This is a genomic window from Rhizobium sp. BK289 (genome assembly GCF_014193575.1).
GTDB lineage: Bacteria > Pseudomonadota > Alphaproteobacteria > Rhizobiales > Rhizobiaceae > Rhizobium > Rhizobium tropici_C.
This window is the reverse complement of the sequence record NZ_JACHZO010000001.1, coordinates 56,785-287,470: the sequence shown is the minus strand read 5'-3', so window position 1 is coordinate 287,470 and position 230,686 is coordinate 56,785. Positions and strand designations below refer to the sequence as shown.

At 60.1% G+C, this 230,686-nt stretch carries 189 protein-coding genes and 3 pseudogenes (2 of these 192 running past the window's edge); 88 read left to right on the top strand and 104 right to left on the bottom strand.

Features of this window, described 5'->3' with window-relative positions; translation table 11 throughout:
• A protein-coding gene (locus FHT84_RS01215; protein ID WP_183761078.1) for a hypothetical protein crosses the window boundary here: on the bottom strand, positions 1–558 show its 5' portion. It extends 528 nt beyond the left edge of the window; 558 of the gene's 1,086 nt are visible here — the first part of the coding sequence; its start codon is at positions 556–558; the stop codon falls past the left edge of the window.
• Positions 559–1,156: 598 nt separating this feature from the next.
• Here FHT84_RS01215 and FHT84_RS01210 point away from each other — a divergent pair.
• The 4 genes from FHT84_RS01210 to FHT84_RS01195 all read left to right on the top strand — a co-directional run bounded on the left by FHT84_RS01210 (position 1,157) and on the right by FHT84_RS01195 (position 5,283).
• Positions 1,157–1,732 (top strand): PE-PGRS family protein, encoded by a 576-nt coding sequence (locus tag FHT84_RS01210; RefSeq protein WP_112344683.1) that lies wholly within the window; start codon positions 1,157–1,159, stop codon positions 1,730–1,732.
• A gap of 104 nt (positions 1,733–1,836) precedes the next feature.
• Entirely contained in the window at positions 1,837–3,552 is a 1,716-nt protein-coding gene (locus FHT84_RS01205; RefSeq protein ID WP_183761081.1) for a type I secretion system permease/ATPase, read from the top strand.
• A gap of 14 nt (positions 3,553–3,566) precedes the next feature.
• On the top strand, positions 3,567–5,003 hold the full coding sequence (locus FHT84_RS01200; RefSeq protein WP_112344681.1) for an HlyD family type I secretion periplasmic adaptor subunit: 1,437 nt from the start codon (positions 3,567–3,569) through the stop codon (positions 5,001–5,003).
• Positions 5,004–5,010: 7 nt separating this feature from the next.
• Positions 5,011–5,283, top strand: a complete 273-nt coding sequence (locus FHT84_RS01195; protein ID WP_162737005.1) for a transposase — start codon at positions 5,011–5,013, stop codon at positions 5,281–5,283.
• Positions 5,284–5,419: 136 nt separating this feature from the next.
• Here FHT84_RS01195 and FHT84_RS01190 read toward each other — a convergent pair whose 3' ends face one another.
• A complete protein-coding gene (locus FHT84_RS01190; RefSeq protein ID WP_183761084.1) occupies positions 5,420–6,424 on the bottom strand; it encodes an aldo/keto reductase in 1,005 nt (334 codons plus the stop codon).
• 306 nt (positions 6,425–6,730) lie between these two features.
• On the opposite strand from FHT84_RS01190, the pseudogene FHT84_RS01185 reads away from it, so the two are divergent.
• Positions 6,731–7,272 (top strand): annotated as a pseudogene (locus tag FHT84_RS01185) (nucleoside kinase).
• 73 nt (positions 7,273–7,345) lie between these two features.
• On the opposite strand, the pseudogene FHT84_RS01180 reads toward FHT84_RS01185, so the two are convergent.
• Positions 7,346–7,507, bottom strand: a pseudogene (locus FHT84_RS01180) (SDR family oxidoreductase); the annotation flags it as partial.
• A 61-nt stretch (positions 7,508–7,568) separates the two neighbouring features.
• Positions 7,569–8,222 carry a glutathione S-transferase gene (locus FHT84_RS01175; protein WP_145644298.1) on the bottom strand — a complete coding sequence of 218 codons (654 nt, stop codon included), beginning with the start codon at positions 8,220–8,222 and terminating at the stop codon, positions 7,569–7,571.
• A 115-nt stretch (positions 8,223–8,337) separates the two neighbouring features.
• Between FHT84_RS01175 and phaZ the strand changes: the two genes are divergently transcribed.
• Positions 8,338–9,543 carry a polyhydroxyalkanoate depolymerase gene (phaZ, locus tag FHT84_RS01170; protein ID WP_183761087.1) on the top strand — a complete coding sequence of 402 codons (1,206 nt, stop codon included), beginning with the start codon at positions 8,338–8,340 and terminating at the stop codon, positions 9,541–9,543.
• 468 nt (positions 9,544–10,011) lie between these two features.
• Here phaZ and FHT84_RS01165 read toward each other — a convergent pair whose 3' ends face one another.
• Positions 10,012–10,548 carry an ABC transporter permease gene (locus FHT84_RS01165; RefSeq protein WP_285165791.1) on the bottom strand — a complete coding sequence of 179 codons (537 nt, stop codon included), beginning with the start codon at positions 10,546–10,548 and terminating at the stop codon, positions 10,012–10,014.
• Between the two features lie 142 nt (positions 10,549–10,690).
• Here FHT84_RS01165 and FHT84_RS01160 point away from each other — a divergent pair, with 142 nt between their 5' ends.
• Together FHT84_RS01160 and FHT84_RS01155 are read left to right on the top strand one after the other, a co-directional pair.
• Positions 10,691–11,443, top strand: a complete 753-nt coding sequence (locus tag FHT84_RS01160) for a FadR/GntR family transcriptional regulator (protein ID WP_113250364.1) — start codon at positions 10,691–10,693, stop codon at positions 11,441–11,443.
• A 40-nt stretch (positions 11,444–11,483) separates the two neighbouring features.
• Entirely contained in the window at positions 11,484–12,479 is a 996-nt protein-coding gene (locus tag FHT84_RS01155; protein WP_183761090.1) for an MDR family oxidoreductase, read from the top strand.
• Positions 12,480–12,732: 253 nt separating this feature from the next.
• Here FHT84_RS01155 and FHT84_RS01150 read toward each other — a convergent pair.
• Both FHT84_RS01150 and FHT84_RS01145 read right to left on the bottom strand, forming a co-directional pair.
• Positions 12,733–13,173, bottom strand: a pseudogene (locus FHT84_RS01150) (type 1 glutamine amidotransferase domain-containing protein); the annotation flags it as partial.
• A 54-nt stretch (positions 13,174–13,227) separates the two neighbouring features.
• Positions 13,228–28,209, bottom strand: coding sequence for a VCBS domain-containing protein (locus FHT84_RS01145; RefSeq protein WP_183761094.1), 14,982 nt, complete (start codon positions 28,207–28,209; stop codon positions 13,228–13,230).
• A 241-nt stretch (positions 28,210–28,450) separates the two neighbouring features.
• Between FHT84_RS01145 and FHT84_RS01140 the strand changes: the two genes are divergently transcribed.
• The gene (locus FHT84_RS01140) at positions 28,451–29,656 is read left to right on the top strand and encodes a hypothetical protein (protein WP_183761097.1); all 1,206 of its coding nucleotides are present in this window, start codon (positions 28,451–28,453) and stop codon (positions 29,654–29,656) included.
• Positions 29,657–29,912: 256 nt separating this feature from the next.
• Positions 29,913–30,863, top strand: coding sequence for a transglutaminase-like cysteine peptidase (locus tag FHT84_RS01135; RefSeq protein ID WP_183761100.1), 951 nt, complete (start codon positions 29,913–29,915; stop codon positions 30,861–30,863).
• A 60-nt stretch (positions 30,864–30,923) separates the two neighbouring features.
• Here the strand turns inward: FHT84_RS01135 and FHT84_RS01130 are convergent, their stop codons facing one another.
• The 4 genes from FHT84_RS01130 to FHT84_RS01115 are packed head-to-tail and all read right to left on the bottom strand — an operon-like array spanning position 30,924 to position 36,483.
• On the bottom strand, positions 30,924–31,574 hold the full coding sequence (locus tag FHT84_RS01130) for a ribbon-helix-helix domain-containing protein (RefSeq protein WP_183761102.1): 651 nt from the start codon (positions 31,572–31,574) through the stop codon (positions 30,924–30,926).
• Positions 31,575–31,583: 9 nt separating this feature from the next.
• A complete protein-coding gene (locus FHT84_RS01125; RefSeq protein WP_183761105.1) occupies positions 31,584–32,888 on the bottom strand; it encodes an HlyD family type I secretion periplasmic adaptor subunit in 1,305 nt (434 codons plus the stop codon).
• A complete protein-coding gene (locus tag FHT84_RS01120) occupies positions 32,885–35,038 on the bottom strand; it encodes a type I secretion system permease/ATPase (RefSeq protein ID WP_183761107.1) in 2,154 nt (717 codons plus the stop codon). Before FHT84_RS01120 ends, FHT84_RS01125 begins: the two co-directional genes overlap by 4 nt.
• Before the next feature lie 29 nt (positions 35,039–35,067).
• Positions 35,068–36,483, bottom strand: a complete 1,416-nt coding sequence (locus FHT84_RS01115) for a TolC family outer membrane protein (protein ID WP_112344668.1) — start codon at positions 36,481–36,483, stop codon at positions 35,068–35,070.
• Between the two features lie 1,024 nt (positions 36,484–37,507).
• Here FHT84_RS01115 and FHT84_RS01110 point away from each other — a divergent pair.
• Positions 37,508–38,065 (top strand): GGDEF domain-containing protein, encoded by a 558-nt coding sequence (locus FHT84_RS01110; RefSeq protein ID WP_246698437.1) that lies wholly within the window; start codon positions 37,508–37,510, stop codon positions 38,063–38,065.
• Positions 38,066–38,318: 253 nt separating this feature from the next.
• On the opposite strand, the gene FHT84_RS01105 is transcribed toward FHT84_RS01110, so the two are convergent.
• Both FHT84_RS01105 and FHT84_RS01100 read right to left on the bottom strand, forming a co-directional pair.
• Positions 38,319–39,125, bottom strand: coding sequence for a DUF6862 domain-containing protein (locus FHT84_RS01105; protein WP_183761112.1), 807 nt, complete (start codon positions 39,123–39,125; stop codon positions 38,319–38,321).
• Between the two features lie 31 nt (positions 39,126–39,156).
• Positions 39,157–39,873, bottom strand: coding sequence for a GntR family transcriptional regulator (locus FHT84_RS01100; RefSeq protein ID WP_183761115.1), 717 nt, complete (start codon positions 39,871–39,873; stop codon positions 39,157–39,159).
• 185 nt (positions 39,874–40,058) lie between these two features.
• Between FHT84_RS01100 and FHT84_RS01095 the strand changes: the two genes are divergently transcribed.
• The 5 genes from FHT84_RS01095 (at position 40,059) to FHT84_RS01075 (ending at position 45,080) form a co-directional block, all read left to right on the top strand.
• Positions 40,059–41,045 carry an ABC transporter substrate-binding protein gene (locus tag FHT84_RS01095; protein WP_183761118.1) on the top strand — a complete coding sequence of 329 codons (987 nt, stop codon included), beginning with the start codon at positions 40,059–40,061 and terminating at the stop codon, positions 41,043–41,045.
• 189 nt (positions 41,046–41,234) lie between these two features.
• Complete coding sequence (locus tag FHT84_RS01090) at positions 41,235–42,014, top strand: ABC transporter ATP-binding protein (RefSeq protein WP_112344663.1); 780 nt, start codon at positions 41,235–41,237, stop codon at positions 42,012–42,014.
• Between the two features lie 7 nt (positions 42,015–42,021).
• Complete coding sequence (locus FHT84_RS01085; protein ID WP_112345180.1) at positions 42,022–42,945, top strand: ABC transporter permease; 924 nt, start codon at positions 42,022–42,024, stop codon at positions 42,943–42,945.
• A 19-nt stretch (positions 42,946–42,964) separates the two neighbouring features.
• Positions 42,965–44,212, top strand: coding sequence for a kynureninase (gene kynU, locus FHT84_RS01080; RefSeq protein WP_183761121.1), 1,248 nt, complete (start codon positions 42,965–42,967; stop codon positions 44,210–44,212).
• Between the two features lie 37 nt (positions 44,213–44,249).
• On the top strand, positions 44,250–45,080 hold the full coding sequence (locus FHT84_RS01075) for an alpha/beta hydrolase (protein ID WP_183761124.1): 831 nt from the start codon (positions 44,250–44,252) through the stop codon (positions 45,078–45,080).
• Positions 45,081–45,142: 62 nt separating this feature from the next.
• Here FHT84_RS01075 and FHT84_RS01070 read toward each other — a convergent pair whose 3' ends face one another.
• Entirely contained in the window at positions 45,143–45,568 is a 426-nt protein-coding gene (locus FHT84_RS01070; protein ID WP_183761125.1) for a glyoxalase/bleomycin resistance/extradiol dioxygenase family protein, read from the bottom strand.
• A gap of 140 nt (positions 45,569–45,708) precedes the next feature.
• Positions 45,709–47,802 carry a bifunctional diguanylate cyclase/phosphodiesterase gene (locus FHT84_RS01065; protein ID WP_183761128.1) on the bottom strand — a complete coding sequence of 698 codons (2,094 nt, stop codon included), beginning with the start codon at positions 47,800–47,802 and terminating at the stop codon, positions 45,709–45,711.
• 283 nt (positions 47,803–48,085) lie between these two features.
• On the opposite strand from FHT84_RS01065, the gene FHT84_RS01060 reads away from it, so the two are divergent.
• The 3 genes from FHT84_RS01060 (at position 48,086) to FHT84_RS01050 (ending at position 54,790) form a co-directional block, all read left to right on the top strand.
• The gene (locus tag FHT84_RS01060; RefSeq protein WP_183761130.1) at positions 48,086–48,574 is read left to right on the top strand and encodes a pentapeptide repeat-containing protein; all 489 of its coding nucleotides are present in this window, start codon (positions 48,086–48,088) and stop codon (positions 48,572–48,574) included.
• Between the two features lie 310 nt (positions 48,575–48,884).
• The gene (locus FHT84_RS01055; protein WP_183761132.1) at positions 48,885–51,353 is read left to right on the top strand and encodes a glycoside hydrolase family 2 protein; all 2,469 of its coding nucleotides are present in this window, start codon (positions 48,885–48,887) and stop codon (positions 51,351–51,353) included.
• Between the two features lie 176 nt (positions 51,354–51,529).
• Positions 51,530–54,790, top strand: a complete 3,261-nt coding sequence (locus FHT84_RS01050; protein WP_183761133.1) for a cellobiose phosphorylase — start codon at positions 51,530–51,532, stop codon at positions 54,788–54,790.
• A 59-nt stretch (positions 54,791–54,849) separates the two neighbouring features.
• Here the strand turns inward: FHT84_RS01050 and FHT84_RS01045 are convergent, their stop codons facing one another.
• Both FHT84_RS01045 and FHT84_RS01040 read right to left on the bottom strand, forming a co-directional pair.
• The gene (locus FHT84_RS01045) at positions 54,850–55,680 is read right to left on the bottom strand and encodes an aldo/keto reductase (protein WP_183761135.1); all 831 of its coding nucleotides are present in this window, start codon (positions 55,678–55,680) and stop codon (positions 54,850–54,852) included.
• A gap of 27 nt (positions 55,681–55,707) precedes the next feature.
• Positions 55,708–56,901, bottom strand: coding sequence for an MFS transporter (locus FHT84_RS01040; protein ID WP_183761137.1), 1,194 nt, complete (start codon positions 56,899–56,901; stop codon positions 55,708–55,710).
• A gap of 142 nt (positions 56,902–57,043) precedes the next feature.
• Here FHT84_RS01040 and FHT84_RS01035 point away from each other — a divergent pair, with 142 nt between their 5' ends.
• The 7 genes from FHT84_RS01035 to FHT84_RS01005 all read left to right on the top strand — a co-directional run bounded on the left by FHT84_RS01035 (position 57,044) and on the right by FHT84_RS01005 (position 65,093).
• Positions 57,044–57,940, top strand: a complete 897-nt coding sequence (locus FHT84_RS01035) for a LysR family transcriptional regulator (RefSeq protein WP_183761139.1) — start codon at positions 57,044–57,046, stop codon at positions 57,938–57,940.
• 32 nt (positions 57,941–57,972) lie between these two features.
• Positions 57,973–58,629 carry a DUF2161 family putative PD-(D/E)XK-type phosphodiesterase gene (locus tag FHT84_RS01030; RefSeq protein ID WP_183761141.1) on the top strand — a complete coding sequence of 219 codons (657 nt, stop codon included), beginning with the start codon at positions 57,973–57,975 and terminating at the stop codon, positions 58,627–58,629.
• A gap of 258 nt (positions 58,630–58,887) precedes the next feature.
• Positions 58,888–60,390, top strand: a complete 1,503-nt coding sequence (locus tag FHT84_RS01025; protein WP_183761143.1) for a DegQ family serine endoprotease — start codon at positions 58,888–58,890, stop codon at positions 60,388–60,390.
• A gap of 345 nt (positions 60,391–60,735) precedes the next feature.
• Positions 60,736–61,365, top strand: coding sequence for a DnaJ domain-containing protein (locus FHT84_RS01020; protein WP_183761144.1), 630 nt, complete (start codon positions 60,736–60,738; stop codon positions 61,363–61,365).
• 223 nt (positions 61,366–61,588) lie between these two features.
• Entirely contained in the window at positions 61,589–63,085 is a 1,497-nt protein-coding gene (locus FHT84_RS01015) for a lipopolysaccharide biosynthesis protein (RefSeq protein WP_183761145.1), read from the top strand.
• A 95-nt stretch (positions 63,086–63,180) separates the two neighbouring features.
• Complete coding sequence (locus FHT84_RS01010; RefSeq protein WP_183761147.1) at positions 63,181–63,996, top strand: galactosyl transferase; 816 nt, start codon at positions 63,181–63,183, stop codon at positions 63,994–63,996.
• Positions 63,997–64,034: 38 nt separating this feature from the next.
• A complete protein-coding gene (locus FHT84_RS01005) occupies positions 64,035–65,093 on the top strand; it encodes an acyltransferase (protein ID WP_183761149.1) in 1,059 nt (352 codons plus the stop codon).
• Between the two features lie 8 nt (positions 65,094–65,101).
• On the opposite strand, the gene FHT84_RS01000 is transcribed toward FHT84_RS01005, so the two are convergent.
• Positions 65,102–66,430, bottom strand: a complete 1,329-nt coding sequence (locus FHT84_RS01000) for a PLP-dependent aminotransferase family protein (RefSeq protein WP_183761151.1) — start codon at positions 66,428–66,430, stop codon at positions 65,102–65,104.
• Positions 66,431–66,531: 101 nt separating this feature from the next.
• Here FHT84_RS01000 and FHT84_RS00995 point away from each other — a divergent pair, with 101 nt between their 5' ends.
• The 5 genes from FHT84_RS00995 to FHT84_RS00975 all read left to right on the top strand — a co-directional run bounded on the left by FHT84_RS00995 (position 66,532) and on the right by FHT84_RS00975 (position 71,430).
• Positions 66,532–67,509, top strand: a complete 978-nt coding sequence (locus tag FHT84_RS00995) for an ABC transporter substrate-binding protein (RefSeq protein WP_183761153.1) — start codon at positions 66,532–66,534, stop codon at positions 67,507–67,509.
• 46 nt (positions 67,510–67,555) lie between these two features.
• Positions 67,556–68,446, top strand: coding sequence for an ABC transporter substrate-binding protein (locus FHT84_RS00990; protein WP_183761156.1), 891 nt, complete (start codon positions 67,556–67,558; stop codon positions 68,444–68,446).
• Positions 68,443–69,387, top strand: a complete 945-nt coding sequence (locus tag FHT84_RS00985) for an amino acid ABC transporter permease (RefSeq protein WP_183761158.1) — start codon at positions 68,443–68,445, stop codon at positions 69,385–69,387. The genes FHT84_RS00990 and FHT84_RS00985 overlap by 4 nt, the downstream gene beginning before the upstream one ends.
• The gene (locus FHT84_RS00980; protein ID WP_246698436.1) at positions 69,384–70,175 is read left to right on the top strand and encodes an amino acid ABC transporter ATP-binding protein; all 792 of its coding nucleotides are present in this window, start codon (positions 69,384–69,386) and stop codon (positions 70,173–70,175) included. Before FHT84_RS00985 ends, FHT84_RS00980 begins: the two co-directional genes overlap by 4 nt.
• Positions 70,176–70,248: 73 nt before the next feature.
• Positions 70,249–71,430, top strand: coding sequence for a M20 aminoacylase family protein (locus tag FHT84_RS00975; RefSeq protein WP_183761160.1), 1,182 nt, complete (start codon positions 70,249–70,251; stop codon positions 71,428–71,430).
• Positions 71,431–71,603: 173 nt separating this feature from the next.
• Here the strand turns inward: FHT84_RS00975 and FHT84_RS00970 are convergent, their stop codons facing one another.
• Positions 71,604–71,780, bottom strand: a complete 177-nt coding sequence (locus FHT84_RS00970; protein ID WP_169643266.1) for a hypothetical protein — start codon at positions 71,778–71,780, stop codon at positions 71,604–71,606.
• 156 nt (positions 71,781–71,936) lie between these two features.
• Complete coding sequence (locus FHT84_RS00965) at positions 71,937–72,947, bottom strand: LysR substrate-binding domain-containing protein (RefSeq protein WP_183761163.1); 1,011 nt, start codon at positions 72,945–72,947, stop codon at positions 71,937–71,939.
• A 343-nt stretch (positions 72,948–73,290) separates the two neighbouring features.
• Between FHT84_RS00965 and katG the strand changes: the two genes are divergently transcribed.
• The gene (gene katG, locus FHT84_RS00960) at positions 73,291–75,489 is read left to right on the top strand and encodes a catalase/peroxidase HPI (protein ID WP_183761165.1); all 2,199 of its coding nucleotides are present in this window, start codon (positions 73,291–73,293) and stop codon (positions 75,487–75,489) included.
• Between the two features lie 42 nt (positions 75,490–75,531).
• Here the strand turns inward: katG and FHT84_RS00955 are convergent, their stop codons facing one another.
• The 5 genes from FHT84_RS00955 to FHT84_RS00935 all read right to left on the bottom strand — a co-directional run bounded on the left by FHT84_RS00955 (position 75,532) and on the right by FHT84_RS00935 (position 80,255).
• On the bottom strand, positions 75,532–76,398 hold the full coding sequence (locus FHT84_RS00955; protein ID WP_246698435.1) for an acyltransferase family protein: 867 nt from the start codon (positions 76,396–76,398) through the stop codon (positions 75,532–75,534).
• 492 nt (positions 76,399–76,890) lie between these two features.
• Positions 76,891–77,412 carry a DUF992 domain-containing protein gene (locus tag FHT84_RS00950; protein WP_183761167.1) on the bottom strand — a complete coding sequence of 174 codons (522 nt, stop codon included), beginning with the start codon at positions 77,410–77,412 and terminating at the stop codon, positions 76,891–76,893.
• Positions 77,409–77,753, bottom strand: a complete 345-nt coding sequence (locus FHT84_RS00945) for a BON domain-containing protein (protein ID WP_183761169.1) — start codon at positions 77,751–77,753, stop codon at positions 77,409–77,411. Before FHT84_RS00945 ends, FHT84_RS00950 begins: the two co-directional genes overlap by 4 nt.
• Before the next feature lie 386 nt (positions 77,754–78,139).
• Complete coding sequence (locus FHT84_RS00940; RefSeq protein ID WP_113250338.1) at positions 78,140–79,153, bottom strand: aldo/keto reductase; 1,014 nt, start codon at positions 79,151–79,153, stop codon at positions 78,140–78,142.
• Positions 79,154–79,313: 160 nt separating this feature from the next.
• A complete protein-coding gene (locus FHT84_RS00935; RefSeq protein WP_169643268.1) occupies positions 79,314–80,255 on the bottom strand; it encodes an alpha/beta fold hydrolase in 942 nt (313 codons plus the stop codon).
• A 61-nt stretch (positions 80,256–80,316) separates the two neighbouring features.
• Between FHT84_RS00935 and FHT84_RS00930 the strand changes: the two genes are divergently transcribed.
• Positions 80,317–80,955 (top strand): TetR/AcrR family transcriptional regulator, encoded by a 639-nt coding sequence (locus FHT84_RS00930; RefSeq protein WP_112344637.1) that lies wholly within the window; start codon positions 80,317–80,319, stop codon positions 80,953–80,955.
• Here FHT84_RS00930 and FHT84_RS00925 read toward each other — a convergent pair.
• From FHT84_RS00925 to FHT84_RS00910, 4 genes are all read right to left on the bottom strand, one after another.
• The gene (locus FHT84_RS00925) at positions 80,931–81,509 is read right to left on the bottom strand and encodes a hypothetical protein (protein WP_112344636.1); all 579 of its coding nucleotides are present in this window, start codon (positions 81,507–81,509) and stop codon (positions 80,931–80,933) included. The genes FHT84_RS00930 and FHT84_RS00925 overlap by 25 nt on opposite strands.
• 347 nt (positions 81,510–81,856) lie before the next feature.
• A complete protein-coding gene (locus FHT84_RS00920; protein ID WP_112345177.1) occupies positions 81,857–82,249 on the bottom strand; it encodes a DUF779 domain-containing protein in 393 nt (130 codons plus the stop codon).
• An 80-nt stretch (positions 82,250–82,329) separates the two neighbouring features.
• Positions 82,330–83,838 carry an aldehyde dehydrogenase gene (gene adh / locus FHT84_RS00915; RefSeq protein WP_113250336.1) on the bottom strand — a complete coding sequence of 503 codons (1,509 nt, stop codon included), beginning with the start codon at positions 83,836–83,838 and terminating at the stop codon, positions 82,330–82,332.
• A 154-nt stretch (positions 83,839–83,992) separates the two neighbouring features.
• The gene (locus FHT84_RS00910; protein ID WP_112344634.1) at positions 83,993–84,943 is read right to left on the bottom strand and encodes a GAF domain-containing protein; all 951 of its coding nucleotides are present in this window, start codon (positions 84,941–84,943) and stop codon (positions 83,993–83,995) included.
• Between the two features lie 375 nt (positions 84,944–85,318).
• Between FHT84_RS00910 and FHT84_RS00905 the strand changes: the two genes are divergently transcribed.
• Together FHT84_RS00905 and FHT84_RS00900 are read left to right on the top strand one after the other, a co-directional pair.
• The gene (locus FHT84_RS00905; RefSeq protein WP_113250334.1) at positions 85,319–86,260 is read left to right on the top strand and encodes a phosphatase PAP2 family protein; all 942 of its coding nucleotides are present in this window, start codon (positions 85,319–85,321) and stop codon (positions 86,258–86,260) included.
• Between the two features lie 177 nt (positions 86,261–86,437).
• Positions 86,438–86,692, top strand: coding sequence for a hypothetical protein (locus FHT84_RS00900; protein WP_112344632.1), 255 nt, complete (start codon positions 86,438–86,440; stop codon positions 86,690–86,692).
• Positions 86,693–86,878: 186 nt separating this feature from the next.
• On the opposite strand, the gene leuA is transcribed toward FHT84_RS00900, so the two are convergent.
• On the bottom strand, positions 86,879–88,552 hold the full coding sequence (leuA, locus tag FHT84_RS00895) for a 2-isopropylmalate synthase (RefSeq protein WP_112344631.1): 1,674 nt from the start codon (positions 88,550–88,552) through the stop codon (positions 86,879–86,881).
• Positions 88,553–88,846: 294 nt separating this feature from the next.
• On the opposite strand from leuA, the gene FHT84_RS00890 reads away from it, so the two are divergent.
• Complete coding sequence (locus tag FHT84_RS00890; protein WP_113250333.1) at positions 88,847–89,668, top strand: helix-turn-helix transcriptional regulator; 822 nt, start codon at positions 88,847–88,849, stop codon at positions 89,666–89,668.
• Positions 89,669–89,671: 3 nt separating this feature from the next.
• Here FHT84_RS00890 and FHT84_RS00885 read toward each other — a convergent pair whose 3' ends face one another.
• The 11 genes from FHT84_RS00885 to FHT84_RS00835 form a co-directional block, all read right to left on the bottom strand.
• A complete protein-coding gene (locus tag FHT84_RS00885; protein ID WP_112344629.1) occupies positions 89,672–90,229 on the bottom strand; it encodes a GNAT family protein in 558 nt (185 codons plus the stop codon).
• 4 nt (positions 90,230–90,233) lie between these two features.
• On the bottom strand, positions 90,234–91,295 hold the full coding sequence (locus FHT84_RS00880; protein WP_113250332.1) for a serine hydrolase: 1,062 nt from the start codon (positions 91,293–91,295) through the stop codon (positions 90,234–90,236).
• A gap of 112 nt (positions 91,296–91,407) precedes the next feature.
• Positions 91,408–93,210 carry a sensor domain-containing diguanylate cyclase gene (locus tag FHT84_RS00875; protein ID WP_112344627.1) on the bottom strand — a complete coding sequence of 601 codons (1,803 nt, stop codon included), beginning with the start codon at positions 93,208–93,210 and terminating at the stop codon, positions 91,408–91,410.
• 647 nt (positions 93,211–93,857) lie between these two features.
• Complete coding sequence (locus FHT84_RS00870; RefSeq protein WP_113250331.1) at positions 93,858–94,637, bottom strand: polysaccharide deacetylase family protein; 780 nt, start codon at positions 94,635–94,637, stop codon at positions 93,858–93,860.
• Positions 94,638–94,948: 311 nt separating this feature from the next.
• Entirely contained in the window at positions 94,949–95,209 is a 261-nt protein-coding gene (gene minE, locus FHT84_RS00865; RefSeq protein ID WP_112344625.1) for a cell division topological specificity factor MinE, read from the bottom strand.
• Positions 95,206–96,021, bottom strand: coding sequence for a septum site-determining protein MinD (gene minD / locus FHT84_RS00860; protein WP_112344624.1), 816 nt, complete (start codon positions 96,019–96,021; stop codon positions 95,206–95,208). The genes minE and minD overlap by 4 nt, the downstream gene beginning before the upstream one ends.
• 29 nt (positions 96,022–96,050) lie before the next feature.
• On the bottom strand, positions 96,051–96,782 hold the full coding sequence (gene minC / locus FHT84_RS00855) for a septum site-determining protein MinC (RefSeq protein ID WP_113250330.1): 732 nt from the start codon (positions 96,780–96,782) through the stop codon (positions 96,051–96,053).
• A gap of 313 nt (positions 96,783–97,095) precedes the next feature.
• Complete coding sequence (locus FHT84_RS00850) at positions 97,096–97,512, bottom strand: organic hydroperoxide resistance protein (RefSeq protein WP_113250329.1); 417 nt, start codon at positions 97,510–97,512, stop codon at positions 97,096–97,098.
• Positions 97,513–97,699: 187 nt separating this feature from the next.
• Positions 97,700–99,022, bottom strand: coding sequence for a HAMP domain-containing sensor histidine kinase (locus FHT84_RS00845; protein WP_113250328.1), 1,323 nt, complete (start codon positions 99,020–99,022; stop codon positions 97,700–97,702).
• Positions 99,019–99,759 (bottom strand): response regulator, encoded by a 741-nt coding sequence (locus FHT84_RS00840; RefSeq protein WP_112344619.1) that lies wholly within the window; start codon positions 99,757–99,759, stop codon positions 99,019–99,021. The genes FHT84_RS00845 and FHT84_RS00840 overlap by 4 nt, the downstream gene beginning before the upstream one ends.
• Before the next feature lie 112 nt (positions 99,760–99,871).
• Positions 99,872–100,924, bottom strand: a complete 1,053-nt coding sequence (locus FHT84_RS00835) for an alpha/beta hydrolase (protein WP_113250327.1) — start codon at positions 100,922–100,924, stop codon at positions 99,872–99,874.
• A gap of 358 nt (positions 100,925–101,282) precedes the next feature.
• Between FHT84_RS00835 and FHT84_RS00830 the strand changes: the two genes are divergently transcribed.
• Both FHT84_RS00830 and FHT84_RS00825 read left to right on the top strand, forming a co-directional pair.
• Positions 101,283–103,055, top strand: coding sequence for a cytochrome c biogenesis protein DipZ (locus tag FHT84_RS00830; protein ID WP_169643270.1), 1,773 nt, complete (start codon positions 101,283–101,285; stop codon positions 103,053–103,055).
• A gap of 49 nt (positions 103,056–103,104) precedes the next feature.
• Entirely contained in the window at positions 103,105–103,863 is a 759-nt protein-coding gene (locus FHT84_RS00825; RefSeq protein ID WP_113250325.1) for an alpha/beta hydrolase, read from the top strand.
• A gap of 62 nt (positions 103,864–103,925) precedes the next feature.
• Here the strand turns inward: FHT84_RS00825 and FHT84_RS00820 are convergent, their stop codons facing one another.
• Entirely contained in the window at positions 103,926–104,822 is an 897-nt protein-coding gene (locus FHT84_RS00820; protein WP_113250324.1) for a LysR family transcriptional regulator, read from the bottom strand.
• Positions 104,823–104,916: 94 nt separating this feature from the next.
• Between FHT84_RS00820 and FHT84_RS00815 the strand changes: the two genes are divergently transcribed.
• Both FHT84_RS00815 and FHT84_RS00810 read left to right on the top strand, forming a co-directional pair.
• Positions 104,917–106,332: an aldehyde dehydrogenase family protein gene (locus tag FHT84_RS00815; RefSeq protein ID WP_113250323.1), complete on the top strand. Its 1,416-nt coding sequence runs from the start codon at positions 104,917–104,919 to the stop codon at positions 106,330–106,332.
• Between the two features lie 270 nt (positions 106,333–106,602).
• The gene (locus FHT84_RS00810; protein WP_183761171.1) at positions 106,603–107,097 is read left to right on the top strand and encodes a cytochrome b/b6 domain-containing protein; all 495 of its coding nucleotides are present in this window, start codon (positions 106,603–106,605) and stop codon (positions 107,095–107,097) included.
• 21 nt (positions 107,098–107,118) lie between these two features.
• Here FHT84_RS00810 and solA read toward each other — a convergent pair whose 3' ends face one another.
• The 6 genes from solA to FHT84_RS00780 form a co-directional block, all read right to left on the bottom strand.
• On the bottom strand, positions 107,119–108,267 hold the full coding sequence (gene solA, locus FHT84_RS00805) for an N-methyl-L-tryptophan oxidase (RefSeq protein ID WP_113250321.1): 1,149 nt from the start codon (positions 108,265–108,267) through the stop codon (positions 107,119–107,121).
• A gap of 1 nt (position 108,268) precedes the next feature.
• Positions 108,269–109,774: a histidine ammonia-lyase gene (gene hutH, locus FHT84_RS00800; RefSeq protein ID WP_113250320.1), complete on the bottom strand. Its 1,506-nt coding sequence runs from the start codon at positions 109,772–109,774 to the stop codon at positions 108,269–108,271.
• A complete protein-coding gene (locus FHT84_RS00795) occupies positions 109,771–110,547 on the bottom strand; it encodes an ATP-binding cassette domain-containing protein (protein WP_183761173.1) in 777 nt (258 codons plus the stop codon). The genes hutH and FHT84_RS00795 overlap by 4 nt, the downstream gene beginning before the upstream one ends.
• A gap of 22 nt (positions 110,548–110,569) precedes the next feature.
• Positions 110,570–111,274: an ABC transporter permease subunit gene (locus tag FHT84_RS00790; RefSeq protein WP_113250319.1), complete on the bottom strand. Its 705-nt coding sequence runs from the start codon at positions 111,272–111,274 to the stop codon at positions 110,570–110,572.
• 10 nt (positions 111,275–111,284) lie between these two features.
• Positions 111,285–112,010 carry an ABC transporter permease subunit gene (locus FHT84_RS00785; RefSeq protein ID WP_113250318.1) on the bottom strand — a complete coding sequence of 242 codons (726 nt, stop codon included), beginning with the start codon at positions 112,008–112,010 and terminating at the stop codon, positions 111,285–111,287.
• A gap of 103 nt (positions 112,011–112,113) precedes the next feature.
• The gene (locus tag FHT84_RS00780; RefSeq protein WP_112344607.1) at positions 112,114–112,953 is read right to left on the bottom strand and encodes a transporter substrate-binding domain-containing protein; all 840 of its coding nucleotides are present in this window, start codon (positions 112,951–112,953) and stop codon (positions 112,114–112,116) included.
• A gap of 193 nt (positions 112,954–113,146) precedes the next feature.
• On the opposite strand from FHT84_RS00780, the gene hutC reads away from it, so the two are divergent.
• Positions 113,147–113,902 carry a histidine utilization repressor gene (hutC, locus tag FHT84_RS00775; protein WP_112344606.1) on the top strand — a complete coding sequence of 252 codons (756 nt, stop codon included), beginning with the start codon at positions 113,147–113,149 and terminating at the stop codon, positions 113,900–113,902.
• A gap of 212 nt (positions 113,903–114,114) precedes the next feature.
• Here the strand turns inward: hutC and FHT84_RS00770 are convergent, their stop codons facing one another.
• Positions 114,115–114,552 (bottom strand): Lrp/AsnC family transcriptional regulator, encoded by a 438-nt coding sequence (locus FHT84_RS00770; protein ID WP_113250317.1) that lies wholly within the window; start codon positions 114,550–114,552, stop codon positions 114,115–114,117.
• Positions 114,553–114,693: 141 nt separating this feature from the next.
• On the opposite strand from FHT84_RS00770, the gene FHT84_RS00765 reads away from it, so the two are divergent.
• Entirely contained in the window at positions 114,694–115,743 is a 1,050-nt protein-coding gene (locus FHT84_RS00765; RefSeq protein ID WP_113250389.1) for an ornithine cyclodeaminase, read from the top strand.
• A 64-nt stretch (positions 115,744–115,807) separates the two neighbouring features.
• On the opposite strand, the gene FHT84_RS00760 is transcribed toward FHT84_RS00765, so the two are convergent.
• Entirely contained in the window at positions 115,808–117,127 is a 1,320-nt protein-coding gene (locus tag FHT84_RS00760) for an MFS transporter (protein WP_113250316.1), read from the bottom strand.
• Positions 117,128–117,367: 240 nt separating this feature from the next.
• Here FHT84_RS00760 and FHT84_RS00755 point away from each other — a divergent pair, with 240 nt between their 5' ends.
• Positions 117,368–118,252, top strand: coding sequence for a LysR substrate-binding domain-containing protein (locus tag FHT84_RS00755; protein WP_169643274.1), 885 nt, complete (start codon positions 117,368–117,370; stop codon positions 118,250–118,252).
• Positions 118,253–118,332: 80 nt separating this feature from the next.
• Here the strand turns inward: FHT84_RS00755 and FHT84_RS00750 are convergent, their stop codons facing one another.
• Positions 118,333–118,797 (bottom strand): Lrp/AsnC family transcriptional regulator, encoded by a 465-nt coding sequence (locus FHT84_RS00750; RefSeq protein ID WP_112344602.1) that lies wholly within the window; start codon positions 118,795–118,797, stop codon positions 118,333–118,335.
• Between the two features lie 124 nt (positions 118,798–118,921).
• Between FHT84_RS00750 and alr the strand changes: the two genes are divergently transcribed.
• Positions 118,922–120,052 (top strand): alanine racemase, encoded by a 1,131-nt coding sequence (gene alr / locus FHT84_RS00745; RefSeq protein ID WP_112344601.1) that lies wholly within the window; start codon positions 118,922–118,924, stop codon positions 120,050–120,052.
• Positions 120,053–120,083: 31 nt separating this feature from the next.
• Entirely contained in the window at positions 120,084–121,334 is a 1,251-nt protein-coding gene (locus tag FHT84_RS00740; protein WP_112344600.1) for a D-amino acid dehydrogenase, read from the top strand.
• A 61-nt stretch (positions 121,335–121,395) separates the two neighbouring features.
• On the opposite strand, the gene FHT84_RS00735 is transcribed toward FHT84_RS00740, so the two are convergent.
• The gene (locus tag FHT84_RS00735) at positions 121,396–122,592 is read right to left on the bottom strand and encodes an MFS transporter (protein WP_112345175.1); all 1,197 of its coding nucleotides are present in this window, start codon (positions 122,590–122,592) and stop codon (positions 121,396–121,398) included.
• A 119-nt stretch (positions 122,593–122,711) separates the two neighbouring features.
• Here FHT84_RS00735 and FHT84_RS00730 point away from each other — a divergent pair, with 119 nt between their 5' ends.
• From FHT84_RS00730 to FHT84_RS00705, 6 genes are all read left to right on the top strand, one after another.
• Complete coding sequence (locus tag FHT84_RS00730) at positions 122,712–123,548, top strand: helix-turn-helix transcriptional regulator (protein ID WP_113250314.1); 837 nt, start codon at positions 122,712–122,714, stop codon at positions 123,546–123,548.
• A 63-nt stretch (positions 123,549–123,611) separates the two neighbouring features.
• Complete coding sequence (cobF, locus tag FHT84_RS00725) at positions 123,612–124,388, top strand: precorrin-6A synthase (deacetylating) (protein WP_113250388.1); 777 nt, start codon at positions 123,612–123,614, stop codon at positions 124,386–124,388.
• 68 nt (positions 124,389–124,456) lie between these two features.
• A complete protein-coding gene (cobG, locus tag FHT84_RS00720; protein ID WP_169643276.1) occupies positions 124,457–125,884 on the top strand; it encodes a precorrin-3B synthase in 1,428 nt (475 codons plus the stop codon).
• Positions 125,885–125,886: 2 nt separating this feature from the next.
• Entirely contained in the window at positions 125,887–126,519 is a 633-nt protein-coding gene (locus FHT84_RS00715; protein WP_169643278.1) for a precorrin-8X methylmutase, read from the top strand.
• Positions 126,516–127,253: a precorrin-2 C(20)-methyltransferase gene (locus FHT84_RS00710; protein ID WP_169643280.1), complete on the top strand. Its 738-nt coding sequence runs from the start codon at positions 126,516–126,518 to the stop codon at positions 127,251–127,253. The genes FHT84_RS00715 and FHT84_RS00710 overlap by 4 nt, the downstream gene beginning before the upstream one ends.
• Positions 127,250–128,014, top strand: a complete 765-nt coding sequence (locus FHT84_RS00705) for a precorrin-3B C(17)-methyltransferase (RefSeq protein ID WP_112344594.1) — start codon at positions 127,250–127,252, stop codon at positions 128,012–128,014. Before FHT84_RS00710 ends, FHT84_RS00705 begins: the two co-directional genes overlap by 4 nt.
• Here the strand turns inward: FHT84_RS00705 and FHT84_RS00700 are convergent.
• Positions 127,978–128,748: a cobalt-precorrin-6A reductase gene (locus tag FHT84_RS00700; protein ID WP_169643282.1), complete on the bottom strand. Its 771-nt coding sequence runs from the start codon at positions 128,746–128,748 to the stop codon at positions 127,978–127,980. The genes FHT84_RS00705 and FHT84_RS00700 overlap by 37 nt on opposite strands.
• Between FHT84_RS00700 and cbiE the strand changes: the two genes are divergently transcribed.
• The 3 genes from cbiE (at position 128,732) to nikR (ending at position 131,265) form a co-directional block, all read left to right on the top strand.
• Positions 128,732–129,973, top strand: coding sequence for a precorrin-6y C5,15-methyltransferase (decarboxylating) subunit CbiE (gene cbiE / locus FHT84_RS00695; protein ID WP_183761176.1), 1,242 nt, complete (start codon positions 128,732–128,734; stop codon positions 129,971–129,973). The two genes, FHT84_RS00700 and cbiE, sit on opposite strands and share 17 nt — an antisense overlap.
• Positions 129,974–129,992: 19 nt before the next feature.
• Entirely contained in the window at positions 129,993–130,751 is a 759-nt protein-coding gene (gene cobM, locus FHT84_RS00690; RefSeq protein ID WP_169643286.1) for a precorrin-4 C(11)-methyltransferase, read from the top strand.
• Between the two features lie 76 nt (positions 130,752–130,827).
• Positions 130,828–131,265 (top strand): nickel-responsive transcriptional regulator NikR, encoded by a 438-nt coding sequence (nikR, locus tag FHT84_RS00685; protein ID WP_112344590.1) that lies wholly within the window; start codon positions 130,828–130,830, stop codon positions 131,263–131,265.
• Between the two features lie 54 nt (positions 131,266–131,319).
• Here nikR and FHT84_RS00680 read toward each other — a convergent pair whose 3' ends face one another.
• Positions 131,320–132,132, bottom strand: a complete 813-nt coding sequence (locus FHT84_RS00680; RefSeq protein ID WP_169643288.1) for a TIM barrel protein — start codon at positions 132,130–132,132, stop codon at positions 131,320–131,322.
• 159 nt (positions 132,133–132,291) lie between these two features.
• A complete protein-coding gene (locus FHT84_RS00675; protein ID WP_183761178.1) occupies positions 132,292–133,320 on the bottom strand; it encodes a LacI family DNA-binding transcriptional regulator in 1,029 nt (342 codons plus the stop codon).
• Between the two features lie 150 nt (positions 133,321–133,470).
• Here FHT84_RS00675 and FHT84_RS00670 point away from each other — a divergent pair, with 150 nt between their 5' ends.
• The 5 genes from FHT84_RS00670 to FHT84_RS00650 all read left to right on the top strand — a co-directional run bounded on the left by FHT84_RS00670 (position 133,471) and on the right by FHT84_RS00650 (position 137,780).
• Positions 133,471–134,556, top strand: coding sequence for a fatty acid desaturase family protein (locus tag FHT84_RS00670; RefSeq protein WP_183761180.1), 1,086 nt, complete (start codon positions 133,471–133,473; stop codon positions 134,554–134,556).
• A gap of 27 nt (positions 134,557–134,583) precedes the next feature.
• The gene (locus FHT84_RS00665) at positions 134,584–134,895 is read left to right on the top strand and encodes a MocE family 2Fe-2S type ferredoxin (RefSeq protein WP_075855758.1); all 312 of its coding nucleotides are present in this window, start codon (positions 134,584–134,586) and stop codon (positions 134,893–134,895) included.
• Positions 134,896–134,905: 10 nt separating this feature from the next.
• Positions 134,906–136,132 carry an FAD-dependent oxidoreductase gene (locus FHT84_RS00660; protein ID WP_183761182.1) on the top strand — a complete coding sequence of 409 codons (1,227 nt, stop codon included), beginning with the start codon at positions 134,906–134,908 and terminating at the stop codon, positions 136,130–136,132.
• A gap of 71 nt (positions 136,133–136,203) precedes the next feature.
• Complete coding sequence (locus FHT84_RS00655) at positions 136,204–136,764, top strand: NADPH-dependent FMN reductase (RefSeq protein ID WP_112344584.1); 561 nt, start codon at positions 136,204–136,206, stop codon at positions 136,762–136,764.
• Between the two features lie 128 nt (positions 136,765–136,892).
• Positions 136,893–137,780, top strand: a complete 888-nt coding sequence (locus FHT84_RS00650) for a DMT family transporter (protein ID WP_169643296.1) — start codon at positions 136,893–136,895, stop codon at positions 137,778–137,780.
• A gap of 5 nt (positions 137,781–137,785) precedes the next feature.
• Here FHT84_RS00650 and FHT84_RS00645 read toward each other — a convergent pair whose 3' ends face one another.
• From FHT84_RS00645 to FHT84_RS00610, 8 genes are all read right to left on the bottom strand, one after another.
• On the bottom strand, positions 137,786–140,128 hold the full coding sequence (locus tag FHT84_RS00645; protein WP_183761184.1) for a polysaccharide biosynthesis tyrosine autokinase: 2,343 nt from the start codon (positions 140,126–140,128) through the stop codon (positions 137,786–137,788).
• Between the two features lie 83 nt (positions 140,129–140,211).
• Positions 140,212–141,117, bottom strand: coding sequence for a UTP--glucose-1-phosphate uridylyltransferase GalU (galU, locus tag FHT84_RS00640; RefSeq protein WP_112344581.1), 906 nt, complete (start codon positions 141,115–141,117; stop codon positions 140,212–140,214).
• A 4-nt stretch (positions 141,118–141,121) separates the two neighbouring features.
• Complete coding sequence (locus FHT84_RS00635) at positions 141,122–142,147, bottom strand: glycosyltransferase family 2 protein (protein ID WP_183761185.1); 1,026 nt, start codon at positions 142,145–142,147, stop codon at positions 141,122–141,124.
• Positions 142,144–143,082, bottom strand: coding sequence for a glycosyltransferase family 2 protein (locus FHT84_RS00630; protein ID WP_183761187.1), 939 nt, complete (start codon positions 143,080–143,082; stop codon positions 142,144–142,146). The genes FHT84_RS00635 and FHT84_RS00630 overlap by 4 nt, the downstream gene beginning before the upstream one ends.
• Positions 143,079–144,053: a glycosyltransferase family 2 protein gene (locus FHT84_RS00625; protein WP_281411432.1), complete on the bottom strand. Its 975-nt coding sequence runs from the start codon at positions 144,051–144,053 to the stop codon at positions 143,079–143,081. The genes FHT84_RS00630 and FHT84_RS00625 overlap by 4 nt, the downstream gene beginning before the upstream one ends.
• Before the next feature lie 20 nt (positions 144,054–144,073).
• Complete coding sequence (locus FHT84_RS00620; protein WP_169643306.1) at positions 144,074–145,282, bottom strand: glycosyl transferase family 1; 1,209 nt, start codon at positions 145,280–145,282, stop codon at positions 144,074–144,076.
• Positions 145,283–145,388: 106 nt separating this feature from the next.
• Complete coding sequence (locus FHT84_RS00615) at positions 145,389–146,192, bottom strand: glycoside hydrolase family 16 protein (RefSeq protein ID WP_112344576.1); 804 nt, start codon at positions 146,190–146,192, stop codon at positions 145,389–145,391.
• Positions 146,193–146,196: 4 nt separating this feature from the next.
• The gene (locus FHT84_RS00610) at positions 146,197–147,282 is read right to left on the bottom strand and encodes an acyltransferase (protein ID WP_210278782.1); all 1,086 of its coding nucleotides are present in this window, start codon (positions 147,280–147,282) and stop codon (positions 146,197–146,199) included.
• 710 nt (positions 147,283–147,992) lie between these two features.
• Here FHT84_RS00610 and FHT84_RS00605 point away from each other — a divergent pair.
• Entirely contained in the window at positions 147,993–148,952 is a 960-nt protein-coding gene (locus FHT84_RS00605) for a glycosyltransferase family 2 protein (RefSeq protein WP_183761191.1), read from the top strand.
• 87 nt (positions 148,953–149,039) lie between these two features.
• On the top strand, positions 149,040–149,984 hold the full coding sequence (locus FHT84_RS00600) for a polysaccharide pyruvyl transferase family protein (RefSeq protein WP_169643310.1): 945 nt from the start codon (positions 149,040–149,042) through the stop codon (positions 149,982–149,984).
• Between the two features lie 117 nt (positions 149,985–150,101).
• Here the strand turns inward: FHT84_RS00600 and FHT84_RS00595 are convergent, their stop codons facing one another.
• Together FHT84_RS00595 and FHT84_RS00590 are read right to left on the bottom strand one after the other, a co-directional pair.
• Positions 150,102–151,112, bottom strand: coding sequence for a glycosyltransferase family 2 protein (locus tag FHT84_RS00595; protein WP_183761194.1), 1,011 nt, complete (start codon positions 151,110–151,112; stop codon positions 150,102–150,104).
• A gap of 114 nt (positions 151,113–151,226) precedes the next feature.
• Complete coding sequence (locus FHT84_RS00590; RefSeq protein WP_169643311.1) at positions 151,227–151,517, bottom strand: exopolysaccharide production repressor protein; 291 nt, start codon at positions 151,515–151,517, stop codon at positions 151,227–151,229.
• 741 nt (positions 151,518–152,258) lie between these two features.
• Here FHT84_RS00590 and FHT84_RS00585 point away from each other — a divergent pair.
• The 4 genes from FHT84_RS00585 to FHT84_RS00570 all read left to right on the top strand — a co-directional run bounded on the left by FHT84_RS00585 (position 152,259) and on the right by FHT84_RS00570 (position 156,604).
• Positions 152,259–152,939 (top strand): sugar transferase, encoded by a 681-nt coding sequence (locus FHT84_RS00585; protein WP_112344571.1) that lies wholly within the window; start codon positions 152,259–152,261, stop codon positions 152,937–152,939.
• Between the two features lie 84 nt (positions 152,940–153,023).
• Positions 153,024–154,298, top strand: coding sequence for a polysaccharide biosynthesis/export family protein (locus FHT84_RS00580; RefSeq protein ID WP_112344570.1), 1,275 nt, complete (start codon positions 153,024–153,026; stop codon positions 154,296–154,298).
• 9 nt (positions 154,299–154,307) lie between these two features.
• Entirely contained in the window at positions 154,308–155,603 is a 1,296-nt protein-coding gene (locus tag FHT84_RS00575; protein ID WP_145644304.1) for an O-antigen ligase, read from the top strand.
• Positions 155,600–156,604: an acyltransferase gene (locus FHT84_RS00570; protein WP_183761197.1), complete on the top strand. Its 1,005-nt coding sequence runs from the start codon at positions 155,600–155,602 to the stop codon at positions 156,602–156,604. Before FHT84_RS00575 ends, FHT84_RS00570 begins: the two co-directional genes overlap by 4 nt.
• 33 nt (positions 156,605–156,637) lie before the next feature.
• Here FHT84_RS00570 and FHT84_RS00565 read toward each other — a convergent pair whose 3' ends face one another.
• From FHT84_RS00565 to FHT84_RS00550, 4 genes are all read right to left on the bottom strand, one after another.
• On the bottom strand, positions 156,638–157,609 hold the full coding sequence (locus FHT84_RS00565; protein WP_112344567.1) for an ABC transporter permease: 972 nt from the start codon (positions 157,607–157,609) through the stop codon (positions 156,638–156,640).
• Between the two features lie 34 nt (positions 157,610–157,643).
• Positions 157,644–159,194, bottom strand: coding sequence for a sugar ABC transporter ATP-binding protein (locus FHT84_RS00560; RefSeq protein ID WP_112344566.1), 1,551 nt, complete (start codon positions 159,192–159,194; stop codon positions 157,644–157,646).
• Positions 159,195–159,288: 94 nt separating this feature from the next.
• Positions 159,289–160,278 carry an ABC transporter substrate-binding protein gene (locus FHT84_RS00555; RefSeq protein WP_112344565.1) on the bottom strand — a complete coding sequence of 330 codons (990 nt, stop codon included), beginning with the start codon at positions 160,276–160,278 and terminating at the stop codon, positions 159,289–159,291.
• A 173-nt stretch (positions 160,279–160,451) separates the two neighbouring features.
• Entirely contained in the window at positions 160,452–161,471 is a 1,020-nt protein-coding gene (locus FHT84_RS00550) for an aldo/keto reductase (protein WP_183761200.1), read from the bottom strand.
• A 246-nt stretch (positions 161,472–161,717) separates the two neighbouring features.
• Between FHT84_RS00550 and FHT84_RS00545 the strand changes: the two genes are divergently transcribed.
• Positions 161,718–162,629 carry a GntR family transcriptional regulator gene (locus FHT84_RS00545; protein WP_112344563.1) on the top strand — a complete coding sequence of 304 codons (912 nt, stop codon included), beginning with the start codon at positions 161,718–161,720 and terminating at the stop codon, positions 162,627–162,629.
• A 21-nt stretch (positions 162,630–162,650) separates the two neighbouring features.
• Here FHT84_RS00545 and FHT84_RS00540 read toward each other — a convergent pair whose 3' ends face one another.
• Complete coding sequence (locus tag FHT84_RS00540; RefSeq protein ID WP_183761203.1) at positions 162,651–164,894, bottom strand: glycoside hydrolase family 2 protein; 2,244 nt, start codon at positions 164,892–164,894, stop codon at positions 162,651–162,653.
• 196 nt (positions 164,895–165,090) lie between these two features.
• On the bottom strand, positions 165,091–165,993 hold the full coding sequence (locus tag FHT84_RS00535; RefSeq protein WP_183761206.1) for an AraC family transcriptional regulator: 903 nt from the start codon (positions 165,991–165,993) through the stop codon (positions 165,091–165,093).
• Positions 165,994–166,204: 211 nt separating this feature from the next.
• On the opposite strand from FHT84_RS00535, the gene FHT84_RS00530 reads away from it, so the two are divergent.
• The 9 genes from FHT84_RS00530 to FHT84_RS00490 all read left to right on the top strand — a co-directional run bounded on the left by FHT84_RS00530 (position 166,205) and on the right by FHT84_RS00490 (position 178,181).
• On the top strand, positions 166,205–167,671 hold the full coding sequence (locus FHT84_RS00530; RefSeq protein ID WP_183761209.1) for an alpha-glucosidase/alpha-galactosidase: 1,467 nt from the start codon (positions 166,205–166,207) through the stop codon (positions 167,669–167,671).
• 135 nt (positions 167,672–167,806) lie between these two features.
• Entirely contained in the window at positions 167,807–169,894 is a 2,088-nt protein-coding gene (locus FHT84_RS00525) for an ABC transporter substrate-binding protein (protein WP_112344560.1), read from the top strand.
• Positions 169,895–170,052: 158 nt separating this feature from the next.
• Positions 170,053–171,063, top strand: a complete 1,011-nt coding sequence (locus tag FHT84_RS00520) for an ABC transporter permease (protein WP_112344559.1) — start codon at positions 170,053–170,055, stop codon at positions 171,061–171,063.
• Positions 171,063–172,190, top strand: a complete 1,128-nt coding sequence (locus FHT84_RS00515) for an ABC transporter permease (protein WP_112344558.1) — start codon at positions 171,063–171,065, stop codon at positions 172,188–172,190. Before FHT84_RS00520 ends, FHT84_RS00515 begins: the two co-directional genes overlap by 1 nt.
• Before the next feature lie 13 nt (positions 172,191–172,203).
• Positions 172,204–173,874, top strand: a complete 1,671-nt coding sequence (locus FHT84_RS00510) for an ABC transporter ATP-binding protein (protein WP_112344557.1) — start codon at positions 172,204–172,206, stop codon at positions 173,872–173,874.
• Positions 173,875–173,892: 18 nt separating this feature from the next.
• A complete protein-coding gene (locus FHT84_RS00505) occupies positions 173,893–175,263 on the top strand; it encodes an alpha-glucosidase/alpha-galactosidase (protein WP_113250308.1) in 1,371 nt (456 codons plus the stop codon).
• A gap of 180 nt (positions 175,264–175,443) precedes the next feature.
• Positions 175,444–176,586: a fumarylacetoacetate hydrolase family protein gene (locus FHT84_RS00500; RefSeq protein ID WP_112344555.1), complete on the top strand. Its 1,143-nt coding sequence runs from the start codon at positions 175,444–175,446 to the stop codon at positions 176,584–176,586.
• Between the two features lie 458 nt (positions 176,587–177,044).
• A complete protein-coding gene (locus FHT84_RS00495) occupies positions 177,045–177,635 on the top strand; it encodes an ankyrin repeat domain-containing protein (protein ID WP_112344554.1) in 591 nt (196 codons plus the stop codon).
• 36 nt (positions 177,636–177,671) lie between these two features.
• Positions 177,672–178,181, top strand: a complete 510-nt coding sequence (locus tag FHT84_RS00490; RefSeq protein WP_112344553.1) for a YHS domain-containing (seleno)protein — start codon at positions 177,672–177,674, stop codon at positions 178,179–178,181.
• A gap of 2 nt (positions 178,182–178,183) precedes the next feature.
• On the opposite strand, the gene FHT84_RS00485 is transcribed toward FHT84_RS00490, so the two are convergent.
• Positions 178,184–180,391: an adenylate/guanylate cyclase domain-containing protein gene (locus FHT84_RS00485; RefSeq protein WP_183761212.1), complete on the bottom strand. Its 2,208-nt coding sequence runs from the start codon at positions 180,389–180,391 to the stop codon at positions 178,184–178,186.
• 380 nt (positions 180,392–180,771) lie between these two features.
• Here FHT84_RS00485 and FHT84_RS00480 point away from each other — a divergent pair, with 380 nt between their 5' ends.
• A complete protein-coding gene (locus tag FHT84_RS00480) occupies positions 180,772–182,943 on the top strand; it encodes a bifunctional diguanylate cyclase/phosphodiesterase (protein ID WP_112344551.1) in 2,172 nt (723 codons plus the stop codon).
• A gap of 165 nt (positions 182,944–183,108) precedes the next feature.
• On the opposite strand, the gene FHT84_RS00475 is transcribed toward FHT84_RS00480, so the two are convergent.
• Positions 183,109–186,183 carry an efflux RND transporter permease subunit gene (locus FHT84_RS00475; RefSeq protein ID WP_112344550.1) on the bottom strand — a complete coding sequence of 1,025 codons (3,075 nt, stop codon included), beginning with the start codon at positions 186,181–186,183 and terminating at the stop codon, positions 183,109–183,111.
• 9 nt (positions 186,184–186,192) lie between these two features.
• Positions 186,193–187,314 (bottom strand): efflux RND transporter periplasmic adaptor subunit, encoded by a 1,122-nt coding sequence (locus tag FHT84_RS00470; RefSeq protein ID WP_245430458.1) that lies wholly within the window; start codon positions 187,312–187,314, stop codon positions 186,193–186,195.
• On the opposite strand from FHT84_RS00470, the gene FHT84_RS00465 reads away from it, so the two are divergent.
• A complete protein-coding gene (locus tag FHT84_RS00465; RefSeq protein WP_145644310.1) occupies positions 187,292–187,573 on the top strand; it encodes a hypothetical protein in 282 nt (93 codons plus the stop codon). The genes FHT84_RS00470 and FHT84_RS00465 overlap by 23 nt on opposite strands.
• A gap of 262 nt (positions 187,574–187,835) precedes the next feature.
• Here the strand turns inward: FHT84_RS00465 and FHT84_RS00460 are convergent, their stop codons facing one another.
• From FHT84_RS00460 to FHT84_RS00425, 8 genes are all read right to left on the bottom strand, one after another.
• The gene (locus FHT84_RS00460; protein WP_162737003.1) at positions 187,836–188,606 is read right to left on the bottom strand and encodes an autoinducer binding domain-containing protein; all 771 of its coding nucleotides are present in this window, start codon (positions 188,604–188,606) and stop codon (positions 187,836–187,838) included.
• A 266-nt stretch (positions 188,607–188,872) separates the two neighbouring features.
• Complete coding sequence (locus FHT84_RS00455; protein WP_112344547.1) at positions 188,873–189,472, bottom strand: acyl-homoserine-lactone synthase; 600 nt, start codon at positions 189,470–189,472, stop codon at positions 188,873–188,875.
• A 75-nt stretch (positions 189,473–189,547) separates the two neighbouring features.
• Positions 189,548–190,240, bottom strand: a complete 693-nt coding sequence (locus tag FHT84_RS00450; RefSeq protein WP_162737002.1) for a LuxR family transcriptional regulator — start codon at positions 190,238–190,240, stop codon at positions 189,548–189,550.
• Between the two features lie 451 nt (positions 190,241–190,691).
• A complete protein-coding gene (locus FHT84_RS00445) occupies positions 190,692–191,162 on the bottom strand; it encodes an MEKHLA domain-containing protein (protein ID WP_112344545.1) in 471 nt (156 codons plus the stop codon).
• 118 nt (positions 191,163–191,280) lie between these two features.
• Positions 191,281–191,880 (bottom strand): TetR/AcrR family transcriptional regulator, encoded by a 600-nt coding sequence (locus tag FHT84_RS00440; RefSeq protein WP_245430457.1) that lies wholly within the window; start codon positions 191,878–191,880, stop codon positions 191,281–191,283.
• Between the two features lie 14 nt (positions 191,881–191,894).
• Positions 191,895–192,323 (bottom strand): hypothetical protein, encoded by a 429-nt coding sequence (locus tag FHT84_RS00435; protein ID WP_112344544.1) that lies wholly within the window; start codon positions 192,321–192,323, stop codon positions 191,895–191,897.
• Positions 192,320–192,763: a hypothetical protein gene (locus FHT84_RS00430; protein ID WP_112344543.1), complete on the bottom strand. Its 444-nt coding sequence runs from the start codon at positions 192,761–192,763 to the stop codon at positions 192,320–192,322. The genes FHT84_RS00435 and FHT84_RS00430 overlap by 4 nt, the downstream gene beginning before the upstream one ends.
• Before the next feature lie 255 nt (positions 192,764–193,018).
• A complete protein-coding gene (locus tag FHT84_RS00425; RefSeq protein ID WP_112344542.1) occupies positions 193,019–193,549 on the bottom strand; it encodes a dihydrofolate reductase family protein in 531 nt (176 codons plus the stop codon).
• 271 nt (positions 193,550–193,820) lie between these two features.
• Between FHT84_RS00425 and paaG the strand changes: the two genes are divergently transcribed.
• The 4 genes from paaG (at position 193,821) to FHT84_RS00405 (ending at position 197,103) form a co-directional block, all read left to right on the top strand.
• Entirely contained in the window at positions 193,821–194,609 is a 789-nt protein-coding gene (gene paaG / locus FHT84_RS00420; RefSeq protein ID WP_112344541.1) for a 2-(1,2-epoxy-1,2-dihydrophenyl)acetyl-CoA isomerase PaaG, read from the top strand.
• On the top strand, positions 194,606–195,049 hold the full coding sequence (gene paaI / locus FHT84_RS00415; RefSeq protein WP_112344540.1) for a hydroxyphenylacetyl-CoA thioesterase PaaI: 444 nt from the start codon (positions 194,606–194,608) through the stop codon (positions 195,047–195,049). Before paaG ends, paaI begins: the two co-directional genes overlap by 4 nt.
• A 42-nt stretch (positions 195,050–195,091) precedes the next feature.
• Positions 195,092–196,402 (top strand): phenylacetate--CoA ligase PaaK, encoded by a 1,311-nt coding sequence (gene paaK, locus FHT84_RS00410; protein WP_183761215.1) that lies wholly within the window; start codon positions 195,092–195,094, stop codon positions 196,400–196,402.
• Between the two features lie 104 nt (positions 196,403–196,506).
• On the top strand, positions 196,507–197,103 hold the full coding sequence (locus FHT84_RS00405) for a TetR/AcrR family transcriptional regulator (protein ID WP_113250306.1): 597 nt from the start codon (positions 196,507–196,509) through the stop codon (positions 197,101–197,103).
• Positions 197,104–197,112: 9 nt separating this feature from the next.
• Here FHT84_RS00405 and FHT84_RS00400 read toward each other — a convergent pair whose 3' ends face one another.
• The 11 genes from FHT84_RS00400 to FHT84_RS00350 all read right to left on the bottom strand — a co-directional run bounded on the left by FHT84_RS00400 (position 197,113) and on the right by FHT84_RS00350 (position 206,592).
• Positions 197,113–197,727, bottom strand: coding sequence for a transferase hexapeptide repeat family protein (locus tag FHT84_RS00400; RefSeq protein WP_183761218.1), 615 nt, complete (start codon positions 197,725–197,727; stop codon positions 197,113–197,115).
• Complete coding sequence (locus FHT84_RS00395; RefSeq protein ID WP_183761220.1) at positions 197,728–198,246, bottom strand: acyl-CoA thioesterase; 519 nt, start codon at positions 198,244–198,246, stop codon at positions 197,728–197,730.
• A gap of 4 nt (positions 198,247–198,250) precedes the next feature.
• Positions 198,251–200,308 (bottom strand): phenylacetic acid degradation bifunctional protein PaaZ, encoded by a 2,058-nt coding sequence (gene paaZ, locus FHT84_RS00390; RefSeq protein ID WP_183761223.1) that lies wholly within the window; start codon positions 200,306–200,308, stop codon positions 198,251–198,253.
• A 12-nt stretch (positions 200,309–200,320) separates the two neighbouring features.
• Positions 200,321–201,076, bottom strand: coding sequence for a Phenylacetic acid catabolic protein (locus FHT84_RS00385; RefSeq protein WP_183761226.1), 756 nt, complete (start codon positions 201,074–201,076; stop codon positions 200,321–200,323).
• Between the two features lie 24 nt (positions 201,077–201,100).
• A complete protein-coding gene (gene paaE / locus FHT84_RS00380) occupies positions 201,101–202,177 on the bottom strand; it encodes a 1,2-phenylacetyl-CoA epoxidase subunit PaaE (protein WP_183761229.1) in 1,077 nt (358 codons plus the stop codon).
• Between the two features lie 25 nt (positions 202,178–202,202).
• The gene (gene paaD / locus FHT84_RS00375; RefSeq protein ID WP_183761232.1) at positions 202,203–202,727 is read right to left on the bottom strand and encodes a 1,2-phenylacetyl-CoA epoxidase subunit PaaD; all 525 of its coding nucleotides are present in this window, start codon (positions 202,725–202,727) and stop codon (positions 202,203–202,205) included.
• Between the two features lie 9 nt (positions 202,728–202,736).
• Positions 202,737–203,519, bottom strand: coding sequence for a 1,2-phenylacetyl-CoA epoxidase subunit PaaC (paaC, locus tag FHT84_RS00370; protein WP_183761235.1), 783 nt, complete (start codon positions 203,517–203,519; stop codon positions 202,737–202,739).
• Positions 203,519–203,803, bottom strand: a complete 285-nt coding sequence (gene paaB / locus FHT84_RS00365; protein ID WP_069061017.1) for a 1,2-phenylacetyl-CoA epoxidase subunit PaaB — start codon at positions 203,801–203,803, stop codon at positions 203,519–203,521. Before paaB ends, paaC begins: the two co-directional genes overlap by 1 nt.
• A gap of 29 nt (positions 203,804–203,832) precedes the next feature.
• Positions 203,833–204,837 carry a 1,2-phenylacetyl-CoA epoxidase subunit PaaA gene (gene paaA / locus FHT84_RS00360; protein ID WP_183761238.1) on the bottom strand — a complete coding sequence of 335 codons (1,005 nt, stop codon included), beginning with the start codon at positions 204,835–204,837 and terminating at the stop codon, positions 203,833–203,835.
• A gap of 298 nt (positions 204,838–205,135) precedes the next feature.
• Positions 205,136–206,026: a phenylacetic acid degradation operon negative regulatory protein PaaX gene (gene paaX / locus FHT84_RS00355; RefSeq protein ID WP_183761240.1), complete on the bottom strand. Its 891-nt coding sequence runs from the start codon at positions 206,024–206,026 to the stop codon at positions 205,136–205,138.
• 86 nt (positions 206,027–206,112) lie between these two features.
• Positions 206,113–206,592 (bottom strand): Lrp/AsnC family transcriptional regulator, encoded by a 480-nt coding sequence (locus FHT84_RS00350; protein ID WP_112344528.1) that lies wholly within the window; start codon positions 206,590–206,592, stop codon positions 206,113–206,115.
• Between the two features lie 119 nt (positions 206,593–206,711).
• Between FHT84_RS00350 and FHT84_RS00345 the strand changes: the two genes are divergently transcribed.
• Genes FHT84_RS00345 through FHT84_RS00335 form a run of 3 tightly spaced genes read left to right on the top strand, consistent with a single transcriptional unit; the run spans position 206,712 to position 211,209 of the window.
• A complete protein-coding gene (locus FHT84_RS00345) occupies positions 206,712–208,790 on the top strand; it encodes a transketolase C-terminal domain-containing protein (RefSeq protein ID WP_183761243.1) in 2,079 nt (692 codons plus the stop codon).
• Positions 208,791–208,793: 3 nt separating this feature from the next.
• Positions 208,794–210,002 carry a 2-oxo acid dehydrogenase subunit E2 gene (locus tag FHT84_RS00340; protein ID WP_112344526.1) on the top strand — a complete coding sequence of 403 codons (1,209 nt, stop codon included), beginning with the start codon at positions 208,794–208,796 and terminating at the stop codon, positions 210,000–210,002.
• 16 nt (positions 210,003–210,018) lie between these two features.
• On the top strand, positions 210,019–211,209 hold the full coding sequence (locus tag FHT84_RS00335) for an aromatic amino acid transaminase (RefSeq protein WP_112344525.1): 1,191 nt from the start codon (positions 210,019–210,021) through the stop codon (positions 211,207–211,209).
• Between the two features lie 49 nt (positions 211,210–211,258).
• On the opposite strand, the gene FHT84_RS00330 is transcribed toward FHT84_RS00335, so the two are convergent.
• The 10 genes from FHT84_RS00330 to FHT84_RS00285 all read right to left on the bottom strand — a co-directional run bounded on the left by FHT84_RS00330 (position 211,259) and on the right by FHT84_RS00285 (position 224,482).
• Positions 211,259–212,992, bottom strand: a complete 1,734-nt coding sequence (locus FHT84_RS00330) for a pilus assembly protein TadG-related protein (RefSeq protein ID WP_112344524.1) — start codon at positions 212,990–212,992, stop codon at positions 211,259–211,261.
• Positions 212,992–213,414: a TadE/TadG family type IV pilus assembly protein gene (locus FHT84_RS00325; protein WP_112344523.1), complete on the bottom strand. Its 423-nt coding sequence runs from the start codon at positions 213,412–213,414 to the stop codon at positions 212,992–212,994. Before FHT84_RS00325 ends, FHT84_RS00330 begins: the two co-directional genes overlap by 1 nt.
• Before the next feature lie 303 nt (positions 213,415–213,717).
• A complete protein-coding gene (locus FHT84_RS00320) occupies positions 213,718–213,906 on the bottom strand; it encodes a hypothetical protein (protein ID WP_245430456.1) in 189 nt (62 codons plus the stop codon).
• A gap of 94 nt (positions 213,907–214,000) precedes the next feature.
• A complete protein-coding gene (locus FHT84_RS00315; RefSeq protein ID WP_113250304.1) occupies positions 214,001–214,801 on the bottom strand; it encodes an ABC transporter permease in 801 nt (266 codons plus the stop codon).
• Positions 214,798–215,652 (bottom strand): ABC transporter permease, encoded by an 855-nt coding sequence (locus tag FHT84_RS00310; protein ID WP_113250303.1) that lies wholly within the window; start codon positions 215,650–215,652, stop codon positions 214,798–214,800. The genes FHT84_RS00315 and FHT84_RS00310 overlap by 4 nt, the downstream gene beginning before the upstream one ends.
• Positions 215,653–215,744: 92 nt before the next feature.
• Entirely contained in the window at positions 215,745–216,917 is a 1,173-nt protein-coding gene (locus tag FHT84_RS00305; protein ID WP_183761246.1) for an extracellular solute-binding protein, read from the bottom strand.
• Between the two features lie 48 nt (positions 216,918–216,965).
• The gene (locus FHT84_RS00300) at positions 216,966–218,063 is read right to left on the bottom strand and encodes an ABC transporter ATP-binding protein (protein ID WP_112344518.1); all 1,098 of its coding nucleotides are present in this window, start codon (positions 218,061–218,063) and stop codon (positions 216,966–216,968) included.
• A gap of 1 nt (position 218,064) precedes the next feature.
• Complete coding sequence (locus tag FHT84_RS00295; RefSeq protein ID WP_112344517.1) at positions 218,065–220,128, bottom strand: hydantoinase/oxoprolinase family protein; 2,064 nt, start codon at positions 220,126–220,128, stop codon at positions 218,065–218,067.
• Positions 220,125–221,816, bottom strand: coding sequence for a hydantoinase B/oxoprolinase family protein (locus FHT84_RS00290; protein ID WP_112344516.1), 1,692 nt, complete (start codon positions 221,814–221,816; stop codon positions 220,125–220,127). The genes FHT84_RS00295 and FHT84_RS00290 overlap by 4 nt, the downstream gene beginning before the upstream one ends.
• Before the next feature lie 98 nt (positions 221,817–221,914).
• Entirely contained in the window at positions 221,915–224,482 is a 2,568-nt protein-coding gene (locus tag FHT84_RS00285) for a LuxR C-terminal-related transcriptional regulator (protein ID WP_246698433.1), read from the bottom strand.
• Between the two features lie 433 nt (positions 224,483–224,915).
• Between FHT84_RS00285 and FHT84_RS00280 the strand changes: the two genes are divergently transcribed.
• On the top strand, positions 224,916–226,247 hold the full coding sequence (locus tag FHT84_RS00280; protein WP_348647332.1) for a DUF882 domain-containing protein: 1,332 nt from the start codon (positions 224,916–224,918) through the stop codon (positions 226,245–226,247).
• Between the two features lie 29 nt (positions 226,248–226,276).
• On the opposite strand, the gene FHT84_RS00275 is transcribed toward FHT84_RS00280, so the two are convergent.
• On the bottom strand, positions 226,277–226,975 hold the full coding sequence (locus FHT84_RS00275; protein ID WP_113250301.1) for a CerR family C-terminal domain-containing protein: 699 nt from the start codon (positions 226,973–226,975) through the stop codon (positions 226,277–226,279).
• A 132-nt stretch (positions 226,976–227,107) separates the two neighbouring features.
• Between FHT84_RS00275 and FHT84_RS00270 the strand changes: the two genes are divergently transcribed.
• The 3 genes in view from FHT84_RS00270 to FHT84_RS00260 are tightly spaced (at most 12 nt apart) and all read left to right on the top strand, a layout consistent with a single transcriptional unit that may run on beyond the window.
• Positions 227,108–228,118: an efflux RND transporter periplasmic adaptor subunit gene (locus tag FHT84_RS00270; protein WP_112344513.1), complete on the top strand. Its 1,011-nt coding sequence runs from the start codon at positions 227,108–227,110 to the stop codon at positions 228,116–228,118.
• Between the two features lie 12 nt (positions 228,119–228,130).
• On the top strand, positions 228,131–229,891 hold the full coding sequence (locus FHT84_RS00265; protein ID WP_112344512.1) for an ATP-binding cassette domain-containing protein: 1,761 nt from the start codon (positions 228,131–228,133) through the stop codon (positions 229,889–229,891).
• Positions 229,888–230,686 carry the 5' portion of an ABC transporter permease gene (locus tag FHT84_RS00260; RefSeq protein ID WP_112344511.1) on the top strand. It continues 353 nt past the right edge of the window, so only the first 799 of its 1,152 coding nucleotides appear in the window; its start codon is at positions 229,888–229,890; its stop codon lies off the right edge, out of view. Before FHT84_RS00265 ends, FHT84_RS00260 begins: the two co-directional genes overlap by 4 nt.

Sequence of the window (230,686 nt, the reverse complement as noted above, 5' to 3'; positions counted from 1 at the left end):
GACATTATGGTCCCCTCCCGAGCCGCCAACGCCACCAATCTGGGTTGCACCCTGCAGGAACAGGGCATTGTTCGATTGATCGGCGTGAGCCACCGCGCCAGGGCCTGCCGCAACGGCAGCATTTACGGGGGCAAACAGTGCGACGTCGGTGCTTACGAGGCCGCCATAGAAAAGACCATTGCCCCCGGTGCCCGCATGACTGACGCCCCCGCCGCCGATGGCAACATTGCCGCTTCCGCCATTCCCGCCTATCCCAGCCATTTCGGTGGGATGCTGATTGATGAGCGCATCGTTGCCCTGGAAGGCGTCGGCAGCCGAATGAGGTCCTGCAATAGCGGCATTGGAGGGCATGAAGACGGCCAAAGCGTTGCTGTCGATCACGCCTACGCTTATCCCGTCACCACCGCTGCCGGCAGAATTGTAGCTCGGACCAGAAGCGACATCCAATGGAAGCCAGGTCGGCACCAGCGCCAGATGCCCCGCAGCCGAATTGGGGGCGAGGTTTTGATCGGTGCCTGTTTTGGGCAAGTCTTCCGATAAGGGACGAACTTCCGTCATTACCGTCTCCATTGCGCGATCAACCGCACGTTCAAGCGAACAGCATATGCCGCCTGAATTGTTCAGGGCATTGTGCATCTGAAGGTGAAAAAAACAGAGCCTGCAATTCGTCTACATCCAGTCGGCTAGTTCCGTAGCCATTTGGCTGTCATGGATGCGGCACCCGTTATGCGTGCTTAAAAGCGCCAGATCCACCCCCTGGTTTACAGGTTCGGCGTCGCCCAAGCCATCTTTCGCGGCGGAAAACACTCGTTTTCAACCTTCGAACAGGATCTCCTCGCCAAGCGCAGCCTGATCGGACCCCCAGAATTTAGCCGTTTTGCCTGATAGCCTTTGCTTTGAAGAACGGCATCGCTTCGACCGGATGGCAGATATCATCATGATCGTGCCACCAGAGCCAAATCCCTAACGGCTAAACCGGAATATCACTCTATCACCTCCAACCATACGCCCGAAGGAACGTCGCCGATTAGCTAGATAGCTCACAGATCAAATCGCGGGTAATATTTACCTGCGGTTGTATTGGCTGGCGATGAGATGCTGGATACCCACGCCGTAGAACAAACTCGGACGAAACGAAGTAGAAGGAGGGACATCAATGCCTATTCCACAAATGTCTGACACGATTCAACTCAATGATCCAAATGCGGGCGATGCCAATGCCGGTAATGGCGGTGATGGCTACAGCCATGGGAATATCGACTACAACCCGGTTGCGTATGTCGCCAATGTGCAAACAGTCGATGGAGCATCGACCGATTTGCACAACGGCGATCATGTTTGGCAGACGGCCGATTGGACCGCCGGCGGTGGCGGAAGTGGTGGCTTTACTCAGGCCCAGAACGGCTTCCTGGCGGCGGTGACGAACACTGGCGCCGGCGGCGCGGGGGGAGATTCTCACTCCGACGGCAGTCAAGGAAGCTCGAGTGGCGGCGACGTAGCTGCGGTGAGCGCCGCGACGACCGGGACCCAGTATACGCAGCTTCTGGCTGATCAGCATGCCACCATCCTCGCAGGCGTCGGCGGCAATGGTGGTAACGGAAACATCGCTCGAGGCGGTGATATCTCGTCAGCGTTGGTTCACACCGATCCAGAAACGACGACGGTGAACAATGCTCTCGATCATTTCGTAAATGACTTCGGTCATATCGATCTCAGCCATCTGGGCTCCTGAAACTCAGATCCTGAAGGTCGCCGGCTTCGGTCGGCGACCCTCATAGGTTGCAAAATCAGCCAGCAGCCTCTTCTTGTCGGCATCAAGCGCAGCGAGATCTGATAATGGCAACGCTTTCTGCAAAGCTATCGCGCCCACAGACACAGCTCGTTGTTGCGCTCCGGGCTTGTGCCGGAGCCTTCGGATTGGTTTTCCTCTATAGCTGCGGCTACAATCTCTTCCTTCTGGCGCCTTCGATCTATCTACTCCAGATCTATGATAGGGTCCTGTCGAGCCGAAGCGCCGACACGCTTCTGATGCTGACGATGATTATCGCCGTTGCCGTGCTGGTCGGATCCACGCTGGATATCGTTCGCAGGGCAGCTCTTTCGCGCATCGGCAGCTGGCTGGATCACAGGTTACGGCCGATGGTGCTCACCGCATCATTCGAATATGCCGCTCGCGCCAATGCGGGAGCCGCCACGGAATGCTACAGGGACCTCGCCGTACTACGCCAGTTCCTCGATTCACCAGCCAGTTCCCTTTTTTTCGACGTTCCCTGGGCGCCAATTTTCCTGCTCCTGCTCTTTCTTGTTCATCCGCTGCTTGGGACCATCGGTCTTCTGAGCGCGGTTGCGCTTCTGCTGTTTGCGTTCCTGACGGAACTGGCGACTCAAGAGCCGCTTGCCCGCGCCAATCTTGCTCTTTCGAGGAGCTATCAGCGATTTGCGAGCGCCCTCAAAAACATCGAGGTGATCCGGGCCATGGGCATGCAGTATGGCGCGGCACTGGTCGTCTATCGCGATGCGGAAATGGCAAGAAGGGTCCAGGACATCGCGATGCATCGGACGGAGATCATTCTTGGCTTCTCCAAGGCAATCCGCACGCTCGCGCAGATCCTCATGATGGGATCGGCGACATGGCTGGTGCTTGCGAGCAACAGCAGCCCAGGAATCATCTTCGTTGCGAGCTTGCTGCTCGGGCGCGGGCTGGCACCCATCGAGGGCGCAATAGGTGCATGGCGCTCTTTCACCTTTGCGCGGAATGCCTTCAATCGCTTGAATGGAATGCTGATCGCCGTTGCAGCGGAACGCGATCCCCGAACGGTGCCGCAACCAGAGCCCAATGGCCTGGTTCTCGATAACGTCAGCTATATTCAGCCATTCGCCAACAAGCAGATATTGACCGGTATCACATTGCGCCTCGCGCCGGGCGATTGCGTAGCGCTCATCGGCCCGTCGGGATCGGGAAAATCGACACTAGGCCGCGTCATGGCAGGTGTTGTGCAGGCAACGGGCGGATGTGCTCTTCTTGGCGGTGTCGACATATCGGCTCTGCGCCTTTGCGGGGGAACCCATCATGTCGGATACCTGCCCCAGGACATCGAACTCTTCGGCGGCGCAATCAAGGATGTGATAGGCCGGCTTGACGGAGGAGATCCAGTCAAAGCGATCGATGCCGCGAAGCTGGTTGGATTGCACGAAGCGATCATGCGGCTGCCCCAGGGCTACGAGACCGATATCGGCGAAGGCGGAAACCTGCTGCTTCGAGCTCAGCGCCAGCAGTTGGCACTGGCGCGGGCCGCCTATGGAAACCCATCCCTTGTCGTTCTCGACGATCCAAACTCGAGCCTGGACTATGACGGCGAACGCATGCTGTTCAGGGCAATCGAACGCATGAAATCCAGGGGAATGACCGTCGTCATCATAACGCATCGGATGGGGATCCTGCCGGTCACCAACAAGATTGCCATTATGCGCAACGGGACGGTGGCGGCCTTCGGCGAGAGCGAGCGGATTTACGAAACCTATCTTCAACCGCCATCTCGAACAGGAACGTAGGGAGGGACGCCGCCATGACCCTTGTTCACCTGGACGCAATGCTGGCGAGGTTTTCAAATTCGTCAAGGACAGGCCAGCGGTTCGCTCGACGATCGACGGCCAAGCGACAGGCCTATTCACCGGTGATCGACCCGAAACAGCGCGGCCCCGCCCCTCCTTCGCCCATGCCGAGGCTCAGAGGCGTTGTTTGGACAGGCAACCTGCTGATCGGCGTCTTTATAGTCGGATTGGGAGCCTGGTCGGTTCTGGCGCCGCTGAAGAGCGCCGCGATTGCACCGGGCGTTATCGAACCGGAGTCCAGCCGCAAGACCATTCAGCATCTGGAAGGCGGAATTGTGCGACGGATACTTGTCAAAAACGGCGATGCGGTCACGGCCGGGCAGATCATCATAGAACTCGACGATACGAAGTTTCGCTCGGAGCGCGACAGCATTCAAGGGCAACTCTGGGACGCCGAAGCAAGCCGCGCGCGCTTGCTTGTAGAGCAGACGGGCGGTGATCATGTCGCCTATCCGCAGGACCTCCGGGCGGCAATGGACAGGGATCCTTCGGTTGGCGCGATTCTGACTGGGCAACAGAAAATCTTCGAAGCGCGGCGCCGGGTCATGCAGGCGGAAGTCGGGATTACCAATGAAAAAATCGCGCAGGTACGGCAGGAAATCGTCGGACTTGGCGCACAAAAGGCAGCATTGGCCGACAGGGCCGCAATCTCGCAGGAAGAACTGGATCAGGTCACGGTGCTCAACGCCAAAGGACTGGAAAGAAAAAGCAGACTTCTCAACCTCCAGCGGGAAAAAGCGGATCTGGATGGCCAGCAGGGTCAGGTAGAGGCGCAGATCTCCCGCGCCTACCAGGTCATCAGCGAGTCACAGGCCGATCTCGCAAAGCTTGAGAGCGACCGGTTGAGCGAAGTCGCACAGGGCATGCGCGACACGGAAGGCCAGATCATGCAGTTGCGCGAGCGCTTGCGGGCGATCGACGACCAGCTTTCAAGGACCGATATCCGTGCTCCCGACGATGGAACAATCATGAACCTGCGCATCCACACAGCCGGTGGGGTGATTGGCGCCGGCGAACCGCTTGTCGACCTTCTCCCCGGTGCCGATCGCCTTGTCGTATCCGCCCACGTCAGGCCGGAAGACATCAATCTCGTCCATGCGGGGCTCGAGGCGCAGGTTCACCTCCTTCCATACAATCAGCGGCGTGTTCCACTCTTGAAAGGTCGGGTCGAGTATGTATCGGCGGATCGTCTCACCGATACGCAGAGCGGCCAGCCGTACTTTGCCGCGACAATCCGTGTAACGGACGAGAGGTTGACGAAAATGAGCGATGTCGAGCTGATCGCAGGCATGCCCGCACAGACGCTGATCGAAACCGGCAAAAGCAGCGTGGCGTTCTATGCTATCAGACCACTTCTCGACAGCTTCAACAGAGCATTTCGTGAGGACTGAAGCGGTGATGGGCAAGAGAAGATTCGACGACGACCAGATCACGGGCATTCTGATGGAACACCAGGCCGGGGTGAAGGTAGCAGATGTTTGCCACAAGCACGGCATCAGCGAGCCGACCTTCTATCGGTGGCAATCCCTGCAGTTCGGAAATGCCGGTTTCGATGCCAAAAGGGTGAGAGCATTGGAGGAAGAGAACCAGAAGCTCAAGAAGCTTCTAGCCGAAGCCATGCTCTCGGCAGCAACGCTGAGCGAGATGCTGGCAAAAACACCGAAAGGGTAAATCCAACCTTCAGGCCGGGAGGCGGCAACAAGCACCCCCGGCCCTGTCTATCAGGAACGCGCACATATTGGACGAGGGAGCTCCCCAAGGGGATGCAAGAAGAGAAAGTCTCAATGTGCCGCACCGCCGGATCTGGTCAGTTTGGTTGGAATTCAGACAGCGCTTGATCGATTTTCGCCATCACATCTGCTTGCAATGGCCCCTTCGCCAAGGCGCCGGCATTTTCCTCGACCTGCGCAACCGTGCGGAAACCGGGAATTGGCAGCGTGCGCGGCGAACGCGCCCAGAGCCATGCGAGCGCACCCTGTGTGAGCGTGCGGCCGTCTTCGGTCAGCAGTTTTCGGACCGCCTCCAGCCGCGCAGCAAATTCGGGAGCGATCCTACCATCCTTGAAGTAGACCATCCAATCGAGACTTGCGCCACGCACGTCCTTCTCGCCGACACTTTTATCCAGAGTGAATTTGCCGCTGAGCAGACCCATGGCGAGCGGACCGCGATTGATGGAAATCAGGCCGTAGCGCTCGACGAGTTCGATCATCGCCGGAACCGGCTCGAAGACGTTCATCGTATGCTGGATCGATACGAAGCCCGGCCGATGCACATGACGTGCGGCGCGATCCGGATGGTCCGTGCTCCAGCCGAAAGCGTCGATCTTGCCTTCGGCCCTCAGCGTTTCGAGTGTCTCAAAAACCTCATCCGAGGCTTCGAGCGAAAAATCGTTGAGATGGAATTGCAGCAGGTCCAAGCGTTCACGGCGCAGACGACGCAAGGACGTCTCGACAGACTGACGGATAAAAGCAGGGTCGGCGAAGGCACCCGTCATTTGTTTGGTCTTCTCGTCCGTGGCAAAGCCAAACTTGGTAGCTATGACGATGTCGTCTCGATCGCCGATCGCCCTGCCGACCACCTCTTCGGAATGCCCGGCGCCATAGTTCGAAGCGGTGTCGAAGAAGCGAATGCCGAGATCCACCGCCCGCCCGATAGCGCGAACCGATTCATTATCATCGACCTCACCCCAGCCAAGTGGCACGTCGCCGGCATAAAACGGACCGCCAATCGCCCAGCACCCCATGCCCAGGCGAGGAATTTCTCGGCCGTTCCAGAGAACCATTGTGATTGCGCTACCAGGTTTGGTCAGCATGTCATCCTCCGCGATCGTCTGCCTTTGCAGACAGAAATAGGCAGAGACCGCCAAGTGATAAACATCCAAATCCGCAGGGTATTTTTCATCGATGAAAAACAGCCCTTGGCGGCAACGCCATGGGAAGCAGCGTCATATCGGCCTCCCGTCCCCGCACAGGAAGGTTCAGCTGGAATGGTCAGGAAGCTATGGGGCGCATCGTATAACGCCGACGAAATATCACACGCATGATATAGGTCTGCATCATTGATCGGCCGTCGCGTTTGGCCGCCAAGCGAGGGTATGCATTCACACCCTGAGGGCGAAATGGGCGAAAGGAACTATTTGATCGAGGGTGTGTCCGGTAGCGGCAAGACTTCGGTAGCCACAGAACTGCAGCGGCGCGGTTATCATGCTCTCCACGGTGACCGCGACTGGCTTACAAGGGCGACCCTTTAACCGGACGACCGCTCGATTTCTCGATGCTCGATCCGAGTATGTTGGATAGTGCCTTCCGACATCGTCATCACATTTGGGACGTCGAGAAAGTTAAGTCGCTGCTGGCCGACAAGGGGCACCGACTGTCTTTTTTCTGCGGGGGCTCCAGGAATTTCCATAGCTTTATCAAATTGTTTGATGAGGTGTTTGTTCTCGACGTCGATATCGACACGTTGAAGAGGAGGTTATCTGAGCGACCCCAAGACGAGTTTGGAGGCAAGCCTGACGAGCAAGAATTCGTCTTGAAACTTCATTGCACAAAGGAAGAAATGCCCAGCAACGCTACGATCATTGATGCGACTGTGCCGCTCGTGTCCGTCGTAGACGATATCCTTTCCAGATGCGATCCGGGCGGCCACAACATGCGATAACCGCTGTTGACGCGATCCGATGCCTCGCACGCGAAACGCGGGCGCCATTCAGACATGACGATGCCTCAATGTCTCATTCCAAACTGTCTCGGAAGGCGTTGAAGCCGGCGTCTACATTGAGAACTGCGCCGGTGATCAGACTAGCAGCGGGACCAGCCAGGAACGAGACTGCGCTGGCGACTTCATGGGGCTCGCCCAACCGACCGAGCGATGTAAGGCTCCGCTGATAATCAGCATTTTTCAACCCATACAATTCGCTATGTTTCAGCTGGGACAGGCTCGATAGTCCCGGTTGCTCAGAATTCCACTTCCAGTTCGACGATTTCGTCCGGCTCGGCGATCGCGCCGGCTGTCCATTCGATCATGAGCGGCCAGGACAAGACGGTGTCGGCGTAAGCTGCCAGTTGCGGTTCGAGTTCCACTGCATAAGTGCGGAAACGCGCGCAGACCGGCGCGTACATGGCGTCGGCAATGGTCGGAGCACCACCGAAGAGCCAGGGGCCGCCACTGGCATCCAGGCATTCGGTCCAGATCGTCTTGACGCGCTCGACATCCGGCCGCGCTCCCGAGAAGATCTTGAAGCTCTCGTGCCTTGACTTCAAGTTCATCGGCAGTGCCGAACGCAGATTGTGGAAGCCCGAATGCATCTCGCCGGAGACGGATCGGCAGCGTGCGCGTATTGCCTGCGCAGCGGGCCAGAGGCCGGCCTTGGGAGCGATCTCGTGCAGATATTCGGCAATCGCCAGCGTATCCCACACAGTGACATCGTCGTGGGTCAGTCTTGGGACGAGCACCGAAGGCGAAAGCAGCAGAAGCTCCTGGCGGGCATTGTCATCCAGTTCGACGAGCACTTCGGTGAAATCTAGCCCCGCCATCCGGCACAGGAGCCAGCCGCGCAGCGACCACGAGGAATAGTTCTTCGAGGAAATCGTCAGTGTCGCTTGCGTCATTCTACCCACATCCTTCGAACAACATTGCTTTCGCAGACAATCTTCTCGCATCGCAAGAAATATTGCACTAGCATTTTTGCATCGTGAAATTCTGTCGCGATGCAGGAGACGCGTCATGCTCTACCAGGCCTATCAGTTCCAGGATGACTTCTTCGCCCCGATACGCGATTGGGCGCGACGCCTCGAGATGTTTTCCTCGAGCTTCTGGAGTGGTGACCTGAGCCGCTACTTCGAGGCGGCGATGGAGATGATCTCCCGGTTCCAGCTCACTCACGAACGTCCGGACTTCGCCATAACATCGGTGACGATCGGCAATCGCGAGGTGCCGATCACCCTGGAGACAGCCCTCGATCTACCTTTCGGCAAGCTGCTGCATTTTTCCGCGGACGTCGATACGAGACGGCCTCGGGTGCTCGTCGTCGCCCCGCTCTCCGGCCATTTCTCGACACTTCTGAGGGGGACGGTGCAGACGCTGCTGCGCGACCACGACGTCTATATCACCGACTGGACCAACGCTCGCGACGTTCCGCTTTCCGCCGGACGCTTCGGCATGGACGATTACGTGGACTATATCATCCGCTTCCTGGAGGAGATCGGCCCAGGCGGACATATCCTTGCCGTCTGCCAGCCCTGCGTCCAGGCGCTCGTGGCCGTTGCCGTGATGTCGGAAGCTAGGCATCCCGCCACGCCAAGAACAATGACGCTGATGGCCGGTCCGGTGGACCCGCGCGAGAGCCCCACGAAGGTCAACGAACTCGCCGTCTCGAAATCGCTCGCATGGTTCGAGACTTCGCTGATCAGCTGCGTTCCGTTGCGCTTTGCCGGCGGCGGGCGGCGGGTCTATCCGGGCGTCGTCCAGCTCAGCGCTTTCATGAGCATGAACATGGAGCGCCACCAGACCGCCCATCGCAAGCTCTTCGAGCACCTGGCAAAGGGCGAGACGGCCGAAGCCGAGAAGATCAAGACCTTTTACAACGAATATTTCGCAGTGCTCGACCTTACGGAAGAATTCTATCTCGAGACGATCGATCGCGTCTTCCAGAAGGCCGAACTGGCGATGGGCGAGTATACCCATCGCGGGCGCAAGGTCGATCCGGGCCTGATCCGCAACACGGCACTCCTGACGGTCGAGGGCGGGCGCGACGACATCTGCGCCCTAGGCCAGACCTCGGCCGCCCACGACCTCTGTCGTTCGCTGCGCCCTCACCTGAAGCGCCACCACCTACAGGCCAACGTCGGACATTACGGCGTCTTCAACGGCCGCCGCTGGGAGAAGGAGATCTACCCTGTCGTGCGCAACATGATCCTGGCGATGGAGTAGGAGACCCGTCCGAGCGTCTGAAGGCCTGCGTCCCTGTGACCACCTTCAGCCAGATTCGAGATATGCAAACGCCCGCTGTACTACAGCGGGCGTTTCTGCAATCGGCCGACAATCAGCGCTGGCGAATAAAGCGGTCACAGCCTTTGGAAAATGCCGCTCGCATAGGCCGGCTATCCCCAAGAAGGGGCCGATCCGCCTACCTCGCTCTTGAAGGGGTTTGAACCCGCGGCACCAATCCGTCAAACCTAACCATTTGAAACTTCAATGGTTATTTGCAGAAACCGCATTATGCGGTACGTCATTTCATAATATCAATATCCTAGACCCGTTATCCTTCGCACCTATTAGTTAAGTCCGACCGAATTTGGCTGACGAAGTTGACGAAGGAGGCACCAACGACCACGAGAATGGGCAGCAAGAGAAAGCCGTAAATAATGAGGCAATAGCCATTCAACATATGCTTGGACATCAGCTCATCTTCCATTTCATGCGGGTAAGCCGCGCAAAGATCACGACGATCGCCGCTCTAGTGAGGGAAAGCGTCAGCGCCATGGCGGAGCCGAATGGCCACTGGAATGTGTCGATCAGCGCGTCAACGACGCTGACTGCCATTGTCTTCACCCTCAGGCCACCGATCAGGGCGGGAGTCACATAGGCGCTCAATGAAAGCACGAACACCAGAATGCAGCCCGCCTGGATACCCGGCATAGCCAGCGGCAGGATTACGCGCGTGAAGACCGTCAGCTTTCCCGCACCGAGCGAGCGTGCGGCCGACTTCAACGACGGATCGATCCCCTGCAGCGCGCTCATCAACGGCAGGATCATGAAAGGCAGGAAGACGTGAACGAGCGCAATGACGATGCCGAGGGCGTTGTACATCAGGCCGACCGGGCGATCGATCAGACCCAAATTCATCAGCGTCTTGTTGATGATGCCGTTATTGCCAAGAAGGATCGTCCACCCGTAACTGCGGATGACAATGCCGACGAGAAGCGGCGACAGCACGAGCCCAATTTCGTTCCCCTTGGTTATCTGGATCGAGGGCAGGTTATCGTCTATCCGATATTTGTCAAACCTATATTCAATTTTTAGTAGCGTTTTCGAAGCGACCGTGGCATCTATGAAATCGAGGTAAGGGTGACAATCAATGACGTTGAAATTTGATGAGGTCGTGAGGGCTGGCATCGCCAAGCAGGTTGCGGAGAACATAAAGTCCGCGATCATGGATGGCCGCCTGAAGATCGACGAGCGGCTTCCCACCGAAGAGGATCTCGCGAGAAGCTTCGGCATATCGCGGCCAACCGTGCGCGAGGCGCTGAAACGTCTGGCAGCGCAAAACCTCATCCATTCAAGGCGCGGCCCGCTCGGCGGAAACTTCGTCAAGAGGCCGGATCCGGAAGGGCTTTCCAAGGCGATCACCGCAGCGGCAACCCTGCTAGTCGGCATCGGCGCCTTCGATATCCACGAGATTATTACGGCCCGCCTTGAGACGGAGACGATCTGTTGCAGGCTCGCCTGCGAAAATCACGGCGCTGCCGATCTGGAGCGAATGGCGGCGGAGATCGAGATCCAGCGCGATGAGACGATCAGTGACGAGGACTTCTGCGCATCCGACGTGCGCTTTCATCGCGCGCTGGTGGATTCCACCTGCAATGGCCCGCTGAAGCTCATGATGTACACGGTGATCGAGTCCTTCATCCCCATAACCAACATGATCGTGTTCCGGGTTCGCGAGCGTCGCAAGGTCGCTGGCTTTCACCGGCAGATCATGGAGGCCGTCGCCAAGCGCGACACCGAGACGGCGACAAGGGCATTGGCGGACCTGCTGGCCTACATTCGCAACAGCTACGCAACCGCGATGGACGCACGCGACAGGATGAAGGCGGCGCCTCAGACCTGACAAGACGAACGGCCGACTTCAAGTGTGAGAAGGGGGACGCATGTCCGATACATTCCAGGCAATGGTCATCGACATGGCCGATGGCAAGCCGCAGGCGGGTTTCCGCCAGCTTTCACTCACCGATCTGCCGGATCATGATGTTCTCGTTGAGGTTCATTATTCGACCGTCAATTACAAGGATGGTCTGGCCCTCACCGGCAAAGGACGGATCGCCCGGCGTACTCCCATGGTCGGAGGTATCGACCTTGCAGGAATCGTGCTTGAATCCCGATCGGACAAATGGGCGCCCGGCGACAAGGTCATCGTCAACGGCTGGGGTCTGTCTGAAACAGAATGGGGCGGATATTCGCGATTTCAGCGCCTGAAAGCGGAATGGCTGATCGCGCTGCCCGAAACCTTCAGTCTTTCGCAGGCAATGGCAATTGGAACGGCCGGCTACACGGCGGCGCTTTGTGTCAATGCGCTTGAGGATTGGGGTACGATCGTCAACGACGATCGCGAAATTCTCGTGACCGGTGCGGCGGGCGGTGTCGGCTCGGTGGCGATCAGCCTGCTTGCGGACAAGGGTTACAAAGTAACCGCATCGACCGGACGCTCAGAAACATGGGACTATCTCGGGTCGCTCGGCGCGAGCGCTTTCGTTGACCGGGCATCGCTTTCAGAAAAGGGCAGCCCTCTACAAAAGGAGCGCTGGGCCGGCGTGGTTGATTCCGTCGGCTCGACGACGCTCGCAAACGCACTTTCACAGACCGTCTACGGCGGAGCGGTTGCTGCCTGCGGCCTTGCGGGGGGCGCAGACCTGCCGGCAACGGTGCTCCCGCATATCCTGCGCGGCGTGGCACTGCTTGGCATTGATTCCGTTATGGCGCCGATGCCCAAACGGATCCGCGCATGGCAGACCCTGGCCGAACACCTGAAAGTGGAAAGGATCGGGACATTGGCGAGGATCGAGCCCTTTTCCGAGCTTCCAAGCCTCGCTCAGGATATCGTCGAGGGCAAAATCAGGGGGCGTGTCGTGGTGGAGATCGCACCGTAAGGCTGCTCCGGCGCGCGATCTGCCGCTCTACCGCAAATCGCCATTCCACCCGAATTTCCTGGCCCAGCTGCGTCAGCAAGTTTTTTCTTCTGCGGGAGGTGAACGGATTTGGATGGGTAGGAACCGAAGCTTGGACACAAGACATTGAATCCGGATATCATCACCTGAAAACAAGGCCGGCCGCGTGAGAGAGCGGCAGGCCGATTAGAAAGTAACCTGCGGGAAATCGCTGGCGGACGTGGCGGCGGCCATCTTACTTCAGTCGGACCAACAGTTCGTGCGCTACGGCCAAGGCTGACGCAGGATTCTGTCCGGTAATCAGCTCGCGATCTGTCACAACACGGGGTGAGAATGCTGTGTCAGCTTGACTATACAGGCCGCCCGCTCGGGTGAGTGCATCCTGCGGATAGAATTTCATCGCATCGCCACCCAACAGGCCTTTGGCCATTTCTTCCTCCTGGTTGCTGAAGACGGTGAACCTGTAGCCAGCATAGGCCCAGTTTGTATGCAGTTTTTCTGTTCCACTCGTCTCGAACTGCCTGACAAAGGCGTGGGTGTCGGGCAGCGTTGAAAGCAGAGCGATAGGACCATGGCAGTCCAAGGCGGTCGGCTTGCCGGTCTCATGGAAGTAGGTCAGCAGCTTGCCGAGTTCGGAACTCACCAGAAGATCTTGCATGGGAGCATGACCGCCCGGATGCGGCGCTTTCAAGAAGCGCCGCGTAGAAATGTTGGTTCCGACAGAAAGGCGTCAGGCGCCAGCGGTCTGCGTATGGGTGGCAAGCTGCTCATCGTGGTTATTGAACAGCACATGCACGGCGTCGTGCCCTGCCGGTGTGTAGTTCTGCAACGTGGCCACCATATGGGTCTCCGAGCCGGTGTTGACGCTGATCTTCGTCGAATTGGTTGCGGTGTCGACCGCTGCCGTCATCGACGCGACTGCACTCGCCTCGGTCATGCCCGGATGTTCTCCGACCAGCGCATTCAGCAGGTTCGAGACATCCAGCTTGTCGCCCTCTCCCTTCGGGCTGAAGTCAGTGATGACATCAGCCATGTTGAGGTTGTGCAGCGCCTTGGCATCGAGCACGAAGGTATCCGCGCCAGCGCCGCCGGTCATTGCATAACCGCCACCGCTTATCAGCGTGTCGTTGCCGTCGGTGCCGTAGAGGTGGCCGATCCCGCTGAAGTCGATCTCGGCAGATGCGCCGTCGTGACCGAGCGAAAAGTCATTGGCTGAATATTCGCCGCTGAGGCCGACGGAGGCGGTATGAGTGCCGTCGGTGACTGTCAGCACGCCGCCTGTCTTCGCCGCGTTCTCGGTATAGGAGAAGCTTGCGGTTGCGGCGGAGATGTCGCCGAACCGCAGGGCGTCGTTGCCGTCGATGCCTGCGATCGTGCCGGTGAAGGCGGTCGCGTGGTCGATCGTGATCGTAGCTTGGGCGTTCTTACCAAGCGTGATCGCTTCGTTGAACGAGCCACCGATTTCGAGGCCCGCGTGACCCGACACCAGCACGATGCCGCTGCCGCTGACATTGCCCTCGAGGTTGACGTTGCCGCCATTCGCCCACACGACGCCGTTGTTGACAACGTCGCTATGTATATCGAGACCGCCGGTGCCGATCGCTTCCAGCGTGCCGGTATTACTCACCGCGTGGGCGCCGCTGTCGATGACGAGCGCGTGGCTGCCATTGGCAATGATCGTGCCCTCGTTGACCAGCGTCAGATGGCCGTCGCCGAGCTGGCCGGCACCTGAGATGGTATTGTCAACATTCGTCAGGGTAACGCCGTCACCGCTGCCGAAGATGACGTTATGCGTATCGTCGGACAAGATCACCGTGCCACCGCCGGTCAGCGTGAGGCCGTGCTGGACGATTTCGAGGGCCGTCTCGCTGCCGGTCGAGGCGAGATGGATGCTCCCGGTGTTATCAAGCGTTCCGCTGAACGGCATCAGCGCGCCGTCGGCGAGCACCATGTCCCCGGCATTATGCGTTACGACCTCTTTGTTGAAGAGGAAGTCGTCCGCCGTCAGAGCCGCGACGCTCACGCCTGTCAGCGTAATGGTCTCGCCATTGCCGAGCGTGATGACGGCATTGCCGGAGGCATCGGTCGACAGATGGGCCAGCACATCCGCGAAGCTATTGAAGCCTGCAAAGCCGATCAGGTCGATCTTGTCATGCGCCACATCGAAGTTGTGCACGACGTCCTTGCCGATAGTGTTCGCAAAGACCAGCGTGTCATTGCCGCTCGAGGCGGTCAGCGTGTCGTCGCCCGACCAGGCAAAGATCGGCGAGCCCTTGGCATAGGCTTCGACATTGGTGGCGACCGTTGCCACGCCGGTCGAGCCATCCGCATTGGTCCAGGTTTCGGTGATCTGAAGAACCACCGCGCCGGTAGTACCGTTTGGCGAGGTCACCGTCAGCGATGACGGATCGTTCGTCGCCACGGTCCAGGTACCATCGGCATTATGCGTGCCTTCGCTGAGCACCCAGCCCGCCGGAACTCCGGCAACGCTCAACGTGACCGCACCGACGTGACGCGACGGATCTGTGAGCGCGAGATTGATGGCCTCGCCGGAGATGCCGGCGGGCATATTCGTGTAGTTGACGGTTACATGTGCAGCGGAAGATACCCCACCGTCGCCATCGTTGACAGTGAAAGTAACTGTTCTGTTACCTGCTGTACTCGATGTCGAGCTAAATTGGATATCCTTTAACAACGCCGTTACCGCAGCTTGTGTAGCGTTCGTTGAAGTGAATGTAACCGTCAATGTTGCACCATTGATCGAGTACGTACCAATTGTCTTGTTACCATAGGTAACGTTCCCACTGCTCGTACCGGTAATCCCGATTTGACCAGCCGATGTTCCTTGGTTTTTGATACTCACCTTGTCTGATGAGCCAGATGACGTAACGACAAGGCTTCCGCCGTTGAAATTAGACGAATCGGCGTCTGAGACGATCGCGCTCGGCGCCAAAATAACAGCGCTACTCGACTTCGTGTAATTGACCGATGCGTCGACGCCGCTCGCCGAACTACCGTTTAGGTCTACTACTGGAGCATCATCCGTTCCATTGATCGTCACAACGATATCTTGGGAAGCTGTTCCGTCTACCGACGTCACAGTTAATGTATCAGTTACAACCTGACCTCCAGCCAACGCATGAACGTTTGCAGCGGAGTTATTGAGTGTATAGCTCCAAACGCCGCTATTCGCATCAAAACTGAATGTGCCGTAGGTTCCGGACAATGAAGACGGTGTCTGGAAATGATTCTCGCCACGGTCAACATCGGTAACTGCCAGCGTACCGCCAGCCGTCAATTGTCCATCTTCCGTTACCGCGCCAGTTGCTGTACCGGAAATAGACGCCGCATCGTTAGCTCCATTGATGGTTACGACGACGTCCTTTGTAACCGTTCCGCCATGACCATCACTCAGTGTCAGAGTGTATATCTGATTTACATGATCATTTACGCCCAATGATTGTATCGCGCTATCGTTGACGCTGAACGTCCAGTTAACCTTGTTATTGATGTTATCGACGCTAGCATTAAACGTACCATAGTAGTTGCTACCGACGGGCGCCGTATAGCTAACGGTATGTGTATAAGATGCATGTGTATCCGTGAACGCAATCGACCCCGTCGTCGTTTCAACACCTGGTGTTGCGGCAATCGATTTTACAGAGACGTCGTCGATATTAAAATAGCCAAAAGGTTGATTTGGCGACCAGAATTTTATGACCGTACTAGAGCTCGTGGCGACGAAGTTGACGGTATAGAGCGTGTACGGACCGACACTCGAATAATATGTATAGCTGATAGCCTGCGTTTGAGATCCTGTCGTAACGTCGAAAATTGCCGTCCCACTGCCCGCCAGACTGGTGGAAAAGTCCTGCATGTAAAAGGAGAGTCTATATGTCTGACCCACAACCGTCGATATCGTCTGCGAAAGCGAGTTGTTGGTCGAGCTGGTATTCGCCGTGAGCATTACAGACGTGCCGTCAAGTCGACCGGCATTTACCTCGAAGGCTGCTCCAGTGAATGACCAGCCATTCGGATAGGTATGGCCTCCGGAGAAGTAATAATCCTGGAACCCGCCATTCGCTATAAGCTCCGAACCTACGTTGTACGACGCGTCCTCCGTTACAGACCCCGTTGTCGTCCCCGTGCCAAAGACCGGCGCGCTGTCGACACCCGTGATCGTGACGGTGACGTTGTGCGGCGTTCCATCGGCTGAGGTGATGGCCAAGGTATCGGTCAGCTTGGCGCCAGCCGTCAGCGCTTGAACCGCCGCGTCATTGTTGTTCAGCGTGTAGGTCCATGCTCCCGTAGCCGAGCCATCATTGGTAAAGGTAAACGTCCCATGTGCGCCTGCGATCGAATTTGAAGACGCAGTCGTGAAGGAGCTTTGGTTTGCATCGACGTCAGAAACGGTGATCGCGCCGCTGATCGGAGCGGTGCTGCCCTCCAGAATGTTTCCGGTATCGCCAGTAAAGGCCGGCGCATCATTCGTTCCGTTGATCGTGATATCGATCTGCTGCTGCGTACCGTCGGCAGTCGTCACGGTGATCAGATCGTGCAGTGTCGTGTTGCTGCCGGTGCTGTTCAAGGCCTGGACGGCATTATTGCTGTTGTCCAGCACATAGTTCCAATGACCATCAGCGCCGATGGTGAAGTGACCGTAGTTCGTTGCCACGTTGTTTTGCGCTGCAAACGAGGGATCGCTATCGACGTCCATCGACGAAAGCACTCCGCTCGTCGTCGGTATTCCGGCCGTACCGTTGTCGACACCGCCGGCCTCCGTCACGCTCTTGGCAACATCGCCAGTGATCACGGCAGCGTCGTTCGCTCCGTTGATCGTGATATCGATCTGCTGCAGTGTGCCATCGGCAGTCGTCACGGTGATCAGATCGTGCAGCGTCGTATTGCTGCCGGTGCTGTTCAGCGCCTGGACGGCATTATTGCTGTTATCCAGCACATAGTTCCAATGACCATCGGCGCCGATCGTGAAGTGACCGTAGTTCGTCGCCACGCTGTTTTGCGCCGTAAAGGAGGGATCGCTGTCGACGTCCGTCGCCGAAAGCACGCCGCTCGCCAACGGTACCCCGGCCGTCCCGTTATTGACGCCGCCGGCTTCCGTCACGGCACCCGCCACATCACCGCTGATCACGGCTGGATCGTTCACACCGTTGATCGTCACCACGATGTCATGGGTCGTTCCGTCGACCGATGAAACTGTAAACGTATCGGTCCTGGTCTGGTTCGCACCCAGGCTCTGCACGGCCGACAGGTTGTCATCGACCTTGTAGCTCCAGTTGCCGTCCGCATCTATCGTCAGCGCACCGAGATGCGTGCCGTCCGGATTTATGGTCGTTGCCTGGAACTTGCTTTCGCCCCGATCGGCATCGTTGACCAACAACTGTCCGCTTGTCTGCAGAAAGCCGCCGACAACGTTCAGATCTTCCGTGACGGCGCCGGTCTCGGCCCCGGTAAACACCGCCGGGTGATTGACGTGATCCACGACAATGGTGAAGGTGCCCGTGCCCAAGGTCACGGGGTCGCCATCGGCGTCCGTCGCCTTCACGTATTGCGAGAAGTCGAGCGTCTGGACCTTGGCACCGTCAAACACCTGGTTCAGCACCAAGCTAGCATGGCCGGCGCCGTCGACAGTCAACGTAAAGACCGTATCGCCGGCCGCCGAGCCGACAATCGTATGCCCGTCGGTGCTGGTAAGCGTGACGGCCGCGCCGTTGTAGGTCAACGGGGTGCCACCTGTCAGGGTACCGGAAGAGGTACCGGCCGCTACGGCATTCACCGACCACGCCAATGGACTGTCGGCACCGGAAATTACCAGCGAAGTCAGGTCCGTCGCCACCACTGCGGAATGCGAGCCGGCCGTCACCACGCCATCGTCGGAAACGGTTGCGGAGATCCCTGCACCGGTCAGCTCCGGCGCGTCATCGGCAATGTTGAACGTCAGAGTCGATTGACTTGTCCTGCCGTTCATGTCGGTCACCGTGTAGGTGAACTGATCCGTATCCCCCGATGCATTCAAGCCCGGATGAGTCAGCGTGTATGTATATGCGCCATTCGCGTCGATTATGAGATCGCCATAGGAGCCATGGATCGTCGTCGTCTGGCTGTCCGGAGCGGTTTGATCGACTGTTACGGCATTGTTGTCGGCGCCTGTGACGCTGGTGATATGCGGATTGTCGAATGTCCCAAGGACGATGCTCCCCGCGGCCGTCAATTGACCGGGCTGCGGATCGGAGCCGGTCGCGAGATAGGCTTCCGACAGCGGCGTTGTATCGATCGTCGGGGCGAAGACGACCGGCGCGATGACGGTGGACGTCGTCTGCGTCACGACATCGTTGAAGCCCTGACCGTCCGTATAGCTCACTGTCAAGATCAGTGAATGCCCGACATCGGCACTCGTCACCGTGTAGGACGATGCAGTTCCGAGAACGGTATGCGAGCTGTCGTCCGCCCAGCTCCACGCATAGGTCAGGCCCGACTGCCCGTGATCTGGATCGTCTGCCGCAACGGCGGCGTTCAGCGTGTCGCCCGCGACGATCGCTTTGCCCGTATGCGTGGTCTGATCGGCGATCGAGATCGCGGCCTTGCCATCATCGATGGCCGTAACGTTGATCGCCATCGTATGGGCAGTCGACGTATTCGCGCCGCCATTGGCAGTGCCGCCGTCATCCTGCACAGTGAAGCTGAAGCTCTCGGTCTCGGTCGGACCGGCAAATCCCGCCGAAGGCGTGAAGTGCAGCGTCGTAAGCGCGCTGGCAGCGATATGCTGCCCCACGGCAACTGGTGTCGAGCCAAGATAGAGCGTGCCATCCGTCGGCAGGCTGTTGATGGTGACGTAGCCCAGCTTATTGCCGTCGATGCTGTCGCTGAAGGCGAAATCCGTCGATTTGAAGTAATAATCCGCGTCTTCACTGGTGAAGACGCTTCCATCCGCCGTGGTCGGCGCATGGTTTACGCCATGGACGGTAATGTTGAAGGTGCCGCTGGATTTGCTGCCATCCCCGTCGGTGACCGTATAGCCGACCGACAGGACCGAGGACTTGCCGAGCGGCAAGGCGTCGAACACCCCACCTGGCGTGACGGTCACATGACCGGCGTCGATCGTGACGATGGAAGTGCTCAGCGTCGTTCCCGTGAGAGGGCCGCCGGCACTGACGCTGTCTACATGGATCGCACCGCTCTGGGCCGCTCCGTCGGCACCAAAAGCGATGGTTCCGGCAGAAAGAGTGAAGATCCGGCTGCTGTCGTTCTCATACATCGATCCCAGCGAAAGGGTGCTGGCGATCGGTTTGTCGTCATTGATGTTGAAGGTCAGTGTTGCCGTCTGGCTTTCACCGTCAATCGGCGCATCGCTGACTTTAACGGAGAAGTCGTCATGCTTGCCCGCGCCGCTCGTCGCACCGGTCAGCGTATAAGTGTAGTTGATAGCCGTCGTGGTGACGCTGAGGATATGCAGCGTTCCGTGGGCGCCCTGAATGGTGGCATTGGTATCGCCGTTGGCGATAGCGGTGCCGACGTTGAACGTATGGCCATTGATCGTCACGATCGAGGGCGCATCGCCTGCGGTGATCGCGATGCTGCCGGAATGGACGTTAGAAACGCCCGGCGTACCCGTACCACCCGGCAAGCCGCTTTCGCTGACGCTTGATACCAGGCCGGCCGAAGAGATTGTCGGAAGGCTGTCCGTGGTCGACTGAACGACGATGGTAACGGAGCCGCTGCCCAGGGTTACGGAATCACCATCGAAATCCGTCGCCGTGACATATTTCGAGAAGTCGAGTGGCAGCGTTTTGCCGCCGTCGATCGCATGATAAAGGTCGAATGTAGCGTGACCGCTCGCGGGATCGACAGTCAACGTGAAGACCGTGACGCCTCCTGCCGAGCCGGTGATCGTGTGTCCATCCGTGCTGGCGAGCGTGATGGCCGTGCCGTTGTAGGTCAGCCCGGTACCGCCAGTCAGGTTACCGGAAGACGTTCCGGCGGCGACCGCGTTCACTGACCAGGCCAACGGGCCGTCGGCGCTGGCGTGGACGAGCGAGGTCAGATCTACCGTTGTCTCGGCAGGATTATGGGTGGGCGTCGTCGTCGTGTCGGTGACATGGACGTTGTCGACCGTGACTGTCAGCGAATTGTCATGCGGATCGATCTCGAGCGACGTCAGTTGTTTGCCTTCGAGTGCCGTCCCGGCGGCCGAGAAGGTCTTGCCGGTAGTCGTCACCGAATACGTGTGGCCTTGCGCATCGGTGCCGATGATCGTGACCGTCTTGGACGACACGCCTTTGTGGTCAAACACACCTATATCCATCTGGGTGAGGACAAAGGTCGTTCCCGTGTTGGACACGAGCACGATGTCGCCGCCCTTGAACGACGAGCCCACATGGCCGCCGCTGACGCTGCCTTCAGTAACCGTCAATTTGGCAGCAGCAGGGTTCACCGTGTCGAAATCGATCGTATAGGATGCCGTCGTCACCACCGGAGCATTGATCGCCGTTTCCGATACGGTCGCAGAAACCGAGCCATGATCAGCCAGCGTCGGCACATCATCGGTGATGTCGACCGAGAAGCTCTGTGTACCGCTCGTGGTATCCCCATCGCCGTCATGTCCGGCAACCTGGAAAGTCAGCTTGATATCCGAGAGGTTGGTTTGACCGTTGACGTCGTCGAGCGACTTGTAAAGCGTGAAGTTGTAGGCGCCGTTGGCGTGGCCGCTGTCCTGGGTCAGGACAACCTTGAAGACCCAGCTCGACTGGTCGGCGGCATCGCTGCCGGTATAGGCGATGAGCGTCATGCCGTCGCCGCTGAGCGAGTAGGACAGCGCGTGGCCGCCAGAGCTGAGCTTTGTCGCATCAAACGTCTGATTGTTGCCGTAGCTCGCGGTGAAATAGCTGCCGTTCGAATGCGCTACGAACGCGACAGCATGGGCGGCCGGGCCGTCAGCGCCGAAGGCAAGATTGAGCGCAACCGCGCCAGTGCTGATGCCTGAAGGCGACAGCGAACCCGTATTCGTCAGAAGGTCATGCTCGGCAAGTGTCTTCGTCGATATGGCAACGCCGATCGACGGGCCGTCATCATCGAAGCGAATGCTGCTGCCGATGGAAACCGACTTGGCGACGGTATCGCCGTCACTATCGGTCGCGCTCAGAACCGCCGAGAGCTTGCCGGTAAGATCGACCGGATCGCCGTCCGATTTAGACGTGTTCGGATTGGCAAGGGACATGTACTGGGCGATGCTGACCTTGCCGCTGTTGTCGATCCGGATCGCAAAAGCGATTTCGCCGTCGGCGATCTTGCCGACAACGGTGCCATCGGCGAGCTGCGAGAGCGTGATCGCCTGACCTGCCGTCGTCGTCAGCCCGGAGTCGGCATTGTCGATATGAAGCGCCAGGCTACTCGTCGCGCCCGACGCATCGTCGGCGCCTATCGAGACCGACGGAGAGACGATGTTATGTTGTGCGTAGACCGTCGACATGTGCGGATCGTTGCCGCCGGTGATGCCGGCAAACAGGCTCTTCACCGAGAAGTTGGCGTTGACGTCGTTATCACCGCTGCCGCTCTCGTCGATCGTGATCGAGCCCGTCAGGGCCAGATCGACCTTCGGTACGTCGTCAACGATCGTAATGTTCAAAGCGCCGGTCAGCGTCACGCTGTCGCCGTCGCCGTCAGTCGCCTGGATGACGGAACCGAAGTCGATGACCGAGATCGAGCTATTGCCCGAGCGCAGATCGTTGCCGGGACCTGCGACGTTGTCGAGCTGATCGTACTGCTGGAAGGTGAAATTGCCGTTGCTAGACAGCGACAATGACAGGACCGGACGGTCGAGAAGCGGATTGTAGCCGCTGTGGTGGTCATTATCGACATAGCCGATGATCACGTTGTTGACGACGGCATAGGAGAGCGCGCCGCCACCCGAAGTCAGATGCAGGGCGGTAAGCGTCGATGCCGCATTGGCCGTGAAGCTGAAGCCGCCACCGATCGCTGCGCCGTCAGCACCGAAGGAAACGGTGGATGCAACGGAGCCGGATACCGTGGCCGCAAAACCGAGACCGAACAGTGCCGGCTGCGAGGATGATCCGTCGTGTGCGCCGTCGAGCGGGCTGTTGCCATGCGACAGGAGATTGTAAATATCGCCCTCGTCGGCCCTGGCGGCGATAGTCGTGCCGGAGGCAACCGGAACGTCGTCTATGATGGCGATCGCGAGCGACCCCTTCGCCGTATCGCCGTCGCCATCCGTAACTGTGAAGCCGAAATTCAGCGTCATGCTGTCTTCGGTCGTCGATGACGCCGAATGAACGAGCGGCGCATCCGCGGTGAAGCTGTAGGAACCGTCCGAATTGATCGTCAGAACCGCAACGGTGGCATGGCTGGAGGCGCCGGTTGCCGTCCAGGTCGTCACACCGTTCGCCGCTGACGACGTCCAGGATACCGATTCTTGATGGCCGATTCCGTGGCCGTCGAGGTAGATTGCCTTCAGCGTCGGCAGGCTGTCCATCGACACACCCTTGACGCCGTCGGCACCGGCAGAGAACAGAGCCCCGGCACCGCCGTTGATCGTCTTCGCGTCGGCGGCGCCATCCGGGTTGCCATGCGCCTGCGCATCGTCGTTGAGCGGCGTTAATGCGGTATCGACCTTAAAGGCGATCGGCGCGTCGTCCTTGACGGTAACCGTCAACGCGCCATTGGCGGTATCGCTGTCACCGTCGGTGACCGTGAAGTTGAAGGTCAGATCCTGCGTATTTTCCGCGGTCAGGCTTGCCTGATGCGCGACCGGCGCGCTGAGCGTGAAGCTATAGGAACCATCCGCGCCGATCGTCAGCGTCGCGACCGTCTGGCCGCTGTCCTTGCCCGTCGCGATCCAGACCGTCTCGCCACCCGCCGCAGTCATCGGGCTGCCCCAAACGACCGACTCGACATGGGCAAAGCCATCCTTGCCGATATAGATGGCACTGAAATCCGTCGTCGCTCCGAGCGTTACCTGATGAACGCCATCCGCGCCACCCGTGAAGAGCGTGCCGCTCGTGCCACTGACCGTATCGGTATCGGTTACGCCAACTGTGTCGGGATTTCCGCCCTTCAGGGCATCGTCGTTCAGCGTCACGCTGGTCACAGCGACGGTGTTTGCCAGCGGCACGTCATCCGTAACATGCAAGGTCAGCGAGCCGGTGGATGTATCATTGTCACCATCAGTCACCGTGAAGGTGAAGGTCAGCGGCAAGCCTTCTTCCGTCGTGCCGGAGGTCGGATGGACAAGCGGCGCACTGGTGCTGAACGTATAAGAGCCGTCGGCGTTGATGGTCAGCGTAGCGACCGTCTCATGGTTGGTACTGGAAGCAATCCAGGTCGTCGCACCACCGGAAATCGTCGGCTTGCCCCAGATGACGTCTTCCTGCTGCGCGAACCCGTTGGCATCGACATAGATCGTCTTCAAAGCCGGCAGGCTGGACTGATCGATCGAGACGCTTGCAAAACCGTCAGCACCAGCGCTGAACAACGCACCGGCAGCGCCCGAGACGCTATGCACGTTGGCGCCGTCGGCATCGAGGTTTCCGCCGATCTGCGCGTCGTCGTTGAGCGTCGAGGCGGTATTGTCAATCGTGTGAGCGATCGGCACGTCATCCTTGATGCCTATCGTCAGCGAACCCGTGGTCTTGTCGCTGTCGCCATCGGTGACGGTGAAATTGAACGTCAGAGAGAGGGTCTCTTCGGCGGTTTGCGCGGTCGGATGCACAAGCGGTGCGCCGGTCGAAAACGTGTAGGAGCCGTCGGCATTGATGGTCAGCGTGGCGACGGTCTCGTGATTTGCGCTGGAAGCAACCCAGGTCGTCGCGCCGCCGGAAATCGTCGGCTTGCCCCAGATGACGTCTTCCTGATGCGCGACGCCGTTATCATCGGTGTAGATGGTGGTCAGCTGCGGCAGATCCGAATGAGCAATCGTGACACGCTTGAACCCATCTGCGCCCATGTTGAACAGGCTGCCCGATGCGCCGCTGACGCTGTTGTATTCGTCAGTCTTGTCGGGATTGCCGCCTGGGAACATATCGTCGTTAAGGAGGCGATCAGCCGTGGCATTGTTGGCGACCGGGAGGCTGTCGGCGACGTTGAGCGTCAGCGAGCCCGTTGCCTTGTCTCCGTCACCGTCGGTAACTTCGAAGCCGATCTTGAAATTCTCGTTATCGGAGCCCTTGGCGTCAGCGAAGGCGCCGGACTGGACATAGGTGTAGCTGCCGTCGGCATGCACGGTCAGCGTGAAGATGACGTGGCCGGAATCCTTGCCGGTCGCCGTGTAGACCGTGTTACCGGAATCGTCCCTCGACGTGCCGTAAGACAGGCCTTCCTTGTGGGCAACGCCGTTATCATCGATGTTGATGGCTTTGAGACCGGTCGGATTGGTGAAGGTCAGCCGCGCGAAGCCATCGGCTCCGGTCGTGAACAGGCTGCCCGATGCGCCACTGACGCTGTTGGAGTCAGTCTTGGCGCCATCCGGCGTCGAACCTTCGCTCGGCTGCTCGATAAGCAACGGGACGGGAGGCAGATTCGGCCCCGAGGGGGTCGACGTGGTGTCGTGAAGGCTGCCCGAGTCGACCGTCACATCATTGGCGGCCGGAAGGCTGTCGGCGACGTTGAGCGTCAGCGAGCCTGTTGCCTTGTCGCCATCACCATCGGTGACTTCAAAGGCGATCTTGAAATTCTCGTTATCGGAGCCCTTGGCATCGGCGAAAGCGCCAGACTGGGCATAGGTGTAGCTGCCGTCGGCACCGACGGTCAGAGTGAAGAGAACTTGACCCGACTCCTTGCCAGCTGCGGTGTAGATCGTGTTACCCAGATTGTCCGTCGTGGTGTTATAGGACAGACCTTCCTTATGAGCGACGCCATTGGCATCGATGTAGATGCCCTTGAGGCCAGTCGGATCCGTGAAGGTGACCTGCTGGAAGCCGTCAGCGCCGGCAGTAAACAAGCTGCCCGATCCGCCGCTGACGGTGTCGGCGGCGCCCTCCGACGGCGTCGGCCCTTCGCTGAACTCGAGGGGTGGGCGGGGCGGCATCTGCTCGGCTGCCGTCGTGTCGTAAAGGCTGCCCGTGCCGACGGTAACATCGCTGGCGACAGGCTTGTCGTCGGCGACGGTGACGGTGAACGTATTCGAGGCGATGTCGCCATCCGAGTCCGTTGCCGTATAACCGAAGGTCAGCTTGATGGCGTCCGATCCCTTGGCATCATCGAGCGACTGGACCAGCTTAAAGTTATAGTGGCCGTTGTCGGTGTCGGAGATCGTCGCATAGAAGACGATGTTCGAGCCGACCGCACCCTTGGCATCTGCGACCGCCGTGGGAGCGGCCTCGCCGGTGTAGCCGACCAGCGTACCATCGGCCAGCAGTACCGTATGCACTGCAAGACCATGCGAACTCAGCACTTCGCCATCCTGGCCCTCTGTCGTGACCGTGGCATTAGTAAAGGCAACAGACCGATCGCCGCCGCCGCCCTTGTCCGAGTTGGCGTTGTCGGCACCCCAGGAGATGTTGAGTGAACCGGTGGCCGTCGTATCGCTTTCGACATGCGGATTTTCATTGCCGCCTGCCAGCGCGCCTTCCGTAACGGAGCCCGCATCGCCGGCCGCGGCAACCGGCTTGTCGTCAGCGACGATGATGGTGAAGGTGTTCGAGGCGGTATCACCGTCAGAATCAGTCGCCGTATAACCGAAGGTCAGCTTGATGGCGTCCGAACCCTTGGCATCATCGAGCGACTGCACCAAAGTGAAGTTGTAGTGGCCGTTGTCGGTATCCGACACCGTTGCGTAGAAGACAACATTGGATGCGGAGGTCGCCGTCGGAGCGGCCTCGCCGGTATAACCAACCAGCGTGCCATCGGCCAGCAGTACCGTATGCACTGCAAGACCATGCGAGCTCAGTGTTTCACCGTCCTGGCCCTGTGTCGCCACGGTTGCGCTGGTGAAGGCAACCGAGCGGTCACCGGCGCTGCCGTTGTCGGTGTTGGCGTTGTCGGCACCCCAGGAGATATTGAGCGAACCGGTAGTAATTGCATCGGTCTCGACATGCGGGGTCTCGTTGCCGCTCGCCAGCGCGCCTTCGGTGACCGAGCCTGCATCACCGGCTGCCGCGACCGGCTTGTCGTCGGCAATGGTGACGGTGAAGGTGTTCGAAGCAGTATCGCCGTCAGAATCGGTCGCCGTGTAACCAAAGGTCAGCTTGATGGCGTCCGATCCCTTGGCATCGTCGAGCGATTGCACCAGGGTGAAGTTGTAATGGCCGTTGTCAGTGTCGGAGACCGTTGCATAGAAGACGACGTTGGATGCGGAGGTCGCCGTGGGAACGGTTTCACCTGTATAGCCGACGAGCGTGCCATCGGCCAGCAGCACCGTATGAACGGCCTGACCATGCGAACTCAGCGTCTCGCCATCCTGGCCCTGTGTCAGTACCGTTGTATTGGTGAAGGCAACCGAGCGATCACCGAGGCCGCCCTGATTGGTATTGGCGCTATCGGCACCCCAGGAAATGTTAAGCGAGCCGTTGGCCGTCGCGGCGCCCGTGTCATGGCTTAGGGCTGCGTTGCCGGCAGCCAGCGCTGCCTCGGTGACAGAACCCGCAGTTGCTGCGGCTGCAACCGGCACGCTGTCTGTGATGTCGACATTCGCGATGGACGCAACCGTATGACCGCTCGTGTCGGAGACGGTGTACCGGAATTGAAGCTGAAGTACATCGCCCGATGCATTGGCGCCGCGGGGATGGTCGAGAGCAGCGAGCTGAGTAAAGGTGTAATCGCCGGTCGAAGCGTTGAATACCAGCGTGAAGACCGCGACACCATTGGCCGTGCCGGTAACGGTCTGGCCATTCTGGGTGACGACAACGGGAACGCCGCCAGAGGTTAGACCCGACAGCTGCTGCGTGCCGCTGCCGGTGATTTCTGCCTCGCCGACCAGCGTGACGGTGGTGATCGCGGCATTATTGCCGCCGAAGCCGAAGCGACCGGTGCTGCTTGTCGTGAGGAAGGCGCCAGTGCTGCTGCCGCGTTCGATCAGCGAAGCCGTTTCGGTCGCCTGCTGATCGATGAAGGGAACGCGAGTCTGCGTACCAGATAGATTGCGGCCGTTACCGCCGCCGATTATGTCGCCAGGACCAAGAAGGCCAAGCAGATTAAGCGGCGTGCGGGGGTTCCCAGCCTGGCTGTCCGTGAACTGGTGGCCGGAATCCGTGCTGTTGCCGGCATGAACCGAACCATCGGGACCTTCAGCGACATTGATGCCCTGCTGCTGCAGCGCGGCGACGACGGCCTGCTGCGGCAGCGTGACCTCACCGATCAGGAAGGTTGGAACGTGCAGCGCTCCGTTGATAATGACGATGCGCGTACCGTCGGCCTGGATGAGAACAAGGTTACGTCCCTCGACATGGATATCGTCGATGGAGGTGTTCGGCGGCAGATGAACGACATTGCCATTGTCGGGTACGATCTGGAGTGGCTGACGAGCGCCGGCGTTTTGCGGCTCGTTCGCGGCAAGTCGCCCTGTCTTGCCATTCGCCTGCTGCTCCTCGGCTTGTGCCACTTCGAACGCAGCGACATCAGCATTCTGCGACAATGGCAGCAAATGATCGGCGCCGATATCGGCCGTAACGCCCGTGTCCCGGCCGCCTGATGCGAAATCATGCGAAGCAGCTTCGTGATCTACGGTCGAAATGCGCAAGTCGTCCATGGGTCTGGCTCCCGGTGTCTCGTAATTTGCCGCAATCAATTACGGGAGCGGGCTGATTGCAATACTTCATTAACCTCACGGATATAGCCGGTTATGCAGCACCGCAGAATTATTTTACCGATGGTTAACTCAACGGAAGAACAACTCGTTAAGTATACTGCTTGACTTTACGTCAGCCGCAGTGTGCAAATGCGGCCGACTGGCTGTTGCAGTCTGCCGTAGAGAATCGGGGGGAGTAGTTGTGCCGTTTGCGATCAGCCTTTCATTGAGCCTTTTGACGGAGTGGCTGCCGCGCAGACCGCGTTGGCGACCAGCATGCGGTGCCGCCCTCATTCTCTGTGCCGGCCTCGCCGGCTGTCAGATGGACGGTGTGGGACTGGAGAACAACAGCAAGAAGGACGACATAAAAATGCCGTCCACTGCCATTGAAGAGAGCTATGGCGGCGACGGCGGCACCGAAATCACGCTATTGCTGCGCAAGGGTGCGGCAGGTCTCTATGAAGGCCCGGCACGCGATGTGCGCGACGGGGCAGTGCTTGGCGTCGGCGAACTCGGCAACAATCAGGTCCGGTTGCGCGTCAAGAATGTCGGCCCTGGACTTGCCGGCGTTGCCGCACAGGTCACTGCGGCCAAGGCCCGGAATGCCGCGCTGATCGTCAGCTATCTGCCGCCGGCCGAGACGGCCTCCATCGCTGCCATTCCAACCACCCAGCGTCCCCCATTGCTTAACCTTGCGGGTGCGGCGACCGGCGGAGACGTCTTCAATCTGGCCTCGGATGAGATCGACAGCGCGACGGAAGGTGTCAAGGCGGCCGGTCCTTCGGGTCACAAAAAGGTATCGGCGCTAGTGCCCGCTGATTTTCCTCAATCCGACGCAACGAGATTGGGCAGCGCCATCTGGAACGGTGGCAACACCTTCATGGGCCTTGGCCGTTACGGCGCAAGTGATCAGTCCTCCGATATCCTGACCAAGAACCGGCCGCTCATCCAGTCGGCCGACATCGTGGTCATTCTCGGCAACACCCCGGAAATCGGTATGGCCGCAAGTGCCGTTCGTAGCGCAGCCATTCCCGGTCAGACGCTGGTCGGCACCAACAACTGGCCGCAATCGGTCTATGCGACGCCCGCCGTAGCGGGTGCGTTCGTCGCGACCGACGACACGCAGAGCAGCGGGCTCATTACCGAGCGCTATCAGCGCCATTTCAATCACCCGCTGACGACCTACGGCGCCTATGGCTACGACGCCATGGCGATCGCCTCCGGCCTGATCCGTTCCCAGGGACCGCAGGCCATCACTGCAGCCAATTTGAGGAACAAGGTGGGCTTCCGCGGCACGACCGGCCTCTTCCGCTTCAATGCCGCCGGCCAGGTGGAGCGTAGAATGGTAATCAATACGATCGACGGCGGCACACTGAAGGTTTCCGCACGGCCCTCACAGTCGTTCTGATGCCGGCAGGGCTCATCGAGCACGTAGGTAACGAGACGCGCTTCGTCATCACGATAGCGCCGCTTCATCTGATCCTGAGTCGAGACGGACCACTTTAGTACCCTTGGCGAAATCATCCTTAATTCTTTCTCATCGCATTTCGTACAATTTTATACTTATTTGATCGCTTAATTTATACTTAGTTTATCTATATATCCCAACATCATATTCAGAAGTATCACGCACTATTCTCTCAATCAGAGGGAATTTAGCGCCAATGGTACGCAAGAACAAAAAAACTATACTTGCAGCACTCGCTGCAGCTTCCTTTGCCTTCGGTCTAGCCTCAGCGACCACCAGCATGGCGGCGACCGACGATACTGTTCGGCCCGTCGTCAAGCTGTTTCAGGACCCGCTGGTCCATACGGCCATCGATCTCTTTGCGCCCACCATCGGAAACGCCGCAAGAGCGATCAGTGGCATCGACCTGGCGGCATTGAACAACAGCCTCGCAGTTGCGCCGGGCGGCCTTCCGCACAATGACTTGACTGCGTCTGAGCCGGTACGCCCCGCAAAACCGAGCAGCGCTCCTTTAGGCGACTCTGTATTCGGAACTGTCGCCATTCCGTTCAAACATCTTGCCGCGCTCAACAATTTCGCCGGGCCGCTCGCGGAAATCCGGTCGGGCAAATCGCTCGATTGCGGAACAGGTGGATGCAATGCAGCCGAAACCGTCATCGCGGCCGCTGAAACAAAGATTACCGGCGCGTCGATCCGCGACAAGATCAATACCATCAACTACACGGTCAACCATGCCATCCGCTACGCCAGCGACATGGAAACCTATCATGTAGCAGATTACTGGGCGAAACCGAGCGAAGCACTGTCGCATCAGCGAGGCGACTGCGAAGACTACGCCATCTTGAAGATGGCAGCACTCTATAAGGCAGGCGTCGATCTCGACCATATGACACTGGTCGTCTTGTTCGACCAGCAGCGGCATTTCTACCACGCTGTCCTGTCGGTCTCCGTCAACGGTAACAATCTTATCCTCGACAACATGCGCGACGAGGTCTTGTCCGACAAACGGATTGCAGAATATCTGCCGCTCTATTCGATCGTTGCTGACCGCGGCTATCTGCACGGTTCGCGCGATCCTCACGCACAAGCGGTTGCCGCCGCAGTGCCGCTCGCCAAGGTGGTCCCCGGCGAAGGCGAAGTTCACTAACCGAACCCGCCACCCAGGCATTTGGGGCGAGCGTCGCGCATAATGAAAGCGGTGGCATTCTCAGTAGACGGAAAGATAGCCGATCAGCATCAATGCTTCGTGCGTCGGCGCCAACGCCAGATTGATTTGCCCCGTCAGCGATTGTGAACCGAGGCCGATCTTGAAGCCGGTGTTCAGCGTCTTACCGCGATTGACCGACAGAACGGAGAGTACCTCTTGGATCTGGGTGTCGATCGACAGGCGTAGCGTGCGCGCGGTCTGCTGGACATCATCGATCAGCGGCAGGCGATGGCGCAACATCTTCAAGAAGGCATCGTTGAAGAGCTTGATCCCGCGCTCTTGCGTCAGGACCACTGCAGGTGTCGGCGACGCCTGAAGGACAGCGTTGAGATTGGTCAGCGATGCGAGATCTTCGACGGCATCGAGGCGGCTCAGCGCCCATTTGAAGCTCAGCACGCGCAGCAAGGACGTGAGATTGCCGGTCTCCGGCATCTCTGCGGCTATGTTTGAAACCAGGTCACCGATGCTGATGCCACCGGCCTCCGACATACGCCCTAGCCCATCCCAATAGATACCCTCCAGGCGAATGCCACGACGCTCGCCGCCACCCGTTACCGCGCGGAAACGTGGCTCCAGTTCATCACCATCGACAGATGGTAGGGATTCCTCCCGAACTATCGCAGCTTCGTCCTTCCCGCCTCCTTTGCGCATGGTTGCCCCTCACCGTTCCGTCAGCGCTTCGGAGCGCGCCTTGTTGATCGGCTTCATCAAATAGGCCAGGATCGTCTTGCGGCCGGTCATGATCTCGGCCGAAGCCACCATGCCTGGGATAATCGGATAGTGCTTGCCGTCGCGTTCCAGCGCCGATTTGTCGGTCTTGATGCGCACAAGGTAATAGGTTTCGTTCTTGTCCTTTTCGACAAGACTATCGGCGGAGACGTTAACGACCTTACCGTCCAGTGCGCCGAATATCGAGAAATCATAAGCCGAGATCTTGATGACCGCCGGCTGATCGATGCGCACGAATGCAACGTCGCGTGGAGAAATCTTCGCCTCGATCAGCAGGGTGTCCGCTGTCGGGACGACACCGGCGATGACCTTGCCGGCGTCGACATAGGCGCCGATCGTGTTGACCTCCAGCGTATTGACGATGCCGTCGACCGGAGACCGGATATCGGTGTGCTTGACCCGATCGGATGCCCCGCGGATCGTCTCATCGACGACGGAAAGTTCCGACAGTGCCTGCCCCTTGTCGGTCAGGGCCTGCTGCCGCAGCTGCAATCCAAGGTCGGCGACCTGTAGCGTCGCCTCATTGACGGCCGCTTGCAGGCGATCAAGGCTTTCGACATAGACTTTAAGCTGCCCTTGCAGGTCGACAAGGTCTCGCTGGACTTTGAGAACCTCCGTTTGGGCAACAAGCTTTTTCTCGCCGAGCGGCTTCAGCAGATCATATTGCTTTTGGGCGCCTTCGATGTTCTGCGTCAGGCGGTCTATGTTGGCATGGGCTTCATCCAGCTCGTTCTGATGCTGCTTCAGACGCTGATTGAGAACGTCAAGCTTGTTCTTGTAGGAAGCGCGATCCGCCTCGAAGAGCTTTTCCTCGTTGTCGCAGACGGTTTTTGCGGTAGCAAGAATGTCAGCTGGGCAGACGAACTGTGCGTCGAAGGCGCCTGCCTCCTCCAGGGCCAGGCGCTCAACTTTGGCACCGAGCGCACGAGCCTTGGCAACCGACTCGCCGAGTGTCGACACCGTCGTCGTGTTGTCGAGCTGGACCAGAATATCGCCTTTATGGACGACCTGGCCGAGATTGACATTGATCTGTTGGACGATGCCGGGCTCGGACGATTGCACGATCTGCGTCTTCGATACCGGTATCACCTTGCCTTCGCCGCGAGCGATCTCGTCGATGTCGGCGAAGGCCGCCCAAGCGACGAAAGCAACGATCATCAAGGCACAGAGGCCAAGGATCAGCCGGGCGAACAACGGAGGACTGTCGTCGATATTGCGCTGAGAGGCACGCATCATTGCACCGCCTTGCGCTGCATCGCCTCGATGACAGCGTTTTTCGGTCCATCCGCGATGATGCGGCCCTTGTCGATGACGATCAGCCGGTCAACCAGCTCCAACATACTGTGACGATGGGTTGCTACCAGCAGCGTCGTTTCCGGGCCGAACGCATCGGTCAGCTTGCTGATCAGATGGCGCTCGCTTGCCAAATCCATCGCTCCCGACGGCTCGTCAAGAAAGACGATCTTCGGCCGGGTCAGAAGCAGGCGCGCGATGGTCAATGCCTGCTTCTGGCCATTCGACAGGTTCGCACCGCGCTCGCCAACCGGCATATCGAAACCGCGCGGATGTACGGAGACGAACTCCTCGACGCCGGTCATTCGTGATACCGCCAAGAGCTCTTCATCGGTGGCGTCGGCCCGGCCGAGCAGCAGATTTTCCTTTACCGTGCCGGAGAACAGGTCCGATGATTGCCCGGCGACGGCCACCGTGGATCGCACCTCCGCCACGTGATACTGGCGTATATCAACGCCATCGATGAGTACACGGCCGCTGGCCGGCTGAAACAGCCCGTCGAGAAGCCGGCCGAGGGTCGTCTTGCCCGAACCGATGCGGCCGATGATCCCGATCTTTTCCCCGGGCGCAACCGTGAAGGACAGCTGATTGATGACCGCCTGGTCAGATCCTGGATATTGGAAGGAAACATTCTGAAAGCTGAATCCACCGCTACGGATCTGCCGGTTGACGAAGCCGACCGTCGACGGACGGTCGTCAGGCTGCTCCATGATCTTGTCAAGAATGCGCAGCGACATGGTGGCCTGGCGGAAACGCGCCAGCGTCATGGCGATCTGCCCGAAGGGCGCGCCGGCGCGGCTCGCCAGCATGACGGTGGCCACGATCGCACCCATGGCGATTTTGCCGTCGGCAAATTCATACGTGCCCGCAACGACGATGAGTACGCTGACCATTTGTTGCAAGAACATCGTCATGTTGATGGCGTTTGACGAGATGTGCTTGATGTCCTCACTGGTGCGGCTCGAATATTTCGTCAGCTCCTGCCAGCGGCGCAACATCGTCGCCTCGGCGCGGAGGCTCTTCAATGTCTCGATCGTCGAAATGGTCTCGACGAGCAGCGACTGGCGGCGCGAGGCCTCGTTCGTCGCCGTCGCCATGCGCTTGCCAATCTGAGCCTGGGCCACGAGGCCGATCGTCACCGAGAGAATGAAAGCGACTCCTGGAATGATCACGAGCCACCCGGAGATCAAATATATGACAACCAGGAAAATCACGACGAACATGCTGTCGATCAGCACTCCGATCGTGTTCGATGTGAAGAATTCGCGCACGAATTCATATTGTGTCACCCGATTGGCATATTCTCCGGTCGACATCGGGCGGGACGCCAATGTCGAATTCAGGATCTTGTCGAAGATCAACTGCGAGAGCCGCAGATCCGCCTTACGACCCGCATAGTCGATCAGCGATGCGCGGGCCATCTTCAGTAGAAAATCGAAGAGATAGGCAAGCGAGATGCCGGCGGTCAGCACCCAGAGCGTTGGGAACGCCTTGTTCGGCAGCACCCGATCATAGACATTCATGGTGAAAAGCGGCGATGCCAGCGCGATGATGTTGATGAAGAGTGCCGCCAGCATGACGCGGGCATAGGTGCGCCAATAGGGTACCAGCGCCGTTGCCAGCCAGTGCCGCTTCTCGATCTCCAGGGCGTGGCCGACCCGCGCTTCTTCTGAAGAATTCTGATAATAGAGCGTGAAAGCAAATGCCGATTGCGGATTGAGCGCCTTGAGTTCGTCCCGCGTCAAGCAGGCCGCTGTCCCGGCGACCGGCACGAGTTCAGTGATATAGGAACCGCTTTCGGTCGTTTCGAGCAATGGCAGAACACCGCCGTCAGCAAAGGTGACGATCGCCGGGCAATCGAAATTGCCCAGGCGGCAATCTCGTTCCGTATGCTTCAGGACCTGCAGACCGACGCGTTCCGACAGCCGTTCGACATCGTCCAGCTCCATGGCTTCCAGAATTTCGTCCGGAATGCCCGAAAACAGCACTGTATCCGAGTTCGGACGGCCGTAAAACGCAGCGACCGATTTAAATGCCGACTTGAAAGTCCGCAGCGATACGCTCGCAGACACGTCAGGTGCTACGTTCAACATGAGCCACTATCCAATTCGGATCGTAACGATTAACGAATCGGCTCGAGCAGATCCATCGGCAAGCCGGGCTTCTGATGCGAGTCGTATCTGGTATATCCGGGATCAGCCGTATTCGATGAAACAGCGAACTGATCACGGGCATAAGGCGTCGCCTGATCGACCGGCTTCAGTTTCATCGTCGACAACAGGCTGCCCGATGCCGCCAGGATCTTGTATTCCGCAAAGAGTGATGCGACTTCCGCCGTCTTGGCCAAGATCTCAGTGTTAAAGCGAGTGTTCTGGGCATCCAATAGATCAAGCAGCGAGCGCTGACCGACCTTGAATTGCTCGCGGTAAGACGTGACGAGTTGAGCGTTCGTCTTTTCCTGCCCGCCGAGGATATGCGCCAACTGAGCCTGGTTGGTGCGCTCACTCCAGGCGGAACGGACGGACTCGTCCACCTCGCGGTACGTCTGGCTCAGCGCAAAACGCTGTTCGGCGGCGCGACGAACCAGCTCCTGTTGGTGGGCGGTATCGATGCCGCCATGATAGATGTTCCATTTGGCGACGACACCAACTTGGACGTCGCTCGTGTTACCCTTGTTGCCGTCGACATCGTCACCAATGCGAGCGCTGCCGACGAGGTCCAACCGTGGCAGGAATGCGGACTTCGAACCGCGCACGTCCGCGTCAGCGGCATTGACATCAGCCTTTGCCGACGAGATCTGCGGGTTGTTCTTTTGAGCGATAAAGACCGCGTCGTCCAACGTCTTCGGCAGGTAGCGCGCGACGGAAGCCGGTCGGCTCGCATTACTGATCGGCTCGCCGACGACCTGGAGAAAGCGGATCTTCGTCGCATCGAGCTCCTTCTTTGCCTCCTGAAGGCGAGCGTTAGCCGCCTCCAAGCGCTCCCGACCCTGAAGACGGTCGGCATCGGTGAGAGCGCCGCCCTTGATGCTGTCCTCGATATTGCCGACCATCTGCTTGTGGAAGGCGACGTTCTTCTCAGCAGCTGCGACGATTTCCATCTGCAACTGATATTCAAGGTAATCCTGGGTCACTTCCAGCGCTAAAGCTTCCGAGCGCTGTTGGACGCGGAAGGATGCGCCGTCAACGCGGGCGGCCTGCTTGTCCTTCTGCGCCTTGCGGTCGCCGCCATCAAACAAGGTCTGCGTAATAGTCAAGCTTACGTCAGCAGGATTCAGGTAATCATGGGTGCGCGATAAAGCTCCGGATGTGACGTCCGATAGTCTCCGGCGGCCATAACCAGAGTCAAGGTCGACCGAGGGCAAATAAAGCCCCCTTGCCTGGCGCAATTGAAACTCGGTTGCTTCCCGGTTCTGCGCCGCCTGCATGATCTGCGGATTGGTTTTTAGTGTTTTGTCAATCGCCTGCTGCAATGTCACAGCACCGGCGGAACCACTTGATAAAGAACTTATGGCCATCGAAATTCCGATTGCCGCCATCAATCGCGTCTTATTAGCCAAAACTATGCCCCTTCGCCGACATAATACTCTAAAGATACATTTTATAAATCTTATTCACCTACGAACGTAGACGACATCCCATCTATTTGTAAGATAGACTCCCATTTAATCTCCTGAAACAGTTAATACCGGAAAGCGCAAGCCTTTCCGACGGCAATCTATTGACTATTTTTGGGCTATTCACAGAGTCGATGCCGCTGTCGCATGATCGCAACAATTCTAATCATCAACCGTGCGGAGAATGTACATAACCTTAACCACTAAGGCGCGCCGGAAGAGGATTTAAAACATTCCAAAATGCCGGTAATATTAGTAAATACTTATCGGCACGCGAATGCACCCAAGCATGGATGACGTTGAAGCTCGATTAGCCATATGGCGGGATGCGATACGCCGGATGTATTTTAGATATTTTCAATATTTGATTGCTAAAGGGGGCAAATCGGTTCACGTTTCAGGCATGCTCCCGCCAGGGGCACATCCGCTGCCAGGTTGTAAACAGGGGCATCAAGTATGACCGAGACGCTACGGCGAAACAATTGATTGTTGTGTCTATCGGCATCGTAACTCCCATGGCGATAGACACGATGAAACACGCCCAGGATCTGGATCGAGATAAAGCCGACCGGGTTCTGTCGCAAACCGGGCACCAAGTAAAACGGCGGCTCCGGATATTCGTTCGAAGACAGGTATTTCATGAAAACAACGATGCAAAACAGCAAATTTTACCGGTTTTCTTAAGCCGGCTTTTTCGGACCTCTGTTTAGCTGACGCAGTATTACGGAACGGGGATAACTCCGATATGATTCCACAGCGGCGACATCCCTCCGCCACCATTTTCAAGGCCATGCGGAGAGCCACACTCGGCGCACTATGCGCCGTGGTCGGTTCCGTTGCTCTTATATTTATATTAAACCTGTTGATGCCGGATCGACCATTTTTAGTCGGATTTGCCGGTGCCGTACTTATTTCTGCATTTGTGGCCTTTCCGCTGCTTTTTACCTTGCAGCTCAACAACGACGTCATCCGTAAGATGCAGGAAAACGTCACCCAGGCGGCGCGCTACGACAGCGTGACGAAGACGCTCAACGGTACTGCCTTTGCCGCGGCCGTCGAGCACTTTATCGAGCGGCGCAAGCATACCGACGCAGATGCCGGCGGTATCGTCATCGCCGTCATCGTCGATACGCTCGACGACATCGGCCGCCGCTATGGGCTGCAATGGGCCGACACGGTGATGCAATCGCTTGCCTCGATCATCCAGCCCTCGGTTCGTCGTGGCGATCTTGTGGCGCGGCTTGCGACCAACGAACTCGGCATCTTCCTGCCTGGCGCTACGATCGAGAACGCCCGCGACATCGGCAACCGCATCCGCGCGGGCGTCTCCGCGGCTACCTTCAGCGCTGACGGCGCGCCGCTTTCCATCGCCATCCGCCTCGGGGGCATCTCCTTCGACGGCCCGGCCGAATTCAACCAACTCCGCCAGCTCGCCGACCAAATGGCCTTCGAGAGCAGTGACGAAAGCGATGACATCCCGATCAGCGTGCTGCCGACCGCATGAGGCTGACTATTCCATCCCACGGCAGCGACGGCATAGTCCCATACGGCGATACCTGTCTTTGATGCGGTGTCAAAGCCAGCTGGGATCTCGGTTGGCCTTCTGGATCAGCCGAGGCTAATCGGCCCTCAGGTGATGAGATGTCGATGCGGCTCCTGTTACACAGCCTTCACGACGGAAGCTTCAATTCAACGTCCTCGGTCACATATTTCCACATCGCGACGAGCAGCTTTCCCACCAAACGCCGGGGTCTGCCTTAGGTGCGTAGATCCGGCTGTGTATGCGCCAATACGTGATCAATGCGGTTCACGAAGTTTTTGTCAGACCCATAGACGAGCCCTGCCGGCGAGACATGAACGATATCGCCGTCGGGCGTTATATATGAAGTAAATCCTGCTGGAGTGTTGACTTGTGCACCCGCCCCGTTGATCGGTCTCCAATCATTCGGGATTCCTGTGGCGCTCTTTCCGCCCTCGAGAAGATCGTCAATCGCATTGCCCGTCCTGAACTTCGCAAAGAACGTCAGCACCTGCACCAGAGCGAGCGGATCACCATTGTTTGCTTTGGCAATCAGCGACGGCAGAGCAGTAACGCCGGTCGGATCCCCCGCGAGAACAAGAATCGGTTTCGCAGCGTCTTCTTGTTGTTGCGCAGTAAGGCTGTTGACTCCTTCGGGAGCCATGATCTTCCAAATTTGATCAAGCCCAGCGCTGCTGCGAAGGTCCGCGAGGTCCGCGCGGTATTGATCCGCCGAGATAAACCACGATGATGCCGTGCCACTGTAACTCGACAATGCTGCGATCACACTAGCGAAAACTGCGCCGCATCCTTCTGCCTGGTAGCCACTTGGTCGGCAGGCAATCATTGCGTCTTGCTGCAGCCTATCCTTCGCCTCCAGTCGTGCTTTCTCAGCGCAGGCAGTATCATCACCGCCTTTGCATGCCGCCTTCGCAGCATTCAGCGCATCGTTGTCCGCATGGTCGAGATAGTTATACTGATACTGCGCAGCCCCATAGGAGGCGCCTTCGCCACCTCCGACAGCGCCAGCGGCCAGAGCAGACAAGCTCTCGCCGAGCAGGGCGGCAAGTGTCTGCTTATCCTGAGCGGATATAGACCTGCAGCGTGTAACCGATATGCTCCGTCATCAGCGCCTTGGCGCGCTCGAGATCGCGGTCGAGGGCAGCCTCCATCAGCGCCGTGTGATGTTCGATCGCCATCGCGTCCTTGAGCGCCGCCAGCGCCTTCTCATAGCCGGCGGACAGGCCGGCCGTCGCGCGCTGCGTCGGCGCCAGGCCGAGGAAACGGTGGTGACGCCGCAGTTGATCGGTAATGGTGGCCTGGAAGCGCTTGAGCCAATTTGATGTCGCAGCGCTTATCAGCGCGGCATGGAAGGCGGAATGCTTCTCATCCCACTCGTCGGCCATCTCCTCGGAAGCGGAATCCGGCACGATCCTGCAGCGCGACAGGCGGTAGTGCGCGGTCACGACGGCTGATTCCCAATCGGGGCCGCCTTTTTCGATCGATTCCATGAACAATGGCAGTTCGATGACCATCCGCGCGCGCATCAGATCCTCCAGCTCCGCCCTGGAAACAGGAGCGACCGCGAAACCACGATTGCTGACGGCCGTCACCAGCTTTTCGGCTTCCAGCCGCGAAAGGGCCTCGCGAAGCGGAGTCCAGCCGACGCCATAGGTTTCCCGCAGGGCGCCGAGCCGCAAGGATGCTCCGGGCCTGAGCTTCGTATTGAGGATATCGCGTCGCAACAGCCAATAGGCCGCCTCGGTCTTGCTCAACGCATCGATGTCCTGCATGCGGCCTGCCCTTCCCCCGCAAAATCCGAATTATATATAAAACTCGCCAACACAGGAATATATATATCAAAGGCGCAGATAGTGCACATCATATATCTGAATTTGACAGGCTTGCAGCAGTCGCTATGATCCCTTGCCAAGAGAGCTGAAGGAATACGGCTCCTTGTCACATCCGGGAGGAAAATATGCTGAGATCTACATCCAAATGGCTGTCCGGACTCGCGGTCGCCGGCGCCTTCGTGGCCAGTGTCGCCACCGCTTCGGCCGAACCCATCAAGATCGCCATCGCCAATTTCGGCGAACATCCGCAGCTCAATGCTTCGATCGCCGGCTTCAAGAAAGCGCTCGCCGATAACGGCTTCGTCGAAGGCAAGGATGTCGTTTATTCCGAGAGCAACACGAGCTTCGACGCGTCGCTCGTGCCGCAGATGATCGCCAAGCTGCAGTCCGAGCATCCGAAGCTGATCTATACGGTGACGACCCCGGTGTCGCAGATCGCAAAAAAGGCGCTCGCCGGATCCGGCATTCCGATCGTCTTTACCGCCGTCACCGATCCTGTCGCCGCCAAGCTTGTTCCTTCGTGGGACGCGGGTGACGACGGCATCACCGGCTCGAGCGACCTGCAGGATATCTCGGCGATCCTGACCTTTACCAAGAAGCTGCTGCCGAACGCCAAGCGGCTTGGCGTACCTTACAACCCCGGCGAGGCCAATGACGTCGCGCTGATCGACAAGGTCAAGGCCGCCGCTCCTGCAGCCGGCTTCGACGTGGTTCCTGTCGGCGTCGACAACGTCAACGAAATCCAGCAGCGTATCGCATCGCTCGCCGGCAAGGCGGACGTGATCTATACGCCCGCGTCCAACCTGCTGCAGCCGGCAATCCCGGCCGTTGCTGCCGCTGCCCGCCAGGCACAGATTCCGATCGTCAATTCCGACGATGCCGCGGTCCGCAATGGCGTCGTGCCGGCAAGCTTTGCCGTCAACTACGAGCAGGTTGGGGAAAATGCCGGCAAGATCGCCGCGCAGATCCTGAAGGGTGCCGATCCGAAGACGATCAAGCCTTCGCGTCCGGCCTATGAGGACCATGCGCCGCTGATCAACAAGACGGTGTTGAAGGCATTCGGCGCCGAGGTGCCGGCCTCGCTTGCCGATTGCAATTGCTTCACGAAGTGATAGGCGGCATCTTCTACTGCATAATTCCTTAAATCGACATGGATTTAAGGATGAAATTATGCAGCAGATTTAAAGTGCTACAGCGACCTTTACGCGTCACATGTGACGCGACGCTGTAGGATCAATCCGATCCATGGCGGCGCCCAGGATGCCGCCATTTCATAACCCTATACTGCAGGGGAGGCACGGATGCTTGATATCAAATCCGCGCGCAAGGTTTTCTACAGAGGCCAGCCCGACGAAAAGGTCGCGCTCGACGGCCTGACGCTCTCCCTCAAAACAGGCGAATTCGGCGTCGTCATCGGCTCGAACGGCGCCGGCAAGAGCAGCATGCTGAATGCGATTTCCGGTGCTCTCAGCCTCGATTCCGGTCAGATCCTCATCAACGGCAATGACGTGACGAACATGCCGGTTCACAAGCGCGCCGCGCGGCTGGCCCGCGTGTTCCAGGATCCGATGAAGGGAACCGCCGCCAGCATGACCGTCGGCGAAAACATGCTCCTGGCGGAACTGCGCGGCAAAGCCAGGGGATTCCGCCCCGGTCTGAATGCCGCCCGTCTCGCCGCCTACAAGGAACGTCTCGCCGTTCTCGGCCTTGGCCTGGAGAACCGCCTGGATACGAAGGTCGAGCTGCTTTCGGGCGGCCAGCGTCAATCGCTGTCCCTCATCATGGCCGTCGGCGGTTCGCCCGACGTGCTGCTGCTCGATGAACATACCGCAGCGCTCGACCCGCGCACGGCCGATATCGTCATGCAGGCGACGGTCCGTACCGTCGAGGCGCTCAAGCTGACGACATTGATGGTGACGCACAACATGCAGCACGCCGTCGATTTCGGCGACAGCATCATCATGCTCGATGCCGGCCGCGTTCATCTCGAAATCACCGGAGATGGCAAGCGGCGCATCACAGTGCCTGAGCTGATCGGTCACTTCGCCGTCAAGACCGACCGAATGCTGCTGGTGAGCTGACAACATGATGGATTTCATTCAAGCAACCGTTTCAAGCTTCGTCTCGCTCATCCCGGTCACCCTGGCGCAGAGCTTCGTCCTAAGCTTCGTCGTCCTCGGTATCATGATCCCCTTCCGGATGCTGAGCTTTCCGGACCTGACCAGTGAAGGCGCGTTTCCGCTGGGCGGCTGCGTCTGCGGCATCCTGCTTGCCGCCGGCGTCGCGCCGCCGCTCGCAATCGCCGTTGCCTTCGTCGTCGGCCTTGCCGCCGGCTGCTGTACGGCCTTCATTCACCTGCGCTTCCGCATCCATACGCTGCTCGCCGGCATCCTGATGTCGACCATGCTCTATAGCGTCAATCTCGGCATCATGGGCAAATCGAACCTCTCCGTCTTCGGCTCGCCGACGGTGTTCGACTGGGTACCGTTCACAGCAGCCGGCTTCCCTGCCAGCAAGATCGTCGTCGCCGGCATCCTCGCACTCATCGTGCTGATCGCCCTCAACCTCTACTTCAAGACGGAAAAGGGCACCGCCATGCGTGCCGTCGGCTCCAATCCCGACATGGCCGAGGCGCAGGGCATCAATGTCTGGGCCGCAACCATCGGCGGCGTCGGCATCGCCAGCGCCTTTTCCGCCGCCAGCGGTGCGTTGATGGTCCAGTCGCAGGGCTTTGCCGACGTCAACATGGGCATCGGCATCCTGATCAACGGCCTTGCCGCCCTGATGATCGGTGAGGCCTTTACCGGCAAGCAGACGGTGTTCAGACAGCTGCTGGCGCCCTTTGTCGGCTCCATCATCTATTACCAGCTCGTCTCGCTCTGCCTTGCCGCCGGCATGCCGCCGCCGAACCTGAAGCTCGCCACGGGCCTGTTCGTGCTCATCATGCTGGCACTGCCGAGCATCCGCCGCAGCCGCGGCGGGGCGGCCACCCGAGAAACCATTCGCGAATAGATTACGAGGCAACGACATCATGGATAGCCTTCCCGATCTCGCGGCCGTCGAGGCCATGGACGAGGCCGATCCGCTGCGCGTTTTTCGCAGCCGCTTTGCCCTGCCCGCCGGCGTCATCTACCTCGACGGCAATTCGCTCGGCGCGGCCTCGCACGAGGTCTTTGCCGAAGTGCGCCAGGCTGCCATGGAGGAATGGGGCAACGGCCTGATCCGCAGCTGGAACAGTGCCGGGTGGTTTCATCTGCCGCTCGAGCTCGGCGACCGTATCGGCCGGCTGATCGGCGCCGCCGAAGGCCAGACCGTTGTCACAGATTCCACGTCGATCAACATCTACAAGACCTTGCATGCAGCGCTCGCCATGCGGCCCGGCCGCAATGTGATCGTTGCGGAGGGTGATAGTTTCCCCACCGATCTTTATATGGCGGAGGGCGTGGCTTCGACACGCCCTGGCCTGACGCTCCGCTTCGAGGGCCGCGATGCCGAAAGCATCGAGGAACTGATCGACGACAGCGTCGCCGTCGTTCTCGTCAACCACGTCAATTATAAGAGCGGCGAGCTGCGCGACATGGCGGCGCTGACAAAACGCATCCAGGCGGCAGGCGCGCTCGTCATCTGGGATCTGTGCCACAGCGCTGGCGCTCTGCCCGTCGATCTCGATGGTGCGGGCGCCGATTTCGCCGTCGGCTGCACCTACAAATATCTGAATGGCGGCCCGGGCGCGCCGGCCTTCATTTATGCAGCAAAGCGCCACCATGCATCGATCGTCCAGCCGCTCAGCGGCTGGTGGAGCCATGCGCGCCCCTTTGCCTTCGAACGGAGCTTCGATGGCGATGCCGGCATCAAGCGCTTTCTCTGCGGCACGCAGCCGATCCTGTCGCTGCGAGCGTTGAAGGGTGCGCTGGCCATCTGGGACGAAGTGGACATGACGGCCTTGCGCGCGAAAAGCATAGCGCTCACGGAGCTCTTTATCCGCTTGGTCGAAGCGAAATGTGGCCAATATGGCGTCGAGCTGGAGACGACCCGCGACAGCGGCAGGCGCGGCAGCCAGGTCTCCTTCAAGCACGACAACGGTTATGAGGTTATGCAGGCGCTGATCGAGCGCGGTGTCATCGGTGACTTCCGGGCGCCATCGACCCTGCGCTTCGGTTTCACGCCGCTTTATGTCGGCTATCGCGACGTATGGCGCGCCGCGACGGTGCTTGAGGAAATCCTGAGCAGCGGATCATGGAAGGACACGCGCTTTGCGGTGCGAGCGGCCGTGACCTGATCCACAGGCGTCGGCAGCTGGAGAGAGGAAGCTGAGCATGAGCTATTTCAGGGTCAACGATTGGGACGCAGCCTATACCAATAGCGCCTATATCGTCGACGGAGATCAATGGCCGGCCGCCTGGGTCGAGCCGGCAAAGTCCTTCCGTGACAGGCTGACGACCGCGAGACGCGCGAAACTCGATCTGGCCTATGGTCCTGCGGAGCGCAATCGCTTCGATCTCCTTCTGCCCGAAGGCCAGCCGAAGGGATTGGTGGTTTTCGTCCATGGCGGTTACTGGCTGCAGCTGGACAAAAGCTATTGGTCGCACTTTGCAGCAGGCTCTATCGCCAGAGGATATGCGGTCGCGATCCCGTCCTACACTCTTTGCCCGAAAAATCGCATCGCCGGGATCGGCAAGGAGATTGCGGCCGCGACTACCAAAGCCGCCGAACTCGTCGGCGGCCCCATCGTTCTGACTGGTCATTCAGCCGGAGGTCAGCTCGTTGCCCGCATGATGACAACGACATCGCCGCTCCGTGAAACAATCCGCAACCGCATTCGCCATGTGCTTGCCATTTCCGGCCTTCATGACCTGCGGCCGATCATGAGGCGCAGCATGAACGAGCAGCTTCGCATCGATGACACCGAAGCAAGAACCGAAAGCCCAGCCCTGCTGGAGCCGCTCGAGGCCGTCCGCCTCACCTGCTGGGTCGGGGGTGCCGAACGCGCCGAATTCATCCGCCAGAATGCGTTGCTCGCCAATATCTGGACCGGACTCGGCGCGGCAACGGCGGTCGTGGTCGAACCGGACAAGCACCATTATTCGATCCTGGACGGCCTTACGGACGCTGAGCACCCTCTGACACAAACCCTGCTTGCAGAATAGCATCTTCGCAGCCGGATCAGAGGAAATGCCCTCGGCGCTACCAACACCGAGGGCATATATCGTCAGCCGTTGACCGGCGCATTCATCGCCCAGAGAACGCCGAATGGATCGCGGAGCTGGCCCCAGCGATCGCCCCAGAACATCACCTGTGGCTCGACCACGACCTCAGCGCCTGCATCGACGGCGCGCTTCCACCAGAAATCGAGCTCATCCACGACGAGCTGCATCACGAAAGACTGCGGCTTCTCCAGTGCATGGCCATATTCGGGAAAGGCGTCGCCCAGCATCACCGAACTGCCGTTGATATAGAGATGGATATGCATGGTCCGGCCCTTCTCGTCGACCGGATACATGAAGGCTTCCTCCGCACCGAAGGCGCGCTTGTAGAATTCGGCAGCCTTCGCGGCACCGTCCACTGTCAGATAGGCCACGACGCCGCCGCGAACCGGCACGCGAGGTTGTTGGGATTGTTCTGCTGCATCGGTCATATCGGTCTCCTTGGAAACGGTTGTGCATATCCGCCCTTATCGTCGGGCTGTTCCAAGGACGTTGCTCGATCACGACTTCCGACAATGGCAGTCGAAGTTTTTTATTTTTCCAGGTCCGGCCTGCTCAGCCCTTTCACATGTCATCCTTGCGCCGCCCGCTTTCGGGCGTGCAAAGCGTGCTCGGGCCGGGTCTCACCGAGAATTCGCAGCACAGCATCCTCGCGCGACATCGGACGCCCCAGCAGGAAGCCCTGCACCTCGTCATAGCCTTCGGCACGCAATTTGGCCAATTGCGCCTCCGTCTCGATGCCTTCCGCAAGCGTTACCGCATTGAAGCCCGAGGCTATGCCGACCACGGCCCGAACGATCGCGAGATTGCCAGGATCGGCCTCCATGCCGGCGACGAAGCTGCGGTCGAGCTTGATCTTGTCGAAGGAGAAGGCACGCAGATAGCTGAGCGACGAATAGCCTGTGCCGAAATCGTCGATGGCAATGCGAATGCCAAGCTCCTTCAACGCGCGCAACAGCGACAGGCTTTGCTCGACCTCGGAGAGCAGAATGGATTCCGTAATCTCGATCTCCAGACGCCCGGGGCGGAGACCTGTCTCGTCGATTGCCGAGACGACGGTGGCCAGCAGGTTCGCGTGGCGGAACTGATAGACGGACAAGTTGATGGCCACCTTCAATTCCTCGGGCCATTCCACCGCAGTCCGACAGGCTTCCCGCAATACCCAGTCGCCGATCGGCACGATCATTCCCGTCTCCTCGGCAACGGGGATGAACTCGGCCGGGGAGATGAGCCCACGCCTGGGATGGCGCCAGCGGATCAGCGCCTCGAACCCCGAGAGAATATCTTCGTCCAGCCGGATGATCGGCTGATAGTGGAGTTCGAACTCGTCGTTCTGCAGGGCTTCCCGAAGCTCGAGTGTAAGCTGGTGGCGCCGCTCCGCTTCAAGCCGCATCTCGGTCTGGTAGAAACGATAGGTCGATCGGCCGCTGCTCTTGGCCGCATAGAGCGCCAAATCCGCATCCCGCATAAGGACATCGGCATCTCTGCCGTGTTCCGGCGCCATGGCAATGCCGATGCTGCAGGTCACATGCTCGCGGACGCCATCGAGATCGAAGGGTGTCGAAAACGACAGCAGCAGCAAATCGGCGAGACGCTGGGCGCGCCCGACATCCGTCATCCTCAGAACCAGTGCGAACTCGTCTCCACCCAGGCGCGCCACCAGATCGTTTCTCTCCGCGAGCTGCTGCAAGCGTTCGGCAACCTGGCGCAAAAGCATATCGCCCGCAGCATGTCCCTTGCTGTCGTTGATATGCTTGAAGTGATCGACATCGATGTAGAGCAGCGCAATCGGCTTTTCCGGTGTCGCAGCCGCAACCTGCCGCACGATGCTCTCCGAGAAGAAGGCCCGGTTCGGAAGGCCGGTCAGGGAATCGTGCATGGCAAGATGCGCAAGCCGCGCCTCGACGCTGCGCTCTTCGGTCACATCCTGGGAAATACCGAGAACATAGCGCGGCGCTTGCCCTGACGGCGCGGGAAGCGCCCGCTTCGCCGTCTTCAGGATGCGTGTCACTCCATCCACCATATGGATGGTTTCCTCGAAGTAAACGGTTGCGGCGGTCTCGAAGGCAAGCTTGTCCTGCTCCCGGAAAAGCGCCGTCTGCTCGTCGGAAAATATCGCCCGATCCGACTTGCCGATCACATCCGGTGCTGCCTGCCCGACGATGGCGCCGCAAGCTTCGTTGAACAGGATATAACGGCCATCCCGCTCCATATCCTTGACGAAGACGCCGACGGGAAGATTGTCGACGATGCTATCGAGCAGCGATTGGGTGGCATCGACCTGGCGTCGCGCAGCGTTGACCTCGGTGCGATCCTGGACGATCGCCAGGATTGCCACCTTGCCATTAAAGCGAATTTCCCGCCCGTAGGTCAGAACTTCGAATGTCTCGCCATCGGCCTTCAGATGCGTCCAGCGCTGCGCCGTTTCCATGTCGGTGCGCCGATGGACAGCGTCCAGCATGCGCTCCCGCTCTTCGGGCGGCCGGATGTCGAGTACGGTCATATCGGCGAACGCCGCGTGACCATAGCCATAGAGATCGCGGGCGGCATCGTTCACGATCAGGAATCTCAACGTCTGCGGATCATACACCCACATAGGCGACGGATGCGTCTTGAAAAGCGATCGAAAATCGTCGCTTGGGGCATCGAGCCAAACGGAATTCATGGAAGATCGACCTTGCCAATTCGTGTTCTAAGATCTGTGAATTGACGATTTATGATTGAAAAAGTTAAATAAAATCAAAATGCTAGACTAGCCTAAACTTTAAGCAAAAGCCCATCAAATATGCAACCGACTGCTTCCTCTTATCGGATGCCGACCGACGAGGACGTCGGATCTTGTAGAGCTATCGCCCTGAATAACGAGAACTGTGTGATATACCGCCGATCGAAAGGCGCAATATGCTGCCGCTTGCCAAATCGAAGTGGCAAAGGCATCTTCACGGACAATGAGAAAAATCTCCCAAAAGGATTTCGAAGCAGATCTTCTGGCCCAGGCAAGTGAAAACGGTATCGACCTCAGCGATGCCGATCTCTCGGACATTGTTTGGCATGGACTTGACCTAAGCGCAGCCACCATTGCCATGTCGGTTCTGCGGAACGCGCACTTTTCTGCAACGCAATCACTAAGTGGCTGCACCTGGATCGGCAACAGGATCGAGAACTGCGCCTTCGAGTCGGTACCGGTCTCGAAGGCAGAGTTGCTTCATTGCGAATTCGAGGCATGTGCGATGCACGCGATGCGGTTCTTCAGGACGGATCTTTCCGGAACGATCTTCTCTTCCTGCCGTTTTGTCGATGTTGATCTTTCGGAGGCCGTCGCGATCCGAGTGCGGTTCGAAAATTGCAGTTTCACCCATACTCGATTGACTAGGGACTTTCTGTTTACCGGCACCGGTGACTTCGCATTCTCGCCTGAAGGCAATCTGAACATATAACCGCCCGCCGCTCAGCATCGCAGACACGTATCTTCAAGCTCATTGACATCTCAATCTGCTTAACCGGCAGTCGGTCCCTGTCACAAGCCTATGGCATTCTGCGGCCATTGTTGCAGCGGCTCATGGAGGGGCAAGCACTCTCGCAACGCCATCGACGGCGCCTACATTGAACACAGCGGGATCACCAAGGCGTTGATACAACGCAACCGAATCGCCTACGTCTATCGCATGAACCGCCATCCGCAGGCAGGCCGGCAATTCATCACGCCAAAGGCTGTTTGAGACATCCATTTCATAACGGACGCATGCCATGAAAAGACAGACGCTCGACACCGGCTGGACCCTCTCGCGTCTTCGCGCACCCTCCAGCGCACCGGCCTTGCCCAATTCGGTTCCCGCCGCCGTGCCGGGCAATGTGCATCTCGACCTGATGGCGGCGCAGCTGATCACCGATCCCTATCTCGACGTCAACGAAATCTCGCAGGACTGGATTGGGCGTTCCGCCTGGCGCTATCGTCTGGCCTTCGACTGGGATAGCGAAGACGCTAAGCGCATCGATCTTTCCTGCCTCGGCCTCGACACGGCGGCACGCCTGGAACTGAACGGCAGTTTGCTTGGCGAAACCCGCAACATGCATCGCAGCTACCGCTTCGATATCGGCAATAAGCTGAAAAGCGGCCGTAATGAGCTGATCGTCGATTTCCAATCCGCCTATGAACATGGCGAGGAAGTCCGCAAGCAGCTGGGCAGCGCCGCCGATATCCCCCAGAATTATCCCGGCCCGAGCAATCTCATCCGCAAGATGGCCTGCAACTTCGGCTGGGACTGGGGTCCGACCCTTGTCACCGCTGGCATCTGGAAACCTGTTGTCATCGAGAGCTGGTCGAAGGCGCGCCTCGGCAGCATCCGGCCGGAAATCACCCTGCAAGGCAGCCAGGGCGTCGCGCGGCTGCATGTCGAGATCGAATGGGCCGACAAGGGCACGGATAGCGCGGCGCTCTTGCTCTCCATCGGCGGCAAGCGCGCCGAGGTCCGCGTCGCGCAAGGCGAGACCCATGCGCTGATCGAATGCCGGATCGACAACCCGCAGGTCTGGTGGCCGCATGGCATGGGCGGTCAGCCGCTTTACGATCTCGACCTGCAGCTGCTTGGCTCGGACGGTGCGGCGCTTGATGGCTGGAAGCGGCGCGTCGGCTTCCGCTCTGTGCGGCTGGATACGACACCGGACGAGATCGGCTCCGCCTTCACCCTCGTCGTCAACGACGTGCCGGTCTTTGCCCGCGGCGCCAACTGGATCCCCGACGATTGCTTCCTGCCGCGCGTGACGCGCGAACGCTATCGCGAGCGGATCGCGCAGGCCCGCGACGCCAATATGAACATGCTGCGCGTCTGGGGCGGCGGCATCTATGAGACCGACACGTTCTACGAGGAATGCGATGCTGCCGGCGTCATGGTCTGGCAGGATTTCCTGTTTGCCTGTGCCACCTATCCCGAAGAAGAACCGGTCTACAGTGAGATCGAGGCGGAGGCGCGCGAAGCGATCACACGGCTCATGGCTTACGCCTCGCTGGTCATCTGGAACGGCAATAACGAGAATATCTGGGGCTATTTCGACTGGGGCTGGCAGGATGTGCTGGGCAATCGCCCCTGGGGCGCCGGTTACTACCTCGACCTCCTGCCGAAGCTGGTGGCCGAGATCGACCCGACGCGCCCCTATTGGGCGGGCAGCCCCTATTCCGGTTCCATGGAGATCGCGCCGAACGCGGACGAGCACGGCTGCAAGCATATCTGGGACGTCTGGAACGAGGTGGGCTACGAGACCTACCGCAACTATATTCCGCGCTTCTGCTCCGAATTCGGATGGCAGGCGCCGCCAACCTTCGCAACCCTTGCCCAATCCGTTCGCGAGAAGGACCGCGCTCCGGCCTCGCCAGGCGTGCTGCATCATCAAAAGGCAACGGCCGGCAACGACAAGCTGTTGATGGGGTTGGAGGGCTGGTTCTCACCGCCGGAAAACTTCGACGACTGGCTCTTCGTCACCCAGCTGAACCAGGCGCGCGCGATCAGCTATGGCATCGACCACATGCGCTCGCATCGGCCGACCTGCATGGGCACGATCGTCTGGCAGCTCAACGATTGCTGGCCGGTCACCTCCTGGGCGGCCATCGACGGCGCCGGCCGGAAGAAGCCGCTCTGGTATGCCTTGAAACATAGCTATGCGCCGCATCTCCTCACCATCCAGCCGCGCGGCGATCGGCTGGCCGCCATTGCCGTCAATGATGCGACCCTGTTCTGGCGCGTGCCTTTCACGGTCGAGCGTTTCGATTTCACCGGCAAGCTGCTCGCCCGCCACCACGTCTGGCGCATCCTGTGCGACCGCTTTGAGAATTCCGATATCGAGATCCCGACCGAGGTCGCGACCCCTGGCGATCCGCGCCGCGAATATCTGCGTGCCCGCCTCGGCGATGCGGAAGCCTGGTGGTTCTTCGAGAAGGACATGCAGCTGCAGTATCCTCAGCCCCGCTTCGATATCGAGAGCATCCAGACGACGGACGGCATTGCTGTCACCATCACAGCGCAGTCCTTCCTGCGCGATGTCTGCCTGTTCGTCGATCGCATCAGCCCGAATGCCGAAGTCGACGACATGCTGGTCAATCTCGCGCCGGGCGAAAGCAGGACCTTCAAGATCAAAGGCATTTCCAAGGAAGCCTTCGACGATGCCGATCTTTCGGCTGTTATCCGCACGGCCAACCAGGTTGCGGAGCTTCCGCATCATTGAAACCGGGTGCTCTCTCACGGAAAAGATCCGGCGCATTACGCCGGATCGAGGCGTGTATTTTCCGTAAGCCGTCACAAAAGATTGCGCTGGTGAATGGTGAATTGCCTTCTATGATCGGTCGTCGCCTTGTGATCTAGTGCCCCTCATCCGATCCATGAATCAGCGAGATCACGCTTATGTCCTCGGACACCAATCGCAGCTTTCAAACGCCCCGCCGCGAAGAACTTGGCCTCATCACACTCGGCAACACCGCCGGTCTTTCGGCTTCCGCCCTGCCGAACGGCACGCTGTTTTCGATCGATTTTGCCGACCAGCAGGGCGGCATAATGATCAACCAGGTGCTCGGTTCGCCCGTCTATGGTGGCATCGGCCGGCTCTTTCTGCGCATCGGTGGCGCCAAGCCGGTAACGGCTGAAATCGTCGGTCCGAAGGCTGCCGTACAATTCGGCCATGGCAGAAACGGTTTTTCCTGGAGCGGCGAGACGGCCGGTGTGAAGCATACGGTCAGTCTACGGCTGCACCCGAATAAAACCGCATGGTTCTGGCAAGTATCGCTGCAGAACAGTACGAGCGCCACCATTTCAGCCGACCTCGTTCTCGTTCAGGATGTCGGCCTCGGCGATCGCGGCTTCCTGATGAACAGCGAGGCCTATGCCTCACAATATATCGACCATCACATCGCCACCCATGCCGCCTTCGGTCCTGTCATCATGAATCGACAAAATCTTAAGCAGGGCGGCGGGCGAAATCCTTGGCTCGCACAGGGTTGCATCGAGGGTGCCGCGGCTTACGCGACCGATGCAATCCAGCTGCTGGTGCCATCGAAGGGCGACGATGGCGTCATGGTGCCGGACTTCGGCACCAGCCTGCCCAGCGCGCGCCGCCAGCATGAGGTCGCCTGCCCGGCGATCCAGTCGAAGCCGCTTTCGCTCGCAGCAGGCGATGCAACTGCGACGACCTTCTTCGGCCTCTTCGTCGCCGATCATCCGACCGCTTCCAGCGATGCCGATCTTGCCCATCTCGATGGCCTGCCGAAACTTCAGGGCGAATTGGCGATCGACACGATTGCTGTCGCCCAATCGGTACGCAGCCTCGTGCAGGATGCGCCGCTTGCGGAAAGCGGCGGCCTGGATCAAGCCGCGATCGATGCGCTCTACCCCCAGCGTATGCTGGAAGAACATGCCGACGGAAAGCTGCTCTCATTCTTCGTGCCGAATGGACCGCACAACAGGCACATCGTGCTCCAGGAAAAAGAACGCCTGGTGACCCGCCGCCATGGCGCTATCGTTCGCAGCGGCCAGAACATGCTGCTCGACGACCAGACGCTGGCTGCCACCTGCTGGATGCAGGGCATCTTCGCCGCGCAGCTGACCATCGGCAACACCTCCTTCCACAAGCTGTTCTCGGTCTCGCGCGATCCCTACAATCTGACGCGGTCGAGCGGCCTGCGCATTCTCGTCGACCTTGGCGATGGCTGGCGCCTACTCGGCGTGCCCGCCGCCTTCGAGATGGGCTTGAGCGACACGCGTTGGATCTACAAGCTCCCCGGTCGCACCATCATCGTTTCGGCAATCGCCTCCGGCGACGATCCGGCCATGCAATGGAGCATTTCGGCGGAGGGCGAAGCCTGCCGCTTCCTCGTCTTCGGCCATATCGTCCTCGGCGAACGCGACTATGAGGCCGTGGCGAACATTTCGGTCGATGCGGCAGCCAAACGTATCTCCTTCCGGCCGCAGCCGTCCTGGTTATGGGATCGATATCCAAAGGCTGGATACCATCTCGTCACCTCGACACCGGATGCCCTCGAGACCATCGGCGGCGACGAGCTGCTTTACACCGATGGCACGACCCGCAACGGCCCGTTCATCGCGCTGAAATCGCATCCGACGAAGGAATTGCGCTTTGCCGTCACGGGCTCGATGACCGATCCGGATGCGGCGGAAGCTCTTGCCGCGCGCTACAGCGCCGGTGTCGACAGTGAAGAGATGCTGGCGCCGGCGCGCCGCTTCTGGAGCCATGTGACGCGGGGCGCACGCATCGAAGGCGATGGCCGCGATGTGGCGGCACAAGCCGTGATGCTGCCCTGGATCGCGCATGATGCGATCGTGCATTTGAGCGTGCCGCATGGACTGGAACAATATACGGGGGCTGCCTGGGGCACGCGCGACGTCTGCCAGGGGCCGATCGAATTCCTGCTTGCCTACGAGCATGACGAAGAAGTCCGGCAGATCCTTTCGACGCTCTTTTCAGAGCAGTACCGCGATCGCGGCGACTGGCCGCAATGGTTCATGCTGGAGCCCTATGCCAATATCCGCGCCGGCGAGGCGCATGGCGATATCGTCGTCTGGCCGCTGAAGGCGCTCTGCGATTATATCGAAGCGACCGGCGACCTCACCTTCCTTACCAGAACGGTGCCGTGGCGCGCCGACGACACGATGCAGCTGACGTCGGAACGTGCGACGATCTCCGATCACGTCGAGAAATTGCTGGAGACGGTGCGCAGCCGCTTCGTGCCGGGCACGAGCCTCATCCGCTACGGCGAAGGCGACTGGAACGACAGCCTGCAGCCGGCCGACCCGCATCTGCGGGATTGGATGGTCAGCAGCTGGACTGTTTCACTTCTGTATGAACAGCTTGTGCGCTACGCCAATATCCTGACGCTCGCCAGCCGCAATGAGGAAGCGCAGTCGCTGCAGGCGACCGCCGTTGCCATGCGCGCCGATTTCAACCGGCTTCTGATGCGCGATGGCATCGTTGCCGGCTATGGCGTCTTCGATCCGAGCCATGACGGTGTCGAATTGCTGCTGCATCCGGAGGATACGCGCACCGGTCTCCATTATTCGCTGATCGCGATGACCCAGCCGATGATCGGCGGCCTCTTCACGCCCGATCAGCGCCATGCCCACATGAAGATCATCCGCGAGAACCTGCTGTTCCCGGATGGCGTCCGATTGATGGAAAAGCCGGCAACCTATTCCGGTGGTCCGGAAAAGCTCTTCCGTCGCGCCGAATCCTCGTCCTTCTTCGGTCGCGAGATCGGGCTCATGTATGTGCATGCGCATCTGCGCTACTGCGAGGCCCTTGCCCTCGACGACGACGCGGAGGCCGTATGGCAGGCGCTCGCGCTCGCCAACCCGATCGCCGTCAGCGGCCGGGTGGAGCATGCGTCGCTGCGCCAGCGCAACACCTATTTCAGCAGCAGCGATGCGGCCTTCGACGACCGCTATCAGGCATCTGCGCAATGGGCGCGCGTCAAGGCGGGCGATATCGCCGTCGACGGCGGCTGGCGCATCTATTCGAGCGGTCCCGGTCTCTATACCAAGAGCCTGATCTGCAATGTCTTCGGCTTCAAGCGGCAATTCGGCCAGCGCAGCCGCAAGCCGCTGTTGCCAGCCTCGATCGGCGCCTGCGAGGTCGAGCTGGACTTCAAGGCTTGAGCCACCAAACACAAAAAGGGAGCCGCTGAGCGGCTCCCTTGTTCGCTGGACCATCAATATTAAGCCGCTTCGTCCCAGATCGGCGCCAGGCCGTCAGGGCTGACGATACGCCCGTTCGGCTGCGCGAGAGCATGGATCGCAGCCATCTCATCCTGCGAAAGCGCAAAGTCGAAGATGGCGGCATTTTTCGCCGCACGGTCTTCCGACACAGTCTTGGAAAGGACGATCAACCCCTGCTGCACGATCCAGCGCAGAACGATCTGGGCGATCGATTTGCCGTGCCTGGCGGCGATGTCCTTCAGCATCGGATCGGAAAGCACCTTGCCATCCGCCATGGCGTAATAGGCGGTCACCGACATGCCGAGGCTGGCGGCGGCCTCGAGGATGGGCGACTGGTCGAGATAGGGATGATATTCGACCTGGTTGGTGACGAGCGGCAGGTCGCTGAGCCGAACCGCCTCGCGCATCAGGGCACGGTTGAAGTTGGACACGCCGATATGGCGAACTTTGCCTGCCTTTGCGACCTCGTTCAATGCGGCAATCTGCTCGGCCAGAGGTACCGCGTCGTTTGGCCAGTGTAGAAGCAGGAGATCGACATAATCGGTCTTCAGCTTCTTCAGGCTTTCATCCACCGAGGCAATGAAAGCATCGTGCCGATAATTTTCGACCCAGACCTTGGTGGTCAGGAACAAGTCGCCGCGAGCAATACCCGAACGAAGGATGCCTTTGCCGACGTCGGCCTCGTTGCCATAGATCTGGGCGGTATCGATGTGACGATAGCCATTGCCCAGAACATGCGCGACCATGCGTTCCGTATCAGGCCCCGGCATACGGAAAGTGCCGAAACCCAGGGCGGGAATGGATGCGCCATTGGCGCTGACGATTTTCATGAATGATCCTTTCGGTACGGGTTTTGATCAGGCGGCGCAGGAGACGGCCTGCGCCGCGGAAGCCGAGCGGCGGTCGAGCGCGCCGCTCCACAGGGTCAGCACCAGAGCCGCGACGACCAGGATCGCGCCGACCCAAGGCGTGGCGCTAAGGCCAAGCGAGGATTCCACCACCAGCCCACCGATCCAGGCTCCGGCGGCAATGCCGAGATTGAAGGCGGCGATATTGAGCGCCGAGGCGACATCGACTGCGGCGGGGCGAACCTGCCGGGCAAGCTGGACGATGTAGAGCTGCAGCCCGGGCACATTGGCGAAGGACAGGAAGCCAAGCGCCGCAAGCGTCGGGATGGCAAGCCAGGGCGAGACGGCGGTAAAGCTAAAGAGAGCAAGCACGAGAGCCTGAGCGACAAAGAGCCAGGTCAATGCACGGACCGGATTGCCGTTGGCAAGACGGCCGCCGACAACATTGCCGATGGCAATGGCGATACCGTAGAGCACAAGAATGAGACTGACGGCGGAAGCGGCAAAGCCGGTCACTTCCTGCAGGATCGACGCCAGGAAGGTGAAGGCGACGAAGGTGCCGCCATAGCCGAGTGCCGTCATGGCAAAGACGATCAGCAACCGGCCGCTTGCAAGCACGCGGACCTGTTCACCGATGCCGGCCGGCGGCGCCTTCTTCAGGCTGGACGGCAGAAGCAGCAGAATGGCGACAAAGGCAATGATGCCAAGACCCGCGACGGCTGCGAAGGTTGCGCGCCAGCCGAAAGTCTGGCCGATGAAAGTGCCTAGGGGAACACCTGTGACGATAGCAACGGTCAGGCCCATGAACATCATGGCGATTGCGGAAGCACGGCGGTTTTCAGGCACGAGATCGGCGGCAATGGTGGATCCCACAGAGAAGAACACACCATGGGCGAAGGCCGAAAGCACGCGCGCGACGAGCAGCGGCGCATAGCCAGGGCTCAAGGCGGCCATGCCGTTGCCGACGATGAACAGCGCCATCAGGCCGAGCAGCAGCGGTTTGCGCTCGATGCGGCCGGTAAGCGCCGTCAGGATCGGCGCACCGAAGGTGACGCCGAGTGCGTAGACACTGACAATGAGACCGGCGAGCGGCAGGTTGATGTGAAGGTCGCTTGCGACGGTGGGCAGGAGACCGACGATGACGAATTCGGTTGTGCCGATCGCATAGGCAGCGATCGTCAAGGCAAAGAGAGCCAGAGGCATGAGATCACCCGATCAAATGGCACCCGCCAGCTGCGGATGCGCGAGTTCTTGTTCGGGAAGAATATGGCGTAGCGACATTCGAACGATAATCGGCTATATCAACTCAACACTTGTGAATTGAATTCAAAAGAGTGAGTTGCAAATGGACAATCGCGCCGGCGAGATGGATGTCTTCGTTCAGGTGGCCACTCTCAGCAGCTTTTCCGCAGCTGGCCGCAGGCTGCGTCTTTCGCCCTCGGCCGTCAGCAAGCTCGTCACCCGGCTGGAAGAGCGGCTGGGCACTCGCCTCCTGGTGCGTACCACCCGCTCCCTGCAATTGACGCCCGAGGGAGAGATCTATCTCGAAAAGGCACGAACGATCCTGGCCGATATTCAGGAAGCGGAACGGATCGTGGCATCAGGCGGCGCCGCGGTGCCGCGCGGCCCGCTGCGCGTCAGCGCCTCCGTCGCTTTCGGGGTCTGTTATCTGGTGCCGATCATCCCGGATTTTCTGCGGCGCTATCCTGAGATCGAACTCGACATCTCCTTGACCGACAGTGTCATCGATATCGTCGGCGAGCGGGCCGATGTCGCCATCCGCGCCGGTATCTTGCGGGATAGTTCGCTCAAAGCCCGCAAACTGATGGACAGCCACCGCGTCATCGTCGCGGCACCCGCCTACATCGAGCGAAACGGCCGGCCGGCAACGCCGGATGAGCTCGATCATCACAACTGCCTCACGTTCAACTTCCGACCGACTGCCGAAGGCTGGCCCTTTCGCGATCCGAAGAGCGGCGCCCATTTCGTGAAAACCGTGCAAGGCAACCTCCAGGCAAACAACGGCCCGACCGTTCGCAGCCTTTGCGTTGCGGGGATAGGCCTTGCCCGCGTCGGCCAGTTCCACGTCCAGCCGGATCTCGACGCCGGCAGGCTCGTACCCATCCTCGACGATTTCAATCCGGAAGACATCGAGCATATCCACGCCGTCTATGCCGGCCATGAGCATCTGGCCGCCCGCATCCGCGCCTTTATCGACTTTCTGGTTAACCGAATCGGATAGAACAAGACGATATTCAAAGGCCGGAGGCGGATTTGGAAACGGCGCTCTATCTCCCGATCAAGTCATTTCTCGAAGGCGCAGGCTATGTCGTGAAAGGCGAAATCGGCGGCTGCGACCTTGTGGGACTGACTGACGGCGAACCGCCCATCGTCGTCATCTGCGAGCTGAAGATGAGCTTCAATCTTGAGCTCATCCTGCAGGCTGTCGATCGGGCCGCGGCCAGCGACGAAGTCTGGATCGCCGCCCGCGTCTCGGCAAAGGGCAAGGGCCGGGAAGGCGATCGCCGGTTCCGCGATCTTTGCCGAAGGCTAGGCTTCGGCATGCTTACTGTCTCGGGCAACGACCAAGTCGATATAGTCGTCACTCCCGTTGCGCCGATGCCCCGCAAGAATGCGCGGCGCAGATCGCGCCTTGTCGACGAACATCGCCGGCGCAAGGGCGATCCCGCTCTCGGCGGCAGCACACGCAAGCCGATCATGACTGCCTATCGCCAGCAGGCGCTTGCCTGCGCCGCCGCCATCGAAAACGGCGTGCAGCGCCCGAAGGACATGCGGGAAGCGGCACCGAAGGCCCCACAAATTCTGAGAGATAACGTCTATGGCTGGTTCGAGCGCATCGACCGCGGCATCTACGCACTGACGGAGCTTGGAACGGAGGCTCTCAAGAGATGGCCCGTAGCGCAAAGCTAAATGTGGAAAAATTCCGGCTGAGCAACATTAAATTCATGTAATATCTTAAAATCTCGCAATAAAAACATGATCAATATTTAATTTGTAAAAGTTTCCCGGCGGATCATATTAACCCCAAGCGCCAATTCAAATCTATACTTTGCTTCCTTCAGTAAAAACGGGAAGCAAGTCGCTCGCAAATTGGCGCGGATCAATCGAAGCTCGTTCCCGATATGACGGGCCGCCAAACCGCCAACGATCTCGCAAGGGACTTTTGCCATGCCTTCTCTTCTCCGCAAACATCGTACAGCCGCCATCGTCGGTGCCGCCATCATCGCCGGCGCCGGCGCATTGCCTTTTGCCTTCAGCACATCCGCAACCGTCGCCTCGGCCGCCGAACCGGCCGGCATCATCGCGCCCGGCGGCTCCTTCGCTCCGATCGTCGACGCCGACAAGCCGGCCGTCGTCACCATCACCACAACGATGAAGGCGACCGATACGAGCGCCGACGGCGGCAATTCGCCGATGGACGAACAGTTCCGCCAGTTCTTCGAAAACCAGGGCATCCCCTTCCCGAAGCAGATGCCGCATCAGCAGCAAAGCCAGCGCGCAATGGCACTCGGTTCGGGCTTCATCATCAGCCCCGATGGTGTCATCGTCACCAACAACCACGTCATCCAGAACGCCGTCGACATCAAGGTCACGCTCGACGACGGCACCGAACTGCCCGCCAAGCTGCTCGGCGCCGACGCCAAGTCCGATCTTGCCGTCCTGAAGATCCAGGCTCCGAAGCCGCTCGCAACCATTGCCTGGGGTGACTCCGACAAGCTGAAGCTCGGCGATCAGATTCTGGCGATCGGCAATCCCTTCGGTATCGGCACCACCGTCACCGCCGGCATCGTGTCAGCTCGCGGCCGCGACCTGCACAGCGGCCCCTATGACGACTTCATCCAGATCGACGCGCCGATCAACCACGGCAATTCCGGCGGGCCGCTGGTCGACCGCGAAGGCAATGTCGTCGGCATCAACACCGCCATCTATTCGCCGAACGGCGGCAGTGTCGGCGTCGGCTTTGCCATCCCCTCCGATGAAGCCAAGGCGATCGTCGCCAAACTGGAAAAGAACGGCTCGATCGATCACGGCTATCTCGGCGTCGCGATCCAGCCCGTGACCTCCGATGTCGCCAATGCCATGGGCCTTTCTCAGGCGCAGGGTGCGCTCGTCGCCAGCGTCAATGACGATACACCAGCCGCACGCGCCGGCATCAAGAGCGGCGATATCGTCACCGCCGTCGGCAACGAGGCCGTCAAGACACCGAAGGACCTGTCGCGACTGGTCGCCGACCTCTCTCCCGGCGACAAGCGCTCGGTCACGCTGTGGCGCGACGGCAAGAGCTTGGACGTCAATGTCACCATCGGCGGCAATGACGACAGCAAGCAGGCCGCCAACGACAATAGTGACGGCAAGGTGCAGCCCTCCAACCAGCCGAGCATCGGTGTCGGTCTTGCTAACCTCACACCTGATGTGCGTGAGCAGCTGAACCTGCCGCATGGCGTCGAGGGCGCTGTCGTTGCCAGCGTCAATCCGGACAAGTCGGCTGCCGCGGCCGGCATTCAGACCGGCGATATCATCGTCTCGGTCAACGATCAGCCAGTCCACAACGCCCATGAGGTGCAGACGGCCGTCGCCAAGGCCGGCAAGGATGGCCGCAAATCCGTGCTGCTCCTGATCGAGCGCGACGGCAACAAGACCTTCGTCGCCGTGCCGTTCTCGGCCGCTTGAAAGCTGAAGCATTCTTTGATTGGCCCGCTTCCTTCAAGGGAGCGGGCCGATTGCCGTTAGGTCACCGCAAGACCCTGACGTTCCACAAGCCCTATCGTTGCCAACTCTATCCGCTCAAGCAGGCACGCTCGATCGTCTTCCTCGACCGAACGATCCTAGACGCTGAATTTCCACAGAAGAGGCAATTCGGTTTTGACACGGGACTCTTTTTGTCCAAACTCTGCCTTTCTGATGGTACAAATAGCGCCGGGGCCGGTTGAAACAGCCTAGCGGCAAGTTTAAACCCCGCCGGCAAGATCAGCGGCTAGGGCCTCGAAACTGGAATAAGCGGCGGCAGGAGTTGGAGTGACTGATCCATACGATATTCTCGACGTTGCACGCGATGCGAACGAAGAGCAGATCAAGGCGGCTTATCGCAAGCGCGCGAAGGCGGCCCATCCGGATTCCGGCGGCGACACGGAGGCTTTTGCCAAGCTGCAGAAGGCCTACGAGCTGCTTCTCGATCCCGTGCGCCGCAAAGTGTTCGACGATACCGGCTATGATGTGGAATTGACCGATGCGGTCGACCTGCAGGCGCTGGTCGCCATCGAAAAACTCATTACCGAGATAGTGCTCGACGAGCGCGAACCTGGAACCTTCGACCCGGTTGCCAAGATGCGTGCCAGTCTTCTCGAAGAAATTCGCAAGGCGAATTTCAGCAAAAGCGAGCTCGAGCGGCATTCCAGCCGCATCGGCCTCCATCTCGACCGGCTTGGCAAGCGTCCGGGCAAGGATGTGGTCGGCCATATGCTGCGCGCCCGCATCAGGGCGATCGCGACCGCCATCAGTGAAACGGAAGCGAAGATCGGCGCCAGCGAACGTGCCTGCGATATGCTCGAAGGTTATCTCTACGTGATGGACGAAACTCGAGAAGAGCGCGATGCAGCACCGGAGATCGAATGGGACGAGCCCCACGTCCGCTCCGCCGCACAGTAGCAATAGTGCTTTTTCGGCCGTCCCGAGGAGGCGGATTTCGCGTTTGCCTTGATGGTGCGATCAATTTCGGCAACGCAATGTTGCAATGCAACAATTATCCCTAGACAAATCGAGGGGCTGGCCTAGATCATGCATCCGTAAGCCGTCCTGCCGATCGGGCGATAGCGGCACGGCGCAATTTGCGGACGTCGGAACCCCGGCTCCGAGATCTGGACGACGAGGTATGCGTTTGCTGATTTCCGAAGCGGATGAAATCGTCTTTGAACATCTGAGCGAAAACCGCTCGCGGGCCGCTTTGAGGGGTGCCTTCTGGTCGGCTCTGGATACGATGATCCCGACGGCGCTCAACAGCCTTGTCTTCATTGTTACGTCGCGCTTTCTTCTGCCGCAGGATTTCGGCCTGGTCGCGCTCGCCTTCGCCATCGTGAGCTTCACCGCCGGCTTCGGGCCGACGGCCTTCGGCGAAGCATTGATCCAGCAAAAATCCATTCGGCGCAGTCATCTTGATACGGTTTTCTGGCTGTCCTTCCTTTCCGCGGCTATCCTCTATGCCGCGCTGTTCCTGCTTTCACCCCATCTTGCCCATTGGGTCGGACATGACGAGATCGTCAGCCTGCTGCTGATCATCGGGCTGAAAATCTTCTTCGACATGATGATCATCGTCCCCAATGCCCTGATCGGCCGGACCATGTCCTTCCATCTGGCGGCGGCGCGGACCGCGATCGCCACGATCGTCTCGGCGTCCATCTGTCTGGCGCTGATCTTTGCAGGCTTCGGCCTCTGGGCGCTTGCAATCGCCCAGATCGCGGCTCCGGCGGCTGCCTGCGTCGCAGCATTCTGGGGCGCAAGATGGCTGCCGGGTTTCAGGATCAAGCTTTCGAGCCTGCGCGAATTGCTGCATTACGGCATCTATGCCTCAGGCAACCGCTTCCTGCAGACCATGAATCTCGACCAGCTGATCATCGGCACCCTGGTGAGCCCGGCCGCCCTTGGTATCTACAATTTCGCCCGGCGGCTCTACGAGATGCTCAACAATGTCCTGTCGGGCGGGCTGAATTCGGTCAGTCACGTGCTGCTCTCCTCCCTGCAGCATGACAAGGACAAGGTGCGCGAAGCCTTCCTCATGGCGACCTTCGGCTGCTCGCTGGTATCCTTCCCAGCCTTCATGGGGCTTGCAGCCGTTGCCGACGATGCCATTCCCCTGATCTTCGGACCGCATTGGGCAGCCGCCATCTGGCCGGTCCGCTTCTTCTGCGTGATCGGGCTGATGGCCGGGATAGGCGTCATCCAGGCCTCCCTGATCACGAGCCAGGGCAGGTCCGACTGGTGGTTCTATTATCAGCTGGTGCGTAACGTCGTCTCGATCTTGACCGTTCTTCTTCTTCACAAATACGGCGTGGCGACCGTCGTCTTCGGGCTTATGGTGGGCGTGCTGCTGCTGTGGCCGGTGACGCTATGGATGGTCTCGCGATTGATCGGCCTCAGCATCGCCGAATATTTCGGCCAGTTCCTGCGGCCGATAGCCGCCTATCTCGGCATGCTCGTCGCAGTGCTGGCAACCTCGTCGGCCTTGTACGACTGGTCGCTTGCAGCCCGTCTGATCTGTGAAGTCCTGGTCGGCGGCCTTGCCTATTCGGGCCTTATCCTCCTCCTGTGCAAGGAGAGGATTCTCTTCCTCGCGCGGACGACACTGCAAGGTCGCCGCGCAAAGGTACAGTAGCAGGCCATGGCGAACGGCACATCGAAGCGCGGCAAATCCCGGATGGATCCTTTCGGTCACCGCAATAGCAATGGCAAATGTCGGAAAGGCGCATCATGACACTGGTTACGTTCATCATTCCCGTTCGCCACCAGGCCAATTCCAACGATTGGCCCGCGCTGAAACGGCGGCTGTCGCAAACGATCGCCTCGATCTCCGGACAATCCAATGGCAACTGGCGCGGCGTCGTGGTTGCCAATGAAGGCGCCGATCTGCCCGATCTGCCGCCGAATTTCTCGGCGGAGCGGGTCACATTTCCCCCGAACCAGCTGCACGACATCAACGGCGCCGACCGGGAGAAGGTCTACGACGCATTCCGGCTGGACAAGGGCCGCCGCGTTCTGAGCGGCATGCTTTCTGCGCGCGACACCCGCTTCTTCATGATCGTCGACGACGACGATTTCGTCAGCGCCAACATCGTCGATTTCGCGGCTAAAAATACCGACGCCAACGGCTGGAAGATCGACCGCGGCTATCTCTGGAACGAGGGCGGCCGGCTGCTGCTGCACCATAACGACTTCGCCAATTACTGCGGCACATCGCTGATCATCCGCTCCGACCTCTACCGATTGCCGGCAAGCTTCGCCGACGCCGAGGTCGATTACATCAAATCCATGCTCGGCAGCCATGTGCGCATCGGCAAGCTGCTGGCCGATGCCGGCTCTCCGCTCGGATCCCTTCCCTTCCGCGGCGCGATCTATCGGGTCGGCCATGCCGGCGCCCACAGTAAATCCTCCGGCCTGATCAGAACCCATTTCCTCAATCGGTCCGTCCTCACAAATCCCCGCCAATTCCTGGGCAATCTTTCGCGGGTGCGCCCGCTCGATCGAAACTTGAGAACCGAGTTCTTCGGCGCGCGCGCCGTCGGGTAGCCGAGGCGCAATCCTTCCGCTCAACGAGGTTTCGATCAATGCCGGCTGACGCAACGAAACACAGATACGCCGCCCTGGATGCGATGCGCGGCCTGGCGGCCTTTGCCGTCGTCGTCTACCACCTCGATAGGCCCTATGCGCCTTCGGCCTATATTGCGGTCGATTTCTTCTTTGTGCTCAGCGGCTTCGTGATCGCCAGAGCCTACGGTGAAAAGCTCGCCGCTGGCATGACCGTTCTTGCCTTCATGAAGGCGCGCTACGCACGCCTCTATCCGCTCTTCCTCATCGGCAGCGTTTACGGCCTTTTGCAATTGCTGCTGCATTGGCAGGCGGCAGGCGTCGGGCGTGCCGATCTGAGCGCAAGCATCCTCACGACGCTTTTCATGCTGCCTTCGCCGAGCTTTCTGACCCGATCGGCTGGTGACATCTGGGCACTCTATCCGCTGAATGGTCCGGCCTGGTCGCTATTTTGGGAATTGCTGGCCAATCTGGTATTCGCGCTCGCGCTGTTCCGGCTGAAAACACGAAGCCTGATCCTCATAGCCGCCGCATCTCTGGCGCTGCTGATCGGTTCGGTCCTCTTCCACAAATCGCTCGATCTCGGCTGGGAATGGCGCTCGGTGGACGGCGGTCTTGCCCGTGTCTTCTTCTCCTTCACGCTCGGAATGATCATCTATCGACTGCGAAGCAGCGCAGCGCTTGGCTGGACCATGACCAGCTATGCCGCCCTGCTGCCGATCGCGGCGATCTCGGCCTTGCTGTTTCTTCCGACCTATTCACTGAAATATGCGCTTGTTTTCTGCATCCTGATCTCGCCGCTCATCGTCCTTGCCGGCACGATGCTCGAATTGCCGGCCAGCCTGCAGCGGCCCGGCATTTTTCTCGGCTACCTCTCCTACCCGATCTACATGTGCCATCGCGGTTTTACCGAGATCTACGGACATCTGATGAGCGACGTCCCTCTGCCGCAGCCGGTCTACATAGCGATCTATCTCGTCGCGATTTCCGTGATTGCGTTGCTTTCGGCGAAGCTGGTAAAGTATGCGTCTGCCTGGAAGGGCGCACCCAAAAGCATTGGCGCGACGCCGAGCCGATAGATTTGTCGTCATGTATGGACGGCGGCGAGCGCGATCGCATCCGCCACTTCTTCCAGGCGATCCGAAAGATTGGCCGTCGCCACGCGCAAATGACTGCTGGGCAGAATGGAGAATTTGGCACCCGGATGCACCGCAATGCCCCTGGCGGCAAGCGTTACCATTGCAAAAGGCTCCGACGAGACCGGTATCCAGGCGCATAGTCCTTCGCCATGGTGCGCATCGACGCCACGCTCGCCAAGCGCATCGATGAGGCCGGCCCGGCGCTGCCGATAGGTCTGCCGGGCATGATCGAGACATGCAGCCGTTTCCGGATCGCGCAGCAGCCAGGCACCGGCCGCCTGCAGAATTCGGCTCGTCCAACCGGCGCTGAAGCTGCGATAGGACTGGACCTGCTCGACGATCGCCCGCGAGCTCGACAATACGGCGAGACGGAGATCCGGCCCGTGCGTCTTCGAAAACGACAGGATATGGATGACGCGATCGGGAAAGAGACGGCCCAGCGAATGGCGCGGCGCGGTCGAGATATCGGCAACGCCATCGTCTTCCACGATCAATGTATCCTTGTCGCGAAGGATGTCGGCGAGACTTTCCATCCGAGCCGCGCTCACGCTCTGGCCGGTGACAGAATGGATGCGCGGCTGGAAGATGAAAGCGACCGGGCGATACCGCAGCGCCTCTTCCAGCGACGACGGCAGCGGCCCCTCCTCGTCGCATTTCACCGGAATGATGCGCGCACCGCGATCCTCAAGAATATCCAGAAGCCGCATGCCTGTGGGGTCTTCGATCGCAACGGCAGCACCGGGCATAACCAGGGCGTTGATCACGGTATAGACGGCATTATAGCCGCCATTAGTTGCCAGAAACGCCTCCGGCTCGTAGGGCCACGTCTTCCTGACTTCGCGCTCAAGCTCCGGCAAGATGCGGCTGCGCTCGTAGCTGTTGAGATTTTCCGCCGACGCCCCATAGGCCATCGCCGCCTCCAGCTTCGGCAGCAGCTGCACATCGGGAACGGCAGCCGTGAGGTTCAGGGCGTCGGAACCATAATCGCCGACGCTTGCAAGCCGCGCCGGCTTGGCGACGAAGCGATCGCCGCTGACCCATGTGCCGTTCCTGCCGCGTCCGCTGATGATCTTCTGGCGCCTGAGCTCGCTCCAGGCTTCGGACAAGGTCGCGGGGCTGATCCCAAGGGCAAAAGCGAGATCGCGAATGGGGGGCAATTTGGTGCCAACAGGCAGCGCGCCGGCGCGAATGAGCGCGCTCGTCTCAAGCGCGATACCGCGAATGGTCCGATCGCTCAATTTTTCGGCAAACCATTTCGCGTCCCGATCTTCGCTCATTTTTCGCACCATTTTTAATGTTCAATAACGTAATAACATTTGATCGACATATATTGAACATTTAATCGTTGAGAAAACAAGTTTTCCCGCGAGTGAATTTCATGCCCCTTACTCTCCGCCTTGCCGTTCGTGACTGGGACTATATGACCCCTCTGGTGCTGGGTGACGTCTCCTCCCCCAAGCTCGATATTAGGGTGGACCGGGTCGGGACGCTGATCTCGCATGTCGGCAAGAGCGACACCTATGATGCCGCCGAAACTTCCTTCAGCCGTTACACGCAGATGCGCATTGATGGCGATGAGAGCGTGGTCGGCATACCGAACTTCATCATGCGCGGCTTCCGTCACCGCTGCGTCATCACCACCAAGGACAGCCCGATCACGAGCTTTGCTGAGCTCGCCGGCAAGCGCATCGGCGTCACCGGTTGGCGCGACTCCGGCAATACCTGGACACGGGCAGCGCTGCGCCGAGAAGGCGTCGGCGTCGAAGATGCCATGTGGTATGCCGGCCGCCTCACCGAAGCGCATCCGATCACCGATCGCCTCGACGGCTTCGGCCGCCCCGGCCGCATCGAGGCAGCACCCGGCGAGAGGCCGATGGTGGACCTCCTGAAAGAGGGCGAGCTCGATGCGATCTTCACGCCCTTCATGCCGGATGGCTATTTCGCCGGTAATTCCAGCTTCCGCCAGCTGCTGCCGGATTTCCGCGCCGCGGAACATCGCTATTTCGCCGATGTGGGCTATGTACCGGGCATGCACCTGATCGGCTTGAAGGCCGAGTTCGTCGCCGAGCATCCGTGGGTCATCGCCGAGTTGAGCGCGCTCATCGATGAATCGCAGCGCATGTGGCTCAGCAAGCGGCGCAAATATGCCGACACCACGCCCTTCATGCTGGATGAGCTGCTGAAATCGGCAACCGAGCTGCCCGAAGGCTGGGACGCGAGCGGCTTTGCCGCCAACCGCAGGATGATCGCCGATTTCGCCGGGGAGCTGCATGTGCAGGGTATCCTGCCACGGCTGATGACGCCGGAGGAACTTTTCCCGTTCGATGTTGATGGCAGCCGGACGAGCGCTGCCTGACCATCGACTGAAAAATCAGAGACGCAAAGCAAAAAGGGGAATGACCATGTCGCTGAAGAAAATGACCTGCATTGCCGTGGCAAGCCTGATGATGTCGAGTGCTGCCTTCGCCGAGGATGCGAGCCTGCCGAAACTTTCGGTCAACAAGGACCTGCAGGCAAAGTTGCCAGAGGCCATACGCACATCGGGTAAGATGATTTCCGTCAACAACGGTTCCTTCCCTCCCTATGAAATCGTCACCGGCACCAAGCTGACCGGCGCCAGCGCCGATCTGACCGATGCGATAGGCGAGGTGCTCGGCGTGAAGATCGAGCATGAAAGCGTCAGCGGCCTGCCTGCCATTCTCGCGGGCATCAACTCCGGCCGCTATCAATTCGCCTTCGGCCCCGTTGGCGATTTCAAGAGCCGCGAGGAAGCCAACGACTTCGTCGATTGGGTCCAGGAATTCGTCGTCTTCGCAGTCCAGAAAGGCAATCCGAAGGGCATCACCTCGCTCGACAGCGCCTGCGGCCAGCGCATCGCCGTCATGGCGGGTGGATCGGCCGAAAAGGTGATCCAGGTTCAGGCCGAAAAGTGCAAGACAGATGGTAAGGGCGCGATCGAGGTCCAGTCCTTCACCGATCAGCCGAGCTCGATCCTCGCCGTCCGCTCCAAGCGCTCCGACGCCTTCTTCTCCTCACAGGCCCCGCTCACCTATTTCGTGTCCCAGGCGAACGGCCAGCTGGAGCTCACGGGCGTCGGCCAGAAGAACGGCTTCGAGGATCTCTATCAGGGCGCCGTCGTGCCGAAGGGTTCTCCGCTCGGCCCAATTCTGAAGGACGCCATCAAACTTCTTATGGACCATGGCACCTATGCCGCCATCATGAAGAAGTGGGGCCTTGAGAATAACATGATCAAGGAACCCGGTATCAATCTTGGCGGGACGTTGCCGAAATGAGCACGAATGCCAGAGACATCGCATCGCCATCAGGCGATGCTGCGGAACGGGATGTGGCGAATGCCCACACGCCGTTCCCGAAGGGTCGTGTGGCGGCTTGGGTCGTCACGCTTGCGATCGCAGTCTATTGGGCATGGTCGGTCGCCCACAATGAAAACTTCGGCTGGCATGTCGTCGCCCAGTATTTCTTCGACCCCGTCGTCATCAGCGGCCTTTATGTCTCGCTCGGCCTGACCGTCGTCGCCATGGCGCTCGGCATCGTCTTTGGCCTGCTTTTGGCGATCGCCCGCATGTCGAAGGATAGGCTGGCAAGCACGCTCGCCTCGCTGTTCATCTGGTTCTTCCGCGGCACGCCACTGCTCGTGCAGCTGATCTTCTGGTATAATCTTTCGACGCTCTTCCCGACGCTATCGATCGGCATTCCCTTCGGCCCGACCTTCGTGAGCTGGGACACGAATTCGGTCATCAGCCCGATGACGGCGGCGATCGCCGGCCTGGCGCTGAACGAAGCCGCCTATATGGCCGAAATCATCCGCGGTGGCCTGCTTTCGGTCGACAGAGGCCAGTTCGAGACCGCCGAAGCCTTCGGCATGACGAGAAGCCGGGCTCTGCGCCGCATCATCATCCCGCAGGCCATGCGCTCCATCGTGCCGCCGACGGGCAATCAGCTCATCAGCATGATCAAGGCGACCTCGCTCGTCAGTGTTATCGCCATGGCCGACCTGCTCTATTCCGTGCAATCGATCTACAACCGCACCTTCGAAGTCATCCCGATGCTGCTCGTCGCCGTCATCTGGTATCTGCTGATCACCTCGGTGCTGAATATCGGCCAGAGCTACATCGAGCGCTATTACAGCCGCGCCGACCGCCGCACCGGCGGGACGAAGGCGGCAACGGAGAGCGCGCCAGCGCTCGTGCCGGCACAGGAGGCGGGCCAATGAACGCCCCAATCAGTACCGTTGCCGACCTGCCGCCGCTGGTGCAGGCGCGCAACGTCCACAAGTCCTTCGAAAATCTCGAAGTCCTGAAAGGCATCGACCTCGATGTGATGCCGGGCGAAGTGGTCGTCATCCTCGGCCCTTCCGGCTCCGGCAAGTCGACCTTTCTGCGTTGCATCAACCATCTGGAAGCGATCAATCGCGGTTCGATCGAAGTCGACGGCGAACAGATCGGATATCGGTTGAACAAGGGCAGGCTGCTCAAACTGTCCAACCATGCGATCGCGCTGCAGCGGCGCAAGATCGGCATGGTGTTCCAGCAGTTCAATCTTTACCCGCACATGACGGCGCTGCAGAATGTGATCGAAGCGCCGACCGGCATCCATGGCGAGAGCCGAAAGCAGGCGACGGAAAATGCGCTGGCGCTGCTTGACCGCGTTGGCTTGTCGGCCAAGGCTCACAACTACCCTCGGCAACTCTCCGGCGGCCAGCAGCAGCGCGTGGCGATTGCGAGAGCGCTGGCGATCAAGCCGAAGCTGATGCTCTTCGACGAGCCGACCTCGGCGCTCGATCCGGAGCTCGTCGGCGAGGTCCTGTCGACCATGCGCGATCTTGCTAGCCAAGGCCTGACAATGATCGTCGTCACCCACGAGATCGGCTTTGCGCGCGAGGCTGCCGACCGTGTCGTCTTCATGGACGGTGGCAAGATCGTCGAACAGGGTAGGCCGGAGGATGTGATCGGCAATCCGCAGCATCCGCGCACCAGAAGCTTTCTGTCGCGCTTCATCTAGCGCGACACATATCATCAGTGAAGCCCGCACGCTTTATGGCGAAAAGCGGCACAAGCGAACCAATGGGAAAGCCATGACCCTCGACAACGATTTCGCCCGCCTTTCCGATTTCGAACCGATGAAGGCCGAACTGACCGGCATCCGGCGGCATCTCCACGCCAATCCCGAACTCTCCTTCGAAGAGGCGGAAACCGCGCGTTTCGTCGCCGAGAAGCTGGAGGCCTGGGGCTACGAGGTCACCCGCAATGTCGGCGGCCATGGCGTCGTTGCGCGCATGACTGTTGGAGCCGGCAAGAAGAGCATCGCGATCCGCGCCGACATGGACGCGCTACCGATCACGGAACAGACGGGCAAGCCCTATGCCAGCAAGGTGTCAGGCAAGATGCATGCCTGCGGCCACGACGGCCACACCACCATATTGCTCGGAGCTGCCGAATATCTCGCTCGTACCCGCCGCTTCAATGGTACGGTGAACCTGATCTTCCAGCCGGCCGAAGAGGCGGGAGCGGTCAGCGGCGCTCCGGCGATGATCAAGGATGGGCTGTTCGAACGCTTTCCCTTCGACGTCATTTTCGGGCTGCACAATCATCCGGGTGCTGCGGAAGGCACCTGGCTGTTGCGCTCCGGCCCGCTGATGGCGGCGGCCGATACGGTCGAGATTACCATCACAGGCAAGGGCGGCCATGCTTCGCGCCCGCATCTGACCATCGATCCCGTCGTCGTCGCCTGCAACCTCGTCGTCAGTCTGCAGACGATCGTTGCCCGCAGCGTCGACCCGACGCAGACGGCGGTTGTGACCGTCGGCGCCATCCACGCCGGCGAGGCATCGAACGTCATTCCGGAGAGCGCGAAGATGCTACTCACGGTCCGCTCCTTCGATCCGAAAGTGCGCGAGCTGCTCGAGGCCCGCATCCGCAAACTGACGGCCTCCATCGCAGACGGCTATGGCGCTAGCGCCAAGATCGACTACGTCCACGGTCACCCGGTGGTCGTCAACTCGGAGAAGGAAACAGAATTCGCACGAATGGTTGCCGAGGAGCTCGTCGGCGCTGATAAAGTCACCACCTGCGGTCTGATCCCCGGCAGCGAGGATTTCTCGCATTATCTCGAGCATAAGCCCGGCAGTTTCCTGCGCCTTGGCAATGGCTTGAATTCAGCCATCCTCCACAGCGCCAAATATGATTTCGCCGATGAGAACCTCACCGTGGGGGCTGCCATGTGGGCACGGCTGGCGGAACGTTATCTCGACGCCTGAACCGATTCTTATCTCGATCGTATCCGGCGCCAATGGCGCCGCAATAAACGACAGCCCTGGCGATAAGCCGGGGCTGATCCGTTTTCTGGATGTCATGGAAAAAGGCGGAATGCGATGCCTTCAATAGCGCCGCGGGACCTGCGAGAGCGGCACGATTCCTGCCTTCATAAATACTACTTATCGATGGATCCGAGACTATCGCCCGTTGTAGGCCCTGTATTTGCAGGCGTTTCAGTCTGCAGCCCGGTTTCCAGCTGCACATTCTGAGTCTGCATTACCCGCCATTCGTTTTCGAGGCGATCAATCACATACGTAGGAATTTCATTTCTTACGCTTTCAAGCTCTTGCATCACGACCTCCATTGTCATGCGTTACTGGCATGACATGGAGGAGTTTCTTTGTAAATCAAGGTATTAAACTATTTAAACGATTAAAATATTTTCAATCGTTTGAAATAACGCCTTCTGTGGAAAAGTTTCCTGCAGCGTTAATGCGAGATGCTGAACCTACTGGTGCGAAGCCCGGTCATCGGCGGTATCAAGGCTGGGGTGGCGAGCAGCCGACGGTTGCAATCGGCCATCGAACTCCAGATCCTGCGCGCGCCAAATCGAATCGTGCTGCTCGCGCATTGCGTCGGCAGCTTCCCGGACCACCTCGGAAATCTGCATGAGCTGCCTCGCCAAGGGGCTCGTCTTGCGCCAGATCATCCCGATCGTTCGCGACGGCTGCGGGCTCTGGAAGCGCACGGTCGAAACGGAAGCCGAACGCGTTTCCACCGCCACGGCCATCTCCGGTATCAGGGTGATGCCGATGCCGGCGCTGACCATCTGCACCAGCGTCGATAGCGAGCTGCCATCCATCAGCTCCCGAGGAACGGCCGACTGTATATTGCAGAACGACAGCGCCTGATCACGGAAGCAATGCCCCTCCTCCAGCAATAATAGCCGCATTTCGCGAAGCGCCTCCCGGTTGGGCACCGGCTTGCCCTCATCCTCGCTCGGCCGCACGAGCACGAAATTTTCGGCAAATAGGGGGATTTCCGTCAGCGACGGCTCGGATACCGGCAAGGCGACAATGGCGGTGTCGAGTCGACCTTCCTCCAGTTCCTCCACCAGTTTCGACGTCAAGGTCTCGCGCACATGGATATCGAGCCCGTCATAGATACGGGTGAGATTGCCGATGATGCTCGGCAACAGGTAGGGCGCGACCGTCGGAATGATGCCGATTCGCAACCGGCCGACAGGCTGGTTGTGCGATGCGCGCGCAAGGTCTCCCAGCTCGTCGACCGATCGCAGGATATTGCGGACGCGGCTTGCGAAAGCCTCTCCAAAATTGGTCAGCCGTACCTGGCGCGCACCTCTCTCGAAAAGATTCGTGCCGAGCTGCTCCTCCAATTCCTTGATCTGCATCGATAGGGCGGGCTGCGAGATGGCGCATACGTCGGCGGCGCGTCCGAAATGGCCGTGCCTGGCCAGAGCTTCGAAATAGCGGAGCTGCTTGAGGGTCAAATTTGTCATAAGTTCATCTTATCGCGCCAATCAGGAAATCCAACTTAAATTAATGGATAGCCTTGGTTATAGTCCCGCGGCAAAGATGAGATGCGGCCGCCTGTCACACGAAGCTCACATTGGGAGCATTGACTGCGTTCAATTCATCGATGCGCGGACTATCGGGAAAGCGGGGGCATTGGCCTTGTCGGTTTTCCGCGAATCCGCTCTATGCGAGGTCAGTACAACGAGAGATTTTCACGCGTCGGACATACCGTCGTCACGCTTGTCATAAAACCAAACGACTTACCGAGAGGGTCGCAAAATCCATCCTCCGGTCGTCACAGCCCAAATTATCGTAAGGGAGACAATTATGGATACCAAAGTCGAAACTGCCGGCAAGTGTCCGTTTCCGCATGGAAACACAAGCGTTTCGGCCCGTTCGAACCGTGACTGGTGGCCGAACCAGCTGAACCTCAAGATTCTTCACCAGAACTCCGCGCTGTCCAGCCCGATGGGCACGGCATTCAACTATGCCGAAGAGTTCAAGAAGCTCGATCTGGAGGCCCTGAAGAAGGACCTCACCGCCTTGATGACGGATTCGCAGGATTGGTGGCCGGCCGACTTCGGTCATTACGGCCCGCTCTTCATCCGTATGGCCTGGCACAGCGCCGGCACCTACCGCACCGGCGATGGCCGCGGCGGCGCCTCCTCCGGCACGCAGCGTTTTGCGCCGCTCAACAGCTGGCCGGATAACGTCAACCTCGACAAGGCTCGCCGCCTGCTCTGGCCGATCAAGCAGAAATACGGCAACAGCATCTCCTGGGCCGATCTCATGATCCTCACCGGCAATGTCGCGCTGGAATCCATGGGCTTCAAGACCTTCGGCTTCGGCGGCGGGCGTGAAGACGTCTGGGAACCGGAAGAAGACATCTACTGGGGTGCGGAAGACACCTGGCTCGGCGACAAGCGCTACAGCGGCGATCGCGATCTGGAAAACCCGCTCGCAGCGGTGCAGATGGGTCTGATCTACGTCAATCCTGAGGGACCGAACGGCAATCCCGACCCGCTTGCAGCCGCACGCGACATCCGCGAAACCTTCGCCCGTATGGCCATGAACGACGAAGAAACCGTCGCCCTCATCGCCGGCGGCCACACCTTCGGCAAGACCCATGGCGCAGGCGATGCAGCCCATGTCGGTCCTGAGCCGGAAGCGGCCGGTATCGAGGAACAGGGCCTCGGCTGGAAGAACAGCTTCGGCACAGGCAAGGGCGGCGACACGATCGGCAGCGGTCTCGAAGTCACCTGGACCTCAACGCCGACGAAGTGGAGCAACAACTTCTTCTGGAACTTGTTCGGCTATGAATGGGAACTGACGAAGAGCCCGGCCGGCGCGCATCAATGGGTGCCGAAGCACGGCGCCGGTGCCGGCTCGATCCCGGATGCACACGACAAGTCCAAGCGTCACGCGCCGTCCATGCTGACGACCGACCTCGCCCTGCGTTTCGATCCAGCCTATGAGAAGATTTCTCGCCGTTTCTTCGAAAATCCGGATGAGTTCGCCGATGCCTTCGCCCGCGCATGGTTCAAGCTGACCCATCGTGACATGGGGCCGCGCGCCCGTTATCTCGGCCCGGAAGTGCCGAGCGAAGAGCTGATCTGGCAGGATCCGGTTCCCTCGGCCGATTATGCAGCGATCGACGCCAACGATGTCGCCACCCTCAAGGGCGAGATTGCTGCGTCGGGCTTGACCATCCCACAGCTGGTTTCGACTGCCTGGGCTTCCGCTTCCACCTTCCGCGGCTCCGACAAGCGCGGCGGTGCCAACGGCGCCCGCATTCGTCTCGCTCCGCAGAAGGACTGGGAAGCCAACCAGCCGGCCCAACTCGCTTCCGTGCTGCAGACGCTCGAAGGCATCCAGAAGAAGTTCAACGATGCCCAGGCCGGCAGCAAGAAGGTATCTCTCGCCGATCTTATCGTTCTCGGCGGTTCGGTTGCCATCGAGCAGGCTGCGAAGAAGGCCGGCCACGATGTGGCTGTTCCCTTCGCTCCGGGTCGTACCGATGCATCGCAGGAACAGACCGATGTCGACGCCTTTGCCGTTCTCGAACCGATCGTTGATGGCTTCCGCAACTACCAGCGGCGGGCCTACACCGTCTCCTCGGAAGAGCTGCTGATCGACAAGGCACAGCTGCTGACGCTGACGGCTCCGGAAATGACGGTTCTCGTCGGTGGCCTGCGTGTGCTGAACGCCAATGTCGGCCAGAGCCAGCACGGCGTCTTCACCAAGCGTCCGGAAACGCTGACCAACGACTTTTTCGTGAACCTGCTCGACATGGGCACGGAATGGAAGGCGGTTTCCGATGCCAAGGACGTCTTCGAAGGCCGCGATCGCGCAACCGGCGACGTGAAGTGGACCGCGACGCGCGTCGATCTCGTTTTCGGCTCCAACTCGCAGCTGCGCGCGCTCGCCGAGGTCTACGGCCAGGCCGATGCCGAGAAGAAGTTCGTGCAGGACTTCGTTGCCGCCTGGACAAAGGTGATGAACGCCGACCGCTTCGACATCGCTTGAAGTTAAAAGCATCGGGCGCGACCAAAATTGGTCGCGCCCGTTTCAGCCGATTTTCAAAGCAGCGCCTTGCTGTTTGCTTTTTTCAAACCACGCATTCAATCGCGTGCGGCTTGGGTGCTCGATCAGGTAATAGCTCAGCAACCCGAAACACATTGCCAGAACCAGCGCGAGAACTTGGGATAGCAGACCTTGCCGGGCGAGGATGTAGAATGGCTGCTGCCATAAGTAGATTGAAAATGACATCCGGCCGACTTGCCGGAAGATAACCCCTTCAAACAATATTGCGGAGAAGCGCGCAGCTCTCTCGATCATGCAGACGGCGAGCGCCAACAGCATGATTTTTGCACCGAAGAACAACCAGGCGGCATCGGCGAAAAGGCGCGCCGCCAGGCCGCAGAAAAATGCCAAGGGCACCAACCACTCCATGGCCGGCCGATAGCGATACTGCCCAAGCAGCAGGAATAATGCGGCGGAAATCAATATCGGCGCGACCGCCACATGGCTCGGCCAAAAGACTGTGAATGGATTCTGTCCGTAACCATCATATTGTAAGATGCCGTCGGCGATGGCGGCAAAGCCGAGGCCTAATATCAAAAGTCCAATGAACCGGTGATTGGCACCACGAAACAAGCAGGCCAGCAGGCCAAGCAAGACATAGCCGTGCTCCTCCACACACAATGACCAGATGTGGTCAAATACCGGGATGAAGCTACCGCTGTCGATTATGAGGTAATTCAACGTGAAAGAAAGTGCAGAGAGCACTCCCACGACGCCGGGTGTCAGCGGAGTCGAACAGAAAACGGCTGCATTTATGAAAACAAATAACAATAGAACGGGATAAACACGGCTGAATCGCCGAAAGAAGAAAACCCGGAGAGGCATTTTCCTCACAAAGAGGATATCGGCCATAAGGCGTCCGGAAAGAACAAAAAACAGGTCGACACCCGCGATCCAAGATTCGGAAGGTAGTGATCACCGCCGAAATGCCCCGCCAACACCAGCAAGACGGCCAGTCCGCGCCAACCGTCAAGGGCCGGGATATACGGCGGCTTTCCAAACTCGGACATCGAATGACTATCTGGTTGCCTTACTGGGCAACTATCCTAGGATGCAAATGCTAATAAAGGCGATATAGGTTACTATTAAAAGTATCAAAATACCCGCAGAAAGAGAACTTCATCGCGCAAGGAAAACCTGGTTCACTTCATGAGCAGCGATGAACGCGCAATGATCGAATTCTACCGCGCATAGCCATAGCCGTAGCCACTGTGCCTTTGGCCCCTCAGATATGATCCGAACAGATCTCGACACCATCTTCGTCCAGGGCGGGGAGATGTTCCGGCTTCCAGGGCAAGGCAGAAACGGCGTGGTTGCTGGGAACCGCGCCGCTGTCGATCTGCGTCAGCTGGCCGGGCGCAACTGCAGCCGGGAAACGCCGGCTGCGACATTCAGGCCGGTTCCGGCCTCGCCGCTCAGCGGCTGCAGCGCAAAGTTCTTGGAATTGCCGCCGACCAGCGCATTGGCTCCGAGACCGAGGCCAACGGAAGCACCGGCGGATGCGCCGACATAAGTGCCTGCCAGGGCACCATCGCCGACACGCGTAGGCGCGGTGTTGATGACGACCCAGCTCAGATAGGTCTTGCGGGTCACGCCGATGTCGATCCCGAGCTTGCCGATCGCGCCCGTATAGCGTTCGACCCTGCCGGTTCGCTGCTTGAAGGTGCAGCTGACCTGCTTGTTGGAACCGATGATCATGCCGACACCGCCTGCGACTTCGCAGGAAAGCGTTCCAAGGCGTTGCCGGGGCTCGGAGGCGACTTGCGCCGATTGCCTTTTCGGATGGTGTTGCTGGCTGCTGGCGGCGGAAGCCGCAGAACCGAAAGCCAGGACAATGGCCGCAGCCGTGATGATGATCTTTTTCATGACGTCTCCTTCGGCGGTTTGAGCGCCGCGGGCGGCCCGGACGGCGCAGGGGAATTCGACGAGCTGATCCCGGTCTCGATGGAAGGGCCGCGATCGGCGTGGATAACGATGTTGTTGATGATGCGGGTTCCAGCATAATCGCCGGCAATCGCGATGGCTTGCTGCCGTGCCTGATCGGATGGCGCAACCCCGGACAGGACGATCGCCCCCTCCTCGGCGACAACCTCGATACGGCAATCTTCCAGTCCTTTGGCATAAGCAATGAGGCACCGGATCGCCGCGCAGATCGCACTTCTATCCGGTGATGTCGTCAGCGATGACAGCTTGGCCAGAAAGAGCATCAGAAGCCTCGATAAATCGCGAGAAGAAGCGTTCGCGCCGACGGCTTCAGCGACGCGCGTTCCCGGTCAGCTTTCCGGCTGCTTCCTTGACTGCGCCTTCGGCACGGTTCCTGTTCATTTCCTGTCTCCTCGAGCTTCTTCAAAAAGAGGCAGCGCGGGCATTCCCCGAATGTCATGAACAACGAATTGGGGCAGCAACGCCTGCGCGTGCAGAGCAGAGGCAACAATGACTACTAGTAGAAGAAAGCCTTTTTGAGGCCAGAACCGCCCGGACAGGACGTTCCGGTTCACATTCAGCGGCTGCGGCGTACCTACCGCTCATGCCATTCCTCGTCTCGATATCGGCAACTTAGCTTGGAGGAACGATCGTTAAGAGAAACCGACGCTTACCGGGGTGTTATCCAGGCGCAGGCAGGGGCGGCTTCGCGCAGCAATAGTGATGGGGCAAGCGTGTGATTCGGAATCGTCAGCGCATCGAGGGTCATGGTCTGCTCTGTCGATAGGCGGACATCGAGTGCGCCAATATCCTCCTCCAGCTGCTCCATGCTCCGCACGCCGATAACGGTGGACGACACGGCCGTGCGCGCCATGACCCAGGCAAGGGCGACGCGAGCGGTACTGGTGCCAAGCTCGCCTGCTACGCGGATCAGGGCATCGACGATTTCGAAATCCTCCTCGCCGGGCGTCTGCGCCAATTGCGCCGCCTGACCCGACCTCAGCCGGGCATTGTCAGCGCGCGTATATTTTCCGCTGATGAGCCCACCATTCAACGGCGAATGCGATACCACGCCGAGCCCCAATCCGCGTGCCATCGGAATGAGCTCGACCTCGAAGAGCCTTGCAGCAAGTGAATATTCAATCTGCAGGCCGATGAACGGAGACCAGCCGTGGGATTGTGCGAGCAGATGTGCATGCGCCACCTTCCAGGCCGGCGCATCGGAGATGCCAAAATAGCGCAGTTTTCCGGATTGAACGAGATCGTGCAGCGCCGCGAGTATGTCCTCCAGCGGAGCCTGTATGTCCCAATTGTTCAGCCAATAAAGATCGAGATAGTCTGTGCGAAGCCGCCGCAGGGCCTGTTCGAACCCATCGATCACCGCTTTGCGGCCTGATGTTTCGCCATTCCGATCGGCGTTGAACCTGGCAGCGACGACGAGCTGGTCGCGCCTTATCGAGTTCTGCGCAAAGTAATTGCCGACAACCGTCTGGCCACCCGCTTTTACGTCGCCGTTGCCGGTGTCGAGATAATTGCCGCCGAGATCAAGATAGCGATCGAGAATCGCCGCAGCCTTATCGCGCGAATACCAAGCAAAATCCCCATCGAACGACATGGTCCCAAGTGCAAGCGGGCTGACGCGCAACTCCGAATGCCCGAGCGCAGCGTAATCACCAAGATGCATGCATTACCCCCCAGCCGGCGCAGGCCGATACATATTCATTACGATATGTAAGATTGCCGAACAAAGGAATTAAGCCGCAAATTGCGATTTTACAATTCGGGAATCCGGATAATGGGTCGGTCGCTGATCCGCTGATTGCTTGCCACGCTGGACCGAGCCTTCAAGGCTGCGAGGAATTCTCCACCGGGAGTAAGCAGGAGGGCCAGGGATTGCTGCCTTCCCGCAGCCAGGACAGCGTATCGATCCAGAAGCTGCTGGCATAACGATCATGAAACAGGCCGAAATGGCCGATCGCATCGCTGCTGAAATCGGCCGGTTTCAGCAACACCGGCATGCATTGCGCGCCGGTATAATAGCTCAGCGTGCGGCGGATGGCCGGCATCGTGCCGAGTTCGTCGTCCGAAACCGCAACGGCCAAAATCGGGGCTTTGACTGCCGCCATGCGACGCAGCACGGCCTCTCGCTCGCCTCTCGGATGGCTGCGCTCGAACCGGCGCCCGCGAAAACTCCATTCGTTTGCCACGCCTTTCGGCAGATCCTCAAGCCAGCCGAGCCGACGGCCGGGAAAATAGCCGCAGATCGCAGTCATTGCAGGCATGGCGATGTGCCATTTCAGGAACAGGGCGGCTCGCCTGCCGGGCATGTAATCGCCCCACCAGGCATATTGTGCGCCGACCGTCAGCATTCTGTCGATCATCGGGGCACTTTCGGCCAATCCCGGCAGGAAACCGCCGACGCTATGGCCGACCACCATGAGCGGGCCGCCGCGCCGATAAGCAGCCATCAGCCGAAGCGCGGCGTCGAAATCCCGCTCACCCCAATCCCGCCAGCGATAGTCCGAACCCCGCATCCGTTGCGGGCGTGACTGACCGATGCCGCGGTAATCGTAAGTCAGCACATCGAACCCATGCCCGGCCAGAAACTGCGCGTAACGATGATAGTAGCGCGCCAGAACGCCCGTGGCAGGATTGATAATGACGCTGCCTTCCGGTCTGTTCATCCCGGTCAGCCACAGATGGCCGCCGAGAACGACGCCATCCCGGCAGGGAATGGAAATCGGCAGATTGCTTGCATCCGCCAATGGAATTGCTCGTTCGCTCATGGCCGCCAAGATGAGGCGAGCGCTGCGTTGTGTATATTCACTACCCGGTATACATTAGGCTATGAGAGACCGCTCCCAGCCGACACGCGACCGCATTCTTCAGGCCGCCGGAAAGCTCTTCCATCGTGACGGCATCCGCGCGATCAGCGTCGACGCCATCGCCGAAAAGGCGGGCGTCACCAAGCGCACTCTCTATTATCATTTCCGCAGCAAGGACGACCTGATCGCCGCCCATCTGCAAGCACGCGACGAGCCTAACCTGGTTCTGTTCAAGCGCTGGTTCGAGGAAACGGACGGCGATATCGCCGAGAAAGTCGCCGGTATTTTTCACCATCTGGCACAGTCGGCGCGCAGCGCCAAATGGAAGGGCTGCGGCTTCCTGCGCACCTCGGTGGAGCTCATCAATCTCCCCGGCCATCCGGCCCTGGTGGCTGCCCGCGCCCACAAGAAGCGCGTCGAGGATTGGCTGGGTTCGGCTTTCATGGAGGCTGGAGCCGGCAATGATGCCCTGCCGCTCGCGCGCCAGATCATGCTGCTTCTCGACGGCGCGTTTGCCGTGGTGCTGCTCCATCGCGATCCAAGCTATATGGAAACTGCGGCGGATGCGGCAGCCGAGCTTGTCAAAAGTCGTCTGATAGCACCGCCAGAGCGCGATTCCGCGACTGACAAACCAGGTCAGTTGAACGAAAGCAGACCGTAGAGAGTGGCAGCCGCCGCATCGATCTGGATAGCCTCATCCGATCCGGTTCCGCTCGCCTCGTCCTTTTCTTTCTTCGCCTGTCTTTCGAGGGCTTTCGTGACCTTGTCGTTGCTGCCGCCGTCTTGAGCGCTCTCGATAACGTCTTCGATCGTCAGGCCAAGCTTATCGAGGCCGAGCTGCCTTTCAAGCACATGAAACGCTCCCATGCCACCAGCCTGCACCTTCATCTCGCCATAGACCTTTTTCATCGCTGCAACAAACTCGTCCATGGAGGAATAGTCGCTTCGTTCAACCCCAAGAGCCCGGCCCGTCCGCTCGATAAGATCAAGCTTCTGCTTGGCGATGCTGTCCCTGCTCATGCTGAACATGGCTTCCGAGACATTCGACTGGGCCTGTGTGGGCTGCTTGGAAACGGCCACTTTATTCACTTGGCCGGTCGCCACTGCAATAAGACTATCGGCGGCGGACGGAGACTGCTCCGTCATTGTCGTGCCCTTATTCAATTGCTGGAGAATGGCCAAGGCCGCCGAGGGCACGTTTGAAATCGCTGTCATCGCTTATCCTCAAGCGCCACAGCCTCTCCCTCATGGAAGCTTGACGCAAAGCCCTATGCCTCATGCGATAGTCGATGATCGGAATACTACCTCAGGTTAGTTAAAGGTTCATAACCCAGGATATAGGCCCGCGCGAGATATTCTCTAAAAGTTGCATGTTCCGGTGAAAGTCATTTTCTACACGGCGATGTCCGGAAACCGGATACGCTGCGAGTGAAATCACCGGTGATCATCAAAATCTTCGCTGCTCGCATCGCTTCCTCCCTCAAAACCAACGCACAGCACTCTATCAAAGCCTCTACGGTCGCGGGTATTAGGGGAATACGACACGCCATTTATGACCTTGCTTACGGCGCCGGCGCACGGCTGATGTCCGGGATTGCGCAGGCTTCACCGCCGCCAAAGAGACGAGAGCGTGTTAGAAACCGCTTCTCTCGTCCATTATCGAGCGAGAACATGCCGCCGCGTCCCGGCACGACGTCGATGATGAGCTGTGTGTGCTTCCAGGCCTCGAACTGGCTGCCACTGATATAAACCGGCACGCCGCCAATCTCGCCGAGCTTGACGTCGTTGTCACCGATCATGAACTCGCCTGCCGGATAGCACATCGGCGACGAGCCGTCGCAACAGCCGCCCGACTGATGAAACAGGATATCCGGATGATCCTGCTGTATCTCGCGGATAAGCTCGAGCGCCTTGTCGGTCGCGAGCACCCGCGGTTCCGATCCACCGTCGTTCATCATGATCCTCCATCTCCGCCTGTAAATGCTTGAAGGCTCCCGGCCGCGGCTGGGAGCCTTGACGGCTTGATTGGGAGATCTCAGAAGAAGCCCAGAGCCTTCGGGCTGTAGCTCACCAGCATATTCTTGGTCTGCTGGTAGTGATCGAGCATCATCTTGTGCGTCTCGCGCCCGATACCCGATTGCTTGTAGCCGCCGAAGGCCGCGTGGGCCGGATAGGCATGATAGCAATTCGTCCAGACGCGACCGGCTTGGATCTCACGGCCAAAGCGATAGGCACGATTGCCGTCGCGGGTCCACACACCGGCACCGAGGCCGTAGAGCGTGTCATTGGCGATCTCAAGCGCTTCCTTCTCGTCCTTGAAGGTCGTCACAGAAACAACCGGGCCGAAGATCTCCTCCTGGAACACACGCATCTTGTTGTGCCCCTTGAAGATGGTCGGCTTGATGTAATAACCGCTCGACAGCTCGCCACCGAGATCGGCGCGCGCGCCGCCCGTCAGCACCTCGGCGCCTTCCTGCCTGCCGATATCGAGATAGGAGAGGATCTTCTCCATCTGCTCGCTCGATGCCTGGGCGCCGATCATGGTTGCCGCATCAAGCGGATTGCCCTGCTTGATGGCTTCCACGCGCTTGACGGCCCGCTCCATGAAGCGATCGTAGACCGATTCCTGGATCAAGGCGCGGCTGGGGCATGTGCAGACTTCGCCCTGGTTAAGCGCGAACATCGCAAAACCTTCGAGCGCCTTGTCAAAGAAATCATCGTCTTCGGCCGCGACATCGGCAAAGAAGATGTTCGGCGACTTGCCGCCAAGTTCGAGCGTGACGGGGATCAGGTTCTGGCTGGCATATTGCATGATCAGCCGGCCCGTCGTCGTCTCGCCGGTAAAGGCGATCTTGGCGATGCGCGGGCTGGTGGCCAGCGGCTTGCCGGCTTCGAGGCCGAAGCCATTGACGATGTTGAGCACGCCCGGCGGCAGGAGATCGCCTACGAGTTCGGCCCAGACCAACAGCGAGGCCGGTGTCTGCTCGGCCGGCTTGATGACGACGCAATTGCCGGCGGCCAGTGCCGGCGCAAGCTTCCAGGCGGCCATCAGGATCGGGAAATTCCACGGAATGATCTGACCGACGACGCCAAGCGGCTCATGGAAATGATAGGCGACGGTGTCATGGTCGATCTCGCCGATCGAGCCTTCCTGGGCGCGAATGCAGGAGGCGAAATAGCGGAAATGGTCGATCGCGAGCGGAATATCGGCTGCCATTGTTTCGCGGATTGGCTTGCCATTGTCCCAGCTTTCGGCCTGCGCCAGCACTTCCAGCTTGTCTTCCATGCGCTGGGCGATTTTCATCAGGATATTGGAGCGCTCGGTGGTAGACGTCCGCGCCCACTTGTCCTTGGCCGCATGGGCGGCGTCGAGGGCGGCGTTGATGTCCTTTTCATCGGAGCGCGGTATCTCGCAGATCTTGCCGCCGGTGATCGGCGTGAGGTTGTCGAAATACTTGCCGGCGATCGGTTCGCGCCACTCGCCACCGATATAGTTGCCATATTTCAGCTTGAACGGAGATTCGACGATCTTCTGATGCAGCATGCCATCCTCCCTTGGTCGGCAGGTCCGGTCAACGAACCCATGGGAGAAGTCTGAGTGCATATGCTTTCGGACGGTAGGCCCATCGGGTAATGCTGCAGTGCACAGTGTCGCAACCCTGCGACATCTGCCTAAACAAATGCTCCGTCTTTAGAGGTCAGTGCAGATTGAGCCGGTTCATCTTCCGATGCAGCGTCGAACGGCTCATGCCGAGCGCCGCGGCCGCCTGCGAGACATTGCCGTTGGCGCGCGAAAGAGCTCTGAGCAGGGCGGCGCGTTCGGCCTCCAGGAGATCCTCACCCCCGGCCCCCTGCTCGCGCAGAATATCGGAAGCAGGAATTCCCGCCGCGATGCGATGATCGTCAAGCTTCAGCGCAAGGCGGGCCGCCCGTGTCGCGCCGAGCACGAGATCGTTGCGGTCGACGGCGAGCAGCGCGGAGTTGGAGGCCGTCTCCGTCGGTACCATGACGAAGCGCGCACCGGCAAAGGCACTGCGGAAAAGATTGAGCTCGATCCGCATCGCCGCATCGCGCACCGTCTGCGACAGGATCGCCAGGGTCGCGTCGTTGACATCGTCGCGGCAGCTGGAAATGTCGAGCGCGCCGGCGAGCTGGCCGCGATGATCGCGGATCGGCGCCGTGGTGCAGCTGAGATTGATGTTGGAGCAGAAGAAGTGCTGATCGCGAAAGATCGCAACGGCCCGCTCGTCGGCAAGCGCCGTGCCGATGCCATTGGTGCCGATGCTGGCTTCGGTCCAGACGGAACCTGTCCACAGGCCAAGGTCGTGGAATTCCTTGTCGTCGCCGGCAGCACCTCGGCGCTCGAGCGCGATGCCGTCTCGATCGGTCAGAAGCAGGCAGCAGCCGGCCTTGCCGACCGCAAGGAAAAGACGGTCCAGTTCGTTCGAAGCTTCGGCGACCAACCGCTGCGAGCGCTCCAGCGCCGCCTGGAATTCCTGGCCCGCCAGTCGTATCGGCAGACGCTTATCTTCCGGCGCAAGGCGATGCATGGTCATGCAGCGACGCCAGGATGCGACGACTGAAGAACTTGCCGCGGCCGATTGCGCGGACGCGTAGACCTGATCCGCATGCGCGGAATATTCGTGCATCTGGCTCCTCCCACCGAACGCTGCCCTGATTGTCGCTAAAAAAGGCAGCCGAGGCAATCCTCCCCTCGCTTTGTGAGCGCGGCTGCGAAATTCCGCTGCTATCTCTCTGGCGAAAAAGCCTTTTTTTGCTTCGTCCGCTTTTCCTGCCGGCATTGCGATATTCAGAAAAGTGAACCTGGCCCGACGAGAGGCCAATGTCGCAGTTAGTCGTCCGGGCGGCTGAAATGCATGCCGCTCGGCGCTGCAGACGCGCTGCATGGCGGCTTTCAGGCACCTGTCAGCGTATTGCTGTAGCAGCCTCACCAAGGGAAACACAGCGTAAGGCCTTATTCGCGGGCATCAGCGAATGATCGGCAGCAATGGGAAGTCGGCTTCATGCAGGCATGGCAGCGGAAACAGGAGGTCATGAAAGAGGCGCTGGAGCATTCCGCGAAAACCTGTCGCAGGCGTCTGATCGGTGGCGTCCGATGTTTCTTCAATACCCCTGCCATCGCGCCTCCCGAAAATCGCGCATTTCTCGAGCGCCCTATCACCATCATCGCCGTCTTCCTTGCCCTGTCATTGCTCGTGATGGCGACTTCAGACTACCCCTTGGGCGTCTGGATGAAATCGTTCCCTGAGCAATTGCGCGGAATGGCGAAATGGATCAGCAGCCTCGGCACAGGGCTGCTGGTGCTCTCATTCAGCGGCACATTGCTGATGTTCGCCATCCTCGCTCCCGCGTACAAATTGCGCAAATCGATGCGAACCGGCGCAGACCTCATCGCCACCGCGGCTGTATTCGTCTTCCTGGCGGTTGCCGGCGGCGGCATTGTCGCTTCGCTCGCCAAGAACATCATTGGCCGTGCCAGACCGGAACTCCTGCAGACGAACGGCGCCTTTTATTTTCGCCCCCTTGCCCTACACGCCGACTTCGCATCCTTTCCCTCCGGACATTCGGCAACAGCCGGCGCCATGGCGATGTCGCTGGCGCTCGTCTTCCCTCGCCTTCGCCCCATATTCATGCCGGTCGGCGTCCTGATCTGCCTGTCGCGCCAATGGGTCGGTGCCCACTGGGCGAGCGACACGCTGATGGGCTGGGGCGTCGGCGTCGCCTTCACCCTGTGGCTGGCGCACGCCTTCGCGCGGCGGCATCTCCTCTTTGCCTATGATTCCGATGGCCGCCTGCGCCTGGGAGAGCAATACAAGGCAATTCTGGCCGTCCGGCGCGCTTTGATACGGCGCATGCCTCTGGTCGGCAAAAAACCGATACCTGCGGCAAAGACGTGTCCTTCACAGTCCCACCCCGCACATCAAACCTTTGAAGTTCAGTCCTGATCCCAAAGGCGATTCTTCGGCACGGCTTGCAGACCTGCAGACCGGCGCGCCTCAAATGCCTGCCTTCCCCATGTGAATGCAAAATGATCGAACGCAGCGACGGATTTACCGATCGCAGCCGTTTAAGCGCTGAAGGGATAACAGCATCAAACTTCCCTTAGGACGAATGAGGACATCATGAGAAAGATCATCTTGCTGGCTTTTGCAGCAGCTGCCAGCTTCGCCGCGATCTCGCCGGCCGAGGCTCGCGACGGATGCGGCATCGGCTTCCATCGCGGCCCTTATGGCTATTGCCGCCCGAATGGGCCCCCGGTTGTGGTCGTGCCTGCAGTTCCGGCCTATGGCGTGTTTTATCCCGGCCGCGGCTACTGGGACGGACATCGCTACTGGGTACATCGCGAATGGTGGCACGGCGGCTGGCGCTATCGCTAAGCCCGTCTTTTGATGGAATCCCGGCCCGGTCATCGAGATCGGCCGTGCCGTTCGTCGAACCGATCGTTCGCTACCGAGCCGGGTTACAGCAAATTGACCAGACACGATAGAGACGGCCGGCCGTGGCGCCCAAAGCTGGTCGTCATCGGCCCAGCTTCGGCCGATGACAAGCGATACGCCACATCGTCAACCCGCCGCATTCGCAGCGCTGAGGACGGCCTTGACGCTTGCGGTCGCAGCATCGTCATCGATGCCAACGCCGAAAATCTGGGTGCCGTCCGGCCGGACGCATTGCAGATAAGCAGCCGCTTTCGCCTCGCTTCCGCGGCGAAGCACATGCTCCTGATAGTCCATAACGCCGAGCGTCACGCCGAATGTCTCGGCAATCGCGGCAAGCACCGCCGAGATGAGCCCGTTGCCGCGGCCGCTGACGGCAACGTCCCGACTGCCATGGCGAATCCGGCCGGTGAAAATGCGCTCCGCACCGGCGCCCTTGCGGAAGCCGCCTTCGTAATCGACAAGCTCGAAGCTTTCGACATCATCGACATGATAGGCGTGCACGAACGCCTTCCAGATATCCTCGGCCGTCAGTTCCCGCCTGGTGCTATCGGCGAGAAGCTGTACCCGCTTGCTGAAATCGACCTGCATGGCGCGGGGCAGCTTCAAGCCCTTATCCTGCTCGATGACCCAGGCGACACCGCCCTTGCCCGATTGGCTGTTGACACGGATGACGGCCTCATAGCTCTCGCCGATATCGGCGGGATCGACAGGCAAATAGGGCATTTCCCAGATGCCGTCATTGCGTCGCTCGTGTGCGGCAAACCCTTTACGGATGGCATCCTGATGCGAACCGGAGAATGCGGTGTGCACCAGCTCGCCCGCATAAGGATGGCGCGGGTGGATAGAGATCCTATTGCAATATTCCACCGTCTTGACCACGTCGCGGATCGACGGAAAGGTCAGGCCGGGATCGATGCCTTGGGTGTAGAGGTTCAAGGCCAGCGTCACCAGATCGACGTTGCCGGTGCGCTCACCATTGCCGAAGAGGCAGCCTTCGACGCGATCGGCGCCAGCTAGCAGCGCCTGTTCGGCCGAGGCCACCGCCGTACCGCGATCGTTGTGCGGATGGATGCTGATGATGACGGCTTCCCGCCGCGAAATATTGCGGCAGAACCATTCGATTTGGTCGGCATAGACATTCGGCATCGCCACCTCCACCGTTGCCGGCAGGTTGAGGATGGCGGGCCGCTCCACGGTCGGCTGCCAGACATCGAGCACGCGCTCGCAGATTTCCAGGGCGAAATCCGGCTCGGTAAAACAAAAGGTTTCCGGCGAATATTCGAAGGTCCAATCGGTGTCAGGCTGTCTGCGACTTTCCTCCAGCATCGCCGTGACGCCGCTGATCGCCAGATCGACGATCTCGTGCCGCTCCATACCGAAGACGACGCGGCGGAAGAGCGGCGCCGTCGCATTGTAAAGATGGACGATGGCTTTGCGCGCGCCCACGAGGGACTCGAAGGTGCGGGCGATGAGATCGGCGCGCGCCTGGGTGAGCACCTGAATCGTCACATCCTCGGGAATGCGATCCTCCTCGATCAGCGCGCGGACGAAATCGAACTCGATCTGCGATGCCGACGGAAACGCAACCTCGATCTCCTTGAAACCGGAGGCTAGAAGCATGTCGTAGAAGCGCAGCTTGCGCTCGACATCCATCGGGTTGGCGAGCGCCTGGTTTCCATCGCGCAGATCCGTGGAAAGCCAGCGCGGTGCCTCGGCGAGCCGCTTGTTCGGCCATTGCCGATCCGGCAATTCGATGGGCGAGATAAAGGGGCGATATTTGATTTTGGGATTCTTCAGCATGATCCGTTCCGTCACGTGTCGGTAAATTCAGGAAAAAGCGGACAGCAGCCTACGGTCGCCGGGATGCCGTCAGGCCCGACGACCGCCGGTAAGTCGCAGCGCAACGGAAAGCTGAAGGGAAGCGAGCACGCAGAATACGGCACCGATGTTCGCCCGCATGTGCAGCGATGCGATGGCAGCGAGATGCGGCCGATCTGATCGATGCAGATTGTGGGAGAGGACGGACACGGAAGGAGAGATCCTGTTTGAAAGGAACTCTAGGTTATCGCTAAAGGCTCTGATATTCTCGCGCGAATGGATCAATCATCGTCGCAAAAGGATCAAACCTATCTGTATCACGGCACCGACGTCGCTGAAGGCGTCGCGGTCATCGCACATGACGATCATCACTTCACCAGTTCCCGCCACAGCCATAGCCAGGCGCAATTGCTCTACGCCGTCAGCGGCGTGATCTCCTTGACCACGGAGAGCGGCACCTGGGTCGTGCCGCCGAGCCGCGCGGTCTGGCTGCCGCCGCATCTCGAGCATGTGACGGCAAGCCGCACAAGCATTCAATTTCGTTCGTTGCTGATCGACGCCGACGGCAGAGATACCCTGCCGAAAGACTGCATGGTGGTGGAAGTCACCCCGCTTCTACGCGAGCTCATCCTGCGGCTCGCCGGCCTCGTCGATAAACCCGATCGCAAGGAGGTCGCGGATGCGGTCATTCGCCTGCTGCTTCTCGAACTCGCTTTCCTGCCGGCACAACCGCTGAATTTACCACTGCCGAAACATCCGGTGCTTGCCGCCTTCTGCGAAACCGTGCTTGGCGATCTCGCACATACGATTTCGATCGAAGAAGCCGCAAATGATCTCCACGTGAGCCGGGCGACGCTTATGCGGCTGTTTCAACGCGAGACCGGGTTGAGCTTCGGCCGGTGGCGGCAGCAAGCCCGTATGCTGAAGGCTCTCACCCTGCTCGCGGAGGGTCGGACCATTCTCGATGTCGCGCTGGATTGCGGCTATGAGAGCCCAAGCGCCTTCTCGGCTATGTTCCGGCGTTCGCTCGGACGTTCACCTCGGGATTATTTTCAATCCGCAACACTGACTGGCGAAACCAGCCGGGGCGCCGACTAAGGGCTAGTTTTGCGGGTCGCCTGCCAGGCAGCCGAACATGCGGAAATCATGAAAGGCCTCTTTGAACCGCGCCTTTTGCCGCAGCGTGCCCTCATACCGGAACCCCGTCTTTTCAAGAACCCGATCAGAGGCCGCATTTCCCGGCAATGTCCAGGCTTCGATGCGATTGAGCGCAAAAACGTCGAAGCCGCATCGAACGACAGCCTTTGCTGCTTCGCTCATGAGCCCTTTGCCCCAGGCGGAAGGATGCAGTTCGTATCCGAGCTCGGCACATCTGGCGTGCCGGTCGATACTGTTGAAGCGGATGGCCCCGAGCAAATCGCCGGAAGCCCGATCCTCGATGATCCATGAACAGCCCGCTCCCTTCGGGAAGATTTTGATCATCCATCGCAGGGAGCGCTCGATCTGCGCCATTTTCGGCGCATCGACCCAATTCGAGAACCGTGTGACCTCCGGAATAGAAATCAGCGCATGGAAGTCGTCGCGATCGTCCATGCTCGCCTCGCGAAGCCGCAGCCGGTCGGTCTCAAGTGTGGGAAACGCGTCCTTTGGCGGAACCACTTCTTCAGGCCTTCAGAAAGTTGGCGAGAATGATCTCGCGCCACACGCGGGTCGGCGTTATCCAAGCATCCCATGCATTGTACTTGCCGGAATAGATAACGGCGGCAATTCCCGCATCAGGCATCAGCCAGAGCCTTTGACCACCGTTTCCGAAGCCCGCACGCCAAGGGCGTGGATTGGCAAATGCCGGCGCGGGCGCATCTCCGCAAAACCACAGCATGCCATAGTCCAAACCGTCGCCGGTCGAAATCGCCGGCGTAAGGGATCGCGCGATCCACTCTTCCGAAACGATCCTCCGGCCCTTCCACAGGCCCTTTTGCAGAAGCAGCATGCCGATCTTCAGCAAATCGGGCGCCGTCAGGCGCAGTCCGGACGCAGCCGACGCCACGCCGTCATATCCCGACGACCAGTGGAACTTTGTAATATCCAGCGGCTCGAAGAGGGCGGTTTGCGCGAAATCAGGCAAACGCTTGCCGGTGCCCCGCTCGATGATGGCGCCGACCAACGCGACGCTGCCGCCGGAATAAATCCAACGCGTTCCCGGCTCCGCGATCACCGGGCGCCCCAGAACGAAGCGATAGCGATCCGGCGCGTTTTCCATGGCTATTTCGCTGTTTAACGGGTCCGTGTAGGGACGATCCTCGTCCCACTCCATCCCCAGCGTCATCGTCAGCGCATGGCCGATGGTGATCCTGGCGCGGACGGCATCCTCGGCGAGATCGCCATATTCCGGAAATTGCTCGTAAAGGGGTGCATCCGGCGGCGGCACCAATCCCTTGTCCAGCGCGATGCCGTAAAGGAGGCTGACGATGCTCTTGGTCACCGAGCGGAGATCGTGCAGCGTATCCGCATCGAATGCGACGCTGTCGAGCGGAGTGCCCCAATTTTCATCGGAACCAACGCCGTAATACTCCATGAAAACCTGCTGGGAGCGAGCGGCGAGTACGACATGCAGATCGCGCAGCAAGCCGGATTCGATGCCGGCCGCAAACTTGCGGTGAAGGGCCGGGTCAAAACCTATCGACTGCAGGATCTCGCTATCCGAAGCATTCCGCGTCATGCCCATAAACCGAGCCCTCCATTTATGCGATTTCCAGCCTCAAGCTACAATCGAGGCGCGCATTGGGCAAGGCGGCAAAACCGGATTTCGACGCCATATGCGCCCTTTAAGATCAACCCTACCCTCTTTTCAATTCTTCCTCCGGCTCCATCATGAAGGCCGCCACCGTCCTGTTGCGCCCGTCGAGCTTTGCCTTCAGCAAAGCTCCGTCCGCGCGGTTGATCAGTGTTTTGGCGGGTCCGGATGCCGGGGATGAGGCGATGCCGACGGAGACGGAAAGCGGTCCGACAATACGTGCGCGATAGGAAAACGGCGTGGCAAAGATGCGCGCGCGAAGTTGCTCGGCAAGTGCAAAGCCCGCATCGTCGGCCATATCGGTGGCGATGACCGTCAGCTCCTCCCCGCCGAAACGATAGACCGTGCCGGTTTCGGCGACCGTATCGGCGACGATCTGCCCGACATGACGCAGCACTTCGTCGCCGGCATCATGGCCGAACTCATCGTTGAAACGCTTGAAGTGATCGATGTCGATCATCATGCAGATGACCGTGCGGGCTGAATGATCCCGATAAAGATTGTTCAGCATCTCATCCAGGGAGCGCCTGTTCAGCAGGCCCGTCAGCGCGTCGCGCACGGCGAGATTGATCAGCCTGTCACGCAGCTGCAGGTTTGCGATGGCAAGGCCGATATTCTCGGCAATCAGTTCGAGGTAGAGCCTCGGCGCATCGGCGGCAGCGGCATCCTTGGATCGATCTTCGAAATAAAGCAGGCCGATCGCCTCGCCGAGCGCGGTCAAGGGGACGCAAAGGCCGGGCACACCGGAACCATCCAGATGCTGGCAGGGAATATCATTGTCCGCGACGTGGCTGGCATGCGGCCGGCCGCGTCGCAGCCCCCAGCAGGCCGAAGCGGCGAAGGAAAGTTCGGTATGGGCCGGCTCCAGCCACCGGCTGACCTCGGTCAGCGCCGTCCTGCTTTCATTCATCGTATAGAGGCATCCGGCGATGCCCGGAAAGATCTGCGGCACGAACAACGCGACGACCTCGGCAAGTTCGTTCTGGGCATAGCAGGCCTGCAGGCGATGCATCATCTGTAATATGAGATCCTTCGTCTCCAGGTCGCGCTTCCGTTCGGCGTCCAGCCGGTTCCGCTCGAGGCCATTCTCACGAAAGATCTGTATGGCGTCGTTCATCTCGCCGATTTCGTCGCGGCGGCGGTCGGGCGGCACTTCGACGGCGTAGTCCTGCTTGGCCAACCGGTTGACGATCCCGGTCATGCGGATCAGCGGCAGGGCAACCCGGCGCCGCAGGATGAAATAAAGCACGCCGAGAAACACCGCCGCAGTCAAGGCAAGCATCACCTTGGCGACATCGGCCCACAAATCGCTGCGTGCCTGTGCACTGCGCACAGCCGCTTGCGTGCGCGCTGTTGCCATGGCGCGAAATTGGCTCACACCGCTGAGGAGCGCCGTCTGGATGCGTTCATGCTCCGGGCCGAACAGGGCGTCGCGCGCACCTGCCTGATTTCCGCCGGTATAGGCGGCTACTGCCGCTTCCTCGATCTTATCGAGCGCTTCCGCATTGGTTGCCACCTGCCCGACGACCTGCAGTTCGGCGTCGGGAATCCCCGAGCCACGCAGGGAATTGAGCGCGGCATCGCGCCGCCGCTCCTCGCCCTCGTCGCTAGTGAAAGCTTCGAGATGTCTCGCCTCCCCGCGCATCACGTAGAGACGAGCCTCGTCCGTCGTCTCCTCGGCTGCGAGCGCAAGTTCCTCGCCCATGCTGGTCAGCAGCAGGTGCTGCTCCACTGCTTGCCTTTCCTGGATGGCGCTTCGGGCCGAGAGGATGAACGCGACGGCAGACAGCACGGTCAGGACGACGGTGATGCCGTAGGCCCAATTCGTAATCGTCGTAATTCTCATCTGCCGTCCCCTGCGCCTCGCTCATACATGCCTGAAGTACTCCTCTCCTCGAGCCTTCAGCTATGACGTCAGCCTCTATGATAAAACGTGAATAAACAGCGAGGAAAGCCTATTCCGGACCTTTGTGAGGCGCATCCTCGCCAATCCGATCCACGACCATTGCAAACGGCTGGATTCCGACACCCCAATATTTGCAAGCCGCTCTCTCACTCTTTTTTGAATACCGGCCGATCGGCATTGGTATCCTCTGACGGGAATCTCGGTCGCAGCCGAGGGGCCGTCTCCGAGACTCCCGGCTGTCGTCAGGGGTGAGTACGACAGCGCCGACAACAAATCGATTTTCAGGCCGGCAATCCATAAGCCAACTGGAAGTTGGGAAACATAGATTTAAAATCCACAAGTGACTGTGCCATTTTGCGGCAGCACTACATGATCCCGAAGTCAATCTGAAACGCATATCATTGGGGATGATGCTTCCTTGCGCACCATCGCCCGACAGCAAAAAGCGGCCTGTGGCTGAAACCATCGACCGTTCCACTGTTTCAGTATCCGGAGCTTACGCCGCCTGGAACGGGAACTGGACGATTTCATCCTGACGGTTGCGGCGGGAACCGCGGCGGGACAGGCCTAAGCAAACTCAGGTGGGTTCAGGGGTTCGGGGGCGCGTAGGTTCTGATATCGCCGAAGGCATAGCCACGTTCGCGAAGCGAACGAATCAAGGTCCTCAGATTATCCTGACCGTTGAATTGGTCCTGGAACATTTCGTCGTGCATCAGCAGGATCATCTTTCCCGGTTGCGTGAAGCGGCCATATTGGAAGAGATGATCGATTTCGCTGACGAGGTGGTCCACCGATTGGACAGGCTTGCCGTCGTCGCTGTGCACCCACTCGAAATCCCAGCCATAGAGATAGAAGCCCGCTTCCGCGACCAGTTCATAATCCAGCCACTCGCGCTCCCATTGCGCGACATTGATGGAGAGATCCTCCCTCGCGACCGTGGGAAGCCGAAAGACGTCCCTGCCCGGCAATCGCGCATGCACAACCGGCGTCAAGCCGAGCACCTGGTTGGCATGGCGCATATCCGCAACCACCGCCTGGGTATCGGCGTAATATTTCCTGTAGCGATTGTTGGCGTGACTATAGCTATGGTTGCCGACGGTCACGAGCGACATGGCCTTGGCTTCGGCAAGCAGATCGCGCCCAGAGGGAATGGTTTCGACATGCAGGCCGACCATGAACATGGCCGCCGGAACCTTTTCCTCGCTCAGCACGGCAAGAATGTTCCTCGTTCCCGGCAAGGGGCCGTCGTCGAATGTGAGATAGATCGTCTTGTCGGCCGCCTGGGCGCCGATGGCGCATACTGCGAGGAAGATGCTGGCAAGCAGCCATGAGAACACGGCATTCCGTTGATTGTCCAATCCGCCCAAGCCAATCGCCTCCCCGCATGATCGGCGCAAACTGGCATATCGCATCGACCAAGAAAAGTACCGCACTGCGGACGCGACAAAAGCAAAGGGCGCTCTACCCATTTCTGGGGAGCGCCCTTGCTTTTAACCCGGACAGCGAACACCGGCTCGACACGGAAATGTCAGCGGCAGGCCATCGATACAGGTGATGGCGTGCAGATAATCGCGAATCATACCCTTTGCAAGGGCAAGCTTCGAAAAAACTTCGACGCTCCGCCACACGGAAGGACCATGTGGCATCATTCGCACACATGCGCAGTGCCAGGCTTGCCTCAGGCGGCCTTCAAGGCCGCGTCGCGCGGGATCTCGACATCGATCTCCAGCATGGAGACGTCCTTGTCGCGATCCATCTTCACCTGCACCTTATCGCGATCGACCTGCACATGCTTGGCGATGACGGCGAGGATTTCCTCCCTCAGCACGGATACGAGATCCGAGCCCACGGAGGCGCGCTCGTGGGCAAGGAGGATCTGCAGGCGCTCGCGCGCCATAGGTGCAGATCTCTGCTTGCGGAACAGTCCGAAAATGCTCATGCGGCCCTCCTTGCGAAGATCTTGCCGAAGATACCCCGTTTTTCGCCAGGGATGGTGATCGGCACCTGCTCGCCGGCAAGACGGCGTGCGGCGTCGAAATAGGCAAGCGACGGCGCGCAGCGCGCATCGGCAAGCGTGACCGGCGAACCGAGGTTGGACGCGCGCAGGACATCAGTGCTTTCCGGGATGATGCCGAGCAGCGGAATGGAGAGGATCTCCAGCACGTCGTCGACCTTCAGCATGTCGCCGCGTTCCGCGCGACCAGCATCGAAGCGGGTCAGCAGCAGATGCTTTTCCATGCGCTCGCCGCGCTCGGCCTTCAGCGTCTTGGCATCGAGCAGGCCAATGATACGGTCGGAATCGCGCACCGAGGAGACTTCCGGATTGGTGACGACGACGGCGACGTCGGCATGGCGCATGGCAAGGGTGGCGCCGCGCTCGATACCGGCCGGGCTGTCGCAGATGACCCAGTCGAAATAGGTTTTGAGCTCGTTGATGACGCGCTCGACACCCTCGGGTGTCAGATTGTCCTTGTCGCGGGTCTGCGAAGCCGGCAGGAGGAAGAGCGTCTCCAGCCGCTTGTCGCGGATCAGCGCCTGCGGCAGCTTGGCATCACCGTGAATGACGTTAACGAGATCGTAGACGACGCGGCGTTCCGCACCCATGACCAGATCGAGATTGCGCAAACCGACGTCGAAATCGACCACGACGACCTTTTCGCCTCTCTGTGCCAGAGCCGCTCCCAGTGCGGCCGTCGAAGTCGTCTTTCCAACTCCGCCCTTGCCTGATGTGACGACGATTACCTTGCCCATCTTGCTCTCCTGTTTTGGCCGGCTCCGGCTCAGATTAGTTTTTCGGCCATGATCGTTTCGCCATCCAGCCAGAGCTGAACGGCCTGCCCCTTGAGGTCGGGCGATATGTCTTCCGCCATCTTGTAGATGCCATCGATCGCCAGCAGTTCGGCCTCGAGCTTGCGGCAAAAGATACGCGCCGAGGCATTGCCGATCGATCCTGCCATGGCGCGGCCGCGCAGGGCGCCATAGATGTGGACCGATCCGCCCGCAATGACTTCCGCGCCCGACGCCACCGAACCGATGACTGTGACATCGCCTTCGGGAAAGATCACCGACTGTCCCGAACGCACCGGCTCGCGGATGATCAGGGATTGCGTAACCGCACGCACTTCCGGAGGCGGCGCCTTGGGCTCGCTGTTGCGGCGCTCGACGACCGGCTCGGTCTCGGAGACCTCGAAATCGGCAGCCGGGCGACCACCCTTCAGGATCGGCGGCATGCCGGGGCCAGCGATCGACGGGCGACCACCCTCGATGCCCATGATGCTGACATTGCGGGCCGAAAGCTCTGATATCAGCTCCTTGAGCTGTGCCTTGTCGATCGGCAGGTCGGTGATATCGAGCACGACCGGCCGCCCCAGAAAGAAGCCGGCCGAACGGGCTGCGAGGTCGTCAAGCCTGATCAACCACTGGTCCAGCGGAAGATCCGGCGAAAGCATGACCGCAAGAAAAGAGCGGCCCTTGATACGGATCGAACGAGCGTCTGTTAGCACTTTGGTCATCTATGTGAATAAATCGTCGATCCTGTGTACCGTTGATATGGTTAACAAGTGGTTAACGCGAGCTTCCATTCGAGCCAGAACCGCCCCATAAAACGGCGATGCTCGCAAGCGCCGAAGGCTCGCTCGAACCGGGGTCGTAGACGCATGGAGCGGCGAAAATCGCAGCTCCTGCAAGGAGAAGAATGATTGGTCTCATGAGATCCTCCAGGCGAAACGCAGGCGCAGCCTTGCTGATTATTCGACGCGGAAAAATTAACGATTCGGCGCGCCGCACCCTGCAGAGCGGCGCGCAATATCGATGCTTGAGCGATTCTCAAGCGAGCTTCAGCTCGACATTGATGTTGCCGCGAGTCGCCTTCGAATAGGGGCAGGTCTGGTGAGCTTCCTCGACCAGCGTGCGGGCGAGCTCAGGCTCGATGTCGGGCATGCTGATGGTGAGGCGTGCCTGCAGGAAGTAGGCACCTTCCGTGGTGCCCAGATCCACTTCGGCATCGACGGCGAGATCGGCCGGCAGCTTGATCTTGCGCTTGGCAGCGGCAAGACCCATTGCGCCGATGAAGCAGGCCGACCAGCCGGCGGCGAAGAGCTGCTCGGGATTGGTGCCGGCATGGGCGCTGCCGGGAGGCGAAAGCTTGACATCCAGCTGGTTGTCATCGCTGCGTGCGAAACCGTCGCGGCCGCCGATGGTGTGGGTCCTGCCGGTGTAGAGAACCTTGTCGATCTTGGTCATGGAACACTCCTTTGTTGCGTTGCCCGTCTGCTATGTCGTGAGGGCAACGTCTGTTGACGGAGTTGTTTTTGATGGATCGACGTATCCGGCATGTTTCGGGAATCGCCGGAAGTGTTACAAAGCGTAGGCTCCAACGAGCCGGATACAAATGCTTACAAATCGGCCGAAAATCTTTTGAAGAGGCCGATCAGGAAATGACGACTTCGGCCGCCAAGCCACCGCCTTCACGGTTGTAGAGTCTGACGGAGCCACCGAGCGTCTGGGCTAGCTGCTGGGCAATCGCCAGACCAAGCCCGGTGCCGCCGGTGTTGCGGTTGCGCGATTGCTCCAGCCGGAAGAAGGGCTGCATGGCTGCCTCTATCTGGTCCTGCGGAATGCCGGGACCGCGATCCAGAACAGTGATCGCAACCTGGCCCGTATCCCGCCGCTCCACGGCGATTTCCGCCGCACCGGCGAATTTCAGGGCATTGTCAATGAAGTTGGTGAGGATGCGACGCAGCGCGTGCGGCTTCGTCGTCGCTGTGCCCTGGATGAGGCCAAGAATCTCGACGGATTTGCCGGTGTCCTGATAATCGTAGCTGATGCTTTCAATGAAGGAGGCAAGATCGATGCGTGCGCTCTTCTCGCCATTGCCATGGGCGCTGCGCGCATAGGCAATCCCATCCTGCACCAGACGCTCGATCTCGCCGAGATCCTGCAGCAGCTTGGTCTTCTCGGGCGAATCGTCGGCAATGTCGGCGCGCAGGCGCATGCGGGTGATCGGCGTCTGCAGATCATGCGAGATCGCCGCAAGGATCTGCACGCGCTCTTCGAGATAATGCGCGATTCGATCCCGCATGGCGTTGAAGGCCCTGGCGGCGTGCGCCACTTCGCTCGGCCCTCGGTCGCTCAAGGCCGGGCTCTTGTTGTTGGGATCGAGCGCATCGGCCGCGGCGGCAAGCTCGGCGAGCGGACGCGTCGCCTGTCGCACGGCAAACCAGGTACAAAGCACGATCAACAGCATCTGGACGACGAAGACATAAGGCAGCCAGGCCGCGATCGGCATGACACCCTTGGGCGTGACATCGATCGTCAGCGGACTGCCATCGCTCAGATTGAGATGTGCCTGCAGCCGCGAGATCGGCCCTGGTATCGATTCCATGCGGATGGGAAAGCGATGGCCGACCGCCTCTTCTATCTTGGCGGCGATCTCCGCGCCATGCGCGGAGGTATCGGGCACACCAGGCAGGCCCGTCCCCAACTCGAAATTGTAGTTGCCGCGGCTCAGCCAGTCGACGAAATTCGCCCTCTCATCGGCCGGCAGGCGGTCGAGAACCGCGATAGAGGTGGCAACGTCGTTTTCCAGCGTACCGAGCATGACCGCCTTTGCCGACATGTAGCGCTCGATATAGAGCACGCTGAACGACAGACCGTAAGCGATCGCAAGCCCGGCCAGCAGGATCAGCGAAATACGTGCACGCAGGGTGCTCGGCCACCACGGCCGGTGACCTGGAAGGTCAACCGCGGTCATGGGCGAAGCTCCGCAATTTCCACCGGCACGGAGAAGACATAGCCTTCGCTGCGCACCGTCTTGATATACATCGGCTCGCGCGCGTCATCCCCCAGCCGCTGGCGAAGACGGCTGACGAGCAGGTCGATGGAGCGATCGAAGAGATCGGCGTCGCGGCCCTGGGTGAGATTCAGAAGCTGGTCGCGATTGAGCACCCGCTGCGGGTGATCGATGAAAACGCGCAGCAGGCGGTATTCGGCACCGCTGAGCGTGATTTCCGTTCCATCCTTGTCGAGCAAATGACGGCCGACCGTATCGAGCCGCCAATCGCCGAAGACTAGTAATTGACCGGCTTCGCTGATCTGCAAGTTGGGCGGCAGCATGCGGGTACGCCGAAGAACCGCCTTGATGCGGGCGAGCAGCTCGCGGGCGGCAAACGGCTTTGCCAGATAATCGTCCGCGCCCATCTCCAGGCCGAGAATGCGGTCCATCTCGTCGCTGCGCGCCGTCAGCATCAGAATGGGCGTCGCCTTGTGCTTTCCGGCGCGAAGCTCGCGACAGAGCACGAGGCCGTCATCGCCCGGCATCATCACGTCGAGTACGATCAGATCGACCGAGTTGGCCTCGAGAAAGCTGCGCATCTGCCGGCCATCGGCGGCCGTCGTCGCCCGCAAGCCGTTCTTCTTCAGATAGCTCGACACCAGCTCACGGATCTCCCGATCGTCATCCACGATCAGGATATGGTCGATATGCTCCATTTTGATTTCCCGCTCAACATCGTAAGCACCAACCTACGAATAGTTGTTCCTCGTCGCGCCAACGGCAGCGGGCGCCGGCTTTGCCGGCACCCACTCGCACACTACCGCCGAACTAGAAACGATCAACATCTATCACAGCCTGGGCGAAGGCTTGCGGCGCTTCCTGCGGAAGATTGTGGCCAATGCCGCCGGTGATGGTGCGATGCTCGTACTTGCCCGAGAACTTGCCGCGATAGGCCGCAGGCTCCGGATGCGGCGCACCGTTGGCATCGCCCTCCATGGTGATGGTTGGGATCGAAATCACCGGACCTGCGGCGAGCTTCTTCTCATAGGCATCGAACTTTGCCTCGCCTTTGGCGAGATCGAGGCGCCAGCGGTAGTTATGGATGACAATGTCGACATGGTCGGGATTGTCGAAGGCTGCAGCCGAACGATCGAAAGTGGCGTCGTCGAAAGCCCATTGCGGCGAGGCGGTGTGCCAGATCAGCTTTGCGAAATCATGGCGGTTTTCCTGATAGCCAAGGCGACCGCGCTCGGTTGCGAAATAAAACTGATACCACCATGCGAGCTCCGCCTTCGGCGGCAGCGGCTTGCGGTTGACTTCCTGGCTGCCGATGAGATAGCCGCTGACCGACACCAGCGCCTTGCAACGCTCGGGCCAAAGTGCCGCCATGATGTCAGCGGTGCGGCCGCCCCAATCGTAGCCGGCAACGACAACCTTTTCGATCTTCAGCGCGTCGAGCAGCGCAATCATGTCGACGGCAAGGGCTGCCTGCTGACCATTGCGCGGTGTGTCCCTCGAAAGGAAGCGTGTGGTTCCGTAACCGCGAAGATAGGGAATGATGACCCGGTAGCCGGCGCCGGCAAGAAGCGGCGCGACATCGACGAAGCTGTAGATATCATAGGGCCAGCCGTGGAGCAGCAGGACGACCGGGCCGTTGGCCGGACCGGCTTCGGCGTAACCGACATTGAGCACGCCGGCATCGATCTGCTTCAGCGCGTCGAAGGACGTATGGCTTCCTGCCTTGATCGCCGGCAGGGCCGATGTGGAAGCCTTTGTTTCTTGCGCACCGGCGATGGCAGGCAGGCCGAATTCGGCAGCGGCAACGGCGGCGGCGGCAATACCAAAGAAGCGGCGGCGGTTGTGATTGATTTCCTCGGACATCTCTATCTCCTGTCGATTGGATCGTGAGCATAAGAAAGCCAGCCGCATGTATCGCCGATGTGTCGCCGACCGCCTTGTTTTGAATGCCTATGTAGCTTCCGGCCGCCAGGATACAGTCTGATACAATTGGCGGCTCCTGGCGGCAACGCCTCGGCAAACAGCCGGGCTCGCTGAAAACCGCGCCACCCCCATCCGATTTGTATCGCAGTGTATCGAAGCCCGAGACATCGACGTTTCGGTACATTCTGCCACCCAATCGGACACATTCGGGATACGTCGCCACCGGCAGATAGCGTCACTGCTGGCCACGGCATGTCGCCGTCCGCAGCCGGTCCAATCGCTTCAAAGGAACAAGACGATGACGCTTCTCATCATAGCCTATCTCGGCGGTGCGCTGACGATCCTCAGTCCGTGCATCCTGCCCGTCCTCCCCTTCGTCTTTGCCCGCGCCGGGCAGCCCTTCGTCCGGAGCACGCTGCCCATGCTTGCAGGCATGGCACTTACCTTTGCCATGGTCGCAACGCTTGCTGCGGTCGGTGGCGCCTGGGCGATCCGCGCCAATGAATATGGTCGCCTCGCAGCCATCGTTCTGCTGGGTCTCTTCGGCCTTAGCTTGATTTCACCGCGCATCGCCAGCGCTCTCTCCCGGCCGGCGGTCGATCTCGGCAACAATCTCCTGAACGCCGCCGGCGCGCATCGCGCAACAGCGAGCGTCAGAAGCTCCTTCGTGCTCGGCATCGCAACCGGCCTGCTCTGGGCGCCGTGCGCCGGCCCGATCCTCGGGCTCATCCTGACAGGCGCAGCCTTGAAGGGTGCCAATCTGCAGACGACATTCCTGCTGCTTGCCTATGGGGCCGGCGCCGCCACTTCGCTTGCCGTTGCACTCTTTGCCGGTGGCAAGATCTTTGCCCGCATGAAGCAATCACTCGGCCTCAGCGAGCGCATCCGCCAATTTGCCGGTGCCGCAGTTCTCGCCGGCGTTGCTGCGATCGCCCTTGGCCTCGATACCGGCCTTCTCGCCCGCCTTTCCTATGCCAGCACCGGCTCCTTCGAGCAGGCCCTGCTGAATAAACTGCCCAGCAAGAGCGCAAACCCAGGGACCGAAGTTGCCAGCAACAACGCGATGAAGATTGCCAGCGACGCGACGCGCCCCTTCCATAGCGACCTGCCCGTCGAAGGTCCTGCCCCTTCGCTCGATGGCGCCGTCACCTGGCTGAACTCTCAGCCGCTGACGACGGCCGGGCTTCGCGGCAAGGTCGTGATCGTCGATTTCTGGACCTATTCCTGCATCAACTGCATCCGCACCATTCCCTATGTGCGTGCCTGGGCGGAAAAGTATAAGGATCAGGGCCTCGTCGTCATCGGTGTCCATGCCCCCGAATTCGCCTTCGAGAAGAATGTCGACAACGTCAAGCAGGCGATCGCCGACTTCAAGATCAACTATCCGGTTGCGATCGACAACGATTACCGCATCTGGCGCGCCTTCGAGAACAACTACTGGCCTGCACTTTACCTGATCGATGCCAAGGGACAGGTTCGCTACCAGCACTTCGGCGAAGGCAACTATCGCCAGACCGAACAGGCGATCCAGGACCTTCTGCGCGAGGCCGGCAGCAACATGGCCCAAAGCGGCCCGGTCGTTCCGGATGCAAAAGGCGCGGAAGCAAGCCCCGATCTTAGCCATATCCGCTCCGGCGAGACCTATGTCGGCTACAAGCAGGCAACGGGCTTTGCTTCGCCTGAAGGCGTAAAAGCCGACACCGCAGCCGACTATTCGATTGCCGATCCCGCCCTCAACCAGTGGGGACTGGCAGGCACATGGACGATCGGCCCGGAAGAGGCGACACTCGACAAGGCAGGCGGCAGCATCAGCTACCGCTTCAGCGCCCGCGACCTGCACCTCGTCCTCGGGCCTTCGGCAGACGGAAAGCCGATCCGCTTTCAGGTGACGGTAGACGGAAAGATACCCGGCCCCGACCACGGCTCCGATATCGACGCCGGCGGCAATGGCACCGTGACCGAAACCAAGCTCTACCAGTTGGTCCGTCAATCCGGTGACGTCACCGCACGTAACTTCGAGATCCATTTTCTTGATCCCGGCGTTCAGGCGTATGCCTTCACTTTCGGCTGAAATCCCCTCTCACCCCCAAGCATGAACCTCAACTGACAGGAGTTACCCCATGAAGACCCGCTTTCTCTCCATCATCGCTCTCGGCCTTGCCGCAAGCACCTTTGCCTTTACTGCACAGGCAGCCGAGATCAAGAACATCGTTATCGTCCACGGCGCCCTTGCCGACGGTTCGGGATGGCGCAAGACCGCCGAGATCCTTGAAAAGGACGGCTTCAAGGTCACGGTCGTGCAGGAACCCATCACCTCGCTTGCCGACGATGTCGCCGCCACCAACCGCGTGCTCGACCTTCAGAACGGCCCGAGCCTGCTCATCGGCCACAGCTATGGCGGCATGGTCATCACCGAGGCGGGCAATCGCCCGGATGTCGCAGGTCTCGTCTATGTCGCCGCGTTCCAGCCGGACAAGGGCGAAAGCCTGATCAGCCTCGCAAGCTCCAAGCCGGCGGGCGGCATGAACATCCGGGAAACCAAGGACGGCCAATATCTTTATCTCGATCCAGCGGCCTTCGCGGCGGACTTTGCAGCCGACCTGCCGAAGGACGAGGCCGCTTTCATGGCGAAATCTCAGGTCTTCGCCGCGAAGGCCGCCTTTACCGCCAAGGTCGGCGATCCGGCCTGGCGGGCGAAGAAGAGCTGGGCCATTGTTGCAACCAACGACCGCTCCATCAACCCCGAGCTTGAGCGCGACATGGCAAAGCGCGCCGGCAGCGACGTGACCGAAATCAAGGCAAGCCACGCCGTCTTCGCGTCGCAGCCGGAAAAGGTTGCCGCCGTGATCGAGAAGGCAGCCAAGGACGCCGGCAAGTAACGACAAACCGGCGGCGGCCTCATCAATGAGGCCGCTGCTTGCCTTTGTCAGGGATCCGGCGATCAGCGGGACGCATTCTGCTCGCGGATCAGATCGATCAAGGCCCGCAATCGGGCCGGCATCTGGCGGCGCTGGGCAAAATACAGGCTGAGCCCCGGATAGGGTGGGCTCCAATCCTCCAGCACGGAAATCAGCTTGCCCGCCGCTATGTGCTCGGCAATGGACGCTTCGCTGATATAGGCAAGCCCCGCCCCAGCGAGGGCAGCGCTCAACATCAGGTCGGAAGCATCGAGGATGAGGCTTCCCGGCGCGTCGATCAGCATGGCCTGACCATGCCGCTCGAATTCCCAGCGATAGAGCCTGCCGTTTGCCATACGCGCACGGATGCACGAATGCTGCAGGAGATCACCGGGAACGAGCGGGCGCGGCCTGTCGCTGAAATAGGCAGGTGAGCCGACGACGAGCGAGCGCAGCGTCGGAGCGATTGATATTGCGATCATATCCGTCGGAACGGCCTCGGCAAGCCGGATGCCGGCATCGAAGCCCTTACCAATGACATCGACCAAGGCATTGTCGGTGACGATTTCAATATCCACGTTCGGGTGGCGCCGCCCATATTCGAGGATAAGAGGAACCAGCAGCATGCGCGCCGCACCGGGTGCCATGTTGAGCCGCAGCGTGCCGGACACCGATTCCGACGACACGCCGGCATTCTCGATGGCCCTATCGATCACGGCAAGCGCCGGCGCGACTTCCGCCACCAAGCGCTCACCAGCCTCGGACAATGTCACGCTGCGCGTTGTCCTGTTGAAAATCCGCACGGACAGACGCTCCTCCAGCGTGGCGACCGCGTGGCTGAGCGCCGAGGAGGACATGCCGAGTTCACGGGCGGCGGCGCGAAAGCCGCCGTGGCGGGCAACCGCGGCGATCGCTTCGAGCTCCGTCAGGCTTGCCTTCATTGCGCGATTTTCCTTATCAGCCTGTTCCGCTTTGTCCTGCTAGACCGATCAAATAGCGCATCTTACCTCTCTGGTGAAGATAAAGGAGATGTTCATGCGCACTATCGACACGATCTATATCAACGGCAGCTTCGTTCAGCCCCATGGCACGGAAGAAGCCCCTCTTTTCAATCCAGCCACGGAAGAGCAAATCGGCACCGTTCGCCTTGGCGACGAGGAGGATGTCGACAATGCCGTCAGCGCTGCCAAGGCAGCATTTGCGAGCCAGTCGCAAAGCTCGAAGGCCGAGCGCGTCGCCATGCTGCACAGCCTGCACGATGCGGTCGAGGCCAGAGCCTCCGATCTCACCGACGCCATGCGCGAGGAATATGGCGCGCCGGCATCCTTCATCGGCTTTTCGGTGCCGCACGCCGCCACGGCGTTTCTCCACATGGCCAAGACGCTCGACAATTATGAATTTCGTCGTCGCATCGGCCATGCGGAAATCGAAATGCGCCCTGCCGGCGTGGCAGCCGCCATCACGCCGTGGAACAGCAATTACGGCTTCATCTGCAGTAAACTTGCCACCGCCATTGCCGCGGGCACGACCATGGTAATCAAGCCGTCGGAAATGAGCGCGATCCAGACGCAGCTCATCACCGAATGCCTGCACGCCGCCGGCCTGCCGAAAGGCGTTTTCAACATCGTCAACGGATACGGCCATGTGGTCGGCGCCGCCCTCAGCAGCCATCGCGACATCGCCAAGATCAGTTTCACCGGCTCGACGGTGACGGGTCGGGCGATCCTCCAGGCGGCCTCAGTGACTTTGAAGCGCGTGACGCTCGAGCTCGGCGGCAAGAGCCCGAACATCATTCTGGACGATGCCGACCTTAATACCGCCATCCCGCAGGTATTGGCTGCCGGCTTTGCCAATAGCGGCCAGGCCTGCATTGCCGGCACCCGCATTCTCGCGCCGGAAAGCCGGCTGGCGGAGATCCATGACCGACTTATCCAAGCCGTCGCGACGCTCAAGGTGGGTGATGCAAGCGATCCTGCCGTCAAAATCGGCCCGATGGTCAGCCAGAAGCAATGGGATCGCGTCCAATCCTATATCCGCCTCGGCCAGGAGGAGGGTGCAGGGCTGATCGTCGGCGGTGAAGGCCGTCCTGAAGGGCTCGATCGCGGCTGGTTCGTTCGCCCGACGATCTTCTCCGGCGTCAACAACGATATGAGGATCGCCCGCGAGGAGATTTTCGGGCCAGTGCTTTGCGTCATTCCCTATCGCGATGAGGCACATGCGCTCGAAATCGCCAACGATACAGCCTATGGCCTGCAGGCCTATGTCTTCTCGTCCGATATCGCCAGGGCAAAGCGGCTCGCCGAGCGCATCGAAGCCGGCCGGGTCGTCATCAACGGCGCACCGCACGAGCCGCTTGCGCCCTTCGGCGGGTTCAAGCAATCGGGTATCGGCCGCGAATTCGGCACCTATGGCCTGGAATCCTTCCTCGAACCGCGTGCGGTGCTGAGCTGACAGCGCGGAGCCCCGGAGGCCTGAATGGGCCGTCGGGGCTCCGTTGAAATGCTAGGGTACTCCAGGAAAAGTGCGCCGCGGTTTTCCGTCCGGAATGCATAAACAAACAAGGAGATAGAGCGTTTTCGCAATTCGAAGAAAAGCGGAAATGCTCCAGTGGAAGGTCCCCAGCTCACCACCACCCGACGGCCCGACAAGCTCTCCGTGGCGTTCAGGTTCTCGTTAGGATCACGTTCTATCTTTAGAACAGTTTCAATCTAAGGAGAGCCAATGCCTGCCAGAGCTGCCTATTCCATTCCGCAACGCATCCTTCACTGGCTCATGGCGCTGCTGATCTTTTTCAATCTCTTGTTTCCTGACGGGATGAACGCGTGGCGGCGTCTGATCCGCAACGGCCAGACGCCCTCATCAGCCGATATTGCCAGCGCCAATATCCACGCCTATGCCGGCATTGCTGTCCTGTTGCTCGCCGTCCTGCGCCTTGCAGTCAGATTTTCATCCCATGTCCCCGCTACGCCGGATGGCCAGCCTGCCTTCCTGCACTACCTTGCGCAGCTGACACATGTCCTGCTCTATGTGCTGATCTTTGCGATGCCGCTGTCGGGTATGGCAGCCTACTATCTGGGGATCGATACGGCGGCATTCGTTCATGGCGGACCGATCAAGTCCCTGCTCTGGATCGTCGTCGTCCTTCACATCCGAGGCGCGCTCGTCCAACACTTCTATTTCCGATCGGACGTGCTGCGACGCATGACGATCGGCTGAATTGCCCGCGAGATTGGTGGCCTATGCTTCCAGACCGCCAAAATGCTTCTCAAAAGAGAACAGCGCGGTCGGCAATGCACTTCCGCCTTGGAGCGCCAGATCGGCGAGAATCTCGCCGATCACGCTCGTAAATTTGAAGCCGTGGCCGGAACAGGCCGACGAGACCACCACATTCGGCTGTCCCGGCATTTGATCGATAAGAAAATCCTCGCTCGGCAGCATGGTGTAGCGGCAGGTGGTCGCCCGCACGCGAAACGAGGCAGCATTCGGCAAGCGCTTGCGGGCGAAGCGGTCGAGCAGATCGGTGTCGGCGTCATTGACCGGCGGATTGGGTATGGACGGATCGATCGGCTCCCGGAAATGGGCATGGCGGCCGATTTTCACGCCATCGACGCCGATCGCCGGAAAGCCGAAATAGGAGCCTTCGGCGCCTTCATCCCGCAGGAAGCAGGGCATGCGCTGCGGCTCGGCAACGAAGCCATCCTTGGGCTGATACCACGCGACCACCTGCCGGATCGGCTGAGCATGCGCCTTCAGCTGCGGCACGAGCTCGGCGATCCATGCGCCCGTTGCGACGATTACCTTGCGGGCGCGATATCGCCCTGTCGAGGAAACGACGGTGACACCCGTACCATCAGGATCGATCGCGACAACGCGCTCGCCGAAATGCAAAACAGCACCATCTTCCGCCGCAAGCTTCAAATAGCCCATGATCGCCGCTTCAGGCCTGACATAGCCGCCCTGCGGATCGAGCACGCCGACCTCCCCTTTTTCCAACGTAAAAGCCGGAAAACGACGGTTCATGGCGTCGCGGTCGAGTACTTCGTACGGCAACCCATGCATGTCACAGGAGGCGCGCGTGCCGCTGACGATCTTGCTGTCGGGCGTGCCGATCTGCAGGACGCCCGTAACAGTCAGAATCTCGGCCCGCAGCCTCGCCTCCAGCGCGCGCCAGTTTTGATAGGCACGCTCCAGCAGCGGCACATAGGACGGATCTTCGAAGTAGCCGAGGCGGATCAGGCGGCTGTCGCCATGCGAGGAGCTGAGGGAATGAGCGGGGAAATGTGCCTCGATCCCGATCGCCTTTGCGCCGCGCGCTGCGGCGAAAGACAAGGCCGCACTTCCCATTGCGCCGAGGCCGACGACGGCAAGGTCGAATTCCGCAGTCATTTCATGCTCCAGTTTCATCTTCCGCAGGCGGCGCGATCTTGGCGATCATGCCTCGTAAGGCTTCCATATCCGCATTCAGCGGACGATCGTCGCCATAGATGGGCACGCAGGAACGAGCGGCCGCATAGATATGCTCGGTTCCTGGCGCCCGCGTGCCCTGCGAGGTGAGAAAATCGTGCGCCTGCGCCGCCGCCATCAGTTCGATCGCCAGGATGTATTCCGCGTTATCGAGGATCGCGAGCAGCTTGTTGGCCGCCGCCGTGGGATGGGCCAGGAAGTCTTCCTGCAGGCCGGAGGTCAGGCCGCCGTCGAGCGAAGCGGGAGCGGCGAGCCGCCGGTTGTCGTTGCTCAGCGCTGCAGCCGTATATTGCGCGATCATGAAACCGGAATGGCTGCCGGCGTCGCTCGCAAGGAACGGCGGCAGGCCGCTGACCAGCGGATTGACGAGGCGATCCGTCCGCCGCTCGCTCATCGCCGATATCTGCGCGATCGCGATAGCCAGACTATCGGCCGCCTGGCCGAGGGCGGGGGCAACGGCATGGGCTTCGGAGGAGACGACGGGCTTTTCAGGTGTACCCGAAACGGCTGGATTATCCGTGACTGAAGCCAGTTCCTGATCGACGATATCGGCCGTCTGCTCGAAGACATCCCAGGCTGCGCCATGGGCATGAGGCACCGATCTCAGGCTCAAGGCATCCTGCGTGCGCCGTCCGAGAGCGGCAGCAATGAGGCCGCTGCCATGCAGACGGCTACGAAGCCTGCGCCCGACCTTGGCGATGCCAGCCGATGGGCGCAGCGCCAATACTTTCTCGTCGAAAGCCGCCATCTGGCAACCTGCGGCTTCCAGGGTCAGCGCGGCGATGGCATCGGCCCAATCGAGCAGGCGTTCGGCACGGGAGACAGCAAGCGCCGACAATCCGGTGGCGCAGGCCGTGCCGTTGACGAGGCTCAGGCCTTCCTTGGCGCCGAGCACCAGGGGGCTCAGGCCGATTGCCGCGAGTGCCTCGGCACCGCTCATGGATGTGCCCTTCACGATAGCCCTGCCCTCGCCGATCAGGACGAGAGCCGCATGGGCGTTATGCGTGAGATAACCAGCGGAGCCCTTGGACGGGACTTCCGGAATGCAGTCATGCTCGAGAAACGCAGCCAGATGCCTGACGATTTCGGGCCTCACGCCGGAATGGCCATGAGCGAAATTGGTGATCTGCGCCGCAATGATCGAGCGCACCTCACGCGCCGGCAAAAACGGGCCGACACCGCAGGCATGGCTAAGGATGATATTGCGCGAGAGCCGGCTCTGGGAATCGCGATCGACCACGGTATCGGAAAGCGCACCGACACCGGTATTGACGCCATAGGCGCGCACGCCCGTTTCGACGATGCGCTCGACGATGCGGCTCGCCTCGGCAACGCGATCCCAGGCGGCATCGGAAAGGGAAAGCGGCTCGCCGCCGCCGACGCGTGCGACGTCGCGCCAAGATAGCGGCCTATCGATCGTGACGGTCATTGCCCGTTTCCGAAATGGCCGATGAACTGGCGGAAAGCCGGCGAGGCGCCGCCGCCGAACATCTCGTCCGGCGTGCCGGTGCTTTCGACAAGCCCTTCCTTCATGAAGACCACGCGGTTGGAGACATTGCGGGCGAAGCTCATCTCGTGGGTGACGACCAGCATGGTCATGCCTTCTTCGGCAAGGGCGCGCATGACGCGCAGCACTTCGCCGACGAGTTCCGGATCAAGCGCCGAGGTCGGCTCGTCGAACAGCATGACCTTCGGCTTCATGGCCAGCGCGCGGGCAATCGCCGCGCGCTGCTGCTGGCCGCCGGAGAGATGGGCGGGATAAGCATGGCGCTTGTCGGCAATGCCGACCTTTTCCAGCAGCACTTCGGCCTCGGCAATGCACTCAGCGCGGGGACGCTTCAGGACATGAACCGGCCCCTCGATGACATTCTGCAGGATCGTCATATGAGACCAGAGATTGAAGCTCTGGAAGACCATGCCGAGTTCGGAACGAATATGATCCACCTGCTTATGGCTCGCCGGATAGCTCCTGCCATTCTTGTGGATCATGCGGATCTGCTCGCCATCCACCCAGATCTCGCCATCCGTGGCAATTTCGAGAAGATTGGTGCAGCGAAGGAAAGTTGATTTGCCCGAACCGGAAGCGCCGAGCAGCGAAATCACATCGCCATCCTGCGCATCGAGGGAAATGCCGCGCAAGACCTCATGGGTACCGAAGCTCTTGCGGATGTTGCGGACGGAAAGTCGGGTGACACCTGGCATGATTTGCCTGCTCCAGTAAGCTTTAGGCCTTCAACGCCGGCGGAATGGCGCGGCGATGGCGGGACAGAGAATATTCCAGCAGGGCCATGGCCTGCAGAATGATGAAATTCAGCACGAGGTAGATGATCGCCGCGCAGATGAAGACCTCCATCGTGCGGTAGGTCTGCGAGATCAACCGCTGGGCAACGCCCGTGACCTCCCAGACCGTGACGAGGCTCGCAAGCGCCGTCGATTTCATCATCAGCACGATCTCGGTCGAATAGGCCGGCAGCGCGTGCCGGAAGGCGATCGGCGCGATGATGCGGCGCACCAGCAGGAAGCCTGACATGCCGATCGAACGGGCGGCTTCGATCTCCTTCGGCGAAACGGCACGGATGCCGCCGCGGAAGATCTCGGCCGAATAACCGGCGGTGCAAAGCGCCAGCGACAGGATGGCGCAGACGACCGGCTCACGCAGGAAGGGCCACAGGAACGAATAGCGGATGATGGAGAATTGCGCCAAACCGTAGAAGACCAGGAACATCTGGATCAGCAGTGGCGAGCCGCGAAACACGAAAATATAGCCCTTGGCAAAACCGGAGAGAATCGGATTGCCGCTGACGCGCATGGCGACGATGACGAGCGCCAGAATGCCGCCGCAGAGGACCGACAGGAAGAAGAGAAGCAGCGTCATCGGCACCGCCTTCAGCAGCGTGACCATCGTGCTCGCAAGGAAATCGAAATCCATACCGTCCTCCTCAAGCCTGGCCGATGGTCGCAGCCGGCATGCTGCGATTGGCGCGCCGTTCGGCCCTGTTGAAGATGCGATCCGACAGGCTGGTCAGGACCAGATAGAGAATGCCGCCGGCGATGAAGAAGAGGAAATACTGGCGGGTGGAGCCGGCAGCCACCTGGCTGGTGCGCATCAATTCGGCGAGGCCGGTCACGGAGATCAGGGCGGAATCCTTGAGGCTGAGCTGCCAGACATTGCCGAGCCCGGGAATGGCGAAGCGGAAGACCTGCGGAATGATGATCCGCCGCAGGCGCAGACCGCGATGCATGCCGATCGCGGATGCCGCCTCAAGCTCGCCCTTGGAAATGGCAAGATAAGCGCCGCGAAACACTTCGGCCTGATAGGCGCCGGAAATAATGCCGACGGCAAGCGCGCCCGCGGCAAAGGATGGCAGGCCGAGAAAGCCTTCATAGCCAAGCCATTTACCGATCGACGTCACCGCCGATGAACCACCGAAATAGATCAGGTAGATGATCAGAAGTTCGGGAACGCCACGGAAGACGGTGGTGTAGATATTGCCGAGCGTCTTCAGCACCAGACTTCCGGAGAGCTTCGCGAAAGCGATTATCGCGCCCAACACGGCTCCGATGATGAGGGCCGTCGCCGTGACCGCTAACGTCATCAAGGCGGCGACGAGCAGCAGCGCGCCCCACCCATTCGAGCCGAAGCCCAGCAATTGCAAGCTTGCCATAGATCCAATCCCTATCCGTGGCAGTTTCAGGCGTCAGGATGATATCATACGGTCCCCGGCCGCAAAGCCGGAGACCGATGATGTGGCCCGAGGGCCGCGCTCATCAATTCGGGCTGACGTCGACCTTGAACCACTTCATCGACAGGGTCTTGATGGTTCCGTCGGCAAGCGCGGACTTGATCGCCTCGTTAAACTTGTCGCGCAGATCGGTATCCGCCTTGCGGATGCCAAGGCCTTCGCCTTCACCCCAGATGGAACCGGCGATTTCCGGGCCGGTGAAGGCGAGCGAATCGTTGGCGCTGGCAAAGGCGTTCGCAAAGTAGACGGCATCGTCAAAGCCGAGATCGATGCGGCCGTTCTGCAGGTCGAGATCGCGGTCGGCGCCTGTCTTGTATTCGCGGATCGTGGCGACCGAACCGAAATTGTCGTAGATGAACTTGGCGTAGACGGTTGCCGCCTGAATGCCGATCGTCTTGCCCTTGAAGGCTTCCTTCAGCACGTCGATTTCCTTGACGCCAGTCTGGCCGGGGGTCATCTTGATCGTGGTGCCGGTGCCGGCGGCGTTGGCCAGCGGGCTATCCTTGGCGGTCGCAAAAGCGGCAGGCGTTGCAGCATAAGGAATGGTGAAGCCGATAACCTGCTTGCGCTCGTCGGTGATCGACAGAGCATCCATGATCACGTCGAACTTGCCGGCGTTCAGCGCCGGGATCATGCCATCCCAATCGGAGGCAACGAGCTTGCAGTCGATCTTGGCGCGTTCGCAGAGAACCTTGGCAAGTTCCGGCTCGAAGCCGCCGAGTGTGCCGTCGGCATTCGTCATGTTCCACGGGGCGTAGGCACCTTCCAGGGTGATCGTCGCCGTCTTCCAGTCCTTGGCGAAGGCCGGCGCGGCGAAAGCTGCGGCAGCCACGACGCCTGACAAGAGAATTGCACTGAATTTCATCGTATAGAGCTCCTCTGAAGTTGAAACAGGCCTTGCAGCACTTCCTACCGATCTTCGCCGGCTTGCCCGCTTTCCCAATGAAATTTTAGGATTGATTGCGAGGTTGTATAGGGTACCATATGAGATAATTTATGATATGCAAGTGGGAAAGTTGTTTTCGAGGCAAATTCACTCGGTGCAAAGGGAATAGGCAATGAAGCGCTCCGGCGAGATGAAACGCGAACTGGCGGAAAACGACGCCGCGCCTCTCTACGCCGGCGTCAAGCAGATGATACTCGATCGCATTCACAGCGGCGAGTGGCCGCCGAAATATCGCGTCCCCTCCGAAAACGAGCTGGTCGTCGAACTCGGCGTCAGCAAGATGACGGCCAATCGGGCGCTGCGCGAACTCGCAAACGAGGGCGAGCTGGTGCGCATTCAGGGCGTCGGCTCCTTCGTCGCCGAACGCAAGGGCGCATCCGCGCTGTTCGAGGTGCGCAATATCGCCGAGGAAATCGCCGAACGTGGCCATTCCCACCAGGCAACGGTGATCGTACTGGCTCGCGAGGCCGCATCGCCCGATGTTGCCGATGCGCTGGAACTCGACATTGGCTCGCCGGTTTTTCACTCGCTGATCGTCCATAGCGAGAATGGGGTGCCGGTCCAGATCGAGGACCGCCATGTCCATCCGGAGGCCGCTCCCGACTACCTGCAGCAGGACTTCATTGGCATGACGCCGAACGCCTATCTTTCGGCGGTCGCGCCCTTGAGCGGCTCTGAGCATGTGGTCGAAGCCGTGATGCCGCAAGCCTGGGAATGCAAGCTGCTGACCATCCTGAAAACCGAACCCTGCCTGACGATCCGCCGTCGGACATGGTCGGCGCGCGGCGTCGTTTCTACGGCACGGCTGGTTTATCCCGGAAACCGTTATCGGCTGGAAAGCCAAAGCAGCAGGTCTTCGGATCGCTAAGTTGTATATGGAAGCTAAACCATTCTTCCGCTCGAAAGCAGCGATCCGCCGATTGTTGCACTTTATTTGAGGTGCGGGCCTACGAGATCTGCTGCATGAGCTTTACGAACAGGCAGGGGCGTAGGCGAGTAGGCTGAGGTCCGTGCGAAAGCATAACAACACATGCGGCGAGTTTTCAATCGCGGCGCAGCGTCCCGCCACTTATAGGCGAATCATAGGCTGCTGAGCAGCAGGCTGGTTTCGCTGTTGGCGACGCCGTCGATCATCCGCACTTCGCGCAGGACCCGGTCGAAGTCCGAAAGGCTGGCGGCTCGGATATTGGCCACCAAGTCCCAATTTCCGTTGGTCGTATGCAGCGAATAGATCTCGGGCAGACCACGCAGCCTGCGGATGACCTGGGTCGTCGACTTGCCGACGACTTCGATCATCATGACGGCGTGGACAGTCTGCTCTTCATAATCTTCGCGCACCCGCACGGTGAAGCCGAGAAGCGTACCGGTCTCGATCAGCCGGTCCAACCGGCTCTGCACTGTACCGCGTGCGACACCCAAGGCATCCGACAGCTTGGAGAGGGAAGCGCGGCCATCGGCGCGCAAATGCGCTATGATGCGCCGATCGAGATCGTCCGGAATATATTTAGCAAGCGCCATTGCGTGATCCCGTTCTGCCTTTTCCGTCAAAAATACTAGGCAATTCGTATAAACTAATACCAGAACTGACACAGTTTTGCGATTTCAGTCAATCGATCCGCTTGTTACCCTATGCGAAACAACTGCATCGAGGACATGACGATGACCGCACCGCTTCCTTCGGAAAAAGCCTTCATTCCCTTCGTCAGCGTCGAGAATATGATGCGGCTCGTCCATCATGTCGGCATTGAAACCATGCTGGTCGAACTCACCGACGCCATCGAGGCCGACTTCCGTCGCTGGGACCTCTTCGACAAGACTCCTCGCGTCGCCTCCCATTCGCATGACGGCGTCATCGAGCTGATGCCGACCTCCGACGGAGCGGTCTACAGCTTCAAATATGTGAACGGCCACCCGAAGAACATGGCTCAGGGCCTGCAGACCGTCACCGCCTTCGGCCTATTGGCGGAAGTCTCGACCGGCTACCCGGTGCTACTGACCGAAATGACGCTGCTGACCGCCCTGCGCACGGCAGCGACCTCGGCCATGGCGGCTCGCCATTTGGCACCGGCCAATTCGCGCTGCCTGACCCTGATCGGCAACGGCGCGCAGGCAGAGTTTCAGGCTCTGGCAATGAAGGCGGTGCTCGGCATCCAGGAAGTCCGCCTTTACGACATCGATCCGAAGGCGACGGAAAAAACCGTGCGTAATCTCGGCAAGACGGGCCTGCGGCTCGTGCCCTGCACCTCGGCCCAGGCCGCCATCGAAGGCGCCGACATCATCACCACGTGCACGGCCGACAAACAGTTTGCGACCATTTTGACCGATAACATGGTCGGCGCCGGCGTGCACATCAACGCCATCGGCGGCGACTGCCCGGGCAAAACCGAGCTTCACCACGACATCCTGCTGCGCGCCGACACCTTCGTCGAATATCCACCGCAGACGCGCATCGAAGGCGAGATCCAGCAGATGGATCCGGACTATCCCATCACTGAACTCTGGCAGGTCGTCGCCGGTAGGGCGCAGGGCCGCAGCAGTGAGCGGCAGATCACCCTATTCGACAGCGTCGGCTTTGCGATCGAGGATTTCTCCGCCTTGCGCTATGTGCGCGAGAAGCTGAAAGGCACGGACTACTTCCAGAAGCTCGATATTATTGCCGATCCGGACGACCCGCGCGACCTCTTCGGCATGCTGCTGCGGGCCGGCTGAGAAAATCGATGGCGATCGCATTCGTGACCGCCATCGAATTCATCCATTCATTGCCCTGGACGCTTCAGCCCCTGCTGGCCGACGCAGCCAGTTTCGGTTCCTCTACCCTGCCGCTCAGCGAGAAGGCGAGCAGTGCCGACAGCAGCATCAGCGCCCCGACGATGAACATTGGCAATTGGTAAAGGCCGGTCGCATCCTTGACCACGCCGGTGATATAGGGCGCGGCAAAGCCGGCGATGTTGCCGATCGTATTGATCAGGGCGATGCCTGCCGCGGCCGCTGGCCCGGTCAGAAAGCGGGACGGAATGGCCCAGAAATTCGGCAGGGCGGAAAAGATCGCACAGGCCGTCAGCGTGATCATGACGATCGTCGCTTCAGGCGAGCCCATATAGAGCGCGGCCGGAATGCTGAATGCGCCGATCAGAGCCGGAATGCCGATATGCCACGGCCGAACGCCACGCCTGGAGGCATCGTGGCTCCAGAAGAACAGCGCAACCGCCGCCGGCAGGTAGGGAATGGCCGTGATCAACCCCTTGTCGAAGACATCGAATTTGGTGCCGAATTTCGTTTCAAAACCGGCAATGATGGTCGGCAGGAAGAAGGCCAGCGCATAGAGGCCGTAAATCAGCCCGAAATAGATCACCGACAGCAGCCAGACGCGGGCATCCGTCAGGGCGAGGCCGGTCATCTTGCCATGAGCGGCCACCTTGGCCTTTTCCTCGCCGGCAAGCTCGCGGTTCAGCCAATCCTTTTCCGCCTGCGTCAGCCACTTGGCGTCGTCGGGTCGATCTGCGAGATAGAACCATGCGACGATGCCGATGACGATGGCGGGAACGGCAACGCCGAAGAACATGACGCGCCAGCCTTCCAAGCCGAAGAGACCGTGCATCTGTATGAGCATCGCCGCAAAGGGCGCGCCGATGACCGTTGTCAGCGGCTGGGCGAGATAGAACAATGCCAGGATCTTGTTGCGGTGCTTGGCGGGCACCCACATGCTTAGGAAAAGGATCGCGCCCGGAAAGAAGCCGGCTTCGGCAACACCGAGGAGGAAACGCAGCACGTAGAGCTCCGTCGCGCTCGATACCCAGGTGAACAAGAGCGCCACGATGCCCCAGCTCACCATGATGCGGGCAAGCCAGCGGCGGGCGCCATATTTGTGGAGCGCCAGATTGCTCGGAATCTCCAGCACGATATAGCCGAAGAAGAAGATGCCCGCCGCGAAGCCGAACTGCGCCGCCGTCAGCGCCAGATCCGTCGTCATGCCGTTCGGGCCGGCAAAGGAAATTGCGGTACGGTCAAGGAAGTTGATGAAGAACATCAAGGCGATGAACGGCACCAGCCGCTTCGATACCTTTGATATGGCCGAACGTTCGACCTGTGACATTTCCTGATTAGCAGACTGCAATAGAAATCCTCCCCCAGTCCTGAAATTCCCCCGCAGCGCAGCGATCCGCTTGCGTCGCTGACAGAACGGAAACTCCGATTTCCCCTCCAGTCCCTGCCTTCAGCCGCATGCGCCTTCGAATGACCTTGATCTCTAGCGGTATGGACAAGCCGCAAGCAAACGATTTAATCTCCTTGTCATGTGAGTAAAAATCACATCACATTATCGCAGGACTGGACAATGAGCGGCCCTCTTCCATCGTTGAATGCCCTGAAGGCTTTCGAAGCGACCGCGCGGCACAGATCGATGACGCTGGCAGCCGACGAGCTTTGCGTCACGCACGGCGCGATCAGCCGGCACATTCGCGGTCTCGAACAGGCTTTGGGCGTCATTCTCGTCAACCGCCGGGCCCATTCCACAGAGCCGACGCCTGAAGGGCTGCGGCTGGCCGAGGGGCTGGCAAGCGCCTTCGGCTTGATGCAGGCGAGTGTCGAGCGTGTTCGCCCCGGTCCGCTGACGCTTTCCTGCTCCTCATCGATCATGATGGGATGGATCATTCCCCGCATCGGTCAATTCCACGAGCGCCATCCCCACATCGCCCTTCAATTCAACATGAACTACGATCAGGTCGATTTCGTCCGGGACAAGATCAGCCTCGCAATCCGCTCGAGCGTCATCGAACCACCGAAGGATGCGATCATCCGCGAATTGGGCGGGGAGGCGATCGGCCCGGTCTGCTCGCCGGAATATCTGAGCCGCTCCGGCATTCTTTGCCCAGGAGACATGGAGAATGCGGCGCTCCTGTCCACGCGCACGCGTCCCCAGGCATGGAGCGACTGGCAGGCGATTGCGGGCAGAACGGATCTGCGGCTCGTGTCGCAATCCGCCTTCGACCACTTCTACCTACTGATCCAGGCTGCCGCCTGCGGTCTCGGCATTGCCGTCGTCCCGCAGATGCTGGTGCTCGATCAGCTTGCCTCGGGGCGGCTGGTGGCGCCATTCGGTTTCCTGCCTGGACCCCGACGCATGGTGCTCTGGATCGCCCCGCACATTGCAGGCAGGCCAGACGCATTGGCGCTCGAGCGATGGCTGACGGCCGAGATGCATGCAAGGCCGGACACCTGACGGCCTTAGCCTGAAAGACATTGAAACCAGCGGAATTCTGGCGGCCGAGCTGAACGGTCAGGTCAATATCAGCCGCTTCTTCAGCGCGGATTTTTCGGCCGCGTCGCAAGCACATTGCGGATCGAGAAGCTCGAATGGATTCGCAGCACGCCCGGCATGGTCGAAAGAATATCCTTGTGGATGCGCTCGAAATCGCCGGGATTGGCGACCTCGACGCGCAGAAGATAATCGGATCCGCCCGTCATCAGGAAACACTCCTTGATCTCCGGATGCTTGCGCACCGCAGCCTCGAAACGATCGAGGTGATCCTCCGTCTGCCGCTCGAGCGTGATGTTGATGATGACTGCGATCGCGGCTTCCGCCTGGGAGGTATCCACCAGCGCCGTATAGCCTCTGATGACACCAGCCTGCTCCATGAGCTTGATGCGTCTGAGGCAGGCCGACGGCGACAATCCCACCTCTCCCGCCAGCCTTGCATTGCTGACGCGGGCATCGAGCCGAAGCAGGCGGAGAATATTGCGGTCGATCGCATCGAGAGCCGGCATGTGAATTCTTTCAAAAATTCGCAGTTCGTTTCAATATCTACGCAACTACACAATAATCAATCGCTGTTTGATAGGCAATTTCGCGATCATTTCAATAATCTGCACTTGAACAGCGAGGGCGGACATGGACGGCATAACGGATTTGCGGGCGCCAAAATCGGCGATCGACAGCGGGGCTTGTGGTTATCTGACGATTGATCTGGCAGCCCTTTGCCGGAACTACGACAAACTGTCCGCGGCCGTCGCACCGGCGTGCACAGCCGCTGTCGTGAAGGCCGACTCCTATGGGCTCGGCGCCAATCAAGTGTCAAAAGCGCTCTATGCGCGCGGTTGCCGGCATTTCTTCGTCGCCCACTTCATCGAAGCGCTACGGCTGCGTCCGCAACTGCCCGGCGACGCCACAATCTTCGTGCTGAATGGCCTGCTGCCCGGCAACGAGGCAGCATGTGCCGATGGCGGCATCGTACCTGTGATCAATTCGCTCGATCAGCTGCAGCAATGGGGTGGTATCGCATGCGCGCTTCAGCGCAGGCTGCCGGCGGTTCTGCAATTCGATACCGGCATGTCGCGGCTTGGCATACCCCCTGAAGACAGGGCCGCCGTCGCTGCCCATCTGCAGACATCCGACGATCTCGACATCCTGTTCGTCATGAGCCATCTCGCCTCCGCCGACGAAGCCGACAGCCGGCAAAATGCCGATCAGCTTGCCGAAATGCGCCGCGTCGCAGCGGAATTCCCGAGCTACGATATCTCCTTTGCGAATTCCGGCGGCATCTTCCTCGGTGGCGATTTTCACGGCGTGTTGGCACGGCCGGGCATCGCCCTCTACGGCGGTGCGCCGACACGCGGTGTCGCCAATCCTATGGAAGTCGTCGTCCGGCTCGATGTCGCAGTGGTGCAGACCCGAACCGTCCCGGAAGGCGCGCGTGTCGGCTATGGCGGCGTGCATGTCACGAAAGGCCGGACCCGGCTTGCGACGATCGCTGCCGGCTATGCCGACGGCCTGCCGCGCAGCCTCAGCGATCGCGGCGCGGTCTACTATGATGGCGTGCGCCTGCCGATCGTCGGTCGCGTGTCGATGGACAGCACGACAATCGATATCAGCGCCCTGCCCGAAGGCGCGCTCACCTTCGGCAGCATGGTGGAAGTTCTCGGAGATCATCAAACCGTGGATGATCTTGCACACGACGCCGGCTTGATTTCCTATGAGATCCTGACCAGTCTCGGCCATCGCTTCCACCGTCAATATCGCTGACCTTCCCATCTCTCGAGTCTCTGAGGACATCATGAAAGTCGTCGTTCTGGGTGCCGGCATCATCGGCGTGACGTCAGCCTATCAGCTTGCCAAGGCGGGCCACGAAGTCACGGTCATAGACCGACAACAGGGGCCGGCGCTGGAAACGAGTTTTGCCAATGCCGGCGAAGTCTCCTTCGGCTATTGCTCGCCCTGGGCGGCACCCGGCATTCCCGCAAAGGCGATCAAGTGGCTGTTCATGAAACATGCCCCGCTCATTTTGCGACCGAAGGTCGATGCCGCCATGCTCTCCTGGATGGTCAGGATGTTGTCCAACTGCACGTCGGAACGCTACGCGATCAACAAGAGCCGGATGCTGCGCCTTGCCGACTATAGCCGCATCTCGCTGGCTCAGCTTCGCCAGGAGACCGGCATCGCCTATGACGAGCGCATGCAGGGCACGCTGCAGCTGTTCCGCACGCAGCAGCAGCTCGATGCATCGGCCAAGGACGTCAAGGCTCTTGCGGCCGACGGCATTCCCTATGAGGTACTGGATCGCGACGGCTGCGTTCGTGTCGAACCGGCGCTCAAGCACGTTCGCGAGAAGATCGTCGGCGGCCTGCTGACGCCGAAGGACGAGACAGGCGACTGCTTCAAATTCACCAATGCGCTTGCTGCGAAGACGATCGAGCTCGGCGTAAAGTTCCAATACGGCACGATGATCAAGGGGCTCGACGCTGAGGGCGGTCAGGCGCGCGCCGTCATAACCGATCGCGGGCGAGTGGATGCGGATGCGATCGTTGTTGCGCTTGGCAGCTATTCGCCACTCCTGCTGAAACCGCTCGGCATCAGCCTGTCCGTCTATCCGGTCAAGGGCTATTCGCTGACGATCCCGATCACCGATGCCTCGCGCGCACCGGAATCGACCGTCATGGACGAAACCTACAAGATCGCCATCACCCGGCTCGGCGATCGCATCCGCGTCGGCGGCATGGCGGAAATCTCCGGCTATACCAATGATCTTGGCCTTGCGAGGCGCCGGACGCTTGAGCATTCCGTGACCGATCTCTTCCCCGGCGGCGACGTTGCCAAGGCCTCCTTCTGGTCGGGCCTGAGGCCGATGACGCCGGACGGCACGCCGGTCATCGGACCGACGAAGGTCAAGGGGCTTTATCTCAATACAGGTCACGGCACGCTGGGATGGACCATGAGTTCCGGCTCGGCGCGCGTCATCAGCGATCTCGTCAGCGGCCGCAGGCCTGATATCGACGCGACGGACCTCGCCATCAGCCGCTACGCCTGACACGCAGGCTCGCGCATAAGCGCTCCAGAAAAGCGGCGGGCTGATTGCCCGCCGATTTCGATCAATGCCGCGGGATTCGTGGCAGGAAGATCGTGAATAATCCCAACAACGGCAGATACGAGCAGAGCGTATAGACGAAGGGGATGCCATGCGTGTCGGCAAAATCTCCGAGAGCAGCAGCCCCCAGTCCGCCCGCGCCGAAAGCGAAGCCGAAGAATATGCCGCCGATCAGTCCGACACGGCCGGGGATCAGCTCCTGCGCAAAGACGACGATCGCCGGGAAGGCCGAGGCAAGCACGAGGCCGATGACGACAGTGAGGACGCAGGTCCAGAACAGGTTCGCATAGGGCATCAGCAGCGCAAACGGGATGACGCCGAGGATCGAGAACCAGATCACGAAACGCGCGCCCAGACGGTCGCCCACCGGACCGCCCATGATCGTGCCGACGGCGACCGAGCCAAGGAAGAGGAACAGCATCAGCTGCGCATCGCGGACATCGAGATGGAACTTGTCGATGACGTAGAAAGTGAAATAGCTCGAAATGCTCGCCATATAGACGTTCTTCGTCGCCGTCAGCAGGATGAGGATGGCGAGCGCCCACATCGCCCTGTTGCGCGAAATCGGCAGAGCGCGGCTCGGCGCGGGACGCGCCGACTGCTGGCGACGGTGATTGATGAACCAGTTGCCGACCCAGCTCAGAACAATGAAGCCGATGACGGCCAGCACCGAAAGCCAGGCGACACTCTTCTGGCCATGCTGGAGGACGAAGAACGCGGCAATCAGCGGTCCGATGGCCGAGCCGGCATTGCCGCCGAGCTGGAACAGCGATTGCGCCAGGCCGTGGCGCCCGCCCGAAGCGAGACGTGCAACACGCGACGCCTCCGGATGGAAGACGGCCGAACCGAAGCCGATCAGGCTCGCGGCGATCAGGAGCACGCCGAAACTGCCGGCATAGCCGAGCAGCAGCAGGCCTGAAAAGGTGCTGACCATGCCGACCGGCAGCGAGTAGGGCATCGGCCATTTGTCGGTGACGATGCCGACCACCGGCTGCAACAGCGAAGCGGTGATCTGGAACATCATCGTCAGCAACCCGATCTGCACGAAATCGAGCGCATAATTCTCTCTGAACATCGGATAGAGCGATGTCAGAAGCGACTGCATCGTATCGTTCAGCAGATGGCAGGTGCTGACCGCCATAACGATCGATATCGTCGTCTTTTCATATCGGGCCTGCGTACCCGAGAATGCCGCAACCATGGGAGATTCCTCGCCTGTGTCGGCTGCCTTGCCGACCATATTGTTTCTTCCGCCTTTAACACGGCTTGCGTGTGTCCTTCTTTCGTGTTCTGGTCCAATAGTTTCTCGATCGGGCCAAAATGGAAAAACTATCGAAACAGTTGCTGGCAACCCTCGACAATGACCATGTGCAGAACATGCGCTGGATGGAGGAATCGCCCGCGGATGTGCTTGTCCATAGCGCCGAGCCGCCGCAGGGCTATACCGTTCCGTGGCACCATCATCGCCGCACCCAATTGCTGTGCATCTTTGCCGGCGTCGCCCTGATCATGACGGCGCGCGGCCGCTGGATGGTCCCGCCCGGTCATGCCCTTTTCATCCCTGTCGGGCTGGAACATTCGATCGAGATCCTGAGCGATGTCTGCATGAAATCCGTCTACGTGACGCCACGCGGCCAACCGCCGAAGGACGAGGCACCGCGCGTCGTCGAAGTCACGGATCTCGCCCGCAGCCTGCTGTTGGAAGCCATTCGCCTGCGGGAGGCACCGGTCACTCATCGAAAGGCAAGGCTGGTCCTGTCTCTGCTCGTCGAGGAAATCGCGACGCTGCCGGAACGGCCCCTCGGTCTCCCCTTCCCGTCCGACCGTCGGATGGCCGCGCTCTGCCGCGACTATCTGTCCAATCCGTCGCCCAACGCCAGACTGGACGATTGGGCCGAGAAGCTTTCGGTGAGCCGCCGGACGTTCACACGGCAGTTTCGCAAGGAAACCGGCATCAGCTTCACCACATGGCGCCAGCAGGCGAGCGTCTTTGCCTGCCTGCCGCAGCTCGCCGAAGGCCAGCCCGTCACCAATGTCGCGCTCGAAGCCGGCTACGAGAGCGTGGCCGCCTTTACCACCATGTTTCGCCGTATGCTCGGCACCTCGCCGCGCAGCTATATGGCCAGCCGCTGGACCTTTGAGCGGCAATCGGCGTGAACGCTTCCCCTTGAAATGATGCTGCGCTTCCGGCAAACAGCCCTGAAGAGCGAGGGCAAGCACATGCGGCATATTCACATCGTCGGGATCGGCACGGGAAATCCCGAACATCTGACCGTGCAGGCGATCAATGCGCTGAACTCCGCCGATGTCATCCTCATCCCCAGCAAGGGCGCCGCCAAGAGCGAGCTTGCTGACGTCAGACGCGAGATTTGCCAGCGCTATGTCACCAATCCAGCCGCGCGTTATGTTAGCTATGACATGCCCTCGCGCCAGACCGCGGACCGCAGCTATGTGCAGAGCGTCGACGACTGGCACGAGGCGATTTCAGCGACCTATGAGCGGCTGTTTCTGGAACACCTGACGAAAAGCCAGAGCGCCGCCTTCCTCGTCTGGGGCGATCCGGGCCTTTATGACAGCACCTTGCGCATTCTCGAGCGCGTGGTCGCGCGCGGCAAAGTCGCTCTCGATTACAGCGTTGTTCCCGGCATCACCAGCGTTCAGGCGCTGACGGCAAGCCATCGCATCCCCCTCAACCTCGTCGGCAAACCGGTGCAGATCACCACCGGTCGGCGGCTGGCTGAAAGCTTCCCGGGAATTGTCGAAACGGCCGTCGTCATGCTCGACGGCGAGCAGGCCTTCAGCAAGATCGACGACCCCGATGCCTATATCTATTGGGGCGCCTATCTCGGCACGAAGGACGAGATTATCATCGCCGGCAGGCTGGCGGAGGTTTCCGAGCGCATTCTTGCGACCCGTGCCGAAGCCCGCGCGCGGCACGGGTGGATCATGGATATCTACCTCATGCGCAAGGGACAGGATTTCGACGATCGCGACTAAGGTGCGACTAAGAGCCCGTCGCCAAAACGTTTGCCCGCCGATCCGGATTGTGCAAGGAAATGTCCCTTATGAAGGGCAGTTTTATGGTTGCGGCCGATGCTGAGACGATGACGGGTCACACGTGCCTCTCACAGGAGACGGCCGATCATGACCCTTTGGCATCACCCCTGCCCTCCATGGTTCGCGGCGCCTGCCCCTCCTTGAGCGCACCGATGCAGACGGGCGACGGGCTGCTCGTGCGCCTGCGGCCATCGACGCCAGGTCTGACGGTTGCCCAGTTTCGCGCTTTGGCCGAGGCCGCTCAAAGGCATGGGAACGGTCTGATCGAAATCACGGCGCGCGGCAATCTTCAGCTACGCGGCATGACGCCGGACAGCATGGCCGGACTGGCTGCCGATATCGATCGTGCCGACATCGTGCCGGAGAGCGGCGTTGCGATCGAAGTTCCGCCGCTCAGCGGCCTCGATCCATCGGAAATCGCTGACGCGCGCTTGCTTGCCGAATGTTTGCGGAGCGCGATCGATTCAATCGATCCCAAGCCGCTTCTGGCTGCCAAGCTTGCCATTATCGTCGATGGCGGCGGCCAGCTCGTTCTCGATGAACTCTCGGCGGATATCAGGCTGAAGGCCGGCAAGGCGGGCGGCGGCCGCCAACTGTGGAGGCTCGCGATTGCCGGAACACGGGCGACGGCCACGCCGCTTGCCGACTTGACCGGCGACCAAGCGATTCCCGGCGTCATGACGCTGCTGAAAACCTTGGCCGCAATCGGACCCCGCGCCCGGGGTCGCGATCTGGATGCCGCGTCACTGCAAGCTCAATTTCCCCTCTCTCCCGACCTCGCCCGCAGAGAAGCCATCCAGCCGGCCCCTCCCGTGGGCGTCATCCCGCTCGATGGCGAACGCTCGGTGCTCGGACTGCGCCCCGCCTTCGGTCAGATCTCCGCGCAACACCTCATCCGCTTTCTGGACATCGCGGAAGCAGCGGGTGCCCGTGAAATCCGGACGGGACCGGAACACAGCCTGCTGCTGCTTGGCCTTCCGCTTGTTCGGATCGAAAGTATCCAGGCTGCCGCAGCCGCTTGCGGCTTTCAGACACGCGCCGACGATCCGGCAAATTATGCAATTCCCTGTGCCGGTGCCGGCGCATGCGCTTCCGCGTATTATGCGACGAGAGAGGCCGCCGCCGATCTGGTCGAAGTGGGGGCGGACCTGCTTGACGGCTCACTCAAGGTGCATTTGTCCGGCTGCGCGAAAGGCTGTGCGCATCCCTCCCCGACAATGCTCACCATTGTCGGGGCTGCGACAGGCTATGCTATTGTCGTAAATGGGTCATCATCATCGGAGCCCGTGGCTTACATCCATAAGGAAGACCTGAAATCGACGCTGGCTGCGCTTGGGGAATTGGTACGGAACAACAAAGCTGCTGGCGAATCGGCACAGCAGTGTCTTAAACGGCTCGGCCGGGACGCAATCGCGACGGCTTTACGACAGGGATAGAAATGCCTGACTATGACTATATCCGCGAGGGAGATGCGATTTACGAGCGCTCCTTTGCGATCATCCGCAGTGAAGCCGATCTCCAGCGTTTCCCTGAAGCCGAGGCCGATGTCGCAATCCGCATGATCCATGCCTGCGGATTAGTGGAAGCAGCAGAGCATTTCCTGTTCTCCTCCGATTTCGTCGCATCCGCCCGCAAGGCGCTGACTGACGGTGTGCCGATTTTCTGCGACGCGGAGATGGTCGCCCGCGGCGTGACCCGCGCCCGGCTGCCGGCCGCAAACGAGGTGATCTGCACCTTGCAGGATCCGCGCACGGCGGAGATTGCGAAGTCCATCGGCAACACGCGCTCGGCGGCCGCCATGCATCTTTGGACAGACCGCCTTGCCGGCTCGGTTGTCGCCATCGGCAACGCCCCGACCGCCCTCTTCCACCTTCTGGAAATGCTGCGCGATGGCGCGCCGAAACCAGCCGCGATCATCGGCATGCCCGTCGGCTTTGTCGGCGCGGCGGAATCGAAAGATGCGCTTGCCGAGAACTCCTACGGCGTTCCTTTTGCCATCGTGCGCGGCCGGCTGGGCGGCAGCGCCATGACGGCAGCCGCCCTTAATGCTCTCGCGAGGCCGGGCCTATGAGCGCACCATCCAATGGAAGCCTAATCGGCGTCGGCACCGGCCCCGGCGACCCGGAATTGCTGACAGTCAAGGCCGTCAAGGCTTTGGAGCGTGCCGATGTCGTCGCCTATTTTGCCAAGCAGGGCAGAGGCGGCAACGGCAAGGCCATTGTCAGCGATCTGCTGAAAACCGACGTGACGCTGCTGCCACTCTATTATCCCGTCACCACCGAGATCGATAAGGATGCACCTGACTACATCGATCAGATCACGGCCTTTTACGACGTTTCTGCCGAGATGGTGGCGGCACACTTGCGGGAAGGAAAGACGGTTGCTGTCCTCAGCGAAGGCGATCCCCTGTTTTACGGCTCCTACATGCATCTGCATGTCCGCCTTGCCGATCGCTTCCCGACCGAGGTCATACCAGGCGTGACGGCGATGTCCGGCTGCTGGTCGCTCGCCGGATTGCCGATGGTGCAGGGAGACGACGTGCTCTCCGTGCTCCCCGGAACCATGGCGGAAGCCGAGCTTGCCCGCCGCCTGGGGGACACGCAGGCCGCCGTCATCATGAAGGTCGGCCGCAACCTGCCGAAGATCCGCCGCGCGCTCGATGCTGCCGGCCGATTGGAGGAAGCGATCTATGTCGAGCGCGGCACGATGGCGAACGGCGCCATGACGCCTCTTGCCAGCCGCGACGATGCTGAAGCGCCCTATTTCTCCCTTGTGCTGGTTCCCGGCTGGGAAAGCCGGCCATGAGCGGGCGTCTTTATGTGATCGGCACGGGCCCCGGCAATCCCGCGCAGACGACGCCGGAGGCATTGGCGGCCGTTGCCGATGCCCATGAATTCTATGGGTATGGCCCCTATCTCGACCGCCTGACGCTGCGCAGCGACCAGATCCGTCAGGCATCCGACAATCGCGAGGAGCTGGACCGCGCCAAGGTGGCGCTGCAGCGGGCGGCAGCCGGCGTCAATGTCTGCGTTGTTTCCGGCGGCGATCCGGGCGTCTTTGCCATGGCAGCCGCCGTTTGCGAGGCGATCGACCACGGCCCGGCTGACTGGCGTGCGGTGGACCTAATCGTCGTGCCCGGTATCACGGCCATGCTTGCCGTTGCGGCCCGCATCGGCGCGCCGCTCGGGCATGATTTCTGTGCAATTTCGCTATCGGACAATCTGAAGCCTTGGCCGCTGATCGAAACCCGTCTCCGCGCCGTCGCCGAAGCGGGCTTTGTGATCGCGCTCTACAATCCGATCAGCAAGGCGCGGCCCTGGCAACTCGGCACGGCCTTCGAGATTGTGCGGGACATTTTGCCTGCGGACACGCCAGTCATTTTTGGCCGGGCCGCCGGCCGGCCGGACGAGCGCATGACGGTGGTGCGGCTTGGCGATGCCGAGGCGTCGCAGGCGGATATGGCGACTTGCGTCATCATCGGCTCGGCCGAAACCCGCGTCATTGCCCGCGAAGGACGCCCGGATCTGGTCTATACGCCGCGCTTCATCAGGGAAGAGACGAAATGATCGATCCGATCGAGCGCAGCCTCCACTGTTTCGACCACCGGCAAGCCGGCAGTCTCCGCGCGCTCGACCATAATCACCTTGATTCCGAGCTGCCTTGCCGCCTCGATCTTCCCGTAGGTCGCGTCACCGCCGCTGTTCTTGGCGACGACCACCTCGATTGCGTGGCGTCGCAGGATCTCCAGCTCACCCTCCAGGCGGAACGGACCCCGGCTGTGGATGTAGCTGACGTCAGGCACGGTCAGCGGCGGATCGACGGGGTCAACGCTGCGGACCCAGTAATGATGATGCGGCGCCGCATTCGCCTGACACGCCTCCTGTCGGCCGGTCGCGAGGAAGACACGCAAAGGCTTGGCGCCAAGTGCAGCGATGGCTTGCGAAACGCTATGTACGGAAAGCCAGTCGTCGCCTTCGACCGGCATCCACGCGGGACGGCGCAATGCAAAGGCCGTCACAGCGCATTGAGTGGCCGCCTGGGCAGTATTGGCGGAGATGCGGGCCGCGAAGGGATGGGTGGCATCGATCACCAGATCAATCTTTTCATCGATGACATAGCGGGCAAGCCCCTCTGCGCCACCGAAACCGCCGCTGCGCACCGGAACGGGCTGCGGCGCCGGATCGGCAGTCCTGCCGGCAAGCGACAGGACAGTGTCGAGATCAGCGCGCGAGGCAAGGGCTGCCGCCAGCGCGCGGGCCTCGGTCGTGCCGCCGAGGATCAGAATGCGGGCCTTGCCCATGGCTGAGACACCTTCAATTCAACGCTGGCTCACTCTTATCGGCATCGGCGAAGACGGTCCAGGCGGCATCGGCGACGAGGCCAAACGGCTGATTGCCACAGCGCCCATGGTCTTCGGCGGAGCGCGTCATCTCGAATTGATGGGTCCTGTCATCACCGGAGAGACCCAGACATGGCTCTCACCATTCGAAAAATCCGTCGAGACGCTGCTTGCCCGGCGCGGTGAGCCGACCGTGGTTCTTGCCTCCGGCGACCCATTCTTCTACGGCGTTGGGGCGACGCTTTCACGACGCGTTGCGGCTTCTGAAATGACCGTCATTCCGGCGCCCTCCTCCTTCAGTCTCGCCGCATCGCGCCTCGGGTGGCCCTTGCAGGACACCACGGTTCTGTCACTGCATGGACGGCCCATCGATCTCATCCGGCCGCATCTGAACCCAGGCCGTAAGATCCTGGCGCTGACATCCGATGGCAAAGGTCCTGCCGAATTGGCCGTCCTGTTGCAAAGTTCAGGGTTTGGTCAATCTCGCCTCACGGTTCTGGAGGCGCTGGGCGGCCCGAATGAAAAAATCTCTCGGCAGAGCGCGGCCGAGTTTTCCCTCTCCGGTATCAACGATCTCAATATCTGTGGCATTGAAGTCAAAGCCGACGCCGGCGCGCGGATTTTATCGCTGAGTACGGGCCTCGCCGACGAGCTTTTCGAACATGACGGGCAGATCACCAAGCGGGAGATACGCGCAATCACGCTATCCGCGCTGGCGCCACGTTATGGTGAGCTGCTCTGGGATATCGGCGCCGGGTCCGGTTCGATCGGCATCGAATGGATGCTGGCCGATCCCTCGCTGCGCGCCATTGCCATCGAGGCTTCCGTTGAACGCGCCGCTCGAATACGCCGAAACGCAGCGAATTTCGGTGTACCGGGCCTGACCGTTGTCGAAGGCGAGGCGCCGGCTGCTCTTACCGGCCTGCCGGCACCGGATGCGATTTTTATGGGCGGCGGCGGCAGCGATGCCGGCATGCTGGAGGCCGCCATCGGCCAATTGAAAAGCGGCGGCAGGCTGGTCGCCAATGCCGTCACGACCGAAATGGAAACCCTTCTGCTGACCGAACAGGCACGCCGGGGCGGTTCGCTGATCCGCATCGATATAGCACGCGCCGCGCCCGTTGGCCGCATGACCGGCTGGCGGCCGGCCATGCCAGTGACGCAATGGTCGTGGATCAAGCCATAATTCAGAACGAGGTAGAGCGATGACAGTGCATTTCATTGGCGCAGGCCCAGGAGCCGCCGACCTGATCACGGTGCGCGGCCGGGATCTGATCGGAAAATGCCCCGTCTGCCTCTATGCCGGCTCGATCGTTTCGCCGGAACTGCTGCAATATTGCCCGCCGGGCGCGCGCATCATCGACACTGCACCGATGTCGCTTGACGAAATCGAGGCGGAGTATCTGAAGGCGGCAGCCGCCGGCGAAGATGTCGCGCGCCTGCATTCCGGCGACCTCTCGGTCTGGAGCGCTGTCGCCGAGCAGATTCGCAGGCTTGAGCGGCACGGCATCGACTATACGCTGACCCCAGGCGTTCCCGCTTTCGCGGCTGCCGCCTCGGCGCTGGGCCGCGAACTGACCATACCAACCGTCGCCCAAAGTCTGGTTCTGACCCGCGTTTCCGGCCGTGCCTCGCCCATGCCGAATAACGAGACGCTGGAAAAATTCGGCGCCACCGGCGCGACGCTCGCGATCCACCTGGCGATCCACGCGCTCAAAGAAGTCGTCGAGGATCTGACGCCGCTTTATGGCGCGGACTGCCCGGTTGCGATCGTCGTCAAGGCATCGTGGCCCGATGAACGGATCGTTCGAGGCACGCTTGCCACGATCGAGGCAAAGGTCGCTGAAGAACCGATCGAGCGCACCGCGCTGATATTCGTCGGTCCATCACTTGGCGCCAGCGATTTCCGCGAAAGCTCGCTTTACGACCCGGCCTACCAGCGTCGTTTCCGCGGCCGGCAATAAAGCCGGACACCGTTGCAAATCGCCTCGAAATTTCCTCTAGTCGATACCAACCGCTGCGTGGAACGAGGATCAGGATATGCAACGCATAACCATCACCATCGATGACGATCTTCTGGAGACGATAGACAAGATCAGCGCGCAGCGGGGCTATGCCAGCCGCTCGGAAACCTTGCGCGATCTCGTTCGCGACGCCGTCACGCGCGCGCAGCCGACGGTTGACGGGGAGGCCAGATGCTATGCGACGCTGACCTATGTCTATGAACACGAAACCCGCGACCTGTCGCGCCGGCTGACGACGGCGCAACACCACCACCATGATCTTTCAGTCTCGACGCTTCATGTCCATATCGACGGGCATGATTGCCTCGAAGTTTCCGTGCTGAAGGGCAAGGCGGAAGAGGTAATGACCTTCGCAGACAGTGTGATCACGCAGCGCGGCGTGCGCTTCGGGAACCTGCACATCATCCCAACGGACCATGCCGGGGAGCACTCCGAAACCCATTCGCATGACTGAGCGAGTGGGGGCAGTAGTCCGCGGAAATGAGTTGCCCGCGGACCACCGCATCGATCAGAGCCGGCCCGCAATATAGGCCATGCTTTCCTTGAGAGCGGCAATCGGCTCATTCAGAGCATGGACTGTCGGAGCGAAAGGCTCAAAGGATGCCGGGCCGGCATAGCCGGCAGCGATCAACGCGCGCAGCTGACCGACATTGTCGAGGCGATCCCTGGCATCGACGAGAACGCGATGCGGGTCGCGCATATCGGCGACCGAAACATCGGGATCGCTGACGCCGGAAATATGGATGAGCCCCGTCAACTCCGGGAAAATCGCGGCCTCGCCGGCAAGATGATGATGGAAGGTATCGTGAACCAGGCAGAAGGTAGATTTCGCGCCCAGTTCCTCGATCGCGGCGGCCGCCTCGCTCTTCAGGCGCAACGAACAGATCTCGAAGCCGAGCGGTTCGACAAGACCGATGATGCCGGCTGCTTCCAGCATCGGCTTCAGGGCCGACAGCGACTTGCGGAGATTGGCACGCCGCACCTCGGGCTCGCGGCCGCTGCCATCATTGACCGGAACAAGGACGAGCGCCCTGGCGCCGCAATCGCGCGCATAATCGATCAGCTCCGCCGCCTCGCGGGCGCGCTCGTCGTTCCATTCATTGAAGCGCTGCAACGCGTTGATGGAGATGATAGCCACGCCTTCGCGCGCCGCGAGTTCCTTGACAGCCATTGCCGGCGTACCGTCCAAGATCGCGTTTCCGGCGAGATCGTTGCGGATCTCCACCTTATCGATGCCGAGCTCTTTTGCGACGGCAAAGAACGCTTCCAGTGTCAGGGACGGCGCGCACATATGATTGAGCGCGAAGCGAATGGAACTCATGATAAGCACTCCTCCTCAAGACGTCCGGCCGCAAGAAACATTCCTCATCGCCGCGCCTGTTTCTCGAAGGACTAGCGACATTCATGTCTTTCTTCCATCGGGCCTAGCCATCATTCTTGATAGAATTCTCGGCGAAATGATGAAACTCCATCATAAATGCTAGATGTTTTCCGAGACGAAGATTTCAAAGGGCAGAAAGCTCTGTCCAGGCACGGCCGCCTCATCGCTCTCGAGGGACCTGATCATCAGGCTCATCAGCTCCTTGCAGAGTGCCGGCAATGGCGTGCCGATCGCCATGGCGACGACGTCGTCGGCAAGCGCTGCCCTCGATTCCGGCGTCAACTCGTTGACGACGGCGATCAGTTTGCCCGATAGCTGCTCCTCGCGAATGGCGGAAATGGCGCCCTCCATGCCGCCACCGCAGACATAAAAGCCGATGAGATCAGGGTGCTTCTGCAGGAGATCGAGCGTCGCCTCATGGGTGATCTCCGGCGTGTCGAGATTGATCAGCGTATCCAGCACCTCGAATTCGGGGGCATTTTCGCGGAAATAGGAGCGAAAGCCGATTTCGCGCAGCTCATGGCCGAGGAAGCGGTGGCTGCCGACGAAGCAGGCGACCTTCCCCGGACGCCGTGCAGAGCGCGCGATGATCCAGGCGGCCGTGCGCCCGACCTTGCGGTTGTCGACACCGATATAGCCCTGGCGCGCCGTCGTGGAGAAATCCGACAGCAGGGAAAAAACCGGAATACCTTTTTCCTTCAGCCCCTCGATAGCCGCCGTGACGGCCGGATAATCCGGCGCAACGAGGGCAACGGCCTGGCTGCGGCCAGCCATCGCCTTCAACTTCTCGACGATCGCCGTCGGTGTCGACGCAGTGACGAAGTCGACCTGCGCGTTAATGCGCGCGGTCGTGACGGCCTGCGCGGATGTGGCGATTTCTTTGGCAAAAGATTGGTAGAAAGCCTGAACCGGCTTCTGCAGGACGAAGCCCAATCGATATTGCGGCAGATCCTCGAAGACCCGCTGACGCAGGAGTCCCACGGCATGATAGCCGATTTCCTGCGCTGCGTCATAGACCCGCCTTGCCGTTTCCTCACGCACGCGATGACGTCCGTTCAGCACGCGATCGATCGTTGCAACGCTGACGCCGGATGCCTTGGCAAGATCCGCTATGGTGGGGCGACGCATGGCTACTCCTGAAATATGTCATCATTCATGACGTCAGAGTTTGATATATTTTGATAGATTCCATCATTCATGCATTGAGGCAAGCAAAAAGTCGATCTATCGTTTTCGGCATCGAGGGCGGTGCGCTGTTGCACATCGCGGGAGGCAGGAATGACGACAATAATCAAGCGTGACTACGATCTGCTCGGCGAAAGCGGCAGGCTGGCAGTGGAAACGGGGCTCGCGGCCGCCGAATGGTATCATACGGATGTGTCACGCAAGGACATGAAGGCGCTGATGCAGCGCTCGGACGCGCCCGCGATCCGCGATACCATCATCTGGCTCGGCAGCATGGTGATATTCGCTGCACTGGCCGTCTACTTCTGGGGATCATGGATCTCTATCCCCTTCTTCCTGGCCTATGGTGTGCTCTACGGCTCTGCCTCGGACAGCCGGTGGCATGAATGCGGCCATGGCACGGCATTCAAGGCGCGCTGGATGAATGACGCGGTCTATCAGATCGCCTGCTTCATGATCATGCGCAATCCGGTGACCTGGCGCTGGAGCCATGCGCGCCATCACACCGATACCGTCATCGTCGGCCGCGATCCGGAAATCGCCGTCATGCGGCCGCCGGATCTTCTTCGCCTGGTCCTGAATTTCTTCGGCATCCTCGATGTCTGGCACGCCATCGTCGACATGCTGCGCAATGCTGGCGGTGTCGTCAGCCCTGCGGAAAAGACCTTCATTCCCGAGATGGAGCAGCCGAAGGCGATCCGCATCGCCCGCATCTGGCTTGCCATCTATGTCGCGACCATCGCAGCCGCGATTGCCATGGGCTCGATCCTGCCGCTGATGCTGATCGGGCTGCCACGGCTTTACGGCGCCTGGCATCATGTTCTGACCGGCCTACTGCAGCATGGCGGCCTTGCCGACAATGTCATCGACCACAGGCTGAACAGCCGCACGGTCATGATGAACCCGGTGAGCCGCTTCATCTACTGGAACATGAACTATCATGTCGAACATCACATGTTCCCGATGGTGCCCTATCACGCGCTGCCGAAGCTGCATGCGATGATCAAACATGATCTGCCGGCAGCCAATCCGTCCATATGGTCCGGCTATCGCGAGATGATCCCGGCATTCCTGCGACAATTGCGCAATGAGGATTATTTCCTGAAGCGCGAGCTGCCGCCGACGGCGCGGCCCTATCGCGAGGAATTCCAGGGCGAGCTACCGGCTGCCGCTCAATAAAACCGGACGTGCAAAGGGAGGAAAAACATGAGCAACTGGATCGAAGTCTGCGCCGCCGATGCGATCGACGAAGAGGATGTCATTCGCTTCGATCATGACGGGCGAACCTTCGCCGTCTATCGCAGCCCCGAAGACGATTATTTCGCCACCGACGGCCTGTGCACGCATGAGAAGATCCATCTCGCCGACGGCCTGGTCATGGACAACATCATCGAATGTCCCAAGCACAATGGCCGCTTCGACTATCGCACCGGCGAAGCCAAGGGCGCACCGGTCTGCGTCAATCTGCAGACCTATCCGGTCAAGGTCGAAAACGGCACCGTCTTCATCGGGCTCTGAGGAGGTTATCGTGGCGCATTTCGTCATCGTCGGGGCCGGAGAATGCGGTGCGCGCGCCGCCTTCGCGCTTCGTGAAAAGGGATTTGGCGGGGATATCACCCTTATCAGCACCGAACCGCTTGCCCCATACGAACGCCCGCCCCTTTCGAAAGGCGGATGGGGCGCAACCCCCGAACCAAAATTTATCGCCGCGTTGGAGCGTTACGGCGACCAATCGATCGACCTGAGGCTCGACACCACGGTGACGGCGATCGATCCCGCCATAAAGACGATCAGGCTCGCGGGTGGAGAAACGCTAGGCTACGACAAGCTGCTGCTTGCGACAGGAGCCTCGGCGCGCGGCTTTCCCGGTATCGACGGCACGTCGGAGCGCATAAGCGTGCTGCGCACTCATGCGGATGCCATGGCCTTGCATGCCGCTCTTTACCCCGGGCAGCATATTGCCATCATCGGCGGCGGTTTCATCGGCCTTGAGCTGGCTGCAACGGCGCGCATGCGCGGTGCCGACGTCACCGTCATCGAGGGCCTACCGCGCGTCTTGAAGCGCGGCGTGCCCGATGCCATCGCCGAGGCGATTACCGGACGGCATTGCCAGGAAGGCGTAGATATTCGCTGCGGCCAGGTCATCGAAGCCGTGCAGGAGGACGCCGACAAGGCGATCGTTCATCTGGCTAGCGGCGAAGCGATCTTCGCCGATCTGCTGCTCGTCGGCATCGGCGCGCTGCCGAATGTGGCACTGGCTGCAGAAGCCGGCCTTGCGATCGACAACGGCATCGCCGTCAACGAGCGGCTGGAGACCTCCATTGCGGACATTTACGCGGCGGGGGACTGCTGTTCGTTTCCACTGGCACTTTACGGTGGAAGGCGTGTGCGCCTCGAATCCTGGCGCAATGCGCAGGAACAGGCGAACCTCGCCGCCGCCAACATGCTGGGAGAAGGCGCGGAAATATCGGCCGTCCCCTGGTCCTGGTCCGACCAGTATGACCTGACCTTGCAGATCGCCGGCCTTGCGGATGAGGCGGTCGCTCATGTGCGGCGCGATCTTGATGACGGGGCGTTCATCCTCTTCCATTTGGACGCGGACGGAAGACTGCTCGCCGCCAGCGGCATCGGCCGCGGCAATGCGATAGCGCGCGATATCAGGCTTGCCGAAATGCTGATCGCGGCGCGTGCGCATCCGGATCGCAATGCCCTGGCGGCAAGCTCCGTCAGGCTGAAGTCATTGCTTGCAGCATAAGATCGCCGTCAGACCTTGACGCAGGACGCCGAAGCATAAATGTCTCCCCATCATGGCAAATGGAGGAAGCAATGAAGATACTCGGCATATCAGGCAGCCTGCGTAAAGGCTCCTTCAACACGGCTCTGCTCCATGCTGCCGTCGACCTGGCACCAAGCGGTGTCGAACTGATCGCCCGCACCATCCATGGCGTGCCGCTCTATGACGCCGATCTCGAGGCTGCGGACGGCATTCCGGAAAAAGTCCAGGAGCTCAAGGATCTTGCCATCTCGGTCGACGGGCTGATCCTGTTTACCCCGGAATACAACAACTCGCTTCCAGGCGTGTTCAAGAACGCCATCGACTGGATGAGCCGCCCCTCCTCCGATATCGCCCAGGTTTTCGGCGGCAAGCCGATCGCGGTCCTCGGAGCCTCGCCCGGTAATTTCGGCACCATTCTCAGCCAGAATGCCTGGCTGACGGTCCTGCGCACGCTCGGCGCCGATGCCTGGTTCGGCGGCCGGCTGATGGTGTCGCGGGCCAGCGGCGTCTTTAATGAACAAGGCGAACTCACCGATGAGAAGGTCAAACACAATCTGGCAACCTTCATCGAAGGTTTCAGCGCCTTCGTCGCGGAACGCAAGAAGGGCTGATGCTGCTAGCCGGCGGGGCCGGAAGGCAAATAATGATCCTATGATTGAAACGACGAATAGCCTAAAGTGACCGTGGCGCCGGGTCCCGGCGCCTCCGGGGCCTCGCACATCTTCTTCCTTCGAAAATCATGAAATCCAACAAAGCCGGTTACGCCTTCACGCTGTTGGCCATCAGCATCTTCGCCATACAGGACGGCATATCCAAGCATCTCGTCAGCGCCTATCCGCCGCTCCTGGTGGCGATGATCCGCTATTGGGCCTTCATGCTTTTTGCCATCGCCATGGCCTCGCGCGCTCCGGGCGGCCTGCGACGCAACATCAGGACCAAGCGGCCAGTCCTGCAGATTGCCCGCGGCCTGCTGCTCGCCGCACAGATCGTCGTCGCCATCTCGTCCTTCGTCATCGTCGGCCTTGCCCATACGCAGGCGATCTTTTCATCCGGCCCGCTGATGGTGGCGTTGCTGTCCATACCGATCCTCGGCGAGAAAGTCGGCTGGCGGCGATGGCTGGCGATCTGCTGCGGCTTCGTCGGCGTGCTGCTGATCCTGAAACCGGAAAGCGGCGTCTTCGACGCACGGTTCCTGGTGCCGCTATTCGGTGCGCTGCTGTTTTCGCTCTATGTCGTCCTCACGCGCTATGTCAGCCGCGAAGACGGGGCCATGACCAGCTTTTTCTATACGGGTGTCGTCGGTGCTGTCGCGATGAGCTGCATAGGGCCATTCTTCTGGACGACGCTCGCACCGCATGACTGGATCTTCATGGGTATTCTCTGCCTGACGGGCGTATCGAGCCATTATTTCCTTATTCGCGCCTACGACCTGCTCGACGCCGTGGTGATCCAGCCGCTGACCTATCTGCAGCTTGTTTTCTCCGCCATTATCGGCGTTGCCATATTCGGCGAAAGACTGAGCGCGCCCATGATCCTGGGCGCGCTCATCGTCGTGGCGGCGGGCATATTCACGATCTGGCGTGAACATGCCCTGGCAAGGACTCGGCTCAAGGCCGGCAAGGCATAAGCAGACTACGCGTCCACCTGGGCGCGCGGCTGTACCTCGGTGTAGTAGCTCACATATTTCTGCCGATAGCGCTCCGTTCCGCCGAAATCGCTGTAGCGCGGCAGTTCCGACATGTCGGTCTTGTTGAGGATGACGCCAAGAACGCGCGAATTGATCTGCGGCTCCTGCTCCAGCACATTGCGCACCAGATTGGTCGGGGTCGCGCCCCATTCGGTCACCAACAGGAAGGCATCGACCTGCGGGGCAAAGGCCTTCGCATCGATGACGGGACCGAGCGGAGCAAGATCGACGACGATATAGTCGAACATCTTGCGCGCATTCTCCATCAGCTGCTGCATGCCCTGAGAAGACAGAAGCTCGCTGGTATGCAGCAGCTGATCGCGCACCACAACCGGCAGAATGGCAAGCTTGGTGCGCGGATCGACCTTGACCGCATTGGTCCACGGCACTTCACCAAGCACGGCTTCGATCAGGCCGGCCTGTGGCCGAGACTTCAGCGTGCGGCTCAGGCCCGGATTGCGCAAGTCGGCGTCAATCAGCAGCGTGCGCTTGCCGCTGCTGGCAAGCAGGGCGGCGAAATTGGCGGCCGTCGTCGACTTGCCCTCACCCGGCAGCGCCGAGATGACGCCGATCACGCGGTCGGCGCGACCCTGCAGCATGACATCGCTGGCGAGCTTTGCGTTCCTGAGCGTCTCCGCGAAGATCGAGCGCGGCGCTTCGACCGAGATGCGCATCATCCGCTCGAAGGTAACGCCCTGTTCCGCCTCCTCGGCGGTCGCGGGCTCCTGACCGATATTCCCCTTGCGCCGCTTCTTCTTGCCGCTCGCCTGTTGGCCGAGCAGCGGCAGATAGCCAAGGAACTTCAATCCAAGCGCGGAGCGCACGTCGGCTTCGACGCGGAAGAAACGGTCGCGGAACTCCTGGAAAGCGGCCACGCCGCAGCCGACCATCAGGCCGAGGATCACGGAAAGAGCCATGACAAGCGTCTTCTTCGGGCTCGACGGCGCCGTTGGCACGCCGGCAACCGAGATGACGCGCGCCTTGGCGATCGGGAAGGATCGCTGCTGGCTCGCCTGCTCGAAACGGCCAAGGTAGGATTCATAAAGACCCTTCAGCGCCGTCGCCTTCTGGTTCAGCTCATTCAGATGAACCAGCGACTTGTTGGCTTCGGAATTCTTGCCGACGACCTTGTCGATGCTTTCGCGCAGCGATTCCGCCCGCGACTGCGCGACATCAAGCTCGTTCTTGTAGCTGGCGGTGAGCTGCTGAAGGACCTGGTAGATCTGCCGGGTAATGTCCAGCCGCTCGGCCTTGAGCGCCACGGCCTGCGGATGGTCGGCACCGAAATTCTGCGTGACGTCCTGTTCGCGCTTCTGAACAGCGAGGTAACGCGTCTTCAGATCCTGCAGCACCGAATTGTCGGTCGAACTCGACGAGATGGTGGCATTCTTGACGGCGTTATCGGGACCTTGGTCGATGATCGACTTATATTGATTATAACGCGCGGCTGCGCTGGCCGTATCGGCCTGAGCGATGATCAGCTGCTTGTTTAAATCGGAAATCTGCTGTTCCGACATCAGTTCCCCGCCGGTCGAGGTCAGCCCATTGTCGGCCTTGTATTTCTCGACTTCGAGCGAAGCTTCCTGCGCGCGCTGGCGCAGGTCGTTCAGACGTTCCTGCAGCCAGACGGAAGCACGCTCGGTCGCATCGAAATTGGCGTTCAGCTGATCGGTCAGATAGGCGTTTGCATAGGCGCTCGTGACCGTGGCGGCGAGCCGTTTGTCGGTCGAGCTGAAGGAGACGGCAACGACCGAGCTTCGCGTAACGCGCTCGACCTTGAGGCTCTGCTGCAGGACGGCCGCAACTTTCTGGCGCTGGGCCTCGCGTTGCTCTTCAGGCGTCATCGGGGGGCGGGACGGCGTGAAGACGCTGACGATCAGGCCGACACCGGATTTGAGCAGTGCTGCCGGCGACATCGGCGGATTGAGCAGCGTGTTGTTATCGGCAAGACCGGCCGTATCGACGACACGCAGCGCCATCTCGTTCGATTTCAGGATTTCGACCGCGCTGGCGATTTCCATATCCGCCTGTTGGCTGCTTGCCGCCGGCGGCTGATCCTCCGCATATTTCGTCATGCTTTCGTCGAGCAATATCTGCGTCATCGAGGTGTAGCTCGCGGTAGCAGTGAGCAGATAGGCGACGGCCAGAATGACGAAAGCGGCCACGGCGAAAATAATGGTGCGGATGCGACGGCCAATGACCGCCATCAACCGATCGAGATCGATGAAGCCATCCTGCGATTCCGCTTGCGGAAGAGCGCTGTGGAAATTGAAGTTCTTCTGATGCATGGCGACCACCTTGTCGGAGAAGCCTGAATGAAAATAAGCCAGGTCCGCGGCCTTCCCGGCCGCAGACCAAGATGTGAACAGGCTTAAGCGGCGGTCATCTGCGCTTCGTGCGAGACGACCAGGTTGCGGATCGAGTCATAGACCAGTCCGCCGATATCGGCGCGAGCCAGCGCAAAGGCGACATTGGCTTCGATGAAGCCCTGCTTGGACCCGCAGTCGAAAGTGCGTCCGTTATAGACCTGGGCATGGAAGGACTGCGTCTCGGAAAGGCGCAGCATGCCGTCGGTCAACTGGATCTCGTTGCCGGCACCGCGCTCCTGACGGGCCAGAATGTCGAATATCTCCGGCTGAAGAATATAACGGCCATTGAGGTAAAAGTTTGAAGGCGCTTCGGACGGGTGCGGCTTTTCGACCATTTTGGTCACGGCAAAGCCGTGCCGAACCGCATTGCCCTTGCCGATGATGCCGTATTTCGACGTCTCTTCCGGAGCACATTCCTCGACGGCGACGATGTTGCCGCCAACTTCGTTATAGAGATCCATCAGGCCTGCCATGCAGCCGCGCATGCCGTAGCACAGCATGTCGGGCAACAGCAGCGCGAAGGGTTCGTTACCGATCAGGTCGCGGGCACACCAGACGGCGTGACCGAGACCGAGCGGAGCCTGCTGGCGGGTGAAGCTGACGGCACCCGCGCGCGGCAGAAGGCGCTCCAACTCGGTAACCTGATGGCTCTTGCCAGCCCGCTGCAGTGAGGAAATCAGCTCCGGCGTATCGTCGAAATGATCTTCGATCGCCGACTTGTTGCGGCTGGTGACGAAGACGATGTGCTCGATGCCGGCTTCGATGGCTTCATCGACGGCATATTGCACGACCGGACGATCGACGATCGTCAGCATTTCCTTCGGCATTGCCTTGGTGGCGGGCAGGAAGCGTGTTCCGTTGCCGGCAACCGGAATGACTGCTTTTCTCACACGATGCTTGGGGTCCATGGCTCTATCCTTTGTTAGAGTGAGGGCCTGCGCCCATATTGGGCAGGGGCGAGGTAAGTTGAGAGGTGGGCGTTACCTGGCGGCCGCTCCGCAGAGAGGCTGCCAGCCGACGAAAACGGGCAAAGATCGGCATGCTGAGATGGCGCACCGCGCGCGGATTGAGGCAGGCGATCTTCAGCATGGTCTGCAGCTCGCGTTCCTTGATGCTGTCGACCAGCTTCAGGAATGCGATGACTTCCTTGAGATTGCGCGTGCGCCGCCGCTGCGCGGCAAGAGCCGCCGCACCGAAGGGATGTTCGGCGAAGAACCTGGAATCGGCGGCAAGCATGGCCTCCACATGTTCCTTCTTAAGAACACGGGAGATCGAGCCATCGCGAATATAATAGAGGTAGCCCACCATCGGCTCGACGACACAGGTGCCGCCCCGGGCAAGGGCGGAAGCAAGGAAAATATAATCCTCGCCGATCTGCAGGGTTTCATCGAAGCGCAGGCGATGCTTCTCGATGAAGGCACGATCGAAGACCGGCTTCATATAGCCGAAGTTGTGCTCCGACTGGAAAATCATGTTCGAGGCGATGAACTTGGCCAGCGTCAGTGTCGGCATGCGCACCAGCATCGCCTCTGGGAACATGGGAAGCGTCGTTCCGACGTCCTCGCGAATGACGTCGAGATTGTCGACGGCGATCTGTGCCTCCGCCTTTTCCGCCCGGGCGATCAGGCGCGCCATACGGTCCGGCCGCAAGGCGTCATCGGAATCGAGCACGGCCACCCAGCGGCCACGGGCCGCATCCAGGCCGGCATTGCGAGCAGCGCCCGGCCCGCCATTGCGGGCCATGGCAACGAGACGAACACGTGGATCGGGATGGTTGCCGGCGATCTCCCGCGTTCTGTCCGTCGAGCAATCGTCGACGACGATCACTTCCATGCTGACGGCACCTTGCGCCAGCGCGCTGTCGATGGCGCGCTCCAGCGTTTCCTCGGCATTGTAGGCAGCAATGACGAAGCTGACATCGGGGATGAAATCCGTCATTGCGGCGCCTTCTCCAGACTTCCATATTGTTCGATTTCGCGAACTCCGAAGAGGCCGCTGACGACGCCGGCATGCATGATGCCGCGCAGGCCATAGCGATGGCGCTTGATGGGAGAGGCCGCGAGCAATGCGGCAGCGGCAAAGCAATAGGCGGATTTCGTGCCGGCAAGCGCAATCGCGCGCCAGCGCCCGAAGCCATTCGTGGCTTCCAGCAGCATGCGTCCATGCGTCTGGCCCATGCGATAGCGGCGCTTCGACAGCCAGGAAACCGTGGCGCGCTTGTCGGGGACGGGTTCGTAGACCAACGCATCCTCGGCATAGGCGATCCGGCCGCCCGCCTTGTGCATGTGCATGAAAAACTCGGTGTCTTCACCACCGCTGCGGCCGAGCGCGATATTGAAACGCCGGCCGGCAAGCGAAGGCGCGCCGCGGCGCAGCAACACATTGCAGGTGTAACCGGTGACAATCTCTCCCGCGACCCAGACGGGCAAGGTCGAATGGAAATCGCCGCGCCGCATCCAGGCGGGCGCGACATTCGCATAGACCGCCTGAACGGGGCCGAGAACTGCATCGGCACCAGTCGTGTCGGCCATGATGAGCAATTCCGCCAGCCAATCTTCCGACGCCGTCTCGTCGTCATCGATGAAAGCGATGAAATCGCCGCTTGTATGATCCAGGCAGGCATTTCGGGCGATCGAGATGTTCGATGCCGGGCAATGGACATAGACGATTTCAAAGGGCACGGCCGAACGCATGGCGTCGACACGGCCCCGCGCGCTCGGCGTGACATCATTGTCGGCGACGATGATACGGACAATCGCGCCGGTGGGAATGGCAAGCACGGCAAGCGACAGCAACGTCTGGTCAAGCTCTGCCCGGCGGTAGGTGCAAACAGCGATATCGATCCTGATCGGGCGTCGATGGACTTGTGTCATGACGCGATCCTGCGATTGCGGAAGCTGAAGACTTCCATCCAGAAACCCATCGACCATGCGAAATGCATGACCATGGCCGAGATGGCGGCCAGCGGGCCGTAAGGATTCTTCTGACCGAGAGCGATCCAGAAGCCGTAAGCGATGCAGGCCACGGCCCAGAGGCCGATAGGAATGACCGCAATCCAGTTGAGCACGGCCAGGAAGGCGCCGATGAAGATCGGCACGACTGCCAGCGGCAGCATCTGCCTGAGGCTCGGCATGCTGCGATGCTTGAGGATGTTGCGCGCGCGGCCACGGCCGTAGCCGAGATACTGCTTGAAGAGCGTCGGCACGCTGGCGCGCGGATAATAGGTCATGGCCGTCTTGTCCGTGAGCCAGATCCGAAACCTCGCCTTGTGCAGGCGGTAATCCAGTTCGGCATCTTCGTTGTGGCTGAAGGTCTCGTCATAGCCGCCGACCGACCGGAAGGCCGCGACGCGCATCAGCGCATGGTGCCCATGCTCGGCCCAGTGGCCCTTGGCGCCTTCGCGATGTTTCGAGCCGCCGTTGCCGAGCTTGGAGTTCTGTGCCACGGCCGTTGCCTTCTGGAAGGCGCTGAAGCCCATGGTGCGCATGGCGACGACAACGGAATCCGCGCCTGTGGCGCAGGCTTCCTGAACCAGTGTCTGGCAGTAATCGGCCGGATAATCGCCATGAGCGTCGATACGGATGAAATAGTCATAATCGTCGCCGAAGGTTTCCATGGCGAGATTGATGGCAGCACTCTGCAGCCGCTTGGGATTGTCAAGCAGCAGGATACGCGGATCCCCCGCGGCGATCTCCCTGACGATCTCGCGCGTGCGATCCGTGCTGCCGCCATCAGCCACCACGATCCTGGCATCGAGTTCGTCCAAAGCCTGTCCGAGCTTACCGATCAGCGGCTCGATGTGCTTTTCCTCGTTGAGGCAGGGAATAACGATTATGCAACGCATGTCCCCTGAACTTCCGTTCGTCATTGCAATCCACCTCTATTGCGATGCAGTTGTGGGAGGGCCTTTATTTCGGCGATCTGTTCGTTTGCGCGCGTCAGCGACGCCAGCCGCTGCACCAGACCATGACAATCGGCGCGATCGATCATCCATTGCTTGCGATCCTGCGACGCCACGGCGTCGAAGGCGGCAACGTAACGCTGCCCGTCCATCCCGCCCAAGAGCGCCGCCAGCTGCGCGGCGTCGGCCGCATCGAGCGTAAGCCCGATCTGTCGGCTTGCCAGAAAGCGTGCCGTCTCGGTGCCCTCCATGGCGATGGGAACGGCACCGTAGAGGCCGCCCTCGTAAAGGCGGTTCGGCAGCAGCCAGCTCGAATTCAGGCCCTCTTCGAAGAAGTCGATCGCCCAGGAAAACTGGACATCGTTGTAGATCGCCTGAAGGTCCTCGGGATTCTTATAGGCGCCGGCAAAGTGCATGAACGGCGCTTTGCGCACGAAGCCATCGAAATCGTCGAATTCCGAGTAAGCGGGCCTACCCCGCAGCACGATCTCGAAACGTCCCTCCATCCGGCGGGAAAATTCATCGAGCAAGGTCAACGACTTCCGGCAGCGAAGCGCGCCGAACCAGCCGATCTTCCATGGCTTGCCTGCAGCCGGAGGGCGGATGACCGGCGCAACGGCATTTGCCGCAGGTTCAAGGGCGAGCACCTTGTTTTCGAGCAGCATGACCGGCAGACGCAGGCCGGAGCGCGGCCGGAAGTAGCGCTCGACAAAGGCGGGGGAACTGGTGATGAGCAATGCCGCCTGCGAACCGAAATGGCGCTCGGCGCTGCGAAGCGCACCGCCCACCACATCGTTGCGCAGCAGCAGCCGATGGATATCGAGACATTCATAGACGATCGGCATATCGCCGCCGAACACGGATTTGGCGCGATTGGCGAGCGTCAGCATCTCCAGATTGCGGCCGATAATGACATCCGGTCTTGCAACGGAACGCAATGCGCTACGCAGCTTCGCCGCCGATCTGGCCACCGCGGCGACACGTTGCGCAAACTGGGCATCCTGCGTCTTGCCGAGCTCGATCGGTTCGATGCCATGGATGGCGGCAAGCGCATTGTCGTCGCGCCGGAAGCCCGCCAGCGTCACGAGCGCCCCGCCGGCCTGCAGCATCAGCACCCGCCTGCGCACAGCCGGATCGGCAAGATCGTGAACGAAATAAAGAATATGCAGCATCAAAGTTTCCGCTTTTGCGCCCGGCCGGGACCGAACGCCTGGTGTGGTTGGTGTTGCATCCTGGCATCACGACCGACCGCGCAAGGCACCGCGCGACCGGTCAGGTTCAATCGATCTTGCAGGTGATCGATTCCGGGAAGAGGCATTTCTCGCCCGCTGCGGTGAAGGCAACGCGCTTGATCTGCATGACTGCCGGCTGGCCGGAATAGGCAAATTTGCCCATCCAGTCGCTCAGCGTGTCCGTGCCCCACAGGCTGAAGAAAATCTTCTGGGCATTGGTAGGTATCTTCGAAGGGTCGGTGACTTCCTGAACCAGCTTGCCGTTCACATAGTAACGCAGGCGGTCCTTTTCCCAGACGAAGGCATAATCGTTGAAACCCTGATCGGCACCGCCGGCAACCGGCACCAGCTTCTCGTTGCCGCCCTTGGCCGAGACATACTGGTTGACCTGGACCTGACCGGGGTTCTTGCCGAGCACTTCGAAATCGATCTCATCATGCGGCTTCTTGTCGGTCGGGCCGATATAGGTGAAGAAGGCGGAGTTGAGGCCAGATCCGGCAGCCGTACGATAGCGTGCCTCGTAGGTGCCGTAGCCATAGCGCTTGGTGGTCTGAATCTCGCCGCAGGCGTAGTTTCGCTGACCGGTCTTGGACTGGAGGAACTGCAGCTGCAGCATTCCGTCGGTGACGGTCACCTGCTTGCGCGACCAGGTGCAATTCTGAAACGGCCCATTGTTCCAGCCGTCCGAGATGTACCAGCGGCTGGTGTCCAGTCGCTCGAAATTGTCGACGAAGGATCCCGCCGTCGGCTTATCATCCTGCGCGGATGCCACCTGAGGCACGAAGCAGGCACCCATAAGGGCGATCGAGACAAGACCAAATCTTTGCACGTAGCTCTTCGATGTCGTCATGGCATCACCTTTGCTCGGAGCGCGCCCGCCGATCTTCGGCGGCGCGGATCTGGACAGCTCGGGCTTCGGCCAGTGGGCGCGTCCGGCTGCCGGTCAGCAGGTTATGGAGGCTTGGCAGGGCGGAACGCGCCATGCCATTCGTCAGAGGCAGCAGCAGCACGGCAAGCGCCGCCGCCAAAAGATAGAAGATCGGATAGAGGTCGCTGCCGCCGCGCTTCCAGAGAACCCAGACACAGAAAAGCAGCGGATAATGGGCACAGAAGATCCAGAAGCTGAGGCTGCCCGTTTCAGCCAGCCTCTGCCCCATGCGGCTGCGGATGAAGATCGACGATAGCGCCCAGAACCCTGGAATGCCGACGATCACCATCAGATTGCGGCAAACCTCGAGCCACAAGGGCAAACCGGGTCCTTCCACATAGGCGGCGGTTGCCAGAAGTGCTGCAAGCGCAATGAAGCCGGGACCGATCAGCGCGACATAGCGATCCATCGCCGTCACATCGACACGGTAGAGGCTGAGATAAATTCCGAAGCTGAAGCTGAAGAGGATCGAGTTCCGCAGCACGATTCCGATCGATACCGGCCAGGCCGCGATGAGAAGCAGGAAAGCCAATGTCAGCAACGGCGCACGGCTGATGAGAAAAGCAAGAATTGGCGACAGCAGGATGCAGACGAAAAGATCGCGTAGAAAGTAAAGCGGCAGATTGATCGGCGCGCCGTCAATCGCGAACAGAAGGGTCGATAGTGTATGCGGAGTAGATTCCGACAAATCAGGCAGATATCCATCACCAATTCCGTAGTACTGGAGGATCAGGACGGATACAAAGAACGCACTGTTCCACAGCATAAAAGGCAGGATGACTGTCTTTGTCTTTCGGCGGATAATCTTCCCATAGTCCAGCGATGTCGTGCCTTGGCGAAACAGCAGGTAACCCGAAATCGCGCTCAGGCAGGGCACGCCGACACGGAACAGGCTGTCACGAAGGAACACCCGCAGCCAGTCGAAAAGGCCATATGCGCCGTTGAACGGGCTGGTACGCGTATCGAACGGTATATGGACAAAGATGATGCCCGAGATGAGCACGATACGCATGAGGTTTATCCGCGAAGACACGTTGGCAGTCACATTCACGATGTCTGTCACCCTTTCTTCGTGCTGCATCCCCCCTTGCAGCTATTTCGTTCAGAGCAGAGCAGAGCTCGCAGACGTAACCTAGGGCGATCTTTGGAAAGGGAATATGGCGGCGCAGCAAAAATGGGCGAAAAGTGATATCCCGCACCGCGTTCGAGCAACCCCTTCGGATTGCTCGAAAGCTTAAACAATTGCATTGCGTAGGAGAAAAATCGTGCAAAAAAAAGGAGTTAAGGAAAATGGAGCACTTTTGCATGCCGACTTCACGCAAGGTTTTCAACGTAGGTAGATTTTTACCGAAGGGTGAAGATTTTTTGCAGCGCAGCAGACTTTTCAGTGCGAAGCATGACCAAAATACGACACTATTGCAATCAATATGGGAATATCGATCGACACCGCTCTTCCCATGGATGCAATGCCGTCCAATCCTGAGAACCAATGTGTCACAATAGATCACCGGAGAGGCATTCGGCATCGCATCCAGCAGGGATAAAGTTTGAGAAATCTCCGCTTTCGACATTGCTCCCTACCGAATGGACGCTACCTGTTGGCGTCGCGGCGGCATCCATCGCCGGGCAAGCAGCCAAAAATTAGCGATGGATAAAGCCGATGGTTACGTCCCCGGGGATGAGGCCGAAAATTCTTGGATTGAAAACCGTAAAGGCGGGAATATGGCGTCTCTCACGATTATTATTCCGTTCTATCAGAAGCAACCGGGCGTTCTGCAGCGCGCCTTGAGATCGATATCCCGGCAGACTTTTCAGGATTTCGATATTCTCGTCGTCGATGATGCATCACCGCTCCCGGCGGAAAAAGAGCTGCAATCGCTGGGCGCTGAGGAGCGCGCGCGCATTCGCCTCATTCGCCAGACCAATGCCGGACCGGGCGGGGCGCGCAATACCGGTCTCGACAATGTACCGGCGGCCAGCCGTTTTGTTGCATTCCTCGATTCCGACGATGAATGGGCGCCCGAGCACCTGAACAACGCATTCGAGGCGCTGACGCGCCATGACGCCGATTGCTATTGGGATTCCATCGACGGAGGCGAAGAGTTCTACTATCATTTCAGCATCGCCGAACTCGCAAAATCAGCCGATATCGTGCGGCTGTCCGATAAACCGGCCATCATCGAGATCCCCAATGTCGCCAGCGTCATGCTGCAGGACTGGAGCTTCCTGCACATGTCCTGCATGGTGATCGGCAGATCTCTCTTCGAAAAGGTACGCTTCGAACCGACGCTGCGGCTGGCTGCGGAAGATGTCCTTTATTTCTGCGACTGTGCCCTGGCGGCCAGACGTGTGCTGTTATGCGAAAATGCCGGCGCACTGCGTGGCGAAGGCGTGAACATATTTCACAGCATCGACAATGATTCCCCGCAATTCCTGCGTCAGCAGTTCAACACCTGGACGGCGCTCGACACGCTGGAACAGAGATTTTCACGCCGGCCTCAGGATGTCGCCGCCATCCGCCTTTACAAAAACCGCGCCCGGCGCCAGGCACTTTGGAGCCAGGCGCGGCAGCTGCGGCAGCGGCGCCTGCCGCAATTCGGATTGCTGGCAAAATGGGCCTTGCGCGACCCTGCAATTTTACAAAGCGTGATGCAGCTTGCCGTGGGCAAACTCGCGCCCTAGATTTTGCACCGCAGCATATGCTGTGCATGCCGCATCCAAGAGCCATCGGCATGTCCCCGTTATCGTTTGGTCAGCAAGGAGTCCTGCATGAAGCCGTTCCACTGGGAATCCACCCATGGCAATTTCGGTGACGATCTCAATCTCTGGCTCTGGGATTTCCTGCTTCCCGGCCTTCGCGACGTTCATGAAGAAACGCTGCTGGTCGGCGTCGGAACCGTTCTCAACACGGAAATCCTGCCGGCCGACGGACGCAAGCTCGTCATCGGCAGCGGCTTCGGCTACGGTTCCCTTCCCGACATGCGCGATAGCTCGCAATGGGACATCCGCAGCGTCCGCGGCCCCCTGACGGCGGAAAAGATCGGCTTGCCAGCCGAAATGGGCATTGTCGATCCCGCCGTGCTGGTGACGGAAATGCCGGAATTCCAGAACATTTCCAAGAACGGCAGACGCACCTTCATACCGCATTGGGAATCGGCTGCCGCCGGCCTCTGGCCCGAGATCTGCAAAACCGTCGGCCTTTCCTATCTCGATCCCCGCGGCGAGGCGAAGGCGGTGATCCGCGAAATAGCAGCCTCCGAGCTGATCGTTGCGGAATCGATGCACGGCGCCATTCTCGCCGACGCCTTCCGCGTTCCGTGGATCGCGGTCAGCTCGTCGCGTTCCATCAACAGCTTCAAATGGAACGATTGGGCACGCTCACTCGGCGTGACATATGCGCCGAAGCACATCCCCGTTTCCACCCGCGCCGAAGCGATCGCCAAGGGCGCCAAGTTCTGGGGCGTCGGCTTCGAACGCAGCAAGCAAGCTGCCGCCGAACTCGAAAAGCAGCGATACGGGGAAAATGTCATGCTTGCCGATCCCGAGCAGACCACGTTCCGGGTCATGGCGAAGCAGGCGCTTGCCGTGCCCTCGGCCCTGGCTCTCTGGCAGGCCAGCAAGGCAAAGCCGCAGCTGAGCAAAGACGGGGCGCTCGCAGCCTGCAAGGAACGCCTGCTCGCCGCGATCGAAGGTGTGCGGCGCGATTATCTCTGAAGCAATTCCAGGAAAACTGCGCAGCGGTTTTCCGTCCGGAATCGCGAGAAAACAAAGAGAAGGAGCGGTTCGGCGATTCCGTGAAACGCTGGACCGCTTTCAATTTCCAAACAATCCCTATTCCGGAGCGGCCTGCAGCAGATAGCGCAGACCATTCGCTCCGGAATGGGCGATGGATGCGCCGCCGCGCTTGCGGAAACGCTCCGTCTTGTCCGCCAGGATGCCGCCGGCAATCGCCGGAACGGCGAAGGGATGCGACAGTGCATGGGCCGCAGCCGAGAACAGGCCGGACTGCGATTTGATATCGAGGAAATGTCGCAACTCGTAGCGGTCGCGAATATGCCGCTCGTGGCGGCGGATCACGGCTGCATCCGCCGAAGAAAGGCCGCCCTTGGCAAGGATGGCCCGGTCGGCCTCATAGAGCCGCCGCAGATCCTCTGTCCTGTGCCGGCCGCTCAGGGAATCGCTGCGCACGACCGCGCCATAGCCGCAGCTATGGATGATCTTGTAGCGCGCGGCTTTGGCCAGCGCGCGCACATAGAGATCGTAGTCCTCGCCGAGGCGTAGCGTCTCGTCATAGCGCAGGCCGTGCGCATCCAGAAAAGACCGCCGCATCAGGGGCTTGAGGAAACCGATCTCGCCGCGGCGCACACCCCGCTTGGAAATATTGCCCTCGACGAAGGCAACGAGATCGAGAAAGCGCGGCTTCGCATCGAAGTGATCGAGCCTTGCATGGGCGTCCGGAACCGTGTCGGCATTGACGAAGGCGATATTGTCGGCGACGAAATCCCAATCGTCGGCGGCAAGCAACGAGGCGAAACGCCCCGGAAAGAAGAAATCATCGGCATCGAGAATGCCGATTAGCGGGGCCTTGGATATCTCGATCGCGTGATTGCGCGCGGCGGCCGGACCGCGGTTCTTCTCGAACTTTCGGATGGTCAGCCTGCCGCTGTTATCATCGGCGCTGGCGGCGGCGGCGGCGGTTCCGTCCGTCGAACCGTCGTCGATGACGACGACCTCTGCGACTTCCGGCTCCCGAAGAGCCGAGGCAACAGCCAGCCCAATGGTGTCGCTGGCATTTTTTGCGGCGATGATTACGCAGACGCCTTTTTCTGCACTGTCGGTCACGTCAGCCTCCAATGGTTCTGCCGGAGACTTAGGACATGGCTTCGATCCGGCAACCGCCGGGCTGGCAAAAGATGTGCCTGGCCATCCCAACTTAGGGCCGACTCAAGGCCGGAGTTAAGGGTTGAACGGCTCGGAACGCTTGAAATTGGACGTGGAGAGGCCGCCGACCTTCGTATCCTCCGGACCCGGCGTGAGCCCCTTGTCTTCGGCCAGGAAGGCAGGGCGCGACCTGCGCTCTTTCCAGACGAGATAGAGCACGCCCAGAAAATAGCCGGTCTGCAGGAGGACGGCACAGATGATCGTCTCGACGAACGTGGTCCAAAGAGAATTCGTCAAAAAGTATGTTGCGGTAGCAAATACGATCAGCGTGCCCAACATGCTGATAAAAACGCGCGGCGCGTACATAATCTTACCTCGCCCGCTGAGCCATCATGTAAAAAGCAATCAAGGTCTTTCCTCCCTTATCAGACCTGAAAGTCAAATATATTTTATGATTCATTGAGATTCAACCAAGTCACAGTGTTCCGTTGCGAATTGAGACGATCCTAACGCTGCGCCTGTTAAAACTACACCTCGATTATAATTACAATTGAATTTGTTCATCTTTCTCATTGCAATTATATGGATATACGGCACCAATATGCAACTCTGGAGACAGGCGCGACCCGCCAGGCACCTGTAGCTTCCTCGTCAATTCAATCAACTTTTATTACAAAGTCCTGGAAAAGCCGCCCTCAGTATGTGCACCGCAAAATATTGCTGCAGTGCAATATATCCTCTGAAGAAGTGCGCGTAGCGTCAAGATAGCATATAGCTGAGGCTAGAACGACCGAAAGCTTTCGAAACCAATGATAATGAACAACTTACTGTTCACCGCCTATAATATCCTTAGAAACTATCGACTATGAGGCGACAGAGCTATCAACCCCGATATTATACGAGGTTTGATACAGTACAACTCATCCATTCCTGATCACTGATTTAAACCAAGTCACCACTGATGCGGTAAATATATACCGCCATGCCATATCGCTACAAAAGTTTGGCTTAAAAAGTCTAATTCCCAGCCTACACTCCGTTCATCCCGGCTCTAATTACGCGTCCGAGAATTTCCGACCAATCGTCAACATGAATGGAGTTTTCTCTATGAAGTCTGCGACGAGATCGGCCACATCGGCTTTTTTCAGCGCCGCGGAAAGCGACGTCTTTCCGCCAACTGGTGGAGTATTGAAACGCGTCTTCGACGTCTCTGCCGCAATGACTGCCCTGGTTCTCATCAGCCCGCTCTTCCTGATGCTGATGCTGCTGGTGAAACTTACGGATCAGGGTCCCGCCTTTTACGGCCATCGCCGCATCGGCCATAATGGCAAGAGCTTCCGCTGCCTGAAGTTCCGCACCATGGTCGTCAACGGCGACAAGGTTCTTCAGGCCTATCTGCAAGCCAATCCGAAGGCAATGGAAGAATGGCGCGCAACCCGCAAGCTGCAGAACGACCCTCGCGTCACCGTCGTCGGCGCGGTGCTGCGCAAGCTCAGCCTCGACGAACTGCCGCAGCTGATCAACATCATCCGCGGCGAAATGAGCATCGTCGGCCCGCGACCGGTCGTGGAGGACGAGCTCGAGCTCTATGAGACCGCTGCGATCTATTATCTGCAGTCCCGCCCCGGCCTGACGGGCCTTTGGCAGGTCAGCGGCCGCAACGACGTCTCCTATGCCAGCCGTGTCGCCTTCGACACGCATTATGTGAAGAACTGGTCGCTCGGCAGCGACATGAAGATCATCGCCAAAACCATTCCTGCGGTCTGCCTCTCGCGCGGCAGCTATTGATGATGACCGGCAGATACCGCGGGCCACCCCCTGCGGTTTCCCGCGCTCGGCGCGGCTGCCAACCACAAACAGGGAAGATCCTGCATGATTGAATTTCGGCCTTTCAAGAGGCTTGTTCGCGTGAATACATCTCTTCGATGCGCAGCTTTCGTCGCTCTCAGCCTTTGCGCAGCGTCCGTCTCGGCTTCGGCCGACAATCTGCCCGGATATCATCTGGGCGTCATGGACAAGCTGCATGTACGCGTTGCCGAATGGCAGACCGCAGAAGGCGCCGTTCGCGACTGGTCCTCGATTTCCGGCGACTACACAGTCGGCCCTTCGGGCTCGATCTCCGTTCCTTTCATCGGCGACATGCCCGCGCTCGGCAAGACCACGGACCAGATCGCAGAGGCCATCGGCCTCGGGCTGCAGAAGCAGTTCGGCCTGCGTGATCGCCCCTCGGCCTCAGTCGAGCTCTCCCAGTTCCGCCCGATCTATCTCTCAGGCGAGGTGCAGAATCCGGGCGAATATCCTTTCGCGCCCAATCTTACCGTGCTCAAGGCCGTCAGCCTGGGAGGCGGCATGCGTCGCGCCGATGCCGGCCAGCGTTTCGCACGGGATTTCATCAATGCCAAGGGCGACGCCGTCGTCTACATGGCGGAACGCGGCCGTCTTCTGATGCGCAAGGCGCGCCTGCTGGCCGAACTGTCCGGCAAGGATGAAATCGAGGTTCCCCCGGAACTCAAGCAAACGCCGCAAGCAGAAAGTATGCTTGCAAGCGAGCGGGCGCTGATGCAGACCCGCAGCGAGCGCATGAGGAACCAGCTGCAGTCGCTGGAAGATCTGAAAACCCTTCTGCAGAACGAAGTCGAAGCCCTTTCGAAAAAGAACGAGACGCAGAGCCGCCAGCTGGAATTGGCAAAGGCCGACCGCGACAAGGTCGAAAGCCTGGCCGAACGGGGGCTTGAGCTCGCCTCCCGCCGGATCTCCGCGGAACAGCGCGCATCCGATCTGGAGGCCACGCTTCTCGATACGGAAACGGCGTCGCTGAAAGCCAAACAGGACATCAACAAGGCCACCCAGGACGAGAATACGGTGCATAACGACTGGCAGAACTCGCTGGCCAAGGATATGCAGGATACCGATACGCAGCTGGAAACCCTGCAGCTGAAGCTCTCGACCAGCCAGTCGCTGATGCAGGAAGCACTTGCCCAATCCTCGGATGCAAGCAACCTCGATCCCAGCGGCCAGAGTGTGAGCGTCACCTACACGATCATCCGCGACGAAAACGGCCAGTCGAAGGAGATCCAGGCCCAGGAGAATACGCAGGTATTGCCCGGTGATCTCATCAAGGTCAGCACCGGTCTTGCCATCCGATAAGGAAAGTCGATGCGGATAGCCAAATCGATCTTTGTCCGTCCAGGCAGCAACGTCACCTATGGCACGGTGGCGATTGCTCTCTCCTTCTTCGTTTTCGCCTACTCCTCGCGTTTCGGCCAGCCTTCGATCCTGCTCTACTACGCGCTCTGGTTCCCGCTGGTCATGATCGACTATCGCAATGTGCTCGGCAGCTATCAGAAGCAGCTCTGGCTTTTCGCCTTCGGCGTCTTCACCTGCCTGTCGATCTTCTGGTCGGTCGTTCCCTCCGTATCGGCGCGCGCGGCGATCCAATATATGACGCATATCTTCTGCGCCCTGGTCGCGATGCGCACGCTCGATATCCGCACACTGGCACGCGGTGCGATCGCCGGCACCGGCATCGTGCTCATCTATTCGATATTGTTCGGCTATTATGCCTATGATCCGATCGATGGAACCTACAGCTTCGTCGGCGCCTTCGACTCCAAGAACCAGCTCGGCTTCTATGCCTCGATCGGCATCTATTTCGCCTTTACCGCCGTCTTCGTTCTTGGCGAACGGCGAATCTGGATGCTGGGCGCGGGAATTGCCGGCCTGCTATCCGCTTATTGCCTGCTTGCCTCGCAATCGGCGACCTCGGTGCTGACGACCGGGCTGGTGGTGGTCCTATGCGCGAGCCTGCGCGTCATCCTTTACCTGTCGCCCAAGCAGCGCAAAAGGCTGTTTGTGACCGCGGCCGTCTCCGGCGTCGTGCTCGTAGTTGCCGGCGTCTATGGCGGCGCGGTCGACGTTGTGCTCGGCGCCTTCGGCAAGGATTCCACGCTCACCGGGCGTACCTATCTTTGGCAGCAGGGCATCGCCGCCGCGCAGCAGAACCTCTTCTTCGGAGTAGGCTACCAGGCTTACTGGGTTCAGGGCTTCTCCGAGCCCGAGCGACTATGGGATGAGTTTTTCATCGCTTCCCGAGCCGGTTTCCATTTCCATAATACCTATATCGAAACTGCGGTGGAAACCGGGCTCATCGGCGTATTCCTGCTCGCCTCGATCCTGTTGACGGCCTTCATCGGCCATATCAGCCGTTTCCTGAGCGACATAAGAAACGATGAATCCTACATCCTTCTAGGCGTTGCCACCCTTCTGCTGATCCGCTCTTTCGTGGAGATCGATATTCTAAATCCGTACCACGTCGGCTCCTTCCTGTTCTATTTCACGGCAGGAAAACTCTCCATGCGAGCGCGAGCGCGCGTAAACGCATCACTGCCCGCCAGCGATGACCGGATACAATTTGCGACGCCTGTGAACTGGGAGCCGCGGACGGGCCAATGAAGACACTCTACGGCATTCAGTATCTTCGTGCCTTTGCTGCGCTCGCCGTGGTGTTCTTTCACGCTGCCGAGCGCAGTGGCGGCCATTTTCGCATCGGGGCCGCCGGCGTGGACGTCTTCTTCGTTATCAGCGGCTTCATCATGTGGACCATGAGCGAACGCCGTCCCGTCACGCCGCTGCGCTTCGTGTTGGATCGGCTGCAGCGCATCGTGCCGTCCTATTGGATCGTCACGGCCATCATGATCGGTGGAGCAATCGTCGGCCTGTTTCCGAACCTGAAGCTGACGGCAAGCCATATCCTTGGTTCGCTGCTGTTCATTCCGCTCCGCTCGCCAAACGATAGCAACGAGATCTGGCCGGTCCTGGTTCAGGGATGGACCTTGAATTTCGAGATGTTCTTCTACGTCATCTTCGCGGCCTGCCTGTTCCTGCCGCAACGCCTGCGTCTCGGCAGCCTGATCGGCGTCTTTGTCGCCTTCGTCATCGCCGGCGCGATCATCCATCCACAATCGCCGTTGCTTGTTACCTATACGAGGCCGATCATTCTCGAATTCGTGGCGGGTGCGGTTCTGGGCCAGCTCTGGCTGAAGGGAAACATCCCGGGATTTGGCCTCGGCCTTGCGCTTATGGTCGCGGCAATTGGCGGTTTTGCTGCCATTGAAATTCTCGGCCTGGAATTCAACGAGATAACATGCGGCCCGCTCGCCATAGCGCTGGTACTGGGCATGGTCTCGGTCGAGCGCAGCGGCAGGCTGCCGCAGATTGTGCCGCTCACCTACCTCGGCAACGGCTCCTACTCCATCTATCTGTGGCATACGCTGGCAATCTCGGTCGTGGTAAAGTTCGGGACATCGACACAGATCCCTTCCGATGTGGTCGCCTTCCTCGGCGCTATTGCAGGCACCGTGCTCGGAATATTTGCCTATGAGCTGGTCGAAAAGCCGCTGCGCAACCTATTGCGAAACTTCAGCTGGCGAAGGACTCGTCCCTCGCCAGCCTGATAGCGGACCGGCCTCTGGATCGGCGGCACCGGATTAAAGCCGCCGGCGACGCAGCTGATCGAAATAGACAATGACGATGATCAGTACGCCGGTGATGATGCGTTGCCAGAAGGAATTCAGGTTCAAGAGATTGGCACCGTTGTTGATCGTCGCCAGGATGAATGCGCCGATCAGCGGGCCGTAGACCGAGCCGACCGCGCCGAACAGGCTCGTTCCGCCGATCACCGACGAGGCGATCGCCTGCAGCTCCCAGCCATCGGCCTGGGTGGCATTGCCGATCGCGATGCGCGAGGCAAGCAGAATACCGACGAAGGCGGCGCAGGTTCCCGAGAGGATGTAGGCGAGATAGATCATCCAGTTGACGTTGACGCCGGAAAGCCGGGCTGCTTCGCGGTTTGAGCCGACGGCGAAGAGATAACGGCCCCACCGGCTCAGATGCAGGAAAATGACGGCTGGAATTGCCACCAGTATCACCATCCAGAACAGGCTTGGAATCCCCAGGAAATCCGAAACGGCGAAATTGGTGAAATCATCATTGACGATATTGATCGTCGAGCCGTTGGTAATCAGCAGGCCGATGCCTCGTAGCGACGTCAGTGTCGCCAGCGTGATGATGAAGGGCGGCAAGCCCATGCGCACGATGCCGAAGCCGTGGAACGCCCCGATCAGAACCCCGAACAGCAGGGTGATGAGAATGGCGGCCCATACTGGAAATCCAGCCTGAAGCAGCCAGGCGATGATGACCGTGCAAAAGCCGACGATCGCGCCGACGGAGAGGTCGATACCCGCCGTGATGATGACGAAGGTCTGGCCGAGCGCAAGAATGGCGGTCATCGACCCCTGACGCATCAGATTGGTGATGTTGAGCGGCGTCCAGAACTTGTCGGTCCAGAAGCCCAGGAGGATCCAGAGCGCCAGCAGCAGCAGGATCAGCGTCAAGCTGAAGAGGATGTTCATCTTGCGCCGCGGCGCAACCGCTGGGCCTTCTGTCGTATTCGCGGCCATTTTCTTGTTCTCCCTCTTTCGACTTGTTTGTTGTTCAGACGCCGATCGCTTCGCCGAGGACTTCCTCATGCGTTGCCGCATGGAAATCATGGCTGGCGACCAGCTGGCCTTGGCGGAAAACGTGCAGGCGATCGGCGAGCTCGTAGACCTCGGGCAGATAGGATGAGATGACGATGATGCCGGCGCCGTCGCGAAGCAGCTTGGCGAATAGCCGATAGATTTCAGCCTTTGTCCCGACATCGACGCCGACCGTCGGCTCATCGAAAATAAAGAGCTTGGCACCATGGCTCAACCATTTGCCGATGACCACCTTCTGCTGGTTGCCGCCGGACATGGCGGAGACCAGAACCCGCCGGCTCGGCGTCTTGATGCTGAGATCACGGATCTGCTTGTCGGCGTTGGTGGATTCGCCTTTCCTGTCGATGATCGGGCCGCGGCTTAACCGCTTGAATACGGGCAGATTGATGTTGAGTCCAATCGGCAGGTTGAGGCAAAGCCCCTGATCGCGCCGGCTTTCAGGCGCCAGCGCTATGCCGAGTTCCATCGCGTCACGTTCGTTGCGGATTTCGACCTTGCGGCCCTGCCAATAAATTTCCCCGGCAGAGAGCGGCTGACGCCCGTAAAGACCGAGAGCGAATTCGCTGCGGCCGGCGCCGATCAGTCCGTAAAGGCCGACGATCTCGCCGGCACGAACGCTCAGCGAAACATTCTCGAAGCCGGGCCCGGAAAGACCGCGCGTCTCGAGGATGGTATCGCCGATCGGAACCTCTTCCTTGTGATAGATCTGTTCGATGGAACGATTGATCATCAGCTTGATCAACTCGTCCTCGTTGGTTTCGGCGATCGTGCGGGTGCCGACATGCGTGCCGTCGCGCAGTACAGAAACCCGGTCGGCGAGTTCGAACACCTCTTCCATGCGATGGCTGATATAGACGATCGTCACACCCTCGCCCTGCAGGCGGCGGATCAGCTTGAACAGCTGCGCCGATTCCTGGCGGGTGAGATAGGCGGTCGGCTCGTCGAAAATCAGGAACTGCGTGCCGCGCATCGCGGCTCTCGCAGTCGCGACCAGCTGCTGCTGACCGATCGTGAGCGATCCCAACAGTTCGCCGGCCGGCAGCCCGAAGCCGAGATCGTCGAGCACGGTCTGCGCCATGGCCACCATCTGCTTCTTGCGCATCAGGCCGAAACGATTGACCTCGTCGCCAAGGAAAAGATTGGCGGCCACCGTGAGGTGCGGGCAGAGCACCACTTCCTGATGCACGGCATTGATGCCGCGGGCGATCGCCTCATTGGGCGTTGCGAGCGCAACCGGATGGCCGCACCAGAAGATTTCGCCCGCCGTCCTGGTGATGACGCCGGTCAAGAGCTTGATGAGTGTCGATTTGCCGGCACCGTTCTCGCCGACGATCGCGTGAATCTCGCCGGCCAGAAACGTGACGGTCGCAGGTTTCAGCGCCTCGACGAAGCCATAGCGCTTCTGCAGGCCCTTGAGCTCAAGAATGGGCGAGCCCGCCGGAATGCGGTTTGCTTCCGTTTTGACAGTGTCATCGTGCCGATGGCTGATTTCTTCAAGGCTCGTCATGACGTCTCCTCCCTCTCACATCTCCGCACGGCCGCCTCGGGGGACGCGGCCAGGCGAAAGGCCGCGCCCGATGCTTCGGGCGCGGCCTCAAGTCTTACTTGACCTTCGGGTTCAAGAGCGCATCGATTTTCGGATCGCTCATATTCGCCTTGGTGACGAGGTTGGCGCCGGTATCGACGTTGGCCGGAACTTTTTCCTTCTTCGAAGCGGCGAGCGCCGTCTTGATGCCGTCATAACCCATGCGATAGGGATCCTGCACCACGAGACCGGCAAGAACGCCCGATTTCAGGAAACCGACGGTCTTGTCGTCATTGTCGAAGCCGATCACCTTGATCTTGTCGCCGAGCTTGTTTTCGGCGATGGCCTGGCCGACGCCCTGAGCCATGATCAGGTTGGAGGCGAAGACGCCGACGAGCTTCGGGTTGGCCGTGATCAGGTCGGTCATGATGTTGAGGCCGGTTGTTGCCTGACCATCGGCATACTTGTCAGCAACGACCTTGAGGCCCGGATATTTGCTCTTGACCTCCTCCAGGAACCCCTGGCGGCGCTGATCGAGGGAACCGACGCCCGGCAGGCTGGTGATGATGGCGATCTCACCCTCTTCCTTGCCGGTCATGCCCTTGATTGCGGCGGCAAGACCATCGGCGGCGATGCGGCCGCCCTGGACGTTGTCGGTGGTCAGGAACGAGACGAAGGATTTGGAATCGGCGCCGGAGTCGATGCCGACGACCGGCACGGACTTGGCGGCTTCATCCACGGGCTTGCCGAGCGCCTTGAACTCGGTCGGCGAGATGACCACCGCAGCCGGCTTGCCGGCAACGGCGTTTTCTAGAATGCTGATCTGGCCGTTAATGTCGGATTCCGATTGAGCGCCGAGCTCCGGCACCTTCACACCGAGATCCTTGCCTGCCTGGCGAGCGCCGGCAAGAACGATCTGCCAGTAGAAGGATGTGGTATCCTTGACGATGATCGGGATGGTCACGTCGGCCGCGAAGGACTGCATGGGCATCGCCATGGCGATGACGGCAGCACCGGCGAGGCCGGCAAAGCTGCGGCGGGACAAAAGTGACTTGGCAATTTTCATCTGCTTCTCCTCTCAACGCGCTCTCTCTCCTGCACACCTGCCGCTGAACGCTTACGGCTGGTATCGCGACGCCTTGCGGCGTCACGCATCGCGCGGCGGAAAAGCCACCGACGCCAAAACAGGCTTTCCTCCTCTACGAAGCCATCTCTCCGACGGCTCGAAGCTCCAATCTGCTAGACCCGGACCGCCTCGTCTCCCAACGGCGGCGCCACGAGGGTCAACCCTTCGAACTCCGCATAGAAACTGTCGGGGAGCCGGGGCTCCACCAGCTGCATATTGCGGACAAGACTTTCCGGCTTCGCCGTGCCGATCAACACCGAGGCCACGCAGGGACTGCGCAGCGGGAACTGAAGCGCAGGCTGGGCAAGCGGTACACTATGCTTGCGGGCGATCTCTTCCATAGCCCCAACCTTGGCCAGGATATCCGGCGTTGCCGGCAGATAATCGAAATGCGCGCCGGGCACGGGACCAGTCGCCAGAATGCCGGAGTTGAAGACACCGCCGACGACCAGCGATGTTCCTTTCTTCTCGCAAAGCGGCACCAGCTCGGCAACCGCCGAGCGGTCCAGCAGCGTATAGCGACCGGCGAGCAGAATGCAGTCGATATCGGCCGCATGCATGACGTCCAGGCAGACCGGCACCTCATTGACCCCAAGGCCATAGGCCTTGATCGTGCCGGATGATTTCAGCTCCTCCAGAGCCTTTAACCCGGATCCCAGAAGCTGCCCCAGGTAACGTTCGTTGAGTGCCTTGCCGTGGGTATAGCCGCCGATATCGTGGACATAGAGAATATCGATGCGATTGAGACCGAGGCGTGCATAGCTGAATTCAACCGAGCGCATGATGCCGTCATAGGAATAATCGTAGTCGGCATCGAAAGGCAGGGGATCGACATAGCCGTAATTCGGCACCTTGTCGCTCGGCACCGGCCGCATGAGGCGACCGACTTTGGTCGACAGCACGTAACTGTCTTCCGGCTGATCGCGCAGGAAATCGCCGACATGGCGCTCGCCAAGGCCGAAGCCATACCAGGGTGCCACGTCGAAATAGCGGATGCCGCTATCCCAGGCCGCCTGCAAGGTCTTCATCGCCTGATCGCGAGGGCAGGCACGATAGAGGCCGCCCAGCGCCGCAGCGCCGAAGCTGATCTCCGTGACCTCAAGGCCCGTCCTGCCGATTGTTCTTCTCTGCATCACCTCTCCCTTGTGATGACGATCATTTCAATTTCGGTGGCGTTAACGGACGCTCTCGGCGTCCATCGCCATTGATTTTGTTTTTTATCTACAATAAACATTTTGGTGTCAACGAGGAAATCATAGGGACCGTCACGGGAGACGACGGAAACAGCGGTTTCGACATAACTCCTGCAATTGACTGCCATCGGAACATGGTTCAGACAGCGCCGCCAGCAAAGAGCGGCGACGATACGCGAGGGGGAAATGGCAAGGCAAAACACGCTCTTCAAGGAAGCCTACAATCGCTATGCAGCCCGCCTGAAGCTCGATACCGAACTGCCGAGCGAGCCTGAAATCGCAGCCGAGCTCGGCGTCAGCCGCAGCACGGCGCGGGCGATCCTGATGCGTCTCAGCGACGCCGGCATCATTCTCTGGAACAAGCGGCAGAAGGTTGTACTGCGCCAGCCGACCGAGGCCGATTTCTTTCCCAAGGAGGAAACCGATTCACTGCACGATATCATCGAGCGCAGCTTCATGGTGCGCATCATGTCCGATGAAGCCCAGCCCGGCATGCAGATCAACGAGCTGGAACTGGCGCGCGAAATCGGCACTGGCACGTCGGTCGTTCGTGAATTTCTCATCCGATTCAGCCGCTTCGGCCTGATCGAGAAACGGCCGAACAGCCACTGGATTCTCAAGGGCTTCACCAGCGAATTCGCGCTCGAACTTGCTGACGTGCGGGAAATGTTCGAGCTGCATTCCGCAGCCGAGTTCGGCCGCTTGCCTGCCAATCATCACGCCTGGGAGGATCTCAAGGCGATCGAGCAGGAACACCACGAGCTGCTCAAAGATTTCGACGCGCATTACCGCGATTTCTCGCGCCTCGACGAAAAATTTCACCTTCTCATCCATCGCGCCTCGAAGAATCGCTTCATCACCGAGTTCTACGACGTCATCGCCATCATTTTTCACTATCACTATCAGTGGAACAAGGCTTTCGCACGCGAGCGCAATGCCCGCGCCATAGTGGAGCATCTCGACTATATCGAAGCGCTGCAATCGCGCGACCAGCAGAGGATCGACGCTGCCTGCCGTCAGCATCTTGCTTCGGCACGACAGACGCTGCTGCAGTCGATCCCGCAGGTTCCGGGAGAAATTGCCGGCTCCGCCGCGTGACGACGGGAGCCGGCCGTTCGCTTATTTCGCCGTGAAGCTCAGGCTTTGGCTGGCAAAGCGCGGAGACGAGACTTCCAGCCTGATCGCACCGGCTTCTCCGATTGCCTGCAGCCAGAAACCTGTGGTCCCGCCCTGGAATGCCACCGTTTCCGGCCCGATAACCTTCGCCGGACCTTCGACCTTGATCGTGACGGCCTCATTGAGGAAAGGCAGACGCGAGCCGGCCTGATCGAGCGCACGCACGATGACGCGCACCGCATCGCGCTCGCCTGCGCGCAAGGTATCGGCATCGGCTTCGACCTGAAGCGACGCCGGCAGCGGATTGGCGACCATATGCTGCTCGACAACCTTTCTGCCGCCGATATAGCCGGTGAAATGCACGTCTTCCCATTCCATCCCCCATACGCCGAGCTCGTCCGGAGTGAAGGCACGGTGATCGAAGACGACGGGAGGATGCGGCAGGTGCGGGAAAGTCTCCCGGTCCGGGCCGAGACGCTTGGTCAGCGAGCCGTAACGCAGCTCGACCTCATCGCAATTGGTCAGAACGATCAGCGGCAGCGCGCCGCCGATATTGCGCTCGCCGCGCGCCCAGATCGTCACCGGCTTCATGACGATCTCTTCGGCGGGCTCGCACTGGCTGGCATAGACATAAGCGGCGAATTTCGGCTCGCGGAACATGTCCATCACGCCGTGATAGCAGATGCGATCGCCCGAGCCGAAATCGCTATGGGTATTGTAGTCGAACATGCACCAGCCAATGGCGCCTGATATCGAGGGGTCGCCATAGGCGGCGTTCAGCACTTCCAGATGCCGGCGGACATGCTCGGCCTGGCGCTGCTCCTGATCGTAGATCTTCGTCGGATACATATGGCCGCCGAATTCGGTGATCAGATAGGGCACATCCTTGGAAAGGCCGGTATTTTCCTGCTGCGGCCTCAGCGGCGTGCGCGGCCGGTTGGCACCCGGCAGCTCCTCGTTGCCGAGGATGAAATCATTCATGGTGTAGACGTCCTCGAGCATCTCGCTCTCGGTGATGTAACGCACGCCGCCGGTCTGACGTGTCGGATCGAGCTCGCGCGCCAGGCGGTTCGTCTCGGCATAGAAATCGTGAGAATCCTGGGATTCGTTGATGCGTACGCCCCAGATGACGATCGATGGGTGATTCCAGTCGCGTTCGATCATTCGGCGCACGTTGCGGATCGATTCCTGCTGCCATTCCTTATCGCCGATATGCTGCCAACCGGGGATTTCCTCGAAGACCAGCAGGCCGATGCGGTCGCAATGATCGAGGAACCACTTCGATTGCGGATAGTGCGAGGTGCGCACGATGTTGCATTTCAGGGTGCGCTTCATGATTTCAGCGTCGCGCTCCTGGGCAGAGCGGCCCATCGCATAGCCGACATAGGGAAAGGCCTGATGGCGGTTGAGCCCGCGCAGCTTCAGCTTCTTGCCGTTCAGCAGGAAGCCTTCCGCTGTGAAGCCTGCCGTGCGGAAGCCAAAGGTCGCGGCATGACGGTCCGCGCCGTGATCGCTCGCAAGCTCCACTTCGGCCGAATAAAGAACCGGATCGTCGAGTTCCCAAAGCGAAAGGCCGGAAAGGCCGGCAAAGCTGAGCTTCACGCTTTCACCGGATGTGTCAGCCTCACCGGAAGCGATGGTTGCTCCGTCCACGGAGCGTAGAGTAACGGTCACCGTCCCCTTAAAAGCGAGATTTTGCGGGTTGGAGATGTCGCAGCGCACCGTCGCGGATTTGCGGTCGGAAAGGACATCGGCGGTTTCGACCTTGATGTTGGCAACCGAGACCGGATCGGTCAGCTTCAACCAGACATCACGATAGATGCCGGCATAGGTCAGGTAATCGATCCGGCCACCGAAAGGCGGTATCTCCGGGTTCTCGCTGCCATCGATCTTGACCGTGATGAGGTTTTCGCCCTGACGCAGCCGGCCGGTCAGGCGCGCCTCGAACGGCGTATAGCCATCTTTATGAGCAACAACCTCCTCGCCGTTCAGATAAACAACGGCGTCGGCCATGGCCGCATCAAAGATCAGCGATATCTCCCGCCCGGCGAATGTGTCGTCCCACTCCATTATTTTCTGATAGGTGAAGGCGCGCTGATAGGATTTCTCGTCGAAATAGTTGAAAGGCAGTTCGACGGCCGTATGCGGCAGAGTGACCTGCTGTCCGTCCTGCGGGCGGCCGACATCCCTGGGCGAGAATCCTTCGCGAAACGTCCAGGATTCGTTGAAGGCGACAACAGAACGCATATTCAATCCTATCGATTAAGCCCGTCGCGGCGGGGACGAACAGATGTTGCTGGGAAGTCAGGCGCGCGGCGAGGCAGGCGGGACGCCGCGGGGCAATATCTATACAGGCTCGCCGCCGTTGCGCAATGCGACCGGTTGGCGGATTTCCATTTTCAAGACAAGCAAGCGATGGCAAGGATGCCGACCTATCACGGATCTATCGGCTCCGTGCATTCTTCGTCTCCTCGACCGGACTGCGCACCGCGGCATACATGCCCGTCGTGCGAAACTCCGTCGGATTGATGCCGTAGATGCGGCGAAACACCTTGGAGAAATAATTGGCATCGTCGAAGCCCGACATGATCGCGACTTCCTTGACGGGGATGAAGGCGGCCTTCGTCAGCAGCTTCGCCGCGCGCTGCATGCGCTGCTGCAAAACGAATTCCGCCGGCGGCACGCCTTCGCTCTCGGCGAAGACGCGCGAAAAATGCGCGCGGCTGAGACCGCCCACCTTCGCCAGTTCTTCGACTGGCAGCGGCTTGTCGAGATTGGCATTGATATGATCGATGACGATCTGCATGACAGAGCGGTCGGCGGCAAAGGCATGCGAGCCGAAGACGTCGTCATAGAGCGCCATGGCCGCCTCATAGGCGATGGCCGAAGCCGAAGCCGGCGTCGTAGCGCCCTTTACGAGCCGAAGGCTGCAATCGGCAAGATGATCGATCGTCGCCTGCTGTAGCTTCAACACCGGACCGGCTGCGGCGAGAATCAGGCGATGGATGCGCAACGCTTCCTCGCCGTTCATGGAAATCCAGAAATATTCCCAACGCTCCCCCTTCTCCAGCCAATAGCGGTGATTATGCGGCACGAGAACGAGCAGTGTGTCGCCGGCATTGACACGATAATTGCGGCTTTCATAACGCAGGCGCCCGGTGCCGCTGATCGTGTGCTGCAGCACGGTGAACGGTGTCAGACCGCGCCGCCGTCCATCCCAATCATAGGGTTCATCATAGCGCACTTCATATCCCGCACTGGTTGGCATGGCGTGCAATCGGTGGCGTCCACGCGGCAGTGAAACCGTCCGCATGACCTGTCCGTTGTCGATCAATTCCTGCAGCACAAAATTACCCTCAAAAGCATAATAGTTCTCTGTTCGCCTCGGCGATTATAGGCATAATCCCGCCAGAAAACAGCGCATGCTCGCCGGCGAGGAACGGCGATCGGAGGAAAAATCTCGATTTCGGCCCGTTCCGCAACCGATGCGACAATGGACAAAAACGCTGTCGATTTCCCCTGCCGCTGCTTGTTCGATCGACTTGAAGGTGAGGATCATGAGTTTCAAAATCGCTATTATCGGCGCCGGCAGCGTCGGCTTCACGAAAAAGCTGTTCACCGACATTCTCTGCGTGCCGGAATTCCGCGATGTCGAGTTCGCGCTGACGGATCTGAGTGAGCACAATCTGACGATGATCAAGGCGATCCTCGACCGGATCGTTGAATCCAACAGGCTGCCGACGCGCGTCACCGCCACCACGGATCGCCGCAAGGCGCTGGAAGGCGCACGCTATGTCATCAGCTGCGTGCGGGTCGGCGGCTTGGAGGCTTACGCCGAAGATATCCGTATTCCGCTGAAATACGGTATCGATCAGTGCGTCGGCGACACGATCTGCGCCGGCGGCATTCTTTACGGCCAGCGCAACATCCCGGTCATCCTTGATTTCTGCAAGGATATCCGCGAGGTCGCCGAGAGCGGCGCCAAATTCCTGAACTATGCCAACCCGATGGCGATGAACACCTGGGCGGCGATCGAATACGGCAAGGTCGATACGATCGGCCTTTGCCACGGCGTCCAGCATGGCGCCGAACAGATCGCCGAGGTGCTCGGCGCCAAGGACAAGCGCGAGCTCGACTATATCTGCTCGGGCATCAACCACCAGACCTGGTTCGTCGACCTGCGCCTCAACGGCCGCAAGATCGGCAAGGACGAGCTGATCGCCGCCTTCGAGGCGCATCCGGTCTATTCACAGCAGGAAAAGCTGCGTATCGATGTGCTGAAGCGTTTCGGCGTCTATTCGACGGAGAGCAACGGACACCTGTCGGAATACCTGCCCTGGTATCGCAAGCGCCCCGACGAGATCAACAAATGGATCGACATGTCGGACTGGATCCATGGCGAGACCGGCGGCTATCTGCGTCACTCCACCGAAACGCGCAACTGGTTCGAGACGGAATTCCAGCAGATCCTCGACAGCGCCTCGCAGCCGATCGACCCGACACGGCGCTCCAACGAGCATGCCAGCCATATTCTCGAAGCGCTGGAAACCAACCGCGTCTATCGCGGCCATTTCAACGTCAAGAACAACGGCGTCATCACCAACCTGCCCGCCGATGCCATCATCGAGTCACCCGGCTTCGTCGATCGCTTCGGCATCAACATGGTGGCGGGCATAACACTGCCCGAGGCGTGCGCTGCCACCTGCATTTCTTCGATCAACGTTCAGCGCATGTCGGTCCATGCCGCCATCAGCGGCGACATCGATCTCTTGAAACTCGCCGTATTGCACGACCCGCTGGTGGGCGCCGTCGCCACACCGGAGGAGGTTTGGCAGATGGTCGACGAAATGGTCGTCGCGGAAGCGCGCTGGCTGCCGCAATATGCGCATGCCGTGGACGACGCGAAGGAGCGCCTGTCGCGTGGCAAGGTCAAGACACGCGACTGGAAGGGCGCGGCGAGCCGCAACGTTCGCTCGATCGAGGAGTTGCGCGCAGAGAAAGCAGCCTTGAAACAGGCTGGCTGACGAACAGGCAGGCCGGAAGGTGAAGGTTGAGGCGGGATCTTAAGGGGATGTCCCGCTTCAACCAGCCATCTTTCGTTTCAAAGGAGGAAAGCGAGGTCTCGAACGGAACGCTCGCGATTTAGGGAGAGAGAAAAGATGAGACATTTTCGACCGATCGGCCTTCTGGCTGCGTTGACGATTGCCACATCCGCAATCGCGATCAGCGCCCATGCGGCCGAACCGACTGTGCCACCCGTTCCACCGGTCTTCCCGGCGGAAGGAAAGATCAAATATGTCGAGCGCAACTCCATTCTGGAGTTCAAGGCGCTGCCGGAATATCACGAGCCTGCCTGGGTGACGGAGAAGTTCGTCAAGACCGGCAAACTGCCGCCCGTCAAGGATCGTCTGCCGAAAGAGCCGCTCGTGTTCAAAACCGGCAACATGCCCGACGGCATCGGTGTCTATGGCGACACGCTGCGTCATGTCATCGGCGGCCGGCCGGAGGGCTGGAACTACGGCGCCGGCCAGACGCAGGGCTGGGGCGGCATCGACATCGGCCTTTCGGAGTGCCTGACGCGCACGGCTCCCCTGTTTCAGGTCGAGGCGAAGGATACCGAACCACTACCGAACCTCGCCAAGAGCTGGGAATGGTCCCCCGATGGCCATAAGCTCACCATGCACCTCATCGAGGGCGCGAAATGGTCCGATGGCGCGCCCTTCAACGCCGACGACATCATGTTCTACTGGGATGACGAGGTCATCGATCCGAATGTCTCGCCGCTTGGCGGCGGCGCATCGCCGGAAGCGTTCGGCGAGGGAACGACGCTGAAGAAAATCGACGATTACACGATCGAGTGGACCTTCAAGGATGCCTTCCCGAAACAGTATCTCTACACGATGGCCTACCCCAGCTTCTGCCCGGGCCCATCACATATCCTCAAGCCGCAGCACCCGAAATATTCCAAGAATACCTACGACCAGTTCAAGAACGCCTTCCCGCCGGAATATATGAACATGCCGGTCATGGGTGGCTGGGTGCCGGTCGAATATCGTTCCGACGACATCATCGTCATGCGCCGCAATCCCTATTACTGGAAGGTCGACGAAAAGGGCAATCAGCTGCCTTACCTCAACGAGTTGCACTACAAGCTCTCGACCTGGGCAGACCGCGACGTGCAGGCGGTTGCCGGCTCCGGCGATCTGTCGAACCTCGAGCAGCCGGAAAACTTCGTCGCCTCTCTGAAGCGCGCCGCACAGCCGGATGCTCCGGCCCGTCTCGCCTTCGGTCCCCGCCTCATCGGCTATAACCTGCAGATGAATTTCTCCGCCAATGGCTGGGGCAATCCGGACGCGCGTGCACAGGCGGTACGTGACTTGAACCGCAACGAGGATTTCCGCAAGGCCGTCACCATGGCGCTCGATCGCAAAGCGCTCGGGGAGTCGCTGGTCAAGGGACCGTTCACGGCGATCTATCCGGGTGGCCTATCCTCCGGCAGCAGCTTCTATGATCGCAATTCCACCGTCTATTACCCGTTCGATCTCGCTGCTGCGAAGGCCGAGCTGGCAAAGGCCGGACTGAAGGATACTGATGGCGACGGTATCGTCAACTTCCCGGCCGGCGTCAACGGCGGCAAGGATGTGGAGATCACCCTGCTGGTCAGCAGCGACTACACCACCGACAAGAGCCTTGCCGAGGGCGTCGTCAGCCAGATGGAAAAGCTCGGGCTACGCGTCATCATCAATGCGCTGGTCGGTCCTAAGCGCGACGATGCCAACTACAGCGGCCGCTTCGACTGGATGGTGCGTCGCAACACCACGGAGCTTGCCTCGGTCGTGCAGAACACCGAGCAGCTGGCACCGGTCGGCCCGCGCACAAGCTGGAACCACCGCGCCCCGGAAAGCGGACAGCTGGATCTGATGCCCTTCGAAAAGGACATGGTCGATGTCGTCAACAAGTTCATCACGTCGAAGGACAATGACGAACGCGTGGCGTTGATGAAGCAGTTCCAGAAGATCTCGACGGAGCATCTCTACAATATCGGCCTGACCGAATATCCGGGAGCTCTCATCATCAACAAGCGCTTCTCCAACGTTCCTCCGGGCACACCGATCTTCCTGTTCAACTGGGCTGAAGATTCCATCATCCGTGAACGCCTCTGGGTAGCGGCAGACAAACAGGGCAAATACGAGCTGTTCCCCGAGGAACTGCCGGGCGCCCCGGGCGGCGCCGGCCCGATCAAATAAGGTTCCAAACGACCCCATGGCAGCCGGCATGACGCCGGCTGTCGTGGAAATCCGAAGCATTCCAGCGATCAGCATCGCCGGACAAACATGAACCGCTGGCGCATATCGTCCTCACCGGATCGCGATTGTCGACAGCATCAAGAGAAGCGAACCGTCCGATGTTACGATTCCTGCTCGTTCGCATAGCGTCCGCCGTTCCCGTGCTCCTGATCCTGAGCGTGGTGACCTTCGCCATCATCCAAGCCCCGCCGGGCGATTATGCCGATTACATCCGCTCGCAACTGATAAACCAGGGCGGTGCGTCCTTCGAGCAGGCCGATGCCCAGGCGCAGGCCTATCGCAAGGAACATGGCTTGGACAAGCCGATGATCGTCCAGTATTTCAACTGGATCGGCGGCATCGTCACCAGGGGCGATTTCGGCTACAGCATGGTCTACAACAAGCCGGTGGCCGATGTCGTCGGCGAGCGCCTGCCGCGCACCCTGGCCTTGGCGCTGGTGTGCCACATCCTGGCATCGATTCTCGGCATCGGCTTCGGCATATGGGCGGCGACGCGGCAATATAGCTGGATCGACAATCTGCTTGCCGGCATCTCCTTCCTCGGCATGACGGTGCCGCGCTTCCTGATGGCGCTGATCATCGTCTATCTCCTCGTCTTCCAGCTCAACGTCTCGGAGATCGGCAGCTTCTTCTCGCCGCAATATGGCGGCGCGCCCTGGTCCTGGGCCAAATTCGTCGATCTCGTCAAGCATGTCTGGCCGGTCGTCGCGATCGCCACCTTCGGCGGCCTCGCCTACAATATGCGCATCATGCGCGGCAACCTGCTCGATACGCTGAATGCCCAATATGTCGAGACGGCGCGCGCCAAAGGCCTTTCCGGCGGCGCCGTCGTCATGCGCCATGCCGTACCGAATGCGCTGCATCCTCTGATCATGTATCAGGGCGTGGTTCTGCCCTATATGCTGACCGGCGAGATCGAGACCGCGATCATCTTCACGCTGCCGACGGTCGGGCCGGCGATCGTCGGCTCGATGGCGGTCGGCGACGTCTACGTGACCGCAACCTTCATGATGGTGCTTTCGGCAACCCTCATCGTCGGCAACATCATCGCCGACGTGTTGCTTGCCCTGCTCGATCCACGTGTGCGCCAACAGGGAGGGATCCACTGATGCTGGCCTTCAGCAACGCCCCGCCGCCGCCCGAAGAGAAGATCAAGCAGAAGAGCGGCAACGAGAGCTACATCGCGCTGGTCTGGCGTCGCCTGAAGCGCTCCTGGACCGGCATGGGCGGCCTTACCCTCGTCGTCCTGCTCCTGCTGATGGCGATCTTCGCCGAATTCATCGCACCGCTCGACCCGAAGGCGACCGATACCGGCTTCGCGCCGCCGCAGGTCATCAGCTTTCACGACAAGGATGGCAACTTCGTCCTCCAGCCTCGGGTCTACGCGCTTGCCGAGACCAGCGATCTCGATCCGGTCACATTCCAGCCGATCGTCGGACCGGATTACGATCACCCTCGCCTGCTTGGTCTCTTCGTCAAGGGCGACCCCTACCATCTCTTCGGCCTTATCCCCGGTGACCGGCATCTCTTCGGCGCCACCGATGGCGGCCCCGTCCATTTCCTCGGCACGGACAAATTCGGCCGGGATGTGCTGTCCCGCGCCATTTACGGTTCGCGCATCTCCTTGATGATCGCCTTGACGGTGGTTGCCATCGTCACCGTCGTCGGCACTGCTGTCGGCATGATATCCGGCTATTTCGGCGGCACGCTCGATGCCTGGATCCAGCGTTTCGTCGAAGTGGTACTGGCTTTCCCGCAGCTGCCGCTCTACCTGGCACTGACCTCGCTGATCCCAGTGACGGCTCCGACCAACGTCTTCCTCGCCTTCGTCATCATCGTCATGTCGGCGCTCGGCTGGGCGCAGATGTCGCGCGAGGTGCGCGGCAAGACGCTGGCTCTGGCGCGCATCGATTATGTCCGGGCGGCCATGGCGGTCGGCGCGACCGATCGGCGCATCATCCTGCAGCATATTTTCCCGAACGTCATGAGCCACGTGATCGTGACCGTGACGCTCGCGATCCCGAGTGTCGTGCTGCTGGAATCCTTCCTCGGCTTCCTCGGCTTTGCCGTCAAACCGCCGCTGATCTCCTGGGGTCTGATGCTGCAGGATACGTCGACCTATTCGGTCATCGGCTCCTATCCCTGGATCCTCACGCCCGTCGCTTTCGTTCTCGTTACCGTCTTCGCCTTCAATGCCCTTGGCGACGGCCTGCGCGACGCGATCGATCCCTATTGAGAGGAGAATGGATATGGCTCTTGCACTCGTCAATTCCTTCGCTCCCGACACGCGGCTCGATGCCGCGAACAAGACAGCCGCGCCCGTCATCGACGCCCGCAACATTGCCGTCAAGTTCAAGGTCGAGGACGGCATGGTCGATGCTGTCAAGGACATCACCTTCCAGCTTTATCGCGGCGAGACCATCGCCATCGTCGGCGAATCCGGCTCGGGAAAATCGGTGACCGCCCGCACCCTCATGGGCCTGCTGACCAAGCGCGCCGTCGTCTCCGACAAGTCCGCCGTGCATTATGATGGCAAGAACGTGCTGAAATTCTCCGAGCGTGCGCGCCGGCAACTGCGCGGCGACCGCATCTCGATGATCTTCCAGGAGCCGATGAGCTCACTCAATCCGATCTACACCATCGGCAGCCAGATCGTCGAAGCGATACGAGTCCACCGCAAGGTCAGCCGCCGCGACGCCGAGAAGCGGGCACTCGATCTCCTGAAGCAGGTGCAGATCCCCGATCCGGAAGCGCGGCTGAAGCAATATCCGCACCAACTCTCGGGTGGGCAGCGCCAGCGCGTGATGATCGCCATGGCGCTCGCCAACGACCCGGACGTACTGATTGCCGACGAACCGACGACGGCGCTCGACGTCACCGTGCAGGCGCAGATTCTGAACCTCATCCGCAACCTGCAGAAGCAGCTCGGCATGGCCGTGATCCTGATCACCCACGACCTGACGGTCGTGCGCCAGTTCTCCGACTATGTCTATGTGATGCAGCATGGCGAAATGCGCGAGCACAATACGACGGAGGCACTCTTTGCGCGCCCGCAGCATCCCTATACACAGCACCTGCTGACTTCGGAGCCGCGCGGACAGGCAAAGCCGCTGCCGCCGAACTGCGACACGATTCTCGAAGGCAAGGCCGTCAAGGTGGCGTTCATGCTGCGGCACGGCAGCTTCTTCAAGCCCGACATGCGCGAACTCGTCGCCGTCGACAGCCTCAATATCGAGCTGCGCCGCCACGAGACGCTCGGCCTTGTCGGCGAATCCGGCTCGGGCAAGACCACCTTCGGCCAGGCGCTGCTGCGGCTGATCGATGCCGATGGCGGCGAGATTTTCTTCGACAGGCAGCCGATCCATGGCCGGTCTCGCGCCGAGATGCGGCCTTTACGCTCGCGCATGCAGATCGTCTTTCAGGATCCTTTCTCGTCACTCAATCCACGCATGACCATCGGCCAGATCATTTGCGAGGGGCTGGTGGTCAACAATCTCGGCGCCAACAAGGCCGAGCGCCTGGAGCGCGTTAAGGAAGCGCTCGTCAGCGCCGGCATGCCGGCCAACATTCTCTCGCGCTTCCCGCATGAATTTTCCGGCGGCCAGCGCCAGCGCATCGCAATTGCCCGCGCCATCGCGCTCGAGCCGGAATTCATCCTTCTCGACGAGCCGACCTCGGCGCTCGACCTTTCCGTTCAGGCCCAGATCATCGACCTCCTGCGAAAGCTGCAGGATGAGAAAGGTCTGAGCTATCTCTTCATTTCCCACGACCTCAAGGTCGTCCGCGCCCTTTGCCACCGCGTCATTGTCATGCAGCACGGCAAGATCATGGAGGAAGGGCCGGTCGAACAGGTTCTATCGCATCCCAAGACGGCTTACACCGAACGCCTTGTCAGAGCGGCGTTCGAGGTGGCTTCATAGCATTCAGGAGATTTTGACATGACAGGCACTCCCAAGATCACATTCATCGGAGCCGGTTCGACCGTCTTCATGAAGAATATCATCGGCGACGTCTTGCAGCGCCCTGCCCTGGCTGGCGCCAGAATCGCGTTGATGGACATCAATCCGCAGCGGCTGGACGAAAGCGCCATCGTTGCCCGCAAGCTTGCCTCGACACTTGGCGCTCCGGCCACTGTCGAGACCTTCACCGACCAGCGCAAGGCGCTCGACGGCGCGCACTTCGTGGTCGTCGCCTTCCAGATCGGCGGCTACGAGCCCTGCACCGTTACCGATTTCGAGGTGCCGAAGAAGTATGGCCTGCGCCAGACGATCGCCGACACGCTCGGCGTCGGCGGCATCATGCGCGGTCTGCGCACCGTTCCGCATCTCTGGAAGATCTGCGAGGACATGCTCGCCGTCTGCCCGAATGCGATCATGCTGCAATATGTCAACCCCATGGCGATCAACACCTGGGCGATCGGCGAGAAGTACCCTAATATCAAGCAGGTCGGCCTTTGCCATTCCGTGCAGGGCACGGCCATGGAACTGGCCCACGATCTCGATATTCCCTATGACGAGATCCGCTATCGTTCCGCCGGCATCAACCACATGGCCTTCTATCTCGAATTCGAGCATCGTCAGCCGGATGGTTCTTATCGCAATCTCTATCCCGATCTCGTCCGCGCCTATCGCGAAGGACGCGCGCCGAAGCCTGGTTGGAACCCCCGCTGCCCGAACAAGGTGCGCTACGAGATGCTGACCCGTCTCGGCTATTTCGTCACCGAAAGCTCCGAGCACTTCGCCGAATATACGCCCTATTTCATCAAGGAAGGCCGCGAGGACCTGATCGAGAAGTTCGGCATCCCGCTCGACGAATATCCGAAGCGCTGCATCGAGCAGGTGGCGCGCTGGCAGAGCCAGGCGGAGGAATATCGCACGGCGGAAAAGATAGAGGTCAAGCAATCGAAGGAATATGCCTCGTCGATCATCAATTCGGTCTGGACCGGCGAACCTTCGGTCATCTACGGCAATGTCCGCAACAATGGCTGCATCACCTCGCTGCCGTTCAATTGCGCGGCGGAAGTCGCCTGCCTGGTCGACGCCTCCGGCATCCAACCGACCCATGTCGGCGACCTGCCGCCGCAGCTGACGGCCCTGATCCGCACCAACATCAATGTGCAGGAGCTGACGGTCAAAGCCTTGATGACTGAAAATCGCGAGCACATCTATCACGCTGCGATGATGGATCCGCACACGGCAGCCGAGCTCGATCTCGACCAGATCTGGTCGCTGGTCGACGAGCTGCTGACAGCCCACGGCGACTGGCTGCCGGAATGGGCGCGCGGCAATCGCAAGGTTCAGGCCGCCTGAAGCCTCTCTCTCCCGGCTTGCGGCCCAAAGGCCCCGCGGCGCTGCTGCGGGGCCTTACGTCTTTAACCGAATTGAAGAAAGTGAAAATCCAAAACGTGGGCGAATACCGCATCGATAACGGATGGCAAAGCACATTTGCCTGGGTTAGAAAACACACGCAGTTTGGAGGAGACGAACGACATGACGAGCTCAGACACATTCACCACCGGAACATTCGTCGGCCGCATCTGGCGCCCGGATGTGGAAGGCCCTGCCCTCGTCACCGTTCGGGACGGCACACTATACGACATCACCTCGAAGGACGCGCCGACCATGCGCGACCTTCTGGAAAAAGATGATCCGGTGGCTTTCATTCGTGCACAGAAAGGCGAAGCCATCGCCAAACTCGACGATCTGCTTACCGCCAAGGCCAACCACTTGGTCATCCATCTTCTCGCGCCCATCGATCTGCAGGCGATCAAGGCCTGCGGCGTCACTTTCGCCCGCTCGATGCTGGAGCGCGTCATCGAGGAGCGTGCCGCCGGAAATCCGGATCTTGCCGAAGCGATCCGCGGCAAGGTGACCGCGCTGATCGGCGACAGCCTGCGCAACTTGAAAGCCGGTTCACCGGAAGCCGCCAAGGTCAAGGCCGCACTGATCGAGGAGGGTGTGTGGTCGCAATATCTCGAAGTCGGCATCGGACCGGATGCCGAAGTCTTTTCCAAATCGCAGGTCATGTCCTCCGTCGGGCAGGGTGCGGATGTCGGCCTGCATCCGATCTCCAAATGGAACAATCCAGAGCCGGAAATCGTGCTCGCCGTCGACAGCCAGGGCCGAGTCAAGGGCGCCACCCTCGGCAACGACGTCAACCTGCGCGATGTCGAGGGCCGGTCCGCGCTATTGCTCGGCAAGGCGAAGGACAACAACGCCTCTTGTTCGATCGGCCCCTTCATCCGCCTGTTCGACGAAACCTACGGCCTGGACGACGTGCGCTATGCCGATCTCGACCTGAAGGTCGAAGGCGAGGACGGCTATGTGCTGCATGGGCGCTCCTCGATGAAGGAAATCAGCCGCGATCCGCTGGATCTCGTCTCCCAGACCATCGGTCGCCATCACCAATATCCCGACGGCTTCGTGCTGTTCATGGGAACGCTATTTGCTCCCGTCGAGGATCGCGACACGCCCGGCCAAGGCTTCACCCACAAGGTCGGCGACATCGTTACCATCTCCAACGACAAGCTTGGAGCGCTGCGTAACCGCGTGCTGCTGTCGACCGAATGCGCGCCATGGACGTTCGGAACTTCGCATCTGATGCGCAACCTCGCCAGGCGAGGATTGATCTGAGACCTTGAAAAAGGACGGGAGTTGGCTGTCCGCTTGGAAGACGGCATGGACGAGACGGGGCAAGAGAGTGCGGTTTCATGAGAACCGCGATGTCCGTTCTCAATGGGAATCGAACCGACGGCCCGTCATCTTGATTTCTCAGGGCAACAGATTTGTCGAACCAAAGAGCCGGAGAAAGTCGCTCAAAATCAGTCTAAACACCCCAGCATTTTTCCATGCAGCAATCTCGCCATTGTAATAACAACCAATGCTATTTTATTTTAGCAATGCAATCTGCGCTCGACTGTGTCCTCACGCCAGATCTTCTTACCGCATATTGAGTGGCGATACCCAAGACACCTTTAAACACTCACCATCTAAACTCGTTGCTGCGCGATTTCTTGATTACGACGTCGTATTCGTGATACGTTAAATGTTCTTTCGCACCGGTGAGGTCGTCTTGTTGGACGAGGTTTGCGATGAGGGTCGTCAGCGGATTTATGGCATGCCTTTTACTCTGGACGCCGCTCGTCTATGCAGACCCACTGCATGACGCCGCCCAGACCGGCGATCGAGAGCGCGTCGCGCAATTGATCGCGGCCGGCATCGATATCGGCGTCCCGAACGAGTCCGGTGAACCGCCCCTGCTCATTGCTGCGCTCGCCGGGCATAAGGATATAGTCGCGCTATTGCTGGAAAACGGTGCCGATATCGAATGCCGTAACAAAGGCGGCCTTACCGCGCTGCATGCCGCCGCCTACGGCGGACATCTCGACGTGGTCGAGCTGCTGGTGTCGAAAGGTGCGAAAGTTAATGACGACCAGAACTTCTACCACATGTCACCGCTGCATGCTGCTGCCGAGGAAGGGCAAGCCGATGTGGTAGCCTTCTTGGTGGCGCACAAGGCCGACCTGGAAGCGAAAGAGCGTAACGGCTACACGCCGTTGACCCAGGCCGGATGGCGGTCCCACTGGGATACCGTTGGACTGCTACTGAAGGCTGGAGCGGTCTGCCAAAAGGCTGATCTCGTTGGCGACTGGCTCTTTGCCGAATGCACCAAGCGCCAATAGCACCACTTCAACTGCCCGAAAAGGGAGGACCGATACATGTCTCGCAAACAGGCAGGACCCGCCGCACTGATCTTCGCAGGCTTGGCAATCGCCATTGCCGCGCCGGTCTGCGCCGAGGAGCCGGTCAACACCGGCTATTTCGGTGATGTCGCGATCAAGGGATACGATACGGTGGCATATTTCAGTGAAAACAGGGCCGTACAGGGATCCTCGGCCTATTCGCATCGCTGGCTGGGTGCCGAGTGGCATTTCGCCAGCGCCAAGAATCGTGACCTGTTCATCGCCGATCCCGGAAAATACGCACCGCAATACGGCGGCTATTGCGCAGACGGCGTTTCCTTCGGCACGGTGACCACCAATATCGACCCTAATGCCTGGCGCATCATCGATGGCAAGCTGTACCTGAGCTACGATCCTGGTGCCGCCGACGGCTTCGAGAAAAAGCCGACAAAGGTCATCGACTCCAAGAAACATTGGTCGGAAGTTCAGAACACGTTGATTTCCGAAAAAATGCAAAAGGACTGGCAGCACACGCCGGCAGACTGATTTCATGGTGCCGGTGAAAAGAACATCAGTGCCTGAGGGGTCACGTGGACGTATTGGGCGTCGGGCTGTCCGGCATCCCTGTTCCTATAGACCTGCCCGCAGACCATGCGGTCCAGGAAATAGCCACTAAACCTCTCGCACAGCCTATTTCCCTTCACGTCGACCGTGCCGGTAATATTGGTATTGGCGCTCCTGTAGGCGGTGTTGCCTGCCTTATCAAAATACTGGACGAAGGTCGTTCCATTCTTGTGTTTTCCAGCCCAGGTCTTTCCGTCGATTAGATCGCGCAGCGCCTTCTCGTCGAGCCGATCGGCATCGCTCCCGACAAATCCGAAAGGCCATGCCGGAATACCTGCGGCCTTCAGCCCGGCGAGGTGATGCTCCAGTTCCGGTGGACGCCAGTAGTCGTAGAGATACCCGTAATAGGCGAGATTGCTTTCCGGGAAGAGTTCCAGAAGCTTGGCCTTCTCCGCCACGCTTCGCACCCGGTCGCCATCAAAGCCATAAGCCGCTGTCAGATATTCGCGCGCCGGTTCGGCGTTCGGCAACGCGTCGCGCGCCGCTTCTATAAGAGGGATGGCACGATTATTGTCTCGCACCGTGTAGAGAACGATGCCCGCCAGCAGCTGGAAGCTCGGCGATGGCGCCGGATCAAGCCTGAGCGCCCTGTCGATTTCGGCAACCGCCTCGTAATGGCTTCCCGTTTGGGACAGGATCAACGCCAGGTTACCTGCAGCTTCAGCGCTGTTCGGCTGGGCCGCCACGGCCCGGTTTGCCGACTCCCGGGCTTCGACTTCCCTCCCATCGACCAGTTGCAACAGGGCGAGCACGGTATGGGCCCGCGCATTGTTCGGGTCAAGCTTCAGCGCCTGTCCCGCCGCATCATAGGCGATCTTGCGCGCCACCGCCGCCGACCAGAGAAAATTGTAATCGTTGCGCCAAACATCGACTGCGACGCGCGCGATCCCGGAGTGCGCGTCGGCAAAATTCGGATCGAGGTCGATCGCCTTCTGGTAATAGGAAAGCGTCCGGCGATAGGTCTCCACATCGCTGTAGAGCAGCCCTTCGTGCTCTGCGCGCATGTAATAGTCGTAGGCTTCGAGGTTATCGCTCGGGATCTTCTCAATCTGCGTGCGCTCGCCTTCGTTGAGCTCCACCTTCAGCGCCGAGATGATCTTGCCGGTCACATCGTCTTGAATTGCAAAGAGATCGGCATATTGCCGGTCGTAGCGTTCCCCCCACATGGAGAGTCCCGTCAGAGCGTCGATCAATTTCACATTGATCCGCAACTGCAGCCCCGCCCGCTGCAGCGTGCCTTCGAGCAGGTAATGCACGCCGAGTTCCGCCGCCACGTCCTTAGTCTTGCTCGTATCGCCCTTCAACGCAAAGACCGAATGCCTCGCAATGACAAAAAGCCCCGACACTTTGGAAAGTTCGGTAATCAGATCGTCCGTCAGCCCTTCGGCCAGGTGATCTTGCTCCGAATCGCCGCTGACATTGATGAAAGGAAGGACGGCGACCGACGGCTTGTCTGGCAGAGGATAGGCGAAGCGGCGGACGAACGCCGGCGTCTCACCAATGTCCAGCCTGTACCAGAGATAAGCGCCACCGCCGACAATCAGAGACAGTGCGATAGCCAGGACCGCGCCGCGGCGCACACGCTTGGGCAATTGCGGAAACCGGCGGGCCGCGGCCGGATCGAAAGCGACTCTGTAGACCCGGATCGGCTCGGCAATGCTCTTGACTTTCTGCCGCCCGAGCGAAATGAAGCCGACATCGATCTTCGTCTTCACCTGATCATAGGTCGTGCCGGAGATTGCGATACCGCCAGGTTCGGCCAGCGTCTGCATGCGATCGGCAATGTTGACTCCATCGCCGTGAATATCCTCGTCCTCGACGATGATGTCGCCGAGATTAACCCCGATGCGGAACCGCAGCGTCATGGCGCCGTCGGTGGCCGAATTCCGCTTCGCCTTCTCCCGCTGAATGGCGATCGCGCATTGCAAGGCGTCGACGACACTATGAAATTCTACGAGCAGCCCGTCGCCCATCGTCTTGACCAGCCGGCCGTGATGTTCGGCTATTCTGGGTTCGATGACATCATCCAGATCTGCCTTGAAGTTGCGGCGCGTCGCTTCCTCGTCGATCTGGCTCAGGCGGCTGTAGCCTGCGACGTCAGCGATCAGAATTGCTGCAAGACGGCGCTCCATGCCCCTCCCCGCCGACCGCGATGGCCCCTGCGGCGTATCTTACCCCAGGTCGACTGGCGAAGCCATTGCGCGAGGGCCATCCCGCATGGGAGACGTCTGTGGTTTTGCTCTTGAGGGATCCGAAGTTGATACCTGCGCCACCATTTACGACCGCTTCGATATGTTGACCCCGAAGCTCTGACGACGTTGAAGCATTCTCAGACTCGATAGACCTGTACGCCCGGGACGAATCGGAAATTCCGGCAGGAGGTTTTTAACCACGCCCCTTAATCGCACTTACACAATCACGTGATAATTCATGTGATGCAGCGCCTTGCGGACATGATGTCTCCTGCAGTCCCCTCTGACATGGTCTTTCCAATTCACATCTCGGACTTCTCATGTCGCTTCATCTCGCGGCTGGGCATGTGCGCGCTCAGACCTCTTCCGTATTTGCCGTAACTGCCTGCTTTCTTGCTGTTGCTCTCTTGCTGACAAGCCTGGTGGCGCATGTTGTTGCCACGATGACGCGCTCGATGAACGATATCGACGATGCCCGGGCGGGCCGCGCGGCCGAGGCCGGAATTGCAGCGCTGGTGTCGCGTCTAGGCGCCACCATCAGAGATAACGCCGTATGGGACGATGCCTACAACGCCATCGGCACCGCGACGGCCGCTGACTGGGCCTATGCAAACTGGGGAAAGGTCAGCGCGAACTATCCGCTATATGATGGCGCGATCGTGATCGGACCGGATGACGCAACACTTTCCGCCTACATCAAGGGCAAACCGGTCCAGCCCCGGGATCTTTTCGGCCACCCGTTCGACCGCCAAATCGTGGCCGCCGCCGGCCCGGGCCAGGATCCGATCGTGAATTTCATGAAGACGGAGAACGGCATTACTCTCGTCGCGTCACAGGCCATCCAACCGTACACGCCCGCCGCCGTGCTTCCGAAGCTAAGTGTGCTGAGCTTCACCAAGGACCTGACGCCTGAGATCCTGGACACGCTATCGGACGAACACGAACTCGAAGGATTGCACCTCACGCTCGCGCCCGAACAAGGCCTCCTCAACTGGCCAATCAAGGATATGAATGGCGCCCCGATCGCTTATCTCGCCTGGCCCGGCAAAGCGCCGGGAACCGCGGCGCTGTCCAAGGTTTCCCCTTATATCGCGACGGCCGTCGTCATTCTTGTCCTCTTCCTCGGCGGCGTTCTTTTGGCCGGCACGTCCGAAGCGCGGCGTCTGCGTCAGCTCGCGCAGACTGCCCACTTTGAAGCCAGTCATGATAGTCTGAGCGGCTTACTCAACAGACATGGGCTTCTGAACGCGCTGGATAGCATGAACGCATCGGCCGCAGCACCGCTGTCGCTCTACCTGATCGATCTCGATGGCTTCAAAGCGGTCAATGATGCCTGGGGGCATGCCGTCGGGGATGATCTGATCCGCATGATCGCGCAGGCGCTACCGACGTGCCATTCCGAAATTCTCGCCGCTGCAAGGCTTGGCGGCGATGAATTCGCGTTGGTGCAGGTCGGGCATGCCACATGCGGTGAGGTAGAGAAATCCATCCTCGCGGTATTTGGGGAACCCTTCAAGATCGACGGGCGGACGATCGAGGCAGACGCCAGTATCGGCGCGGCAATCTGTGCGGGGAACATGGCGCCTCTTGAACTTCTGCGCAGAGCCGACATGGCCCTTTATCGCGCCAAGGAAAACGGCAAGGGGCATGCGGTCGAATACAATCCCGGCCTCGATCAGGATCGTCAGCGGATCGCCGAAATGGAAGGCATGCTGAGACAGGCCATCAACAGTGGCGCAATCGAACCCGTTTTCCAGCCCCTGGTCTCCGCGGCAACGGGCATGACCACCGGTCTCGAAGCTCTGGCGCGCTGGCGTAGTCCGGCGGGAAGCATCAGCCCCGAAATATTCATCCCGCTTGCGGAAAAATCCGGCCTTATCGATGCTCTCGGCATCCATATGCTGCGAACCTCCATCGCTTGCGCGAAGAACTGGAGCGGTCTGACACTATCGGTCAACGTATCGCCCATCCAACTGTGCAATCCGGATTTCGGTGCGCAGGTGATCGCTGTCCTGCAGGAGTTCGCTTTCGATCCGACCCGTCTCACCTTGGAAATTACGGAGGGTGTTCTCATTAGCAATCCGGATCAGGCGCGGCGGTCGATCAATCAGCTCAAGAGCATCGGCATCAGGTTTGCGCTCGACGATTTCGGGTGTGGTTATGCAAGCATCGGCGCATTGCGGCAATTTGGGTTTGACCGCGTGAAGATAGACCGCTCGCTGGTATCCAGCGTGGAAGACGAGGGAAATGGGGTCGACGTTCTTCGCGCAACAATCTCCCTTGCCACGGCGCTCGGAATTCCGGTGACCGCGGAGGGGATCGAAACCGCCAATCAAGCGGCGATATTACGCGCCGCCGGCTGCGATCAGCTTCAAGGATATATGGTCGGCAAGCCCGTTCCAGCGGATGAAATCTCGCGAAGATTGCTTCGCAAAGATCAGTCACGCGAATATGCGGGCGTCGAATCCAGCCTGTCTGCCGCGCGGGGGTGATGATAGGAATTCCGAAGCGCGTGCCCTCCGTCGACGGCACGCGAGACGACGGCGACCACCGTACCGGTCTTTCGCAAAGAGACGGTCGGCAAGATGATGCCGCGGCTGAGTTCGATCGAGACAATGCCCGGCCACTATGGCGCGTAGGCCTGATGGCGGTTCCGGTCAATGCACGGGCGCCGGTTCCGCTTCGGATGCAGCCCGCTTATGGTGATCGGCGGCAAGCAGCATGTAGACGGCAGGCACCACGAAAAGCGTGAACAATGTCCCGATGGCAAGCCCCGCCGCGATCACGAGGCCCATGTTGAAGCGGGCGGATGCGCCGGCTCCGGTCGCCAGGATCAGCGGCACGACGCCCAAAACCATAGCGCCGGTCGTCATGAGGATCGGACGCAGACGAATGCCGCAGGCACCCTCGATCGCCTCCCGTTTGGTCTTTCCGGAGGCCTGCAACGTATTCGCCACCTCGACGATCAGGATACCGTGCTTGCTGATCAGCCCCATCAGCGTCACCAAGCCGACCTGCGTATAGATGTTCATCGTCGCGCCGCCGATGCCGAGGCTGATGAAGGCGAGCGCGCCCGCAATCGACATGGGCACCGACACAAGAATGATCAGCGGGTCGCGGAAACTGTTGAACTGCGCCGACAGCGCCAAGAACACAATGATCAAGGCTAGGGCGAAGGTGGTAGCCATGCCGCTGGATTCCTGCACATATTGGCGTGACTGGCCTCCGTAATCGACCGAGTACCCCTGTGGCAGCGTGCGCGCCGCGATCGACTTGAGGGTTTCCAGCGCATCGCCGACGGCGACGCCCGGGGCCGGCACGCCCGAGATGGTGGCCGAATTCAGCTGCTGGAAATGCGCAACTGAACGCGGCGTCGCCTGAAGCTTCGCCGTCGCGATCGCCGAAAGCGGAATCTTGTCGCCGTTCACGGTTGCGATTGGATAGTTCATGATCTGATCGATGGTCTGGCGCGAGCGCTGCTCCACCTGCGGTATGACCTGATAGGAGCGGTTGTCGATGCTGAAATAGTTGACGTAGCCGCCACCCAGCATGGCTGCGAGCGCCGAACCGACATTGTTCATCGACAGGCCGAGAGCCGATGCCTTGTTGCGGTCGATCTGGATCGAATATTGCGGATTGTCGACGTAGAGATCCTTGGTCAGGAAGATGAATTCACCGGATTTCTGCGCTTCCTGCAGGAACGTATTGGATACTTCGTTGAGCTGGTTGAAATCGCCGGTGCTGCCGATGGCGAACTGCACGGGCAAGCCACTCGCGCCAGGCAGCGGTGGTATCTGGAAGACCACCGCCTGTCCGCCGGCGATTTTTGCGAGGTCAGCCTGTACCAACGGCTGCAACTGGTCCGCCGTTCTGGTGCGCTGATCCCATGGTTTCAACACCATGCCCTCGAACGAGGTGCCGGGCACCTCGACCTGCAGGGTATGATCGGTTTCGGGGAAGCTGGCGAAGATCTTGTTGACCTGATCGGAGTTGAGCAGCTTTTGGTCAAGCGTCGCGTTCGGGGCATTCGTCATCTGCGCGGCGAGGAATCCCTGGTCTTCGTTGGGAGCCAGCTCGGTCTTGGCGCTGGTGTAGAGGAAATAGATGCTGCCGAGGACGATTGCGGCAAAGACCAACGCCACCGGCACAGTGTTCAGGCTGCCGTGCAGCATGCGCACATAGGGCCGGTGGATTTCAGAGAAGCGACGGTCGATGAAATCGGAGATTCGCTCCTCCCAGCCGCTGCGATCGGTCAAATGCGGCTTCAGGATGCGCGAACACATCATCGGCGTCAGCGTCAGCGCGATGATCATCGAAACGGTGACAGCGCCGACCAGCGTAAAGGCAAATTCCGTAAATAGAGCGCCGGTCAGGCCGCCCTGGAAGCCGATCGGCACATAGACGGCGACCAGCACGACGGTCATTGCAAGGATCGGCCCCACCAGTTCGTGCGCCGCGGCCAGCGCCGCTTGCATCGGCGGCGCCCCTTCCTCGATGTGACGGTTGACGTTCTCCACGACGATGATGGCGTCGTCGACCACGAGGCCGATCGCCAGCACCAGGGCAAGCAGCGTCAGAAGGTTGATCGAGAAGCCAAAGATCAGCATCATCGCGAAGGTGCCGACCAACGACAGCGGTATGGCGACGATCGGAATGGCAACCGATCGCGGTGAACCGAGAAAGGCGAACACCACGAAAATGACGATCACCAGAGCCTCGATCAGGCTCTTGACCACCTCATCGATCGACGTGGTGACGAAGGTGCTGGAATCGTAGACGATATAGCCTTGGAGCCCCTGCGGCAGCTGCGCCTGGATACTCGGAAACACGGCACGTACACCGGCGATCACATCGAGCAGGTTTGCCGTCGGCGTAATCTGGATGCCCATGAACACGCCATCCTGTGCATCGAACCGGATCTGAACATCCGGATTTTGCGACCCCAGCACGACGGTAGCGACATCCTTCAGGCGAACGATCGTGCTGCCGATCTGCCTGACCACCATCTCCCTGAATTCATCAGCCGAATGCAGATCGGTCTGTGCCGTCAGCACCGTCTGAGTCATCTGGCCGCGCGTCGTGCCAACGCCGGAAATATAGTTGTTGTTTGCGAGCGCCGTCGCGACATCCCCGGCCGTTAATCCATAGGCAGCGAGCCTATCGGGCTTCAGCCAGGCTCTCAAGGCGAAGGTTCGCGCGCCAAGGATTTCGGCTGTCTGAACGCCATTGACCGCCTGCAGCTTAGGCTGAACCACGCGCGTCAGATAGTCGGTGATCTGGTTGCTGGCCAGAACATCGCTGCGGAAGCCGATATACATCGCATCGATCGACGTGCCGATGGAAACCGTCATGATGGGCTGTTGCGTGCCGTTCGGCAGCTGGTTGAGAACCGAGGATACCTTGGCATTGATTTCCGTCATCGCCGCGTCGGCACTGTAGTTGAGGCGCAGGTTGACGGTGATTGTCGATGTGCCGCTGGTGCTTGAGGATGTCATGTAATCGATGCCGTTCGCCTGGGCGATGGCGTTTTCGAGCGGCGTCGTGATGAAGCCGGCGATGACGTCGGGTGCCGCACCGGGATAGGTGGTTGACACCGTGACGACGGCATTCTGGGTCTGCGGATATTGACGGACGGTCAGCGTACGGAACGACTGGTAGCCGATCACGACAATCAACGCGCTCACCACGAGGGCAAGGACAGGGCGCCGGATGAAGATATCGGTGATATTCATCGCCACACCTCAGTTGGGGTTTGCCGGATTTGCGTTGGGATCGTTCGACGGCTGTACATCATTGTTGATGATGACAGGCGAGCCGTTATTGAGCTTCAATTGGCCGGAGGTCACCACGACTTCGCCCGCGTTTATACCTTTGATCACCGCGATCTGATCGCCGCGCGCCTGCCCGGTGCTGACGAACTTCTGACTGGCGACGAGCTGCGGCTTTCCATCCGGCATCTTGCCTTTATCGGTCACCACATAAACGACGTTGCCATAGGGATTGACGGTGACGGCAGTCTGCGGCAGAGCGATATACTCTCTCGGTTCACCCACCACCACAGAAACACTGCCGAACATGCCGGGCAAGAGCTTACGGTCGGCATTAGGAAACGTTGCACGGATGGTGATGTTACGGCTCTGAGTGTCGACCAACGGGCTGATTGCCGTGATCTTGCCATCGAAGGTCTGGTTGCCATAAGCGTCGACCGTCGCCGTCACCGCTTGGCCGACCTTCAACTGCGATAGGGCTTGCTGCGGCAGCGAGAAATCGAACTGGATCGGATCGAGCGATTGCAATGTGACGACTGCGGTTCCGGGCGCCAGATATTCGCCGAGGCTGACCAGCCGGATACCGAGGTGTCCATCGAAGGGTGCACGGATCGAATATTGATCGATCAGCGCCTGTTGCGAGGCGACCTGCGCCTGCGCAGCCTTCCATGTGGCCAGATCGCTATCCACTTGGCTCTGCGCAATGGTATTTGCCTTGATCAGCTTGGAATCGCGCTCATAGGCGATCTGCGCATTTGTCGCCGATGCCTGGTATTGCTGCAGCGTTGCGATCTGCTGGTCGGCAAGCAGCTGGACGATGAGATCGCCCTTCTTGACATCCTGGCCGTCCTGAAACCCGATCTTCTGAACGATGCCCTGGACCTGCGCCGAGAGATTGGCACCCTCGACGGCATTGAAGCTGCCTATGGATTGCAGCGTGGTCTGCCACGGGCTCGTTGCCGCCGTGATGGTGGAGACCGTCTGCGGTGGCGCCTTGAGATTAGCCAGATACGCCGCGATCATACGGTTCTTGAATGCCTGGAAGCCGAAAATCCCGCCCAGGATCAGGCCTATGACGATCAGCATGATCACCATGCGTTTTATCATGACTGGTAACTCTATTTTTCGGGAACGGGTCGCTGAGAATTCTGCTGACGTCGGCTCTGGCGAGGCTCACGAGAGGCCTTTCCACGCCAAAGTTGTCGCATCCTTGCTGGCGCCTGCGATCGGCGCCAGCTTTGAAAGCGATCTTGATCGGGGTTGGCTGGATCGCGGGATACGGCACATCTATGTCGATAGCCGCCGAACAACATCTTTCGGCCGCCGTATGCAGCATCGACTTCATCATGATTGAAGCTGGTGGCGTCCAAGTCGGCCGTCCTCAGCAAACAGACCAGTCAAACGTCATTCGCACGCCTCTGCTTCTGATTCAGCACGAGTTTTTACGATCCGAATTACGATAGCCAATTTGCTATGTCCGAACCATATTTAGTAGAGTCCTGAATAAAGGCAATAATGGTACCGAAACTATCAACGTCCGGCGGAAACAAACTCGCCCGATCACTATTCCGTGCAGTCTGGCGAAGCCTCCCAGTCAATGTCGCAGAGAGCCGATCCTACCTTATCAGGCCGAGCCGAATGGCGATCGCAATGGCATTGGTTGTATTTTTTGCTTCGAGCTTGTCGCGAACCGAGCGCAGATGCTTTTCGGCGCCGTGATGGGTGATGCCCATCCGCACCGCGATCTCATGATCCCGCAAGCCATCCGCGGCCAATTGCAGCGCACGTCTTTCCCTTGGCGTGACCCCCTTCAGCAACGGAAGCTGATCCAGGTCCCTAAGCTGGAAGGCACGGTCCACTGCAAAGGTCGCCAGCAATTGCAGGCCGCCGCGCTCCTGCTCCTTGATTTCGAGATGTTCACCGCCGATGGAAAAGCCTATCACGGTTCCATCGAAAGTCTGCAGGGCGATGGTGAAACCCTCGCGCAAACCAAACTCTCCGGCTTCCCCCATGACATCGCGCGCCCTCGTATTCTGCAGTCTCCAACCCTCTATATCCCGCCAGAAGAACGGGGCATGCTGCTCCTTGACCATGTCTATCGTCGGATCGTGGCGCAGATAGTCATTACTGAAATAACGAGAGATCCAATCGGTCGGCCACGCATTGAGAAGAATATGGCCGACTTGCTGCCGCTTCGTGTCGCCGATCGGCGGCATTGTGCCCGCCAGCACATTTGTCGCGCCGAAGCGGCTGATATAGACGAGCACCAACCGCAGGATGTCAGCCTCGGTCTGCGCCGCCTCCATCGCGGTTATCAAGGCAGTCGTTTCTTCAAGCAGATGCGCCGGCATCGTTTCCGCGGAAGGTGACGAGGAATGCGTCTTCATACTGATCTCACAGACTAGTCGAAAGCTGGAAGGACTGTTTATATTCAACATTCCTCATTAATTATGAATGCCTCAAGAGAGAGGAAATTGAAAGGACCGGAACCTACCTCCGATACCTCCCAACATGCAGGAATTCACCGCAGGATACCGGTGGATGCGTCAGGCGCTCCAGCACGGAGCTGGGCAACCGTGCTGGAGCGCTGATTTTATGGAGCAATGAAGCTGCATATCTGCACCTGCAGCCAAAACAGTTCACGGCATTCCATCTAAGCCGCGCGACGGCGCAGGTCCGTCTTCAGGGAACGAAGTTTCGTCAATGTACGCTCATCGAACGATGCGGTGACAGCCACGACATCCTCTCCCGAGATCGACTGCGGCAATCCAAGCGCGCTGACCCGGAAATGAAGCTGCAGCAGCCGGAGGATCCAAAGCGGCTGCATTTCGATGATCACGGTATTGATATCGTTTTCCAAGCCCCATTCGACAAAACCCGAAAGCAGCGCGTTGGAGACCGCGCTCAGGGCACGACCATGTTCCCTGTAAGCCGGCTCGACACAATAGCGCGTCCATTCCCAGATATGCCGGCCAATAGGCCTTTCCTGCTCGCAAAGCTGCGGCAGCACCTCGGACAGAAGATGGGGCTTGGTGGAGGGCAGCATTCGCTGATATCCAAGAACCTCGCCTTCATTGATAAACAGCATATGCACGGCGTCGGCCGTATCGAATTGGTCGGTCTCGCGACCATCGGCACGCGTCAGATCATTCCATCCGCGCTCATCGACGAAGACGCGGTGCCGCAGACGAAATGCCTGATCCATCTCGTCCTGATAGTCGTGCATGTTCCGGTCGGTGACAATATGAAGCATCTCTACAGCTCTCCTGTTTGGGCAAGCTGATCATCGAGCCGTTTCACGATCACCACAGGTACGGAAAAGCGTACCTCACGAAATCAGACCCTTTCGCAAAGCAAGGGCAATTGCGTGATTGGTATTACGCGAACCAAGCTTTTCGCGGCAGGAGCGCATGTACTTGTCGATGGCATGATCGGTGATTCCGAGGCGCGAGGCGATCTGCCGCTCCTTCCAGCCTTCGGCGGCCAGCTGAAGCACCTCACGCTCCCGTGCCGTCAATTTAACGACGCTGCTGTTTTGCTGGGTGCGCCGGATCTGCAAGGCGCGATAAACAGCAAAATTCGCGACAAGCGCCAGATTCTTCTTGTTTTCGGGCGCGAGTTCAAGCCGCTCGCCGGCGATCGAAAAGCCGACATGTTCAGGCCCCAGGCTCGGAAGCGTCATGGTGAAACCTTCCGCAAGGCCGAACTCCTTGGCTTCGCCCATGACCCGCATGCCGGACCGAACTCCGACGACTTCGTCCTCATTCCAGAAAAAGCTTTCAAGCCCTTCGCGTACCAGCGTGATCGTCGGATCCTTGAAGACATAGTTTTGAGAAAAATAGCGAGCCGACCAATCATTCGGCCAGGCATTGATCAAGACATGGCCTATCTGCTGGCGTTTGGTCGCGCCGATCTGAGGCATGGTGCCGACCAGAACATTGGTGGCGCCGAACGGCTCCACATATCGAATGACGACCTCGGCCAACTCCTCCTGAGTTGTGCAGGCCTCGAGCTCCGTCAAAAAATACTGTGTTTCCTCAAGGGTGCGAGCCGGAAAAATTGGATTGCCGGGCAATATCCAGTGGTTTGACATAACGACGATCTTCGAAGTTTCACGATGAAGCAAGAAATTTGGCCACGACACAGGCCAGAAACTTCGGGCAGTGCATTGGTGTTATTTGTTCATATATTCAACGATGCGGTCTCATCAACGCGACGATACCAGGACGGCGTCACGCAATGCGCCTGACCCGGCAATGCCGAAGTATTTCACCTTACTATACACGTCGTACAGCCGCTTGACGACCCGCGCCGGAGCAGATGAGACACGCTTTGAAGGCGGAGACCGAGCGTCCGTTCCTTCAGCGTCATCGAGGGTGGTCCGCAGCCTGTTCCGCCTCGCGGACTTGGAACATGACGCGGAAGAGCATTATCGATTTTGGAGCGACATCGGGCTTTCCCCGTTAACCGCGCTAGGCATCCTTCCATTTGGAGAATGTGGCGGCCTGTCCGCGCAGAGTCCCGTCGCGATCCACGAGCTGCCAGACAATGCCGTCTTCGATCCAGAAACGACGTCCAGATTTTGCGATCCGCAGGCCGCGATAGTCGGAAATAAAGCCATTGCGCGTCACTGCGTCCAGCAGTCGTTGGCGCTCCGCACGATCGGGAAGCTCCGCCGAAAGCCGCGAAGGAAGCGTCACGAACTCATCCCACGGATATTCGAAGCACTTCTGCGCAGTCTTGTTGGCGTAGACGAAACGGGGATCGGCGTCCGTATTGTGGGCGACGACCACGAAGGGCGCGTCGCGATAGAGCCAATCCGGCCCGGATCCTCCATCGACGAGAGCAACGCCGACTATGCGACGAAAACTGTCCGTCAGAAGGTCGAAGAACGTATCATCGACCGATAAATCAACTGCCCTGCCTTCAGCTTCGCCTGCCATCAATCCCATCCTGTCACTCGGTGCATCGACGGTGCGATACTTAGCAAAATACCACGAAGATCAAGTGGCGACGGCCGGTCTTTGATGGGCCGGCTTGCGGATTGTCCGCGCAGGTCGCTCAGGGGCAGACGGAGCGCCGACAGAAATCCGTGACGACATCGACCAGTTTCTGCCGGTCGACGGTCGATCCTTCGGCCAGGCAGTCGTCGACGGCGCTGTGCATGGCATTAAAAAGCATGACGGCCGAGAGCCGGGCATCGATGAAGGAGAAGGCTTTGGCTTCCCGTCCTTCGAGCAGGAAGGATGACAGGCGGGTTACCAGCGAATTGGCGCGTTTCATGCTTCGTTTGGGTGGGTGGAATTCATGAAAAACCAGATCGTGCAGCGCGACCTCATCGAGATAGCCGACCACGCATGATCCTATCCAGACATCGAGCCGATGCATCCAGCTGCCGGAGGATGCCGCTGCGGCAGCAGCGTCGATCTTTTCACAAAAGCGCTCGATAAAGCGCGTCTTCAGAGCGGCAAGAACATCTTCCTTCGTTTGGAAATAGAGATAGAAGGTGCCCTTGGCGACATCGGCGGCCTCGACGATTTCCGCAACACTGGTCGCGGCAAAGCCCTTCTCCAGAAACAGCCGCTGCGCAGCATCCATCAGCTCCTCCCGGCGGACTTCCGGAGGCTTGGTGCGCGGGCGCGGGCGTTCTGCGGTGGTCACGGATTTTTCCTCATCTACAGGCTATCAATGGCAAGGCCCGCCGGCGCGAGAATGGAACGGCATAGCCATTCCACAGCAGGCGGAGCCTTGTTGAAGATTTCTAGCGGCATATGAAGCGGAAGACGAGCAAGACTTTGCCGCACGCCGTCAGCCGTCGCCGCCGGAACGACGACGGCAATGCCGAGAAGAAACCGATGGAGGGCTTCGCGGGCAATCCCGATCCGCTGCGCCACCATAGCCAGTATGGCAGCATCGCTCACGAGCGGCTGCTCGTATGCCGAGATCAACAGAAGCGCAAACGGCTTTTCCTGCGCCAGCCAGCGCTCGACTGTGTCGAGGCCCGATCTAACCCCATCGGCGTCCAGCCTTGCTTCCGCGACCAGGATCGCCAGCGGCCAATGCGTCTCGTCGCAATCAGGGAGCAGCGTTTCGAATACCATCATGACGGCCTACACAAATCGGTCAGGCTCCGCAGCACATGCCCCATGTGCACCGGCTTTCCGCGCGCCGCAGAGACCGAGGCGAGCCACATCGTCGCTTCATTGACCTCATCGAAGATCTGCGCGGGGACGTCATACAGCCTTTCGGCGTTCATCCAGCTCATCTCCTTCACGGCAGCGATCGGCACGACGGTCGCCATGCCAATCACGAGCCGCTTGATCCGCCCGCCGTTGGATTGAAACCAGGTCCTTGCTTCCGTTGCACCGCCTTCGGGGTGCTTGGTTGCGCCGAGATCCGTCAGGACGCGCAGGGTCGAAAAGGGTTCGCCACGGTCCAGCCACGACGTCCAGTCGGAGAGGAAAGCAAGCTGTTCTTCGGGCGATATCGAACCACGGGCAGCCGACAGCACAAGCGGCCATTGGCTAAGATCGTGACGGATCATGACGGGTCTCTCCTAAGCGAATGAGAAAGGACAGGCGCCGGTCCGCGCCGGTCCGCGCCGGCGCTTCCAACCCATGAACAAGGACAATCATTCGACCCTCTTTGGATTCCGATAGGAGTAAACATTATGACTGACCGTCGGTCATTTGTAAAGAGCAATACTGGACGATTGCCCACTTCGTAGGACACTTCCCCTGCGCGTCCGGTCATGCAGCCGCGAACGATCACGGCAACCAAGGGCTATTATGCCGTGCAGCTATACGGGAACGTATGTCAACCTGATCACGTCTTCGCCAATGCGATCGCTTGCCACCAGGCGGAGCGGCGGCCGCGGGCCGGCGAAGAATGGCTTGCCGCGACCCAGCACGACGGGATGAAGATATAGCCGATATTCGTCCACAAGACCGAGGTCGGTCAGACTGCGAGCCAACTCAGGCCCGGAAACCTCAATGTCTCCATCCAGTCGCGCCTTCAGTCCGCGTATCGTCGCCTCGAAATCATCCGCGACAAGAGTGGCGTTCGGTCCGACGGACTTCAGCGAGCGCGACACGACCCATTTCGGCTGGCTTCGCCACGCCGCCGCATAGTCACGTCGCTCCTCATCCCACTCGGAATGATCTTCGTCCCAATAGCGCATGACCTCGTACATGCGGCGACCATAAACGCTGCCGGCGAGACCGCGCACGTCGTCGATGAAATGACGAAAGAGCACCCGGTCGGGCGCAAATTTCATGTGGTCGACATAGCCGTCCAGGGACTGGTTCAAAGCGAACACAAGCTTCGCCATGCCGCAGGATCTCCCCCCCAAGAGTCATCAAAAAGGCACAAGCCGATACTAGGCTGAAATGGAGTTCGTTACAATCTGACCCCCGCTTCGTCGACGAGATCAGGAAGATGCGGAGGGACCAGCCGATTGTCGATGCCGACACTAGCGATCGCTCTTTCGTGCAGGGCGTGACTGTTGGTCTCCTCCAATCGCCACCTTCATAATTGACTGACCGGTCGGTTTATGCAAGAGTTCTTGTCGGTCGCCATGGGAAAGGCGATGGGGAGGAAACATGCCCGATTCCGACACCGTACTGTCGGCACTGGCCGATGGCGTTTTGAGCCTCACGCTCAATCGACCCGACAAACTCAATTCCTTCAACGAGGAAATGCATCTGGCGCTGCGCGCCGGTTTCGAGCGTGCACACAAGGATGCGGAGGTGCGTGCGGTTCTCCTGACGGGAGCCGGCCGCGGCTTCTCCGCCGGCCAGGATCTCAGCGATCGCGACCCGCGCAAGGGCACACCCGATCTCGGCCATACGATCGAGACCTTCTACAATCCGCTGCTGCGCCTCATCCGCAGCCTGGAAAAGCCGGTTGTCTGCGCCGTCAATGGGGTAGCGGCCGGCGCCGGTGCCAATATCGCCTTTGCCTGCGACATCACTCTTGCCGCCCGCTCGGCCCGCTTCATCCAGGCCTTTGCGAAGATCGGCCTGGTGCCGGATTCCGGCGGCACCTGGAACTTGCCTCGGCTTATCGGCGAGGCACGCGCCAAGGCACTGGCGCTGACGGCCGAACCCCTCGATGCCGAAACCGCCGCCGGCTGGGGCCTGATCTGGGGAGTGGTGGACGATGACAAGCTGATGGATGAGGCAACGGCGCTTGCCACCAGGCTCGCTGCCGGTCCGACCAAGGGCCTCGGCCTGACGAAGCGCGCCATTCAGGCGGCAGCGACGAATTCGCTGGACCAGCAGCTCGACCTTGAGCGCGACCTTCAGCGCGAAGCAGGCCGCAGCGCCGACTATGCCGAAGGCGTCAGCGCCTTCCTCGAAAAGCGCAAGCCGGAGTTCAGGGGAAAATGAGCACGGTAGAGAGCCTTTCGCCGCAGGCGCTGGCGGAAGCCTGTGCAAGATCCATGTGGGACGAAGACAACGCCAGCCGTCATCTCGGCATGGAACTGCTTGCTGTAGCCCCCGGCGAAGCGAGCCTTTCGATGACGATCACCGAGGCAATGACGAACGGCCATAGCACCTGCCATGGCGGCTACATCTTCACTTTGGCCGACTCCGCCTTCGCATTCGCCTGCAACACCTACAATCAGCGCACCGTCGCTCAGCATTGTTCCGTGACCTACATCGCGCCGGCATTCAGGGGCGACCGGCTGATGGCGGCGGCGCGGGAGGTGTCGCGGCGCGGACGAGGCGGCATCTACGATATCGCGATTACCAATCAGAAGGGCGAGCAGATTGCGGAATTCCGTGGCCACTCGCGAACGGTCAAGGGCGCACTTTTGCCGGAATAGGTTCCGCGCGCCGGCAGCGCCGGCTTTTTGGAGGAGATATCGATGGAAAACCTTTCGCCGCGTGCAGGTGAGCTTGAAGCAATCGAAACCGCCTCCCGCGACGAGATTTCCGCGCTGCAGCTCGAGCGCACGAAATGGACGCTCACCCATGCCTATGAGAACTCGCCCTTCTATAACAAGCGTTTCGACGAGCTGGGCGTGCATCCCTCCGATCTCAAGACTTTGTCTGATATCACCAAATTTCCTTTCACGACCAAAAAGGATCTTCGCGACACCTATCCTTTCGGCATGTTCGCCGTGCCGCGCGAAAGGCTTGCCCGTATCCACGCGTCCTCCGGTACGACGGGCAAGCCGACGGTCGTCGGCTACACTGCCAGGGACGTCGACACCTGGGCGAGCCTCGTTGCCCGCTCGATCCGCGCCTCCGGTGGACGGGCGGGCGATCTGGTGCATATCGCCTACGGCTATGGCCTGTTCACCGGCGGCCTCGGCGCGCATTACGGCGCGGAGAAACTTGGCTGCACCGTGGTCCCGGTGTCGGGCGGCATGACGGAACGGCAGGTCGCGCTGATACAGGATTTCAAGCCGCGTGTCATCATGGTGACGCCCTCCTACATGCTCTCGATCCTCGACGAATTCCGCCGCCAGGGCCTGGACCCCAGAGAGAGTTCGCTCGCCGTCGGCATCTTCGGGGCCGAGCCGTGGACCAATGCCATGCGCGAGGAAATCGAGCATGCCTTCGACATGCACGCCGTCGACATTTACGGCCTCTCGGAGGTCATGGGTCCGGGTGTTGCCAATGAATGCGTCGAGAGCAAGGATGGGCTGCACATCTGGGAAGATCATTTCTATCCAGAGATCATCGATCCGGTTACCGGCGCGGCATTGCCAGACGGCGAGATCGGCGAGCTGGTCCTCACCACACTGACGAAGGAAGGGCTGCCGATCATCCGCTATCGCACGCGCGACCTGACGCGGCTGCTGCCCGGCACCGCCCGCTCGATGCGGCGCATGGAAAAGGTAACCGGCCGCTCCGACGACATGATGATCCTGCGCGGCGTCAACGTCTTTCCGACCCAGATCGAAGAGCAGATCCTCAAATGCCGCGGGCTTGCACCGCACTTCCAGATCGAACTGACACGCTCCGGCCGCATGGACGACATGACCGTTCATGTCGAATGCACGCTGGAGGCAGCGGACGAAGCCGCGCGAAGCGTTTCGGCAAGAGAGCTTACCCACCACATCAAGAGCGTGGTCGGTGTCTCGACGAAGGTCACCGTGCATACGCCGGGCGGAGTCGCGCGCTCGGAGGGCAAGGCCAAACGCATCGTGGACAACCGTCCGAAAGAATGATGGGAATGCTGGTCGGATAGCGTAACAAGCAATTGATTGTATATAGCGAGGATCGGCCGAGAGGTTTGGTTAAGGTCAACCGGAAATGAGCAGAGCAGGATCACATGGCACGCACGCGCGCAGTTGATTTCGAGGAAAAGCAGCGCGGCATCCTGGCAAGTGCCGCGGCTGTTTTCGCCGAGGTAGGCATGGAGAAGGCCTCCATGTCGATGATCGCTTCGCACGGTAATGTCTCGAAAGCCCTGCTCTACCACTACTATCCCGGCAAGGACGCGCTGATCTTCGACATCGTGCAAACGCATCTGACGGAGCTGGAAGGCGCGATCGACGCAGCGGACCGGATAGACGTGACGCCACAGGAGCGGCTGCGCCTGCTGGTGAAAGCCGTGCTGAAGAACTATGAGGGCGCCGACAACGAGCACAAGGTGCAGCTCAACGGCACGCATGCTCTATCGCAGGAACAGCTGGCGGAATTGCGGACGATCGAAAGACGCATCGTCAAGCGCTTTTCCAGCGTCATCGAGGATCTCAACCCGGACCTCAACAAGAACAGGCCGTTGCTGATGCCGGTCACCATGTCGCTCTTTGGCATGATGAACTGGGTCTATATGTGGTTCCGGCCGAATGGTCCGATCAGCCGCGACGAATATGCCGAGATTGCCGCTACCCTCATCCTGGAAGGGGTCAAGGCCGTTCGTTGATATCGTGCCTCAGTCGCCGAGCTTCATCCGCTCAAGAATAAGCGGATCATATTCCGGCGCGCGGATGCGGCGGCGATCCGGTTCCGGTGCAGTCAGCGGCTCGACGGCCGCAAGCTTCTCTTTTGCCTCCAGCGCCAGGCGCTGGTAGATGGCGGTGCCCTGGCGCTTCCACGCGATCTCTTCCGCAGTCAGCTCGCGGACGATACGCGCCGGTGAGCCGACCGCCAGGCTGTTTGCCTGAATTTCCGCGCCGGCCTTGACGAAGGCCATGGCGGCGACGATGGCGTTTTCGCCGATGACGGCTTCGTCCATGATAACGGCATTCATGCCGACCATGGCGTTGGCGCCGATGCGGCAGCCATGCAGCACCGCACCGTGGCCGATATGTCCCGCCTCGCAGATCACAACTTCCAGATTCGGGAAGCTATGGACGACGCAGGTCTCCTGCACGTTCGAGCCTCGCTCGAGCACGATGCGTCCGAAATCACCCCGCAGCACGGCGCCCGGCCCGACATAACAGGCCGGGCCGATGATGACATCCCCGATGACGGTTGCGGCCGGATGCACGAAGGCCAAGGGATCGATGACCGGGATCACGCCGTCGTAGGAATAGATCTGCGCCATTCAGTCGGCTCCCAAACCTTCCACGTCGCGGCCGGTTTCGGCCACCGCTTCCAGCCGCTGCGCGAATTCGCGGCGCAAGGTGCGGCGAAGCTGGGCAGCCTTGTGTCGCCTGATATCGACTGATGTCACCGGCACCAGCTCGGGTACTCGAACCGGACGACCGGCCTCGTCGACGGCAACCATGGTGAAATAACAGGAGTTGGTGTGGCGGCGCTGGCCGGAACGAATATTCTCCGCTTCCACCCTTATGCCGACTTCCATGGAAGTACGTCCGGTATCGTTGATCGAGGCGCGGAAGGTGACGAGCTCGCCGACATTGATCGGCTCCTTGAACAGCACCTGATCGACCGACAGCGTCACGGCATATTGCTTGGAATAGCGCGATGCACAGGAGAAGGCGACGCGATCGAGCAGGTTCAGAAGGGCGCCGCCATGCACTTTGCCGCTGAAATTCGCCATATCGGGCGTCATCAGTACGGTCATTTCCAGGCGATGCGGGTCTTGCTCGGTCGTCGTCATGCGCTCACTCTCTCGTTTTCGCCACCATCGTCAGAACGTCATATTGCGCGACGACGGCATCCAGCTGGTTGATTACCTTGCAATCCCAGCGCACCTCGCCATGCTCGGCATTGATGCGGGGATTGATTTCCTTGCAGGTCAACTGCACCTGGAGCGTATCACCCGGATTGACCGGTGTCAGGAAGCGGAGATTGTCGACCCCATAATTTGCAAGAACCGGACCTGGAGCCGGATCGACGAAAAGGCCTGCCGCGAAAGAGACGATAAGATAGCCATGCGCCACACGCCCCTCGAAGAACGGATTGGCCTTGGCCGCCTCCTCGTCCATATGAGCATAGAACGTGTCGCCGGTGAAACGGGCGAAGTGCTCGATATCGTCAAGCGTCACCGTGCGCGTGGCGGTGACGAGCTGATCGCCGATCTTCAGCTCGTCAAGTGATTTGCGGAACGGATGCTCGCTGCCCGAACGCACCTCGGCGCCGGGAACCCATCGCCCGATGACGGCCGAAAGCATTGTCGGCGTGCCCTGCACGGCGGTCCGCTGCATGTAATGCTTGACGCCGCGGATGCCGCCGAGCTCCTCGCCACCGCCGGCACGCCCGGGACCGCCGTGAACGAGGCCCGGCAGCGGTGAACCATGACCGGTGGAGCTCTTGGCGCTCAAGCGATTGCCGATCATCACGCGACCGTGGAATGGTGCAAGGCCTAGAACCACTTCCGCGGCGAAATGCGGATCGTTGGTGAAGACGGAGGCGACGAGGCTGCCCTTGCCGCGCCGCGCCAGATCGACGGCCTCTTCCGCCATATCGTAGGGCATGACGGTGCTGACGGGACCGAAGGCCTCGACATCGTGAATGGCACGCGCCGAGCCCGGCTTGTCACAATAAAGCAGAACCGGATTGAGGAAGGCGCCGGCGCTCGCATCGCCGGACATGACGCGCGGATTGTCTGGATCGCCGCCAACAATCTCGGCATCGCTGGCGAGATCCCGAATGCGAGCGCGGACTTCCTCGCGCTGACCGAGGCTCGCGAGCGGTCCCATACGAACCGTCTCATCGGCCGGATTGCCGATGGCTGTCTTGCCGAGACGATCGTTCAAGGCGGCAATGAGGGCTTCACTGTAAGTCCGGGGCGCAATGACGCGGCGGATGGCCGTGCACTTCTGACCGGCCTTGACCGTCATCTCGCGCGCGATTTCCTTGACGAAGAGATCGAACTCCTCGGTGCCTGGGCCGGCATCGAGGCCGAGGACGGCCGCATTGAGGCTGTCTGCCTCCATGGTGAAACGCACGGAATTCGCGATGATCGCCCTGTGCGTCTTCAGGCGCTGGCCGGTCGCGGCGGAACCGGTAAAGGTCACCACATCCTGGCCTTCGACATGATCGAGGAGATCGCCGACCGAGCCGCAAACGAGCTGCAGTGCGCCTTCCGGCAAGAGGCCGGTTTCGATGATGCAGCGAACCATGAGTTCGGTCAGATAGGCCGTCTGGCTTGCCGGCTTCACGATGGCGGGAACGCCGGCAAGCAAGGTCGGCGCGAGTTTTTCCAGCATACCCCAGCAGGGGAAATTGAAGGCATTGATGTGAATCGCGACGCCCTGCAGTGGGCTTAGGATATGCTGGGCTGAAAAGCTCTGGTCTTTGGAGAGCTGCTCCACATCGCCATCGAGCAGTACGCGCGCATTCGGCAGCTCGCGCCGGCCTTTGGAGGCATAGGACAGCAGGGTGCCAATGCCGCCTTCGATATCGACCCAACTATCCGCACGCGTGGCACCCGTCGCCGTCGAAAGCGCGTAGAACTCTTCCTTCCTCTCAAGCAGGGCCTGCCCAAGCGCCTTCAGCATCGCGGCGCGCTCATGGAAGGACATGCGCCTGAGCGCCGGTCCGCCCTTGTCGCGGCCGTAAGCTAGGGTCCACTTGAAATCGATGCCGGAGGAATCGATTGACGCGACGGGAGTACCGGTCGATGCGTCGAGCAGCGGCACGCCTTCCTTCGTGCCGGCGACCCATCTACCCCCGACATAGCTTTCGAGCCGGCGCGGCTGGTTTGCCATGATGTTCATCTCACTATCCTCTCAGTTCAATCCAAGCGCAGAAAGCTGCGCATCGACATCGGCACGCCATTCGGCAAGCAGGGTCTCGTTGGGCTGATGGCGCAGGCCGAAACGCGACAATGTCTCGAAGCGAGCCGAACCGGCGTGACCGAAGCTCGCGGCAACGCGGGGATACCAGTAGGCAGCCGAAGCCCGCGCCTTGGCCCGACCCTCATCATCGGCGACGATGCGGCCAAGACCGGCGGCGCCGAGTTCGGCATGCCGCCTTTCGCGCGGCAGGATGGCACGGAAGGTTTCGGCCAGCGGCTGGTAGGAAACACGCACCAGCTCCTTCAACTGTACGACGCTGGCAGCACCCATCAGAACGTTCATGACGACCGCATCCACCCAGCCTTCAAGCGGGTAGTGGAACACGGAGAGCCGCATGTCACCACCCTGCCTGACAGCGCCGATATCGGCATCGCGAGCGAGCCGCGCCGCCCATGGATGGTGGACCGCATAGCGCTCGCCATCGACGCCGAAAGTCTCCATGATCTTCAGGACCTGGCCGGCATGATCGGTCTTTTCCAGCACAATGCGTGCCGCAGAAATGCGCTCCTGAATGCCTGGGGCATCGTTGATGATATCGGCAAAGCCGGCGGAACCGGCCAGCTCGCTATCGACGAAGCTCGCCATCAGACGCAGGAGTTCGCCGCGATAGCGCGGAGGCACATTGTCCGGCGAGGAGAGCATCCCACCCTCCTGCAGATATTGCTCGATCGGCATCGTCTCGGACATCACATTCCTCCCTTCGATGCGATCCTATTGGTCGTAACTGACGACGATACGGTCGGTGAGCGGGTAGCACTGGCAGGTCAGCACATAGCCCTGGCGCACCTCGTAATCCTCGAGTGCGTGGTTGACCTCCATCTCGACCTCGCCCTGCAGAACCTTGGCGCGACAGGTGGAGCAAACGCCGGCCTTGCAGGCGTAGGGCACGTCCATCGCGTTTTCGAGCGCGGCATCGAGCAGGCATTGGCCATGCTTGGGAAACTTGAAGATGCGCGTCGCACCGTCGAGCGTGACGGTTGCCTCGCAGCTCTTTTCATGATCAGCGGCAGCTGCGCTCTCCACCTTCAGGCGGGCCTTGCCCGGCTGCGCGGAGGCGAAAAGCTCGAACTTGATCTGGTCGTCGCGCATGCCGTGCTCGCGCAGCGCCGCGGCGGTCGCCAGCATCATCGGCTCCGGACCGCAGATGAAGGCTGTCGCAACCGACTTGATGTCGATCCAGCTCTTGAAGAGCGCTTTGCACTTCTCCGCGTCTATCCGGCCGGTGAAAAGGCCGATCTCCTGCGCCTCGCTTTCAAGAATATGCAGCACCGACAGGCGACCGAGATAAAGGTTCTTCAGGTCGTCGAGCTCTTCGCGGAACATGATCGAGCTGATCTGCCGGTTGGCATAGACGAGCGTGAAGACCGAGCGCGGCTCGCGCGCGAGCACCGTCTTGATGATGGAGAGCACCGGCGTGATGCCGCTGCCGCCGGCAAAGCCTAGATAGTGCCTTGCGACATCGGGTTCGATGGCTGTGAAGAAAGCGCCCATCGGCGGCATGGCTTCCAACGTGTCGCCGGCTTTCAGGTTCTCATTGATCCATGTGGAGAAGCAGCCGCCGTCCACGCGCTTGACGCCGACCTTCAGCACGCCCTCGTCCTTACCGGCACAGATCGAATAGGAGCGGCGCAGCTCCTCATCGTCGAACTTGCGGCGGAAGGTCAGATATTGGCCCTGCGTGAAGTCGAAGATGGCCCGATCCTCCTCGGCTGGCGCAAGCGTGACGACGACCGCATCGCGCGTCTCGCGGCGAACATCGGTGACGATCAGCGGATGGAAACGTGGCATGGATGCGGGCCTCGTCCTCTTGGGGTCAAATGCACTTGAAGTAATCGAACGGTTCCAGACAGTCCGTGCAGCGATAGCTCGCCTTGCAGGGCGTCGAACCGAACTGGCTGATCTTTTCCGTGTTCGTCGATCCGCAGCGCGGGCAGGCAATCGTGAGATTGGAGCGCCCGGAAAGCCGATCGATGCGCTTCATCAAGATGCCATCGGCCGCCGTACCGTCGACCGGTGGGGCAATGCCGTAGGCGCGCAGCTTCTCACGTCCCTCGGCGCTGATCCAATCCGTCGTCCAGGCCGGCGACAGCCGGCGCTCAAGGCGTATCCGGTCGATGCCCTTTTCAGCCAATGCCCGCTCGATATCGAGATTGATTACCGTCGTGGCGGGACAGCCCGAATAGGTCGGTGTCACCGTGACGACGAGCGTATCGTCTCGCCAGCCGACGTCGCGGATGATGCCGAGATCGGTCAGCGAGATCACCGGTATCTCGGGGTCCGGCATTTCCGACAGCCAGTGCCAGACCTCGTCGACCGAAGGATGCAGCGCGGTCGCCATATCAGCCTCCTACCAGGTGGCGCCCGGATAGGCGCGCTGCAGGAATTGCATCTCGGCCAGGAGATAGCCGAGATGCTCGGTGTGAACGCCGCGACGGCCGCCCTTGTGCATGTAGCCATCTGCCGGGCGCTCAAGCGTCGCCTTGGCAAGCGCATCGGAAACGATCTCGTCCCAACCGGGTTTGAGGCTTTGCGGTTCCGGGATCACCTCGGCCTGTGCCAGTGCCGCATCGGAAGCATCGCCGGCGAACATTTCACAGGTGAAGGGCCAGAGTTCGTCCAGCGCCGCCTGCATGCGGCGATGGCTTTCCGCCGTGCCGTCGCCGAGGCGGATGATCAGGTCGCGGCTGCGATCGAGGTGATAGGAGACTTCCTTGAAGGCCTTCTCGGCGATTTCAGCAATGCGCCGGTCGGCCGAGCCTTTCAACGCTTTCAGCAGCAGATAGTGCCAGGCGTCGAAGAGAAATTGCCGCATCAGCGTCTTGCCGAAATCGCCATTGGGGCGTTCGACCAAGAGGATGTTGCGAAACTCGCAGCCATCGCGCAGATAGGCGAGATCGTCGGCCGAACGGCCCTTGCCTTCCACCTCGCCCGCCAGAGCGAGCCAGAGCTGCGTCTGGCCAATGAGATCGAGCGCCGTGTTGGCGAGCGCGATATCCTCCTCCAGCGCCGGTCCTCGGCCGCACCATTCGGAAACGCGGTGGCCTAAGATCAGCGTGACATCGCCGATGCGCAGGAGGAATTCGACGAGGGCGGCCTGATCGACCGCCGGCTCAAGGGTAGCGGTCGCCATCACATGTGCCCCACTTCATCGGGGATGTCGAAGAAGGTCGGATGACGATAGACCTTCGAATTGGAGGGATCGAAGAGCGGACCTTTTTCCGAAGGCGCGCTGGCGGTGATCTCGGAAGACCGCACCACCCAGATGCTGACGCCCTCGTTGCGGCGCGTATAGACATCGCGTGCGTTGTTGATCGCCATCTCTGCATCGGGCGCGTGCAAGCTGCCGACATGGCGATGGTTGAGGCCGTGCTGACCTCGGATGAAGACCTCCCAAAGCGGCCATTCGCTGGACATGCTTCTCACTCCCTTGTCATCCTGCACGCCTATTCGGCGGCAACCTTTGCGGCAGCGAGGCGTTCGGCCACCTTTTCGGCATGCGCCGTCAGACCATCGCGGAACCAGGCGCCATCCTCCCAAGCCTGCTTGCGGGCATTCAGCCGCTCCGCATTGCAGGGGCCGTTGCCGGCGATCACGTTGAAGAATTCTTCCCAGTCCGGCTCGCCGAAATCGTAGCCGCCCTTTTCCTCGTTCCACTTCAGATCGGGATCGGGGACGGTTAGGCCGAGGTACTCCGCCTGCGGCACGGTCTGGTCGACGAATTTCTGCCGCAGCTCGTCATTGGAATTCTGCTTGATCTTCCAGGCCATCGACTGGGCCGAATGCACGGAGGCATCGTCCGAAGGGCCGAACATCATCAGCGACGGCCACCACCAGCGGTTCAGCGCATCCTGCACCATGGGCTTCTGCGCCGGCGTGCCCTTCACCATTTTCATCAGGATGTCGAAGCCCTGGCGCTGATGAAAGCTTTCCTCCTTGCAGATCCGGATCATGGCCCGCGAATAGGGACCGTAGGAACAGCGCTGCAGCGGAACCTGGTTCATGATAGCAGCACCATCGACGAGCCAGCCGATCGCGCCGATATCGGCCCAGGTCAGAGTCGGATAGTTGAAGATCGAGGAATATTTGGCCTTGCCGGAGTGCAGCTGCTCATACATCTCGTCGCGGCTGATGCCGAGCGTCTCGGCAGCGCAGTAGAGATAGAGGCCGTGGCCGGCTTCGTCCTGCACCTTGGCAAGCAGGATCGCCTTGCGTTCCAGCGTCGGAGCACGGGTAATCCAGTTGCCCTCCGGAAGCTGGCCGACGATTTCCGAATGCGCGTGCTGGCTGATCTGGCGGATCAGCGTCTTGCGGTAGCCTTCCGGCATCCATTCCTTCGGCTCGATCTTCTGGCCGGCATCGACACGCTCTTGAAAGGCGCGTTCCTGGGGATCCATCTCGTCAAGGGAACGGATGCGGGCGCCATCGGTTTTCACCATCTGTGCATACATTGATCTTCCTCCGTCCTGGCACGTCCGGCGCGCTAAAGAGTGATCGCAGGCCTGCGGACGCCTTGAGGATCTGAGCCAAGCTGACGCTTCATGGCTTCACCAGTATAGGCCTGTTTCACGCTCTCCTCCACGAAACATCGATCCGACAGCGAGCGCATTAGCCGACCGATCGGTCATTGTATTAGCATACCATATGTCACAGCACAAATAAATTTTTGGATATTTCTGTGACATTCAATGCCGTGAAAGCGTGCTGCGAAGAGAACTCACACGCTATGTGACTGAGTGGATTGATCTTTCAGCGGGACTTGAGGTGATCGAGCCGAGCCTGGCTTACCGGCGTTGTTTCTTGAAGCTTGCCCGACTCGTTCACGAAACGGCGACCGACATAGGCGTCAGCCTTTTTTGACAGACGCAAATAAAGTTCGGCAAATAGGCGCCGCGCCTCCTCGCCGGGCCAATCGGCCGGCAGGGCGGACTTGGGAAGATGCGGCTCGCGCAACATGATCAGGCGATATTGATGGACGAGAAGCAATCGCGCGATCAGACAATCGAACGGTGACAGGGCCACACAATCGCCGACTCCTCGCGAAAATGTGCCGAAGCGGGCAGTAAATTCGCTGTAAGCTTCCGCAAAGTGCCGCAGGTTCCAGGCCTCTTCCGCGAGCTCCTTCAAGGCGCCGTTCTCGGTCGCAAGCTCAGCGTTGAAGACAACGACGCGACCCGGCAGCGGTGGCGCGGGATGCGTACCCATCGCAAGACGGGGGCTCAGCCTAGCGAAGCCGTCCCGCTCCAATGCCTGCATGATCTCCTCCGGAGCGGGTCCATTGATAAGGACGAATTGCCATCGGACGGCAGGCTCCGGCCCATAGAAGAGACTGGCGGCCTCAGCGAATTCCGCTTGGGCCGCGTCCGTCAGCCGATAGTAGCTGCGGCGCCCTTCCCGCTCTCCGGCAAGCTGGCCGGCGGTCACCAGTCGCGACACGGCAGTGCGCACCAGCGTTTCGGTAATGCCGACGCTCTTGCATGCCTCGATGAGGTTGCCGATCCACACGACGCCGCCCCGCGGCTCGATGACATCGCCATAGATCGTGACGATGAAACTCGCCGCCTTGATGGGCAGATCGGCGAGAAGCGCCGCGACCGCTTCGCTCAAATCATGGCCGAGTTTGATGTTATCAGCCGACACTCCCAACCCTGCTCCGCATCTGAAATTATCAGGGTTTATTAGCGTGAGACGCTTGCACTGTTCAAGGCGAGTACGGACAGAAGGCTTTATCGTGACACATTCGTCGGCAACGCCGTGGTGTATTTGACGCATTTCAGCGAGAAGTGCGACGATGAGCTCAACACGGCTTCATGGGTCAGGATACCGCGCATCAAAAGCCCTTCATATTCCCGCACATCGGCAACGACGGCACGGATGAGATAATCCCATTCGCCCGACATGGAATAGCATTCGAGCACTTCGCGATAGCTCGCGATGAATTGTTCGAAATCGCGGCGGGTTGCTGGATCGTGGGTCTTCATCTTGACTTGGCAGAAGACATTAAGGCCCTTGCCGATCTTGTCGGGATCGACAAGGCGGACCGTTCTGCCGAGCACGCCAGCGCTCTCCAGCGCCTTGATCCTTCGCCAGCAGGAGGCAGGCGATGCGCCCACTTTTTCGGCCAGTGCCGCCTGGCTGATGTCGCCCTCTTCCTGCAGCACGCGAAGGATCGCCCTGTCGACGTGATCAAGATTGAAATTTTCCATTCAAAAATACGCCAATTCTGAAATAAAACAACCAAATACTAGGGTAATTCCTATGAGATTGAAAGGAATAACGCGGCCACTTTGAATTAGAATCATGCGACCACGTGCAGGAGGAGCAAATGGCCCAACTGGCGATAAGAAAGCATGAGCGCAACGCGCCCGACGACCGCATTGACTGGCGCAGGGTTGCCCGCCTCGTCCACCTTTCAAGAGCCCTCGATGAGCTGGAAGAGAAGCGTCTCGTTCCGGAAAAGAAGGTCCTTTATCAATTTTCCGCACGCGGCCACGATGTGGCGCAGATCCTTCTCGGCACGCAACTGACCGGCCTGCACGATGCCACCTGCGGCTATTACCGATCGCGGCCGTTTCTGCTTTCGCTCGGGGTCGACCCGGCCGATGCGCTCGGTTCGGCCATGGGACGCGCCGGCGGTTATTCCGACGGGCGCGACATTGGTGTCGTCTTCAACTATCCGAACCTCTCTGGCGCATCGGCGCTGCCCATGTGCGGCGGTGTCGGCGCCCAATATACGCCGACGGCCGGCTGGGCGCAGGCGATGAAATACTACGCGACCACTTTGGGGCGCGAAGAATATGCGCGGGATATCGGCGTCGTCCTCGGGGGCGACGGCTCGGTCGCCTCGAACGGTTTCTGGGCCGCACTGAGCGCCGCAACGACGCAAGCATTGCCGATGCTGTTCTACATCGAAGACAATGGCTTCGGCATCTCGGTCCCTTCAACCGTGCAGACCCCAGGCGGAAATATCGCAGCCAATCTGGCAAGTTGGAGAAATCTCGCAATATTCGATGGCGACGGCTGCGACCCCGCCGAGGCTGCACGTCTCGTACAGGAGGCCGTCTTCTTCGTCCGCGAAGAGCGTAAGCCTGCCCTTTTGCGGCTGACGGTCCCTCGGCTTGAGGGCCACAGTTTTCAGGATACGCAGGCCTACAAGAGCGAGGAAACCGTTCGGCGCGAATGGGAACGCGATCCACTGCCGCGCCTGAAGGAATTCCTCATTCCCGCCGTCATGTCGATCGAGGAATGGAACGCCTGCGAGATCGAGGCTCACGATAGGGCCGAAAGAGCGCGCGCAGCCGCCGAGGAGCGGCCGGTCGCCGATCCCTCCTCCGTGACACGCCATGTATTCTTCGATGGCGACATGCAGACGATGGGTGGGCAGCATCCATCCGGATATGTGCCTCCGGCGACAACGGATAAGCCCGAGACCGCCGGCCCGCGCATCAACATGGTCACCGCCATCCGTAGAACGCTCGAACATGAAATGTCGATCAATGAGCGCGTCCTCATGTTCGGCGAGGATATCGGCCCCAAGGGCGGGGTTCACGCCGTCACCCTTGGAATGCAGGAAAAATTCGGCAACGAACGGGTTTTCGATACCTCCCTATCCGAGGAGGGGATCATCGGCCGTGCCGTGGGCATGGCGCTGGCCGGCCTCGTACCCATCCCCGAAATCCAGTTCCGGAAATATGCCGAACCGGCCACCGAACAGCTCAACGACTGCGGCACGATCCGCTGGCGCACCAATAACCGTTTCGCCGCCCCCATCGTGGTGCGCATGCCCGGCGGCTTCTTCAAATGCGGCGATCCCTGGCACAGCCAGACCAACGAAGTTGCCTTTGTCCATCAACCAGGCTGGAAGGTTGCTGTTCCCTCGAACGCCGAAGATGCGGTCGGCCTGCTGCGCACCTCGATGCGCGGCAACGACCCGGTCATCTTCTTCGAACACAGGGCCATGCTCGATCACCCGTGGGCACGCCGCCCCTATCCCGGCGACGATTTCGCGCTGCCCTTCGGCAAGGCGAAGCGGACACGGACCGGCAACGACATCACCATCGTCACCTGGGGCGCCATGGTTCACCGTTGCGAGGAGGCTGCCGAGGGCATCTCGGCCGATATCATCGATCTTCGCACGCTGATGCCCTGGGATCAGGAGGCCGTACTCACATCGGTCGCCAAGACGCATCGCTGCCTCATCGTCCACGAAGATCTCGAAGCCGCGGGCTTCGGTGCCGAGATTGCTGCGGTCATTGCAGACAAGGCCTTCACGGATCTCGATGCGCCGGTCTCCCGGCTCACCATGCCCGATATTCCGAGCCCGCATAATCCCGTCCTGCTGGAATGGGCCGTGCCCTCGACGGAACGGATTACCAAGCGCATCACCGAGATCCTGGAGTTCTAGGGAATGACGAACACTGTCGAGATCACGGCCCCGATCGAACAGGAAGGCACGAAGGCAGTCGTCCGCAATTGGCTGAAGCAAATTGGCGATCATGTCCGCGAAGGCGACGCCCTCGTCGAATTGGAAACCGACAAGGTAACGCAGGAGATATCGGCGCCCTGCGATGGTATCCTGAGCGAAATCTCCATGACGGATGGCGATGACGCCGCACCCGGGGCGATCCTGGGACGAATGAGCGTCGAAGCGATCGGCATTGCAACAGAAGCGACCGCCGCTCCGCCGCCAATGCATCACGCCTCGACGGTGACCGCCTCCAGCTATTATTCACCTGCCGTTCGTAGCGCCGCCAAGGAATACGCGATCGATCCCGCTTCGCTGAAAGGCAGTGGCAAGGGCGGGCGGGTCACGCGCGCCGATATGGATCATGCGCTGGAAGCCAGCAAATCCCATCCAGCCGTTCCGGTATCGCAGCAGGCCACGACCGAGCAGCCTTTCTCGGCAAATCCGATTGACGTCAAATCCCGAACCGTACCCCATTCAGCCATGCGGCTTGCGATCGCAAGGCACATGGCCGAATCCCTTGCGACCGCACCTCAGGTCACTGCGGTCTTCGAGGCGGATTTCACGGCGATCATGCGCCATCGCGAAAGCCACAAGGACCGTATGAGGGCGGAGGGCATCAACCTCTCCTACACCGCCTATTTCGTGGCGGCGTCCGTCGCCGCCATGAAGATCGTACCGGAGGTCAACAGCCAGTGGCACGACGATAGTCTTGAAATATTCGAGGACGTCAACATTGCGGTCGGCATCGCATTGGGCGACAAAGGCCTGGTCGCACCGGTGCTCCGGCAGGCGCAGGATCTTCCGCTGGAGACCATTGCCGCCCGCCTTCAGGATCTGACGAACAGGGCACGATCCAATACGCTTAAAGCCGACGAGCTGAAGGGCGGAACCTTCACGATCTCCAATCACGGCGTCTCCGGCTCGCTGGTGGCCTCCCCCATTATCATCAACCAACCGCAATCGGCGATACTCGGCATAGGCAAGCTGGAAAAGCGTGTCGTCGTTCGGGAGGTCGATGGGGTCGATACGATCCAGATCCGCCCAATGGCCTATGTCTCCCTGACGATCGACCACCGCTCCCTGGACGGCCACCAGACGAATGCATGGCTGACGGAATTCGTGCGGGTTCTGCAGAATTGGCCTCAATAAGTGGAGGGAGGTGCCCATGAAGAAAACGGCGTTTTTCGATAGTCTGGCGGAGCAGAAGCCCGATCCCCTGCTGGAATTGATCGCCAAGTTCGCCGCCGATCCGAGAGCCGGAAAGATCGATCTTGGCGTCGGCGTCTATCGCGATGAAGCGGGCCGCACCCCTGTCATGAGAGCCGTCAAGGCGGCCGAGCATCATCTCTGGGAAACGCAAAAATCCAAATCCTATATCGGCCCGGAGGGAGATCCCGCCTTCCTGCGGGCGATGGCTCTCGAGGTTTTCGGCGAGCGCCACGGCGGCAGGCGGCTCGCCGGAATTCAGACCCCTGGCGGCACAGGCGCTCTGCGCCTGGCTGCGGAACTGCTTGCCCTCGACAAGCGACGGAAGATCTGGATCGGCACACCGACATGGGTCAATCACCAGCCGATCTTTGCCGCGGTCGGCCTTCAGGTCGGAACCTATCGTTTCTTCGATATCGGCAAGCAGGCCGTTCTGATCGACGACATGCTGACGGCCCTACGGAACGCCGCGCCCGGTGACGCGGTGCTGCTGCAAACGAGCTGCCACAATCCCACGGGCGCAGCTCTCTCATCGCAGAATTGGCGAGATATTGCCGACGTCGTCGCTGCCAAGGAATTGCTCCCTCTCTTCGACAACGCCTATCAGGGCCTCGGGCGCGGCCGGGTCGAAGATGCGGCCGGCATGATTGATGTCATCGAAGCGGTCGGCGAAGCCATGGTCGCTGTCTCCTGCTCCAAGTCTTTCTCGCTCTATCGAGAGCGCACCGGCGCTGTCTATCTGTTTGCGGATCAGCAGGCGTCGTTGAACAAGGGCATTGGTAATCTCGCGGGTTACGCGCGCGCAAGCTACTCCATGCCGCCCGCGCACGGAGCAGCCATCGTTGCGGCAATCCTCCAGGAGCCGTTCCGCCGTCAGCTCTGGGTGGATGAACTGAACGACATGCGCCTCCGCATAACGGAAATCCGCCGTGCGGCCGGAGAAGCCTTTGGTCGATTTCTTCCGGAACTCGCCCATATGAGCACCCAGGAGGGCATGTTCTCCCTGCTGCCGATCTCTTCCGAAAACGTCCTGAAGCTCCGGGCCGAACACGGCATCTACATGCCGGACTCCGGAAGGATCAATGTTGCGGGCATGCGGGTCGAGGACGTCGCGTCCGTGGCCGAATGCATCGGCCCCTACCTGGTTTGAAGATGAGCCTGAGCGGTCCTTGCCGGTGATCGACCGCGATGCTCAAGCCTCACTGAACGAGTACGGGCTGCATGCAGCGCGCATCGGTCACCTTTATGTCGGCCTGGCCGACACCGACGCCAAGGACGCCAAGCAGATTGTAGAGGAGCTGGTCGACCGGAGCGGTGACGGCAGACAGCGTATCGGCGACGGCTCCCAGCACCGCGCTCGGCGTGCCAAGGGTCAGAATGAGCACCTGAATGCTGATATTGGCATTTTTCAGAAGTGACTGGACGGCCGAGGTCAGGATAGTGCTGGTTGAAACGGTCTTGACTGTGCCGGCAGAAATTTCCGAGGGCTGAAAGGTCACGCGTGTCGGGCTCATATTGGCGATATCGACCTGCGCGCTTGCGATCACCTTCAGAAGCAGGGAATCGATGATGGCTGCTGGAGTAACGCGTGGCTTGGAGCCGAAATTCACGAAAGCCGAAGTATCGACGTCCCCAAGCGCAATCTCCGCCACGCCGGGTACGGCGTCGATCCCGACGACGGCGTTCGGCATGCTGCCGCCGACACAGCTTATCGAGGCAAGCTTGGCCTCGGCAGGCGCGATCTCAACATAAAGCGGCACCCTGATCTTCAAGCCTGCAATCAGGGACAGGCCGGTGACCGAAACTTCGATTGCCGCGCGCACTTGCGGCGTGCGAACGATAGTGCCCGGCGCGCCCACGGCGGCCGCCGGTGCTTGTTGTGCGATCTCCCCGATCGCCAGCGTCATCTTCGTCGCTGCAAGACCCGGCACGTTAGCCCCAAGATCGAGCGCGATCTGCCTTTGCTGATTGGCGGCCATCGCGGTTGCGGAGATCAGGTCCATAACGCTGATCGTGGAAGTCAGGTTGGGCGCGGTTCCCACGACATCCGTACCGAGAGGACCGAGGTTCACGATATCCTGCAGCTTGACGGTGAGCTTCGTGGTTCCCAGCGTCTTGCCCAGATTGTTGATGATGGTGACGACTGCCGGGGAAAGATTGGACGATTTGCCAAGCGCGCCAAGAATCTTGTCATAGGTGACATCGGTCGCCAGGAGCTGATCGTAGCTTACCCCTGTCAGCTTGAGATCCGTCGCCAACAGATTGAGGAAGCTTAAAAGGTTTACCTTCGCGCTGATGAGCGCCTGATAGTCGACGAGATTGAGAGAGACCTGCGTCCCAAGAAGAGAGCCCAGAAGCTGGTTTAGAATGCCGCCATTGAGGCTCGCCAACCGGGAGCCGATAGAAAAAGCTGCCAAACGCTCGCTGGAAGCGGTACCCGTGGCGCTCAAGGTCGGCGGGTCGGCAAAGGCGGAGGCAAAAGGCATCACCGCCTTCTGCGTCAGCGTGACCCTTACGGAATCGGAGAGGGAAGTCCCCGGCGTGAAGCGGTTTTGAGGCGCCACGGATGTGTCTGCCTTATAGGACCCTAGAACCATATTGCCCAAGGTTTCATATTGACCCGACGTGGCCGCCGCCGTCGTGATCTGCCCGTTTGCGGTCATGTAGCTGCTGCCCGATGCCACTGCGGCCGTCGTGCCGTTGCTTTGAAGATTGGCCAGGAGCGCGCTCTGCGCATTTGCGATATCGGCGGCAGCCGTGATTGCGCCAATGTCGCTCAATTGCTGCAGGCGCCGCTGCTGCAGCGTCATCATGCCGTAATCGATGCCGAGGCCAAGGCAGTAAAGGATCAAGGGGGAGGCAAGCGCAGTGGTCACCGCGACGTTTCCCCGCCTGTCCGTCAAGGAGGCGAGCCGACCGAGAAGCCTCTTCATCAGAGACCTCCCAGCCGAATGGTCGAATAACGGCGGATGGTCGAATCCGGCATGGCGAAAGTATAGAGATTCCAGATCGGAAGATTGGATGCGTCGTAGGCGGCGCTCACGGTGAACTGGTTGGCATTGGCCGGGTCTGTCGCGACGGTGACCGTCAGCTTGTCCTTGTTGATGAAGGCGTCGTTAATCGTCGAGCGGGAGACGAAATCCTGGACCAGCTGGCTTCGCTCCGTGGCCGACAATCCCGCGATCGCGGTTCGCGCGGCATCGGCGGTCAGCTGCTGTAGGGAATGGGCCGCGGCGAGATAGATGCCGAAGGCAACCAATGTGAGAAGCAATAGGAAAAAAAGCGGCGCGATTAAAGCGAATTCGACCGCTGCAGCTCCCTTCTTGTCCCTGCCGAAATGAGAAACACGATACATGCTCCTGTCTCCTTCAATCGGCCGCCATCTATGCGATGACGGTCGAGGAGACATTAGGCTTTGGGTGTTAATTTTATATTTCTAAATAAGATACTTTCTAATATTATTACATCTTAATTATATTAGATACTTGATAAAGCTCTCATTACTTTCTTGATCATCGCTGCGCGATTAGCCATCGTCATATCGCATTTTCGCAAGCTACGATCACGGCATCCGCCGCAACTGCGATCACGGACAGCTGTCATTTCTCCGACCCTGATCGGGTCGCGAGGACGACGCCAGAACTCGTATGTCGTCGATCTACTTTTTCTTCGGCGCCAATTCCCAGCCGCCCTGCAAGTTTCTTACGAAACGGCGGTTTCCTTTGTAATAGGTCACCGCACCGGTTCGATCCACCTTGATCGACGTCGGCAGCGATTGCGTGACCGCTTTCAGCCGCTCGACCATGTCAAACGCTTCCTGTCTTTTTCCAGCGCGGATCAGCGCCATCAGCTTGGACTCTTGTTTCATCCTCTATATTCCCGTTCATGGAGGATCAGGGGGTGGCGGAGTGTGTGGTCCGTCGGTTGTTTTTTCATATCGATCAACCCGCTCGGCGTTGCATGAGCAGCGAACGCAGTGCCACGACCACCACGCAAACGCTGGAGATTAGAAAGATTGCGCCGGACATGGCGTAAATCGTCGGCGAAGCGCCGGCATTCATCTTGCCGAACAGCACCACCGGCAACGTGTTTTGGCGACCGGCCAGATAGAAGGCGCGCGTAAACTCGTTGAGCGACAGCAGGAGCGAAAAGATGAAGGCGCTGACGAGACCCGGGCGGATCAACGGCAGCGTAATATCCAGGAACTGCCGGAGCCGGCTTGCACCAAGATCGTCTGCCGCCATCAGGTAGGTGCGCTTGACGGCGGCAAAGCTTGTCAGGATGACGATGAAGGCAAAAGGCATCGCCCACAGCAGATGGCCGGCAATGACGGTCAAGGCCGAAGCCTTCACGCCGGCACGGCTGATAACGGTCGATAGCGCCAGTCCCTGGATGACGCCCGGCACGAACATCGGCAGAAGCACCGCCAGGAACCACAGTCCGCGGCCGCGGTGCAGCTCGCGATATGCGAGCGCCGCACCGAGCGACAGCAAGGTCGCGATAACAGCCGTCGCCAGCGCTATCATGATCGACTGGCCGAGCGCGGCGACAAGCGCGCTTTCCGCCCCGAGCGCGACATACCATTTCAGCGTAACATCGGAAAAATGCGGCAGGCCGGGCTGAAGCGCCGGATTGAAGGAGACGCCGAGCAAATAGAGCGGCGGCGCATAGATCACGGCGAGACCGATGATGGTCAGCGTCCAGATGACGATGCGCGGTGTCGTACCCTCCCTGACGATCATTGGCCGCGCTCCTCGAACAGCGAGGAGAGGCCGAATATGGCGTCTCCGATCAGCACCAGTCCGAAGACGATCACGAGCATCAGCGTCGAAATCGCAAAGGCGAGCGGAAAATTGGCGACACGCATGACGTCATTGATCATCACCGATACGATCGATGCGCCGGCGCCGCCGAGCATCTGCACCTCCGTCGACGAGCCCGCGACCATGACGAAGACGAACAGGAACCCGGCAAAAACACCGGAATAGGTCAGCGGCAACAGTACGGTGCGTGCCATCGTCCAGAAGCCGGCGCCGAGATCGCGCGATGCCGCCAGCGCGATAGGATCGACGCGGCGCATGGAGAGCAGGATGGGGAAGGTTGCGAACGGCAGATAGGAGGCGACCAGCCCGACGATGACGGCAAAGTCGCTGAACAGCAGCCAGTCGAGCGGCGCGTCGATAATCCCGGCGTGCTGAAGTAGCGTGTTGATGACGCCGGTACGACCAAGCAGCAGCCGCCAGGAAAAGGAGCGGATGAGATAGGACGTGAAAAACGGGATGGTAAGGAGGGCTGCGAGCAGAACCGACAGCCTGCGCCCGGCCAGGAAATACATCGCATAGGCGGTGGGATAGGCGATGACGAGGCAGATAGCCGATGTCAGAAATGCTTTGCCGAGGGTCGACAGAAACACGCTCCAGCGCCCGGCCTCCAGGACCGCGCCGTAGGCGGCGAGGCTGAACTCCGGCTTGATCCAGTAAGTCGCGGAATCCCAGGCACAGAAGCTCCAGACCACGACCAGGACCAGCGGTGCAAGGCCGAGCACGAGGATCGCCGCAAGCGGAGCGGCCAGCAATAGAACCGGTGTCTTCATGGTCTAACCCTCCTTCTCTCGGTGTTGATCCCATCGGCTCGGGGCCGGCCTGTCCTCGAACAGAAGGGCCAGCCCCGCTCCATCGCCTTACATCAGGCGTTGCGCAGCCTCTGCCACCACTCTTCGTAGAGTTGGAAGTTGTCCGGCCGGCAATTCTGCCAGTAGACTTTCCCGGAGAACTTGGCCTTCACATGGTCGGCGAGCTTGGCGACGTCGTCGGCCTTGTATTCGTCGGGATGGGCCTTGGCATAGGCGAGGTTGTTGTCGGTCGGCACGAGATAGCCGCGCGCCTTGCCCAGTTCGCAGCCATAGAGGCCGGCAAGCAATGCATCGACGAATTTATGGGCCGCCCCGGCCTTGCCACGCTCCGTGGCACCCTTGAGCAACACCGTATTGTTGCCCCAGCCTTCATAGCCTTCGGCGGGTGCGGCATATTCCACCTGAAGCCCGCGCTTGCGGCCTTCATAGACAATCGGTTCCCAGCCGGTCATGGCGTCGACCTCTTCGTTCGCCACCAGCTGCACGCCCTGCTCCCAGCCATTCCAGAAGGTCCGGAATTGCCCGTCCTTCTTGTGCTTGATCAGGAATTCCATCACGAGGCCGAGCTCGGATTCCGTCAGATTGCCCGGATCCTTGATTGGCTTGTTTTCTGCTTCCTTGAGATAGATCGCCGTGAAGATGGCGCTGTTGATCCAGGCGTCCTCCATCGCGACCCGGCCTTTGAGCTTGGGATCGAAGATGACGCCATAGCTGTCGACCTTCCCGAGCTTGTCGGGGCGGTAGATGATGGAGTCGGCGTTGACGACGGTCGGGATACCATATTGCTTGCCTTCATAGGTCAAGGTCGGTATGTCTTTGGCCCATTGCCAGATGCCTGCGAAATTCGGGATCTTGGACACGTCCCAGGGCGTAATCAGCCCTTGCTTGGCGAGCTCCCTTTCAGCGCCGCCCTGAAAGCCGCCGACATCGAAAAGATCATTGGCATTGCCGGCGGCAAGGCGCGCGACGACCGGGCCGACATCATTGCCGTTATCGGTGAATTCGGGCGAAACGCCGCTCTGGCGCGCAAATTCCTGCCATTTGTCGCCGATGTCGAGCGTCGCCGTGGCCCAGAATGCAACCGTCGCGTCATCGGCCATGGCCCGCGTCGCGGTCAACCCACCAAAGGAAAGCGCGGCCGCACCCGCACCCATCAGTTTGAGCATGTCACGGCGCTGCATGTTGCTCCTCAAGGCGGAGGAGGCAAGATCTCTATCTTTGTTCATCGTGTCATTCCCTTCCCTTATTTTTCGCTTGTTTCAGCCATTCGGGTCCTACTCATCGCCTGAAGCCAGGGCCGGTATTCCGGAACGATCAATCAAGAGCGCAGCACCCGGCTTCAGATGCACACGCACGCTTTCGCCCGGCAAGGGCGGTGTCTCATCCGCGCTGGTCGTTAGCACCACGCGCTGGCTGTCGGCGAAAGCGAGCGTAACGTCATGGCTGAGTCCGCGATAGATACTTTCGACAACCTTAAGTTCAATTGTTTCGGCCGCTATCGCGGCAGCCGGGACAAGCTCAATTCGGTCTGGACGGATTGCAACCAGAGCATCAGACGGCGGCGGCGCTCCGGAAAAACTTGCGCTCAGCCGTTGGCCGGCAATCGTGGCAACGGCCTTTTCGCCGGAAACCGTAATATTTTCGGGCTTCAGAAGCGTATCGATACCGACAAAGCGCGCAACGAAAGCATTGGCCGGCGCCTCGAAAAAGCGGGACGGCACATCGGTCTGCTCGATGCGTCCCTTGTGCATGACCGCCATGCGATCGGAAAGGCTGAGCGCCTCGTCCTGATTGTGGGTAACGAGAATGAACGTCGCGCCGGTACGCTTGTGCAGCCGCCCGAATTCGTCGCGCATCTGCTGGCGCAACCGCTCGTCAAGTCCGGTCAGCGGTTCGTCGAGGAGGAGGATGCCCGGCTCCATGACGAGCGCGCGGGCGAGCGCCACGCGCTGGCGCTGGCCGCCCGAAAGCAGATTGACGTCGCGATCGGCAAAGCCGGAAAGTTCGACGAGATCCAAGGCATTCTCGACCTTGGCCTTCAGCCCGGCACCGGCAAGTCCACGCAACTTCAGCCCATAACCGACATTCTGCGCGACATTCATATGCGGGAAGAGCCCGAGCGACTGAAACACGGTATTGACCGGGCGGCGATTGGCCGGAACGCCGGCCATATCTTTCCCATCGAAAAGAACGCGGCCCGACGTCGGCCTGTCGAAACCGCCGATCAGCTTCAAAAGCGAGCTCTTGCCGCAACCGGACGAGCCGAGCAGCGTAAAGAACTCCCCTGCCCTGATATCGAGCGTCACGTCGTCGACGGCCCGCATCGGCCCGAAACTCCTGACGATATGGTCGAGACCGATCGCAATCGCCATATCAGACGCTTCTCCCATCGCATTCGCGGATGAGCAGCAGCCCCTCCCTGCTCACTTCAAGCTCCTGTCCGGCAGCCACCAGCGAGGTGGCAGTCGCCTCCTCGATGAGAAGCGGGCCGGCGATCTTCTCGGAAGCGGGCAGTTTCGTGCGTTCGTAGACGGGGCAGGATACCCAACCAACCGTGCCGCCGAAGTAGACCTTGCGATGACCCTTGAAGGCCGCATCCAGCGAACGGCCGGCGCGATCGAGTTTCGGGATGGCGATGACCGGACCGTGAAGCACCGCCTCCAGATGGATCATGGTGATTTCGACCGGGGAGCCGGGCAGTCGGAACGTATAGGCGCGCTCATGCGCTGCATGGAAACGTTCCGCAAAGCTTTCGGCGTCGTCGTCCATTTCGAACAGGGCGAAGACGCCGTGTTCCTGGCCGCGATAGCGGGCCTCGACGCGGCAGACGTAGCGGATCTCGGCCGCATCTCCCTTGGAGAAATATCTGACCGCATCCCGTTTCAACTCGTCGAACCGGCGCTTGAGATTGCCGACGGCCTCCGATGCGAGGGGCGCAAACCAGGTGCTGCGGAAATCTGCGCGCGGCTCGGCTGCCAGCATACCCCAGGCGGAAAAGATGCCGGGATGCGGCGGCACGACCGTCACCTTCACACCGAGATCACGCCCGAGACCTGCGGCAAGCGCAGGACCGGCGCCGCCGGAAATGACAAAAGCGGCGTCGCGCGGATCGTGCCCGCGCTGAACCGTCACGAGCTTCAGCGCGTTGATCATCGACGCATGGGCGATCTCGACGATGGCAAGCGCCGCATCCTCGACCGACAGGCCCATCGGCTTGGCAATCGTCGCAATCGCGGCGGCGGCCTTGGACTTGTCGAGCTGCATCTGCCCGCCGGCAAAGCTCGCCGGATCGAAGATGCCGAGCGTCAGCAAGGCGTCGGAAAGAGTCGGTTTGTCTCCGCCTCTTCCATAGCAGGCCGGGCCAGGTATCGAGCCGGCGCTTTCCGGCCCCACGCAGAGCGCGCCGCGCTCGTCGATGCGAGCGATTGATCCGCCGCCGGCGCCGATCTCGACGATATCGACCACCGGCACCTGCACCGGGTAGCCGGGCGCGATGCGGGTATGCTCGAGCTTGTATTCACTGTCGAGCGTCGGCCGGCTGTCGTGAATCAAGGAACATTTTGCAGTCGTGCCGCCGACATCGAGCGACAGCACTTCCGATTCAGCCATTACAGCACCGATGCGTGCGGCACCCGCAACACCACCCGCGGGCCCGGATTCGACAAGCGTCAGCGGGCTCATCTGGGCCTGATCGAAAGTGGAGATGCCGCCATTGGACTGCATCGCATAGTAGGGGCAGGTGAGGTCGCGCTCCATCAGCGCGCTTTCGAGCCGGGCGAAATAGCGCTTGATGATCGGCTGCACATAGGCGTTGAGCACCGCCGTATTGGAGCGCTCATATTCCCGCCATTGACGGGAGACCTCGTGGCTGGCGCAGACAGTCACATCCGGCAACGCCTCGGCAATCGCCTTGGCGCAGGCGATTTCGTGCTCGGGATTGACGTAGCTATGGAGGAAGATCACGGCCACCGCCTCGACCTTGCGGGCGCGGCACTCGCGGATGATCGCCTCGACATCGCCAAGCTCGATGGGTGTCAGCACCTGGCCCTTGGCATCCATGCGCTCGCGCACCTCGAAGCGCAGGCTGCGGGGTACGAAGGGCTCCGGGCTTTTGAACCGGAGATTATAGAGATCGGGGCGATTGCCGCGGCCGATTTCCAATACGTCGCGAAAACCGGCGGTGGTCACCAGCGCCGTCCTGACACCCTTGCGTTCGGTGATCGCGTTGATGACGGTCGTTCCGCCATGGGCGAAGAAGATCACGTCGCGCGTCGAAAGCCCGTCCTTCTTCTCGGCAAGTGCGATCGCCGCAAGGACGCCTTCGGATTGATCGTGAACAGTCGTCAGGCTCTTGGCAGTGAAGATCTCACCCGTGCGCTCATCATAACCGACGAGGTCGGTAAAAGTACCGCCTACATCCGTCGCCAGTCTGATCATCCCGCCACCCTTTCTTCATATCCATATTGGCTGCGGGCCGCCTCGCGGGTGATGTAGCCGTCTTCGATGTCGCGACGGATATATTCCGGCTCGCGTGCGTGAGGCTCGCCCCAGCCGCCGCCGCCGCCGGTGATGATGCGCACGAGATCGCCGCGGTTCAGCCCGATATGCGGCTCGCGGCCGAAATTGCTGACCTTGCCGCCATCCTCCACCTGCAGGAGATTGATGCTGCCGGGCTTGCCTCCCTCGATGCCCCAGGGCGGCGTGTCCGTTCGCCCGAAGCTGCAATAGGCTGATACATCGTCTCCAAGAATCTCGTAATCGCGGATGACGCCGAAACCGCCGCGGCGGCGACCGGCGCCCGATCCTCCCTCGACGTTCAGCGCATAGCGGCGCACGAGCAGGGGAAAGCGCGCTTCGATCACCTCGACGGAATAATTGTAGGTGTCGCCATCGGTGAGCGCGATCAGCGCATTGGCGCCGTCGCCGTCCTTGCTCGCGCCCCAGCCGCCATGCTGCGGCTCGATATGGATGAACGGCTGCCCCGTCCCATCCCTGCCAGCGATATAGACGACGCAAAGGCTCGTATAGGAACCGGCGGAGAAGCGCTCGGGCATGAGTTTGGCGAGCGCCTTCCAGACGAGTTCGGAGGCATGCACCGAGCCTTCGTAATACCAGCCCGTAGGCGAAGGCTTTTCCGCCGTGAAAACCGAACCTTTCGGCGCGATGACGGTGAGCGGCCGGAACCAGCCCTCGTTGGACGGCGCCTCCGGCGCCACCAGCGCCTTGAAGATGGTGCGAACGGCCGATTGCAGCGCACCTGCCGCACAATTGATCGGCCCCGCGACCGCGGGCGGGCAGCCGGTGAAATCCGCCGTCAGCCGATCACCGGCGATCGTGACCGCCACCTGCACCCTGATAGGATCGGTGGTGACGCCGTCGCCATCGATAACGTCAGTCGCTTCGTAGACCCCGTCGGGCAGCGCGGCGATGGCGGCGCGCGCCTGCCTCTCGCTCACGGTCAGTAGGTGATCGAATGCGGTCTTCACGACGTCGGTTCCGTATTTGCCGGCCAATTCGGCCATGCGACGGGCGGCAACGCGAACGGTCGCCACCTGTGCGGTGAGATCGCCGATCGCAACGTCAGGCAAACGGACATTCTCGCGGATGATCCGCAGAACTTCTCCCGAAAAGCGATCGCTGCGCACGACTTTCACACCCGGCAACCGCAATCCTTCCTGAAAGACGGAGACGGCATTCGGCGCAAGCGAGCCGGGAACCGAGCCGCCGACGTCAAGATAATGAGCAACGTTGATGGCATAGGCCAGAATCCGCCCTTCGAAGAAGATCGGCTTGACGATGGCGAAATCGCAGGCATGCGTACCGCCGGAATAGGGATCGTTCGTCAGGAGAATGTCGCCATCTTCCAGATCTTCACCATAGAGAGCGATCAATGACTTGACCTGCGTGCCGAAAGTGCCGGTGAAGAGCGTGATGCCGTTCATCTGCGCCACGAGCTCCCCTTCGGGCGTCAGGAGACCGCAGGCAAAATCAAGCACCTCATAGATGACCGGGCTCATCGAGGTTCTGGCCATGACCACACCCATCTCGTCGACGGTGGCTGCCAGCTTGCCCTCGATAATCTCCTGCGTCACCGGATCGACGACGACCACGAATCTACCTCGCATTATAATATTCGCACGAGTGCAGATTAGGTGTTTTTTCGCCCATCGAAAGCCTTCCCGATGGGTGGGCACACATGCTGAAACCTACCCGTTCGGGTAGGTCACCTATTGAGCATGCCCTTTTGACGCGCTGCGGTGACGGCTGCCGTCCGCGTCGAGACGTTGAGCTTGGCGAAGATGTTGCGCAGATGGAATTTGATCGTGTTGTCGGAAAGCGCCAGCATCCGGCCGATTTCCTTGTTGGAAAGCCCGGAGCTCAGCAACTCCAGCACCATATGTTCCCGGCCGGTAAAGGCGGATCCGACGTCGGCAATGGCCGGCTCCTGCATCGTCTCGGCAGCCACGAGCAGAGACTGGAGACGCTTGCGGGTCACGTTTGCCACTGTCGGATGAGTGGCAAGTGAGCGAAGCTCACCAAGGCCCGCTACATGATCAAGATGCAGCAAGGCGCGATAGTCGTCGAGCGGCATCGTCAGCACAAGATCGGAAAGGCGGGCGGCGGCGACATCGGCACGGTCCTCAGCGAGCAGAATCCCTATGTCGATGAGAGCAAGCTCGATCGCGCGCGGAATATGCAGGCGCTGGGATTGACGCGTTCTGAACTGATCGAAGACCTCGCGCGCCTTGGAAACTTCGCCGAGCGCCAGATAAGCGCGCGTCCAGAAAATTGCCGGGGTCGCGCCGCGCAGATGAATGGAAAGCAGATTGGCGCGATCCGCAACGATAGCCTGTATGCCGAAACCGTTGGCCTCGGCGTGCCGGATCGCCTGGTCAAGATCACCCGATGCCATGAGAAGCATGGCACGCTCGCCATCGATCAGGCGGCTGAGCCGATCGAAGCCGCGCCGCCGCGCCGCCGCACGGATGCGATCCATGGCGGCGTGAGCCGCCAGGAAATCCTCATGCATGCGCAAGACCCGTTGTTCGGCCATGAAACCCGCTGCGAGAAGATCAAACCATGTATCGTGGCGCTCGAGATGCGGCAGCGCCCATTCCAGCATGCCGGCCGCGGCCTCTGCCTCGCCCCCCATCGATAGCACTTCCGCCTTCAGAACCTGGCCGACCGCGTCGAGATCGCTGCCGGGACCGATATTGGCTTGTGCTTCGCAGATCAATTCGTCGTAAGAGGCAAGCGCGCTCGCGCAATCGCCCGACAGAAAGAAGGCCTGGCCGATATGCGTGTAGAGATGCATCGCACCGAAATCGGCACCGCCGTCGCGAAAGGCGCGAATGGCGAGATGACCGTAATGCAGCGCCCGATCAAGTTCGCCTCGGATCAGGAAATTGTAGGACAGCATATTGAGCGCCAGCGCGCGATGGATGAGTTCCATGCCATCCGGCTGCTGCAAATCATCTTCCAATGCCGAGAGATCGGCCGTGCTCGCCCAGTGATCCGTATAAAGCGCAAGGAGAATGCGCACGACGCGCAGGTCTTTCGCAAGGATCGGATCACCGGAGGCGGCACGCTCGGCCGTGGCGAGATAGTGATTGGCTGCGGCAAGCTGTGCCGCTTTGGCATGAAAAATCGAAAGTCCTAGCGTCGCGAGGGGAAAGCGGACCAGATCGATCTCCGAGGCATGTCCGCTCAAGGCCTGGAAAAGCGTTGCGCCGCCCCGCGTGGTGGCATAGACACGCCTCCATCCGCCGGCGGTTTCGACGATACGCGCTGCAAGATTGGCGTTATCCGCCAAAAGCGCGTGATGGACGGCGCGGTCTATATCGCCATGAGCCTCGAACCAGTGTGCTGCACGGTTCAGCGCACGGTTGGCATCGATACCCCTGCGGCCGGCGGTTCTCTTGAGAAACTCGTTGAAGACCGGGTGGAACCGCATCCAGTTGCCCGGCCCGGCAAGCAGCGTCACCGGAAGGGCGTACTCATTCAGCCGCTCGATCAGGCCCGCGTCCTCGCCGGTTTCCAGCACTGCCTCGAGAAGCGGCCGATTGAAGGCCGGCAAGGCCGCAGTCTCGATCAGAAACAAGCGGATATCCTCGGGCAGATGCTCAAACACCTGCTCCGAGAGATAAGAGCCCATATCCGCGCCGCCTCCGTCGAAGGAGGCGAGAATGGTATCGCTTTCCTCGGATTCCGCAACCAGAAGGCTCACCATCTGCAACGCGACCGCCCAGCCCTCCGTGCGGCGATTGAAGGAGCCGACCTGCTCTTCGGTCAGATGCGCGCCCTTGCCCTCAAATAATTCCCGCGCCTCGGCATCGGAAAAACCGAGTTCGGCCACGCCGAACTGCTTGAATTCGCCACGCAGCCGCAATGCCGACAGAGGAAAGCGCGGCGGACTGCGGCTGACCAGCACCAGCTTGACATGCTCGAGCGAAAGATCGGCAAGGATCTTTGCCATCAGGGCCTCGGTCGCATCCGTCTGAGCAAAGTGATAGTCGTCGAGGAAGATGACGAGCGGCTCTTCGATCTTGCGCAGGCGCGTCCCGAGCACGGAAAGAAGCGCTGTAGCCGGCAGATTGCCGGCATCCGCACCGTCCTCGTTCGAGAGCGTCTGCAGGGCATCGATCAGAGCGAGCAGGAAAGCTTCCTGGCTCGTATGCTCGGCATCGAGCGACACCCAGCACAGCTTGACCCGATCTTCCTTCAACAACTCGTACCATTGGACGGCGAGCGACGTCTTGCCGTAACCGGCCGGCGCGACGATGGTCGTCAAACGACGCAGCCCGGCGCGCCGGAGCTGCCGCAACAGGTCGCTGCGTCTAATAGTTTGCTGCCCGCTGGACGGGGGAGCAAATCGATTCTGTCCACTCATGGGGCCGGATGATGCTGTCTTGGCAAGCAGTTTGCAACCCGCGCGAAAACGTTTGCAAAGCCGGTTAATCTCGATCGTTCAGAAGACTACGCCTACATGCAATAGTTGATTTTTCTCGCCACTGCAACGAAAAGCGTGAGACCCTCGAAGCGGGATCGATCGAGACGAAAGCCGGCCAGCATCCCCTGTCGACATGCCGGAGAGCACAAAATTTTGCCGGTTGCGACTATAAACGGTCCGTTAGGGATTTGTTGACCATAATTGGAGGTATAGCGATGCCGCAGGCGCGGCGCCTCTGAGTTCTGTATCTGTTAGCAAGGCGAAAGTCGTATCCGTGCATCACGCGATCTTTTCCATTCCGGCGACAACTTTCGCCATCGCCTCTTCCTTCGTCGCTTGCCGGCTGGCGCTGATCGCGATGCTGATGCTTGGCGCCTTTGCCGGCTCGGCTGCGGCCGAAGACCGGGCACTCAAACTCTTCTTCACCCATACCGGAGAAAGGGCGACCATCGTCTTCAAGCGCGGTGGTAAATATGATCCGAGGGGCCTTGCTCAGATCAACCGCTTCTTGCGCGACTGGCGAAAGAACGAACCGACCCGGATCGCTCCGGAATTGCTTGATCTGGTCTGGGAAGTCTATCAACGCAGCGGCGCCAGGGAATCCATACACGTCGTCTCGGCCTACCGCTCTCCCTCCACCAACAGCATGTTGCGCAACCGCTCGCGTAGCTCCGGCGTCGCAAAGCACAGCCAGCACACGCTCGGCAAGGCGATGGATTTCTATATTCCCGGCGTCAAGCTTGCGAGCTTGCGCGCCATCGCCATGCAGATGCAGATCGGCGGCGTCGGCTTCTATCCCAACTCCGGCTCGCCCTTCGTGCATCTGGATGTCGGCAGGGTACGAGCCTGGCCGAGAATGTCACGCCAGGAACTGGCACGGCTTTTCCCGAACGGGCAGACGCTGCATGTGCCGGCGGACGGCAGACCGCTGCCGGGCTATGAGGTGGCGGTCGCGCAATCCAGGAAGCGGCCATCCCAGGTGAGCAGCAGGATCGCGACCGCGGTGGAGGACGATGATGATGCCGGATTGTCGGCTGCATCTCGCAGCGGCATGCCCGACAGCAGCCTTATGACCAGCATGCTGCCGACGCCTAGGAATCGAGCCGTGAACGGGCTGGAGGCTCAGCTCGGCAAGCGCGTGGCCGAGGAAAGCAAGGAGCAGCCCTTCGCCGATCTGGCCGCCTATGCCATTCCGCTGCCGGCATGGCGGCCAACCAGCAGTATCGTCGTCATCCCGACGGCCGCGCCTGAAAGACCAGCCGCTCCTGTTGTGCTGGCAAGCCTGGTAGTGGGACGCAACGAGGCTGGAAAACTCGTCATGTCGGACAACACGAAGAATACGGACGACAACGCCATGGCAAAGATGCAGCCAATAGCGCAGGTGCCAAGCTCCGCCGCGCAGCACGTATCCGGCGGCGTCGGAGCCATGTCGACGGGGGCCATCGTCGCCTGGGCGTTGCAGCCGCCGGGCACGGCAGTCGACATGACGCTCCCGAGCCTCGTCAGTGCGCCAATACCGATGCATGAGGATATGGCCGACATTCAGGACGGAGCCGCCTATGAGGGTGACGACTTCGATGTCGAGCGGTTCGGCTTCGAAGGCTGAGGCCGCCTTCGCCCCGCTCCATTGGCAAATCAGTTCGATGCATCCGATGGTCGGTCCGCGTGCTCCGACAAGGAAAGATGCGCGAGGCCGCCAAGCGTAAAGCGAACCAGCCGGTCCGCCAGCTCCTCGTCCGTAGTCGCATCCCGCCCAAGCGCAGGAATGATCTCGGAGACGCGTTTTTCGGCCACCAGAAGCATGAAGCAGGGCGCCATCGTCGAAAGCGCTGCCTGAGCGACGAGCGGATGGTCCGGTGGCACGCCAAGGATCTGGGCGATGACACCAAACAGCAAAGCTTTCTTCGGCTCGATCTCCTCGCGGCGGAGCTTGTCGATATGAGGCGTGGGCGCGATCAGTTCGCGCACGATCACCTTGGCCGGCCATGAACTCTCATTTCCTGTCCTGACGACCGTGACCAGCAAACCGATGAACCGGCGCAGCTTCTCCTTCGGGTCGATGTCCGCATTGATCATGCGGGCAAGCACATCGTAACTCATCAGGCGATGATGGGCCTCGGCAAGAACATCTTCGTACAAAGCCTCGATGCCGCCGAAATGATAATTCACCGCGGCCGCATTCGTCCCGGCGCGCAAGGCGATTTCCTTTGCGGTCGCGCGGTCGAAGCCGAATTCGGCGAAAACGGCGCCGCCGGCTTCGAGCAGGCTCGTGCGCGTGGCCGCCCCGTCCTGCCGATCTCGTGACCGCGCCGTTCGTCTTATGCCTCTGGCCATTGTCTTTGCCTTCCATTAATTCAAATATTAATTTGAAATTTGAATTTGACAAGTGTTATAATCTGCTGCGGATCAATCTCGGTCACAATTCGTTTCACCAGAGCCGACCGCTCGTTCGGAGTTCAACAAAGCATGCAGCGTGTCATCGTCATCCTGGTCCTGTTGATTGCAGTCGCGGGCGGTGCCTGGTGGTATCTCCATCGGGATAACGGCGCGAACGATCTCGTTCTCTATGGAAATATCGACTTCAGACAACTCACTCTCGCCTTCAATGGCAGCGAACGTGTGGCTGAAGTCCTTGTCGAAGAGGGAGCGCAAGTCAAGAAAGACCAGATCGTCGCCAGACTGGATACCAGCCGGCTCCGGCCGCAGGTCGCCCAGGCGGAAGCGCAGGCTGCCAGCCAACGCGCCAATCTCACCCGCCTCAAAAACGGCAGCCGCCCCGAAGAGATCGCCCAGTCCCGTGCCAATGTCGAATCCGCCAAGGCAGAGGCCGTCAATGCCCGCGCCCAGTTCGAGCGTCAGAACGCGCTCGCTCCCAAGGCAGCCGTCAGCCAGCAGGCCCTGGATGAAGCCCGTTCGGCCGCCGCCGTCGCCGACGCCAAGGTCATCGCAAACCAGAAGGCGTTGGATCTGCTCGTTGCCGGCTCGCGCGTGGAGGATATCGAGGAGGCCGAAGCGCAGCTGAATGCGGCTGAGGCCAATGTCGCGCTCCTCCATCAACAGCTTGCCGACGCCGAATTGAGAGTGCCCGTCGACGCTATCGTACAGTCCAGGCTGATCGAACCCGGCGAGATGGCGTCTCCCACGCGGGCTGCCTTTTCGCTTGCGACCATCAGCCCGAAATGGGTGCGTGCCTATATCTCGGAAACCCAGCTTGGGATGCTCCGTCCCGGCATGAAAGCCTCCGTCACCGTGGACTCGCTGCCAGGGCGGACGATCGGGGGATGGATCGGCTTCATTTCCTCCGTTGCCGAGTTCACGCCGAAATCGGTGCAGACGGAGGAATTGCGCACGAGCCTCGTCTACGAGGTCAGGGTCTTCGTCGACGATCCCGACAATATGCTGCGGCTCGGCATGCCGGCAACCGTCCGGCCGCTTCCGGGCGAACAGTCGGCTCCGCCAACCGCGCAGCGGCAATAGAACGAGGATGCCATGAGCGCCGGCGATCTCTCGGTGACAGCAAGCAAGCTTTGCAAGTCGTTTCATCGGGACACCGGAGAAACGGTCGACGCGCTTGCCGATGTCTCGCTCGATGTCCGCAAAGGCGCGCTGACGGCGCTCGTCGGCCCCGATGGCGCCGGCAAGACGACGTTGCTGCGCCTGGCATGTGGCCTCATCGCACCCGATAGCGGCAGTCTGCGAGTGATCGGCTTCGATATCGCCACGGAGCCGCAGCATGTTCAGGACCGGATCGGCTATATGCCGCAGAAATTCGGCCTCTATGAGGATCTGAGCGTTCAGGAGAACCTTGATCTCTACGCCGATCTGCATGGCGTGACGCAATCGAAGCGCGACGAAACCTATCCGCGCCTCTTCGAGATGACGCAGCTCGGGCGCTTCAAGGAACGGCCGGCGGGAAAATTGTCTGGCGGTATGAAGCAGAAGCTCGGCCTTGCCTGCACCCTCGTGCGAGCACCCGAACTGCTGCTGCTCGACGAGCCCACCGTCGGCGTCGATCCGCTGTCGCGGCGCGAGCTCTGGGAAATCGTCTTCAAGCTCGTCAAGGAGGACGGGCTCTCGGTGATCGTGGCGACCTCCTATCTCGACGAGGCCGAACGCTGCGAACACGCCGTGCTCATGCATGCAGGCAAGATCCTCGATCAGGGACCGCCTGCCGACATAACGAAGAAGGCTGACGGCTGCTGCTTCATGGTTCCCACACCGGAGAACATGCCGGCAAGATCGCTGCAGGCCCGTCTTTTCGCCCTGCCTGATATTATCGATGCCGTCCCGGAAGCCGGCCGGGTCAGGATCGTGCGCAGGCCGGAGCAGAAGGACGAGCCGCTACGGCTGGATGAAACCAAGCTCGATACCGAAAGCGTCGAGCCCCGGTTCGAAGACGCCTTCATGATGCTATTTTCCGCCGTCGTCGGCAACGCCGAGCGCCAGATGCGCACCGGCCAGCCATCCGACCATAGCGACGGCGATGAAACCGTCGTCGAGGTTCACGACCTCGTCCGGAAGTTCGGAGATTTCACGGCCGTCGACCATGTCAGCTTCAGCGTGCGCAAGGGAGAGGTCTACGGTCTTCTTGGCCCGAACGGAGCAGGAAAAAGCACGACATTCCGCATGCTTTGCGGCCTGCTCCCCGCAAGTGGCGGCACGTTGATGGTCGCCGGCTCCGATCTGCGCAGAGCGGGTGCCAAGGCCCGAGAGCGGCTGGGCTATGTCGCGCAGAAGTTTTCGCTCTACGGCCAGTTGAGTGTCGACGAGAATCTGGAGTTTTTCGCAAGCGCCTATGGGCTGCGCGGCAAACACAGGAGAGACAGGATCGCCGCTTTGAAGAACCAGTTCGAACTCGACCAGTTCTCCAGGCTGCCCAGCGGCCAGCTGCCCGGAGGCTTCAAGCAGCGGCTGGCGCTTGCCGCGGCCCTGCTGCACGAGCCGGATATTCTCTTCCTCGACGAAGCGACCAGCGGTGCCGATCCGCTGGCCCGGCGGCAATTCTGGGGCCGGATCACTGCCCTGTCCGAGCAGGGCGTGACCGTCATCGTGACGACGCATTTCATGGAAGAAGCCGAATATTGCGACCGGATCATCATCCTGGATGCCGGCAAGAACCTGGCTGAGGGAACGCCGGTCGAAATCCGCGCCCATGCCGGGGCACGCGGCGAGACGGCGGCAACGATGGAGGAGGCCTTTATCGCGATCGTCGAGCAGGAGCGTCACAAACAGGCGGAGAAGGCGGCATGAGCGAACCCGCAGACAGGCCTGGCCACGGATTGCGCGCAGCCCTGCGCCGCGTCCGTGCGCTCATCCGCAAGGAGACATGGCAGCTCCTGCGCGACCCGAGCAGCATCGCGATCGGCATTATCATGCCGGTGGCGCTGCTGATCCTGTTCGGATACGGCATCAATCTGGACGTCAAGAACGTTCCCGTTGCGATCGTCATGGAAGAGAACTCGGCCGAGGCGCGCGGGCTGGCCTCGGCCTTCGAGCTTTCCAGCTATTTTTCGCCGAAACCGGTCAAGACGATGGCCGAAGCCGAAAAGATGCTTCTGTCATCGGAGGTAAGGGTAATCCTGCGCATTCCATTGGATTTAGCGCGTAAAATGGCCTTGGGCAACGGCGAAGTACAGGTGGTCGTCAACGGCAGCGATGCCAACACCGCCCGCATTTCGCTGAGCTACGCCGAAGCTGCCGTCGGCGTCTGGAACGCCAAGGAAGTGTCCCGCAAAGGGGCGGCTACCGGCAGCGGTGTGACGATCGAGTCCCGGCTTTGGTTCAACGAAGCCAATGACAGCAGCTATTTCCTCGTCCCAGGCCTCGTCGTCCTCGTCATGACGCTGATCGGCGCGCTCCTGACCGCGCTCGTCATGGCGCGGGAATGGGAACGCGGCACTTTCGAGGCGCTGTTCGTCACACCCGTCCGTTCGAGCGAAATCCTGCTCGGCAAGACAGTCCCTTACTTTCTTCTGGGGCTTGCCGGGCTTGCGCTCTGTGTCGTCGGCAGCCGCCTGCTCTTCGGCGTGCCCCTTCGAGGGTCGC

What these genes read in the sequence shown, in the direction of transcription:
- FHT84_RS00405 (WP_113250306.1), top strand. Translation starts at nt 196,507, where the DNA reads ATGGCACGCACGCGCGCAGTTGATTTCGAGGAAAAGCAGCGCGGCATC.
- FHT84_RS00325 (WP_112344523.1), bottom strand. Translation starts at nt 213,414, where the DNA reads ATGTATCGTGTTTCTCATTTCGGCAGGGACAAGAAGGGAGCTGCAGCG.
- FHT84_RS00495 (WP_112344554.1), top strand. Translation starts at nt 177,045, where the DNA reads ATGAGGGTCGTCAGCGGATTTATGGCATGCCTTTTACTCTGGACGCCG.
- FHT84_RS01045 (WP_183761135.1), bottom strand. Translation starts at nt 55,680, where the DNA reads ATGAAAATCGTCAGCGCCAATGGCGCATCCATTCCCGCCCTGGGTTTC.
- FHT84_RS01010 (WP_183761147.1), top strand. Translation starts at nt 63,181, where the DNA reads ATGACACTGGTTACGTTCATCATTCCCGTTCGCCACCAGGCCAATTCC.
- FHT84_RS00910 (WP_112344634.1), bottom strand. Translation starts at nt 84,943, where the DNA reads ATGCACGAATATTCCGCGCATGCGGATCAGGTCTACGCGTCCGCGCAA.
- FHT84_RS00565 (WP_112344567.1), bottom strand. Translation starts at nt 157,609, where the DNA reads ATGGCCGCGAATACGACAGAAGGCCCAGCGGTTGCGCCGCGGCGCAAG.
- FHT84_RS01100 (WP_183761115.1), bottom strand. Translation starts at nt 39,873, where the DNA reads ATGCAGGACATCGATGCGTTGAGCAAGACCGAGGCGGCCTATTGGCTG.
- FHT84_RS01005 (WP_183761149.1), top strand. Translation starts at nt 64,035, where the DNA reads ATGCCGGCTGACGCAACGAAACACAGATACGCCGCCCTGGATGCGATG.
- FHT84_RS00435 (WP_112344544.1), bottom strand. Translation starts at nt 192,323, where the DNA reads ATGATGGTATTCGAAACGCTGCTCCCTGATTGCGACGAGACGCATTGG.
- FHT84_RS00985 (WP_183761158.1), top strand. Translation starts at nt 68,443, where the DNA reads ATGAGCACGAATGCCAGAGACATCGCATCGCCATCAGGCGATGCTGCG.
- minD (WP_112344624.1), bottom strand. Translation starts at nt 96,021, where the DNA reads ATGGGCAAGGTAATCGTCGTCACATCAGGCAAGGGCGGAGTTGGAAAG.
- FHT84_RS00810 (WP_183761171.1), top strand. Translation starts at nt 106,603, where the DNA reads ATGCCTGCCAGAGCTGCCTATTCCATTCCGCAACGCATCCTTCACTGG.
- FHT84_RS00335 (WP_112344525.1), top strand. Translation starts at nt 210,019, where the DNA reads ATGAAGAAAACGGCGTTTTTCGATAGTCTGGCGGAGCAGAAGCCCGAT.
- FHT84_RS00570 (WP_183761197.1), top strand. Translation starts at nt 155,600, where the DNA reads ATGAAGACACTCTACGGCATTCAGTATCTTCGTGCCTTTGCTGCGCTC.
- FHT84_RS00315 (WP_113250304.1), bottom strand. Translation starts at nt 214,801, where the DNA reads ATGATCGTCAGGGAGGGTACGACACCGCGCATCGTCATCTGGACGCTG.
- FHT84_RS00620 (WP_169643306.1), bottom strand. Translation starts at nt 145,282, where the DNA reads ATGCTGCATATTCTTTATTTCGTTCACGATCTTGCCGATCCGGCTGTG.
- nikR (WP_112344590.1), top strand. Translation starts at nt 130,828, where the DNA reads ATGCAACGCATAACCATCACCATCGATGACGATCTTCTGGAGACGATA.
- FHT84_RS00740 (WP_112344600.1), top strand. Translation starts at nt 120,084, where the DNA reads ATGAAAGTCGTCGTTCTGGGTGCCGGCATCATCGGCGTGACGTCAGCC.
- FHT84_RS00525 (WP_112344560.1), top strand. Translation starts at nt 167,807, where the DNA reads ATGAGACATTTTCGACCGATCGGCCTTCTGGCTGCGTTGACGATTGCC.
- FHT84_RS00940 (WP_113250338.1), bottom strand. Translation starts at nt 79,153, where the DNA reads ATGCATCTTGGTGATTACGCTGCGCTCGGGCATTCGGAGTTGCGCGTC.
- FHT84_RS00880 (WP_113250332.1), bottom strand. Translation starts at nt 91,295, where the DNA reads ATGGGCATGACGCGGAATGCTTCGGATAGCGAGATCCTGCAGTCGATA.
- FHT84_RS00845 (WP_113250328.1), bottom strand. Translation starts at nt 99,022, where the DNA reads ATGACCGCGGTTGACCTTCCAGGTCACCGGCCGTGGTGGCCGAGCACC.
- FHT84_RS00975 (WP_183761160.1), top strand. Translation starts at nt 70,249, where the DNA reads ATGACCCTCGACAACGATTTCGCCCGCCTTTCCGATTTCGAACCGATG.
- FHT84_RS00875 (WP_112344627.1), bottom strand. Translation starts at nt 93,210, where the DNA reads ATGAGAATTACGACGATTACGAATTGGGCCTACGGCATCACCGTCGTC.
- FHT84_RS00840 (WP_112344619.1), bottom strand. Translation starts at nt 99,759, where the DNA reads ATGGAGCATATCGACCATATCCTGATCGTGGATGACGATCGGGAGATC.
- FHT84_RS00925 (WP_112344636.1), bottom strand. Translation starts at nt 81,509, where the DNA reads ATGACAGCGATTTCAAACGTGCCCTCGGCGGCCTTGGCCATTCTCCAG.
- FHT84_RS00385 (WP_183761226.1), bottom strand. Translation starts at nt 201,076, where the DNA reads ATGTCCGAGACGATGCCGATCGAGCAATATCTGCAGGAGGGTGGGATG.
- FHT84_RS00290 (WP_112344516.1), bottom strand. Translation starts at nt 221,816, where the DNA reads ATGCGAGGTAGATTCGTGGTCGTCGTCGATCCGGTGACGCAGGAGATT.
- FHT84_RS00545 (WP_112344563.1), top strand. Translation starts at nt 161,718, where the DNA reads ATGGCAAGGCAAAACACGCTCTTCAAGGAAGCCTACAATCGCTATGCA.
- paaZ (WP_183761223.1), bottom strand. Translation starts at nt 200,308, where the DNA reads ATGAACATCATGGCAAACCAGCCGCGCCGGCTCGAAAGCTATGTCGGG.
- FHT84_RS00735 (WP_112345175.1), bottom strand. Translation starts at nt 122,592, where the DNA reads ATGGTTGCGGCATTCTCGGGTACGCAGGCCCGATATGAAAAGACGACG.
- FHT84_RS00585 (WP_112344571.1), top strand. Translation starts at nt 152,259, where the DNA reads ATGAAGTCTGCGACGAGATCGGCCACATCGGCTTTTTTCAGCGCCGCG.
- FHT84_RS00715 (WP_169643278.1), top strand. Translation starts at nt 125,887, where the DNA reads ATGCCTGACTATGACTATATCCGCGAGGGAGATGCGATTTACGAGCGC.
- FHT84_RS01085 (WP_112345180.1), top strand. Translation starts at nt 42,022, where the DNA reads ATGGATTTCATTCAAGCAACCGTTTCAAGCTTCGTCTCGCTCATCCCG.
- FHT84_RS00920 (WP_112345177.1), bottom strand. Translation starts at nt 82,249, where the DNA reads ATGAACGACGGTGGATCGGAACCGCGGGTGCTCGCGACCGACAAGGCG.
- cbiE (WP_183761176.1), top strand. Translation starts at nt 128,732, where the DNA reads ATGCGGGCCTTGCCCATGGCTGAGACACCTTCAATTCAACGCTGGCTC.
- FHT84_RS00515 (WP_112344558.1), top strand. Translation starts at nt 171,063, where the DNA reads ATGCTGGCCTTCAGCAACGCCCCGCCGCCGCCCGAAGAGAAGATCAAG.
- FHT84_RS00480 (WP_112344551.1), top strand. Translation starts at nt 180,772, where the DNA reads ATGTCGCTTCATCTCGCGGCTGGGCATGTGCGCGCTCAGACCTCTTCC.
- FHT84_RS01195 (WP_162737005.1), top strand. Translation starts at nt 5,011, where the DNA reads ATGGGCAAGAGAAGATTCGACGACGACCAGATCACGGGCATTCTGATG.
- cobM (WP_169643286.1), top strand. Translation starts at nt 129,993, where the DNA reads ATGACAGTGCATTTCATTGGCGCAGGCCCAGGAGCCGCCGACCTGATC.
- FHT84_RS01130 (WP_183761102.1), bottom strand. Translation starts at nt 31,574, where the DNA reads ATGCGCAAAGGAGGCGGGAAGGACGAAGCTGCGATAGTTCGGGAGGAA.
- FHT84_RS00980 (WP_246698436.1), top strand. Translation starts at nt 69,384, where the DNA reads ATGAACGCCCCAATCAGTACCGTTGCCGACCTGCCGCCGCTGGTGCAG.
- FHT84_RS01200 (WP_112344681.1), top strand. Translation starts at nt 3,567, where the DNA reads ATGACCCTTGTTCACCTGGACGCAATGCTGGCGAGGTTTTCAAATTCG.
- FHT84_RS00305 (WP_183761246.1), bottom strand. Translation starts at nt 216,917, where the DNA reads ATGAACAAAGATAGAGATCTTGCCTCCTCCGCCTTGAGGAGCAACATG.
- FHT84_RS00830 (WP_169643270.1), top strand. Translation starts at nt 101,283, where the DNA reads ATGACGCTTCTCATCATAGCCTATCTCGGCGGTGCGCTGACGATCCTC.
- minE (WP_112344625.1), bottom strand. Translation starts at nt 95,209, where the DNA reads ATGAGCATTTTCGGACTGTTCCGCAAGCAGAGATCTGCACCTATGGCG.
- FHT84_RS01145 (WP_183761094.1), bottom strand. Translation starts at nt 28,209, where the DNA reads ATGGACGACTTGCGCATTTCGACCGTAGATCACGAAGCTGCTTCGCAT.
- FHT84_RS00455 (WP_112344547.1), bottom strand. Translation starts at nt 189,472, where the DNA reads ATGCTTCATATTGTCACCGACCGGAACATGCACGACTATCAGGACGAG.
- paaE (WP_183761229.1), bottom strand. Translation starts at nt 202,177, where the DNA reads ATGCCACGTTTCCATCCGCTGATCGTCACCGATGTTCGCCGCGAGACG.
- FHT84_RS00530 (WP_183761209.1), top strand. Translation starts at nt 166,205, where the DNA reads ATGAGTTTCAAAATCGCTATTATCGGCGCCGGCAGCGTCGGCTTCACG.
- FHT84_RS01000 (WP_183761151.1), bottom strand. Translation starts at nt 66,430, where the DNA reads ATGAGCGAAGATCGGGACGCGAAATGGTTTGCCGAAAAATTGAGCGAT.
- FHT84_RS00815 (WP_113250323.1), top strand. Translation starts at nt 104,917, where the DNA reads ATGCGCACTATCGACACGATCTATATCAACGGCAGCTTCGTTCAGCCC.
- FHT84_RS00645 (WP_183761184.1), bottom strand. Translation starts at nt 140,128, where the DNA reads ATGCATCAGAAGAACTTCAATTTCCACAGCGCTCTTCCGCAAGCGGAA.
- FHT84_RS00890 (WP_113250333.1), top strand. Translation starts at nt 88,847, where the DNA reads ATGGATCAATCATCGTCGCAAAAGGATCAAACCTATCTGTATCACGGC.
- FHT84_RS00950 (WP_183761167.1), bottom strand. Translation starts at nt 77,412, where the DNA reads ATGAAAAAGATCATCATCACGGCTGCGGCCATTGTCCTGGCTTTCGGT.
- galU (WP_112344581.1), bottom strand. Translation starts at nt 141,117, where the DNA reads ATGGACCCCAAGCATCGTGTGAGAAAAGCAGTCATTCCGGTTGCCGGC.
- FHT84_RS00340 (WP_112344526.1), top strand. Translation starts at nt 208,794, where the DNA reads ATGACGAACACTGTCGAGATCACGGCCCCGATCGAACAGGAAGGCACG.
- FHT84_RS00395 (WP_183761220.1), bottom strand. Translation starts at nt 198,246, where the DNA reads ATGACGACGACCGAGCAAGACCCGCATCGCCTGGAAATGACCGTACTG.
- FHT84_RS00470 (WP_245430458.1), bottom strand. Translation starts at nt 187,314, where the DNA reads ATGGTGATCATGCTGATCGTCATAGGCCTGATCCTGGGCGGGATTTTC.
- FHT84_RS00765 (WP_113250389.1), top strand. Translation starts at nt 114,694, where the DNA reads ATGACCGCACCGCTTCCTTCGGAAAAAGCCTTCATTCCCTTCGTCAGC.
- FHT84_RS01040 (WP_183761137.1), bottom strand. Translation starts at nt 56,901, where the DNA reads ATGCCTCTGGCTCTCTTTGCCTTGACGATCGCTGCCTATGCGATCGGC.
- kynU (WP_183761121.1), top strand. Translation starts at nt 42,965, where the DNA reads ATGGATAGCCTTCCCGATCTCGCGGCCGTCGAGGCCATGGACGAGGCC.
- FHT84_RS00430 (WP_112344543.1), bottom strand. Translation starts at nt 192,763, where the DNA reads ATGATCCGTCACGATCTTAGCCAATGGCCGCTTGTGCTGTCGGCTGCC.
- FHT84_RS00850 (WP_113250329.1), bottom strand. Translation starts at nt 97,512, where the DNA reads ATGACCAAGATCGACAAGGTTCTCTACACCGGCAGGACCCACACCATC.
- FHT84_RS01070 (WP_183761125.1), bottom strand. Translation starts at nt 45,568, where the DNA reads ATGACCGATGCAGCAGAACAATCCCAACAACCTCGCGTGCCGGTTCGC.
- FHT84_RS00345 (WP_183761243.1), top strand. Translation starts at nt 206,712, where the DNA reads ATGGCCCAACTGGCGATAAGAAAGCATGAGCGCAACGCGCCCGACGAC.
- FHT84_RS00785 (WP_113250318.1), bottom strand. Translation starts at nt 112,010, where the DNA reads ATGGCAAGCTTGCAATTGCTGGGCTTCGGCTCGAATGGGTGGGGCGCG.
- FHT84_RS00835 (WP_113250327.1), bottom strand. Translation starts at nt 100,924, where the DNA reads ATGTCCGAGGAAATCAATCACAACCGCCGCCGCTTCTTTGGTATTGCC.
- phaZ (WP_183761087.1), top strand. Translation starts at nt 8,338, where the DNA reads ATGCTCTACCAGGCCTATCAGTTCCAGGATGACTTCTTCGCCCCGATA.
- FHT84_RS00275 (WP_113250301.1), bottom strand. Translation starts at nt 226,975, where the DNA reads ATGGCCAGAGGCATAAGACGAACGGCGCGGTCACGAGATCGGCAGGAC.
- FHT84_RS01050 (WP_183761133.1), top strand. Translation starts at nt 51,530, where the DNA reads ATGTCCTCGGACACCAATCGCAGCTTTCAAACGCCCCGCCGCGAAGAA.
- FHT84_RS01090 (WP_112344663.1), top strand. Translation starts at nt 41,235, where the DNA reads ATGCTTGATATCAAATCCGCGCGCAAGGTTTTCTACAGAGGCCAGCCC.
- FHT84_RS01135 (WP_183761100.1), top strand. Translation starts at nt 29,913, where the DNA reads ATGGTACGCAAGAACAAAAAAACTATACTTGCAGCACTCGCTGCAGCT.
- paaA (WP_183761238.1), bottom strand. Translation starts at nt 204,837, where the DNA reads ATGTATGCACAGATGGTGAAAACCGATGGCGCCCGCATCCGTTCCCTT.
- FHT84_RS00955 (WP_246698435.1), bottom strand. Translation starts at nt 76,398, where the DNA reads ATGGCCGATATCCTCTTTGTGAGGAAAATGCCTCTCCGGGTTTTCTTC.
- FHT84_RS00550 (WP_183761200.1), bottom strand. Translation starts at nt 161,471, where the DNA reads ATGCAGAGAAGAACAATCGGCAGGACGGGCCTTGAGGTCACGGAGATC.
- FHT84_RS00625 (WP_281411432.1), bottom strand. Translation starts at nt 144,053, where the DNA reads ATGCGTTGCATAATCGTTATTCCCTGCCTCAACGAGGAAAAGCACATC.
- FHT84_RS00730 (WP_113250314.1), top strand. Translation starts at nt 122,712, where the DNA reads ATGGAAAAACTATCGAAACAGTTGCTGGCAACCCTCGACAATGACCAT.
- FHT84_RS00350 (WP_112344528.1), bottom strand. Translation starts at nt 206,592, where the DNA reads ATGGAAAATTTCAATCTTGATCACGTCGACAGGGCGATCCTTCGCGTG.
- FHT84_RS00780 (WP_112344607.1), bottom strand. Translation starts at nt 112,953, where the DNA reads ATGAAATTCAGTGCAATTCTCTTGTCAGGCGTCGTGGCTGCCGCAGCT.
- FHT84_RS00930 (WP_112344637.1), top strand. Translation starts at nt 80,317, where the DNA reads ATGAGAGACCGCTCCCAGCCGACACGCGACCGCATTCTTCAGGCCGCC.
- FHT84_RS00825 (WP_113250325.1), top strand. Translation starts at nt 103,105, where the DNA reads ATGAAGACCCGCTTTCTCTCCATCATCGCTCTCGGCCTTGCCGCAAGC.
- FHT84_RS01155 (WP_183761090.1), top strand. Translation starts at nt 11,484, where the DNA reads ATGTCCGATACATTCCAGGCAATGGTCATCGACATGGCCGATGGCAAG.
- FHT84_RS00650 (WP_169643296.1), top strand. Translation starts at nt 136,893, where the DNA reads ATGAAATCCAACAAAGCCGGTTACGCCTTCACGCTGTTGGCCATCAGC.
- FHT84_RS00520 (WP_112344559.1), top strand. Translation starts at nt 170,053, where the DNA reads ATGTTACGATTCCTGCTCGTTCGCATAGCGTCCGCCGTTCCCGTGCTC.
- paaB (WP_069061017.1), bottom strand. Translation starts at nt 203,803, where the DNA reads ATGTCCAGCGAATGGCCGCTTTGGGAGGTCTTCATCCGAGGTCAGCAC.
- FHT84_RS01065 (WP_183761128.1), bottom strand. Translation starts at nt 47,802, where the DNA reads ATGAATTCCGTTTGGCTCGATGCCCCAAGCGACGATTTTCGATCGCTT.
- FHT84_RS00460 (WP_162737003.1), bottom strand. Translation starts at nt 188,606, where the DNA reads ATGAAGACGCATTCCTCGTCACCTTCCGCGGAAACGATGCCGGCGCAT.
- FHT84_RS00630 (WP_183761187.1), bottom strand. Translation starts at nt 143,082, where the DNA reads ATGACACAAGTCCATCGACGCCCGATCAGGATCGATATCGCTGTTTGC.
- FHT84_RS00610 (WP_210278782.1), bottom strand. Translation starts at nt 147,282, where the DNA reads ATGCGTATCGTGCTCATCTCGGGCATCATCTTTGTCCATATACCGTTC.
- FHT84_RS00750 (WP_112344602.1), bottom strand. Translation starts at nt 118,797, where the DNA reads ATGCCGGCTCTCGATGCGATCGACCGCAATATTCTCCGCCTGCTTCGG.
- FHT84_RS00900 (WP_112344632.1), top strand. Translation starts at nt 86,438, where the DNA reads ATGAGAAAGATCATCTTGCTGGCTTTTGCAGCAGCTGCCAGCTTCGCC.
- FHT84_RS00580 (WP_112344570.1), top strand. Translation starts at nt 153,024, where the DNA reads ATGATTGAATTTCGGCCTTTCAAGAGGCTTGTTCGCGTGAATACATCT.
- FHT84_RS00265 (WP_112344512.1), top strand. Translation starts at nt 228,131, where the DNA reads ATGAGCGCCGGCGATCTCTCGGTGACAGCAAGCAAGCTTTGCAAGTCG.
- cobG (WP_169643276.1), top strand. Translation starts at nt 124,457, where the DNA reads ATGAAGGGCAGTTTTATGGTTGCGGCCGATGCTGAGACGATGACGGGT.
- FHT84_RS00705 (WP_112344594.1), top strand. Translation starts at nt 127,250, where the DNA reads ATGAGCGGGCGTCTTTATGTGATCGGCACGGGCCCCGGCAATCCCGCG.
- FHT84_RS00600 (WP_169643310.1), top strand. Translation starts at nt 149,040, where the DNA reads ATGAAGCCGTTCCACTGGGAATCCACCCATGGCAATTTCGGTGACGAT.
- FHT84_RS00770 (WP_113250317.1), bottom strand. Translation starts at nt 114,552, where the DNA reads ATGGCGCTTGCTAAATATATTCCGGACGATCTCGATCGGCGCATCATA.
- FHT84_RS00820 (WP_113250324.1), bottom strand. Translation starts at nt 104,822, where the DNA reads ATGAAGGCAAGCCTGACGGAGCTCGAAGCGATCGCCGCGGTTGCCCGC.
- solA (WP_113250321.1), bottom strand. Translation starts at nt 108,267, where the DNA reads ATGACTGCGGAATTCGACCTTGCCGTCGTCGGCCTCGGCGCAATGGGA.
- FHT84_RS00560 (WP_112344566.1), bottom strand. Translation starts at nt 159,194, where the DNA reads ATGACGAGCCTTGAAGAAATCAGCCATCGGCACGATGACACTGTCAAA.
- paaK (WP_183761215.1), top strand. Translation starts at nt 195,092, where the DNA reads ATGGAAAACCTTTCGCCGCGTGCAGGTGAGCTTGAAGCAATCGAAACC.
- FHT84_RS00965 (WP_183761163.1), bottom strand. Translation starts at nt 72,947, where the DNA reads ATGACAAATTTGACCCTCAAGCAGCTCCGCTATTTCGAAGCTCTGGCC.
- FHT84_RS00790 (WP_113250319.1), bottom strand. Translation starts at nt 111,274, where the DNA reads ATGGATTTCGATTTCCTTGCGAGCACGATGGTCACGCTGCTGAAGGCG.
- FHT84_RS00635 (WP_183761185.1), bottom strand. Translation starts at nt 142,147, where the DNA reads ATGACGGATTTCATCCCCGATGTCAGCTTCGTCATTGCTGCCTACAAT.
- FHT84_RS00795 (WP_183761173.1), bottom strand. Translation starts at nt 110,547, where the DNA reads ATGCCAGGTGTCACCCGACTTTCCGTCCGCAACATCCGCAAGAGCTTC.
- paaC (WP_183761235.1), bottom strand. Translation starts at nt 203,519, where the DNA reads ATGGCGACCGCTACCCTTGAGCCGGCGGTCGATCAGGCCGCCCTCGTC.
- FHT84_RS00300 (WP_112344518.1), bottom strand. Translation starts at nt 218,063, where the DNA reads ATGGCGATTGCGATCGGTCTCGACCATATCGTCAGGAGTTTCGGGCCG.
- FHT84_RS01055 (WP_183761132.1), top strand. Translation starts at nt 48,885, where the DNA reads ATGAAAAGACAGACGCTCGACACCGGCTGGACCCTCTCGCGTCTTCGC.
- leuA (WP_112344631.1), bottom strand. Translation starts at nt 88,552, where the DNA reads ATGCTGAAGAATCCCAAAATCAAATATCGCCCCTTTATCTCGCCCATC.
- FHT84_RS00590 (WP_169643311.1), bottom strand. Translation starts at nt 151,517, where the DNA reads ATGTACGCGCCGCGCGTTTTTATCAGCATGTTGGGCACGCTGATCGTA.
- FHT84_RS01210 (WP_112344683.1), top strand. Translation starts at nt 1,157, where the DNA reads ATGCCTATTCCACAAATGTCTGACACGATTCAACTCAATGATCCAAAT.
- FHT84_RS00555 (WP_112344565.1), bottom strand. Translation starts at nt 160,278, where the DNA reads ATGAAAATTGCCAAGTCACTTTTGTCCCGCCGCAGCTTTGCCGGCCTC.
- FHT84_RS01035 (WP_183761139.1), top strand. Translation starts at nt 57,044, where the DNA reads ATGGACAATCGCGCCGGCGAGATGGATGTCTTCGTTCAGGTGGCCACT.
- FHT84_RS01160 (WP_113250364.1), top strand. Translation starts at nt 10,691, where the DNA reads ATGACGTTGAAATTTGATGAGGTCGTGAGGGCTGGCATCGCCAAGCAG.
- FHT84_RS01075 (WP_183761124.1), top strand. Translation starts at nt 44,250, where the DNA reads ATGAGCTATTTCAGGGTCAACGATTGGGACGCAGCCTATACCAATAGC.
- FHT84_RS00970 (WP_169643266.1), bottom strand. Translation starts at nt 71,780, where the DNA reads ATGCAAGAGCTTGAAAGCGTAAGAAATGAAATTCCTACGTATGTGATT.
- FHT84_RS01125 (WP_183761105.1), bottom strand. Translation starts at nt 32,888, where the DNA reads ATGATGCGTGCCTCTCAGCGCAATATCGACGACAGTCCTCCGTTGTTC.
- FHT84_RS00445 (WP_112344545.1), bottom strand. Translation starts at nt 191,162, where the DNA reads ATGGCAGGCGAAGCTGAAGGCAGGGCAGTTGATTTATCGGTCGATGAT.
- FHT84_RS01175 (WP_145644298.1), bottom strand. Translation starts at nt 8,222, where the DNA reads ATGACGCAAGCGACACTGACGATTTCCTCGAAGAACTATTCCTCGTGG.
- FHT84_RS00475 (WP_112344550.1), bottom strand. Translation starts at nt 186,183, where the DNA reads ATGAATATCACCGATATCTTCATCCGGCGCCCTGTCCTTGCCCTCGTG.
- FHT84_RS00905 (WP_113250334.1), top strand. Translation starts at nt 85,319, where the DNA reads ATGCAGGCATGGCAGCGGAAACAGGAGGTCATGAAAGAGGCGCTGGAG.
- FHT84_RS01115 (WP_112344668.1), bottom strand. Translation starts at nt 36,483, where the DNA reads ATGGCGGCAATCGGAATTTCGATGGCCATAAGTTCTTTATCAAGTGGT.
- FHT84_RS01095 (WP_183761118.1), top strand. Translation starts at nt 40,059, where the DNA reads ATGCTGAGATCTACATCCAAATGGCTGTCCGGACTCGCGGTCGCCGGC.
- alr (WP_112344601.1), top strand. Translation starts at nt 118,922, where the DNA reads ATGGACGGCATAACGGATTTGCGGGCGCCAAAATCGGCGATCGACAGC.
- FHT84_RS00615 (WP_112344576.1), bottom strand. Translation starts at nt 146,192, where the DNA reads ATGACGACATCGAAGAGCTACGTGCAAAGATTTGGTCTTGTCTCGATC.
- FHT84_RS00670 (WP_183761180.1), top strand. Translation starts at nt 133,471, where the DNA reads ATGACGACAATAATCAAGCGTGACTACGATCTGCTCGGCGAAAGCGGC.
- FHT84_RS00945 (WP_183761169.1), bottom strand. Translation starts at nt 77,753, where the DNA reads ATGCTCTTTCTGGCCAAGCTGTCATCGCTGACGACATCACCGGATAGA.
- FHT84_RS00485 (WP_183761212.1), bottom strand. Translation starts at nt 180,391, where the DNA reads ATGGAGCGCCGTCTTGCAGCAATTCTGATCGCTGACGTCGCAGGCTAC.
- FHT84_RS00320 (WP_245430456.1), bottom strand. Translation starts at nt 213,906, where the DNA reads ATGGCGCTGATCCGCGCTGGAAAAAGACAGGAAGCGTTTGACATGGTC.
- FHT84_RS00465 (WP_145644310.1), top strand. Translation starts at nt 187,292, where the DNA reads ATGACGATCAGCATGATCACCATGCGTTTTATCATGACTGGTAACTCT.
- FHT84_RS01120 (WP_183761107.1), bottom strand. Translation starts at nt 35,038, where the DNA reads ATGTTGAACGTAGCACCTGACGTGTCTGCGAGCGTATCGCTGCGGACT.
- FHT84_RS00710 (WP_169643280.1), top strand. Translation starts at nt 126,516, where the DNA reads ATGAGCGCACCATCCAATGGAAGCCTAATCGGCGTCGGCACCGGCCCC.
- FHT84_RS00665 (WP_075855758.1), top strand. Translation starts at nt 134,584, where the DNA reads ATGAGCAACTGGATCGAAGTCTGCGCCGCCGATGCGATCGACGAAGAG.
- adh (WP_113250336.1), bottom strand. Translation starts at nt 83,838, where the DNA reads ATGCTGCATCAGAAGATCGTCGAATCTCCGTTCAAGCTGAAATATGGC.
- FHT84_RS00680 (WP_169643288.1), bottom strand. Translation starts at nt 132,132, where the DNA reads ATGAGTTCCATTCGCTTCGCGCTCAATCATATGTGCGCGCCGTCCCTG.
- FHT84_RS00400 (WP_183761218.1), bottom strand. Translation starts at nt 197,727, where the DNA reads ATGGCGCAGATCTATTCCTACGACGGCGTGATCCCGGTCATCGATCCC.
- FHT84_RS00655 (WP_112344584.1), top strand. Translation starts at nt 136,204, where the DNA reads ATGAAGATACTCGGCATATCAGGCAGCCTGCGTAAAGGCTCCTTCAAC.
- cobF (WP_113250388.1), top strand. Translation starts at nt 123,612, where the DNA reads ATGCGGCATATTCACATCGTCGGGATCGGCACGGGAAATCCCGAACAT.
- paaI (WP_112344540.1), top strand. Translation starts at nt 194,606, where the DNA reads ATGAGCACGGTAGAGAGCCTTTCGCCGCAGGCGCTGGCGGAAGCCTGT.
- FHT84_RS00490 (WP_112344553.1), top strand. Translation starts at nt 177,672, where the DNA reads ATGTCTCGCAAACAGGCAGGACCCGCCGCACTGATCTTCGCAGGCTTG.
- FHT84_RS00310 (WP_113250303.1), bottom strand. Translation starts at nt 215,652, where the DNA reads ATGAAGACACCGGTTCTATTGCTGGCCGCTCCGCTTGCGGCGATCCTC.
- FHT84_RS00605 (WP_183761191.1), top strand. Translation starts at nt 147,993, where the DNA reads ATGGCGTCTCTCACGATTATTATTCCGTTCTATCAGAAGCAACCGGGC.
- FHT84_RS01205 (WP_183761081.1), top strand. Translation starts at nt 1,837, where the DNA reads ATGGCAACGCTTTCTGCAAAGCTATCGCGCCCACAGACACAGCTCGTT.
- FHT84_RS00990 (WP_183761156.1), top strand. Translation starts at nt 67,556, where the DNA reads ATGTCGCTGAAGAAAATGACCTGCATTGCCGTGGCAAGCCTGATGATG.
- FHT84_RS00510 (WP_112344557.1), top strand. Translation starts at nt 172,204, where the DNA reads ATGGCTCTTGCACTCGTCAATTCCTTCGCTCCCGACACGCGGCTCGAT.
- FHT84_RS00500 (WP_112344555.1), top strand. Translation starts at nt 175,444, where the DNA reads ATGACGAGCTCAGACACATTCACCACCGGAACATTCGTCGGCCGCATC.
- FHT84_RS01060 (WP_183761130.1), top strand. Translation starts at nt 48,086, where the DNA reads ATGAGAAAAATCTCCCAAAAGGATTTCGAAGCAGATCTTCTGGCCCAG.
- FHT84_RS00540 (WP_183761203.1), bottom strand. Translation starts at nt 164,894, where the DNA reads ATGCGTTCTGTTGTCGCCTTCAACGAATCCTGGACGTTTCGCGAAGGA.
- paaG (WP_112344541.1), top strand. Translation starts at nt 193,821, where the DNA reads ATGCCCGATTCCGACACCGTACTGTCGGCACTGGCCGATGGCGTTTTG.
- hutC (WP_112344606.1), top strand. Translation starts at nt 113,147, where the DNA reads ATGAAGCGCTCCGGCGAGATGAAACGCGAACTGGCGGAAAACGACGCC.
- FHT84_RS00760 (WP_113250316.1), bottom strand. Translation starts at nt 117,127, where the DNA reads ATGTCACAGGTCGAACGTTCGGCCATATCAAAGGTATCGAAGCGGCTG.
- FHT84_RS00330 (WP_112344524.1), bottom strand. Translation starts at nt 212,992, where the DNA reads ATGAAGAGGCTTCTCGGTCGGCTCGCCTCCTTGACGGACAGGCGGGGA.
- katG (WP_183761165.1), top strand. Translation starts at nt 73,291, where the DNA reads ATGGATACCAAAGTCGAAACTGCCGGCAAGTGTCCGTTTCCGCATGGA.
- FHT84_RS00295 (WP_112344517.1), bottom strand. Translation starts at nt 220,128, where the DNA reads ATGATCAGACTGGCGACGGATGTAGGCGGTACTTTTACCGACCTCGTC.
- FHT84_RS00575 (WP_145644304.1), top strand. Translation starts at nt 154,308, where the DNA reads ATGCGGATAGCCAAATCGATCTTTGTCCGTCCAGGCAGCAACGTCACC.
- FHT84_RS00935 (WP_169643268.1), bottom strand. Translation starts at nt 80,255, where the DNA reads ATGAGCGAACGAGCAATTCCATTGGCGGATGCAAGCAATCTGCCGATT.
- FHT84_RS00505 (WP_113250308.1), top strand. Translation starts at nt 173,893, where the DNA reads ATGACAGGCACTCCCAAGATCACATTCATCGGAGCCGGTTCGACCGTC.
- FHT84_RS00425 (WP_112344542.1), bottom strand. Translation starts at nt 193,549, where the DNA reads ATGGCGAAGCTTGTGTTCGCTTTGAACCAGTCCCTGGACGGCTATGTC.
- FHT84_RS00270 (WP_112344513.1), top strand. Translation starts at nt 227,108, where the DNA reads ATGCAGCGTGTCATCGTCATCCTGGTCCTGTTGATTGCAGTCGCGGGC.
- hutH (WP_113250320.1), bottom strand. Translation starts at nt 109,774, where the DNA reads ATGACCGTCACGATCGATAGGCCGCTATCTTGGCGCGACGTCGCACGC.
- FHT84_RS01025 (WP_183761143.1), top strand. Translation starts at nt 58,888, where the DNA reads ATGCCTTCTCTTCTCCGCAAACATCGTACAGCCGCCATCGTCGGTGCC.
- FHT84_RS01015 (WP_183761145.1), top strand. Translation starts at nt 61,589, where the DNA reads ATGCGTTTGCTGATTTCCGAAGCGGATGAAATCGTCTTTGAACATCTG.
- FHT84_RS01190 (WP_183761084.1), bottom strand. Translation starts at nt 6,424, where the DNA reads ATGCTGACCAAACCTGGTAGCGCAATCACAATGGTTCTCTGGAACGGC.
- minC (WP_113250330.1), bottom strand. Translation starts at nt 96,782, where the DNA reads ATGACCAAAGTGCTAACAGACGCTCGTTCGATCCGTATCAAGGGCCGC.
- paaD (WP_183761232.1), bottom strand. Translation starts at nt 202,727, where the DNA reads ATGGCGACCGCGCTGCATCCTTCGGTCGACGAGGTCTGGCACTGGCTG.
- FHT84_RS00995 (WP_183761153.1), top strand. Translation starts at nt 66,532, where the DNA reads ATGCCCCTTACTCTCCGCCTTGCCGTTCGTGACTGGGACTATATGACC.
- FHT84_RS00675 (WP_183761178.1), bottom strand. Translation starts at nt 133,320, where the DNA reads ATGCGTCGCCCCACCATAGCGGATCTTGCCAAGGCATCCGGCGTCAGC.
- FHT84_RS00700 (WP_169643282.1), bottom strand. Translation starts at nt 128,748, where the DNA reads ATGGGCAAGGCCCGCATTCTGATCCTCGGCGGCACGACCGAGGCCCGC.
- FHT84_RS00755 (WP_169643274.1), top strand. Translation starts at nt 117,368, where the DNA reads ATGAGCGGCCCTCTTCCATCGTTGAATGCCCTGAAGGCTTTCGAAGCG.